Origin of the sequence: Paenibacillus sp. GCM10027626, from assembly GCF_042676285.1 — a bacterium.
Taxonomy (GTDB): Bacteria; Bacillota; Bacilli; order Paenibacillales; family Paenibacillaceae; genus Paenibacillus_Z.
Map to the genome: position 1 here is coordinate 1 of NZ_JBHTHC010000003.1, position 230,686 is coordinate 230,686.

Sequence of the window (230,686 nt, forward strand, 5' to 3'; positions counted from 1 at the left end):
AACGAAGCAGGTGATCCAGCTCTGTAGCGTTACGTACTGGGACTTCCTGTAGGTATAGAAGGGCTTGATTGCTAGCTTGTGAGAAGTGGGAACGCATCGTTTTATACATGTCTTGTTTCACCAATGTGGGCCGATACAAAGGAAGTTTGATCGTAATCGTATTCATACTCATCTCCAATCCCCCCATATCTATCATTATACCAGAACACCAGTTCGATTTCAAATGGGAAAGAAACTGCTTTAAAATCATGTCGGACAATTGAGATGGCAAAATTGCCACCCTTGTCCGAAGGCGATTCATCACCTACCTAAGCTTCCGCTTTGAGGAAGGAGTCTTCTCGTCTGTATTTGATAAATAATAAGTCCCGGCCAAAGAGGCTTTCACTTTAAATGAAGTTGTGGCTCTAAAATGATTGCCCGTTAGTCCAGAAGCACCCAAGTAACCTTTGTCATCGCTTGGATCTGCTGTTTTTCGGAGATCGGCGTTTAAGTGCCCGCTTCCTTCTCCCTGAACGTCATATTGAATGATGTCGCCTTCCTGGAGTGTAAAAGGTCCCCCTACTGCCACAAACTCATTAACTTGTAACGCATCCAATTCAACGGGAATTACTTGTTTTACACTGATCGGACCGATTATCGTATTCATGGCTTGCCGGTCCTCCTCAACTCGATTCTCATCCGCAGGAGTCGCAGTCGAATGAGCGGCGAACACAGCGCCCGTTCCAATGATTGCGATGCAAACAACGCAGAGCAGAATAAATCCCGCTTTCTTTTTCTTTGTGTCCATAATGGAAAAAATACGTGTTTTCATCCCGTGCTTCCCTCCGTAAAAATGAGTCGTAATTGCTGTTCGAGGCGTCGCTTGTTTTCGCACCATACCAATAATGGCTTCTCCGTATTGCTTTCTTTGCTGAAAATCAGCACCGCGCAACACCAGTGCATCACAGGAAATTTCACATTGTGCGGCAGTCGCCTTAGCCATTAAATAAATGACAGGATTAAACCAATGAAACGCCGTAGCCAACATGATGCATACCTTGTACCAAAGATCACGGCGGCTGAAATGAATGAATTCATGCTTCAAAATCAATGCCAGCTCATCATCAGAAATGTTTTCAGACGGTAAAACAATGAATGGTTTCCTTAAACCCATCAACATCGGACTCGTTACACTCGGGCATACTTTCAAGTCTATTGGCTGACGTATGTCTAACTCCTGTCTAACCCGTTCCGCTATTTCTAGCACCTTTGCTTCAGTTATAGGCTCACTCCATCGGCGTATCACCTTGGTTAAACGCCTATGCTGCAAACCATGTGTCACCACATAAATAGAAAACCCCGCCAGCCAAATAGCCGAAATCACCCACCAAAAGGGGCTGGATGCCGCTTCTCCTGCCATCTCTCCCGCAGCTGGCAACACCATCGCAGTTTTGCCTGCGATCTGCTGTTCAACTTGCACAGGGACTATAGCATAATCAGGGATTTTCACAGATATAAACGATAAATCCATAGCGGGACGAAATGGAACCATCCAGCCAATGATGAGCAGCAGACAGATCCTGTACAACCACTTCGCCTCGTAACGTTTGGACAGAATAGGCAGGAGCCCCATCCAGATTAATGAGATAACAGACATTGAAACCGAACATTTAAGCAGGAGCGTAATAAAAGATTGCATGTTAGTCCTTCATCTCTTTTAACCACTTTTCCAGTTCGTCGAGGTCATCTGCATTCAACTTGTCGCCCTGGTAAAGGGCAGCTACCAAACTGGTTATGGAATTACTATGGAATCGATCCATAAAATCGCCTGTTTCAAATTTCAGATACTCTTCCTTGTTGATCAACGGGAAATAGGTACGCTCCTTACCTTTTTTCTCCGTTCGGAGAAACCCCCGATCCACCAGACGCAACATCAAGGTGATGATGGTTTGTGCTTTCCATTCCTTTTCTTTACCTAACCGCTCCATAATCAGACTGGTCGTGATAGGTGGATCATTGTCCCAGATCACCTTCATGATTTCGAACTCGGCATCGGGAAGTTTTTTTAACATGCCCAATCCTACCTCCATTTTCTACATTTGTCTACTTTTATATTCTACATCCGTCTTATATATGAGTCAAGCACTATTGCTTAAACTGAAAAGGACGCCGATTCGCTCAGCGCCTTCTGTCGATTATGGGTCACTACCTCCCGCTTTCAGCATGCGAAAAGTGCTTCTTGTTCAGCGGCTACTATCTGCAGCTTTCGAATGCCGGCCTGCGCACAGACTAAAACGCTGCTTTTTGCCCATGCAGATCCATGCAGCTAACGCCGCGGCAGCAAAACTGTTGTTCTAATGTCCGCTTCACACTTGGACGCGCCAAATATGAGCAAAGCGATAATTTAGCACCTTACATATTTACGTTTGAAGCCAAGCTGCCCTTTATCTGCAGCCTTTTGAATATTTTCGGAAGCGAGCAGAAACTTGCTTTTTTTGCTGTCCTTGTTGACTTCTACCGGGCCTACTGCCTGCGCGGTCTCGACCGCCTTATCATGGAGCGGCACATAGGATACCGCCACGGTGTAAATAAAATTATTCATCGCGTATTTCGTACGCTCGGGAGAATCGTGAATCGTATTTTGCACCATTTCAAGCATATCGGCAATTTTACTTTCAGAAAATTCATGGTCCGGGCGGTTGCCCAACAGCCAGCAATAACAACTCCAGCCTGCTGACATTCTCAGCTCTTCGCCGCTCGCAATCCATTTGTCGGCCACTTGTTGTGCAATCTCGGTTTCGGCCAAGGTTACGGCAACCACATAGTCAGACAACATATAAAAATAAGCCCCATCTATCCAGCGGTCAAAATCCGCTTCGGTCATTGCTTCCGGGTCCGCAATAATGCCGGCAAAGTACATGGCGTCGTAGTTCCCTGTGGCGTAAAGCTGCTCAGCCAAGGGTTGATTTTTTTTAATTATTTTGGCCATGGGCTTCATTGCGCCTGTAGCTACGCCAAAAAGCGGTTCATGCGCGCCATTGGATTGGTACATTTTCTTGGATCGTTCCTTGCCGAGCGCTTCAAGCTCCTGCATTACCGTTTCTAAATTCATAGTTATACCCATTCCTTTCGCTTCGCTCAAGGCACAAAACGGAATGAAATCCGTTCGCTTTGAGCGCATTTTTTTGTATTCTTGAGTTACAGGGATACCAGCACACTACAAATCACGTGGAGGTGAGTGGGCCACTCTGTTGCAGGGTGACCGCATAGTTATATGTGTAGATTGCCTTTCCAAGCACAAATAAGTGTCGCTTCGAGCACGCAGACTTATCTTTGGTAAACAACTCGTTTATAGCTGGGCAATCAGTCCCTGCTGGCTATCTCTGTCTATCACTGGAAAGGAGTCTCGGTATGGCTTTAAAAATTGTCTATCCCATTTGCTGTGGAATCGACGTGCATAAAACCTTCGTCGTGGCCTGTATCGCTTCCACCAACAGCAAAGGCGTCACGACTTACAAACGCCATCGCTTTTCAACCTACACCCAAGGACTGAAAGAGCTGTCACAGTGGCTTTGTGAGCATGACTGCAAGGATGTTTGTATGGAATCGACCGGGAAATACTGGATTCCCGTGTTTAACATTTTGGAGCATTCCTGCAACATCACGCTCGCTCATCCGAAATACGTCAAGGCCATTCGCGGCAAGAAGACCGACAAGAAAGACGCTCAATGGATTGCCGACTTGTTCAAGCACGATCTGGTCGCCGGAAGCTTTATGCCTCCCTTGCCAATCCGGCAACTGCGCGACTTGATGCGCTACCGTTTCAAACTGACGAACTTTTCGTCGAGTGAGAAGAATCGGCTTCAAAACAGCTTGACGGTTTCAAACATTCAACTTGGAAATGTGGTTTCGGATACCTTCGGCAAAAGCTCCATGAACATCATTGACAAGCTATTAGACGATCCACAGGATACCTCATTTGACATTGCACCTTTAGTTCATAGCTCGATGAAAAGTAAGCTTCCTGAACTGGTACTCGCCATTAACGGTTTGATTACTCCGGAACAGGCCGGAAAAATCAAGGTGATCAAGCAGCATTACGAAGATCTTGCAACTCGTAAAGCGGAATTGGAAACCATTATTCTTTCTCTTGCCGAGTCCTACTCCAAAGAGATCCAACTGATCCTGACTGTTCCGTCCATGAAAAACCTGTTCTCTGCCATTGCCGTGGTATCAGAGATTGGTGTGAATATGGACGTGTTCCCAACAGCCAAGCATTTGTGCTCCTGGGCAGGACTTACACCTTCCAATGATGAAAGTGCCGGCAAGAAGAAGTCAGTAAGAATTTCGAGAGCTGGCTGCTATATCAAGCCTCTTTTGGTACAGTGTGCTACCGCTGTGGTCAAAAGCGAGAAGCATCCCGAAATTCGAAACCGCTACTTACAGCTCAAAAAGCGTCGAGGTCACAAACGTGCGATTATTGCCATTGCACGAATGCTGTTAACGGCCATCTACCATATCCTGAAGAACAAAGAACCATATAACCCTGATTTGTATAGAAAATCCGATGTTCGTCCAGTAAACCGTGAAATTACGGTAGAACAAGCGATTAGACTGGCACAAGCTCAGGGTTATCATATTATGGCGGCTGCAACTTAACGAGTGACTAAATGCCCATATTTTACCACAAAGTCATTCATTCGATGGCTTGTTTGCTGTGCTCATTTACTTTGGTGGTAACTTCTACTGTCGATTTCAGACTTCATCACTTCCTTCTTAACAGCGATCGGAAGAACCCTCCGTACCGGCAGCCCCGCACCAGGTTGCCTGTCATGCACTAATTTGGATCATCATCCGTTATCAATTTTGAATCGCTTCTGCAGCGTATCCTCTCCCCCAAAATGCTCGGGCAATGTCATAGCCGATTTCTGCTTTTGCATTTTCAAAATCCAAGGAGTTGTAACCGCAAGAACCTATAATTTCATTTGATCCCATTTCAATTATGGAGAAACGAATAGCTTTGTTATCTTGAGAAAGTTCATCAAGGAGTTTAATCATATCTTTTGCTTGATTCTCATCCGTAAAACAATCAACATTCATAAACTTGGTAACATCGGGATCAGACCAAATTTTAAACAAACTGGACGAATCCGCTTCCTTCATTTTTCTCAAATGTAATCGTGCTGTGTGCAACTCTGTAATCAATATTTTTACCTCCATCAAATTTTAATAGTTGGCTTGAAAATATTGATATCTGCGCATAGTTCAGTCCCTTCATTATAAAAAGATAGTTTCATTATACGAAACGCCAAAGGTTTTATCCATTTTCAATATCCAATACGTATGGTGAAGGTTGAGTTCTAATCTCAAAGAGAGGAGGCTGTGCAGCGCACGGTCTCCTCTCTTTGTTAATCGATATCTTCAATCTTCCACTTATTATCTTCGTTGAAAAACGTAAAGGTAGTCCAATTAGTAGATTTGACGAATAATCGATTAATAGTGGTTGGCGAAATCGTTGCCCGCCCAGTCGCCGACCGGCGCATAGTGCTGACTGTCATCCGCATTGGGCTCTGCCAAATCCGCAGCATACCAATTGCCCCCGCATCTCTTCGAACCGATATGTGACCCGAACGGATCGTTCAGCGTAAAGATGTTCGCCGAATCTCCGCCCCAGTAAGTATCGCTGGTGCTCCCCACCTGCCCGAAGCCGGTGCCCCGGGAAACGAAATAGCCAAGACCGACCGCCCCTCCGCCCGAGGGCCCGGCGCGAAAATCGTTGTTCCGGATCACATTCCCTACTGTATGATCGGCGGTTCCGTTCGTCTCGGCCAGCACGAACGCAATCACCTGATTGGCGCCGCTCGGAAGGTCCGAATAGGCCGCCGCTCCGCCGGCCGCGAAAAAGCGGTTCGTGATCGCGTCGGAATAATAAGCCGAGCCGACCTGATTCGTGCTGCGGTTGTTCTCGGCAACATTATCGATAACGGTCGAATAAGCGGTATCGGCAATGGCGATGGCAAACCCGCTGCCATAGGACGCGCTGTGATATTCGGAAGAGGCGTCGGGAAAGCTCCGGTTGCCGGGGTTATACGAATAATTTCCGTCGATGACGAAATGCTGTGCCTGGAAAATATCGATTCCATTGCCGTTATTATCAAAGATGGTATTGTCCTGAATAAGAGCCCCATTGGCATTGGCAATCGAATAGATCCCCGCTCCGGGTATCGGCACGGCCGGCGAGCCCAGGAATCCGTTCATGCAGTCGAAGCCGTTGTGATGAATGGAATTGCCCACAACTTCTCCATAACCCGCTAGCGTAACCCCGTCGCATTTGTTGTATAAAATTTCGGAATTCTGGATGACGCTGGCGTCGCCCGTGTTTGCAATTCCCGCAACGAAAATCACTCCGTAAGTGCTGTTCGATACCTTGTTGTTGTCGAACACGTTGCCACGCGCGGAGGCCTCCATGACATAAATACCCGTTACGGTTTTGAAGGCGCGTTCGGAAAGCGGATTCGCCGTCTGCGGCTGATCTCCGCCCAGTATATGATTGTTGTTAAGATGATTGCCGCTTCCCCATACCTGGACGACGGATTTGCACGGATATGTCCCAGTAATATATTGATGATTGTAATTCAAGGTCAGGAAGCTTACGACAGCTTTGTCACCCGCCAGCTTGATCAGATACTCGGCGGGATTGACCAGCTTCAGAACTGGAAAGCTTGCGTGATTCGAGGTCAGCAGATCCTCATCTCCCAGGACCAATCCTTGCGACAGGGGAAACTCCCCGTCTTCGAGCCTTGCCACGCCGTACTGATCCAGACTGTACTGAATGCGTTCGTAATTGTCCACGGCAGCCGTCGGACCCGTGGCCGGGGAGATGCTTTGCGCTTGCAGGTACGTCAGCATGTTAGCGGGAGAGAAGGCGTAAGCCGGCTTGGCCGGAATCAGACTGTTTAAAGAAGGTAATAGAATGAGCAGGCTAAGAAGCACATAAATATTCTTTTTGATATCCATTGTAAGTTCCTCCTTGTCATCGAATCCTCTAGCTCGTTGTCAGCTCACTGAACTTTACGGATAAGATACCGCCCCAGTCAAAAGCCGTTTCAGCGATAACCAGCTTCACATATACCGTTTTGGATTCCTGTGCATAGGGGGTCAAGTCCAGCTTGCGGCCCCCTCCTTCCGTCAGCTCCGCAACGAGTTGGGTCGCATGATCCGGGCTGTCCCCTGCATAGATGGATACCTTGGAACCGAACACCCCCGCCCTGACCGCAATATCACCTTCTAGACTGAGGAAGGCATCGTTCACGCTGTCCAACTTGTAGATGACGGAAGCTTGCTCGCGGATTTTCCAGGTACCGTCACCGCCTCCCAGTCCCTTATAGAAGCCGCGAATGGCCGGCGCGAATACTCCGGCGGACACTTCCACCTTCCCGTACATGGCCTTATCGGCAAGAACGACCGTCTCATCCGTGGAAACCTTAAACGTCTCATTGGCTTCCAGGGTGTGGCATATCGTTTCATTGGCGCATGCCGTTACCTGATCGTAGCGGCTCTCATAGACGGCGCGAGTCTGGGCAACGGTAATTTCCAGCTTTCCGCTCGAAGGAGAGCGCCCCCTGGGACACCGTTACCGTAAGCTCTACAGTCCCCTGCCTCAGTCCTGTGACGATTCCCGCCGAGGATACCGCTGCTACCGACTCATCGCTGCTGGCATAGCTAATCGTGTATTGCTGCGGATCCATCGTGACCTGTTGATCGTTGTAAGCGCTGGAGTCGATGGTGAGCATCTCATTCACTCCGATCATTTGCTTCGGCAAGGAGACGTTCAATCCCCCAAGCACATTGGAAGCGATGTTCACTGCCAACATGTTGGATTTGACGATTTTTCCTCCTGCCGAGACATAAGCCTGCACGGTTGTCGCACCGGGCTTCAGCAGCTTCAATACACCGCCGGACACCTCGGCCAATTCCTTGTCGCCCACTGCATAAGCGACCTTGGCTTCCTTCAGGTACACCGGGTCGCCGTTGTCATACAAGGCGCTGATCTCGATTGGAATATTCTGTCCGGTGAACAACGCGCCGTCCTGCAGAGTGATTGCTGCGGAGTCAAGCTCACGGGCCGCCGCTTTCTTCTTGATCTTAACATCATTTAAGCTGGCCCAAGTATCGTTCTGTGTCGTCCGGATTTCACATTTGACGTACAGTGTCGTAAGGTTAGCGATCTCGTCATGAAGCGGGATGGACCGTATAAGTGTAAAGTTGTTCTCATCGCCGCCCGGTTCGATCCTGCCAACCTCTGTCCATTGCTCCTGATCCACGCTGACATACCATTTCACGCTTTGCGCGTCCGGATTGCCCATTATCGCCCTGCCGCTGTATTCAATGGCCAGATCGGTAAACGGCGTTCCGCTGGCCAGTTTCCACACCAAGACACCCGGTTGTGTGATGTTATCCGGTCTGGCTACCTTGACGGAATAATTGGCGTCTAGCGGCACGATGCGAATATTGTCGGCGGTGAAGGCTCTGCTTTTCCAGTCGCCGTCCTCCGTCTCAAAGGATTCCGAGATGAGGGTATCATAGACCTCGGTGATTTTCAGCACCCGGACCGGGCTGCCCTCATATGTATAGGGACTGTACGTGACCGTTACCTTGTCCCCGAGCTCGAAGCCCAAATCGTCGGTATCGGCGGTAAGAATATTGCCGCCCGTTGCTTTCGGCGTTTCGAATACGGCGTCCGCCCCGATTTCGAATCGATGCTGCCCGTCGATTTCAATGGCGGCATTGCGGAGCTCGCCCCGTATGGAAATCGGCTGGATGTCCGTAATCGTCCCATAAATTTGACCGTAATAGGCATAAATTCGGACGGCTTCATTGTTATCGTTCATCGTAATCCGGAGCAGTTCACCGTCGTTAAGCATCTCAAGCGGTACCTCCTCCATTTCCGCATCACCTGCGCCGTCGGCGCCGCGGGCAATGATTGCGTCATCAGCCAGCTTTACCTGCACGAAGTTCACATATTCGCCGATTGCCGGGTCCTGTGACTGCAGGTAGAGATAACCCTTCGGCGCGGGTTTGTTGTTGTCCTTGTTCTTGCTTACATATGCGGCTTCGAACGAATTCGGATAAAGCTTGACGCTGGCGACGTCGCCCGTCAGATCGAACCCGGCTTTGCCGCCGGCTGCCTTCACCGATAGCGGATCGCCCGCCGTCGTCCGGCTGAGCGTATAGACTCCGTCGCTCCCGCGCACGGCTTTGTAATACTCGCCGCTGGCTAGCCCCGACAAGGTGACGGCCGCCTCCAGGTTTTCTTTTGCTGACAATTGAAGTCGCACCCTATCGCCAGCTTCATAAAGCACGACATCCACGATTTTACCGCTGTCCGCAAGTTCAAGCTCGATTGGGTATTTGCCCAGCTTGCCGCCGCCCTTGACGGTATACTTGGCAGGCAGCGTCTGCGAGAGCTCTTTGGTAAGCTGGTCGTAAGCCGTTCGATATTGTGCCGCCTGGTATAGCCTCCGGATGGACGCATAGGCAGCGTCTTCGCCGGATTTGCTCTGGTAAATGTCAAGCAGCCGCTCGACATCCGCCCGGTAGCTGACCCAGAGATTCCTTTCTCTCATCTGATCGATGGTGTAGGCGGAACCGTCCGATTGTCCGCTAGCTTTGTCCCACGGCACGTAGGCTTTGAAGCCCCAGACCGACGTCCAGCTATATAAGCTCTCAGGCAGCCCGGGAGAGAAGAGCTTCAACTGCACATAGGCAACGTCAGCGTTTCGGTTGATAAAATCGCTGACATCAACATCCTCCAAGCTGAAGTTTTTCAGTGTCGTGGCAAGCGTCAGGCTGCCCTCGTCCGCGCCGGCCCATACCTCGACCCGGTTGTCCGCGTTAAGCTCGCTGAGCGCGCGGCCCTCTACCCGGACTTTTAGCCCGGAAGCCAATGCCGCACCGCCGTTATCGATCTTGAAGGTTAAATGGCCTCCCGAGGCCGTTCCGTTATCCGCAGTCGCCACATATTTCTCCGTCAACACGTCCCGGCGGACACCGCTGGCATCGACAAGGATTTCGTTCCGTGCCAGCGAATCCCCGGCTTTGAAATTATAAGCCATAAGCGATTGATCATAAGCGGGAACAGCAACGACTGCGTTGTGCTGTCCGTCAACCGCATCAATCAGCTGGCGATCGCCCGCCTGATAATTGTACAAGGTAACGTGATCGGCTCCGTACATGTAAGCCTGCTTCAGTGTATTCATATTGTAAATGCTGCTCCGCTCCGCGTTCACGTCCGCATATTTGCCCCGCGCGACAATGTAATCAAGGTAGCGGCGGTCCAGATCTCCGGCCCATTCCGCTCCATAGCGGATATCGTTCACCATATGCGTTTCCCAGCCCGCTCTTTTTTCATCCCAATTCGGATAATTCGGCGTCGGGAACATATGCGTATAAGCATTCTCCACAAGCTGGCTGTCCGGGTAAACAATCTCCCCTTCGTTAACGACAATGGCATTATAGCCGTATCCCTTGGCAATCGCCCGGGAAACCGTAGAGATGTAGGTCGTCAGATTGTTGAACATCCACAGCTTCTCTTCACTGGACAAGCCGTCTTCCGGGTTCAGGACGACTCCGTCCCGGGCAGCGGCGGCAATCGTCTCCGGGCTGAAGTCTCCACCTGCTTCCGGCGATGCGTTAAAGGCGTAATAAGGCCAATACAAAGGCTCGTTCTCGGTGAAAATAACGACGGCGGGAATGTGGTCTCCACCGGCTGTCATCTCCGCCGTCCGCTCGGAAATATATTGCGCAATGCCCTTGACCTTGTTCGCGCGCACTTGGTTGTAGTGCTCGTTGTTCATGGACAACCAGGGCGTGTTGGACCATAGATTCGGCGTGGACAGCTTCCAGTTGCCTCTGCCATCCGCATTGAGCGGATCGTATACAATCTGATTATATGGGATGTCGGTCCACTGGCCGCCTTTTCCATCCGGCCCGCTTGGCGTACCTCCCCACCAGGAGTTGATGCTGAGATGTATGGGAAGATCCGCATCCCTGGAGAGGTTCATCAAGTAATCCAAGCGCCTGTGGAGCTCCTCCTCATTCCAGTGCATATACAGGATGTCGAAGCCGAGTCCCGGCTTGTACATCTGCATGCCGGCGTATTCATTCTTGATCTGCCGGACAAGCTGCAAATCCGCAGCATAGTCATCCCACTTCAGTGCGGGCTGAAACAGGCCAACCGTCATCTTCCTGCCGACATCCTCGCTGGCGAGCAGTTGGCTGAAATCGCGGTACGCCCACAGCCTGCTGAAATTCACGCGCGTCTCGCTATAATTGCGCAGCGTAACGCTGATTTTGCCGTGGCTGCCCGCAATTGACGCGGCTACTTCGACGAAGTAATGATTCGGACCTTCGGAGGCTTCCTCATACGTTCTGAAATACACTTCTTGTCCATTAACAAGGATGGAGTAGGCCAATATTTCGTCTGCCCGGGTGTGGATTTCCTCCAGCTCCAGCGTCAGTGCTTGACCAGGAACGGGATTATCCAGCTCGAAAGAAATTTCCGCTTGCTTGCCTTCCATATATCTGACCGGATACGTATTTGTCAGCTCGCCAACCTTTGTGTCAATCGCATCGCTCCCTGAGCTTCCTAGCACAGTCAGATTAACCGCCTGTTCATCCGCGGGTTGTCCGAACACAATCGCGGATACGCGCTCCTGGCCTGACGGATTACCAGGGCCCGTTCCCGGATCCGTTCCGGGGTTCGTTCCGGTTCCATTCCCCGCACCGGGAGCAGATCCTCCCTCGCCGAACACCACGCCATTAGCTACGAAGATCTTATCCGGCGCTTTCCCGAAAGTCACTCCGTTCGCATATATCCACGCTTCTGCAATGGTCCCTTCGCCCGTTACCGCAGCCTTAGCATCAGCTCTGAAGCTGGTTATTTTGACCCCTGTGCCCAGATTGATTCTCGCAGAGGCCCCTCCTTTAAGAATGACAAGCTTGCCGATAATCCCTCCCAGCAGTTGAACCGACAAGCCGCTGCCCTCTACTGTGATGTATTCGAAATTGCCCTCCAGCTTCGCTCCCGAGAACAGACGGGTTATCCCGATCACCGAGCCGCCCTCCGCTACAATTCGGATTTTTTGATCCCGCTTGTTTACGACGAGCGCCGCAAGGATGGAATGGATCAGCCGGATATCTCCGCCGCCGTTGACATAGACATTCCCCTTTACTGTGACGCCGTCAAGCGTCACATCGCCATTGCCGATGCCCGGAGCGAGGTACAAATCCCCGGTCACCGTCATATCCCGCAGTGTCACACCCGCAGCGTTCACAACGAGATTGCCGTTAGCGTCTTCGGAATAGGAGCCGGACGATTGCAGCAGCCTTCCCATCAACCTGTCCGCCATCGTCAACGCTTCCGCACGGGTCAGCGGCCTATTGGGCGCGAAGTCGCCAGAAGGCATGCCGGAAATTGCTTTCCGCTCCGTCAAAGCGCTGATGGCTTCCGCCGCCCAGCCCGCAATCGAGCCGGCATCCTTGAATTGCCGGTAAGCTTCTTTATCCGATGCCTCCGCCTCATAAGCTTTGGCCAGCACGACCGCGGCCTCTTGTCTGCTGATCGGACTCATGGGCCGATAGTAACCTTTGCCGTCGCCCTGAAGGATGCCGGCCCCCACCGCTTTCAGCAGATCGTCCCGATACCAGGCCCCGGAGGGCACATCGGCCATCAACACTTCCGGCGCTTCCGCATACTTGAAGACACGGTTCAGCAGAGCGATGAATTCCGCCCGGATAATCGGCTGATTTGGCTTGAACGAGCCGTCGGCATAGCCTTTGACCAGCCCGTAATCCAGCCATGTCTGTATTGTTTCGGATGCCCAGTGGGACTGCTCGGCCTTCTTGGCTCCTGTCGGGCTCCCTGCTGCGCCAGCTTCCCTTCCATAGGCCGCACTTATCGTAGTCCATAACATCGCAACCACTACAAAGAAGGGAAATATACCTCTGACCCTCGTCGACATGTTGCACACTCCTTTGTTTTTTGAATCTCATTCGAAATTTGATAACGCTTACAAAACCTGTTTAAAACGGGAGCAACAAGCCGCCCGGCCTTGAACCGGCCCGGCCCGATTAACGCAGATGGATTCGGCATTTCTGCGTTCACAGGCCGGTACCGGCGCCCGATTGCGATTTTATTTCAAGCGGATCGTTTTGATTTCCTTCGGCCCCAAGATCACGGTCAGGCGATGTTCGCCGCCCTTTACCTGCAGCTCCAGCTCTCTTCCAACTGCACCGTTCAAACCTGTCTCATGCGCGGTCTGGATGGGAAGACGAAGGATTACTTGGCCCTCCGTTACCTCTTCCGCGAGGTTCACAACCCGGAATTCGATGCTGCCTTCACCGTCAACCGCGGGCCTAAGGCTTGTCGCATGAAAGGCGGGCGTATCCAACTCCAGCCAGCTGCATGCACCAGGAAGCGGACGATCCGGGACAGGCTCTGCAGTCAGTACCCGGCTGCGCACGGATATCTCCCGCTCATCCGCAATCCGCCAAGGCGATTGTAAGGCAGCTCTGTCTCCGATCGTTAAGCCGTACTCAAACGTCATCACTCTCAGGCATTGGCCTCCCTCGGCCAGCAGCCCCGGACCCGGCCGGTTTGAAGTCGTCATCCCGCGGTCCCCTCCGCCCAAATGAGATACGCTGCGGAACAAGGTGATGGCAAGCGTTCCTTCCCCTTCCCGGTGGCGGGATGGAATCCATTCATATTCATGAAGTCCGGTCGCGTGGAAGATGACCCGGTTGTCCGCATGGTCGGCATACAGGAAATGCCGGAAAGGAAACGTCGTCGGCTCATTCTCCACCCATACCTCTTCAGACGGCTGGCGGATGTCTTCTTCCCGCGCGGAAAGGTCGAAATGGCCTCCGGCCTGCACCGGCCGATTCCCTTTCTTTAATGGAAACAGCAGGCGCAGACGGTGATCCCTGGCTGTGTTATTGACGGTTGTGCGGAAGCTGGCGGTTCTGTCCGATTCGGCCAGCGTCAATTCCACCGTGACGTCCAGCGTCACGAAATCCTCGCTCCGCCTCTTCGCCTGTTCCGCCGCGGATCTCGGAAGCAGCAGCTCGTAATGCAGCTTCATGGACTGCCAGCCGCAGTTGTCAACTTTCACACTGACGTTCTTCAATGTGCTTCCTATGTATCGTTCATCCAGCAGCGGCTGGGAATACGAATACTCGTCGCCGACATCGCCCCCGTCCTCAAACCGGTGAAGCCCGCTGTAGCATTCCCCAGTCGCCAGATCGGTCCATGTCAACGCGCCGTCCGCTTCCGCCGTTATCCTCACATATTCGTTCTCGATGGCTGCAGACGGTGGCTGAATCGGCAGCCCGGTTAGCAGAGGAAATGTGTTCAGTTTTGCCGAAACCAGCTTATATCCCATAGCCGGCATATTTTTCATGCGGACAATGATTTTGTGCCGGTTTGTCTCTCCCCTGCTGAGCGGATATCTGGCCGAATAGGTCTCGATCGGGCATACCCTGGAAACCGAGACAATCTCCGCGTCATACTGCACCCCGGCTTGATCCTTAATATGGACGGAACGATAGAAGGTATTCTCGTCCATATCCAGCTCGATTTCCGCCAGCGCATCCCTGCGCCAAGGCAGGGAGTTGAACAAAAACACGGGTACGCAGCCCTGCTCGATCCACGAGCGGTCGATCCCGCCGGCGAGCTGCTCCAGTGCCTCGACGATCAGCTGCTCCCCGATCTGTCCGGCTTTGAGAAAGCGGGTTTCCATCTCGCTGTGAACCTCGTCGATACTGCAGCCACAAATGCTGTCGTGAGGATGATTCTGCAAAATGTACTTCCAGGCTTGCCGCACAAATGCAGGGTGATGCTCGCCATGCAGGCAAAGCGACAGAGCTTCCAGCGGCTCGGCCCACTTCTCCATCACATTTTGGGCCCGGGCGTTCTGCTGCTTCAAATAAACTCTGGAAGACAGCACGCCTGGAAGTATAGAATTGATGACGCCTCCTGGCGTGTGGCTTGTGCGGCGGAACTCTCCGCTAAGCCTGGGCAGCTCCATCATCGCCCCCATGCTTTCCGCCAAAAAATCAGGAATGGAAGAAATCTTCATGGGTGCCATTCCGCTGGATTTGTTCCAATGCGCCACGAGAGCAGATATATGCGGCTGTGGTTCCATATGATCAAACCCGTTCATCAGCAGCACATGGCCGGACAAAGAATGCGGACCGATATCGGCGATGAGCCCGTTAAGCTTTTCCATGGCCTCCTCAGGATTGTCCGGCAGACTCATGGCACTTGTATAACCATACTTATAAGGCAAATGGATGGTTCTTAGCCGGTCTCCGCTAGGCGCTTCCCACTCGAATTCCGTCGGCACCTGCTCGGGCGTACCGTTGAGCCCCCTCCATACAACCGCATACTCCAGCCCGAATTGCTTGAGAATCTGCGGCATCTGGGCGATATGCCCGAACGTATCCGGCAAGTAACCGACCTGCATGACAGGACCGAACGTCTCCCCGATTCGCTTGCCTTCCTCCAGGTTGCGGATCATCGATTCTCCGCTGACCAGGTATTCGTCCATCAAGACGTACCAAGGACCGATCGTCAATTGTCCGTTACGGACGAATCTCTCAATATCCGGCCTGCGCTCCGGTCGGATTTCCAGGTAATCCTCCAAAATAATGGACTGTCCGTCCAGGTGAAAACGGTATTCCCCGTCTTCCTCCATCGTCTTCAGCAGCCGGTCAACCAAGCCGACCAGGCGGAAACGGAAAGTCTCGAAAGGCAAGTACCATTCCCGGTCCCAGTGTGTATGGGGAACCAAATGAATTTGTTTGTAACGACTCATGATGATTTAAAACCTCCTCATACGTTATGCTTTTACCGCTCCGGATGTCATGCCCTGCACGAAATATCTCATCGTAAAAGCGAAAAGCAGCATTAATGGAATTGAAGCGATGGTCATGCCCGAGAATACCGAACCATAGATGATTTGCTGCGGATCCATGAACCGGTACAGCCCGACGGTTACCGTCATTTTCTCCTGATCCGAGAGCACCAGGAGCGGCCAGATGAAATCGTTCCAGGTCGATAAAATATTCACTAGCCCCATCGACAGGAAAATCGGAATAGCCAGCGGCAGCACCAGGCGAAAAAACGTAACCAGCTCGTTCCCGCCGTCCATCCGGATGCTTTCAATCAATTCCTTGGGGATTTCCTCAAAAAAAGTGCGGAATACAAAAATTACAACCAGCTGGCCACCCGCGATATAGGGCAAAATGGCCGCCCATGGGCTATTGACCAGGTCCAGCTTCGTAATGAGCACGAACTGCGGCACAAGCGTCAAAATCCCCGGAATCATAAGGAAAGCGAGCAGCATGCCGAACAAGAAGCGCTTTAGAGGGAATTCAAACCTCGCAAACACATAGGCGCTTAAGCTGGATACCACCAGAACGCCGATTACGGTTGTGCCGGAAATGACGACCGAGTTCTGAATATAAACCCAGATCTTTGAGAAGGCATCCGTAAAAAACTCCGCATGCGGCTCCAAAGGTATTCCGAAGTAGTTCACGGTAAGCTGAAAGTTTGTTTTGAATGCCGTTATGACCATGAAATACAAGGGGAACAAGGTAAAAAAAAGCAGCACGGACAGAATGAACACGACGATCATCCGGGATAATCCCCTACGAGCCATAGCCGTTACCCCCTCTCACGCATAAACTTCATATTCAGGAAAGTCAAAGCCATCGTAAGCACGAACAGAATCACGCCAACCGCCGCTCCGGTGCCAAGCTTCCCGTAAGTAAAGGCATTGTTAAACATATATAGTCCCGGCACCGTCGTATCGTAGCCCGGTCCGCCCTTGGTCATAATGAGTTGGTCGTTGAACTGCTGCGTTCCTCCGATCAGAACGAGGATCGTCGTCAACCGGATTTGCGGCAGAATCAGCTTCATATCCACCGACCAGAAGATCCTCCAGGAGGAGGCTCCGTCGATGCGGGCCGCTTCTCTTAATGATTCGTCGATATTCTGAAACCCTGCCAGATAGATGAGAAATCCAAGTCCGCTAACCCAGGGAAAACCCTTCATCATAATTGCGGCCATAGCCGTCAGCTGGTTCTCGCCCAGCCAGATCATCTGCCAGTGCTCAAGTCCGAGGGCGCCCAGCACATAATTCAGCATTCCATTGCCCGGTTCATAGAAGAATAGCCAGAACAGCGTAGTGACCATTCCCGGCAGCACCATCGGAATGGTAAACGTCACTTTGAAAAAACCGGCCAGTCCCGTATTGCCCAAATAATTAATGAAGTACGCTCCAAGAATAGATGCGCCCTGCAGCACGATGACATGCCAGCTCAGAAAGGCCAACAGAATCAGAAAGCTTTGTCTGAAAACCGGGTCTTGCAGCACTTGAACATAATTGTCCAGCCCGCTGAATCGCGGGTGCAGGTAGTTGGTTGTACTCCAGTCCAGGAACGAAATCCGAAACGCTTCAATTGCGGGATACATTAAAAAAAGTCCGACAAATGCAAAGCTCGGGAGCAGGCATGCATAAATGTAGATGTACCGAATATTTTTTCCCATGATAGCTCCTCTCCAGCACCTTTAAACAAAGAATCCGGCGGAACGGTGCGCCCCAGCCGGTGCAGCCGGATGACCGCTTTATTTCAGATACTGCTCTGCGTTCCATTCAGGATGATTTTTAATCGCTTCGGTCGCATACTTCTTCAAATCCTTGCCGAATTCATTCAGAAACTCGTCTGCCGTCATCTTGCCAACGAGATACTTCTGCTGATTCTTGAACCATTTGTCCTTCTGCTCCGCTGAAAATTCATTCGCATTGAAAACCAACTGCTGATCGTTTCCGAACGAGTCCATAATCGGCTTTAAGATTTCCGGCACTTCCACGCCCTGTACAACCGGAATGAGATTTAATTGCTCCGCCAGCACTTTGGCGCCCCCCTCAGGAGCTGTCATGTACTGCAGGAACTGAACGGCCTGGCCGTCCGCTTTCTTCTTAACCGCGGCGCGAGTGATCGCGTAACTCGGAGCTGAACCGATTTTATATTTGTAACGCACATCTTGTCCGAATTTCGGAGAATAGCCTTTGTCCAGGTAAGGCATAGGCGCGATGCCATAGTCAACCTTGAAACCGCCTTGCTGATGCTGGTTCGGGTACCAGCTGCCGTTGATCGTCATCGCCGACTTGCCGTCGTTGAAAATGCCTTCGAATTCCCAGCTGGCACTGTTGAAGCCTTCATTGAGATAAGGCGCCAGTTCCTTCATGAAGCGCAAGTATTCCTTAAGCTCAGGGCTGTCTTTGGTAACCTTGTCCTGCATCACGGCAATTGCCCATTCGTTCATCTCAATCTTGCCTGACTGGTTCAAATCGAGCTCCGGCAATTTCGGTCTCCACAGGTAGTTGAAGAGATCCGTCGCGATCCAGCCCAGATTCCAATCCACAGAGTTCTGAATGCTGAACGGAATGAATCCGGCTTCCTTCGCTTTCTTCAAGACTTCGAAAAACTCGGAAACGGTAGCCGGCGGCTCCGAAACGCCAATCTGGCTGAAGATTTCCTTGTTATAATAAAGATTAGTGGTAACAACCTGGTTCGGAATACCGTACAGATGAGGATTTTCGGCATCCGTCCGGTCGATTGCGGATTCGATCAGACCCGGCAGAAACGAATCCTTCCAGGGTTTGTTCGTATAAGGGCTTATTTCCTCAATATAGGGAAGCATGTCGACAATCCAGCCATTCTTGAAGTAATCCGCGAACTTCCCCGTTCCGCTGATAATCTCCGGCTCGGAGTTGGCAACGAATTGAGCCTGAAGCCAATTTTCCAGCTCCTGTGCCGGAATATATTTCAGTTCAGAGGTATTGCCCGTCTCCTGATTAAAGCTGTCTGTGATCGTCTGATAAGCCGGCCAAGCGTATTCGCCCTGATTGTGCAAAATGGTGAACGCGACCGGATCCTGTGAAAGGCTCGTTGCCTCCCCGCTCTTGCCTGGAGTGCCGGAGTTTGCAGCGGCAGGCGCTGCTTTCTCTTTATCCCCACCCGAGTTATTGCCGCAGGCCGACAGCGTAACAGCAACCAGAATCAAAACCAGCGTCCATATCGATGTTTTTCTCATGTTTGATAAAGCCTCCAAATTTGAATGTGGTATTACCTCCGGATTTCCTTATAACCCCCCTTATTGTCCGCTCATGACCTCCCATACTTAATGAATCATGTGAACGTTCACATTTCGTTTTGATCATAATCAATATTGGAAACGTTGTCAACAAACAATTTTAATCTTTTGCTTAGTGGTCTTTGCCAATATTAAAGGAATTATTAAAGAAAAAGACTGACTATTCTTTAATTTCCACTCTCTTTTCATTACCTTGTTACCGTTCACATTATTTGCTTCCTGGCGTGCAATTGTCCGTTTCCCCCTGTTCTGACGCGTTTTTTCAATGTGAACGGTAACAATAAAATGGATATTTTAAAAAATTGCTTGTTTTTCTTATTATTCAAGGGTAATCTTAAATTAATGTTTTCAAAATGATTATATAAATGTTCACGATCTCATAATTGATAGGAGTTTAGCATAGATGGCTAATACCATTAACGATGTGGCCAAGCTTGCGGGTGTTTCGCGGCAGACCGTATCCCGGGCAATCAATGATCCCGATCTCTTGAACAAGAATACGCTGGAGAAGGTGCAGCGGGCGATTCAGATTCTCGACTACCATCCAAATATAACGGCCCGGTTCCTGGCTAACAAGAGGGTGAAATCTATCGGGTTGTTCATGCCTTTCTCGGCAGATCAAGTGAAGCAAAACCTGTTTTTTTCCTCGTTGTCCTCCTCGATCTGTCAATATTGCTCTCATCACGACTTTGTCATGCAGCTGTTCACTTCGCTTCCCCGAGCGGATTCCAGCCGCCTCTTCGTCAAGCTGTATAAGGAGCGGCAGGTTGGAGGCTTGGTCTTGACCTGTCCATCGGTCACAAACGATGAGCTTATTTTTCTCCTCTCGGAGAAAATTCCATTCATTATCGTAGGCCGCCCGGGGATCGCTTCCAAGCAGATCAATTACGTGGATGTGGATAACGTACAGGCGGGAGTTCTGGCGATTGAGCATTTGACGCAGTTCGGACACGTCCGGATTGGTTTTTTGAACGGACCGGCCAATATGACGCTTTCTGCTGATCTCCATCAAGGAGTGACCGCCGCTGTCGGCAATCATCCTTCCAAGCTGAATATTATGGAAGCGGAGACGGATCTCACTCTGGACTCCGGTTATATGGAAGCTTTGAGGCTTCTGCAGTCGGAGGAGCGGCCTACCGCGATTTTCACGGCGGACGACCTGCTGGCGGTAGGGGTAAAGAAGGCGGCAGATGAACTGGGCTTGAGTATTCCGGAGGATTTGTCGATAATTAGCGGCGTCCAGACGGGGTGGGGCAATATTTTCCCCTGCAAGCTCACGCATATCGATACTCAATTCGATAAACTGGGAGATATCGCGGCCGATCATCTGGTGCGGCTGATCCTCGACGGCGAAACCGAGAACCTGTCCAAGGTGCTTGAGGTTCGCCTCGTAGAAGGACAAACATGCTCTTTCGTCCGATCATCCGTACAAGCGGATGAATAAGTATTTGTATCCTTGGCAGCAGAGACCGCTTCGCGATATGGAGAGGAGGCCGTGCAGTACACGATCTCCTCTCTTTGTTAATCGATATCTTCAATCTTCCACTTATTATCTTCCTTGGAAAACGTAAAAATAGTCGTGGTGTCCTCCCCCATCTCTACGGTAGATACATAAGCAACAGGGAAGCATACTCTTCATATGATATCCAGTGCAGTGTTCGCAGAACTAGCTGCTCCAAATAAACATTTACTGGTGGATTAATCACCATAAAGATGACGAAACGTTTATCCTTACAAATTCCTATACTCCTGCGGCGTCATATTCATTTGTTTTTTGAAAAAACGGATGAACGACAAGGCCGAGTCGTAGCCCGCCTTTTCGGCGATTTGTGATCAAAAAAATCGAACTTCTCGGCCATTACATCAAAAACGGGACAAAAGCGGAGTTTGATCAGCTATACGAGGAAATCATGGGCGATGCGACCTGACAACCCGTCTCCGGCTTCTTAAAGCTGGAGGTGCATCACACTACGAAAGCCAAAACTTTCATAGAGCTTTTTAGCAACAATGTTTTCGGCTATTAAAACCTACCATCTGCTTATCAGCAAAAATGCCAAAGGGAAGTGGGCCTTCTCCGTTGGTACCAAGAACATAACATGAAGGAACACTTGAGAGATTGGATGCAACAAAACGGGAGTTACATTTGAAACTTTAACCTGAATACCTCGCGTCGATTTTTTAAAGTGATATTACGAAGTGAAATCATGAAAATCTCTCCCTCCATCTGAACAATCAAATATTGTAAAAAACCGTTTTGCCTTCAAGAAAAGGATCACAAAGATGTTCAATCAGACCTGGTATATGTTCACGTATCCACTCATGCTTTTCTTTTCTACTTACCAGAAATGCGTAGTATCCGCATATCGCCAAAAACATGAAGTCCTCTAACTGCGCAATGTCTATTCTTCCAGGAATAATATTAGTGTAGCCGGAAAGCAGATCATCCCGTAATTCTTTTTTAGTAAATAGGGCACCCATGGCGACGTCCATTGCGTAATATCCAAACCCCGATAAACCGAAGTCAATGAATGAAATCCCTCTTGATACGCGGATTAAGTTGCTATTGTGAATATCGGCATGGATGAATCCCCATGTCTCGAATGTTTTGCTCAACCCTTTCATACGATCAGTTACCAACGAAAATGCATTTTCAAGAATTTGAAATTCCCTGATGGTGATAATACCCATTTCTTCGCCTGATCGCAATTGAGTTAACATGGTATTTATCCACTCTACCCCATATTCGGGTCTTATAAAACTTGAACTATGTTTAAAACTCCGCGAAAACTGATGTAAATATGCAATGTGCTTCCCTAAGGTACTGACCATTCCCTCGCTGGTGAAATCTTTCTTGGACATGGTTTCCCCGAAAACCCATTTTAAGACGGAACAATACACTTCTTCACATTCAATGACAACACTTGTTACTAGTTCGCCGTTTAGATTCGCAAAAGGGATTTGAACAGGTAATTCGGAATGAGACGACCAAGCTAATAAAAATTCTAATTCCGATTGAATCGCCTCACGCATGTTCTGTACACCCTGCATGTTTTTTGTGATTGGTTTATGCATTCGCATCAAGTACGTATCTCCTGACCTCTTTTCCGTTACCTTATATGTAATGTTTTCATTATGACGAATAAATTCCACGAAAGGGTCGATAAAAGAATATTTAAGTATAACTTCCTTAAAACACTTCGTATAATCCATGGAATGTCACTCCTTAGCATACTCAATTTGACCATCCCCGATAATAAGCTCTATGGTTTAATCTCCCTTACCGTATTAGCGTCGAGGTCGCTTAGATAACATACAATTTATTCAAAAAAAGTAATAGACTTATGTTGAAATTTTTTATAGAATATTATGTATCTATGGCTTTTTTGGGGATTTATCTTCGCATCTTCTATTGGCATTATTGGTAAACCGACACATAATTTGTGCCGGTATTATTTCTTTAGTTAACAACGAGGCTGCCGATCCATACCGACAGCCTCGTTCTGGTTGCTTATTGAGCTATAGTTCCCCGTAGCGTAATAAATTGTTCAAAACATTCCTCACTTCAAACAAGTCCTTGCATATGTAGTCCGGGATTATGCCTTCAGGCTTTTTTTTATTAAGCCTATTCAACCAAATCGCTCTGATCCCCACATTCTGTGCCCCACTCACATCACTTATTATAGAATCACCAATATGAATAACTTCGTTTGGATTTAAATTAAATCTTCGTATCGCTTCCTGAAATAGCTCTGGATTAGGTTTGTAGGACTTAACGTCCTCACTGGTTATCACATTATTAACCTGGATATCATGATATTTTATTGCTTCATTAATATCACTGGTATCTATATTGGAGAGGATAAGTGTCTTTAGTCCATGCAACGATTGAATAAATGGTTTTGTGTCCTCGAAAATTTTAGGTCTTTGCCAATGGTCGAATTGGATCTGTATAATGTCTTCCGCTATACAACTTGAATTGTAGTTCTGTATGGTCTCTGAGAGCGAGGAAATGCCCAGGCTTCGCTGTGTTTGAAAAGTATCACCATAACTCTTGCGGAATGCTGCCGAGAATACCTTCCACCAAAAGTCCCCAACCTCTTTGATCTCACAGATTGTTTCTGATGACGATCTTATATTTTCACAAATAATAGGGATAATTTCGTCATCCTCATGAACAAGTGTGCCATAGAAATCCAAGAATACTGCTTTAATAGCCATAACTCTTCCTCCTAGAAATCAAATGAATTGAGCTTTCTTGCTGAACTCAACACAAACACGCTTTATCACTCTAATATATTATCACATTAAAGCATGAGTGTAAACTTATACCATTCTGGCCCCCCGCGTAAAACTGTCCGTTAGTTCAACAGGCTGCCATTCGTTACGGTAGCCTGTTGTCGTTGTACTATCGTAGCTCGTTTGTTGAATCATTATCAGCAAGTGATTACATCACAAATCCCTCAATTGCAACAGCAACACCATCGTTATCATTTGAATCGGTTACGTGGGCTGCACAATTTTTTAGTTCAATTATCGCGTTCTCCATTGCGATCGGAAATCCGCACATTTGGAATAATCCTAAATCGTTAAAGTCATCCCCGAATACCATTACATTTTCTGAATTCACCCCGATATCATTAAGCACCCATTGCACGGCTTCTTCCTTTGAGGCTGATTTTTGCATGATTTGAACCAATACCCCTCCATCGGTTGCGATTACGTTCACATAGTCGCCGAATTGCTCTATAATATCCTTCCATGTGCTGCAACCTAGAACCAATATTTTGGTCGGGGAGAGTGAGCTAATAAAATCTTTATCAACAACTTGTGGTTTCGGATCATTCGGACGGATACCAAATTGGGCACACTGAGAGTCAGGAACTGGTCTACACGTATACCATGAGTCATTAAACTCGTATGAAATTATCGATTGAGGTACACGTAACTCGATAAATTTGTTAATTTGCTGGCTGATCTCCATAGGAATACTAATGTGCCGCTTAGTTTTCTTGGACTCGCATGTTACTAAAGCACCATTGTAGTAAACCATATAGTCTACAAAAGGAAAATTCTTCACAAATTGATTTGCTGACCTAGGTGGGCGCGCCGTAGCAACAATAATATGAATACCTGAATCATAACATTTTTTCGCAGCCTGATAATTCCTAAGAGAAATGGTTTTGTCGCTGCTGAGTAAGGTTCCGTCCAAGTCCAAAACAATTGCCTGTATTTTAGACATCTATATCCCCCCCACAAGAATAAACTGATTACTATTCTTCCAATAATAACCTAAGACTAGAAGAGATGGTAGACTCACTATTGAATTAATCTGCCCGTTTAGCCGTTTCTGTATTTTCTCTATTAATGGCTTCTTTGCATGTTTAAGTTCTGGTTTAAAATCCTTATTTTTTATAAGTTGCTGCAATTCTTTTAAAGTTAGATTTGTCATGGGCTCTCCTTTTGGTGTTACTGAATTATCAATCTACATCGAACTTCCTTTTGCACTAAACTGTTCGTTAGGTGAAGAAAAGGCCGCTGATCCATACCGGGGGCCCCATACTTGTTGTTTAGTGATCTATAGTATCCGTTTGGCTTAAGAATATCCCGAATGTTTAGAGTAACCATCAGAATATAATTTTAAATATATCGGTAACATTCATTACTATCGTCATCAATAAAACGTTCAACCATCTCAAAATCAAGGCTTTTAAAAAGTATGGATATTTTCCCGTTTCATACTATGCAATCAATATGCTTCAACATGTCAGAAACCTGACGGCCGAGCAGTTGGAGCATATTCTGGGACGCGGTCTGTACAACGCCGCAGGCATGCAGCTTGGGCAGCCCCAACGATAGACCAATGGAACAAAAAGAACTCTCCCCAGAATGTGGGAGAACTGAAGCACAAGCCGAAACATAAGAAGTGGAATGATTTCTTCATGCTTAAATCCGCACTTCCTTGCTGTTACAACATTTTTGTATGCTGTTTATGCTCGCCGCGGCAGCGTTATGCAGCTTTTTGCTGAATTTCGTCCCCAATTTGTCCCCTCCAATGCCATCATCTTAAAAAACTGAGTGCCCACCCACCATGAAATCATCTCATCCAAGTGAGGTCTGATGACGTGTTCAAACATTTGTTTCACATACGGTAATTCATCACGCCAAATCCTTTAGCAACATTTTGCAGGCACCAAAAATTATTGCAACAACCCAAATATAATTGCTCTGTAGGCTCTTTAAAATGATAATCGATATCTGTGGGGGCAGGAATGATTGGCAGGCAGTTGTCCTTATCTAATAGAGGAACTGTCAATTTATACTAACACTTATTGCTTCCCAGTCAAACGAATCGTCATCATTATCATTGATTTTAATAGAGAATCCCGCGTCTAATATTATTTTTAATGCGAGATTATAAGTATTCATCGCATCTGCAATTTTCAAATCGAATCACCTCATCCGCACGGTTTATACAACTATCATCCTTTAATCCATATCTTAGCATGAAGTGTTGAAGAAAAATGGCCCGTTGGCTTAACGATACGTACTTTTACCTTTGATACGGTTCTCCACTCTGTCTGTAATTGCAAGTTTTACTGCCATCCTCGGAATCATTGCTTTCAACGACTTGTTATACATTGCTCATTGTTTAATTGCCTACACCATCTCTAAATCACCTAGGCATGCTACTGAACTGTTTCGTTTCTTCCCAGATACAGCATCAGAGGTATTGTCTGCAAAGTCTAAATGATAGGAATCCATTACATATGATTTCTAAACAAGCTTTTTTGCTTTGCAAGGGGTAGGTATGACACTTCAATACGGTTAATGATAGTTGAATAAAGCGAACTTAAAAAAGGGTCATCCGTGAAGGATGGCCCTTTAACTTGCTGTTACAGACAGCGCGGAGAACTGTATCACAAATAGTGGTAAATCGGAAGGTTGAGGTCGTAATAAATAGGAACTCACTATTTTCTTTATAAATACAACAAAAGACCGATAAATAATTGAGTCTTTTGTTCAAATATCAAGCATTAGTTGGTTTGATCACTTTAAAGCAATAGATGCTAAATAACACAGCACCTACAATCACTAATGCTCCCCCAAGTCCACTTAGAGGTCCTCCAATTGCTTCCTGCCCCTCTATGATGAAATACATTCCCAATACTAGCAAAGGAAATCCTATCATGTGTAGCCAGAAATGTACTTTTGTTAGTCGTGAATATTGAGAAGAATTGAAAATCGTGTAAATGATACCGAATAGAGCAGAAGTGACCCAACCTACTAAATTCACATGAACATGGAGTGAGGTAAATTGAAAAAGATCAGCAACACCCATTATATATCCGATGGTTAATCCTAGGATTAAATAAATACTTGAAACTTTAATAAATCCCATTCTTCTTAGTCCACCTTGTATTTAATATTGTATTTAATAATTTATTTCCGGTTTATCTTTAAATCCATACCTTTGAGAGAAACAGCAGTCAAAGAGGCTGCAGCAAATGATACTCATATCCAGTCTTCCATAGAGGCGCTTCCATTTGACATTTTCAATATCAATATGGATAAAGAGTTTCAATTTGGATTAGAGGTATTAATCGAGGGATTAAAAAGTAAAGTGCATCGAAAATAAAGTGTCCGCTTTACCAATAGAATCGCGGAGAACCGTACCATAAGTGACGGCGAAAATTGAGGTGTGGGAACCACAGGGAGTATTGTAGGTAGTGAAATACAGAGCTAATCTATAGGTGGGTGACAACAGCAAATCCACCAGTCATATAGGCGGCTTAGTCCCGATTGGTAAATAAACTGGCTATCAGGATACGTTGAGTTTTCGCTGATGTTGGTTTCAAAGGATGCGTCATATTACTGTAAAATGTCTTCCCAAGATAACATTTTTTCGCCCTCCGTATGATTGGAATAATGTTTTTTCCTTGTAGATTTCTCAATCATACGAGACGGGAACAAAATAACCAAAATTCGATTTTCGTGAAGAGTTGGTGGAATAAGGCCAAGGTAACTGGCTTGGGATGCAGTATTACGTAGTTTTGAAGGTTAGTCGTGAATCATTAAAGATTTAAAATAAGCAATCTGGATTGACAATCAGGCATTACACTCTGCGAGAAAGTGAGGAACTGACCATGACGAAGCGTTCGGAAGCTGAGTATTGGAACGAGGTGTTTGCCGATCTGAAGCTTGGCAAGCCGCAAGCGGATTGTTGGCTGGAAAAATACGAGCCGAGGCTGGCATCGACCCAAGATGGACCGGTCATTGATCTTGGCTGTGGATATGGCTGCGACTCTTTGTTTTTAACGGAACGAGGTTATCGGGTCATCGCCTGCGACTTCTCTTCTGAGGCGTTGGCGAATATACGCAAATATGTGCCTGACGCTGAAACAAACCTGTTCGATATGACGGGTGGATTGCCGTTTCCGGATGGCAGCGCGAGGGCAGTTGTCGCGGATTTGTCACTGCATTATTTTCGCTGGGGCGATACTGTTTCTATCGTTAGCGAAATCGCGAGAGTTATCAGCACCGGCGGATTGTTGCTGGCCCGCTTGAATTCCACGCGCGATATTCATTACGGTGCCAGGCAGGGCATCCAATTGGAACCCCGTTATTATGAGCATGAGGGGCGGCGGAAACGTTTTTTTGACGAAGCAGATTTGCGGCGGTTGTTTGACGGATGGGAGATCAACGTGTTGACAGAAACGGACATGCACCGCTACGGGAAGCCGAAAATTTGCTGGGAGCTGGCGGCTTACGTCCGCTGATGGTAGCCACGGGAGAGGAGCTGTGTGTTCCGGGATACGGAGGATTAGTCAACTTGCCGATGTGAACCCGGCCGTCTGGACGGCTAGTCGAATGCAGCTGGAAAAGGAGACTCAGTCCCTTTTTTGTTTCGCTAACAGGTACGATAGTTCAATATTAAAAGACCGGAGAGCCACTCAATGGGCGGCTCTCTCTAACGGAGGGGTGGCTCAAAAATGTCGGAGTCGTGGCTCTCACTCACCGGAACGATGGCTCAATATGCGCCGGAGTATTCAGTTCGTCCACATCGGCAAGAACCACCTTCACTCCCCTTGTCGCATATGCAGCCGCGGTTACTTCTCCAATTCCCTTTGCTGCACCCGTTACAACGATCACTTTACCTGTAAAATCCAGACCATACCCCTGCCTTTCATAACCTCTTCGATTTTAAGACAAAACCACCTATATTTTAGCGATTGTCAATCTAACATGCTCGATTTTTCCTATAGCTTAATATTGTAATACACGTTCGAGAACGCCCATCCTGCCATATGAACGAGCAATACAATCCCCAGGACAGGAGCTGCAGATAATTTCACACCGCATACCATCATGATGAATAGGATATAGATTACTACCAGCGTAATTTTCCATGCAGCTGCTTGAGATTTACTTGAAATGATATGAAATCTTTCATCAAGTCCCCTCTGACGCGCTGCTTGCTTGCGACCCCACCATAACCCGAGCAATCCCCCAAAAACGCAGAGCAGTATTATCAGTAAGACTCCAACCTGATCCAAACTCATGATTATTCACTCCCCTTGTCAAAAATAAATACATCTTCAATGTAACGATCAAACACTTTCGCAATTTTATATGCCAATTCTAAGGATGGATTATATCGACCATTCTCAATGGATATGATCGTCTGTCTCGAAACACCAACTCGTTCGGACAACTGTTCCTGTGTTAGCCCTAAAGCTGCTCTTAAATCTTTAATGCGATGTTCCATCCAACCCCACCTCTATGTAAAACTAACTTTACGTAAAGGAAACTTTACTTTTTATTTGATGTCAAGCACACTTTACATCACGCAAATACTCCAATATAGATAAAGAGGCAAGCTCCTTTCACTAGCCTCTGTGAAAGCCCTTGAAATGTTGCGATAAACTGCCCGATTGTGAAAGAGGCTGCCGAATATGCTGGCAGCCTTGCGTTGTAATATCGTCACCATTACCTCAAGTGATCTTGGTAGTTTGGGGGAAAATCATTCTTATTTGGACCTTTAAGATGTTCAAATTTCTTAAGCTCAACTCCAGCTGGCGAGATCCGATATATAAAAATATCTTCACCGACAGAAATATGAGGGCAACTGTTGGATGCCCTCAAAGCTTTTCCCCTTCCTTTTTAATGCACTAATCAGAATTTATTTTGTTGTGCAGGAAAGGGAACTGAATACATTAACGTAAACTGCCCGTTAGCTTAATAAAACGAATAATCGCCGCGGCGCATAACAGCCAACCTTTTACCCGATTCAAGGCTATGACCAAGCCTTCATAACATGTACAGAAGGCCACCGAAGTAATCGGCGGCCTGATTGTCAGTAATTCAACTATCGTTACCCGTTAGTTGAACGATTTGTACTCAGATCTCATTTGAAAATATGAACTACCCTTCTTGATTGTAGGTCAATATCATACCGAACAAAGCTGGGTTTATCATAAATCAATCTTTCAATATTCGAATCAAGCATTGGCCACCTACGACTAGGTTTGCCCTTTATGTTATTAACTTCTTTAATTGAATTCCCTAATTTAACCCCATCGACGTCCAATGAAAAAGGCTCATCGAATCCAATTGAATACAACCTCTGACTATCTATTTTGAAAAAAAGCCAGACGCCTATTTCACTAAGATGGCAGTAATCATATGTCACATTGTCATTCTCATATCTCGTTAAGACAAGTTCGACATTTAGTGTAGACTCTACATCGGAGAAGGTCTCTCCATGCTTAAGTTTTAGAAAAAGCCCTTGGTCCATAGTGCCCTCTTTTCTTAAAAATGCGCTGTTTTCATTGCTACTGAATTATACCATTTCATTCCGCATAACTGCCCGTTAGCTTAATAACAGAATAAGGACCAGCTGCCGCGGCGAACTACTCCTGTTTCGTTCAACTATCGTATCCCGTTAGCGTAAAGTGCTATAAATTTTACTAGCGAATTCAGCCAGTTTTTTTATGTTTTCAAGGTCCATATTATCCAATTCATACTCTTTAGCTGTTTTCTCAAAATAACCCCAATCATTGTTTGCACCAATCAGTTCGATCTCTTTAATCAATTCCAAAAATACATCAATACCCTCGATTTCAATATATAATTTTGCTAAGTACGTAAAACCTTCCTCATTTTGTTGTTTGTTCGTAGTTTTTAAGCAAAAAATAAAGTGTTCAAAATAATTTTCCGGATATTTTTCCACCAATTAATGCACTCTCTAACCCAATAATTTTGTTTGTTGAACAATCGTTCCCCGCTAACTCAAACCTAGTTGTTTATAGCAAAAATACAGATCGTGATCGTCCAAACTATAAGTGCGAAAATTAATCCACTCCAGAAAACTTCCGCAGTATAAGGTGCCCCTTTTACAATCTTTTTTATCGCTCTTAACAGAGCAACCACAAATAAAAAACCTAAAACGGGCATAAAGTAAATTCCAATAAATAAGAATATCACCATAATAGCACCTTGTTTCCTTTATAGAATGTTGTAAACCGATAAATCCATATTAACACATATTGGAAGTACCCTGCCCATTAGCGTAACAGGCCGCCGCGGCAGCCTGTTGTTTATTCTTGAGCTATCGTTTCCCGTTAGTTGAACAGGCTGCCGAAAATGCCGGCGTCGCAGTCGACGCCTACAACTCTGCTAGAACCTGCCGTACGATGAAGACCCCAATCACGATTTTAATCGAGATCGTTGTGCTACGTACCTGTTATTTTATCAATTGTTTTGGCTTGAAGAGTAAGAACATTGATAATAACACTAAAGCAAGCCCAAGAATTAAATACCATCCCTTTCCCTCATAAGAAACCATAAGGATAAGCTCCCACATGTTTGACGGACCAGAGTTGGGACCATCACTGTATGGATAATCGAAGATAAAAGGCAGTATTCCAACAATGACGCCGATGGTCCCTAAAATCAATAACAGAACTGAAATTACTTTCATGAAATTCCCACCTAACTTTTTAGGTGTAACTAATAGTAATGAGCCTTACTTAAAGACGCAAAAATTACCATTTTGTTTCTGCATAACTGCCCGTTTAGTTTAATGAAAAAGGAGCAATTGCCGCGGCGATCTGCTCCCTGGATCGTTCAACTATCGTTTCCCGTTAGGTCAATGCCAATCCCATTCCGAGTGATGGTGATTATTAGGCCCCGTTAGAGCCTCGCGAACGTAATGTAATCGACTTGGATGGGCTCTGCTGATTCGATCCGAAGTGCCCGGTTGATCTGTCCCCGGTGATATTGCCCATGTAAGAGGACCTGCGACAGGATGTCCCGGACGGACGTTCGGAACGGAACCCCGCTCTGGTTCGCATAGTCGACCATCTCGTCCAACTCGGATTCCTCGAGCCCTTCAATATAGACGCGATATTGCTCGGCGTTCTCTTCGAACAACGTCCAGATCGCCGTCAGGTCTTCCGCTTCCTCCCACAACGAATATTGCGCGCTGCCCTTGCCCTGCAATCGGGACAGCCAGACTCGTTCCGCGACCGCGACGTGCCGAACCAGCTTCAGAAGGTCCTTGTTCTTCGTCTCACTCTCCTCGAGCGCGTCCAAGATGCGTCCGTCCGCCCAGTACAGGTGGTCCATCATGCGCTTGATCGTCTTCATTTCGGTTTCCCCACCCTAGCGAGCTGTCCAGACTGATATTAAATTGCGTGATACGATACTCCCTAAAATACGGGAATTTTACGTGCAAAAAATTTCTCTTGTGAAACGGATCCATTCCCTCACCGCAAATGAAAGATAGCCCTCTTTCCTCCAGATCATGGCGATCCGCCACGGAATAGTAGGGACAGTTTGCGGAATCACGCACACCAACTCAGGGGACAACGCATTGCAAATGCGCTGCGGCAACAAGGAAATGCCCAGCCTTTCAGCGACCATGCCGCTGACGAAATCCCACTGGGAGCTCTCATACATAATGTTCGGACGAAAGCCGCAGCGTATGCACTCCGACATCACCCGCTCATGTAAGGCAAAGTCCTTACGGAACAAAATAAACGGCTCCTGAGCGCACTCAGTAAGCGCCACTGCCTCCCTCCCGGCTAGTGGGTGCCCGGGATGCACGATTAATTGCAACCTCTCGTCCACAAATGCATAGCAATCGAACAATTCTTCGTTTGTCGGCAACAGTACGGCAGCTACGTCGAGATTGCCGCAATCCACCTCAGACTCCAGCTTCTTGGATCCTTCTTCCACGATGTGAACCGACAGTCCCGGGTATCGTTCATGAAATTGTCTTATCACGGACGGGAAGAAGCTCGATCCGATCATGGGAGGTAGTCCGATTCGAACGTGGCCTTTCTTGTAATTCATAATTCCGCTCAATTCTAACGACAAGTTCTGGAATGACAATGCGATGCCTTGAGCTTGCTCATAAATAACGCGGCCGGCATCTGTAAGCTCAATTTTCTTCCCTTTTCGGAAGAAAAGCTCGACACCAAGCTTTTCTTCCAAATTCTTGATCGTCTTGCTTATCGTCGGCTGAGTAATGTGCAGAGTCGCAGCAGCCTTCGTGAAGCTGCCGCAGCGGACAATTTCGATAACGCACTGCAATTGATGAATGTCCATATCGGTGCTCCTTACATAGCTAAATGGAATGAATTGCATTCAATATATTCATTTTACCTATGAATGAGAATATTGTATATTTTTCTCATAAATATTCTTATGGAAGGTGATTCCAATGCAAGGGTTTAACGAATTTCGACTGCCACCCGTTATTCTGTATGGTCGCGACTCTTTAACGAAGCTTGGTGAACAAGCATCGTCGTTCGGCAGCAAGACACTCCTTGTCAGTGATCGATTTATGGAGAAGATCGGGAACGTCGCCAAATGTCAGGAGCAATTGGAACAGTGCGGCGTATCCGTCGCTTGCTACCTCGACGTCAACACAGAGCCAATTGATGCTTATGTCACAGAGGCGACTCAACTCCTGCTGGAGCATGATTGCGATTCCATAGTTGCGATCGGTGGCGGCAGCTGCATTGATGCAGCCAAAGCCGTGTCTGTCGTTGCAAGTAATGGCGGCTACATCGGAGATTATTCGGGTGGCCAAAAGCCCATTACTATAGCGCCGATTCCACTGATCGCGATTCCTACGACTGCGGGTACCGGATCAGAGATGACCAGCGTGACGGTCATCACGAACCCGGAAACGAATATCAAATTGATGATTAAGCATCCTGCCTTCATACCAGCCGTCGCGATTGTGGACCCGCTCATGACGCTGTCCACGCCTCCCCCGTTAACAGCAGCCACAGGGGTCGACGCGCTCTGTCACGCGATCGAAGCCTATATATCCAATAAGGCACAGCCATTAACGGATAAGCTCGCTCTAAGTGCAATAGAACGGATCGCTGGTAATATCCTCACAGCCTTTACGAATGGTAGCGATGACGACGCTAGGGAGCAAATGGCGCTGGCGTCGATGGAGGCTGGAGCGGCATTCACCAATGCGTCGGTCACCCTTGTTCACGCCATGTCGCGTCCAATCGGGGCCATGTTCCACGTCCCGCATGGGATATCCAACGCGATGCTGCTTCCGGCTGTGCTTGAATTCACCTGTAAAAGCGCAATCACCCGCATGGCGACGATCGGCCGCCTCCTTCGTCCGGATCTATCAACGTCTACGGACGAGCTGTTGGCAACCACGTGTATTAAAGAAATCAAGCAATTATGCAAGCAACTGGAAATTCCAACTATGAAAACGTATGGTATCGGGCAAGCCGAGCTCGATCAAGTCGTTGACAAGATGGCGACTGATGCGATCACAAGCGGCAGCCCAGGCAATAACCCGAAGGTTCCGACGCATGAAGAAATCATCGCGCTTTACTACCGCTGTTATGAATATGATTACAGTTAATAGAAGGGAGCTTTAAATCATGTCAGTTAAGAATGAAGTGTCAGTATTACGTAATTTTATTGGGGGGCAATGGGTCGCCTCCGCCTCAGCACGCACGGAGATGGTTCCGAATCCGGCTACCGGCGAACCGCTGGCCTACGTCCCAATCTCCAGCCGGGCCGAGTTGAACGACGCGGTTACCTCAGCTAGCCGGGCATTCGCGAGCTGGAGCAAAACACCTGTGCCAAGAAGGGCTAGAATCATGTTCCGCTACCAACAGTTGCTAGTAGAGCACCAAGAGGATTTGGCCCACATCATCACCTTGGAGAACGGCAAAAATTACGATGAAGCTTACGGTGAAGCGCAACGTGGCATCGAATGTGTCGAGTTCGCAGCGGGCGCGCCAACCTTGATGATGGGGACACAGCTGCCGGATATCGCGACGGGCATCGAATCGGGCATGTACCGCTATCCGATCGGCGTGGTCGGAGGCATTACGCCGTTCAACTTTCCAATGATGGTTCCTTGCTGGATGTTTCCGTTAGCCATCGCGTGCGGCAATACGTTTGTGCTCAAACCGTCTGAGCGCACCCCACTGCTAGCGAACCGACTGGCTGAATTGCTCACCGAGGCTGGTCTGCCGAACGGAGTCCTCAACATCGTGCACGGCGCGCACGACGTTGTCAACGGCATCCTGGAACATGAAGACGTGAAAGCCGTATCATTCGTCGGTTCACAGCCGGTAGCTGATTATGTATACAAAACTGCGGCGGCAAACGGAAAACGCGTGCAGGCACTGGCCGGCGCCAAAAATCATACGATCGTCATGCCGGACGCCAATCTCGACCTAGCGGTCCAGAACATTATCGGCGCCGCATTCGGGTCTGCCGGGGAACGCTGCATGGCATGTTCCGTCGTCGTCGCCGTCGGAGATGTTGCCGATCGACTGACGGAACGGCTCGTAGAGGCAGCCAACCAAATCACGATTGGAAACGGTCTTGTGGAAGGCAATTTCCTTGGGCCTGTCATCCGGGATTCCCACAAGGAACGCACGTTTGGTTATATCGACCTCGGTGAACAGGAAGGCGCGAAGCTCCTTCGGGACGGACGAACAGATGCGGCTGCTTGTGGGCCAGGTTACTTCGTCGGGCCTACGATTTTCGATCATGTAAAGCCAGGGATGCGTATTTGGCAAGAGGAAATCTTTGCACCTATTCTTTCCGTTGTGCGCGCTCGTGACTTGAGCGAAGCAATCGGGATCGCCAACCGATCCGAATTCGCTAACGGGGCGTGCCTGTTTACCGATAGCGCAAGTTCCATCCGTCAATACCGTGAGGAAATCGATGCCGGCATGCTTGGGGTCAACATGGGGGTTCCTGCTCCAATGGCTTTCTTCCCCTTCTCGGGATACAAGAAATCGTTCTACGGCGACTTGCACGCAAATGGGCGTGATGGAGTCGAGTTCTATACCCGTAAAAAAATGCTCACCGCTCGTTACTGATCAACTAGAGAAGACTGCCGAACAGCTCCAGTTCGGGACTTTCACCACGCAGTAGGGACTGAATCAATTTGATCCAGTCCCTTTTGCAATATGATTTAGGTACGCTGTATGCCATAAACGGGCTTACTTTTTTAATTACTCACCTATTATCAAACGTTCACCCAACTACCGTTTTGTGCTGACTTCTCCACAGACTCCAATACAATTTGATTATTCACACCATCTTCAAAGTTCGGTGATGGACTGTAACCTTTGGAGATTCCGTCCATAAGTTCTTTCGCCAAGTTAATAAAAGTGTGCTCGTATCCGATGATATGTCCTGAAGGCCAATATCCTGCAGCGTAGGGGTGGCAGCTTTCCGTACAGTTTATTGTTCGAAAACCTTGCATTCCTAATGGATCATCTGTTAAATAAAGTTGAAGCTGATTCATGTTTTCGAAGTCCCACCGGATAGACCCTTTATCACCGTTGATTTCAAAACGGTTTGCGTTGCGATTACCACCGGCTACCCGTGTGGCCTCAAAGGTCCCGATGGCTCCATTTCGGAAACGGGCTAAGAAAACGGAGGCATCATCCACATCTACTTCTTTCATCATTCCATCATTGGAACAGCGCATTTTGGTGAAAGTCTCCATCATTCCCACAACAGACTGGAATTCTCCGACAAGAAAACGGGCGAGATCGATAATATGAGCAGCAAGATCACCATGTGTTCCGGATCCTGATAATTGTTTATTTAATCTCCACACATAAGGAGAATACGGATCGACCAACCAATCCTGCAAGTATACTGCCCGTATATGATTAATTTTGCCGATTCGTCCTTGATCAATAAGTTGTTTAGCCCACTGCACGGCAGGTGCAAAGCGATAGTTATGGCAGATCATGTGAACGACTCCCGCTTTTTTCACTGCTTGGAGCATACTTTTAGCTTCTTTCACACTCATCGCCAACGGTTTTTCACATATGAGATGCTTTCCCGCCTCTGCTGCCGCAATGGCAATCTCTGCATGGGAGATGTTTGGAGTGCATATATCAATGATATCAATATCGTCTCTTTCCAAAAGTTGGCGCCAATCAGTCTCATAAGATTGCCAACCCATTTTTTCAGCTGCCTTTTTTAAGCCATCCTCATCCCTTCCGGCAATCGCTCGAAGTTCTGGTACAACACCCGTTTCGAAAAAAAACGGCAAATCCCGATAAGCATGGCTGTGTGCTTTTCCCATGAATTTGTAACCAATTAAGCCGATTCCCACTTTTGTTTTGTTCCCCATTGCTATCCTCCCACGGGTTATCTAATACGTGTTCGATTCCTCAATTCCGTCCTTCGGATCGGTCAAGGGGAAATATTCCAGTCCTATATAACCGTTGAAGCCCACTTTTCTAATGGCGTTAAAAATAGCTTTATAATTAATTTCACCGTTGCCCAATTCATGTCTGCCCGGATGACCCGCCGCATGAAAATGCCCGATCTTGTCAATGTTTCGAATAATCGTATTAATGAGGTTCCCTTCGGTAATTTGCTGATGATATATATCAAATAGGACTTTAACATGGTTACTTCCGACTTCATCGATAATTTCAAATGCCTCATCGGAACGGTACAAAAAGTACCCTTTATGATCCACATTAATATTCAAGGGTTCCACCAGTAAAGTCATACCCGATTGTTCAAGAAAAGGTACGCATGCCTTTAATCCATCTATAAGATTTTCACGTTGCTGATTCCTGGGTAAATCCGTCAACTCATCGCCTACTTGTGTTATCAACCGTTTGCAATCCAGTCTTTTGGCTGCCACAATAGACTCCTGTAAACCGGATAGGTACTCTTCCTTTTTGCTGGAATCCACCAAACTGATGAATTTGGTACAAAAAGTAACGACTTCTAAATGAAGATCTTGTTTCAACTGTACTAACCGATCGATATCCTTGTTCCACCAAGCCCAAAATTCAAAAGAATCAATTCCAAGACTTTTAACCGTCTGCAAACTTTTATCCAAATCATATCCTCTCAATACTGCGTCAATGCAAACAGATATTTTCATTGGGCCCTCCCCATACTCTCATCGGAATATTTGTGTAAAAATCAATTTTATAAATAACTCTAGTTACTTTAATACGTTAAGGCAACCTGAATGACTTCTTTTGGATTCTCATCAACGATTTGAAAAGCATGAGAGATATTATCATAGGAAACTTTATGAGTTAAAAGGTTCTCCAACCGCAATCGGCTTAGTAACTCTAAACAGCTCTCCAGTCGTCGGTCTCTGTTCCACATATGAGATATTGCAGGGTCCACTGCTCCTGTTTGTGAGCTTCGTATATTCACCCGGTTATGGTGAAATTCCTCGGATAAATCCAAGTTTGTGCTTGCTCCTTGGTACCAACCCAACGCTGTGACAGTCGTACCTGGAGCGGCAATACGAATAGCTTCATTTAAGGCTTTCTGATTTCCGGTTACTTCAATAACCAGATCTGCCCCTTTGTTTTTCGTTAATTTGCGTACCTCATAAGCTATGTCTTTGCAGGTCATGGGATTAAAGACATAATCCGCTCCATTTTCTAAAGCAGTTTGCAACCGAAGATCAAACAGATCGATACCTATGACTTGGAAAGCCCCTGACATTTTGGCCATTTGTACGATTGTCTGCCCTAATACACCTAATCCGGATACAACTACCGTATCTCCTAATTTAATCGGTGAATCGAGAATGCCGTTATATGCTGTCATAAGATTAGTTAAGAAGATACCACACTCGGGGTTGACGGAATCAGGTAGCTTTATAACATCACTTGCCGGTTTAACTACAATGGACTGGTGCGGCCCAGCCGAATAAACAATGTCTCCAGGTTTGATATCGTTCACTTCTTTACCTGCTTCTACTACTGTTCCTACATTGGAGTATCCCATATACCAAACTCCAGGGTCACAGCTGCGAACCGGGTATTTCCATGTATCATTTTGAGCTGATTGAATAAATAGACGGGTCTGGCGGTCATATTTTTTATGAAAAAACGGTGCCACTCCCCGATAAACATTCATTTCTGTGCCGTGACTTATCCCGGATATGATACTTTTGATTTTCACTTCATTAGATTGAATAGATGGATCTTCTACTTCCTCTACGACCAACGTTTTCGGAGACAAATATTTTGCAATTTTCATTAGTAGGTACCTCCAGGTTTATATTTTATAATTAAACCCCGAATAATATGGAACTACTACTCGGGGCAGCAATCCTTACGTTTATTGGGTTAAAATTTTGTTGATTTCCACCACGGCATTTTCGATTTCGTCTTTAACAGATTTCCCCGCCATTATAGCGGTTCCCATCTTTGGAAGAGGACCATTTGGAAATGCGTCAATTTGATTCCATTGCGCAACCGGTTTATCACCTGGAACTACCCTTTCAGTCTGTTCAACGAAAACGCTCAACCATGGGTCGTTCTTAAAGTATGGGTCGTTCATAACTTCCTTGTTGGAATTTAGTAAAGATAACTGTTTTGATGCTTCAAGCTGGATCTCATTGGACATGAAGAATTTAACCCACTCTTTTGCCGCTTCAACATCTTTTGTTGTTTTCATTATAGATATCGGGGCAGCGAAACTTATGCTTGATGGGCCTTCTCCCGTTTTACTCGGCATTACCGCAGCCTTATATTTATCTTTCATTTGTGGTGCAAGTTTTTCTTGGGTAGCTCTAAAATCTGCAGCTGCTCCGATCATCATGGAAGCTTTGCCTGACAAGAATTCATTGTTTGGGTCAAAGCTTGGGTCAATAATCCCTTTTGGCGCAATATTATGCTTATACACAATGTCTTGCATAAACTGTAACGATTCCTCGCCTTCGGGAGTATTAAATGCAGGTTTTGTCAAATCATCACTTAAAACCTTTCCGCCGGCTTGCGTTAAAATTGCGAACCAAGTCTGGTCAAAACGTGCTCCTGAATTTCTGAATATCAAGCCTGAACGAGTAATGTTCCCGTTAGCATCTGTTTTTGTCAATTTCTTTCCATATTCAATTAATTCATTCCAATTTTTCGGTGGTTCGGTTAATCCTGCTTCTTTGAAATGCTCCGTATTGTAAAGCAAAACTCGAGTATCCATACGCCAAGGGATGCCGTAAAAATCATTGCCGACTTTCGCTTCGGATAAAGTGGAAGTAATATATTTGTCTACACCAATTTCTTCGACCAAATCATTAATTTGCATCGGCCCCAACTTATCGCGGCCGATTTTCTGGAAAGACTGAAGAAAGAATAGGTCCGCAACATCCGGCGCATCACCACCGGTACTGGCTAAAGTATATTTGGTCAGCGCTTGAGACCAGTCTAGAGTTTCATATTTAACAGTAATACCCGTTTTTTCTTTAAATTTTGCAGTAATATCCTTCATAAAATCATTCGAAATACTTGGGCTGCTTCCATACCGCTGAAGCCAAACCGTAATTTCTCTGTTTTTGTTGTCTTTTTTCTCAACGGTTTGGGTCTCCTTGTTTTGGCCGGAATTTTTCGCAGTGCCCTCCCCGGTATTGGTTACGTTGGTTCCGCTACAAGCAACAAGGGATACCTGCATCATCAGTGCCAGCATAAACAAGCTGATTGCTTTCAAGTTCACCTTCATTTTAGAACCATCTCCATTAATTCGATTTAAATACAGATTATTAAATTATTTAGAATATTGTCTGCAACCACCACCTTTAAGCAATATGAATGAACTTCATTTCATGCGCAACATGCTGATTGTATCGGATCGAGATCGATTATCCTTTTATTGCGCCATCAGACATTCCACTGACCAAATATTTTTGTAAAAAACCGAAAATAAGTAAAATAGGTAAAGTGGTAATCACAGAAGCGGCCATAAAAAGGGAAACCGATGGAGTAACGCCGAATTGTCCGATGAAGTCATGAATTCCCACTGATAACGGTTTGTATTTGGTATCCGACAGAACAATGCTTGCCCACATATATTCATTCCAAGCCAATATAAAGGAAAAGATAGCGGTTGCAACAATACCGGGAATTGAAATCGGCAATGCGATCACGAAAAGTATCTTCATTCTCGAGCAGCCGTCAATCATGGCACTTTCTTCGATTTCAACGGGTAAAGTGGACGTGAAATAATTTTTTAACATCAGTGTACAAAACGGAATTGCCCAAATACTATAGGCTAGCGTAATGCCTATGGTCGAATTATTCAATTTCAAGCTTTGCATGATGAAATAAAACGGAATGATACTCATAACCCACGGAATTAATTGTGATGATAAGATTAACACAATGCTTGCATTTCTGATTTTGAAACGAAACCTGCTCAAGCTGTAACCCGCAAAGCAAGCAAGCAGAACGCATATGATAGTGGTTGATAGAGAATAAATAATTGAATTTTTCAAATATTCGAAAAGTGGCATGATCTGAAATACTTCAGTATAGTTCTTAAATTCAAAGCGGCTTGGCCACCAAGCAGGCGGAGTTTGTAAAATCTGTTCAGCCGGTTTCACGGAAGTCACAAACATCCAATAAAAAGGAAAAAGAGCAAATAGGGCAATACTGTTCAAAATAACATAATGTACGACATATTCCCTTTTTGAAGTTTTATTCAAAACAACTCCTCCTCCCCATTATTATTGTTTGAACTCATTCTGTACTCTCTTTTTGATATAAAAAACTGAAGGGATAAGCACTACCAAGAACATCAGCACACTAATGGTTGATGCTGTGCTGTATTTAAAATTGATAAACGCTTCTTGAAACACTTTCACCGCCAATACGTTCGTCATATCCAGCGGGCCTCCTTGAGTCAATAAATAACTGGAATTAAAATTGTTAAATTGCCAAACGAATTCTAATAATAGTGTGATTTCTAAGACCGGTAAAATAAGTGGAAGCGTTATCTTGTAGAATTGCCCAATTTTACCCAAACCTTCTACAGTAGCAGCTTCATAGTAATCCTTCGATATGCTCTGCATAGCCGCTAAGAACATAACCATCATAAAAGGAAACATATGCCAAACATTGACGACAATCAGACATAGCATAGGAATGTTGAACGGCCCAAATCCCCATTCTGTGTTCCCTAAGAAGGAGAATGGCGTATCCCTGAGTCCTAGACCCATAAGTAAACCGTTTAGCGGACTAAAATTTTCGCTATATAAAACCTTCCACACAGCCCCCATTACAACAGGAGGGGTGATCCATGGAATCAAAAGTAAAGTCCGGTATAAACCTCTTCCCCTGTAGGGTTTGTTTAATAACTGCGCCGAATAAAGAGCCAAAATAGTTGCTAAGAATAGAGAAGCCACACTAAAAAAAATGGTATTGTATATGATTTTCAATAAGCCAGTGTCTTTTATAATATTGATAAAATTTTCCAATCCGATGAATGGCTGTTCCGGCAACAGTAGTTCCACACGATAGAAAGACATCAATATCGTTCTGATACTCGGATACAAGATCACAACCGTGATACATAATAAAACCGGAAGAACTAAAATATAGCTTATGTTACGATCAACGAAGGATGAAAACGTTCTACTCTGATGCTTACGCTTTAGTGATTGCGGCTGTTTATTATCAAATTCATGTTCCATCTGACTCCACCTCTTGGTTTATATTATGTTTAACAGATTCCCTCTCCACGTAGGAAGCATGCAAAATCAACGTTTTTACACTTGTATTTTTACTTTTCATTCTTTCTAATATTAAATTGATTGCAGCTTCACCCATTTCTTTCAGGGGCAAACCGACAGAAGAAATCGGGGGAGATAAAATATCCGCATAACTGTTATCGTAACCGATGATCGAAATGTCATCAGGAACTCGGATTCGATGTTTATATAATGCTTGAAGAACACCAATGGCCAGAACATCACTCGCTACAAAAATGCCAGAAGGCAGGGAATCACTCAAGATCATCTCTTCCATTAAATGAAAACCATACTGGGGACTATAACTCTTACAAAATTTAATAAATTTATTATCCGCGGTAATCTTCTCTTCCATAAGGGCTCTCTGAAAGCCATTGTACCTCTCACTCTCTACGACATTCACAGAAGTATCCACACCGATATAGCCAATATTCTTATGATTCAATTGAAGCAGGTGTTTCGTCGCGACATAGGATGCTTCAACGTAGTCGATTAGGACCTTATCAACACCCATCACATCTAAAGGCCTTTCCACCATCACGGTTGGTATACCCATATCAACAACTCTTTGTATATTCTCCTTGCTACTTGCATTGGTAAAAATAACTCCATCCACTTTCCTTGCAACCATTTCTTCAATTTGCTTTAATTCTCGTTTTGGATCATTGTAAGTGAATAATCGCAGTATTTGATAGTCACATTCATCCGCATATTCGTCTATAGCTTGGCACAATCCGGCCCAAAATGGATTTGGATAAGCTCTCGGCAATATGTGTCCAATCATTCCTGTCTTTTGGCTTTTTAGACCCTGCGCTACTTTATTGGGCACATAATTCAATTCGGACAGAGTTTTTTCGATTAATTCTCTTTTTTCCTTTGACACATAACCGCTGTTATGGATTACCCTAGACACCATTGCAGGGGAAACATTAATGGACTTCGCAATATCTGTAATCGTTGTTGCCAATTTCTATTCACTCCTGTCTGTTATTTGGAACTTTTTTCATCAAGTAAATGTGGCGACGTTTTCACAATAAAATCAAACCACTTTTTCTACAAAAAATTACTTTTTTATCAGATTTTTTTGCTATATACAAAATCGTAGCGCTTTCATTTCGGAAAAAAAATAAATTGAATACTGTGGGATGGTAAATTAGATGAGGAAGAATCTCTCATTGTAATTCACAATTCGAGAATGTGGTGACGTTTTCACATTTTTTAAAAAAACTATCTCTCTTTTTATACACAGATTATAATAATTATTTTATGATCTTGTCAATACTTTTTATAATGAACATGGCAAGAAACACATCGGCAATCGGATCATATTCTTGACACTGAAAAATCAAGAATAGTCCCCTTGCTCTCCCCCCATCAAATTTTTCACCATCACTTATGGTACGGTTCAGCTTAATTGGGTCATTCGGCGAAAAGTTTGCCGCGGCGCTTACTTGCCAACCTTTTATATCCGATCCAAGGGCTCTGCTCAAGCCTTCATAACATGCACAGATGGCCGTCGAAGTAATCGGCGGCCTGGTTGTTGATGATTCAACTATCGTGTGAGCAGGACCCCACCAGAGTGCTACCAGCTTAGGATCCGTCCATCCTTTCCAGACCCACGCGATAGGGATGTCTAAAATTCGAGTGATCACGAGTTCTTGCGTGTTCGATTTTTGGTTCATCGGGATTCCTCCGAATCGTTTGGGGTTTTGGCAGCTTTCGCAATTTCTGATTTCATTACGGCCTCGAATGTATCCAAGCGTTGGCTCCATCGACGTCTCATGTTCCTGGACCAATCCTCGAATTCGACCATTGTAGCCGTGTTGATCCGATAAATGCGTTGCTGCGCCCTTTTTTCCACAAGGATCAATTTCGCCTCAAGTAAAATCTTCAAATGTTGGGAGATCGCTTGCGGGCTGACTTCGAATTGATCGTGGATCTGAGATGCGGGGAACTCTTCATTGTCGGCAAGCATCTCCAGAATGCGGCGGCGCGTTGGATCTGCCAATGCGGAAAAAATATCGTTAGGCATACAGCTTGTTCCATTCCCCTCCTTCCTGATTACCGGTCTTGATTGTGAGCTTCGTTTTGATTTCGTGGTGTGACTTAAGTTTATATGTTGACTCAATATTAAACCATTTACTTTATAAAGTAAATGGTTTAATACTTATTTCTTAGTTACGTTTTACACCTCTTTCCTTGAACGTTCCGCACTGATAAGACAACTCCCCAAATGTTGAATATAACTGCCCGTTAGCTTAATAAAACGAACAGGCGCCGCGGCACGTAACGACCAAAATTCTTGCCTTCTACCGAAAAACTGTGGTGAACACCCTTTTAAATGCTCATTCGAGTTCACCCCAAAAATCGTTGCCGTCACTTGTGATACGGCTCTCCTCGCTATCTATAACGGCAAGTTTTGAGGCCATCCTAAACACAGCAGGACTTTGAATTCCGTTTGGACCGGAACGGCTACATTGTGGTTCTCGAAACCCTTCCCTCTTCCTCAATACGCTTGTCCTCAACCCTGCTTTACAGCCAGAGGAAATCAGTGATACACTGAATAAAATTGGAAAAGCAGGAGTGAATGCTAATAAGCTGGGATGTTCTCATCATGAAAGAGAAATATGATTTCGACGCACCAGAGGAGAATCAACCAGATATTGCGCCTCTCGGCAAACGGGATGGAATCATCGAAAAATTGACGCAATGTATTCCTAATTTGGATTATCGGGATGAATCGTGGGGAATCTTGAATGATGAAGGTTACTCGATCGAGTTTAACACAGGAGATGAGGAGATTGTAGATTCCATTATGCTGCATATCAGGGGCGGAGGAACTGTGATGGATACCATCCAATTGGTTTGTGAGACGCTGGACGCATATGCGCTCGATACATCTGACTGTGCCTATATTGATTTTAAGCAATCTGATCAAGCTCAGGAATCATGGGAGCGATTCCAGAAGTACCGGGACAAAGTTTTAAACAAAGCGAAATAGGTGCCATGTACTTTTTAATTGAGTGTCCAGGCAGACGAAGTAAGGGTTTATGATCAATATTGCTCTGTGAAAGTTGAGTTAGAAAAAAGGCCAACCAGATCATTCTGGCTGACCTAATAATACGTAAGAGAGGGGCTCTTTCGTATAAATCTGTAAATAATACTATAGACGAATAACGGGGACGGTCTTAACTTGACTATATTCCCGAATTTTCTATTATTTGCAACTTTTCTTTGTCCCCACCCCCAACAATCAGTAGCGGGCTCTTTACAATGCCGGAACCGTTCAAACCTCTGAATTTCAGGTCTTATCCTTTTACGCTCCCCAGTACGATCCCTTTCATGAAATACTTCTGCAGGAACGGATAAGTCAACATGATCGGGAGAGCCTCGAGGAAAATCTGCGAGGCCTTCAGCATCCGGTTGTTGATCTGGGAGAGCAGTTCTGCTTCCTTGACGTTCATAATTTTCAGATCGAAGCTGATGACCAGCGTCTGCAAGTAGCTTTGCAGCGGATAATGCTCGGTCTTGTTCATGAGGATCAAGCCGTCAAACCAGGAATTCCACAAGCTTGGAGTCGATGTCATTATTGAGACGAGCGCCAACGAGATGGCGATGAATCATGCGTTGCGCGGGCTTGCTTATGGCGGCACGATCGCTTATGTCGGCTGGGCACGTCCGTTCCGCGGCGGGATGGATTGGGGACGCGAGGCTCATTTCAATAATGCCAAAATCGTGTTTTCCCGGTCATGCAGCGAGCCGAATCCGGACTATCCGCGCTGGAACTATAACCGCATCGTCGAGACTTGCTGGGACATGTTGAAGAAAGGACAGCTCAATTGCGAAGATATTATTTGCCCTGTAGTTCCATTCGCCGAGTCGGATCAGGCGTACGAAATCTATGTGGACAAGGAGCCGTACCTAAGCATCAAGCTGGGAGTTCAGTTTTAACCCGTATTTTTGAAATAATTAAGATAGAGAGAGGGCGTCTTCGAAAGACGCCCTCTCTTGCCGTATTATCCGGACATGATATATACCGCAAGGTGGCGGACCGCTTTATTGCCCTTGCTCAGACAACCGGATAAACCTCGCCCTCGACGATGCCACGCTCATTGAAAGCATCCACTCGGACATATACCGGATGATCCCTGATCAGCGCCCCGATCTTCGCATGGCTGCTGCCCAATATCATATAGCTGTGATACAGCTTGTCCGGCACATAACCCCATAATACATTATGACCCACCGCCTGATCCGGATTCCAGGCAACATGCAGATCAAGTTCGCCCAGTCGCTCGATACGAACTCCTGTCGTCAGGTCGGGCAACGCCCCATCGCCTGCCCCGAACACGCGAAGGCCTGATACGCAGGGGATCTGCCCATACGGCAACTCCCGGACCGTGCATCTGATGTAGCGAGCGCGGAACCCCGCTTCCCGCACGATCAAATCATGCGGCAGGTTCGTCATCGCCTCAAGCTTGTCCTCGATCACAAAATAGCTCTGGCCATCCAGCGAGCCTTCCAGTATCCAGCGGGTATGATGCTGCCGCATATCGATATATCTGGATAACAGCCCGCACTGCTGCAATGTCACTCCCTCTGGCAAATCAACCGACAGTTGGTCATCGGCAAAGTTGATTTGGATGGCATGTACGTCATATTCCTGTTGCAGATCCACTTCCACCCATTGATCCGGCGTCGGATCAGCCGCCCTCCACCAGGTGCAAACATTCTCGTCTGTCGCTTTCGCAGGCTCATAACCCTCGATATAAGAAGACGCTTTCGCAGTCTTGCCATATGAGAGCAGCATCCACTCGGGATCGGCCCATGGGTCCACCCGTTCCTGTGCGATCTTCATCGGCCAGTCACCAAAGCGCTGATTGCAGAATAACTCCCCATCGTTGTCAAAACCCGCAGGCCATAAGCCGACTCGTCGCTCAAATTGCTGATTCACGGAGATCCGCATCGTAGACGCATGCCACAAGTTGCCGAAGCGATCGCTCATCGTTGATCCTTGTCCGGCTCCCGGCATAAATCCTCCGGGCTTGTAGGAGTAGGGATTGTTTTGCGCAAGTTTGAACGGACCCAGCGGATGCTCCGATACATATACGCCATCGGAATAAACATTATACTCGGTGCCCGGCGAAGCGTATTGCAGATAGTAGACGCCATCATGCTTGTTCATCCAGGCACCCTCGATGAACGGATCATTGCCTAACACCACCCGCAGCGTATTCATGATCTCCTCTGTCACCTTCGGCAGCTTGCTGGCAGTCAGTTGCACCTGCTGTTCAATCTGCTCCTTCGTCTTGCTCGGAAAATGGTCCTCACCATTTCGTTCATAGCCATGCCGCTCCGGGTTGCCGCTGATCATCGCTTGCGGCTCGCCGAGGGGCTGCATAGTCGCCGGATCCAGCTGCACGCCGTAGATCGGCTTGTAATTGGAGCATCCCCAGTAAAAATACACCTTGCCGTCATCATCCATGAACAGATGCGGGTCCCAGAAAGGAAAGGTGCCTGCCATCTCCTCAAACTCGCCTTCTATCGGATCGGTCGTCCGATAGAAGGTGCCCATGCGCGACAGATGAGAGGCGGACAAGTACAGATCATCTCCCATCACCCTTGCATCGGGAGCATAGTCGTAGATCGACACGCCCCTGAGTGCATGGAATGTCCAGTCCACCAGGTCATCGCTGACCAGAAAACCGCCCGTCATGGATAGAAACATGTAATAACGATCCTTGAACAAAACCAGCGTAGGGTCTGCGGCCTCCCTGTTCACCACCAGCTTGCCATGTTCATCAATGAATTGATATCTGTAATCGATATTGAGCGGATTGCACATATAGAGCATCTTGCGCATCCCCCTATTCAGATGATCTCAGGTCAACCGTTCCCGTTAGCAAGCTCTCACGGGCACTGCTGTTGCCAATATAGACTTCGTGCGTCATGGTCTCCAGCTCCCACCGGTCGGTTTGCGGATTGTACCATTGCAGGCTAGCTATCGGGCAGCTCAGTTGAATCCGCTGCCGCTCACCCGGCTTGAGGGTGATCCGCTTGAAGCCCTTCAATGACTTGTGCGGCCTGTCAACCTGTGACTGACTGAATCCAATATAGAGCTGAACGACCTCGTCGCCTTCCCGCTCACCGGTATTATGCACCGTGCAGCTTGCCACTACATCCGTGCCTTGGAGCTCAAAACGTGGATCTTCCAACTGGAATGTCGTATAGGATAAGCCGAATCCATACGGCAGAGACGGGCTTATTCCTTCCTTCTCCAGCTTCGTATAGCCATGATAGTACCCATACTCGATAGCGCCGGCATCCCAATCCACAGCAGGCAAATGTCGCTCATCCACAGGCGTGACATAGGGCAGCTTGCCTCCGGGATTAACATCCCCGAACAAGGTTTTGGCGATGGCAGTACCGCCTTCCATTCCAGGGTAATAGGCCATCAAGATGGCCGGAACATAATCCTTCCACTCTTCTATCATCATCGTATTGCCACCGATCAATACAACAGCCGTATGTGGATTCAACGAACCGAGCGCACGCAATAATGCCGCTTCATCCGCGCGAAGGCCCAGCGATTTTCGGTCTCCCCCCGTAGCGTTGCGTTCCATCGGGGTACGGCTTTGCAGCTTCGCCGCCACTTCGGGATATTTGCGGACAAGCGCCGCCATCTTTGCTTTGAATTCCTCGCTCCCAACATCGGTGATATATTCCCCTTCATCATTATGGTTGTAGCCGACTATGCAGATCACCACATCCGATTCTTGGGCCAGCGCACTGGCCTTTAGCAGATCCGTGCCATCGTCATAGCATACCTCAGCTTCAGGAAGCAATCGCTGTATGCCTTCCAGCGGGGTGACGACATACGGCGGGAGCACCCTGCTCGACCCGTGGTCGCCGATATTCCCCTGCTTGCCCAACTTGCCGATGACGGCAACCTTGCGAGCCGATTTGGAAAAAGGCAATACGGTATGGTCATTCTTCATCAACGTCATGGACTTCTCAGCCGCCTCAAGCGCCAATGCAATATGCGAGGCAGAAGCAACCGCTTTCGGCCCATCCCCCTGTTCCGGCTGCGTCGTAAATGCCAGCAAGGTGCGTACAATACGAATTGCCGCCTGATCAATCTTCTCCTCGGCCACCTGGCCGCCGCGGACGGCATCCACCAGTCGTTGTCCATAGTACTTCGTATCGCACATCTCGATATCCATGCCGCCGTGCACCGCCTCCACAGTGTCGCGGATGCCCCAGACAAAATCGCTGATGACGAAACCGTCGAAGCCCCACTCCTGCCTGAGCACCTGATTCAACAAATAATCGTTGTGTCCGCAGTACGCGCCATCATACAGGTTATAGGCGCTCATCACCGCAGCGGCACCGGCATCGATACACGCTTTGAAGTGAGGCAAATACACCTCGCGTTCCGTTCTTTTGTCTGCCGTGACATTAACCTTAAAGCGGGCATTCTCCATGCTGTTGAACGCGTAGTGCTTCACGCAGGCAATCACCTGCTCTGACTGCACACCCGCAACAAGAGCCGCACCCATCGCTCCCAAATGAAAAGAGTCCTCTCCATAGGTTTCCTGACTGCGGCCCCACCCCGGATGGCGAGGCAGGTTGACACACACTCCGCCAAACAAGTTGCCGCCTTGCGCCCGGATCTCTCTGGCAATCGCGATGCCGATTCTGTGCTCCAGCTCGGGATCGAATGCCGCGCCGCGTGCCATCGACACCGGGAAGCAGGTGCTGCTGCCCGACACCACTCCGCGAGGGCCGTCCACAAATTTCATCGCTGGCACTTGCAGTCTCTCGATACCGCCTGCCGGATAAGGCACATGATTGTAATGAGCGATGATAAAATCCAGAAGCATCTGTTCGGCTGAGACTTGCCCGCTCATCAGATGCACTTTTTCCTCCAGTGTCATTTCCGCAACCAGCGTTTCGGCCTTCTGTGTATATCGAAGTCGGCTTTCCTTATCCATGGCCATCTCACACATCCTCCCATTCCATCATCCAGATTCGTTATTGATAGCAATATACCTCAACCCGCATGGCAGCCGGTTTACGGCCGATTTTCAGGTTGTATGCGCTTTGGTCGCCATTCAGCACCCTGCCCCGTATCCATTGATTCTCGGAGAAGCTCCCTTCCTCAGCCCGGATCATCCCCAGCTTCCCGGGCGCGCCCCGCTTCAACAGAAATTCGAATTCGAAGCTGACGCCTGCCACAATAAATTCATCCTCCGTAACTTCAATAATCAGCCCGGCGTTCTTCCATAAGCCAAACCACAGCAGCACCAAGCGAAAGCCCTCTCGCCGCGCCTGCTCCACTAGCCCGTCCAGCAGCCGGAAATCAAATTCATCCCGACTCGGCTCAATCAACTCCCAATAGACGGGTAAAATAACGGTATTCAAATGCAGCTCCCGCAAATACGGCCAAACTTTGCTGCTCATATAACCGAGATCGGAAGCGCTGGAATTATGCAATTCACCTGCTAACGCAATATAGGGTTTATCATCCACATACAGATTAAAAATACCATTTTCCTTCACTAACATCGGAATGGCCATACGGATTCCTCCCTGTTATCATGCCGTAGAAGTCTGTCCGATAAATCACTTTTGGTGTTAACCATGTATTTTTCGATAATCCTGTGGCGTCATGGCTGTCGATTTGCGAAATAACGTAGAGAAATACGAAAAGTTCGGATATCCGACCGAGATCGCCACCTGACTGATCGACATATCGGATTTGATCAATAGTTCCTTCGCCCGCTCCATCCGCTCCTGCAAGATATAATCCGATATGGAGACCCCAGTTGACTTCTTGAAGATGCGAACGACGTAATCCGGATTAAGCCCGACATAATCGGCAATGTATTGTCTGGACAACTCCTCGTCTAGATGCAATTCAATGTATCGTTTGATCTTCTCGATAATCGATTCACTCGACTCCAATGCCTTCATGCTCGCAACGGCCTTCTCAATCACTTCTTCCGCCCACTCCTGCAACCATGCAACCGAACGGGTGGCGCTCAAGCCGCGCTCGGGTGACAGGTGTTCATGCAGGATTTCATCCGCCTTCAATCCGGTTTCCTGCAAAGTATGCATTACCATTTGCATGAAAAGCTGATAAAACTGCCGAAGCGTTCCGGTATTCAGATCATTCATTTGCTTCCATCGGTACAGCAAAGTCCCGATCTCGCCCAGCAGGCGAGCTGCCTCCCGGCTGCGCAACAGCTCTGCCCACAGCTTCATATCGGGCACATGGGCATATCGCCCCGCTTGTCCGTATTCATCCATCAGCAGCACGCGATTGGCCGCATTGGCCTGTTGGCAAAGCGTACTTCCCAATTTATCGTACATCGATGCCAGCTCGCCCAGTAGAGCAGGTCTGCCAATCATACAGGCTAGCTGACAATAGAAATAGGACTGGCAAGCCTGGAGCAGCTCGCGGCAACGATGACGAAGTTTCGGAAGCAGCCCCGCCTCATCCTGATCGCTATTGATTCCGCAGGGAATCAGCAGGATCAGCTCCGCCTCCCCCATTCGAACCGTGTACGCCCCGGCAAAGTGATCGGTCACCAACTCGTCCGCGGCTTTTCGCAAGGCATATAACATAATATTCTCATCCTGGGCGTCGAGCTCCCTGTTCCAATCATGATGTTGAATCAATACGGGCAGTAAACGACTGGCTGGCGAGTAGGTAAGCCCATAATTCTCTGCCTGCTTCAGAATGGAATCGGGCCGAGCGGGTTCTTCCTGATGCAATACAGCAAGCCAGAATCGCTCCACTAACTTGGCTTCATCATCCCGTTCCTTGCGGATCTTGGACAGCACATTCAACACGGTTCTCTCCAGCTCCTCCGTCGGAACCGGCTTCAGTAGGTAATCATAGCCGCCTAGCTGAATCGCTTGCTTCGCATAGATGAATTCGGCGTGACAAGTCAGAAATATGCATTCGGTTTTCGGGTAATGTGCTCGCACCCAGGCAAATAGCTCCAATCCGCTGCCTTGCGGCATTTCAATATCAGAAATCATGACATCGAAGATGCGATTGGCGAAAGCTTCCTTCGCCTGCCGCATATTGAGGGCCGTCTCCACAACCCCTACACCCAGCCTGCGCCAATCCACGCTTGCCTCGATGCCATTCACGATAATGGCCTCATCGTCTACAATCAGGATCCGAAACATAATGATGCCTCCTCTGTGACTGTTGCCAATAAGCTATCCTTTCACCGCTCCGATCGTCAAGCCCTTGACAAAAAACTTTTGAAAGAACGGATACAGCAGAATTAACGGGACAATTCCGATCACAGCCATGGCCATGCGCATCGATTCAAGCGGAATTCGGCTTGTCGCATCGGACATTTGACCGCTTAACTGACTGCTGGACTGAAGAAATTGTACATCCAGCAAGATTCGGTTGAGCAAATTTTGCAGGCTATACAGCTTGCTGTTACTGACAAAGATAAGGCCGTTAAACCAGTCGTTCCAATAATTGATCGTATAGAATAACCCGACTGTGGCAAGTACTGGAAGCGACAACGGCAACACGATCCTGGCAAAGATCGTGCCTTCCTTCGCCCCGTCCATATAGGCCGATTCTATAAGCGCCACCGGTATAGTCGTCGCAAAGAATGTACGCATCATAATGATGTAGAAGCCATTCACGAGCAAATTGGGAATAATAAGCGCCCATAGCGTGTTCTTCAATTCGAAAAAATCGGTATACAACAAATACGTTGGAACCAAACCGCCATTGAACAGCATGGTAAAAAACACGAAGAAAGCAATCGTATTGCGGAAAGGCATGTCCCTGCGCGATAGCGGATACGCAATCAGGGCAGTGAAAGCAAGCCCCACCACTGTACCCATTATGGTTATGAAGATCGTTATCCCGTAAGCGCGTACAATATTCGCGGCATTATCCAGCAAGTACGTATACGCCGACAGATCAAACTGCTTGGGAATAAAAGCATAACCGTCACGCAAGATCGTATCATTGTCGGTCAAAGAAGCGGAGACTAGCAACCAGAACGGCAGTATACAAAAAAGAGTGAATACAGTCATGATGATATGGAGAACCACCTGATACAATTTATTGGTCTGCATGTTTCACCCTCCCTTTAGAATAAAGCATTGTCTTTATTTACCTTGCGAACGATGCTATTGGACAGTATGACCAGTATGAATCCGACAAGCGCCTGATACAAACCGGCAGCGGAAGACATGCCGTAATCGCCCAAATTTATTAACGCGCGGTACACATACGTATCAATCGTATTGGTCACTGGCATCAGTGGGCCCGAATTGAGCGGCACTTGATAGAACAAGCCGAAATCGGAGTAAAAGATGCGACCGATCATAAGCAGCGTCAGAATAGTAATAACCGGCACAATCATCGGTAACGTAATATGCCGGATTTGCTGCCATCGATTTGCGCCGTCCAGCGTTGCCGCCTCATAATATTCCTGATCAATCCCGATTATGGCCGCTAGGTATATCACGCATGCATAGCCGGCGCCTTTCCACATATTGACGATCGTTAGGATATACGGCCACGGACCAGTCTCCATATACCAGGAAACCTCGCCCATACCGAGCAACGGAAGCAGCGTCTTGTTCATAAAGCCGCTCTTGACATCCAGCAAGGCCAAGACCAGATAGCCGACGATGATTATCGAAATCAGATGGGGAAGCAGAATCAGACTCTGATACGTGCGGGATATAAAGCGGTTTTTGATATCATTCAAAAAAATCGCCAAGGCGATGGCTAACGAAGTGTTGAGCACAATAAAGGTCAAGTTATACAGCAAGGTGTTTCGCGTAATGATAAAAGCATCCTTGGTTTTGAATAAGTATTCAAAGTTTTTCAGTCCAATCCAATCGCTTCCCAGAATTCCCTTCGTAAAATTAATATCCTTGAACGCGATTATCACACCGAACATAGGCAAATAATTATTAATCAGCAAATAAAGCACAGCGGGCAGCGTCATCAGAAAGAGCGCCCTGTATTTGACTATTTTCCGAAACACGGCGAACCGTTTTTTCCTTAACATTGTATTCAACAGTAATTCTTGTGCTGATGTCGGTTCCACAATTGGATTCCCCCTCCGGTGTTTGAATATGAGTTCATTATATCGAAAACCGGCTCCTCTTACTTTCACCAACACGACATTGCGCTTTCGATTTTCAGACATGGGAAGCTCTGACAAGGGGGTTATCTATGGAGTATCTTTTCTTGGCAAAATGACTTCGACGCGCGCACCGTTGTCATTTTCAAATTTTACCTGCGCCTTGCCTTTGTATAATAACTCCAGCCGCCGCTGAACATTCCAGATGCCGATGCGTTCTCCTTGGTCCGGCGCCATAAGAACGCCCGCTTGCAGCGACTCGAGAATGTCTTCCGGGAATCCCGGACCTGTATCCTGAATCACGATGGATATATCACCTCTGGTTAACGTACTGGCCTCAATCCGGATATGCGTCCGTCGATCCGTATCAATCGCATACTTAATGGCATTTTCCACGAACGTCTGAATCATAAGCGGCGGCACGCCTGCCGTCTGCAATGTCTCAGGAATGACGGCCTCATACGTCAGATTTCCGGGAAAACGAAAGCATTGAATGCGCACATAATTGCCCACATGTCCAATTTCATCCTGCAAAGCCACCGTATCCGCGCCGTTTTGAAACACAAATCGAAAATAATGAATCAATGCAAGAGACAGCTCCTGTATCAGGGTAAATTTCTTATCCGCCGCCAAATAGTAAACAATGTTTAAGGAATTCAGGAAAAAGTGCGGATTGATCTGCAATTGCAGCTGCCTGAACTCAACCTGTTGTTTGGCCAACTGCTCCTCATATACATCAATTTTCAATTGTTGAATCTGGCTGACCATGCCGTTGAACGACTCATTCATCGACTCAAATTCACTGGAGGTGGGATACCGGGGAATTCGGTGTTCAAGAATCCCTTCTCTGGCTATTCGCATAGCAAACAAAATACGCTGAATTGGCAGTAGCACCACTCGCCGCAAGGCATAGAAGGCAGCAGCTACGATCAGCGCGTAGATGCCGACTAGCACATAGGTGATACGAAGCAGGTAGGGCAGTTGCTCAAGAATGACATCATCCGGAATCAAGGCAATCAAGCGAAGCGTGCTCAGGGTCGACGATTTGCCGACGAGCAGATACTGCTCCTGTTCCCCGGTCAGCTTGTATTCATCTTCATTAAACGCCAGATCGATCTTCCGACCTTCAAAAAAAGCGGTCTCCTGCAGCGGCTTATGCAAAGCATTCGTAAAAACTGCTTTCCCGCCCTGGCCGAGATTCAACAAATTCAATGGACCTAGTAATTGGTTCACATCGATCGCAAGACCGATATACAAGCGGCCCGACTTGATCACACGCATCACAAAGGAGCGCTCGCCAATGTTGGCGTCGATCCACTTCAGCTCTTTGCCCATTTTCACAAGGTCAGTGCGCACGTAGGCTTCCACCGCATTTTGCAATTCGCGCAAATTGTCATTTCCGGTAATCCGAACATTTGGGGCGAAGAGAAGCTCGTCATTGACAGTCGAATAAATAAACATGAATTCATGGGAGGTAAAGTACTGCGAATCCTCCCGCAGCTTTTGGAACACCCACAGTTTTTGCAAAGCATAGGTATCGGTCAATTCGGCAGAAGATATCTCCAACGGCAGAAAGCCATCCTGTTCATTAATCAATCGTAAAATATAACTGTCTGCCGCTTGCAAGATATTATCAACAATGTTCATATACAAAGTCACGGTGCTGACACTGGCGCTCGCCACCTGATTCCGGACAACCTGAATCGAATATTTATTGTTGTACGTCAAATAGATCAGGATGGGAAGCACAATGAGCAGTAAGCCCACAATCAGCTTGAAGCGAATCGAATGAACAATCGTTTTATTCCGTCGCATGTCTCCGCCCCCTTCTTACCTTACTATATCTTACTATTATGGCAAGTACGAGCGGGGACATGCAAGTAGCAAGAGCCTCCGTCTGCCGACCGGCAAATAGAGGCTCTCGCTACTTGTTAATGCTTGCTTTTCCACTCGTCGATTTGTTTCTGTTTTTCAGCGATAATAACATCCAGACCGGCATCCTTCAGCTTTGCATTGAATTCCGGCAGCTTGTCGGGACCGATCGTGCCTGTTTCAAAAGCAACACGATATTGATCCAGCACATTGGTAACCGCGGCGATCTCGGTCTTCACACCATCCGCTATATAGTTGAATCCCATGAGCGGAGACTTGAAGGCCGTTCGATTGAATTCACTCAGCTTGCTCCACAGCTCCGGATCATCTCCTTGCCAAATATATGAAAGCAACTGGTTGCCGAACATCCACCCCATACCCGGGCTGTAACCGATCGAGGTCGCATCCACACCGGGAGCGAAGTCAATGATATTGTCTGTTCCCTCGACCTTGGCATAATGGGTTCCTTCTATACCCCAATCAAGCAGATTCACCACTTCAGGATCCGTAAACATCATATCCAGAAACATCATGGCTCTCTCCGGATTTTCTGACTGATGAGCAATCGCCCACATAATGTTGGTCACATAACCGGTTGTGGCAACGGCAGGCGCCAGTCGTGTTGCAACCATCTCATATCCTGCCGATCGCGAATCCTGCACCTCAAATCCTGGCTTCATATGTGCTAAATAACCATAGGCCGTTCCTGCCTTCACTTCGTTAAACGAGCTGGCTTGTGAAGTCGTTGCTGCATCCTTGGCGATATAGCCAGCTTGATACCAACGATGAAGTCGAGTCACCATATCCTTGTATTCCTGCGTCTCAAATCCATTCACAACTTTAAGATTGTCATCATTCAGCATCACCACACCGAGGTTATCCCCAATCGTGTCCCATACCATTTCAAAGTATAACCCGATCGTGGTCCCCACGGTTCTCGCCAATGTCATTTCCGGTTCTTTCTCTTTCAATATCTGGAGCACATTTTCCAGATCATCGAACGTTTTGATCTTCGATACATCGATTCCGTGCTTGTCTGCAAGATCCTTGCGCATGATGAAGCCGTAGTCCGAAGCCAGATCGCGAATACTCGGAACGCCATAGATTTCACCCGCTGATTTCGTTGCCTCCAAATACTCGGGACTCTGATCATTCAGCACCTCTACAATCCCTTGTCCGTGTTTCTCCAGCAGTTCATTCATCGGGTATAGCTGCCCTTTGGCCACTTGCGCATTGTAGAGGCCAAGACCGGTAAACAGCAAATCAACTTTGTCGCCGCCTGACAGCAGCAAGGGCATCTTTTGCTTATATGCACCCAGATTGTCGGATCTTAACTTGACCGTCGCATTTATTTTTTTCTTGGTAATTTCATTTAATGCATTTTCCACCATTTGCATATCTTTCTGTTCGGTATACAATGGAAATTCCACAACTAGTTCATACGGTTCCAACTCCTGGACAGGTGGCTTGCTCTCAGATCCGCCTTGCGCGACGTTATTTCCTGCGTTTGCCTGCTTGCCCCCCGCGTTGTTACTCGAACCCGCATCAGAACCTGAATTGCCCGATGTGCAAGCCGTTACTACCAGGGCCAGTGACAATACCCATACGATAAGCCAATTTTGCCGTTTCATCGGTACCCCCCTGTACTTGTTCCGAAAGTCGGCGACACCATGCATCGGCATCGCTCTGATTAAATCTTATAGGAAATCGAAAGTAAAGTCTTTTGAAAACCCGATGTTTTGTTTTTGAATTTTAGACCTCTTGGCGTTGGAACAGACGATTACCCCCGGGACGCTACCCGTTTCGCATAGCTTCCGTGCTTATAAGCCTCCATCGGATCCTTGGCTAGCCCCTGCTCTTCTCTCAGCGATTCCAGTAGCGGCGCCACATCGAACTCGAATGCGCTTCGCACCGCCGCCTCTGCGCCAAGCACATCCTGCCGACGCTGCGCGTCCCTTACTTCATCGAGATTAATAAGCAGCGCCTTCGCATATTGCGTTTGCACATTCAAAACGGAGCGGATTGCCGCTTCCATTTTCGGCTCGATGCTGTGCGATTGATCGAGCATGTAGGCGATATTGTCGACCGTCTCCCGAATAGCCGGATCAGCATCTCGCGACGCGTCGATAATTTGATAGAAAATTAGAAACAACTCGTAAGGATTAATCGCGCCGACGATCAGATCGTCGTCGGCATATTTTCTGTTGTTGAGGTGGAAGCCTCCGAGTCGGCATTCATCGATCAAATACGCGACAATGTGCTCCACGTTCGTCCCTTGCGCATGATGACCGGTGTCCACTAGCACTTCGGCCTGTAGCCCAAGCTTGTTTGCGAGATTAAAAGCCATGCCCCAGTCAGCCAAATCTGTATGATAGAAGCCAGGTTCGAAAAATTTGTATTCGATCAGCATCCGCATCTCCGGCGTCAGCGCCTTGTACGTTTCCGTCAACGCTTCGAGCATCCACGCTTTGCGGGCGCGAATGTCCCCTTGTCCGGGATAATTGGTGCCGTCGGCAAACCAAAGGCTGATGTCCCGCGAGCCTGTAAGCTTGGCGATCTCCACGCATTCCAGAAGATGATCGGTCGCTTTTCTGCGAATTGCGGCATCCGCGTTCGTCACGCTGCCGAGCATATATTCATCTTCCTGGAAGAGGTTCGGATTAATCGCTCCGATCCCGATGCCCAGACTTTCCGCATGCAGACGCAGCCTCTCGTAGCTATCCGTCTTGTCCCAAGGAATATTAAGAGCTGCGGATGGGCACAGTCCGGTTAACCTGTGAACCTCCGCGGCGTCTTCCAGCTTCTCGTACGGCGTATTCGCCGACTGCTTGTTCCGAAATACCTTGAACCGGGTTCCGGAATCCCCAAAGCCCCACGACGGGAGCTCGATCTTCAGCATTTTAAGCCTCGTCCTTACGACATTCAGATCTATCCCTCTCGCCTGCTGCCTTTCTTCGAACAAAGCATACGCTTTATCGCTCATTATAAGCATTCTCCCCCCCGTAGAGCAACCGTACCGGTCCCAACAAACCGCTTGGCTCTTGCTGGGCAACCAGCGAAAACATATCTCGATGTTCCTTGATCAGCGTATTCGTGACTTCAACCGCCAAAATGTTTGCGCCTTGCTCCAGCAGCCCCGAGATATCGAATCGATAAGGGGGGCTAATTCTTACGCCGGCAGAACGACCGTTTACCAGCACTTCCGCGGTCTCGTAGGCTTCTCCCAAGTCCAACCACATATTCTTCGGCAACGCATTATTCCATTCCACCGTTGTCTCATAGCGGAACGTACCCGTGTATCTCGGCAGGTATTCCTGACGGCTCAGATCCACCAGCCGTTCCAGCTTGCCGTACGTTTCGAAGCGCGGGTACTGCTCGGAGGATACGATTGATAGCGACCAGGCGGCGGATACTTCCAGCTGCTCACGCTCGATTACTGCCTCGTCCTGCACAGTCAGATCCTTGAATAGTTCTCCGGCTACCACAACAACCGTCTCGAAAGGCGCCAGGCGCAACGGGACCCGTGCATCCTCCCCATCAACAACTTCAATAACGCGGGTTACTCGGTTATTGTAAGCATCGTACAGACATATATGGCCGGATGCGGGCAGTTCAACATTTGTTTCGATTGGAAGCTGCGGATGTTCATTAAAGAAGAAATAGACGTCAGCGTCCTCATGCCGTATATGATAATGACGCAAATATGGATATTCGCCGTCCGTCTTCAACTCATAAAATCCACGCGAGGCTAGATGTTCGGCAACCTCAGCAAGTGGAACGATGGAGACGTTCCGGCATACCGTCAGTCGTTTCAAAAACTCGGAGCCATCTTCTCCCTCACTGGCACGCACAGGTAGCGCATCGATGAAGATTACCGGCAAACCGAGCTCCGCTAGTTCTCCAATTCTCGCCAGGCATTTTGCCGGAAGCGCTTCGCTGTACGGGATAATGAAACAATCGAACGTCTCGTCACGTGACTTCAGCTTCTTCCCTTCAAGCGTTACGGAATCCAGGATCGCATCGACTGGCAGCACATCGCAATCGATCTGTCTTTTTAACAGCTCCTTGACCGGTTTATGGAAATACATCGCCTTACCGGACCATTCAGCCTCCGCGTGGTACAATACGGCCGCCGAAGCGATATGCGTTCCGCCTGAAAGCAGGTGGCTCAAACGATTCGTATAATGATTCAAATAGCGGTAATATCGAAATTGCGGATTTTTCCCTCTGGCGTAGAGATGCGGCGGACAATCCGGGTCGGGAAACGCCTTGGCGGAGAAGGAATGCGGTATGAAATGATTGACGCCGCGTACAAGCATATGATCGGTGAGCCATTTCATCAACTTCAGACCCTCTGCCCAACCGTATGCGCCGAACACCTCCGCCATCGTACGACCTTTCTTTTTGGGATCGAGATGTGCAAGAGAAGAACCCATTTTTCCCAGACCATAGTTGTAAAACTCGCTGTCTGCTTCACCGAAGAACCACTTAAACGGAATCTCATCGAAGCCGGGGGCGAGCTGCCAAAGGACCACGTCAACGCCGGACATATCCTGTCCCCAGAGCGCGCGAAAAAAATGTCCACTTCCCGCGCCAAGCCTGGTATGTGCGTTGTTATCTTCGATCACATGTCCAATGTATTCAACGCCGTGTTCGCGGCACCAATCTCCGATCTGCGAGGTAAAGTTCTCCCCATAGAGACTGCTGACAATATTCATGTAGTGGTAACGGATTGGAGGCGGATTCACTCCCTGATCATGCCATAATAGCGGGAGCTGCTTGAGATAGTCTTCTCCGATTACCTCTTTCAGTCGTTCAGGAACGTCTTTACTCCAAGGCATCGCCACGTCTTTCTTCCCAGGAGCGGATTCGTAGTTGTATTGATTGCTGTCATTATAGAACGCGGGTTCGTCGGAGAAAAACCCGGCGAACGTCTTACCGAAATCGTCCCGGTACCGCTCATAGAATGCTTCGTGGACCGTGTCGATCAGCACACGGGTTGATTCGGCTGCGAGCGGATTCAGATAATCCTCATGATTTTTGCTGCCTCCTTTATCGGATATGGTCATAATGAAAATTCGCCAGTACCCCTCCGGCACGCTCCAGTGTAATATTCCGTCTTTTACGATTGCTGATAAATCTATCGATTCACCTGTCAATTCACCGGATATCGGATCCCGCTTGCTTGCGACGACGGCAATCAGAGCTCCCCCTCCGCTCTCGGCAAAGAAGGGCACATACGGTCGATCGATAATAAACGATGCGTGCGGAGCTGGACCCAGCGCATCGATATGCCTCTCGGACAGGAATGAACGACGCAACTCTTTCGGTGCGTCCTTCAGTCTGCCTGCCGCCCTGCCCGTAGGAAAATGGTCGTCGTCCAGCACCCATACCTGCATCCCGCGCTTGCGTGCTTCCTCCATAATGACGTCCATGTCCCGCCACCACTTTGGCCCCAGAAAATCCGGATGAGGTCTTGCCTCGGCGATTACGGCCCGTATTCCGGACTCATGGATCCGCTGTATTTCCTCACGAAGTATCCCTTCCTCCTCCCCGCGTTGCCAAAAGAGGGGCAGGATATAGTTGCCTTCCTGTCCTTTAAGAACCTCTTGTAATCGTCTCATATCGCAGTTTCAGCCCCCTATTAGGGAAGGTTCCCCTGAATGAACCCTCCAAGTAAATATAAGTTCATCATATCGAAAACCGGTTCCTCTTACTTTCACCAACACGACATTGCGCTTTCGATTTTCAGACATGGGAAGCCCGAGGCAGGTATATCCATAGACGACGCCATCCCTTGAAAAGGAAATGATCATTAATTGTCGAATATGATAATCTATGAAAACAAAACAAATCTTACTCATTCTCGGCATATACCTGCTGATTATAACTAGTATCCGTCTTATATGGGTCACATGGAAATTTCCACCGCCCCATCCCAATGCCACTCAAGGTACCATTGATCTCACCACCTGGGACTACTCGTCGAACCAGGCGATTCCTTTGAATGGGGAGTGGGAGTTTTACACGCATGCATTCTATATGAAGGATTACGGAAAGCTTCCAACGCCGCCAAATCCTGATTATATTCACGTGCCAAGCAACTGGGGACAGACGTTAAATCCGGCAGGGCATTCGCCGATCGGCTACGGCTCATACCGACTTCTCATTCACATTCACGCAAACGAGAAGCAGCTGCTCGGCATTCGGGTGCCGCCCATTCCCACCGCTTCCGAGCTGTATATCAATGGACAATTGCTGGCCTATTCCGGAACTCCGGGGAAGGACATCGATTCTTTCACAGCGCGCAAAGTGCCTTATTATGCCAATTTCTATCCCGAGGGAGAAACCATAGAAGTTGTCATCCAAGTTGCCAATTATTACGACTATTTCAAGGGAGGCCTCACTTCTCCCGTCCTGATCGGCACTCAACATGCGATTGAAAAGAAAATATGGTTCTCTCGCAGCATGCAGCTGCTCGTTTGCGCCGTCCTATTGATACACGCCTTCTATGCTTGCCTGCTCCTGTTCATTGGCGGTCGGATTCCTGGACTATTAAGCTTCTTTCTGCTGATCGTCAGCACCATTATCTCGATTCTTATCGATGATGAGCGACTGCTGCAAATCTGGCTGCCGATAAACTATGATTGGATAAGCCGGCTGTTCCATCTATCCTATCTTGGCATCATCTATTTTTTGTTCAAAAATGCAATGCTGCTTACGGTGGAACGCACATCATCCAGCCGTTACCGCTGGTTCAATTATATCTGCTTGCTTTATGCCGGCATTGTCTTGTTTCTGCCTTTGCAACCGCTGTTGAAATTGGGTTATTTCAACATTCCTTTATACCTGTTCACGATTGTGGCCGTTCCAACCTTGACGTTTCGCTCAGCCAAACAAGGCAACCGGGATGCGATGTTCCTGCTGATCGGAGGAATAACGATTGCCATCAACGCGATATGGGGCATCGTTAACACATTTTACTTTCCCGAAATCAGCTATTATCCGTTTGACCTTATATTCGCCGTGCTGGCTATAGCCTCATATTGGTTCAAACGCCATATCAACTCCACGACAGCGTTGAGGCTCCTCACCGAGAAGCTGCGGAAGGCCGACAAGCGTAAGGACGATTTTCTTGCCCATACGTCCCACGAGCTTCGCAACCCGCTTCACGGCATGCTTAACATTGCCCAAGCGGTGCTCGACGATGAAGCCGCCCGGAAAGAGAGCAGACATCAGGAAAGCTTGCGTTTGCTTATTTCCGTCGGCCGAAGTATGTCGTTTCTGCTTAACGATCTGCTCGACATCAGCCGGCTCAAGGAGAATTCCATTCACATTCACCCTGCTCCCATCCGCATACAGGCGGTGGCGTCCGGCGTCATCGACATGCTGGGCTTCATGTCGGAAGGCAAGCCAATCCGAATCATTAACGAAATCCCGGAATCGTTCCCTCGGGTGCAGGCGGACGAGAATCGGCTGACACAAATTTTATTCAACCTTCTGCATAACGCGGTCAAATTTACGATGCGCGGCCGTATCGAACTCCACGCCACTGTACTGAATGGATATGCGCGCATAACCGTCTGTGATACGGGTGTCGGGATTGACAAAGCGACGATACAAAGAATCTTTCTCCCCTACGAGCAAGCCGATTCGAGCGTAACTTCGTTAGGCGGCGGCATCGGGCTTGGACTGAGCGTCTGCAAGCAGCTCGTCGAGCTCCAGGGAGGTACCATTTCTGTCGAATCCGTTCCCAATCACGGATCGATCTTCATCTTTACGCTGCCGCTTGCGATGACGGCAGACACAACGAGGAGGGATGATCCTCCGCCAGATGTCGCACCATTGCCCGCGCACGCAGTGGACACAATTGCCGCAGCCTCCGAGGCGACAGAAATTACCGAATTGCCGGCAGTCAGCGAGCCGCCGTCTCCGGCCATCGACAAAATTCGTATACTGGTTGTGGACGACGATCCGGTCAACTTGCGGGTGTTGACTCATGCACTGGCTTCCGAGCCATATATTATCGGCACAGCAATAAGCGGAAACGAAGCTATTTCGCTATTGGATACGGTCAAGTGGGACATTATGATCATCGACGTCATGATGCCCGGAATGTCCGGCTACGAGCTGACCCAGCGAGTCCGACAGCGCTATTCGCTAGCTGAGCTCCCCGTGCTGCTGCTTACAGCCCGCAGTCAGCCGGAAGATATTCATTCCGGCTTTCTCGCAGGGGCCAACGACTACATTATTAAGCCCACGAACACGCTGGAGCTAAAATCGAGAATTCGAGCACTTACCGATCTGACGCTGGCTGTCCGCGATCGAATGTACATGGAGGCAGCGTGGCTGCAAGCGCAAATCAAGCCTCATTTTTTCTTCAACACACTCAACGCCATCATCGCGCTCAGCGGGATCGATACGCTCCGTATGCGCAAGCTTGCAGATGCATTCAGCTTATATTTGCACGCCAGCTTCGACTTCAAGAACTCGGACAAGCTCGTGACCTTGAGTAGCGAGTTGGAGCTAGTCCAAGCCTATTTGTCGATTGAGAAGGAACGGTTTGATGAACGCCTCGAGGTGCAGTGGGACGTAAAGGCTTCCTTGGAGATGCTTGTACCACCTCTATCCATTCAGCCACTGGTTGAGAACGCGGCAAGGCACGGGATTTTGAAACGAGCTCGCGGAGGCACCATCCTAATCCGGATTGCCGAATATGAGGATAGAGCGGAGGTTTACATCGAGGATGATGGCGTGGGAATGGACGAAACGACCATCCGGCACATTCTGATTCGCAGTTCCGCGAAGCTGCAGCAGGGGATCGGGCTGATCAATACCGACCAGCGGCTGAAGCAGCTTTACGGACAAGGGCTGCGTATTGAGAGCAGACTTAACGAAGGAACAATCGTTTCGTTCCAGATATTGAAGTAGCTCTTGGACAACCTCGGGTTTGTTCAGCAAACTCCTTGGGGCAGCCACGTTCTTCCTGGATTCCCGAAGATACGTAACGAGGAATCACACAAAAATCGCCTCATAAGTAATGTCTGATATTGATACAAGTCAGATTCGAAACTTGAGGCTTGAGATATCCTTAAAAACCGCATAAATACTGGAATGGATTCTCGTTATGTGAACCCGGGAATCCAGGGTTCTTGCCTGCAGGTACTGCATAGTTAAGAATGTATCTGACCACAGCCACCGTATCATTTATAGAACGAAATCTAAAGGCATCCGCTTGGGTGTCTTTTGTTTTGCCCCTTAACCGATATCCAGTCAGAGCTATTCGTACAAGAAAAAACAACCATCGAGGACTTTGAAAGTCGGCAATGGTTGTCGGGTAATTGATGTTACTTGTCGATCAGATTAGTCGTTTTGAGCAATCTTGCGATCAATGCCGTTACTTCGGCACGTGTCATATTGGATTTCGGGCTCAGCAACTCCGTTCCGCTGCCCTTCACGATTCCCGCTTCAACCAGCAGAGCGACATCCTCTCTCGCCCAGCCGGATACGCTCGCTGCGTCTTTGTAACCCGCCAGCAGGGAAGTGATCTGCTCCTCGCTTAGCTCGGTCTTCGGGTCGATGAGGCTGTACGCCCGGGCGATCATCGCCATTCCTTGTTCTCTTGTAATTTGCTGGTCGCCATAGAAGTTGCCGTTGTCATAGCCGCGAACGATACCGAATTCATTCGCGATCGTGACTGCATCCTGGTACCAAGCAGATTCCGGAACGTCCGGGAAAATACTGTTTGGCACGTTCTGGCACATCAAGCCGAGACCAGCTACGACAATCTCCGAGAACTCCGAGCGCGTGACGTTACGATCCGGCGAGAACGTATTGTTTCCGGTTCCTTCCAGATCGAGCCTTGCGGCGATGTTGTTCACGTCTGCTCTGCCCCAATGATTCTTCACGTCGGCGAAGTCCTGCGGATTCCAGATGACAGAGTAGGAACCGTGGCTACGCAAATCGTTGATCAGAGCATAGTAGCGACTGTTGATCTTCGTAACGACCGTTGGTACATGGAACACAGTACCGTCAGGGTTCACGATAACGCCTGTTGTAATACGGTTCGGATCGATGCCTTCAGGCAGAGCGATGTATTTCGGAGCATATCCGCTTAATTGTCCCGATCTAACCGTCTGACCGTCATGTGTAAAGGTCATGTCAAGATCGACCGGATCAACCAATAACTCGTACCCTTCTGCCTTTGCCTTGCTCCGCGCACTGTCAATCAGTGCTTTCGAAGACCTTCGGATATCAATATGGGCTGCAATATCCTCAAGTGCTGCATTTCCCAATTGCTTGGACACACCGCTTAAGTCCATCTTTCCGCCAGGAACAGGGTAGATCGCCAGCAGGTTTCCGATTTCCAGACTCGCACCCTTATCAGCCAATTGCTTGACCGTTGCTGCCGTTAAACCATCCACTTGTACATTGCCTTCATTCGGAGAGTGGATGACCAGGCTCTGTCCATTGCCTTGCGCCAAAATCTCTTTCAACTTATCAACATCGACTTGAACCGACGTGAGCTTTTGGTCTCCCGATGTCGTTAAGCTTCCTGTCGCAAATGGAACATCCGTACCGTTAACAGACGTATTAATACCGGTCTTATCTGGGGTTGTTGGAGTCGGAGTGATACCCCCGCTGTTGTTGCCATTACCACCACTGGATGCTCTTGTCACCGTTAATGTATATTCTTTCACATTGCCAGCTTGATCTGTGATTTTAACAATGATAGTGTTCGTGCCGACATTCAGCAGAAGTTCATCACTTGTTGCGCCGCTGGCCACATCCTGCCACGCACCCTTATTTACAGAAATTTCAATTCTCGCGTTCGGGTCAAGCGTCATTGGATTAATAGCTACGCTGTAGACGCTATTCGTTACGGAAGCCCCATAGATCAGTGAATTCCGATCAAAATTTGGCGTTAGCCCGATCGGATTCCCCTTCAAATCCAGCAGTTTCAAATCATTAAGCCCAGATCGGTCTACTGTATCAACAGAGATGTTCTTTGTTGCAGTAGAATTCTTGCCGTCTATCGTAGATGTCACTTCAATCGTGTAGTCACCATCTGCTAAATCAGCCGATGGGATGAAACTCCATGTACCATCTGGGTTTACAGTGACGGTTGGTGTGTCTATTACATGACCATCTTTGTCTTTGAGTGCTACTGTTACTGTCGCACCTGGAGTAGCTGTGCCTTTGAACTCAGGCTTTGCTATGGATACTGTGCTACCACTTGGCTCGGTGATGACTAGAGCTGGATTTGTGGTGTCTACAGTAATGGTTTTATCTTGTTTAGATGTCTTACCATCTTTCGTAGCTGTCACTTCAATTGTGTAGTCGCCATCTACCAAGTCAGTGGTTGGAGTGAAGCTCCACGTACCATCTGGGCTTACAGTGACGGTTGGTGTATCTATTACATGACCGTCTTTGTCCTTGATTTCTACTGTTATCGTGGTACCAGGAGTAGCTGTGCCTTTGATTTCTGGCTTTGCTACGAATACTTTACCACCACTTGGCTCAGTGATGACTAAAGCTGGATTTGTAGCATCAACCGTGATGTTCTTTGTTACTATTGGAGATGTCTTGCCATCTTTCGTAGCTGTCACTTCAATTGTGTAGTCGCCATCTACCAAGTCAGTGGTTGGAGTGAAGCTCCAGTTTCCGCTTCCATCTACCGTTGCTTGTCCTGATCCAACCACTTGGCCTGCTCCATCCTTGATTGCTACAGTTACCGTTGCACCCGGGGTAGTCGCACCTTCGAATTCAGGTTTTGCTACGAATACTGTGCTGCCACTAGGCTCAGTGATAGTTAAAGCTGGATTTGTGGTATCTACCGTAATGATTTTGTTTTCTTTAGCTGTCTTACCATCTTTCGTAGACGTCACTTCAATTGTATAAGAGCCATCTACTAAATCAGCCGAAGGGATGAAACTCCACGTACCATCTTGATTTACAGTGACAGTTGGCGTAGCAATTACAGCACCACTTCCATCCTTGATTTCTACGGATACCGTGGCACCTGGAGTGGTCGTGCCCTTGATTTCAGGCTTTTTCACGAATACTGTATCACCACTTGGCTCGGTGATGACTAAAGCTGGTGGTGCAATGAGATAATCAAAGCTGTGAACAGGAGCACCATTTTTTCCTTTTAAGTTTCCAACTGATTTCTCATAAGACACTTTAACAGCATCAACTTGTGTAATCTCCTCACTCGTCTTCAGCTTCAATGTCTTGCCATCTACTCCTATTTCAAAGCTATCAATCGTAACCTCTATACCGTTGATTTCAAGCTTGAAGCCAGTTTGATCAGCTAGATCAATTTCTTGATCAAAGGTAAGAATAATCTCGTCCCCAGCAGCTGTTATTTCTTCAACCTTTGCGCTTTGTATTTCTGGAGCCAATACACCAAATGTGAAAAATTGTCCATTGTTTAGTGTTGTTTTAGCCGCGTAATGCGGTACACCGTTAAGATCAATAATTTCTAATTCCTTCTGAGTTGCACTAGTAAAATCCGTACCGCTGCTGCTAACTAGCAGTTTTTTCCCTGCAGGAATAGCGGATGTCGGAATCGCAATTTGAACCTCACCAACGCCATTCGTGTTCTGTACCTTCCAAACGCGCTGTGAATGATACTCGTTCGTGCTGCCAATCTGTTGGTCGAACGTCAAGGCTTGTCCATTGTCGCCCCAGATTAAGTATTGTTGGTCGGACAGTGTCCCCGTATTAAGCGCATTTGAATACACGAGGGTACTTACACCAATTGCAATTTGCGTTCCAGCATTAACACTGCGGCTTTGCTTTTGCACCAATGCTTCTGCATCATCTCGACCTATACCCGCAATGTTGTGTTTGTAGGTACTGTCTGCAGTCCACACGGGATAATCATTTGTGGAAATATAATTGCTCTCACCATTGTTAAGCGTAATCCCATACTTCACTGCCAAGTATGTTTCAATTTTAGCGGCATCATCGCTTGTTACGCTATCATACAAGATAATCTCAGCAACTTCAGCGCGCAGACCATACCAGTTGCTGCTACTACTGCCTGCAGTAGCACCAATTACAGGAGTGAATGTAAAGGGATCAAAAGTAGCCGTACCAGTAGTTGCTGCTTTCCCGTTAACTCTTGCACTATGGTTCGTTGCATCCATGATCTCATAATTGGCCAATTGGAATCTCTCTCTGTCAGGCTCTTTAAAACCACGCCATTTAGAGTTCGCGCCAGTCCCAACTGCAAAACTCGCATTTCCACCCAAAATCTGACTTCCGTAATTTATTACTTCAGTTGATCCGACAAGTGATCCTGCATTGCCAGCAGCTGGCCATTTATAGACAGCATATCCAGACTGAAATGTAATCTGTTTATTTCCAATCAGCTTCACCGAACTTGCATAGTGATTAGAGGCCATCGTATTATCGAATTTAATGCTTGGGTTAAAATTCACCCCACTTGAATTATACTTTGGTGTCTTCGCTACTTCCGCCGACGGAACATCAAGAGTAAACTGCACAGGGTCAGTAGATTGATCTGCCCACCCCGTCAATAGCCCGTTATTTTCATTTACATCAGAATCTGCTTTAAGCCATAGTACAGGTTGAGATCCACTCAAACCACCTGGAGTAGGACCGCTAGCCGCTGATACCTTAGGTACGAATGTAGTTGAGAAGCTCCAGAATACCAGCACAAAGATGAGCATCACCATAAGCTGCTTTCTCCATTTGAAATAATCCCCTTGTAACAACACGTCTCTTCATCCTCTCTATTATAGAAAACTAGTGTTCTAGCGACATCTTCTGGCAAATCTCTACATAATTCCTCCGCTAAATATTAACGTTTGAAACTAAACAACTTCTGAAAACACCATCCGATTGATCACAATGGACAAAATCACCCTACAGGTGACTTGGTCTTCTTGCCAACGGTGTGCTAGTCCGTTGGACTTTTCTCACGCTTGTCTTTTTTGCTTTTGCCTTTCATACGCAGTGCTTATTTCATCTTCTTTCAACATAATGATGCATCCATAGAACAGTACTGTTATACCGCGCTTATTTATCCCCCCCTTCACTCTTGCTATTTAGGGCTTGCTGAACAATGCAATAGACAAGAGAAATCGTGAAATAATCAAAGAAAAATGCAGAAAATTAGGTTCGGAAATTTGGTCAAGCGCAAGGCATTTACGGAATGACATAATACGTCAATTTTCCACAATAAACGCTTATAACTTTAGCACACGCTCCTAGACAACACCTAGACAATACCTAGACAATACCTAGACAACTCCCGAAACGACAAAAAGGCCGCTCGTGGAAGAGGAATCGAATTCCCCCAGCGGAGCAGCCTTTAAACATGAAATAATGAGCATTCGCTTCAGATATAGCCTACTTTGATAAAAGCGTCGAATTTCCCTTTAATTCTCCGATGAGCTTGTGTTGGCCCAATCTCCATTGTTCATACCAACGGACGATGTCCTCGCTAATGGGAAGCTCCAGCTCACGTTCCATTCTCGTTTTGAGGAGATAGTATTGTTCCTCTATGCCCATATGATTATCTACCGCATGATAGAGCTTCATCAGCGAAAAATAGCATTCTTCCTCATCCGGACATATCCGTTGAATGTCAAGGTTAATCTGAATGGCTTTATCTAGGACACATTGCCCCTCGTAATATTCGCTCAATCTCTTCATCTGGTATAGCCATAGCAACTGCAAGCGTTCCCGTTCGTGCTCCACCCACAAGTAATCGTAATACCCGAGATAGTGGCCCGTGTACATCCTTAGCACGCGTTCATAGGCGTCGGCGGTACTCACATCGAGAGAACCCAATTGCTTTAATTCGCTTTCCCATAGCTCCGTGTCAACCTGCGCTCCCCCGATATCCAGTTGATATCCTGCTTGCAGTTCGCCGATGCGTATGGATATCGATTCCATCTTGTAGGATTTCAGAGTTTGACGGATATGATAGATAGCCGTATAGAGGTCTTGAGCCGCTCTCGCCTCCTCTATATTCGGCCATAGCAGCTCGAGGAGTACGTCTCGGCCGACGACCCGCTCTCGATGGTAAAGCAAAAAAGCGAACAATTCCTGCGATTTGCTCGTCCTCCACTTCACAGTCTGTGCTTCCATGCCCGGAGGGTGGAAAAGGATCTGTTCGAAGCACCCTATCAGTGGCGCATTCCGAACCGGAACTTTCCTCAAACCTTTCAAGTTCAGCTTCTCCTGAATCCGCATGACGGTGTTGCGAAGACGACTGTCGTTCACCGGCTTTACTAAATAATCCAAGGCATAAAGCTCGAAAGCACGAACGGCATACTGGTCGTAACCGGTCACGAACACGATATAGATGCCGGGAACGACAGCCTGGATCTGCCTACCAAGCTCCAGCCCGTCAATCTCGGGCATTCCAATATCCAAGAACACCACATCGGGGCGATGCTCTAATACGCCAGCAATCACTTTTGTCGGATTTGAATACGCGGCGACGATCTGTATTTCGCTGACCTCGCGTTCAAGGGCTCCTTGAAGTTCAATAGACGCTAGCGGTTCGTCGTCGACTAATAAAACTCTCATCTAACATCCCTTCTTTCGATTTACTGCTATTTCACTAGCTCTAACCAATACTCAATATCCAGGTAATACTGAGCTGCAAACTCATGAATGATATCCTGAGGCGGAAAAATTCTTCTGCCATTAAGAAAGGTCTTTCCTTTTCTGAATCAACTTAAGAATTGTTTCGTCAATCGTTCTGAACTCATCATTGTATTCGTCCGGAATTTTTTGCAATTCGCTCCAAGCCATTTGTAATCACTCCGTTTCATCGATTCACGCTTGCCTTTCTACAATAGAAGCGCGATCAGGCACCCGTTAGAGAGAGAAGGAAAATCCCATTGAATGCAAGAAATATCCGTGGGACAGGGCCTTTCCTCTCTTTTTTATTGGACATGAAAATCGACAACACGATCAGTACACCGGACAAGACGGGGAATAACCACATAAGAGCCCTCCTTCCGTAAAATGACTTACTTACATTCATGTGCTGCCGGCAGAATAATCGTTCGACTTTTCCGATTGCCCGTTCATTCTTCGTTGCCGCTAAAGAGATCCATTTGGACAGGCTGAGGCAGCTCACGGACCGGACGAACCGGTGCATTCAAAAAGACCGGATTTTTCGTCACGGTTAGGAATCGGCCGAACAGGCCTTGCTTTTTGCCTGAAAAGATATAGGCGTCGATAAAGCCAACGGTTTGCAATTCATCGCATGCCTGCTTGATCCGCTCCACGATTTTATACACCGGCATCATCGGTTCTTGGTCCTCGTCAAGAAAGTGAAATTTCCCCTGATTCCCTTATGTGAGAATACAGCATAAGTCGCTCGCGGCAAGATTTTATCGATCATTCCTTCGGGCGTCCGCCCGGCTCCGCTAACCTCGACGCAAGCGGTGTAAGAGACCTCTCACTCCGTTAGAGCATAATAAACCGATTCGTGATTTTGCCTTCTATCTATCTCCGCCACGCGTTTTCTGAAGAAGTTCCACAGTTTCCCAATTTGGTTGGAATGAAGATAAAGTTCGCCCATGGATATAATTACGGGATCAAGGGTTACGCCTTCCTGCAAATGCCGTAGCCTGACTTCATCCAATGCCTTCTTTTCCATTGCCCGGAACGGTGTGTCTTTCATGTCCTTCTGCTTGCGGAATTGTCCTGGAGCGCATAGGTTAATCTCCGCCCCCTTATGTACTCCGAAATGGTGCTTCGTGTGACAGATTGGAATATTTGATGGAAGTGATATGAGGAGTATCCTACCTCTGTCGCAACTTCATCTGCTATAATCTCATCGGACAGTCGGGCCTCTATGTAGGCAATTGCTTTGGTTACCGATTGCATGTCATCAACCCCTGCATACCACGGTCCAGTATACTAGGATTAAAGTTCTCGTCAGCAATATCACAACACGTAACCGAAAAATCGTCTGCTACAACCACGTGCTTAAGGTGCTTGGCTAGGTGCCTGAGCGCTGGATGTGGCGAAATGTCGTCGATAATGATAATACCAACACCTAGCCCCGAGTTATGATCGGGAGGCTTGGCAAGCCTCAATCTCAACCACGATGGTTCGGCGTACAAGATTCATCCCCTCGTCATGAAATTATATATATATTATTTTATCATGTTAGAATCTATTTGACGCTATTGTATTATCATACCCTTAACGAAACAAGGCTACCGATCGATCCCGCGGCAGCATTGTGGTGTAGTTTATTGAGCTATCGTGTCCCGTTAGTTGAACAATATGATATAAACTGCTCAATCGCACAGCCAACCAGTTTGTAAGAGTGAAAGCTTCATTCATTAGAATAAATCATTTCTTTTGTGCAATTCACATTAATCCTTTGTACTCACTTAATTAAGCTCATGTAATTGGTGGTTATTGGAACTTGTTTAACCCCCCATTTTTCGTAGAACATCACTTTATTATCTGCGCAAAATAAATCAACGCGTTCGATACCCTTTATTAATGTACTATTAACGACAGCTTCGATTAGCAACCTTCCAAATCCTTCGCCTTGGAATTGTTTCAAAACGATAACGTCATATATCGTTGCTCGGAAAACGTAGTCAGTCACAACTCTCGTAAATCCTATTAGTTGATCTGATTCAGAATCACATAAACCAAATATATACGAGTTATCAATCATCTCTCGAACTTCATCACTCGTTCTTGTCTTTGTCCATGACGCTTCATTTTCTGGTTGTTGCACCAGTCCTCAATTTTCGTTGCCGTAGAAAGGTGAATGTTATGGATGTCCTGATCGAACGCGCTTGTGGTTTGGATGTTCACAAGAAGTCCATCACTGCTTGTGTTTTGACGCCCGAAGGAAAGGAGATTAAGACGTTTCGTACACATACGGTTTTCCTGCTCGACTTGATCGACTGGATCAAGCAGCATCGCTGTACACACGTGGCCATGGAGAGTACCGGCGTTTTCTGGAAACCCATCGTCAACTTACTTGAAGCCGAGGAGATTCCTCGTGCCCCATATCGTTTGCACCAAAAATAGCGAACCATAGCTTTGAGCCTCTCCATGCTGTGATATTTGGTATATATAAAGCCGCTACGATTAAAATAGCTAAAGATATCAAAGTTCCTGTAAACAGAAGTATTCCACCAATTATTGTCCTTTTCATAGAAAACCTCCACATTCCACGGGCTCTTTAAGGTTCAAGTTTATTATGCTCTTCTTCGTTGGTTCAAATTGCAGATTATATTTGCTTCATTGAACTATCCTGCCCTTTGATCAAACGAACAGGCGCCGCGGCGCATAATCATTAACCTTTTTTTTTGCTCATTTAAACAACAGCTCAATCCTAGAGCCTTGATCAAGCCTTCATAAATTATGCACAGAAAACCATCGATGTATTGCTGCCGATGGTCAATTTCACTATTGTTTCCGTTGGTTAGACATATTCCCTTCCCGAGATAGGAAGGATGATTTGGTAAGCATGACTTCTGCCTCGGCAAAGACATTACGAAACATTTCGTCTGCAACACTAATTCGTTCAGCTATATCTTGTACGGTTCTCACACCATATAAGTTTTCCAGGATTAACAACACTTCGTCAGGAAAATCCCGCGTCGCATGAACTAAAAAGCAGTCAGCCTGGTAAGGTGTATAGATGATTCGCAGTACATCTACAAGCGGGTTCAAAACATATTTTTGATAGTAAATCAACGACTCTAAAAAAAGACCGCGTTTCGTATATTTGACCGCTCGACTTCTTTGATTGTAAATACCTTTTGCTTCCATCAATTGAGTATGTAGTTGCGAGCGAAGAGACTCAGGATCAATGTTTTGATACTTCACAATACCTGCCTTATCCACTAAAATAACCGAAACGGCAGTGTTATCCTTAATAAATGAAACAGGAAAACTTTCACTCTGGATCGTCACATCGATCAGTAGAATCTCTGGTGTCTCTAGGGGGCACAACACAATAAGTGTCGTGCCCCCTTAGATTTTGGAGGAAAGCATAGCGTTATTGGAATTATACACCAAATCTTCAGGAAAATTAGAGTTAATTTTCATAGTAGTTTAACGAAGTGAGCTTGTTTGCTGAAATTTAAAACTTAATACTATATCTTTTTCCCTAGGTTTCCATCCTTTTCTGCTTCCAACTCCAAAACCGATTCACCACTAATTATCGTACCGTTATTTTTACCTTCACATATCTCTTTCATTGTGCCTGGTTTGTCAAAATTGAAAACATGCATTGGTAAATTGTAGTCTCGAGCTAAGATGAAAGCTGACTGATCCATCACCATTAAGTTATGTTTCAAGACATCGTTGTAGTGAAGGGATCTGAACTTCCTTGCTTCTTTGTCGTACTTAGGGTCTGCGTTGAGAACACCATCAACACCTTGTTTTGCAACTAACAGAGCTTCACAATTTACCTCAATCGCCCTTTGAACGGAAGGATAGTCTGTGGTAACGTATGGTTGCCCGTTTCCTCCCGCAAAAATTACAATGTAGCCCTTTTCCAGATGGTGAACTGCTCTTAGTCTGATGTATGGTTCAGCAACTGATGTAATAGGTATTGCTGTCATTACACGAACTTCTTTGTTTGTTTTGGCTTTTAGAACTCCACGAAGCATCAAGCTATTAATAACAGTTGCGAGTGTCCCAATGTTGTCAGCTTCTGCCCTTTCTATTCCCCAACCTTCCGCCATATTGCCACGAAAAATATTCCCACCACCTATAACTAATGATACCTCAACACCTAGGTTCACAACTGAAATAATTTCATTAGCGATATGATTTAGCCTTCCAGGCTCAAAACCAAATTCCGTGTTTCCAGCGACTGCTCCACCACTTAGTTTAATAAGAACTCTTTTGTACCTTGTCAACTTTTACACCTCCGCTCAAATAAAAAACACTAGAGCAATGAATGCTTTAGTGTTTTAATGGAACGAAAATATGAAATTGTAACAGTCCATTGATTGTAACCCTTCTGTTTCAACCTCATATTCCCACCCCTTCCAGTTATTTTTTATTAACTTATTCTATACTCTATGGAAGTAAAATGCAACTACCGTGTTTAATAAATCAAATAAACTCCACGGCACATAACAGCCAACGTTCTTGAAATAAATCAAGCTGCAATTTTCCCCAATCGAGATACTTTTACATTTCGAAAGTAGGAATAAACTAACCATCCAATGAATGAGCCACTTACATTAAATAAGATATCATTTACATTTAGTGCTCCTGTCCTGGTTATAAATTGCACCAATTCAATAAACATACTTACTATTAATGTATAAAGAACTAATTTGGTCGAAGTTGAAACCTTAAATAATATCGGCAGAAAAAAACCTAATGGAATAAATAACAAGCTTACACCTAACGCTGTTGTAAAAAAGGTGATATCAAAAGTATTTCTATTTGCCACCCAAAATATAGATTCGTAGATTTCATGATCGAAGTTTTTAAAGGGAATCAGGTTAGTTGAATAATCTCCCCATTGAAATGTTAATGTAACCCCTCTGCCGAAGTCTTCTTCATACATTTTATCAAACTTACCAATGAACAAGACCATTACCAAAAACCATATGTAAACACAAAAAGATAACCATAGTGATACTCGGAAGATTTTTTTTAGGGGATTTAATTCCATCCCCAATTTTTGTTGAAGTACCTTATAGTCTCCAAAGTCAAACACTGCACACTTTTCTGCAATATCGTCTGTAAGCCCCTTCTCTGCATATTCCTTAAAAAAATCTTCGGATTTAGAGAGTAAATCTCATGTCGGCTGCGCGCAACTCGGTCAATTGGTCCCGAACTCGCAATCGAGCCAGCGGAATATTCGGGTCCTCGCGGGTCATCATGACAATTCGCGGGGGCGACCGAATACGCTATCTTAGCCTATAATGTGGACGGTCAATGTAAAGAAAATGAACAAAAGCTAAAAAATCATTTTCAAAGTACCGAAAGTACTATAGAGATTATATTTGAATATACGAGGAGGGGTAAGACTGGGAGACGAGGCTTCGCTCTTGGCTCAATAACTTAGAATCTTGCAGAAGGAGCGATACTGAATGAAAAGATACACCCTATTGTTAGGCTTGCTCATGGTTGCGCTAATTATGGGCGGCTGTAGTTCCCAAGAGACAGCAGGGAATTATCAGGCCGTCGCGTTTAAGGGAGTCGAGCTGGAGATTCCGGACGAATGGACTTTTTTATCGCAAATGAGCGACGAAATCCAGTACAAACTGAACTTCGAAGGGAAGAAAGTCGGTTTTTTCTACATCTACTCTTTTCCTTATCCAAGGGAAGTCTATAAAAGCATGTTTATCGACTGGAAAAAGGAGACCTACAAAGGCATCTATGCGCTCAGTGATAAAACGAAGCTTCAAAAGAATATGACGCTGATGACTTTCAAAGCCAATGCCGATGACGCGCAAAGCAGCACAATGACTTCTAATGTGATACAGATCATCCTTGTAGAGAGCGCCGATCAAGTTCTAGAAGTGTCCTTTGATATGCCGGCTGACTATTACGAGAATAATTCCGATGTCCTCAAGCATATTCAGAAGAGCTTAAAATGGACAAAGTAGAAGGCAATGCCCAGGGTTCTCTCCAAATATTCCACCCTGGGTGACCTCTGATGGGGCTCGTCCATTTCAACGAATACCGGACTTACCGGGTACACTTCTCTCTAGACCAGGCTATCTCCGCGGATAGTCCCCTTCCTCAACTTATCGCCGACAAAATCTCCGTTGACGATATGGAGCATCGAAACTCCCCCTTCAAAAAGTAAGAGAGCGCTAGTATCCCGACAAGGCCAAATAAACCCAGTGCAATGAAAAATATAGGGTTCAAGGTCTTTTTTACGGAACTGAACTGAATTGAACCAACCTCTCCACTCCCTTGCATAAAGAGCCTGGTCCGGATTATTCCGTACTAGGCTCTTAAACGATTCTTTATGCCTTGATTCCGTCGTAAACGGCTTTGCAGAGATCAACGGTAAACTGGCCCGACATGCCTTCCAGCGCGGTATTGGTAAATGCCACAACGCTGAGCTTCCGCTCAGGATCAACGAACCACGAATGGCCGTAGGTCCCGCCCATCCGCCAGGTGCCCGGCGATTCCGGCGTGCCTGCGGCGACAGGATCCTTAAGCAGCGTAAATCCAAGACCGAAGCCTCTGCCCGGCCAATAAGCCATCGGCAGATCGCCGATCTGGTTTGTCGTCATTTCGCGAACCAGCCGCTCAGGCAGCAGCGGCGTTCCTCCCTTGCGCAATGTTTCCAGGAGCCGTAAAAAGTCACAGGCGCTTCCGACCATGCCGGCTCCGCCGGAAGGAAAAGCCGATTCGTCAAGCGCCCGGCTAGGGGCAAGCCGGAAGCCCGCCGTGCCTTCCACGAATGCCAGGCTGTCGGGATCATACATAGGCCGCGGCACAGGAACATCATTGGCATAAGCAGTGGTCAGCCGCTCCGGGTCAACGGCGGAAAACCCGGTATCATTCATGCCAAGCGGTTTCAGCACCAAGGAATGAACGGCTTCTTGAAGAGGCATTTCAGTAACCTTGGCAATAACGGCGCCCAGCACATCTGTCGCGATCGAATATTTCCACTGAGTGCCTGGCGCGTAAAGGAGCGGAACGGAGGCAATACGACGCAGGTTCTCTTCCAATGTGATGCCGGCCTGGTCCATCCCATCCGACACCCCTGCACGGTGATAGGGACCATTCTCTTCCTGAAAGAAACGGTAAGTCAGCCCCGCCGTGTGCGTCATTAAATGCCGAATCGTGAGCTCCGCGATTTCACCATTTTGCAAACGCGGCTGAAAGTATGGAAGCCATCGATCAATGCGGTCGTCTAATTGGAGCCGACCTTGCGATACGAGTACCAAGGCAGCCGTTGAAACGATCGGTTTCGAAACAGAGGCAAGCCTGAACAAGGCATTTTCTTGCATCGGAATGTTCCTCTCACGGTCGGCAAAACCGGCAGCACCGTTATAAACCAGCACTCCGTCTACCGCCACCTTAACAACAGCGCCAACCAGCCGATTATCGGCAAGAGTACGCTCGATAACTTCATCCATGTTTGTATCCAATTTCTTACTCAACTTTCATCATCCTTTCTCAATAGTTAAAGCCTTGATCACTTTACTATTGTGAGTTTATTATAAATATTAAGTACAGTGATTTACATAAAGCATTCAAGTTATATCTACCCTAAAACAAAGGAAAACGAGTTAGTTGGCGAGAAAATCCTTAAAATTAAAGGAGTCGATTTCGACGGACCATATTGATAGGAAAAAGGAATCATTGAGGAGGGACTAAGTTTCTTACAGTTACCACAGTAATCTGAAAAGATGGATTGACCGCTCTAACGGCATTTCAACCAAGTATTTACAACATTATCTGGCTTGGTTCCGTTACTTAGACAGCAAGAAATATGAAAACACAACGTCGAATAAAAAGAATATGTTGGTTGCTTCTTGCTAAAGATATCGAAATTAAGTAATAATTAAATTTGTGAAGTGGTTAAACTCCTCTACCGAAGACACCAACGATTCCTTAGCGAATAATCAAATCACAGAAGAAATGGGCTGATGTTAAATGGATAAAGAAATTAAAATCTTGGCTATTTCGGGAAGTCTTCGTCAAAACTCTTCAAATAAAGCACTAATGAATGCCATCATCGGATTAGCCAAGGAGAACGTTAAATTTACCATCTATGGCGGGTTGGGCGACCTGCCGCATTTTAATCAAGACATCGATGCTGTCGAAGAACCTGTTCCGGTCAGAGAATTAAGGACACATATTAAGGATGCAGATGGTGTGCTTATATGTACACCGGAATATGGGAATGGAGTGCCTGGTGTGTTAAAAAACGCCTTGGATTGGCTCGTATCTTCAGGCGAGTTCATGAATAAACCTACAGCAGTAATCAGTGCCTCACCATCTCCAATGGGCGGTGATAAAGCTAATGCTTCACTTCTGCTTACACTTAAAATGATTAATGCTGATATTGTAGAAAGAGGAACATTGATAATACCGCACATCACTTTGAAACTAAATAAAGAAGGTATTATTACAGATCCAGAACTAAAGCAGGAATTATTATCTGTGCTCCAGACACTTGAGCATGCTTGTCATCAAGGCGAGACGATATAAACCATGAAATGAGAATTATCCAACTACGAAAAACGATAGGTTAGATCAACAGAACAGACTTTGTGCTTCTTTTTCTGCAAGCGCCTAATAACCATCTGATAGAGCCGTAAAAATGATACCAATAACAACACCAATTGTATTGAGTATGATATCGTCTACTAAAACATACAGGATTGTAATCAGATTGAAAATGACCGGATAGCAATTGCCATCCGGTCATTACTTAATTAACTATGCTAAAAGATTAAGTTCACATACGTCTACGACAACCTCCACCCTGCGCTTTACCACTATTTGTGCTACGGTTCACCGCGTATACTCTTAAACTATCCTGCCCGTTCGTACACGAGGTTGCCGATTTTGTGGGTCTGTTGTCAAAAGCCAATTTCGTTGAAAAGGTATTTTGTCAACAGGCCCTTTATGCCGGCAGCCTCATCTTGTTCATATTGAGCTATTGTCCGTTAGTTGATATTGTCCCGCACGACAGAACCCTAGCCTCTGCAGCTCAGATAATCGAGTTAATGCCTCCGCTCAGAGGTAGCTCGATTGTAAAACAACATGAGCAGTGCCAGCAAACCGTTTCATGGAGAATACCTACAAGGAATGCTTGGCTAGCAGAACGGCGAAGCGATCCATCAACTCGATTGCACCCTCGGTCATTCCAGATTGTAGTACACCGTCACGAATTTCTACCGACGGATAGAGAGACGTTTCTGTTAGTTTCGTTTTTCCGCCTGGCAATTCCTCGAAAGTCACTGTGACCAGCCCGACAGACGGAACACCTTCGAATTCGTACGTATGAACAAGTCGTTCCGGCGCCGTGATTTCGTGAAAAACACCGTTATGCGCGTACTCATTTCCGGCCGGATCGCGCTGGACATAACGCCAAACTCCGCCCTTTTTCGCATCCAAGCTGTCCACGATCGTCGTCATGACGCTCGGACCCCACCATTCGGGAAGATACTTGGCATCCGTCCACATCCGGAAAACGAGTTCCCGGGGAGCTTCAAACGTCCGGCTGATGATAACCTCCTGTTTATTCGGTTCAGCAACAATCGATGTTTTGGACATGTACAATTCTCCTCTTTTCGTCATTTAGGTTCGTTCTGCTCTTCCTGTACTTTGCTAAGAAGAGCGTCCAATCGGCTGAATTGCTCTTCTTTGGCCTCCAGGAACGATTGCGACCACTTGTCCAGTTCGGCAAACCGCTCCTTACGAATCTTGAAAATCCGCCTATTCGCTACGGCCTCCACATCGACGAGCCCAGCTTCCGTCAACACCCGGAGATGCTTGGACGACTGGGGTAACCGAAGTCCGAGACGTTCAGCGATTTCCCCGAGCGTCAGGGCTCCCATGTCCCGTAACAACTCCACGATGTTCACCCGGTTAGGCTCGGCAAGCGCGCTTAACGTCGCAGCATTCATCGACCGTTCCTCCTCCTTTCTAACCTGGTAGCCAAATCGTATTCGACTTACTGAGTTCAATATACCACGCACAAACTTTCCTGTAAAGGAAATTTCCTTTTAAGGAAACTATACCGCATCCCCTAGAGCAACACCTTTTCAAGTTCGCCACCCATTTTCGGGCAGCCATACTTGGTGCCTTCGAATGCTCACTTTCTCGCCATCATCTGGAATTTGAGGTTTTGAAAATAACTCCACGTCTCCATACCCCACAAGACGAAAAAAATGTGGATGTGGTAAGTGAGGTTTGTATGCTTGATTATGATTTAAAAAACATTTCCATGCCCCAAACGGCTCAAATGTATGAACCGTTGCTTACCAACCTGTTTATCTTTCCAATCATCGTATGGTAATGGGATTGAGAAATAAAAATCCTCTGTAGCAAGCGCGAGGAAATCAGTCGTGTCCCCAACTTCAAATGCGGATCGAAAAGTCTGAAAGGCCGCCGCGGCACCTGTTGTTTATTCTTGAGCTCGTTCCGTTAGCGGAGCAAAGGGGATCGAGTCCAGTTCACATTGAAGGTTTGCGGTACAATTTGTTGTAGAAAATACAACATTCGAACCCTCATTCTACCGTTTTAGTCGCAAATGTTGTACGTTGTGCAACAATCATCGCTCTTTAAGCGCCCTGGAGGAGAGATTTGTTGCATTTCATACAACAATTTGGAGCAAACCTCCTTCCTCCAATCGACTTGTTGCACAAACTGCAACATTTCAGCGCCTTTTCTACTCATCCAAGTATCGGCTTCGCCCGGTGAGACACCTCTTCTTGGATTTGTGAGCAAAGTACGTAGGCTTTCTCTATTTGCAGCTAATCCATTAACCCCACGACATCCGTGGCCATGTCCGCAATCCCATACTCCTCCGCCGGATGGCCGCTGCGTCCCGAACCCCGATTGTCCAGCATAATGAAGCGGCACTTGTCCGCCAGCGCGCTCCTCGTTGCCGGATGCCATCAATCCAGATTGCTGTCCTTACCTTGAATGCCGATCAAAGGAAATCCTTTCCCTTCGGTTTCATAATAAATCGGTATGCCGCGGGTTCGGCCCTAATTCATGGTTCTCAAACGCAAAAAAAGGTTCATCCAGCCGCTCAAGCTGTTGAATGAACCTTGTTCTCTCGATATTGATTTTTAATATCCCATATCCTTTAATATCTTGGATAACGTGCGCAAACGCTCGCCGATCATTTCACCATCGTCGCTCAGCGCCTGGTTGAACAGCTTGATGTCTTCATTAATTCTCTCATTGTCTGTACATATGGCTACGGTCATGGCATCCCCTTGCAAACCAACCCGGTCGATAACGGGCTTTTGCGGGTCATATAAATCCTCGTAACGATAGGCTTCGCGAAAATGTTCCAGAGACCGGCAAATTAGAATGGACAAATCAAGGACACGATGGAGAGGCAGTTCCTCCGATTGTCTTGACCATTTTTCACCCGTGTATCTCCATACCTTGGCCGAAATATCGACCTTGCCTCTATCGTTCCACTGGGCTAATCCCAGGGAAAGACCTTTCGCGTCCGTGTTCCCGGCCGTTCGTCCATCAACCTTCTCATAATTTTCCGAGACGACAACAGGTTTATGTTTTAACGTTGTAGGTATTTTCATCTTTATTCCCTCATTCCGTTTGCCTATTAACTAATTTACTGAACGATGGTTTCATCTTAGCTTGAATTTTACCGCGAGTCAAATCCGTTTTGATTAGGCCCAGTAAATCACAAAACCCGCCAATGGAACATTGACGGGCTTCATTTATTTGTCGTTCATTTAATCTTTTAGAGGCTTATTATATCCTCTGTCTCCGTAGGGCTGTAACTTATGAAGCCATGGCTTCAATATTTGTTTTTGTTCCCAGCGCATATCCGTGATCTTATCGGTTTCCTTCTGCTGCAAGACCTCATAAGTGAACGCATCCGCTCCGAATTCTTTCCAATCCTTTTGCAACTCGGCATTGGCGAATCTGCCTTGATTGAGCTGCATCTGCAGGGTGAACCATTTGTTTTTCAAGTTGGGATAGCTGTCGATAAAGATTTTCCCATTGACTTCATTTTTGATTTGGGCAACGCCCATATACGTTTTGATCTGCTTGAATTCCGCAAGCAGCCTTCTCTTTTTGTTCATATCCATATCTTTCTCTCCTCATCCTGGCTAATGAAGATTTATGGAGACTACAAATACCTGGCGATAATCCGAACTAATTTTGCAGGAAACTCACGTAAATTTGTAATATCCAAAAATTTTTCATTACCGTAGATTTCACTAATCACATCTTTATCTTGGCCGATTGCAGCCGCAAGGAAGGTAATGCCTTTCCGTTCATATTCCTCGATTGTCTGCTGCATATCTGCGACGGCATACCTTCCAGTATAATTGTCCATTGCTTTAGGCTGTCCATCACTGATGCTAATCAACAGCTTGGTCTGCTCTGGTGAAACAGCTAACCGTTCCCCCATAATTCTAAGGGCCATTCCATCACGATTATTGCTCCGAGCCTGAATCCGCATCAGCCTGAATCGATCGGCAGCATCCGGTTTATCGAAGTCAGCATAGGCAAAGATCGACATTTGTTCCATTTTAGAAACATCCGCAGTATCGCCATAGATGATTACAGGTATATTGCATATTTGACAAAATTCATATACCGCAATGACGGCTCGTTTGGCTGCTTCCAATCTCCCAAAAGCTGCCATCGATGCAGATTCGTCTACCCTTAGTCCAACCACAAGTGAAGGGGATTCGGATGGGGGCCGTTTTTTGGCAAAATACCTATAATCCCTGTAAGCCACGCTGTCTGCCTGAAACTTACTGCCATAGTAACGATTTCGCTCAAATTCGGAAGACGTCTCATGTTCCAGTAGCGGAAGGGTCTTTCGGGCAATTTCCTGGACGACCGGCATAAGCTCCTTGCTTAGACGGACATATTCCGCTTGGAGTTCCTGATCGTAATCTGGACGGTGAACGATGAGCTTTACTCTTTCGTGAACGGAATCGGACACGATCTCTCTTGCGGCCTGATTAAGCTTTTTACGAAAATCGCGCTCTTGTTGTTTTGCCTCTTCAGGCATGGGTTCGGGGTTGGCCTGATGATATTGCGGAGAGCCATTTTCTCCGGTATCCGTACTTCTCATGTCGGTTGAGTCATCGGATACACGGGAAGAGCTTTCTTCACTATCGGCAGACTTTTTTAGTGCGACCGCCTTTTCATCTTCAATGTTCTCATCATTGGCAGCATTGTCGCCTATATCCCCCCATGTCTTGATTTCTATGGCATCATCGCGAGATTCTTTTTTTTTACCTCACTCGTCACGGTTTCTAAACTGGTAATCAGACCGTGCTTTTCGAGTGCTTCCTCCAAAATTCTGATTTCCTCTGAATCCGTGGTTATTTTGTAGATGACCTTATGATACAGAGATTCTTTGGCCGAGGCTCCTCCTGCAACTGCATCTGTCCAGTAGAAAAAGGAACGCATGCCCGCCACACCCTTGATCGCATTGGCTCGGGCTGTTGCATCCAAAATCATTATCGTATCTGCCAACACGCTCAGTACCTTTTCATCCTGATAACCGACTTTACCTTTTGCCCGTTCAACCATGACTTCTTTGGTGGGCAGATCCATCTTCTCCGAGTGTTGGACTCTGTCCCGCAGCGCTTCATTGAGCGGCCTCGCCCCTGCATAACTGCGATTGGTTGTAATGACCGCGATGAAATCCGGATGTCTGCGAATGATTTCAGTAGGAAGATTAATGCTGCCATCCAGTTCGAGCGCAGAGTTTAACGCCATGAGTACCGCGGCATCCCGAATCACGTTAGGTTCTTGAATTTCGAGAAGATACCCTTTTTGATAGGCCCTGACGATCTCCGATGGGTAAAAGCGGTACTCCACGGCTTCACCGTTAGTCTGCTCCGCAGCAAGCTTCAGCAATTGCTTCATCTTTAAGGCCGCTTGCTCCTGCGTAAGCCCCATTGCTTCCATTAAAATTTCTGTCGTGCTTTGAAAACCATCGCTTTCATATAGAGCTTTGAGAACGCTTTGCTCTACAGGGTCCAGTTTCTCTAATTGTTCAGAAGTAATGACCGGCAAAATAGCGCCAATAATATCCGATTTATCCATATCCGCAAAGCAGGTCACTTTCGTATAGGGCAACCCGAAATTAGCTGATAATGCTTTCGCTAATTGGGTTTTGCCGGAACCGGCATCCCCTTCTAACAGAATGTTGGCAATTTTCATTTCCCCGCGGTTCCAGTTCCGCTTTACTTCTTGACTAATGCGCCGTTCTTCCTCGCTGGTCTTATGAGATGCCGGCTTTTTCCAGACCAGCATTTCTTCTGCATCTGTTAATTGTCTCTCAGGTGACAAATAATATTCTATTTGTTCTTGCATTATTTTTTCTCCTCCTTGCCCGTCATGCTGTCGGACCTACCTCAGCTTTACTTCTCTTTTTAACCACAATAGGGAGCAGCAAAAGCGCACCGATCACCACAAACACACCACTCGCCGTAAATACCCCTAGTAAGGAAAACGTATCTTTCAGATAGCCGGAGATGAACATGCCGACCACCATCATTCCCATAAAAATAGGCGTAATCGCTCCTGATACCCGGCCAATAAACGCCCCTTCGGTGTTTCGCACAAGAAGCGTCTGAATTCCGCCTTGAATACAAGGGTAGAACAATCCACTGATCACAAGCAGAACGATCGTCAGCCAGATTTGTTTTGACGCACCCATGCCAACCGTACAGATAGCATTGACAAGTAAACCGACCAACAGCAATAACTGTGGCTTTACCTTCTTGGCGACCGCGATAATGGCGGCTCCCCCTACCAGCATGGCTGCCCCATTGGCCATCACGAGCCATTGCAGAAATTGTTTATCCCGTCCCAAATTCTCGATGACAAGGAAAATTTGAAGCGGCTGAGTCAATCCAGATGCCAAACCGACTGCCGAGAACGTCATACTCAGCGTTCTTAAGGACTTATTGGACCCGATATAGCGCAGTCCATCTGTCAACTCCTTGATGAAGCCGCCGGCTTCTCTTGTCTTCGGTTCCTCCTCATCACGAGGAAGGGTCGATAAGATGAAGGAAGAACCAAGGAACATCACTGCTGTCAAAATCAAAGAGACGTTAATACCAAACTTAAGAAAAATAAACGTACCGATGGCCGGCCCCAACACCATAAAGATAGCGACCAGCGTTTGAGACATTGCCATGACGCCCTGCAATTGTTCAGCGGGCACATGCCGCTTGTACAGTTTCATCGCCGAAGGCTGAGAAAATTGCGACAAGCTGGCAGAGACAAAGGATCCAATCAGAAGTGCAACCCAGCCGCCATTCATGACCGCCAGCAGCACGGCCACGACGGACAAGCCGGACAACAAATCGCTCCATACCATGGTTCTCTTCGGTCGCCAACGGTCGGCAAAGGTCCCGCCAATCAGGCCTAATAAAAAGATCGGTGCAAATTCCGCAACCGAAATCAGTGATACATCAACCGGATTATTATGCGTCAATTCGGAAACATACAGAAGGACGGCATAATTCCGGATCCATATTCCCAGCTGAAGCAGCACCCGGGAGAGGATAATCGTTCGAACATATCGATTCGCAAACATTTTAATACCCCATATCGTTTAAAATTTTGGATAACGCGCGCAGGCGTTCGCCGAACATTTCATCATTATCGCTCAAAGCCTGGCTGAACAGCTTAATATCTTCATTAATTTTTTCATTGTCCATAGAAACGGCTACAGTCATGGCATCGCCTTGAAGGGCAATGCGATCGATAACCGGCTGCTGCGGATCATATAGGTGCTCATATCGATAAGCTTCTTGAAAATGAGCCAGTGTCCGACAGATCAAAATGGACAAATCCAGAGCGCGATGGAGAGGGAGCTCTTCCGATTGCCTTGACCACTTTTCCCCGGTGTATCTCCATACCTTAGCCGAAATATCAACCTTCCCTCGATCATTCCACTGGGCCAATCCCAGGGAAAGGCCTTTCGCGTCCGTGTTTCTGGCCAATCGGCCATCAACCTTCTCATAATTCTCCGATACAACAACAGGCTTATGTTTTAACGTTGTAGGAATTTTCATTTAATCCCTTCTCTCCATTTACTAATTTAGTAATTTACTAAATCACTGCTCAATCTTATCTCGGATTTTCTCGTTTGTCAAGCCGTTTTAAAATTTGAGGATTAACCCTATCCATTTTTTGATCAAGAAATGCTTTTCACAAAAAGAAGTTAATGCCAAATAGAAAGCCGCTTTCCCGTCTGAGAAAACGAGGATAACAAAAAAACAAGTCGATTATGGTGGTATCTACCATAATCGACCTGTTCGATATAAAGAAAAATCGTTATTTAGAGTGTTGCTATTCAGGAAGCGCCTGTCAATTGCGACGAGCCGTTCGCTCTATGCCATCAACGGTTACTTTGTACAGTTGGTGCGGCAGGTCGTGTCCCATGCCGTCAACCAACATTAGCTCGGCGCCCGGGATGGCAGAAGCTGTGTCCTCGCCACACGCCGGGACGAACAGGGGATCGTCCATCCCATGAATGACAAGTGCTGGTACTTTTATGGTCGCTAGCCGCGGACGACGGTCACCGGAGACAGCGATCGCAGCAATTTGTCGTCCGACACTGCCTGGATCGTAGGCTCGCTGGGCTTCCTCCAGAATGAGTGCCCGATAAGCGTCTTCTTCAAACGGATAGCCAGTGCCGGCGATGCGTTTGGCAAAAGAGAGGCTGTGCGCCAAAAATCCTGCTTCATCCTCAAAGGGGTTCGGCGCCGGTTTAGTCATCATCGCCATGACATCCGGGGAAGCTTGCGGAAGGGTGGGATTACCGGAACTGGACATAATGGAAGTGAGTGATAAAACCCGTTCAGGGTACTCACTGGCTGCAATCTGGGCGATCATTCCGCCCATCGACCTGCCAACGAAATGTGCCCGGTCAATTGAAAGGGCGTCGAGCAGTCCGATAGCGTCGTTGGACATGTCATCGAGAGTGTAAGGGATGTCCGGTCGCTGTCCTGACATGAGAGCAGTCGCCAGTGCGTCAAAATCCAGCGCCCGATAATGGCTAAAGTGTGTCGAGCAACCTGCGTCTCGATTGTCAAAGCGGATTACGCGAAAGCCCCGCGCTGCTAATATCCGACAAAACGGAACCGTCCATCGGATCATCTGGGTTCCAAGCCCGGCGATTAGGATAATAACCTCGTCATTTTCGTTACCGAAACTGTCATAGGCCAAATCAACGCCGTTGACTTTCAGAATGTTCATGATCTTGTTCTCCTCCAATTAATTCGGTATCGGAAGTTCTGTCATAGGCAGAAGGCGTGAATCTTCGATCGCTGCAGTCCGATGCCCGATACCGGCCAGGTAGTCTTGATGACTTGAAAAAGCAAGAAACGACTGCGGGCTGCTCTGGCGGATCAGCATAACAAGATCCCATCTTTCGTCTTCGGGTCCGATAAGAAACTCTCCGCCATCGCCAAGAAACATGATTTCACCTCCGCTTTCACGGAGAAATGGGAGGGTGTGCTCAATATAGCGGTTGAAAGCTTCCGCACCGCTGATGGGGTCCTCCGGTGTTAGTTCAGGATTGGCTGTGTAATCGGCAACATCACGAAAACGCAGCAGGTTCAACATGACGATGCTGCCCTCAATGCCTCGTTGCATGAACCTCATGCCAGCGCGTTGCGATGGTTCGATGTAACGAATAGATTCAAACTCTGTCATAGCGGCTCCTTTCGTAGTTCCTTTTTTTAATTCTTTACGCCTCTACATGCTTTCATTCATAAGTTCCCTTCAGGGAATGCATTAGCGGCTAATCTTTTGACATGGTTTCTGATATCAGGTGCCCAGTCATCGATGAAGTGGTAAAAACGATCCAAATCACCAGCATACAGTGCCCGCAGAGCTTCTTCGTATTGATGGAAGTTCCCGGCCATAGCTGTCATAAAGTTATATGTTGCTTCTTGTGACTCTCGGATATTGCCCTGTTTTTCTCCAGCACGGCGAGCCTCATCAATGAGTTTTCGTAATGTTACCGACGCCCCTCCAGGTTGACTCTTGAGCCATTCCCAATGTCGTGGCAATAACGTAACCTCACCGGATACAACCCCCAGCTTGGGTCGACCGACCCGCCGTGTAGGCTGGTGATTCACTTCCGTACCGGGTAAGTCACCAAACTGTTCTCCTAATCGTTTGAGCACATCATCTGTCTTCCCACGAAAATCAACATCTACTGGCTTCCCTGTGGAATCGTCAAATATAAGCAACTGTGTGAGGTCTCTGTCATCCAGAGCTTCCTTCACTGTAGTAACAACGTGCTGTAACGAACCGCTGGCGACGACTCCCACACCCAAAAATGCCGTGCAGTAAAAGCGCGTTAGGACATTACTCATGCTGACCTCCTCCTCTGAATGCATCACCAATTATATCCGGGTAAAAATAAAAAGTCAATATTACCCGGGTAAAATGCATTTTGTCGTTCGTTATGGAGGGAATAAATGCAAAAGACGCGGCCTAAGAGGAACCGCGCTGTTGAGGGCTAGCGTTTGCTTTATGTTGTACATGCTGTGTTTTGTCGCAAAACTGCCCGTTAGAGCCTCGCGAACGTGATGTAATCGACTTGGACGGGCTCTGCCGATTCGATCCGAAGTGCCCGGTTGATCTGTCCCCGGTGATATTGCCCATGTAAGAGGACCTGCGACAGGATGTCACGGACGGATGTTCGGAACGGAACCCCGCTCTGGTTCGCATAGTCAACCATCTCGTCCAACTCGAATTCCTCGAGCCCCTCGATATAGACGCGATATTGCTCGGCGTTCTCTTCGAACATCGTCCGGATTGCCGTCAGGTCTTCCGCTTCCTCCCACAACGAATATTGCGCGCTGCCCTTGCCCTGCAATCGGGACAGCCAGACTCGTTCCGCGACAGCGACGTGCCGAACCAGCTTCAGAAGGTCCATGTTCTTCGTCTCACTCTCCTCGAGCGCGTCCAAGATGCGTCCGTCCGCCCAGTACAGGTGGTCCATCATGCGCTTGATCGTCTTCATTTCGGTTTCCCCCTCTTCGTCTCATCGATTACTTGAACCTACTGTTATCCGTTAGTTTAATCATTTGGTCAGAGGTGTTTTTTCGACATGTCATCCAATTTTGTGCGGTCTTTATCAAACTTCATAAATGGGACACACCCCTTTATAGAATGTTGTAACCGACGAATCCATACTAACACATATTGGAATTATTCTGCCCGTTAGTTTAACGCGGTCCGACGGAAAAAACTTATGGCGCTCTAGCAATCCTTTAGTGGAATGGAAAATTCAACATAAAAAGGATGAAGTTCTTCATTCAAACAAAGCTCGGTATACTGCCCTTTAGCTTAATAAAACAAGGAACAGCTGCCGCGGTAAACTGTTCCTTGTTATGTTCAACTAATGTGTCCCGTTAGTTGAACGATTTGTACTCAGATCTCATTTGAAAATATGAACTACCCTTCTTGATTGTAGGTCAATATCATACTTCTCCTTCTGCAATCAGATGCCCGCCTGCATTGTCCGAACACCGATGGCAATTCATCAATAATATTTATCGCCGCGGTCGCCATAACAAACTTAACGCATAGTTGAAAAAAACAATAGACTTATGTTTAAATTTTTTATAGAATATTATGTATCTATGGTATTTTCTCGGAGTGCTCAAACATTATTGAGTCATACAAATTACTAATAACCGGCACATATTTGTGCCGGTTATTTATTAAACTATCCTGCCAGATAGCTCAACAAGCTGCCGGAAGGCCGGCAGCTTATGTCATGGCCTAACGTTCCCGTTAGCTTAATCCGTAGGGGGGCGCCTACGATTTCTTATATTCTCCTCTTTCACCTCAAAGAGGCTCGTCGGAAATGGGATAAAGTTCTTTCAATTTGGCAAGGTGAATGTACATGTTACCTTTTCCAGATTAAGCAAGTGCAAACCCCCGATTCCGTAATTCAGTCAATTTTTCTTTAGGCATAACCTAACTTTGTCTGTTGAATGGCTGCTGATTAGTCGGTTTATTCAATCTTTTGGTGCGAGCACCTTCTGAATAAATCGATGCCGAAGCTGAAGCGGCATCTCCGGAAAGGGGAAAGCCTCATCCTTTGGAGCAGGTAGAACTTTAGTAAATAACATGAAAATGAAAGGTAAATTATGGACATAATTTCTAATGCTGCAAAAATTGTGTTGGAAAAGGCAGGCTGGTATGAAGGGAGAGCAATATCGACTGAAAAAAATATTTCGTTATTAAAAAATTCTGGATATCCTATTTTTGATACACTAAAGGAATTTTTGGAGGAGTTCGGCGATTTGGATTTAAATTTTGATAATGTCTTTGGTGTCAATATTTTTATCAGCTTTGATATTGAATGGTCCCTGTTGAATGCCTGGTTTTACGAAAAGGACCTGATAGTTGAAGATTATCCCAAAGCCATTGGATGCGATAAACTGGCGCTAATTGGAAGGGAAAATACGCAAACCTGTCTGGCTATTACCGAAAACGGCATAATATATACCCTGTATGATGGCTATATTCTGGAAGCTGGAAAGGGAAGAGAAGCAGTTAACAATCTTATCACCAAAAGCTATAAGGATTTAAAACAGATCCCAATACCGGATTGGTGGGGTGAATAATTCCATTTTTTTCATCATTCTGGAGCACTTCGAACATCGACTTCACTTTATTTTCCATAAACCCTTCGAATTTCATTATTAAAAATAATAACTATAGCCCCTTTTGAAAAAGGACACCGCGGCAACGCAACCTATTGCTTGTAGTTGAACTATCGTACCCGTAAGTGTAATCACTGATATCCTGTTCCTTGCAGTTCTAATCTTTTACGTTTAGTTCATAAAAAAGTTGACTTTAAGGAGCCTCCCGGGTCAGTCCCAAATGATCGATTCCTGACTCATTTAACAAAAACTATTTGCGTTTCTTGCGAAGTTGGTGCAGCGCTTGCTTGGCATTGTAGGAAACGAGATCGTCTTCGTGATTGAGTAGTTGTTCGATCCGTTCCTCCGTTTCAGGGACTCCAAACTGCGCCAGACTATAGAGCATGTTGATGAGCTGAAAAGGGCTCTCTTCCTTACGGCTTGCGTTAAGTGCGATGTCCACAAGCTTTTCATCACGGCCGATCCGCCATAACGCAAGCGCAATGTCAACCTTCATTTCCCCTTCGGCTCCGGGAAGAATCTCGTACAAAACGTCTTTCGCCTTGTGCGATCGCAAATAACCGAGCGCCATGACTGGCCAGTTGTCACGCAGGCTTACGATGCGGAGAAGCTCTTCTTCCGCTACCTGACGTTCTTCCGCCGTCATGCGGTCGAACAATTCGAGCGGCGGCCCGTCTTTTCGCTTCTCCCAAGTCGGGGCATCCAAAAAATAAATGACAAACTTCTGATATGCTTTCATCGCTAACCTCCTGCTATTGGGTTTTTCCTCCCCAAATTTGCGTGATAAAGATCAATTACAACTAACATTATGCTCGTTAGCTTAACGTAAAAAAGGTTAATCATTTACATTATTCATATTATAGTTTCGCATTATCCAAATATTTCCTAACAAAGCGGACATATTCTTTTGATTTTCAGCAAGCCAAAGCATTTCCTTTGCGAAGCGAGCGGGAGGTACACTGTGTTGATCCATTTACAGTGTATATTAAATTTTAATGTGAAAATCATAAATCTCTTTCGATTGAACGCAAAGGAATATAACCGCAGTTCCGAATGTTGCTGGCTTAGCAAGTGATAATTTAAAGCTTTGTACAGATAAACAAACTTCTCTTACTTTTTCAAGCCATCTCATATCTTCAGTAAATCAGAACAACTTGATTACCTTCTGCTGATTGAATCACAATATCATGCAGAAGAAATTGGAGGATAGCATTTATCGAAAACACGTTGGTGTGTCGGAATTGATAACTTAAAGATTATCGATGGTAAACTCATCTCAACCATTATTGGTTGCATCACTTTCAGAAGTTTTCTGCTTAAAGTCTAATATTGTGTAATCATTTCCGTACATCAGACCTTCCTCAACTACTTCGTCATCATGCAAAATAAAGTATGCGTGTCGTTGTTGCCCTTCTCTAAGCGGGTAAGCTATATATTTATCACCGTCGCCCATGATTTTGATTGTGGGTGGTAAACCTAATTGCTCCGTAATATCGCCGTAAGTCTTTCCATAAGTAGTACCACGAACAAACCTTGTGGCATATAGCCCAGTAAGATTATCATTTGTTTCGGCTATTGGGTTGTTAAAATAATACATAGCGGTGTATCCCTCATTTTTTTCCATAGAAATGTCCGATTTACGAGTAAGCACACTGTATTCTGTATATTTCAATACGGTGGAACCATCTGGCTGCGGCCATATTTCATCCGGATCGCCGTAACGGTCAGAAACATTCTCAAAAGAATAACCCAAAAATATTCTGGAAGGATATCCGAAATAGTCTTCGGACCATAGGACATTTGTCGCCAGAGTGTTAAACAAATCCGAAAAACCCAAATCCCAAGGCTTGTTAATCCCAAAACGCGCGGCTAAATCATCAATGGTATAGGAATCAGTGTTGAAAAGTCTCGTCTGATCAACATAATGCAAAAAGTTTACTTTTTCCAAGCCTTCTACGGAGGCGAACAAAAGTAAGGCGTCGTACTCCCAGATCATCCCGTAAAAAGGGTCTGCAGCGTTCCTGCTGCCGCCATCAAACTCGTATGCGTAGTTGATTTCTTTCGTTTGACCATCTTCTAAAGAAAATGATTTATATTCAGAATCGTCCTGTAGCGGTAATGATTTTATAATGTGGTTTATATGTTCATTGTCCTGTGAAAAGGTTGTTCTATTATCAAGAATATCTGTGAGAAGCGTTTTTGTGTATCCTAACTTTGTCAAAAGCTTATTTTCACTAATATCCACTTTAGAGGTGATTAAACCCCCTAAAATGCCAACGGTCAGCATAACTGCAAGCAGAGCAGTCGCGCCGTTTCTCTTTTTCTTTGTATTAAAGATATTTGCAAATCTGTTTTTCAACGTTTTTTGCCCCCCATAGAAATTGGTTGACAATACCGTTTGAAGTGATTTTTGCGCGGTTATCGAAGCCAGGATGGTTTCGCTGTACGACCTGCGTTCATCATTGGATAAACCGTTTATTACTTTATCATCACACGATAATTCCAAATCGGCGCTTGCTTCACGAAACAGAAGATACATAAACGGATTGAACCAATGTACCGCACTCACAATAATTAAGAACAGCTTATACCAAAGGTCGCGTCGTTTATAATGGGTCAGTTCATGACGTAAAATGAAGTTTAAATCTGTGTCGGAATAACTCTCATTCGGCAAAAATAAAAGCGGCTTTAAGAAGCCAGTCATCAAAGGACTTGAAATACTTTTGCTAATAAGTACAGGAATCTCTTTTTTCACTCCCATATCTGCCGCTATTCCGCGAAGTGTATTCATAATTCGTGCATCTGTAGGCTCTTTGCTCCAACGCAGAGCCTTTTTCTTAAATAATAAATAGCCAATAAATTGATAAGTTAGGAATAGCACAGCGCCAATTGCCCATATCAATATAAGTATATTTATCAGCGTAATCGGGTTTGTTTGAGTTAAAGGCACAGGGATGTTTGTCATTACCTGCTCTGTTTGGGCGGGGGGCATTGTGGTGTTTTGTTGCATAGATACTGTATTTACAAACGCGGGCATTGGCGTGTTCGGGATATTTACGGTCATAGGCGGAGCCGGAAACGAAAAATTGAACGGGATAATAAGTCGTAATGCTAATATGAGCCATATCCAATATTTCCATTTCGCGGCATACGTCTTATTGAACAGCCCCGACGACAATTTAAGCAAAAGAATGACTAAGCCTGTAGTGACAGATATCCCAACTAATGTAATAAATAGATTTTCAATCATTGTCTTTCCTCCCTCCCAGTTCATCAATCATTTTCCGTAATTCAGATAAATCCGTATCATTTATGGCATTACTGTCATAAAGATTTGTTACCAAATTTTTTAAAGAGTTCCCATATAATTTTTCTAAAAACGAACTGCTCTCTTTTGCCTTGTAGTCCTTTTCAGAAATGAGCGCGGAATAATAATTTGTCCGTGTACTTCTGTCACAGTAAACAAAGCCTTTCTCTGCCAGTCTTGCAAGAATCGTCATTAGCGTTGATAACTTCCAATTACGACGGTTATGTAAATTTTCCAATATATAGTTTGATGTAACAGACTCCTTAACGTCCCATATAACAAGCATGATTTCCAGTTCAGCGTCACCTAAACGTTTTATTTTTTCGTCCACAGTTATGACCTCCAATATCGGGTTATTCGTTGTTTGATTATTATACGATTGAATAATGATATTATCAAGTATAAGCTTATAAGATTGTAAAAATATTCACTTTAGCCGCCGACCGATTTTAAAGTATTGGACTCGCTATCTTGATCTCATACGGATTATCATTCCAGAAAGCGCTAGGTTCTAAAAATAAACAGGGCAGCTTTGGACTGACAAATAAAGTCCTAGGCTGCCGCTTTGCTGACTCAACTAACGTTACCCGTTTGCGTAATAAAGTTATCACAACAAACTTTCGCATTTCTTAATCATAACCACCTTCTGCCATAGGTAACGCTATATATGCGTCTTTGCCTTCAATGATCTGCTGGATATCTGTTCTTAATTCCACTAATTGATTTGCATCATTGGTCACACTACAATTCTGGTCTGTCCACGAGAAGGTTTTCGTTTCCCCATCGACAGTAATTTTCCAGCTTTCCGTATTACTTGGAGTCTTGAAACAGCCGCCTTGCTGTGAAAATTCTTTTGTTCCCATGATATTTATTTCTCTCATCTTTTCATAAATACTTTGCATCTCATCTTTGGTAAATGCGAAGTTTGCCGTTGCCGTACCTTTCATAATCAAATCTTTTGTAACCGTATTGTCATAGGTGTTTATTTCATTTTTGTTTACCTCACCATACCCGAAGCTGACCGAGAAATTAAAATCCTCAGGCATTTCCTTAGGCATTTTATTCTCCTGACTAATCTTGGATTCTGTATCCGATCTGTGTTCTAAATCCAAATTCTGACCACAACCAGAAATGAACAACAATGAAATAATTATCGCTAAAAGTGTCCTTATCATCCTAATCCCCCCGTTACATTGATAACGTGTACTGGAAGAGATTTGTTACATTAGTCTGACAGTTAGCTTAATAAAACGAACAAGCGCCGCGGCGCATAATTGCCAACCTTCTTAGCTCAGTTTCGTCACTGCCCTGAAACAATGCTATTTATTCTCCAAGAGCAAATAGAGCTCACATCTCCCGTTACTCCAATGAGTCTGTGAAAAATAATTTATGAAATATAAAACCCTTCAACATCTAAATCGAACGAATGGTATTTCAACTTCCTATTTTGAATCCAATTTTCCAAGGGTATTATCCACGGGCGATATTTTATGAAATTACGCAAATCTCTTATATTCACAAACTGCACCTCTATTACATCTTGGTCAGGATCGCTAATTTCGTTTTGCTCTGACTGCAAGCTCCCTGCATAATAAACTTGGAGATATTGTCCATATTTCTCTGAGGTATACTCCGTAACGAAAGCAACATCTTCAACAGCTACCTTAATCCCTGTTTCTTCATATGCTTCTCGTTCTGCAGCCTTTAAGAAGGTTTCACCCATTTCAGTTGAACCTTTCGGCAAACTCCACCCTGATTTATCTTTTACCAAAAGCACCGCATCGTCTTTTATAAATTACGATTCCAGCCGCAAGATTATGAGCCAATGTTTTTCCAACCCCTTTTATGGTGATGAAAGTACATTTCAGTTAAATTATGGAATAAAATTAAGAAGGATTAGGTGGCTATTGTTACTGCCTTCTTTGAATTACTGACTATGGATTAAATTATTCTGTTTATCAAAGACTTCTACTACGTAGTCAGATGATTCCTCTTTAAAATATCCATACCATAAATATGTGTTAGGAACGTCCTTAACATCCGTTAAACTTTCTTTCAAGTTCTTCAATGTCTCTTGGTGAATATCATTTATAATAATCTTTTCAAGATTATCAAAGGAGGTAAGACCAAAATAGAATTTATTTGAGTCATTCGATGCACCAGTACTCGCCATTGATAATTTCTGTTCTATATCAATTTCTAAACCAGTCCCAGTGGATGATCCATCAAATTTCCATCCGAAAATACCCTTATCTAAACTTACTCCAACTATTTGGTTTTCTTTATTCAAGAAAAAATAAAAGGCTTTTCTTCCATATTCACTCCCTCCAATAATTTGATTTATCTGCATGAAATTTGAGGAACCTTCTTCGTTATAGAGTACATCATTTATAGATTTAAATGACCTATTGTAATCTGAAACAAAATAAATTAAACCGTAGATTAATAGAATTATAAATAGAATTTTTCTTTTCTTCATTTGACTCTCCTTAAAGTATTCACAGTAATTTCACCAAACGATTAATTTGCGAACTTCGCAATTAATTCCATACTTGGAGTTATTCGCGAAGCGTTAAAACTATCCTGCCAATAGAAGGGATGAAAAAACTGTATCCTTAAGACCGTGACAACAACTTTATTCCACTAAACCCAAAGAAGCCGCGATTTACGCGGCACTTAATGAGATAAAGTTCTTGTCAACCGAGACATGGCTGTGACAAGTCAGGTTAAGAGATCCTGAGCTCCTCTCGTTTATAAAATTAAAACGTATTATACACATTTTCACATTCTTCCGCGGTCGGTTCATAAAAACAGTGCTTCTTCCATCGTCCTGCGAGCGGCTGATTATACCAAGTTGGCGGACATGGTCCGGGAGCTTCGAACGTTCCTGGACGGAAATACCATAGGGAGAATTTGCCTGGCCAATTCCGCTCCCCATTCACAGACCGTCGCGCCAGACGGCGTTCTCTGTCTCTTGCGTTTTGATAGTACAAACCATGTTGCAACGCTTCGAACGCATGCGGCTGGTTGATCATTTGGGGGATTGTCCGGAGTCCTTTAAAATCGGAGCAATTCGCTCTTATTCGGTTAATGCCAACATTTCCAACAAGGAGCATGCCCATTTCGCCTTCGGTCTCAGCTTCGGCTCGAAGCAACCTTGCCAACATATTAATATCCTGTTGCCTAGCTTTTACGACTGCCATTGGCTCACCTCTTTAGGTTTCTAGACTCATTATATTGTAGGTGAAGCGGATGTGTTACTCTGACAAAATCGAGAGCGATAATAAATAGCCGTTCACTGGTCTTGAGCACTTACCTTGGAACCATTGTTCTGTCTGTCCCTATCCAATACTTTTCTTAGCTTGTTCGAGTAAATACGATACATAATCGGCTTTTTCGTCCGAATAAGACAGCAGTGTAGTATATCCTTTCTTGATGGCGTCGAGTTTTCTTTCACAATATTGCTTGGCTACATGTGGGTTTTCTCTTAAGTAATCTCTAATGAGAAGATTATTTACCCATTGCTCGCCATTTCAAATGACGACAGCAAGATTATAGGCATGTTCTTGGCGTTTTCGAAAATATAATCTTCCCTTTACACCAGTTTCTCCGAACCCTTCATAACCAAGTTGTGTTAGATTATTAGTTACGGAATTGCTGTAGTTTTTAGTATCCCAAAATGAACAAGAGCAGGCCGCCGCGGCACCTGCTCTTGTTCATTTCACAATCGTTTTCCTTTAAGTGATAGCTAATTTACTGACAACACTATCGGGACCAGAAAAAATGGACCCGCCGTTGCGAACGGTATCGCGAATAAGTCTTATCATCGATTCTCGATCGGCCTTCACCGCAGAAATCCAATTCTGTGGCGCATCGGTCTCAGGGTCGTACTGGGCGCCCCAACCGGCTAACTCAAGCAATACTGGTATTAAATCCAGTCCTTTGTCCGAAAGAAAATAAACCTCTTTGCGCTTATCTGTAGCATGGGGCTTTTTAACGAGAATGCCTTTCAACTCTAAATGAGCAAGGCGGCTGGCCAGTATATTTGATGAAATTCTCTCTTCAGACTCTATGAACTCCCTGTAAGTGTTCTTTCCAAAATATACGATGTCTCGGATAATCAGCAACGACCAGTTATCGCCAAAAGCCTCTAAAGAAAAATTAATCGGGCAGTGTGATTTAGTATCTGAACGTTTCATAAGAACCAATTTATCATACTTGCATAACAAAAGCAATTTTACTTGCATTATAAAAGTGATAATCGTATACTGGGATCATTGTAGCCTGTTTAAAATTTCTAATTCACGCAGGGAGGAATGGATTACATGAGCACATTTTCAATGCCTCAGATCGTTTCGGAAGAAGAGTGGCAGATTGCTCGTCAAAAACTGCTCGTCAAAGAAAAGGAACTCACCCGCGCGTTGGACGCACTTGCCTCGGAGCGCAGAAGGCTGCCGATGGTGCGAATTGAAAAAGATTACGTGTTCGAGGGACCGAACGGCACAACGAGCCTGCTTGATCTTTTCGACGGACGTCGCCAGCTCATCGTCTATCATTTCATGATGGCTCCAGGCTCCGACCATCCCTGCCGCGGCTGCTCATCCTTTGTTGACAACATTGGTCACCTAGCCCATCTGCACGCCCGTGATACTTCCTTCATTCTCGTTTCGCCAGCACCCTTTACACAGATCGAACTTTTTCGAAAGCGCATGGGCTGGACAATCCCTTGGTTTTCTTCAAACGGCGATAATTTCAATATCGACTGCGGTGCAGGCAAAGGATTTGGTTTGAGTATCTTCCTCCATAATGACCATAGCGTGTTTCGAACCTATTATACGACGGCACGCGGTGTAGACAGGATCAGAGCCGACTTCAATTTCCTCGATCTGACGCCCTACGGCCGGCAGGAGGATTGGGAGGATTCACCTGAAGGGTGGCCGCAAACACCTCCATACACGTGGTGGCGATTACACGACGAGTACGAAGTATGACCCAGGATGGATTCTAGGTGAATCGGTCAAGCGTTTGCCAAGCACGATAGAAGCAGCCCAGCTTTACCCGGATATAAAGAGCAGGTCGCCATGGCACCTGCTCCTGTCATTCTTAGTTTCACTATATATCACTATCCTGCCCGTTAGGTTAACGCGGTCCGACGGAAAAAACTTATGGCGCTCTAGCAATCCTTTGACGGAATGGAAAATTCAACATAAAAAGGATGAAGTTCTTCATTCAAACAAAACTCAATTCTTTGCTTAAAATTTCCCCAATTTACCATCTCTAATGCTGTTTCGATTGGAAAAAATCCTACTTCTAAAGACTCAGGAGTAGTTGTTAATTCTCCTCCAACTGGTCTGCCTAAAAATAAAGTGTTACAAATACAACCACTTACATTTTGAAAAATACCACAGAACTTTGTAACTTCAATATCTATACCGCTCTCTTCCTTTGTTTCCCTTATCGCTGCATCTTTCAATGATTCACCTTCTTCAACCTGCCCTCCTGGCATTTCCCATCCTCGTCTAGGACCTTTTATCAATAATATTTCGTTACGCTCATTAACTACAATTGTTGCCGCAGAAACTATATGCTTTGGAGCCACTTCATCGTCCTCCCCTTTTTAAATTAATAAAACTATATTACCACTAATTTCCTATCGCGGTATACTGCCCTTTAGCTTAATAAAACACGGAACAGCTGCCGCGGCAAACTGTTCCGTGTTATGTTCAACTAACGTGTTCCGTTAGCGTAACAACGGCAGGATTAGAACAAATCAATCCAGCTTCGTAATATACTTATTGTCTTAAGAACTCAAGAACCTGGATAGAATCATCTCCACCAGCTTCGGCATGATTTATAAGTGGGATACCGTGAGGTCCAAGTGAATGTTTCAGATCAGGATTATCAGTAAGTACAGCTCTGACAATGTCGATTTTCCCTAACATAGCAGCTGCAAATAGATCAATGCGAGCCCCTTTACTTAAAAGAAAACTCGCAATATCTTTTCTGCCCATATGAGCGGCAGCCCCTAAAGCAGTCTCCCAATCACCATTTCCCCAATCCCACGATGCATTTACAAGACCTGGTTCTTGATCGAGTAGTTGCTTAATTCGTTCTAAGTCACCATGGGCATTACCTACGAACTCTTGAACAAGTTCGGGTTTGATAGATTGTTTGTTTTCCATTAATAATCTCCTCTGATTTAAATTATATTAAGAGTTGGGCTGACTCTGGATGCCCTTTTAATATGGCTACTGTATATGCTGTTTCCCCATTATCGTTTAAAGCGGTTTTGTCAGCATCATTTTCTAATAGAAGCTTAATGATCGATTCTCTACCAAAGTATCCAGCAACATGAAGTGGAGTAAACCCTAAACGCCATTTCCCTTCACATTTAGCATTAATATCTGCTCCATTAGCAATAAGAGTCCTTACAACATGCTCGTGATTCCCAGCGATCGCCGCGTGTATCGCCATGTTATTTAAGTTATTATCTTTGCTCCTTGCGTTTACTTCTGCTCCATGATCCAGCAAAAAATTTACGGTTTCCTCGTTACCAAAATAGGACGCTAACCCTAGGGGAGTAAAGCCATCATTACTATAGCTATGTAAAAAATCAGGTGATTTTTTAAATAACCTCTTCAGTTGGGGTATGTTTCCGATTGCTGATGCTTCAAAAACATTTAGTTCAGCACCATTACTAATAAGCAACTCTTTAATCTCATTTGTTCGATAATAGGCGGACATGAGAACTGCTGTTTCTCCCTTGTCATTTCTTGCATTTACAAGCATCGAATCTTTATTTATTAGCTCAGCAACTTTTTCAAGATCGTTTATTTTTACAGCTTCAATCATTTCATTTTTGAGTTGATGAACATTATCTGCAAGACGCTGAGCCTTCATAAGCAGATCCTCTGATGATTTAATACCAGCATTAATGAAATAGGAAACTGCACGAGAGCGATTTGTTTCTAATCCCGATTCAATTAACAAATCAACAGCACGTAAAGATAATTCATCTAAGCGGATAGATATAACTACACTCTGCTTTTTATTTTTCATAAAGATCTCCGTTTGTATTATTTATTACAAAATTACAATATCACATTTCCATTTCTTGTTCAACTAACCTGCCCGTTAGCTTAACAACAGGCCACCGGGGGAGCCTATTGTATATTGTTGTACTATCGTTTCCCGTTAGCTTAACCCCAAACAGAAAACAGCCATCTCCTCCTCAGCGGACGGAAATGGCTGTTTTGACGGTACCGGGCGGACGTGTTTGCCGTCAGCGCGCCTTCGCGAGTTTCGTGCCGCGAACCGATGCCGCAGCGTATACGACAAGCGCTGTCCAGATGAGCGCGAAGCCGATGAGAAGAGCCGGCGAGACCGATTCCTTGAACACGAATACGCTCAGTAACAGCATGATCGTCGGCCCGATGTATTGTACGAAGCCGAGCGTGGACAGCGCCATCCGGGCGGCCGCTCGCGCAAAGAAAAGCAGCGGTAGCGCTGTTACCACGCCGGAAAAAAGCAGTTCGACGAACGTGGATACAGGTAGCGTCCATGCCGTCGTCTTTCCCACGGTGGCCAAATAGGCCCAGTAGCTGAGCGCAACGGGCAGGACTACAGCCGTCTCCGACAGCAAGCCTACAGAAGCGTCTTGTCCGATCTTCTTCTTCGCGAGGCCGTACAAGCCAAACGTCGTGGCCAGTGAGATTGAGATCCATGGGAACCGTCCGTAGTCAATGGCGATGATGAGCACCGCGGCGCCAGCGATGGCAATCGCGAGCCATTGGCCACGGTTTGGCTTCTCACGAAGGAAGACAACCGCAAGCAGCACGTTCACCAACGGGTTCAAATAATAACCGAGACTTGTCTCGACGACATGGTCGTTGTTGACCGCCCAGATGAAGATGAGCCAATTAGCAGCGATCAGCAGTCCGCTAGCGGTGAGCGACAGCAGGAGCGAGCGGCTAGCCGCAATCCGCTTCATGTCACCCCAGCGACGCTGGACGGCGACGAGAATACCCATGAAGACGAACGACCAGACAACCCGATGTGACAGAATCTCGCCTGCCGGTACATCGTTAAACAACTTCCAATAAAGCGGGAGAACCCCCCACATGATATACGCGATAATAGCATTGACCAACCCGTTGTTCATAATCAATTTCCCTCTTCTCACTCCGATGTCTTAACGGATTATACGCCTCGATCATCGTTTAAGTAAAGGGATTAATATTTTGGCCCAAAATAATATGTTACGGTATTGTATCACTTATTATAGGAAGGATGGTGTCTCGTGAATTTTGCTTCTGTACACATCATTATCGTCTCGTCGAGTTCTATGAGATAATCTTAGGTATTTCGGCGGAACGCCCCTCGCCTGTCTTTACTGAACTTGTTATGCCATCGTGCACACTGGCGATCGGCCACTCCCAGACGGTGCAGCTATTCGGCGATGTTTCCGCAGTGGCGGCCGACTGGAATCATTGATCATGGACCAGGGCCTAAAGAAAAGAGAGCCTTATAGGGGTCAGCAAGGGGATTGTCTCCGGAGAGGATAAGACTTTTGTTTACCTGGAGCCAAGGATTCGTGCTCAGGTGAAAATGAGGAACTGGACCAAGGCAAGGCTCCTTCGCGATCCAGTCTTCACACTGTTATAGTTTAGCTCGCATATTTAAAAGTGCAGTTTTCGCGCACATAGAACTCGTCACCTATTTTCACAACGAAATCTGTTATTTGGACGATCTCCCCACTGCCGATCATCTCTCGGCCCATAAACACGGCCACAGATCCAACATTGCTGAATGGAAATGGATTGGGGAAGTCAGGGGCTTCATAAATCTGCTCATCGTATTTCACCTCTTCCCGAAATATTACCATATTTTGAATGACTCGTTAAAACAAAAAAAGACCGTCCAATCAGGACGGCCGAGAAGAAGAAGTCATGGGAAAAGGTGTTTATTCTGAGTAATTACGATTAAATTTATACTTTATGCTATGTTAAATTCTAACGTTGATATTTAATCAGAAGAAAACCGCCTTGGTGAAAAGGCGGTTTATTGAGATATCGTATCCCGTTAGCTTAATCTATGGGTGCCCAGTTTAACAGAAAACTGATGCAAAGCCCCCGGTAGTCCTCTAAACATTAAAATTCCTTGGTTAACTAATATCCAAATTCTATAGGAAATAAATGAATACCCTACGAGTTGCCGCGATAAATCAAACACCCTAGCGACGACACTCCCGGCCTTGATAAACCCATTCTCATCTTGTTCTTGCTCTAGTTCAATGACTGACCTTATTATCACCTCGTCTAGGGCACTTTCATCACTGCCTCTAACAGTGCCTTCTTCCCACAAACGAAGCACATGATTTTCTTCCGCGAGCATTACCCATTCTGATTCATACCTTCTTCTTTAGCTAGGATCAAGTGGAACGCCTTCAGAATATTTTCTTACGATTGCCTGAAAATGCTCTCTATCGATTAAACCGCTAGCATAGGGAATAACTCCTTCTTTGTTTTGAAGCCCAGTAGCATTAAAGAGCTCCGTCACATTGACAACATTAACCGGCTTTTTTCGTTCTCTCAACAAATACAACACGAAGCGTAAGCCTGTTTGATCATGTGCATTATCCGCGCACCAAATGACGATGGTTTTATTTTCGGGAATGTTTTTCACTGCTTTTACCATATTGGCAAGCTGATGCTCTTGGTTGGAATGTTGACCATATCTGAAATCCCCATCGTATTCCATCAACCAAAAGAGCCTATTCTGCTGTCCAGTTGTTGTATCTAAGTGAGATATTGGTCCGACTGAAAACCATTCATTGAATGCTAAGACTTGACATGCTTCCGTTTGTCGATTTTACTGAGCGTTACTTTTAACGAACCTGCATCAGAGAGACTGAAAACAAGATGGACATATTGTTGGAGTTCATACGTTTGTAATTGATGGTTGCGAACTACATTTATATGACCTTGAAGTATGTTAACGAGTCCTTCTGCTAACTTTTTTTCTTCAATGCTACCGTCCTTACAATAGCGATCTACTGTATTCAATAAATTGTAAAAGAACAGCCGCAGGTCCTTTTCACCTAATTGATTTAGGCTTTCGTAGAACTTCTCCATGGATATCCTCCTCACACGACAATATCCACCAATACCACATATTAGAACTATCCTGCCCGTTAGCTCAATCGACGAGGGGGACGTGAAAAGAATCCGCCGCGGCGGATTCTTCTGCTGTTTTATTGAAATATCGTCCCCGTTGGCTTAGCGCGAAAAGACTATAAAATCATCAGATATACCCCAGCCTCACCGAGGAAATCGTTTCTTGTCAGTCCTTTTTCTCCAAGCATTATCCGATAATTCGTTATTGTGCCGTCATGTGAAATCATAAATACTTTGTTATAACTGTTTCCAAGCCATTCTAATAACTGTATTGCATATCCCTCGAAAACATCCTGGTTAATCCTATTAATTCCTTCTTTCCAGCAATCCAAAGTGAACTACCCCCACCTACGCTAACACTTAGAGGTGGAGGCTTCTAAGGTAATCGCATCTAACGGTACGAAATTGACTTAGCTATCGAGCCTGAACCATGCTCTAGAGATGAATTACGTCAACAACCGTAATCCTTCATTTTTGATATTGATCGCAGCGTTCCAATCCCGATCTAAAACGAAACCGCATTCACAACGAAAGGTACGCTCGGATAACGATAAGGATTCCTTTACTTGACCGCAACAGGAACAAGTTTTGGACGATGGAAACCACTTATCGATTTTGATCAACTGCTTTCCCTGTTCGGATAACTTGTAGTGAAGGAATGTGGTGAACATGCCCCACCCATTATCGGCAACGCTTTTGCCGAAGTTGAGCGCCTGTGACATGCCCTTCATATTCAGGTCTTCGATCACCACTCCGTCATAGGTTTGGGCGAGATGGCAGGACTTTTTGTGCAGAAAGTCTTTGCGTTGGTTTGCGATTTTCTCGTGAATCTTGGCAACGGCTATCCGTTGTTTATTCCAACGTGAGGAACCTTTCTTGCGTCTGGATAGAATGCGTTGTGCTTTGGCTAGTCGCTCTAATATCCGCTGATAGAATTGAGGGTAATTGGCTTTCTCACCCTCGCTATCGACATACAATTCAGCCATGGCAAAGTCTATTCCAACTACTGATTCGATTTGTTTGGGCGTGGTCTCAACCTTATATTCAATCAGAATGGACACATAGTATTTTCCCGTCGCTGTCATCGAGATGGTACATGATTTCATGATGTGTTCAGCAGGAATTTTTCTGTGCTGTTTGATCTTCACCTGTTTCAGTTTGGGTAATTGGATATAACCGTCCATAAGCTTGATGTTTCCATTGACCACATTGGTTGTATACGATTTTCTCGCCTTCTTGCTTTTGAAGACCGGGAAGTCGGCCGTCCCACTAAAGAAGTTTTTGTAAGCCTCCTACAAGTTGAGCTGCGCGTTTGCCAAGGCTAACGAATCGACTTCTTTCAGCCAACCGAACTCCTCTTTGTACTTGGCAGGAGTAGGGACTTTCTGTTTCTTCAAGGCATCTTTGTCGTCCTTGAATTGTTCGTATGTTTCCTTGCGGTCAGCTAGCATTTTATTATACACAAAGCGAACGCAACCGAACGTTTTACAGATCAGGGAGGCTTGTTCTTCCGTTGGATACAAGCGGAACTTATAAGCTTTGTTGGCCATCCCCTTTCACCTCACTTCATCCCCTGGTCTTCGATTTACTTCTTTATCACTTCAACAGGCGAACCGCCTGCTGTGAGGAGACAAAAGCTTCTTGACCAAAAGTATTCCTTCCACAAGTTTTTTCTCACCTGGGGGAATTCTTTCTTGAAGAGCCTGGAACTTGCGCTCTTGTATGCATTAATGAACTTCGTCATTGCAGTGTTAGGGTGGGCCTTGAACAAAACATGGACATGGTTCTGATCATGATTCCACTCGACGAGGGTGATATTGTAGCCCTCCGCCAGTCGCACAAACATATCTTTTGCATAATCAGATATTTCATCGTTGAATACATTTCTTCTGTATTTCACAACGAGTACCAGATGGTAATACAGCAAGAACACTGAATGATTGTTACTGTCTAATTTCACTGTTATATCAGTCCCTATACTTGATAGGACTGATTATCACAAACCAACGATAAAAAGCAATGCTTTCGGGCTGCGCCAAACCGAAATTCATCTCCACCTTATCATCAGGCTACGCCATTCACATGCTTGAAGGTGGAGTCTTCTTTCGGAAGATCGTTAAATTATGTTATTTCAATCCCCTTATCGCTCAATGGATTTAAAATTTCTTCATCACACATGCTGATATAGCAAACGCGTTTGAGGTTTTTCAAATGCTCAAATCCGCTTACCGATTGAACATCAAATTGGCCGTCTTCACCATCCCAGCCTGGCTGGATTAAGTGATAAATTTCATTTCCGCCATCAAAACACAGTTCAATAACTTTATCCAAATCTTGAAGCTCCAATTTCAAATTGCTGAAAAATTTCAACATTTCTTCGATTGGATCTGAAGCGCTATACCATTCAAACTTGTCATATTTCTCTTTTAGAATTTCTAACTCCGACTCAAAAGATGGAGATTGATTTAATAATGAATCAATCACAACCAACTTAAAGTTGAAGTCCTCAAATAAGCCTGTTGCGTCTTTATAAATATCCATTGAAAATCCTCCTCTGTTCAAAATATAAATATTCTCATCGGTATTGGCTAAGGGGCGCCATGACCGGCCAGCTGTCACGCAGGCTTACGATGCGGAAAAGCTCTTCTTCCGCTGCCTGACGTTCTTCCGCCGTCATGCGATCGAACAATTCGAGCGGCGGCCCGTCTTTTTGCTTCTCCCAGGTCGGGGCATCACAAAAAATAAGTGACAAAGCATCTAATCAATTTAATTTTACCGAATGTATGTTCGATTGTAAAGAGCGATTTTCGGACTATCCTCCCGTTACTTCAACGACAGAAGGCAGCCGATCCTTGGCCGGCATGGTGTTCAAAAAAGAAAAGTCATCGATTACGCAGCCTGAAACGAACCATTCATTAACTGCCGAAACGTCCAAATTGTCCGTGCTTGTGACCTTTAGTTATATCCATGCGAACGGTCGCGCCGTTTTTTGAAATGTCGATCATTTGCTTGCCTCGTATCTTCCTTTCCTTTCTCCGCTTCGACATAAGCCTCCAATAGCGGCCATATATCAAAATCGGTATAAAGGTATAGACTGCCAGCCAGTTCGTCTATTTTCTCACTGCCAAGGTCACTTTGATAGATTTGGTATATTTGAGCCAGGGTTTCAGCTTCTTTATCCGCTGAAATATGGCGTAACGCGTCGATCATTTTGTCAGCATAGCGCCCGGTGCCGTTTTCCATCAGACCGCCAATCCCATTCATCGCCAACTCGGTGTCCATGTCGATGATCCAAATAATATCCTGTATGAATTGTGGATAGGCGGACAGCGCGTCACGGTCAACCGGTTCATCGTAAATCCGGGACATAGACTGTATCACATCGTCCGCGCTCATGACGCTAATATTGCTCAAAACTTCGTCAATAAAGTTCATGTGGGGCCCCTTTTGCTATGCCACGCTCTCAATCCAACTGGCGAAACGCTTTTTCGATTGACTCCCTAACATCATTATTTTTCAACTGGGGATAAATCACTTGAAGCGCAGAACGGAAGGATTCCATCTGTACATCCGATAACCCTTGTGGATGATATGCAATACCATGCCACATTTGGCATAATCATATCCTCCTTTCGCCTATATTTGGCCGTCTATATCCTCCGCATTTTCATACCGCTGCACATATTGCTTTGTCCCTTCTCCTTGCAATAGCTTATCATCTCATAGCTTAATATTGTAGTACACGCTCGAGAACGCCCATCCTGCCATATGAACGAGCAATACAATCCCCAGGACAGGAGCTGCAGACAATTTCACACCGCATACCATCATGATGAATAGGATATAGATTACTACCAGCGTAATTTTCCATGCGGCTGCTTGAGATTTACTTGAAATGATATGAAATCTTTCATCAAGTCCCCTTTGACGCGCTGCTTGCTTGCGACCCCACCATAACCCGAGCAATCCTCCAAAAACGGCGAGCAGTATCATCAGTAAGACTCCAACCTGATCCAAACTCATGATTATTCACTCCCCTTGTCAAAAATAAATACATCTTCAATGTAACGATCAAACACTTTGGCAATTTTATATGCCAATTCTAAGGATGGATTATAACGACCATTCTCAATGGATATGATCGTCTGTCTCGAAACACCGACTCGTTCGGACAACTGTTCCTGTGTTAGCCCTATAGCTGCTCTTAAATCTTTAATGCGATGTTCCATCCAACCCCACCTCTATGTAAAACCAGCTTTACGTAAAGGATACTTTACTTTTAATTCAATGTCAAGCATACTTTACATTATTCACGTCGAATCGCAGCAGATCCGGCGGGAAGTTGCGGTCCGGGTTACTCCTGATGTACAGTGAAAATAAAGTAATAGACTGACATGGCGGCGCTGAACTAACGGGCAGTTTAGTTAAATAACTTCTCTTTGTTATACTATGTATATAAATAGGGAGGAGAAAAGAAATGGAAATAATATTAGCAACTAAAAATGAACTCCAATGGGTAAATGAACAGTATCAAAAAATAGGCTTTATGCCGAGTAATTTAGAAAATGAAACAATTGCAATAGTTACATATAAGGATAAATATGCAGGCGTAGGAAGAATTGTTTATCTTAATGAAGAGGAAGTAGAAATTGGCGGTATATATATATTGGATGAGTTCAGAGGACTATCGCTTGCAAATGGGTTAGTTGATTACTTAGTAAGAGAAGCTAGGAAAAGTAATTTAAAAGAAGTTTACTGTCTACCTTTTGAAGAGTTAAAGCATTTTTATGGAAAATTTGGTTTTGAAGAAGTTGACTATGAGGACAAACAAATTAACATTGATATATTAAAGAAGCTTCGATGGTGTTTAGACAACTATGAAAAAAAGGTTTTATTACTTAAATTATAACACTTCTTCTTCTTCAACTACTATGAAAATAGCTTACCATAGTCGCTCAGAGACGAAGTGTAGTTTCCTTAAATGGAAATTTCCTTTATAGGAAAGTTCGTCGTGTGGTATATTGAACTCAGTAAGTCGAATACGATTTGGTTACCGGGTTAGAAAGGAGGAGGAACGGTCGATGAATGCTGCGACGTTAAGCGCGCTTGCCGAGCCAAACCGGGTGAACATCGTGGAGTTGTTACGGGACATGGGAGCCCTCACGCTCGGGGAAATCGCTGAACGTCTCGGACTTCGGTTACCCCAGTCGTCCAAGCATCTCCGGGTGTTGACGGAAGCCGGGCTCGTCGATGTGGAGGCCGTAGCGAATAGGCGGATTTTCAAGATTCGTAAGGAGCGGTTTGCCGAACTGGACAAGTGGTCGCAATCGTTCCTGGAGGCCAAAGAAGAGCAATTCAGCCGATTGGACGCTCTTCTTAGCAAAGTACAGGAAGAGCAGAACGAACCTAAATGACGAAAAGATGAGAATTGTACATGCCCAAAACTTCGATTGTTGCGGAACCGAACAAACAAGAGGTTATCATCAGCCGGAAGTTTGAAGCTCCCCGGGAACTCGTATTCAGGATGTGGACGGATGCCAAATATCTTCCCGAATGGTGGGGTCCGAGCGTAATGACGACGATCGTGGACAGCTTGGATGCGAAAAAGGGCGGAGTTTGGCGTTATGTCCAGCACGATCCGGCCGGAAACGAGTACGCGCATAACGGTGTTTTTCACGAGGTCACGGCGCCGGAAAGACTTATCCATACGTACGAATTCGAAGGTGTTCCGTCTGTCGGGCTGGTCACGGTAACTTTCGAGGAATTGCCAGGCGGAAAAACGGAGCTCACAGGGACGTCTCTCTACCCGTCGGTAGAAATTCGTGACGGTGTACTACAATCGGGAATGACTGAGGGTGCAATCGAGCTGATGGATCGCTTCGCTGTTCTGCTGGCCAAGCATTCCTCGTAGGTATTTACCATGAAATGGTTCATTCGCATCTTGCAAGGACTTTTAGCCTCCGTCTTTCTTATGTCCGGGTTAATGAAGGTGTTCATAAGCAGCGAGGAGATCCGAACCCTCTATACGGAAACGCTCGGGTACGAAGTCGGATTCATGCGCATTGTAGGCGTGGTGGAGTCGCTTGCTGCCATTGGTTTGATTGCGGTTACCGTTGGCCTAAACTTGTGGTCTTCTCCTCCAGCATTCTTGTGATTAACATGGCCGGAGCCGTCGTTTCTACGTTGGTCTCGGGGCAGGGAGCCGCGTCTGCGGTATTGCCCTTCGTATTGCTAGTGCTTGCACTCCTCATGTTGTTTTACATTCGAGCTGCAACCGAGCGGAAGCCTTGACTCGATTATCTGAGCTGAAGTGGCTAGGGTTCTGTCGTGCAGCCATATTGGAGTTTACAATATCAACTAACGAATATGATAACACAAGACACAAGGCTGCCGGGATAATCGGCAGCCTGTTCAGCTATTGGGCAGATTAATTTAGTTACAAGTAAAGGGGATTAGTGGAATATAGAGAAGTACTAAAGAAGACAATCAGAAAATATAAGCTATGAAATTTGGTTCGTATTCGGGGAGGGTTTTCATTGAAGTACTTTTATGGAATAATGGCGGTTTTGGGAGTTGTGATACCGTATTCGCAATTTCTCCCTTGGATCATACAGAATGGTCTTGATTTGTCTCAATTAATAGGGGAAATAACACAAACGCGTATTGGATCATTTGCATGGATGGATGTTTTAGTATCAGCAATTGTACTTTTCGGGTTCATTTTCTTTGAAGGCAAAAGAAGTGGTATGAGGTTTTTATGGTTGCCGATTGTCTGTACGCTTGTAGTGGGTGTATCGTTAGGCCTTCCTTTATTTTTATTACTTCGTGAATTAAACAAAGAGAGGAAATTACATGGCTGAGCACATCAATTTGTTAAGCTAAAGGGAAACGTTAGTTCAATGAAACAGGACAGTCTAGGACTTTATTTTCTCGTCCTTGGCTGTCGCTGTTTCAATTTCTAGGGTCAGTCTAATACTTATTTTATGGAGTCTGATGGTATGGCAATTCGAAAAGCCGCGTGGAATAAAAACATCCAGTCTAATACTTTATTTTCCCCTGACACTTCCCCATGATTTTGCCCAATTATCGTTCTCCACTATTATTAGTTTTCCTGTTGTAGAGCCTATCTATAAAACGAACAAGCGCCGCGGCACGTAACAGCCAGCGTTCTTGCCTATTTCGAAAACTGCGGTTAACGCCCATTTAAGATACTCCGGCGAGTTTCGCCCCAAAAACCTTTGCCATCGCTTATGATACGGTTCTCCGTGCTGTCTTTAACGGCAAGTTTTAAGGCCATCCTTTGTGGGATGGCCCTTTCTTCGAACTCTCGTTATTTCAATTAATGTTTTCAGTTAGCAAAATCAAGTGATCTTTTTCCTAATAAATAAAATGGCTTATCATTCCCAAAATGGTGTGCCTGTAAATAAAAACTCTTCCCCATTTGCATACCTGCCAAATTCACGAGCTGCACACTTCTTCACATGCGTCGGCAGCCAATTGTTCGATTCAGGCACACCGAGAGCGTTCCTCATCCCGATTAGCACTAGTGCAATAAATGATGCTTCTATTTGTGTCACATGATCATTCGGTAACGGAAAGTGCTCTCCATACCAATCAAGGTACTGCTGTCTAGCATTGGGGTGAATAAAAGAGAATGTGATGGCCAAGTCAGTGAGAAAAAAACCGAATCCACTCGCGCCAAAGTCAATGGGATTTGCAACACCATCTATAAATACAATATTGGGAGGAACGATATCACCGTGCAATACGCCCCAAGTCAACTTATTTTTAGGAAGAGTGTCGAGCAGGTCCATTGCTTTTTCCCCAGCGGCTTCAAGTATCTGAACATCATCTGCATCTAATAGCCCTTCCCGCACCCCCTGCCTGATCAAATCCAGAGCATTCTGTATGCGTTCACGATTAACCGTTGGACGGATAAAGGATGAAGGAGGCTGCCACTTACTGGCATGATCGTGCAAAGCTGCTGTCATTTCAGCAGTGGATTTTAATTCTTGTTCATTGGTAAAGTACGGCTTTTGCTCGCCTGCCACCCAACTGATCATCGTGCAATTCATATCGCCCACCTGCGTAACATACGACCCTTGCTGATTGCGTTTAGGTACAGGGAGGGTGAGGCTAGTATCACGATTAAGCGCATCCAGCCATACCAACTCGGAATCCAGCACATCTAGGCTCGTCCACATCTTTTCAAGCGTATTGCTTTTAGATTCGTGAACACGCAGGCTGTATAATCCCCGACAGTTATCTTCAATTTTGAAAACCGCAGCACCGCTTTGAGCTATTGGCGATACGGATACAACGTTTAGATCGTACTGTGCAAGCGCATGCTGCGCAATGATTTCATTATCCATTCTGTTCACACTTTCCATAGGAAATCGCCCCCTAACACTAAGGTAATGATATGGTATAATTATAGGTAATGGTGGAAAATAGAGCCTTGCAAATCTTGCACAGAAATATCATGGTTGCCAGTATCTAAACGCAGGTTGGGCAAGTGATAGTTCCTTGCTGAAGTTCTGTCAACGCCTCATCAATCCTATTCGCATTGTAGACTGGCCTATGTAACTCTAATGGTTTTAATGTTTGTGAAAACTCATGTAATTCGGCTAAATTTTCTCCTAATTTATAGATAATCTGATCAATGTTTTCTTAATCCATTCCGTGTATGCTGTAATCCTGAAAGCCGCCTGATATTGGCTTGTGGATACGTAACAAGTAACTTCTGTTGTCGGGCTTATTTGTTATTTTAAAGTAATGTTTTCATTATGCCTAATGAATTCAATAATTGGCTCAATCAAAGAATAGTGTAATTATACTCTCTCTGCTTCACTAATCATAATATTCTTCTCCTTCTTTCATATGCTAAAACAATCACTAACATTGTATCAGTTGTTGATAGAGATTCGTTGGGAAATAATATATATATTTGAACTATCCTGACCATTCGTTCAATAAAATGAGCAGGCTGCCGCGGCTCCTGCTCATTTTTCAACTATTGTTCTTTCCGAATAAAAACGAGAGACAGCAATGACTATTCATTCAAATACGTCATTACCCTGTTCTGGATCAACTTGCTTACTTCCTCCGCCGACTTCTGTCCGCTCATGTAGGTTCGTAATTCTTCCATGGCAAACGATTTAATTTTTATATCTCCCGCTGTATTTACCCCCGCTTCCTCCAGGAACCTTTTCAGTAGATTGATACGCTCATCCAACAATTTCTCGTCTGATCCATCGGGGAGCTCGATTTTACCATCCTGGATTTGTTGTTTCACTGTATTGAGCTCCTTTTCAGTCACTGCTTTATTAAGAGGGAATCCACTCATTTCAGGGGATGACTGCATTTCCTCCGACAATAAAAATTTCATGAACTCCCAAGCTTCTTGCTGAACCTTCGACTTGCTGTTAATCCCGAATGTTGAATATGAATCGAACGAACCTCCTCGAAATGTGCCGCTTTCGGTCGGTTTCCGCAACAGCTGCGTATTAGGCTTAAGAAGTTTGGGTAAAGATTCTTTCGGACTATTAAGATTAAGGTCGGTGAATAGCCCTTTATCAAGATCTGCAAGCTCTCCGTTACTAAGAATTCCCTCATCGTACATGGATTTGACTTGTTTCATTTTATCTATGAACATCTTAGAATCAAACTTCGCTTTGTGCTCTACCGGTTGAACCAGCTCTGAGTAGTTTTCTTCAAAAAAATCGTTCAGCAATTGCGTCGGAAATGCACTGATCATCCCGAAATAATCTGAATCGGCTTTCTCATTCACCTTCAATGTAAAGTTCTTGAAATCATCCCATGTCCAGGACGTATCATTAATGGATACGTTCGCTTTCTCTAGCAGATCGGATTTTCCTTGCATGGCGGAGGTTGAGAAAGAGACCGGCATCGCATAAAGTCCATCACCGGTTTGTGAAGCTTCCATTATATTTTTATAGTACTGATTTTTATCGAACGCCGAATCTTTTGACATTAGCCCATATAAATCGACCAACATGTTTTTCTGAACGAACTTATCGACAGGTAGGTATCCCATCGCGATGATGTCTGAAGCATTCCCTGCAAGAGCCTCAGTGGTAACCGTTTGAACGTATTTGTTCAAATCAATGACCCCACCCCCTGACGGCAAGCTAAGGTTTTCTTTGAAATCAATGTTAATATTCGGATGTGTCTCCTCGAACTTAAGTGCTGCCGTTTCCAGGAATCGATCCTTTGTCGTTACGGAAATCGTAACTGTTTTCTTCTCACCCGAGACATCCTTACTCGACTCAGAACTGCCGCTTGCACATGCTGACAACAATAAACATGTACCTAACAAAATAATTACTAATCTCTTCATATCGATCATCCCTTTCAATTCAATCGTATACGATTACCATCCTGTAATGGATCGCTCGATTCTACAATGATGTCTTCATCAGGTGATAGTCCGTCAAGAATAATTATTTCATCCTCATTCTCCTTTCCTGTCTGCACATATACCTTTTGCGCTGTATACGTATTGCCGAGCGGACTTCGGTTTGCGTGAACGATAAATAGATAGCTCCCCTGTCCGTCCTTTTTAAGCAATTCTTTGCGAATGACAAGACCTTGCTCCTTCGCTTGTTTCATAACATTCACGCTTGCCTGCTCGCCTCCCTGCAGCTCCCCTCCTGATACATCTACCTTGATGGACGCTTGCGTCAAGGTTCCGTTACCAACTGTTTCACCTCCCGGGCTACTTTTTTTATCGCCACTGTTTCCCGGCGGACCTGATTGGATGTCGGCAATCGAGCCTTCCAAGCGCTGAGTTTTGTTTCCCTTAATTTCAATGTCAACTTTATCCCCTATTAGCAATAGAGCGGCTGCAGCTGCATTCGTCTCGAACGTGATTTGAAATCCTTCCTTACTATTGACAAGGCTCAGAAGCAGCTGTCCTGGTGAAGCCCTCTCGCCCTTCTCAACCTTAATATCTTCCACTTTTCCGTCAAATGGAGCAGTGATTGTCCGGTTGCGAGCGATATCCCTTTTCATGCTTTCAATTTTACGCTGTGCCATCTCCCGATCCACTTGATCGATTTCCAAGTCTCGTTTAGCTTTATGTATCTCCTCCTCGTTCCCACTCCACTGTGCCGAAACAAATCGCTCTTTCAACAAATCACGGTTCAAGTTCTGTTTCTTCAATTGATCTTCCGCATCGAGCAGCAGTTGCTCCGCCTCCGTACTGTCGAATGTAATAAGCACCTGTCCTTTTTTTACAGTGTCATTGTCGTGGACATGCAGGGCGGCGACCCTCCCACCGCTGTCGCTGCTCAATTCCTTCATCCTCCGTGGAACAATTACCCCGTTGCCTTCAATGCTATTAGATAATGCTTTCTTAACTGCTCTATCTGTCGTTACTTTCGGCAGCGCCACCGTTTGGAGCGTATTGCTGAGCAGCGTCAGCAGCAACAGCACACTCATAAAAACCCCAAAAATGACTGCAATTACCCGATTTCGCTTGGCAGCATTTTTTTCGTTATGAACCTGCATCTCGTTCCCCCTTACCCTTTAATTCCCGACAACTGAATGCCTTCAATGAAGTAACGCTCTGCGTATAAAAACAGCAGCAGCATCGGCATCATGTACACAACTGAAGCAGCGAAGGCTACACCACGTGCATCTGCACTAATCTTCGACAAGTATACCGATAACGGCTGCTTGAGCCCATCTTGCAAAAAAATTAGCGGTTGTTCGACCATATTCCAATTATCAACAAACAAAAGAATAACGAGTGCTGCAAACGCTGGCTTTACCATCGGCATGATAATAGATAAAAAAATCCGAGCCTGACTGGCTCCATCAATTTTAGCCGCTTCGATATACGAATAAGGAATATTGAGCATGAATTGGCGGAGCAAAAATACGCCAAACGCTGCAAAAATCCCCGGCAAAATGATAGCCGCATTGCTGTTCATGAGTCCGAGTTTATCAATCACGATATAGTTTGGTACCAATGTCACTTGGAACGGCATCAGCATCGTAAGCAAATAAACAAGAAACAGCTTGTCCCGACCTCTAAACTGCAGCTTGGCGAACGCATAAGCCGCTAACGAGGCAACAATCGCTTGACCTGCTATTATCGGTACGACAAGAAGGACGGAATTCCAGAACATGTGTAGAAATGTAGGTGTATGGATTAATACTTTTCCATATTGCTCTAGTGATACCCAATCTGGAATCAGCTTAACGTTGGCGAACTGATCGGCAATATTGGCAGTCTTTCCAAGCGAGTCATAGTTCAACCTGATTTCCTGTTCCGTCATTAATGAATTGGTTACAGTCAACACGATTGGTGTAAGCAGTATAAGCGCAAAGGCGACTAGAAAAAACGTCTTCAGTTGCTTGATAAGCATTGGTGCAATTTTCATAAATTCCTCCTTTCGCTACCCATCCATGAAATTTCGAAATCTGCGTTCCATGGCAAAAAGTACAGTTACGAGGAACAATATACTGCCAGCCGTTACAACGGCAGCGGCGGTCAGCTTCTGCATGTCCAATGATAAGAACATATTGTTCATGTAGTGCTGCAGCATATAGAGACTGTCATGCGGATAATTCCCGGCAATCAGGTAAGTCTCCCGGAACACCTTAAAGGAATTCACAATGGACATCAGAACAACAAAGATAGTCGTTGGTAGCAGGTAAACTAACGTAATATTCGTGAACTTGCGGATGGGCCCCGCGCCTTCCACGTCAGCCGTTTCGTAATAATCGTTTGGTATATTTTGCAAACCGGCTAAAAATAAGATGATATTATACCCAATGTTCTTCCAAATGTAGACTACGATGATCACACCACGGGCCCACTCCGACTTCATCCAGTCAATGCGATCAATCCCGAAGCTATTCAAGATGGCGTTGAGAGTTCCATTCCAATCAAACAGCACTTGCCACACGAGAATAATGGAGGCTACTGGAACGACAAGAGGCATGACATATGCCGTACGCAGCCAATTGCGAATGTACACGTTATGATTCAACAGTATCGCGATAACGAGAGAAATGATAAGAATTAGCGGTACGCTTATACCGGTGAACAAAAGCGTATTGTTGACCGCTTTGTTAAATGATGCACTAGCGAACAATTGTTGATAGTTCGCAAAACCAGCAAAGGAACCGTCTGTATTAGCGTCCTGGAACGAGTACATGACGCCCATTCCAAAAGGAATCAAGTAAAAGATCGAAAAACCAATCAAGCTTGGTGCCAAGAAATATAAGGCGGTCGCCGTATCCTTGCTAAGCCACTGTCGAAGTCTCATGCGAACCCCCCCTTCTTTTTTTCACAGATGATGTTTCTTTCTCCGGGTGGTGTTATTGTTATTAGCATAAGGGATCAACATGGAGTTCATATGGAGTATATGTGGGGGTTATGTGGAGTTCATTTCAACATAAAAAAAAGAGAAGCCCTAAAGTCAGGAATCTTCTCTTTGAAACTTCATTTGAAACAAAACGCCTTTTTTCGTATTTGTAATGGAATATTCAATATGGTGTAAATCCAAGATCTGCTTCACGATATATAAACCAAGTCCGCTTCCGCCGGTATTGCGGTTTCTGGATTTCTCAATTCGATGGAATGGTTCAAAGATTTCGCTTAGCTGATTATCAGGAATCGATGCGCCTGTATTCAGTACTTGAAAAACAACATGATCCCTAACACTCTCCAAACGTATGGCCACTCGCTCCCCGGATGTTGAATATTGAATAGCATTCTGAATGACGTTCGTTATTGCTTTTTCAATAAGATTGCGGTCTGCTCGAACCCATAAGGAATCCACGATATTCGTTTCAACCACCATAGACTTGGCATTGCTCGCATATTCAAGACGACGCATACTATTCTGTACGAGGTTCGATATATTTACTAACTCCAATTGAGGTTCGAATCCAGCGGATTCCAGCTTGAAAATGTTCAGCAGCTCATGAACGAGCTTCTCCATATCTTTCATAATGACATACGAACGCTGCAAATACTTGTCTCGATCCTTGTAAGCACCAATGTTATGAATCATCCCCTCAATTTGTCCCGAAACAGCAGTAATCGGTGTTTTCAACTCGTGGGACACAGTGGCGATGAATGCACTGCGTTTGCCTTCTAATTCTCGCACCTTGTCAATTTCGATGGACAATTGTTGATTCGCTTGCCGAAGATCTGTCATCGATTCCTGCAAATTGCACGACAGCCGGTTCAAGCTGCGGGACAGCTCGCCAATCTCATCATCGGAATCAATCGTACTGGTGCGGGTAAAGTCAAGATTGGCCATCCGTTCGGCCACTCGATTCACGTTAAGCAATGGTCGGGAAATCAATCGGGAATATATCGCAGCTCCCATTATCGAGATCAACAGTATGAGCACCAATACATAAGGCGCGAACTGAAGCATCGCTTGGGAAGCCTCATTTATGGGCTGAAGCGTAGCAAGCATGAGCAGCGTATATGTCCCCTCTTGTAGGGAAATTTGTCTTTCTGAGCTATAAACTTCCGCGGTCTGCTTTATTTTATCGATATTTATTGCGAATTTTAGATCCTCATCCCCAGTTACAATAGAAGAGAAAGGGACTACATCAAATTTTAGATCCTCATCCCCAGTTACAATAGAAGATAGAGGGACTACATCAATGATTGAAGGGAGATAAACGATACGTTTGCTTTCATTCACCACGGCTAATGAAACATTCTGCTGCAGCGTAAAATTGTCCAGATCCTTTTTTGCCTCAAGTAAGCTCATCTGCTCCGTTTCCGAAATCAATTGATCCAGAGCCTTATTGAGCGTGTTCACTTTATACTGATGATAGAAAGTAGGAAGAAAGTAGTAGAAAATGACGAAAATGAGAAACGTGCTTGCAATCAACAACGCATTTGTAATAATAAATATCTTATAGGTAATTCCTTTGCGTCTTATTCTACTCATCAAATTTATATCCTATTCCTTTTACTGTTTTAATGTATGGAACCCCTATTTTTTTGCGCAAGTTTTTGATATGCGTATCGACGATCCGATCGTCCCCTAAGTATTCGAGTCCCCAAGCCTGATCCAGTAAAGCTTCCCGTGTAACAACACGGCCGTTGTTTTCCAAAAGAAAGCGAAGAATTTCAAATTCTTTGGTAGTCAAATCAATCTTCTCGTTGCAGACTAAAACAGTATACCCATTTTTGTCTAACGCTATTTCTTTAAATCGAAGAACATCAGATTTGTTTACATTCACTCTCCTTAATGAAGCTTCCACTCGTTTAATAAGTATATTATATGAGAATGGCTTCGTAATGTAGTCATCTATCCCAAGATCAAAACCTTTAATTTCATCATTCTCATCAGCAAGAGCCGTCAACATTATTATTGGTACGGAAGGAGATAGGTTCCGTATCATTTTGCAAGCCTGATACCCGTTCAACTTAGGAAGCATGACATCCAAAATGACAAGATCATATTCAAAATCTTGAAATAAACGAATCCCCACCAGTCCATCGTCCGCTACATCCACTCGGTAATTATTAGCGCTCAAAAACTCCTTGATCAGTTCCTGTATATCGAAATCATCTTCAATAACTAGTATTTTCTTCATGTTTGAGCTACACCTCGACATTCATTTCCATTCGTGCTCACTATTATATATCTATCTTTAGTCCTTCTTCAACTTATTGCAAAAGAGGATTTCCCTATGATAAACTTACCTGTTTTGGGCAAAAAAAAGGAGACACAAAAAGAAACACGTATCCCGTGTGTTATTTTGGTCTCTTATATCAAGCCCTATTTTTATTTGCTAAGGTTTAGCAGCTCCTTTTAAATAGAGTCATTGAAGCCATCGCCGCTCGTTTCATGGGCATGTCCTGCGGGCCTACCTGCCTTGCGCCTTTTCGTCCCTTAATGTCATACAAGTGCTTGAGGCATGAGCGATGAGTTTACCGTTCTCGTCAGTAATATTGCATTGGATGAACCCGATGGTTTGTCCTCGCTTATACAGCGTAGCTTGGGCCTTAATTTTGGCGTTCCACACAGGTCTAAAAAAGTTTACTTTCATCTCGATCGTGGTGAAGGTTTCGTCTTTTTGCAAGGTAGAGCCGTAGGCAATGCCCATGGCCATGTCGGCAAGAATGCCGATGATGCCGCCGTTGCATGTGCCTTGCGGATTCGCATGTTGTTCCGAAGCCTGCATTTCATACGTGGCCTCGCCCTCTTCTACGCTAATTAGCTTCAGTCCCATAAGGCGCTCAACGGGAGACTGCTCCAATTCTCCGTTCAGCACTTTCCGATAATGCTCAAGAATGGTCATTTTGCATATTCACCTGCTTCTTTCCTCTGTCTCTGAATCAAATTATTCATCACCAGCGCGATGATCACGATGAGGATCCCTGCCAACTGCAACCTTCCGACTTCAACGCCCTGGAGGGCACTGATCGCGACTGTCGTAACAGGGACGATATTCATAAAAAGCATGCCGTTCTCCGGCTTCAAAATTTTATTGCCGACGTTCCACGTGAACACGGCAAGTACACCTGCGATCAAGATCATATACAGCAGTTCCGACCCTGCGCTTCCGATCCTCTCCGCGCTTGGCATCGTCAAGGCTCCGAAAACCGTTGCCGACAGCACGATTAAAATATTCATCAAGGATCCGAAGCACGTTGTCAAAGCGGTGTAACGAAGCGGCGACCAGCCAGCAAATTGACTGCCACCCATCGTATAGACGACCCAGCATAGAGCACCGAGCATAATCAGCAGACTGGCGCCAATATGCTCTTTGGTTTGAACGATCAGGGAGGGATCTCCATTTGTTATGACTAGCAGTGCGCCTGAAAGCGCAATGAAAATTGAAATAAAAGTAGACAGCTTGGGTTTACTTTTATTCATAGCCCAATTTACGCACGTCGTCATTAGTGGCATTAACGCCATGATAACGGAGGCAATGATTGCGCCTGACGGTCCGCTGAGCTGTTGTCCGACAAAGGTAAGAAAACCGAAGCCCGAAAACCCTGCAGCGCCAAAAAACAATAATTTCCAGGATTTCCCCTCCAATCGGAGAACGTTCTTCCCTTCGAAAACGATCAGCATTCCCAGAAGAATGAGGCCCGCACATATGTAGCGAATCGTAGTGAAATAGAACGGATCGAGAACCTTCAAAGCAACTTGCATGACGGGAAACATGCCTCCCCACGCCAGCACAGGAATCAAACAATAGGTGATACCCGTTAGTAAAGTGTTTCTGTTCATACTCAAAACCTTCTTTCTTGTGCTGCGCGGATTTTCCGGCGGACTTGATCAGAACCTCCTTTTTTTCCATCATAAACGAATGTGAATAGAACAGATCGAGTGGACTAGAACAGAAGGCGGAAGTTTCCTGTATAATAGAGACACATGGGCAAGTGCGTATTTACGGGTTAATGATACTGGGGGCAAAACATATGAAAAAAACAGTTCTTTCAAGCGGATGTGCAGGCAAACTGTTTGAACAAATCTATGACTATATTCTGGATCGGATCCGTCGAGGAGAATGGAAGCCGCGGGAGAAGCTTCCCTCCATCCGCTCGCTGGCGATGGAATTCAATGTGCATCGACTGACAGTCTTTAAAGCTTATCAGCTACTGAAGGAGAATCGGATCGTCGAAGCGAAGGACAAATCCGGCTATTATGTGAGACCGGACAGCAGTCTTCCTGTAGATTCGCTGAATAATCCGATCATTTCCGCTTACGTACATGAAAGCCATCTTTCTGAAATCCATCAGGTGCAAGCCGAATATGTACTGTCGAGATCGCTGCTCGACCCGAACCTGCTCCCCAATCTTTATTTTTCGGAATATGTGAAGCAAGTGTTCGATTTGTATCCCAAAATGCTCGGCACCTACTTTACCGCGCAAGGAGACCAGGAGCTGCGGGATGCGTTGTGCCATTACTTTACCGATTGCCATAGGTTTCACTTGTCTGCAGACGAATTGTTGATCACTTGCGGATCGCAGGAGGCCATGGATTTGGTTGCCAGAGCGCTGATCAAGCCGAGAGATGCCGTTATGTTGGAGCGTCCTACCTACAGCACGGCGATTGATATTTTCAGAAGACAAGGCGCAGCTATCGTTCCGGTCGAGATCCACCCGTACGGCTACGATCTGGAGCAAGTAGAGAAGCTGATGCAAGCCTACAAGCCGCGGCTGTTTTATCTGAATCCCACCTTTCAAAGTCCAACAGGCTATATCGTACCCGCCGAACAAAGGAAAAGGCTCGTTGAGCTTGCCGAGCGGTATCAATGTCTGCTATTAGAGGATGATCCTTACCGCGACATTTATTTTGGCGAAGAGCCGCCAATGCCTCTTTTTGCTTACGATACGGCAGGATGGGTCATTTATCTTCGCAGCTTCAGCAAATATATCGCTCCCGGCCTCGGCATCGCCATCGCTGCGTGCCGCCCTTCTATCATGAACTACCTGATAAAAGCCAAATTGTTGTCGGACAGTGGGACGCCTTTGGTGAATCAGAAAATTTTTCTGCATTATTTTTTCTCTGAGCGGCTGCAGCAGCATATGGAGAAGCTTCGCATTGCGCTTGCGGTCCGCAAGGATATCGTAGAACAGGAATTGTCCGCTACCGACTGGCAGTGGAACTCCCCTGCAGGCGGATTCAACTTATGGGTGAAGCTTCCGGAAACGGTGGAGATTGAACGTTTACTCAGTACATGCATCAAGCAATCAATCACCTTTGTGCCCGGAGCGATTTGCGATCCGCTCAAGGAGTACAAATCATGGATACGCCTCAGCTATTCCTATCTGAATGAGCAGCTATTGAGAGAAGGCATCCAGAGGCTTGTGGAATTGGCAGACGGGGACAGCGGTTCATCTAAGAAACAATAATAAGACGAAAAAAAGCGCCGCGGCGCATAACAGCCAACCTTTTACCCGATTCAAGGCTACGACCAACATGCACAGAAGGCTACCGAAGTAATCGGCGGCCTGATTGTCAGTTATTCAACTATCGTTTCCCGTTGACTTAATCATTACCGAATTCGGGACCTTTCCGATTAGACTCGGGCCGATGACGTGTTCAGTGCACGGCGCCGCGGACGAGAGCCCTTAGAGCCTCCTCGTCATTATGTTCGCCTTTGGGAAAAACGATGGCCCGCACTCAGGGTTCTTTGAGAATCTAAATATTAAAAAATAGTTGGTACCAAGCCCCCATCCATTCGAATTGGGGATCCTTTAAATGCAGATGCATAAGGGCTACATATAAATGCAGCCAGTCTGCCTATTTCGCTCGGTTTGATAAATCGTTGGATTTCAGACTGAGGCAAGTTCGTTTCCATAAAGTTCCTCTCTTTTTCTGAAAACGTCATATCTTCGTTAGAATAGATCCCCTCAATAATTTGCAGCACATTTTCAGAAAGCGTGGGGCCTGGCATGATTGTATTGACTGTAACTTCGGTTCCTTTTGTTAATTTGGATAAGCTTTTGGATAAGGATAATAGCATGGATTTGGTTATGCAGTACTGTGGCATTAGTCCCGAGGGCATAACTGCTTCTTCACTCGAGATAAAGATAATCCGGCCATAGTCATTCTTCAGCATTTTGGGTAGATAAAATTTGCACAATCCATTTGCAGCAAGCACATTGGTACGGAAATAGGTTTCCCATACTTCGTCGCTAACATCGTCATATTGCATAATCTCATACTTGCCCATATTGTTAACCAGAATATCGACATCAGGAAATTTTACAAACAACGCTTCTCTTTGTTGAATATCCACAAGATCAGCAGCCGCATTCTGAGGGGAGGTAGCCGGGAAATCGGATTTGATTTGGTTTACAGTTCGTTCGACTTCTTCGTAGTTCCGGCCATTGATAAGTACGTTGACACCTTCTCTAGCAAGTTCAATTGCAATCGCCTTGCCTATGCCTTTCGTAGATCCTGTAACTAACGCTGTTTTATTCTTTAACCCCATATCCATCGGACATTTCCCCTCTTATCAAAATATTCCCATTCCTTTGTGCTCCGGGTAGTGATTATATTACCTTGTCTGTTCGGTTCAGTAACTAGTACACTGCGCCAAAATTCTTGTATAACACGCCAAACAAAAAAACAAGTAACATACTAGCTCACTATGGAATGGGCTGGGTGGGTAAGGGGATCTATTAATTAATCGTAGGGATGCTTAACCGCCCTTCTGAAAGCGAGGTTGTATCTAAATATTGATTACGCCAATTGGTAGGAGTCTCGCCTTCCCAAATGCGAAAAGCGCGGTAAAACGAGTTCTGATCTTCATACCCAATCAAGAAAGCCACTTCCTTAATATCAAGCGAGGAGTCCGCCAAGTACGCTCGTGCCTGCTCATGTCTGGCTTGTGTCAACAAGTTCTTGAAGCTGGTGTTCTCGTCAGTAAGCCTACGCTGCAAGGTACGATCGCTCATCCCCAACTCTTTCGCGACAGAATGAATGTCGGGGCGTCCACTTGTGAGGCTGCGTTTCATGATCCATTTCACCATCTCTTTAATGGAGCGATTCCGCTGATGTCCATCCAACGATTGGTCTAGAGCAGGGGTCAAGATCTCCAGCAGCTCTTCGTTGTATGAGGCAAAAGAGCGGTCCAGATCTCTTCGATGCAGTGTCAACCGGTTATTTGGGGCTTCAAGCTGGATTGGGCAGCCGAAGTATGCTTCAAGGACCTGCACATCACCTATAGGGTGCATAAATTCGACCGATTGTGCCGTCACACGTTGACCTGTGCCCCGGCGCCCCAGTTCCATAAGAAAAGCCAGCGTAATGCCAGCCAGTATTGGCGGACCGGGCTGCTCGGCGTGCAGCCATTCCATTTCAATGGTACATTGTTCTCCCTCTTCGTTGATGCTTAAGCTTTCGGGGGGACACAGAATTTTGTATCGAGCCATTCTGTGTAGAGCATCGCGATAATCACGAGCATGGTAAGTTGCTAAGACAGGTGGTGGGTACTTCGCTGTTTCGAATATACTCACAAGCTGGATGATGCCTTTGGCAGTATCACCAATAAGATCGGCATAAGCCTGCCAAATCGCGAAATATTGCGCGGTAGTGACTACCGGTTCATTGACAATGGTAAGCGGAAGTCTTGCTCTACGTGCTACGTCGTGGGCCGCAATCCCTAATTGACGTAAGCCTGCCCAAAATCCTAGGGGCATCTTAATAAGGTCAGTGGCATGAGATTTCATAACATTTGTTCCTCCTTAAGCGTTGAACCTTTCGGCAAACTCCACCCTGATTTATCTTTTACCAAAAGCACCACGTCATCTTTTATAATCACGATTCCAGCCGCAAGATTATGGGCCAATATTCTTCCAACCCCATATATGGTGATAAAAGTGTATATCAGTTGAATTATTACATAAAATTAGGGAGGATTAGGTGACGATTCTAAGAATATTTCAACTAAACTGACCGTTCGTATTAATAAAATGAGCAGGCTGCCACGGCTCCTGCTCATTTTAAACTATCGTTTTCCGTTAGTTCAACCCCGAGTTTCACTTTCACTTAGATAGCTAGTTAATCCAAAAATCGGCTTAAACGCGTTCCGTGACTTTTTCATTTTTTTCAAGCCTTCTTTGGAGTCCCAAATTAACACTGTCTTTCCTAACCAAATTCTTAAATAGATGGAGTGAAATATAACTGGCTTAATAATTCCCTTTTGCTCAATTTCTGACCCATCAGCAAGTTCTGTTTCCGTTCGAACTATCCAGGTATTACCTAAGCCTACCTCAATATATTTCAAGCAAAGTCTACCTCCCATTAGGAGCCCTATAAATGATCATTCATATGGACTGAGAAATAAGTATCAGCTCTCAGCAGGGGAGCGTTTCTTGCGAAGCTGGCGCAGCGCTTGCTTGGCATTGTAGGCAACGAGTTCGTCTTTGTGGTCGAGCAGTTGTACGATCCGTTCTTCTGTTTCGGGGACTCCAAACTGCGCCAGACTATAGAGCATGTTGATGAGCGAAAAAGGGCTCGCCTCTGTACGGCTTGCGTTAACTGCGATGTCCACAAGATTTTCATCACGGCCGATCAGCCATAACGCAAGTGCAATGTCAACCTTCATCCCCCCTTCGGCTCCAGGAAGTAGCTCGTACAAAACGTCTCTCGCCTTATGCGATCGCAAATAGCCAAGCGCCATGACCGGCCAGTTGTCACGCAGGCTTACGATGCGGAGAAGCTCTTCTTCCGCTGCCCGACGTTCTTCCGCTGTCATGCGGTCGAACAATTCGAGCGGCGGCCCGTCTTTTCGCTTCTCCCAGGTCGGGGCATCCAAAAAATAAGTGACAAACTTCTGATATACTTTCATCTCTATCCTCCGTGCTGCGGATTTCTCGTCCTCAAATTAGCGTGATAAACCTCGTACGAAAAATGAAGAAAGGTCTCCAGTGAGGCTCAACTAATAAATGCTATGTACATTTAATATAATCAACAAATGTTTCCAAAGGCTTTATGTTTGATGGGCTAATTTCCTTTGGCAAATTATCAATATCAAACCATTTAAGTTCTAAAGTTTCGTCGGTTTCTGATAATAACTTCCCTGAAAAATCATTACACACATAAACGATTCCGATTAAGTATACTTCATCGCCGTTGGGGTATGTATACATCCTATCATCGCCTGAAAAAATCCCTAAGAGCTCGAGTTTATTGGCAACTAAGCCTGTTTCCTCAAATAGCTCACGTTTTGCGGCTTCTTCGACTTCTTCACCCATTTCAACAACACCACCATGCAATGCCCAACACAAATTATCTTTTCGCTTCTGCAAAAGCACTTTCCCATCTTTATAAACGAAGACACCCGCACCCACAGCAATTAACCTGTCATGACCAATTTTTTTTCGTATGTTTTGTATGTATCCCATCGCTATTCCACCTTTCGACATTTAGTCAGCAACCTTGAATCCGAGCATAGCCGTTAGCTTAATTAACTATTATTTAATCTTATCTAAATGAATGCCTAAGTAGCTAAAAAGTGTTGGATTCTCATCAATATCAAACCAAAAATAATCATAAATCCAACCATTATCTTCATCGTTACTTTGGACTATATGGGTGAATTGGTCTGGGCATGTAGCATTCATTTGATAGTAATAACGCTTAACGTTGCTCTTAAGCTTCTCTGAGTAGTAGGAGTATTCGCCAAGTAAAATAATATTTGATACATTGCTGATACCTGTCTCTTCCTTAACTTCTCTCTGAATAGCTCTAAGCAAATCCTCATTTTCCTCAACTGTTCCCCCAGGTACTTGAAGTCCTAGATGTTCAAACCCTTTTTCCTTAAACACTAACAACTGTTGTTTTTTATTATTCAATCGGGTTATATAGGCTGTAACCTTATATACAGTTTTAATCTCCATGTTCACAACCTCCACCTATTCACAACTAAACCAATAATATCATTAACTCAACTTTCGCACTTCATTAAACTCGTTCAGCCCAGAGCAGATTAAAAAAAGTAACTGGATAATTACTGCAATAAGAAAAATACCGCTCATTGTGGACCATTTCACAATCTGCTTCTCACTTGGTTAAAAGCACACACGGCCAATCGACAGCCTCTTATAGGACGACTAAAGGGATTTCTTGCATTTAGTTTCTCTGTCTTTCAGGAATCAAGAGGCACTACATGCATTTTCTCCCTTTAGTTTGCAGCAAAATCACGAATCCCGTTCAAATCGGCTAAACTAAATGCAGGTTTTGCATTTAGATCGTGAATCGTCTGCTTATCCCTAGCAACTAACTACATAAAATGCAGTTGCTACCCCATACTACTGCACGGCATCATCAGGGGGGATAGTGATTTGGCTGCCCTCCATTTCATCCTCCCTATGCTGACGATTAGGGCTAATGAACTTGAGACACGCTATTGAGCGAAAAATCGACTTGCTCCGCGTGTAACGAACCGGAGACACGCTATTGCTGGAAAAAAGGCGGGGAAGGGGCCAATTTTCGGTGAATAACGATCAGTAGATTCGTTACAGCTCACAAGGTCCCATTTTGAGCTGGATAAGGATTGTCAGGTTCGTTAGCGGCCCTTGCTGCCCCCTTAGCTTAATAAAACGAACAGGCGCCGCGGCTTGTAACAGCCAACGTTCTTGCCTATTACGAAAAACTGCGGTTAACGCCCTTTTAAAAAAACTCCTGCGACTTTCCCCAAAAAAACGTTGTCGTCACTTATGGTACGGTTCAGTTTAGCGGGTCTATCGGCGAAAAATCCGCCGCGGCACATAATTGCCAACCTTCTTAGCTCAGTTTCGTTACTCCCCTGGATGCCAATCAGAGGACAAGACTGCGCGGTGTGAATTCTTTGAGTCCCTTGCGCAGAATATAGCGATGATCGCACCATTGTAACGGGGGTGTCCATTCGTAGGCATACAGGTAACCTCCTCGACCGGATTGCCTCTATGTTCTCATGTGAACGCGCAATTGAAGACGGATTGGATGCCATCTTAATTATCTAGTAGACGTCCATTATCATTCCATTGACCGTACATTTTGTTTTCTCTCGTGTTTGCTATGAATTTGTCTAATCTGCTCTCGAATAATTCCGGTTGATTTTTTATGCTTTGTATCGTATCGATCCGAACTCTTTTATAAAGATTCGGAAATGCCTTGAAATTCTCATATACTTGCTTTTCCTCTTTCAGCCTTTGCTGTATAACCGAATCGATTCGAAAAGAATCGTAATTCATATCAGGAAGTACCTTTCTTCCTTCGTCTGTCATCAACCCCAACTTTTCGAGGCGGCGGACACGTTCTTTATTCAATTCTGTCCATGAGCTTTTTTTGCTTCGAGGGGACAGTCTCTGAGCAAGCTCCGTTTCAGATATTTTCTTCTTGACTCCATCGATCCATCCAAAGCACAAAGCTTCCTCGACCGCGTCCAAATATAAGAGCGTATCCGATTTGGGCGTCATACTAACCAAGACCCAACAAAATTTTTCAGTCTTACTATTTCCCTGTAGCCAAAACCTCAACTCTTCTCTCGATTTTACCGGAATTAAATTATCCATTTCCATATTTGAAAAAGAATTTCCTTTCTACATCGGTGCATAAAAAAATGGCCTTCAGTTGCAAGACCATTTTTCAGAATGAGCTACTGTTTGTTGGATATTACGTTATCAAGAAACTGATCTGCGTCGCTATTAAATTTCCAGTTTATCCCAAATTTATCAACTAGCATTCCAAAGCACGAAGACCAAGGAGTATTGGATAACGGCATGATGACATGGCCGCCAAGGGACAAATGATTAAAGTATTCTTCCAGTTTTTGCTTATCATCCATGACCAGACTAATCAGAATATTATTCCCTTTCACCAGCTCGCCTGTTACCGCCTTCATTGAAGGTAAAATGTCCGACATCATGATTTTCCCGCCTGCAAATTCTATGGAAGACTCCATGATCATATTTAACTCATTTTCTGGCATTGGGTAGTTTGGATCTTGCGGGATATCCCCAAATTTCACTTTTTTTACTTCAATTGCGCTTAAAGCCTCCGTATAAAATTCAATCACTTGTTCTGCAATTCCATCAAAGTTTAAATATGCAATAGCTGCCATAAAGCATAACCTCCTTCTTGTTATAAATGTAGTATAATTTATAAGAGGTGACAGCTGTATGTCACCGTTTTATACTGAAGTAGAAAAAAGAGGGGAACCGATGGAAAAGGTTGAGAGATTAATCTCTATCATTATGATCTTACTGAAAAAGGATGTCGTTTCCGCCAAAGAATTCGCACAATTATTTAACGTTTCCAAAAGAACGATTCTTCGCGATATGGAAACCCTGAGTTTATCCAACATCCCGATCTATTCTATCATTGGAATTAATGGCGGCTACGGCATTATGGATGAATACAAGGTTGATAAACGTCTTTTAAGCAGCACCGACTTGGAGAATATATTGACTGCGCTCAGTGGATTCGAACAAATTCTAATTAGTGAAGAAGTTGAAATGACGATCAAAAAAATAGAAGCCATGGTTAGCCCATTGTCTTCGAAAGGTTCAATTCAACTGTCTTTTTATGGTTGGGAGGGTCGGTCTGAGACTCGTCAAATCTTGAAGACATGTCAGGAAGCCATATTAAAGAGAAGATTAGTTTCATTTGATTATATAGATAAGAATGGCACTGCGACGAAAAGAACTGTCGAGCCCTACCAGCTTCATTTTAGCGAAACGAGTTGGTATTTGAAGGGATTCTGTTTACATCGTCAGAGATATAGAACATTTAAATTATCCAGGATCGATCATCTTATTATGGATGAAAACACATTTAACCCTAGAGATGATTTATTGGAACAAGAACATGAAGCAAGTTATCAACCGCAACTAGTCGCTATTAAGGCGTTGATTTCGCCTAGCATAACAGATCAATTCATTGAAAGGTACGGTAGAAAGAGTATTGAAAACTACAGTTCTGAATATTTCTTAGCCACCATCTATGTTCCTCAAAACAGTATTGGCTTTCAATTTTTAGCGAGCTTCGGGACAAATCTGGAAATAGTAGAGCCGAAAACCTATGTTGAAGAATTTCGAGCTTATTTGAATAAAATGGTGGAGAAGTATACTTCAAAAGGCTCCCATTAGCTTCGGCTTAAGTTGGGGCCAAGTTTGTACAGCAAGGTACGCATGCCGCTAAAACCGCATAGGGAATTCTCGTTGCATGCTCACCTTTCACTACTTCCTCTTTGGCCTTTTTTGCTTCAAATAAAATTTCGACCAGCTCTTCCGAAGTCAAAAAAGATTAGCGGTCATCAGGTGTTTTCAAATCATATGCTTGATGTCGGCCAATAATGTAGCGGGCCCCCTTATGAAAGTGTCACATTTTACTCCCTGGAAACGTCTTGTTCGTAAAAAAGTGAGGTGGCCAACATGGGACAGTATGATGCCGTGATCATTGGCGGCGGTCTTACCGGTTTAACCGCATCGATTTATTTGGCAAGGGCTGGATTATCCTTAATGATACTGGAAAAAGCAAATCAACTTGGCGGTCGTGCGCTTACCGTCAAAAAAAGCGGTGTAACGCTTAATTTGGGCGTGCACGCGTTATATCGGGACGGGGCAGGGGAGGAGATTTTGCGCGAAATAGGTGTGGAGCTGAAAGGCGCCTACCCGCCCGCCTCGGCGGGAGCTATGTGGAATAACCGGGTTTATACGTTGCCATCAAAACCATTGGAACTAATCACATCCAGGCTGTTTTCATTCTCGGAAAAGATGGAGCTTGCCTGTCTAATGCTCAAGCTGGGCAAGATTGATCCGAAGCAGATCGGGCAGATCAGTTTGAAGGAGTGGGCGGAAAGGGAAATTCGGAATCCGATGCTGAGGCACGTTGTTTATTCAGTGAGCCGGGCAAACTCTTTCGTTCCTCACCCTGAACTTCATCTTGCGGGTCCTGCCGTGCGGCAGCTTCAGCAAACGTTTGGCGGAAAAGCTTTCTATATCGACGGGGGATGGGGAGCGCTAGTCGACGATTTAAGAGAGCGGGCCGTCCGCGCAGGCGTCGCGATTATTCGGCAGAAAAAAGCCGTCGAAGTTGAACATGACGGGACGGTTCGACGTATCCGGTGTACAGACGGCGATACGATCGAAACTTCTCATGTCGTGATCACTGCTGGTCCGAATGAGGCGTACGATTTGGTCAAAAACGCGGACAGCACATCAATTGCCAAATGGAAAGTCGCCGCAAAACCGATCCGCGCTGCGTGTCTCGATCTCGTTTTGCACCGTCTGCCTGATAAAGGTTCCAACTTTATTGCCGGATTTTGGCTGGATCAACCTATCTTCTATAACTTCCCGTCTACTGTTGCGAAGCTTAGCGATGTCGGCTCTGTCGTTATCCACCTGATCAAACATCTTGGAATGAATGAAAGCCAACCTGAAGCGGACCTGTTGCAGTTGGAAAAAGCAATGGATCTCGTTCAACCCGGATGGCGAAAAGAGGAGATAGCCAGGCAGTTTTTGCCGAATTTAACGGTTGCCCATGATTTCAACACGGTAGATAAAAGCGGTGTTTATCACGGTCCGGCGATTCCGGAAATACACGGACTGTATGTGGCAGGAGATTGGACGGGGCATGGAGAACTATTGGCTGATGCGTCGTTTGCCAGTGCCAAACGAGCGGCTCAAGCGATCATTGCCGACAATCGTTCTAGAGGGGGAGAACTGCGCGTTGGAGAGGGGAAAGTTATATAGCGATTTAAAACCATTGCTCTTGTCGTTAGCGTATCATACTCTGGGAAGCATCACAGATGCGGAAGATATTGTCCACGATGTGTTCCTGTCGTGGGAGGAGAAACCGCCGCAGCAAGTACGCAATGTCAAATCCTATTTGTGCAAGTCGATTCATAATCGTTGCATAGATTTCATTCGATCATCGAGCAGAAACCGAGAAGCGTATGTCGGTCCATGGTTGCCGGAGCCTGTTGATACCGGAAAACTTCAGAAGAACGATCCTCTCGCGGAAATGGTATGGAAAGAATCCCTTTCTACTGCAGGGATATTATTGTTGCAGCAACTCTCCGCGACAGAACGGATTGTATTCCTGCTGCATGAAGTGTTTCATTATCGTTTTGATGAAATTGCCGAGATCGTCGACAAAAGCACGGCAAATTGCCGGCAAATTTTTCATCGGGCGAAGAAAGGTATCGGTCAATTGCCTGATCGGAGCCCGGAAGTCATGGAGAGAAAAACTGCATTAGCTGAACGATTTGCCGAGGCGTTGATGACCGGGAATATCGGGCTGCTCATTGAACTTTTAACTTCGGATACCGTACTTTACACGGATGGAGGCGGCAAGGTAAAAGCGGCACTCCGTCCAATAATGGGTTCGGACAGAATTATTCGTTACTTCGTCGGTATTGCGCATGAGATTCCAGCAGAAACTCGATATGAAACTTGCGAAATCAATGGCATGCCGGGAATACGGTTAGTCGTCGGAGAGATGATTTTCGCAGTGATTACGTTTCAATATTTGCAGGATCAGCTAACTAACATTTATACCGTGATGAATCCGGAGAAACTGTCCCATTTTAATCGTATGAAGTAGGGGTACAGCCGACATACGTGTAGATTTCTGCTTTGCCCCTTTTGGGTCAAAGAGCCTCCGTTTCGGAGGCTCGACTTTTATCCATATTAATTATAGCCAGCTGCCTCGTACCACGCAAACCTGGACAGCACTTCAGCAAGCGGTTATGTAAACACTCGAATGTACTTCTTTTTTACGAATTGGTTGCCGCGGCACCCTGTTATAGTCGCTTCATGCCGCATAACCGATCACCTCGGTCCCCCGCCCATTGCCGCCCATCTTTCATAATCATGAACCGCCATCCCAGCATAACTCTTATATCTGGAAAGCTGTTGATGAGCGACTTGCAGCTCTTGCTCCATGAAAGCCGGGCTCTTGGCATAAAACGAAGTGCGGTCGCTTTCTGTATTTTTAGCGGTTTCCACGGCAACGATCAATTGCTTTTTAAGCGTGGATGCTTCTCGCAGCATCGCATAGGCATTTTCAACGATCCCGTTCTTCCCTAATGCGTGGTTGCGATAATCCATGATTACCAGGCAGTCGAACTTCTCCAGCAACCATGCGCTAATGCTGTATTCGGTACCGGGTACCTTAACCTTACTCAGCCAATAAGGGACATCCAACGTGACCTTCAAGCCACTTCCTTTGGTTTCTTTTTCAATAAATCTCAAATTATGTATCCAATTGTCAAGAATCATCTTATTTTTTGTTTTCCATTCAGCTAAAAGATAAGGTTCAATATCAAAATGCAGGCCATCAAAGCGTTCATTGAGTCCAACGGACGCATTGTATTGCAGGGTCCATGCAATAAATTTATCAATTTGCTCCTGGTTCGTCTTAAAGGCCCATTCGGGACGGCCAGCCAGAGCCTCGACGCTGATTTGTTTTTGTTTGGCGCTGCGAATAAAATCTTTATACACCTTCGGCGCAATATCCCTATTAATCTGCAGGTATATAGCCGTCACATTATGATCGCTTGCAAAGCTTAAAATTTTATCCTGCTCCTTTTCGATGATGCGGCCATCCCAAATCCACGTTCCTTTGGGAATTTTCGCTGAAGTTGTCACGACGGCCACACCGCGTTTCGCATCCCACTTCACTTGAGCTCCAAAGACCTCGCTGATAAATCGAAGCGGAATCATCGTACGGTTATTTTTGATCACCGCCGGCGTATCGAAAGTTACCGCCTTGCCATTCACTTGCGCATGGTTTTGACCTAGCGTTAAGATGACCGTTTTATCTTTAAACGAAAAAGTTATCTGGTTTAATTTTCGATTCCATTTTACCTTTGCACCCAGTTTTTCGGATACGAATCTTGCCGGTACCAGTATACGGTTGGATTTGCGATCGGCATATGGAGGTTCATCCGGGAAAACCACATTCTGCCCATCCACGACGACTTGGACCTCAGAAGCAGCAAGAATAGCGGCGGGTACGAAGCTAGCTGCGCTTAGGGCGATAATCAAAATACAGAATAGCCATTTGTTCATAACCTACCACCTCAGAGTGAAGTAAAAAGCCACCGTCATTGGCGGTCCCGATTTCTCCGTCAATTCAGGTGGCTGATGACAAACTAATTTCTTAGATTTTTCCAGTATTCATAAGAGTGAACGGCAACTCCATTATACGAAGGGTAGGCCGACATTAGCTTGGGTAATTTATTTAACTCCTGCTCCATATAGGCCTTTCCTTCTTCGTAGAAGGTGACGAAGTCCCCTTCGTTGCTCTTTTTTGTTTCCACGCCAATCAACACCTTTTTGCCTAATGCGTCCGCTGCGGTCATGACCGGAGGAACAAGGGTTGAGATACTATTCGATCCATCGGCATGATCCCGGTATGCCATGACAGTTACGCTGTCGTGCTTGGAGATGAGCCATTTGCTGATCGAAGTGTTCGAATCGTTAGGGACAGGCGTCTTGTCCAGCCAGAAAGGAATATCGCAAGTCACTTGAAGCGATGAGTTGCGCTTGATGTAGTCAACATAAGCCGTTACATTTCCCATCCACTGTTTGATCACGTCCTCCTGCTGATCGCTCTTCCACGCATCAAGGGTATACGGCTCGATATCGAGATGAATGCCGCTAATGGTTTCCGCATTCGTGACAGTCTGGTTATACTTGATCACCCAATCTGCCAACTCGATAATCTGACTCCTGTTTTCCGTTAAACCCCAGCTTGCTTTTCCGCCTAAAGCTTCAATTTCGATTCCTGCAGCACGCGCCCTTTTAATGAACGGCTGATAATAAGAGGCTTTCTTGGTTGGATCGATCTTGAGGTACAGCAGGTTCACGCCATGTTCCTTGGCAAACGATAAGATTTGATCAGGCTCGGTGACAATCAAGGAGGATTGCCAAAGCCATGTCCCTCTTCGCGGATCATCCTGGGAAGAGAATCCAGTCATAATAGCGGATAGAAACATGAGCATACAAACTGCCGAAAGATGTAAAAGCTTCATATTGTTGTTCTCCTCCAATCGGCCTTCCAGTATTCACCTCATCTTATCGCGCCCCTTCGTTCATTTCAATAGTTCGATTAAACCAGATTGAAAACCAATTCTTCCTTAATGACATCGGCAATAAGATCTACAAAGCAGGCAAGCACTTGTTCATCCGGGCCCTCTGCCATGACGCGCACAATCGGCTCCGTCCCTGAAGGGCGAACCAGCACCCTTCCGCTCCCACCCATCTTTTTCTCTACGGACTTGATGACTGCTTCGATTATTTCATTCCCTGCCAGCTTCGACTTGTCCTCTACTGGCACATTCACCAGAAGCTGCGGGTACTTGGTCATGCATTGGGCAAGCCCGCTTAGCGACTCGGATTCGGACTTCATCACATCCATCAGCTGGATCGCGCACAGCATGCCGTCTCCGGTCGTATTATAGTCCAGCATCACGATATGACCGGACTGTTCCCCGCCCAGGTTATATCCGCCTTGGACCATTTCTTCCAATACATAGCGATCTCCAACTTTAGTTTGTTTGGCCTCCACTCCGTTTTTCTCCAGCGCCTTATAGAAGCCCAGGTTGCTCATCACCGTAGAGACAACCGTATTGTGATTCAACCGCTGATTCTTCTTCATGAATTCGGCCAAGATAAAGAGAATGTGATCCCCATCAACGATCGTTCCCTGCTCATCGACGGCAATGAGCCGATCCGCATCCCCGTCAAAGGTAAGGCCCAAATGCGCCCGATGCTCCAATACAGCCCGTTGAACCGCTTCAGGGTGCGTAGAGCCGCAGTCCTTGTTAATATTCAACCCGTCCGGCTGATGGGCCAGTACAATCGTGTCGGCACCCAAATCGCGGAAAAGCTGGGGGGCAAGCATCGAAACCGCCCCGTTGGCACAATCCACGACCACTTTGAGCCCTTCGAACCGGTTGTTAACCGTGGTCTTTAAATAAGAAATATAGGCTTGTCCGCCTTCGGGATCATCCTGTACCCTGCCCACATCGCCGCCAATCGGGCGAGGAATCTGATCTTCATCCGTATCAAGGAGCGCTTCAATCTCCGCTTCCATTTCATCCGACAGCTTAAATCCGTCGCCTCCAAAAAATTTAATCCCGTTATCCTCCACAGGGTTATGCGAAGCGGAAATCATCACCCCTGCATCCGCTCCTCTTGCTTTCGTCAAATACGCCACGCCTGGCGTAGAGATGATGCCTACACGTATAACATCTGCACCGATCGATAATAAGCCTGCAACAAGAGCCGCTTCCAGCATTTCTCCTGAAATGCGGGTATCCCGTCCGATTACAATTTTAGGGCGCTTCCCTTGCTTATTCCGAGTTAGTACATATCCGCCTGACCGGCCTAAGCGAAATACCAATTCAGGACTTAACTCCCTGTTTGCTACACCTCGTACCCCATCTGTCCCAAAATATTTCCCCATCCGAATCGTCCCTTCCTTTCATAATTCCCTTACGATTCCGAGGCTTCTTTCCAGCTTTTGTAGTCATGGATGGAAAAGCCTTGATATCCGCTATACCACCGCATGACAAAATGGCTGAGCTGCATTTGCCGATTCAAGCTGGAAATGCCCTTTCCATAAAAAGTGGTATGCTCCCCTTCATCTGTAGGGGCCGTTTCCAGACCTATAATAACAGGCTTCCCTGCTCGAGTTCCTTCTTTAATCATCGGCAGCGCATTGGCAATAATGCCGTTCTCTCCGACGGCAAAATTCCGGTAATTCATGAGCACAACGCGGTCGAGCTGCTCGATCATCCAAGCACCCACGCTCCCGTAATCGCGGGCAGGAATCTTATGAATCCAGAAAGGAAGATCGGCCGATACCCGCAAGGATACGTCCTGCTTCACCTTTTGGACCAAAAACTCCATATTCCCCATCCATTGGCGCACGATATCGTCACGATCCTGTTCCCATTCCTTCAGCAGATAAGGTTCAATGTCCACGTGGACGCCGTCAAAGGCGGCTCGTTCAACCGCAGCACGCTGATAATCCTCAATCCATCCGATAAAAGACTCGATTTCCTGTTGATAATCAGTTAATCCCCAAGCCGGATCTCCTCCGAGCGCCTCGACTTCAATCCCTAATCCATGTGCTTCCTCGACGAAGGCCCGATACGGTTCAAAGTCTTTTTCGCGGTCGATGTGCAGGAAGATTACGTTCACTCCTTGCTCTTCAGCAAAAGCGAGCATTTTGCTTTTGTCTTCCATCAAAGTCGTTGTATCCCATACCCAGGTTGCTTTAACAGGCGGTTTTTCGGATCCCCATTTCACCATAAGAACCGTTGCGATCACCATGCAGCATAGCAAGGTGATCATGATGATTTTAACAAATGTCTGCTTTCTTGGAGGTACGAGCTTAAGCACCAACAAGAACTTTCGCGTCTCTTTGATTGATTCCGGTTCCCAGCTTGTGAATGTTATCCGACTTGATATCTGCAAAAGCATTGCGCGTATCAATGATCGGAACGCCCATCTCGGCTAACTCATGATAGCTGAAGCTGCGGTGATTGGTGATCAACACCATGCAATCGTATTGGGAAAATGCATCCGGATCGTATTTGACCGTATGCACGGTATGGCCATGCTCGTCTTTGAACGAAGTCGCATACGGATCGTAATATTCGACTTTCGCTCCGCTTTTTTTGAACAATTCATAGACTTCCAAGCCGGGAGATTCACGCAGATCGTCGATATCCGGTTTATAGGACATGCCTAATATCAATACTTTCGAGTTGCGGATGGATTTCGCATATTCATTTAAGACTTGAGCCGTTTTGTTCAACACATATTCCGGCATATTATCGTTAATGGATTGGGCCAAATCGATAAACTTGCTATAGAAACGGAATTCTTTTGCTTTCCAGGACAAATACATCGGATCCAGCGGAATGCAGTGACCGCCGATTCCCGGCCCCGGATAAAAGGACATGAATCCGAACGGTTTCGTAGAAGCAGCCCGAATGACTTCCCACACGTCAATTGCCATTCGATCGCACATCATGGCCAATTCGTTGACGAACGCGATATTGACACTGCGGAACGTATTTTCAAGCAGCTTGGACATCTCCGCTACTTTAGGAGAAGAGACCGGAACGACGGTTTTGACCACATTGGTATAAAGCATTACCCCGAGTTCCTTGCATTTCTCGGTCGTTCCGCCAATAACCTTGGGCGTATTATAAGTATTGTAGTTGGCATTACCCGGGTCCACGCGTTCCGGTGAGAAGCATAAGAAGAAATCCCGGCCTGCCGCCAGTCCCAGAGACTCAAGCTCAAATTCAATTAATTCTTCCGTCGTTCCAGGATATGTCGTGCTTTCAAGGACGATCAAGGTTCCTTTTTTGATATATTTCTTGATCTCATTCACAACGCTCACGATAAAGGAAGTGTCTGGATCTTGGTTTTCGCTGAGTGGAGTCGGTACGCAAATGCTGATCGTATCCAATTCCCGAATGGTTTCGTACTCAGTTGTTGGCACAAATTTCCCGCTGCCCACAGCATCGGCCACCACTGAGCTTGGCACATCTTGAATATAGGATTTTCCATCGAGAAGGGACTCTACTTTACGGTTATCCAAATCGATACCATATACGGTAAAACCGCCTTTTACCATTTCCATCGCTAACGGCAATCCTACATACCCCAGACCAACGACGCCTACCTTCGCCGTTTTATTCTGCAGATTTTCTTTTAAAATGTTGTAGTTCATGTAGTATCCGCTCCTCGAATTCAAAATTTAATTACTTTTTTGAGGTTGTTTAAAAAGTCGTCTTTTGTTAACTCTCACTTCTTGTCAGTCTCTTAATTTTCCATTCCAATTCAGCGATCGAAAGCGGCTTGGTTACGTAGTCGGCAGCCCCTGACTCATAAGCGCGACTCATGTTTCCTGTGAGCTGCTTGTCCGTCAAAACGATCACCTTGCCTTCATTCGCATCATTGTCTTGAATCTTGCGGATGAGTTGGTAACCATCGATGATAGGCAAATTCAATTCGGTTATGACGAGATCCGGCATTTCTCGAACGAATACATTGTAAGCTTCTTGTCCGTCCTTGGCCTCATATACGCGATACCCCTTTAACTCCAACCGGATCTTGATGAATTCGCGAACGATATCGTCGGTATCGGCAATAAGAACGGACGTCGCAGCATTGGCCGCCGAAAAAAAGTGAATGTCTCCTTCCTTCCCTTTGCTCAGGATCGACAGTTGAATGAATTTCTCGATCGTAGACTCGGTCGGGCTGCCGCTCTCCGGAAAGCTGGCTACAATCAATTGCCCTTGCAGCAGATGCTGATTTTGGAGAAAATCTTTGAAGACCAAAGACGCATAATGGGTACTGCCCAAGGTCCCACCGTCCAAAACAGTACATAAAACCTGATTCGGATCGTCATAGAAAAATTGGACCGATAGATCGTTTTTGCTCATAAGTAATTTCGCCTGCTCAAGCATTTTTTGATTCACATTCGCGCAAGGAGCCAAAATGACTCCGCACGAAGTGCTCTTCTTGGTCGCCAAATGAATGAATTGCAAGAGCTGCAGCGTGATTTCTTGAATGCTGTTGCGAATCACAACGGCCATATTCTCCACTCCTCTTATCTATTTACTTGATCTTATTTATTGAAATTGGTTCTAACCATCGTTCCCCACGTATTATTGTTGCGGAAGAAGTCGATGTGTCCCAAGAATCTCCACAGAACGCCAACTTGACGATAACCGAGAAACATGAGGAAAGAGTAGAGTATCATTTTATGAAGATCACTCAGCTTAGGATAACGGCTAAAAGCTTTTTCCTCGATAAACAAAGCACCTAGGCTAAGAATGAAACAAGAGAAAAAGTTCACCAGCATAAAGACAACGACTGTTTTCCAATCCGCCATATTGAGCAGCCAATAACCGAGCATGGCGATTAAACCGCTCAATCGGAAGTAAGGATTTAACGTTTCAAATATGACGTTATAAGGAAGCGTTAAAAGCCCGAACACTTTGTAACGGGGGCGGAAGATCATATGGATGCCTTCTTCGATCATGTTTTTCAAGTTCCCCCGGCCCCAACGCATCCGCTGGCTGCTTAAAATCCGGTACGTATCCGGCGCCTGCGTCCAACAAACGGCATCCGGGCAAAAAGCGACTTTATAAGGTATTTTGTTCTCCAGGCAATAACGATGCAGCTTGATGACGATATTCATGTCTTCCCCAGGGTATCCGCCACGGTAACCGCCTACGGCAATTACTTTATCCTTTTGAAAAACGCCGAAGGCGCCGGATACAATGATCAATCCGTTAATGGCGCTCCAGCCGATCCGGCCCCCTAAGAAAGCTTTGATATACTCTACGTTCTGGAGAGCAGGCCACAATTTTTTGGGGAATTTGATGTTTTTGACCATCCCGTCTTCTACCGTACAGCTGTTAACGATTCGCACATTTCCGCCGACCGCCACAGTATCTTCGGGGTTTTCCATATACACTCTGGCGATTCTTGTCAGAGCATCCTTTTCCAAAAGTGAATCCGCATCAATCGTAGAAATCAAAGCATAGTGAGAAAGGTTAATCCCTGCATTCAATGAGTCCGCTTTGCCGCCATTTTCTTTATCGATGAAATACAAGTTCGGATATTCAGGATTGTGATAATATCCCCTTACCCTTTCGGTGTTAATATGTTTGGCCACAAAAGGCTTGATTTCTTCTAGTTGAAACTCTTCGATCATAATTTTGACTGTATTGTCTTTGGAGCCGTCATTCACGACGATGACCTCATATTCCGGATAATTCAAGGCCAACAAATTTCGCACATTGTCTTTAATCGTTAACTCCTCGTTATACGCCGGGACTAATATTGACACTGGCGGTACGTGCTCAGAACCGGATAATTTCTGTACGCGATTATAATTTATCCCCCTTTGAAGAGGGGAAGTATGACGAATCGATAGACCGAAGATCAGGAAATAAATGAACGTAATAATGAGTGCATAATACATGGCAAAGTAGCCGTATCCCAATAAAAACTCGCGCAAGAAGTTCATTGCTTGTTGTAAGTAATAATCCAGCATCCTCATGCTTTGTTTCCTCCTAAACCGATAAGCTACACAACACGATAGATTCGTTTGCTCTTGTCGAGCGTTTTTTCGTAATGGTAGGTTAGCGAATTATATCGTGTTAGTTTGTCAAGGTCATGGAGCTGTATCGAAAGCGATTTGATTTCTTCCTCAATAAGCATTTGGAGGTATTTCCCATGCTCCGACCCTCTTACTTCTGCGGCGGCTCCGCACAATGTGGCTATTCCTTCTTCTCCCAGAAGCAATAACCCTTTCGCACTGGCATCGGATACTCGCTTGCTTTCATCCAATAATGCGTTTCTCATGACATCGATATACGTAACCAGTTTCAGATCGGCGATCGCTTGCACCGCGAGGACTCGCACTTCATCCATCGGATGCTGAAGCAGCTTTTGCACGACGTTTCTAGGTATAAAGTGAACAGATTTCAGATAGATTTCCACGGCTTTATATTGAATCGTTCCGTCCGGGGAATCGATGAGACGATAGACAGCCGATGCCACCGTCGGCTCGGTATAGTCTTTCAATCCGCACAAACCGATTTGTATGAACGCATTGCTTTCCCGTTGAATGAATTCGGCAAACAGCGCCCCATGGTCGATATCCGCTTCTTTAATCATATCTACAAGCAAATCATAAAATCCTTTGTTATGTCTCAGCAGAATCTGCACCATTTCTTTGACATCCTGTTCATCGCGAGCGCATTTCGCAATCGAACGGGCGATGACAAAGAGGGAAGAATTCAGTTTATGCGTCCTAAGAAGCTCGAGCAAAGGCGGAACGGCTTCCTGCACTCTCATGCAGCCTAAGTGATACGCCGCATCGATTTTCACCGAATAAGAGCTTTTTTTCAAACGGTCCAGATGGTATTGTACCAGTCCCAAGCGTTTGCACAGCTCTATACATTTTTCGCGAGGCGTGCCGGTAAAGTTTTCGATCATATCATTCAAGCGTTCTTGCATCACTTCTTGTTCTACTTTGTTCAATGAAAACGGCGGTGCGTGCAGCGGTTCTTTTCCTTCGAGATTGACCAGGACATAGGTAAGATAATCTTTGGCTTTGACCTCAAACCTGCGTTCAATTCTGGTTCTTCTCAACCTTTTGATTTTCATGGCATAAACCACGACGGCGAATACAACATTCAAAATAATGAGAACATACAAAAATTTGAGCGCTACTTCGATGTTGATATACACAAATAAAATCCTTCCTTCATTCATTTTTACTCGGATACCGGCTGCTTCACTTCACGCATCGCTTTTTGCATAATCGAATAACTTTGTTTTGGCCGTTCCACATATTTGACGTCGAGATCTTCCCACCTTTTCCAAGTGTAAAGCGGAAGTTTTGATACCGGATATGGGTTGCTGCCTTCAAGTCCGATGACTTCTTTCGAATCCTTGCGGACGATCCATGGAACAATGCGAACGCCCTCGACTTTCACGGATTCAAATTCTTTCATTCCCGTATCTTTGTAACTAATGGCGCTGAGGGAACTTGGGTCACTGAACCCTAGCAGCATCCACGGAATACGAATTTCCAATACATTACCTTTTGCCTGCCACATCGCCTTTGAATTATAGTTCGAATCTTGCGGATTGCTAGTTCCTCTCAGCAAGTCTCCTACTTCGATATCGCCGAAGGGATGATCGACACGGGAATCCGGATATTCGAGCAAATAATTGACGACCAATTTCCATGGCTTGAAGATTCCGCTATCGTCCTGCAATTCTTTTGGATCATAAGCTAATATGTTCGATAGCTTACCATAGTATCGGGTATGGAAGTCATAATTGGAGGCAATCATCATCTGCCCTTTATCCTTATTTCCCAGTTCAAGTATGGTTTCCAACCCTTCATCCAGCGTCTTTCCTTGAAGCTGCGGTGCATGGCGATTGCCGCCATCCAACGTATCGAAGCCGAAATAGATGAAATTTTTGGAATATTCGAAAGGTTCCGATAACTTTGCCAAGAGATATAGATATCCTTCATCATGCGTGGCCCATATTTCATCAAAGCCTTCGATCTGCATATCAAGCTTAGTCTTATCCCCGTCATCGAGCTTGTCCCAGTCAGAAGCATCCCCGTCAATGTGAATCACATCATCTTTACTTGGATACATGCCGAGTACGCCAAAATGGGATTCGTTCGTGATCGTGTTATACCAATAAGCCCGCCGGTCAGGAATGTCGTAGTGCATCGTGTTCCAGGTTTTCTTGAACCACTCGTCCTGCCATGTAAACAAGATCGCGCCGGAGTATCCCTCCTGGTGGATTTGCCGGAACATATCCGCATCCATTTCCCCTTGTGTCTTGTCGTCGTGCCCTCCCTGATTGCGCCCCAGCATGCCTGTATGGGCAATGCCTTGTGAGGCAGGAACGCCAAACTCGGTAATCATAACCGGCATATTGTTATGGTATTTCTTCAGCTTGTGAAGATAGGTTTTGTAGCTATCCACTTCACCTTTATCGTTTTTCATCGTTTGAAACGATTTATCGAAGGTAAAGAAATCGGGGTAATATGGGTAAACGTGATAGGAGGCAAAATAACCTGCATCCCAATCTACGGCTGCGATATGCGTCGGATCGACACTGACCATATCTTCAGCAACCAGTGGCTCACCTGGATGTTCAAGCGGGTCGGTGGTCACCCAATTCGAGAATGCAATCGGATGCTGCCATCCGTGTTTAGCTTCTGTTCTGGCTGTTATGTCGACCATCTCAGCCAACCATTTTTCAAAGGGATTCGCCCCAGGTTTGCTTTGGAAATGTTCTCCTTTATAATCTGCTGCACCCGGATTGTTCTTATTCGTTTTATTCACCATAACAGGATCCCATTCTGTGCCGACGATCCATCCCATGAGATAGGGCCCTGCATTAAAGACGTAATTACCACTGGCTTTTCCGGAATGCGCCTCGGCTTCAAGGTCGATATTTCCGTACACCGCTTCTACAGCCTCTTGAACCTCTTTTTCAAATTTCTGTTTTACTTTCGGATCAAAGGCGTTTTGACCTGCAATCAATTGTTCTTCCGGACTCCATACCCCTTGAATAAAAAAGAGCGGATTATCCTGATGCTTCGCATTATATCGAACCAAAGATTCGTAAAACTCCGGTTTGAGAATGGTGTACACGCGAATGACGTTGGCACCCATCTCTTGAATCATTTCAAACCATCTCATATAGTCATCTTTCGGAATCTCAAGTTCGCCGGGGAAATGACCGGGAACAGCAGCTCCCATATTGACCCCTTTGGCAAAATAAGGTTTCCATGATTGGTTTTGAAATTGTTCAATATGAGTCCCGTTCGTTTTAAATTTCACCTTAAATCCTTTACCGATTTCGGCGCTTTCTACCTTAGCAACAGGCGGCATCAACCAATAAGCGACTGCTCCGCCCACGATTACAACAACAAGTCCTAATTTGACAAAACCGCTTTTGAATAACTTTTTCATTGCACTCTTCCTCATGTCTGTAATCTAATTGTAAGTCTAGCAATGATATATACCATTCGAAATGAAGATTTATTTCAGGGGGTCAACCGAATCGTCGTCGGCCCACAAATTTTTCCAAGAAGGAGCGCACTACGGGGAAGAATGAAAAGAAAAACATTATCCAGCCGCATGCTGCGCTGCCAATAATGTAGCATACTGCGACAAGCCCATTCAACTAAACCCAACCCTTACCGACATTAATAATTTTTTAGAACTTTAATAATTATCATTTGCGCGACTATCTTATGCAGCCTCAATCTCTTACTAGTGCTGCCCCGGAAACCGGTTAGTTTTTCCTTAAAATATCCGTCATTTTTGCAACTTAGTGACAATGAGAAAAACGCCCGCGGATCGTGGTCTGGATGCCCGGCTAACGAACCTGAGACACGCTATTGGCCGAAAAATCGGCTTGCTCCGCGTGTAACGAACCTGAGACACGCTATTGATGGAAAAGAGGCGGGGAAGCCGCCGATTTTCGGTGAATAACGATCGGTAGATTCGTTACAGCCCACAATGTCCCATTTTGAGCCGAATAAGGCTTGTCAGGTTCGTTAGTGGCCCTTCAAATCTTATAAGATTGATGATGCTGCGCAGCTGCCTTTCGCATCCGACTCTCGTGAAGTATGAAAAAATGAAAAGGCACTTCCACCCCCTTACTGCAGGTGCGAAGCGCCGCTTATTTGTTGGAGTATGTGGCTGCCAACATCGGATTTACCCTGAATGATGTTAAGCTAAAAGAACAATTCAATTTCGGCCGAACCAGTAAAACCTTCGATTTGAACAGCTTCTTCTTCTCTGACATAGCTGCCGCCAGATAAGGATTTGGGATGCATGCCTTGCGGATGCGGAAGACGAATCCATACCGTATGCGGTCTGCGGTTTGTGCTGCATACAACCTTAGCCTTGATCACCCCTTTCTCTAATAAAGATTCCACCTGCAACGTAATCGGACCGAAGTAGGATGCCGCTTCCTGCAGTTCGATCGTTTTGCCGTCCTCAAGCCACGCTCTTGGAATGCCCGGCAGCAGCTTAAGCCGGTTGCCTTCTTCCATGTAGAGCATCCAGCGCGTCTGCATTAAGAACCAACCTTCTTCGTGCGTTTTATGAGGACTGGCGTGCCAGAAGTGCTCCCAGAACGAGTAAGTTTCGCGATCCGCAAGTCCAGAAAATCCGTTATAGTAGGCTTTCAGGAATGGTTTGACTTCACCGCGCTTCAGATGGACCCATGGATGAATGCTGTAATATGGTTGGCTGAACGCGACGTTACGGGAACACATCAGCTCGCCGTGAAAAGATAGCATAAATTCCGTTTCAATCTCGTCTGCCGCAATTACTTCTTGAAACACAAGGTAAAGCGGTCCAAGGAGCGAGTCGCGGGCAACAGCCGAACCGTGGGTCAGCCACTTGCCGCCCTCGGCATACAGCGATACCGGACCGCGATACTCCACCCATGGCGGCGCAGTGGGTACCCAACTGCCGTCGCCGAGAGGCACAACAGGTGAACGGGCGATTGAACCGTGAAACTCAGTTCGGATATTTCCCTTGAGTTCTTCGGCTTGTGATCGAATATTAGCAGACAGCGCCGGATCAGAATCAGCCAGAATCTCCGCTAACCTGCTTAATCCAATATAGGCGTAACCGTTCAGCATAAACGAGTGGAACGGATCTTCCGGATCGGCGGTTTTTCCTTCGAGCATGCCGTAACCTTTGCCTCTAAGCTCCTCCCGGAGATTTCTGCCGATCCAAGAAGCAATGTATTCGTACGCTTTGACAAGGCGAGGCTTGATTTGCGCGATCCATGCTTCATCCTTGGTGTATCGGTAATGCTCTCCGATGCACCAAAGAGCTGCACCCGTCTCGAGCATGTAACCGCCGAAATTTTGTATAAACCCATTCTCATGCTGCTTATCGAGAAAAAACATCAAAGATCTTCTCGCCACGTCGTTCCAACCGACAGAATCCATAAACTGAATGATGGGAGAGCTTTCGGATCCGATAGCTGTATAAGCGCCGATTGTCGGAACAATCGTTCCTTCTGGCTCCAGCCCGTAAGCGACTATATCCAGATGAAGCAGCCCCGCTCTCACCATCTCGTCCAGTCGCTTTTCCGGCAACCGGAAGCGGGAAGCGTTATCGAGCTTGCGATTCCAGAAAGCCCGGCATTCCTCCAGCCTCTTTTCGAAGCTTTGCTCCAACAGACGTTCCGCCCGATCGCGACTAATGGGGCGATGCGGCAGGAAAAACTCGAACACGGCTGACTCGCCCGGATGAATCAATATCGCGGATTCCTCTTGTGACAAAGGTTTGCCATTCATCTTGGATACGCTGCAGACACGGTCCTCGGAAAATGCGACAAACCCAGTACTGCCGTCAAAAGCATAATGGTTGTCGTTATTCAAGACAAAAGCGTTCGGCACAATATTTTTGAACCAGGCATAACGCGGCACGCTCCCCATGTTAACGGCTTCAGCCCGGAAATAAAGCACCGTCTCCTCTTCCCAGTTCATCTCTTGCGGCAGCAGTGCGTCACGCTCTTTCGTCTGTTCCGGCGTCAGCATATGTCCGAAGCCGTATCCGTCCGCAACCAAATAATGCGTTCCCCGAAGCGTGTGCTCATTCAATTCGCTGCGCTCATAGGACACGAATGAAGTGGTGTGGTACGTAATATCATCGTCGGTCAACGCGGCATGTAAAATTGGCAGAACCCCTTGTTCCAATCTTCGTTCAATCTGTTCGGTGCAGCCGATACCGCGCCCGAGGAGGAAGCGGTATTTAACAGGCTCGTCCTTGTTCTCGGGCAGCGGTGTTTCAGAACCGTGGAACCTTGGCTGAACCCAGTCCCAGTACAGCTCTTCCCCGCCGACTCCGCGAAATCCGACACCAAAAATCCGCATATCGCGCGACAGACCAAGCCAGGTTTGGCCGGGTAATTCCCTCGTATGTGCTGCGGCCTGTTCGTAACTTTCTTCAGGCTCCGAGTTTATTCGCTGATATTGGCTCTGCAAACCGCGGCTGCGGACCTCTTTTTCGATTTCCTCATAACTTCGTCCGTCTTCGGCTGGAACAGCGGCTGCGCCGTATGCGGGAATATAGATCGGATATTGAGTGTTCACATCCCGAAGAAAAAAGCTGAAGGCATGCATATCTGTGCGTACCGTAACGACGACAGGAAGGTGGCCGTAACCTTCTTGGGACTCGATCTCAAGCTCCAGCCTTCCCATACCGTTCTGGTTCCCCTCCGTTATCCGAAATTCGCCCGAAGAGAAACTCCCGGTTCCCTCAGTCACCAGGCCTTGCAAAACTGTCCCATTTACCGCTTCGACGAATACCTGGCAGGGTAACCGCTTCCATAACAAAGCAACGTTTGTTTTCATGATCTTCTCAACCTCTTTTCTGTTGATTTTTGGTCAACCACTCTTAGCCAGACTTTGGGCCACCCTTTCGACCCCGATCCCCTCATTCGACCCGATACCGGTTCAACACGTTTTCGTCGATTTCAATGCCAAGTCCCGGCCGATCGACGGGAACCGTCACGTATCCGTCCTTGAATTCCACCTCGCGGCTAACCAAGTCCCGCGCCAAAGGTGATTCCGACATCGTGTATTCGATCATGAAGCCGTTGGGGATCGCGGCCGCGAAGTGCGTGCTTGCTGCAACCAGAATTCCCGTCTTGAAGGCATGCGGAACGACTTTCTTATGACGGTCGTAGGCCAGATAAGCGATTCTCTTTCCCTCGGTCAATCCGCCCACGCGGGCCAGATCAGGCTGAATGATGTCCAGATGTCCTTCGTCGAGCAGCCGTTGGAACGCCATCCTGCCGCTTTCCTGCTCGCCGCCTGCGATGGAGATTCTCGCCCGGTCCGCGAGCTCGCGATATCCGTCGATATCGTTGGAATTCACCGGCTCTTCCAGCCAGTACACGCCGTATTTCTCGTAGATGTCGGCCATGCGTAACGCGCCTTTCAGATCCCAAGCGAGTCCCGCATCGATCATGACGTCGATCTCGTCGCCGACAGCTTCGCGAATCGCCTTGATTTGGGCCTCGTCGAACTTAGGATCGCGGCCGATCGGCCCCCATCCGAACTTCATCGCTTTATAGCCCTGCTTCGCGTATAGCTCCGCCATTCGGGCCGCTTCTTCGATCGTCTCCGGCATGAGCGCGCTCGCGTAGGCTTTCAGCTTGCGGTTGAAAATACCGCCCATCATCTCGCAGACGGGACGGTTCATGGCCTTGCCGAAAATATCCCACAGCGCTATGTCTACGCCACTGATCGCGTGCAACGCCGGACCCGTTCGGCCGAAATAGATCGTCCCCCGATACATCTTATCCCACAACCGTTCGATCTCGATCGGGTTTTCCTCGATCAGCAGGCTCCGGAGACCGGTCGCGATCGAGTGCGAGGCGCGGGCGTCCACGACGGCTTTGGCGACTAGCGGGGAGGAATCGACCTCGCCTAAGCCAACGATGCCTTCATCGGTATGAATGCGGATAACGAGCGTATCTTGTGTCCCGTCGCATTGCTTGGCGTCCAGATCGGGCAGTCTTAAATGTATCGCTTCCACTTCAGTAATTTTCATGATTCCCTCTCCGTTTCGGTTCATACTTGTAATATTGCGAGTAAATCTGCCATTCTCCTTGATTCGACATCTTGCCGCCTCCTTAAAACGTAACCGACAAACCACCGTCGACCGGGATAGTGACTCCCTGCACGTATGAGGCTGCCTCGGAAACCAGGAAAGCGATTACAGAAGCGACCTCGTCTACCTGTCCGGCCCTTGCCTGCGGGATTTTCCTCATCCCTACGTAATAGTCCTTGAACCACTCCGTTTCGAGCTCGTTCACGCCGCCGACTACAGACAAGCCCGTGTCGATGAAACCGGGAGCGACTCCGTTCACGCGAATGCCATGCGGAGCCAGCTCTAAAGCCGTGCATCGGGTCAATTGATCGAGTGCTCCCTTGGCTGCATTGTAATGGCTCGATCGGTTCAAGGCGCGATAACCGTTGATCGAGGAGACATTCACGACCGCCCCGCGAATGCCTCGGTCGATCATGGCTTGGGCGGCATATTTGGATCCCCAGTAGGAGCCGTTAATAATCGTGTCGAATACCGCGCGCCACCGGTCCGTCGTTTCGCTCAGAAAATCGCTCTCGTAAAACATCGCCGCGTTGTTGACCAGGACGTCTACCCGGCCGGTATGTTCGACAGCGGCTTCAATCATGCGTTTAACGTCCTCTTCGTTGGAGACGTCGGTTCTAACGAATAGCGGATGGCCGCCGATCTCCCGCAGTTCGTTCAAGGCTTGCTCCCCGTTGAAGACGTTGCGCCCAGCGATCAGCACGTTCGCTCCTTCGGCTGCGAACAGCTTGGCGGTCGCGAGGCCGATTCCTGTCGCTCCTCCCGTGATGACGACCGTCCGGTTATTGAATCGCTTCATTTTCATTCGCTCCTATTCGGATAGAATCAGGGAAGCAAAGTCCCGGTAATATTGCGCGGATAAGCCTTGGCCCGGATGAAGCCCTCCGCATAGCGCACCCCGCTTTGGATGCCGCGGAAACGGGATGTCACTTCGATCATCTCCATCGCGTTGGAGCCGTATTGCTCCTGCAGCCAGTCCCCGACTTGGCTGACATGCTCGGCCAGCATTTTTTTCTTCGTCTCGAACGTATCCGTAATATCCACGTATTCCTCCGGCTGAAACCCCAGACCCGCGACGCTGTCCATAAAATAGACGATCGGAATCTTGTCGAGCTTAGGACTGGCCGTTACGATATTGGGCACGGTGGTCATGATGGCCACGTCGTTGGTGATCCGGCCGGTGATCGTATGATCGGGATTGTAGAGATCGTCCGGCCAGTGTGTAATGACCACCTCAGCCTGGCTGACACGCATAGCTTCGATGAAAGCGAGCCTCGTCCCTTCCGTGTCGAACAGAAACTCGTCCGGATAGCCCATCCAGATCAAATCCGCTCCGATAAGCTTCGCGGCGGCAAGCGCCTCTTGGCGGCGGACTTCCGCGATTTCCGCTTTCGGCAACGTCGGCGAACCGACTTCTCCGTTCGTCGCGATGGCGATCGTCACGCGGTCTCCCCGAGCGGCGTATTTCGCCAGCGTTCCTCCAGCCCAAATTTCGGCATCGTCCGGATGTGCGCATATTGCCAGAACGTTCATGATGTTTCTTGCCTCCTCTTTTTTCCAATCCCATTTGAACCCATCATACATTCGATATTGAAAATTGTCAACAATCGATCTTTAAGAATCGTTTGTTGATTAACATGTCGAGTTGCACTATAATGACGATAAAACCATTAAGCTTCGAATGGACGGCAACGCCATCGAAAAAGGAGATCTCGCGATGGAGACCTTTCAATTCAAGAGTCAAGAAAACCTTTCCCTGCGCCAGCGGGTGATGAACGATATTCGGAACGCGATTATCAAGGGACATTTAAAACCGGGGGACAAACTGAAGGAACTGGACATTTCCAAGCAAATGTCGGTCAGCAGAGGACCTATACGCGAAGCATTGCGGGATTTGGAGGCGCTGGGACTCGTCGTCAGTTCTCCCTACCGGGAAACGACCGTCGCGGACGTTCGCAAGGAGGAAGTGGCCGAGCTGCTGATTCCGATCCGGTTGAAACTGGAGCTGTTCGCCTTGCGGCATAGCTTAGCCAAACGTGATGAATCATTCTATGACAAGCTGGAACAAATCGTGGCCAGGATGAGGGAGTTCGCGGATGGAGGGGATTTGTCCGCGTTGGTCGAGGAAGACATCCAGTTTCACGAGCAAGTGCTTTCCCTGGATGACTCCTCCTATACGCTTCAAATCTGGTCGGGCATCGTGAACCGTTTGCGTCTGCATTTTATCAAGAATACGAGCCGGTTCGACGATCTTGGGAAAGTCGCCGACGATCACGCCGCTTTGTTGTCCGCGCTACGCGGCGGAAAAGAAGAGGAGATCGAGATGCTATGGACGCAGCATATCCAAGACAAAGATTGCCTGCTCTGCTTCATGGACGAAGCGGAGAGAAAGGAAGACTAAGATGAAGGCGTCCCTGTTGGACCAACTTCCCTCGTCCGGCCATTCTCACGAGCTCCTCGCTAACGGCCGGGGCGGGGGCCTGCTGATTCGGGAGCAAGGCGCGCGGGCGCTGGCGTTATGGGCGTCCGATGAAGACGACTCCGCCTTCTGGTACGCCGGCAGCGTCCCTCAGCCGGACAATCCTTGGAACACGGGAGGCGATCGGACGTGGATTAGCCCGGAAGAGGCGTTTTTCGCGAACGATTCTGGCGAATACGAGGTTCCTTCGCAGCTCGATCCGGGCGATTGGAAGCTTTCTCGGCCTTCCCCTTCCCGCGTCGTCGCGAATATGGCCTGCCAGCTGATTCACCATCCGTCCCGCCGGCCGATCGATCTGGAGCTGGAGAAACGGTTCGAGCTCGCGCCGAATCCTTACGCCATGAATTCCTCTTCGGCCAATCCGGGAAACCCGGCCGTTTTCTATATCGGATACGAAGTTCATACGCGCCTGAAGCTGACTCCTGGCGATTCGAGTCCCGATCCTGCCGAAGTGTCCGCCTCCCTTGCCGGATACTGCAATCTTTGGAGCATCATGCAAGTGCCGCCCGGGGGAAAAATTCTCGTCCCGACGTACGGTTCCGTAACTCCCCTGAAGATGTTCGCCTCGACGGAAAGCGTGAAGACGGAGCCTCTGCCGCACGGATTTCGCATTCCGTGCGAAGGCTCCTATAGTTTCAAACTTTCGGTCGACGCCCTCTCATCCACGGGCAGATTCGGATACGCGCGCCGTCTGGACGATAACAGAAGCAGCCTCGTCATTCGCCAGTTCAGCGTACGCCCCTCCGCCGTCTATCCGGATTATCCTCCGGATAATCCCCGATACCGGGGGTCGTGCATGCAATTCTTTTTCGACGGGGGCAGCTTGGGGAATTTCGCCGAGCTCGAATACCATACACCTGCTCTCGCGCTCGAAGCGCCAGGGCTTTCGGAAGACGTCTCTCAAGTCTACTATTTCGTCGGGCCCGCGCAGGAGGTAGAAAAAATCGCGCAAGATTTACTAGGACTTCGTCCATACTGAATTAGAAACTGTACTCATTTATGCTGCAGCATTCCTGCAATCATGCCTCTGCTCTCTTTAAAAGTTCTATTCTACACTCTTTAATGATTCAATCATATTTATTTTGGTTACTTTTCTTCTAAGAAGTAAGTTAGACAGAATGGTAAGCAAGAATGCAAGAAGAACAGATACCAGCATAATAAAAATGTTTAAATTGTTCGGGATTTGTTGATGGGTGCTGGACAGCGCCTTGACAACAAGTGCATAAAAATAACCGCTGACCGGTAACGCTACAATGACCGCAAATGCGGTTAGGATGATGTTTTCAAAAAAGATAAGTCTGTTTATTTTATTTTTCTGATAGCCTAATACCTTAAGTGTTGCAAGCTCACGGTTTCTTTCATAAATGTTTATGGAAGATATCGTATAGATGGCGCCAAAGGAGAGTATGACGGCACAAATGATAAACATAATAAACATAAAACTGTTTTGCTTCAAAATATATTGCGCTGATTTCTTCAGGTCAGTCTTGTCTGCAATTGTATCTACATGTTGATCCTGTTCAAAGAAGTTACGAACGCTTGTAAGATCTGCAGCGTTACCCGCTTCAACCAAAAGCGAGGCTGGACTGTAGTCGATGCCAAAGCTCTGCAAATAGGCTGGTGTGATATAAAATGACGGGTTCGTATATTGGTTAGATATATTTAGAACCTTCATATCCACAGATTTATTTTTAAGCTCTGGTGTTGTGAACTTTATTTGGATGATATCCCCTTTTGAAATATGATAGTGGTCAGCGTAAGATTCGGGTACCAGCACACCGTTATTTTCCAAAGATATTCTATTGTCATTTTCGTCAAAGAAATGAATGAGGTTGTTTTCTTTTTCAGTCGCAACTAAAGTGGCATTTTCTTTTTCATCCCCTTTTATGAGTTCAACAGGAAAGGTGGATAACAAATAACTATTTTTAATGCCGGTGGGTAATTGCAGCGTATCGGAAGATGCTCCGATTTTATAATCTACTCGTAGATCATAGGTATAAACATCCTCAGTTTGGTTCGCTATTTTTAGCAAAGCCGATTGCGTACTCAAAGCAGTTATCAATAAAACCGTGCTTACAACAACGCCAATGGAGCTCGCTAAAGCTTTTTGTTTATTTAAAAATATATTTCTCAAAATGAGTTTGTAGCTGTAGGAAATGCGATTCCAAATACCCGGAACTCTTTCTATGAGCAGCTTTTTCATCTTCTTTGGCGGTTTAGGACGCATTGCCTGAGCCGCGCGTTCTTTTAATATGGTTCTGCCGCTTAAGTATACGGACAGGAGTCCAAAAGCGCTGGAAAAGATGATGGGCGGTATGATCGAAAACCAAGCAAGTGAAAATGTAATGCCAGGCAGAGAGTAGGACTTTGCACTCGATGCAGTGACTAGCGGAATAAATACAGCAGCGGCAATGGCACAGCCTATGATTGAGCCTGCTATACTTACCAGCACTGGGTATCCCATGTAATGAAGCATAATGTTTCTGTTCTTTACACCCAAAGCCTTCATAATGCCTACTTGAGTTCGCTCAGAATCGATCGTCCTCGACATGGTAAGAAACAGGATGATAGCCGAAATCAAAAAGAGGACTAGAGGTATAACCTTACTCATCATATTATTATTATAAATCGTTTGACTAATTTGCGAATAACCGTAAGACCGTTCTTTACTTACTTGGTCTAAATAAGGAAGTTGTTTGGATTGTTCTTCGATTGATTTGCCTAATTTATCAATATCATATCCTTCTTTAGCATCAATGATAAGTTCATTATAGTGAAAGCTGTCTGAGATCACAGGGATAGCCTCTTCGGCAATATAAGCGACCCCGTAGTTTTTATGGTCTTGAGTGGCGTTCTTTTTTACATATTCAACATTCTCACCCAAGCCGCTAACGGTGAACTTAACATCTCTTCCATTTGTATTTATACTTATTTGATCACCAACCTGATAATGATTTTCGTTGGCATAATGGGAATCTAATAAGATCTCATCCTTTTTTGACGGGATACTGCCCTCAATTATCGTAGGCGTATTGATTTCATTGTTCGCAGGGATCGAATGAATTTTTAATGAAGCTTTATAATCTGCAAAGGATTGCTCCGCATCAAAGGTATAGCGCCCTTCTATTTTGTTGATCCCTTCAATGGCACTTAAACCAGCCACATCATCCTTGGAAATTTGACCGTAAAATACATTTAAGTCGCTTAAATGATGTTCTTTAAAATAAGCCTCCGTATACGCACGATGCTTATTGCTATAGCTATTCAGTCCCGAATAGAAAAAAGCGCCAACTGCGATAATCAAAGCTAAAGCTATAAATTGTATGGGAGATTGTTTAATGTCCCTTAACAACTTCAACAATAATTTCATCATTACCACTCGATCCCTTCGACGCTTTGTTTTTCATCATTAATCGTAACGCTTTCGACCATTCCGCTCTTAACCTTAATAATTTTATCGGCCATAGGAGCGATTGCGGAATTATGGGTGACCAAAACGACGCACTTTCTCGTTTCCCTGTTCAAATCCTGAAGCAGCTTCAAGACGGACTTGCCTGTAACATAATCCAAAGCTCCAGTTGGTTCATCGCACAGCAGCAGCAAAGGATTTTTGGCGACAGCTCTAGCTATTGCCACTCTTTGCTGTTCTCCTCCAGAGAGCTGGGAAGGGAAGTTTTTCAAACGATTCGTTAATCCGACTTTATGTAAAATATCTTCAGCATCCAGATGGTCTTTACATACTTCAGTGGCAAATTCAACATTTTCCAGCGCGTTTAAATTCGGAATCAAGTTATAGAATTGAAATACAAAGCCAACTTTCTCTCCGCGATAGGCGGTTAATTTCTTTTCGCCCAATCTAGTTATTTCTTGATCACCAACCAACACTTGACCTGAGGTAGCTGTATCCATACCGCCAAGTATATTCAAAATCGTACTTTTACCTGCGCCGCTTGCGCCCAAAATAACGACGAATTCTCCCTCTGATATGGAAAAATCAACTCCATCCAGGGCCTTGATTTGCACTTCTCCTATTTTGTATTCTTTCGTTACTTTTCTGAATTCGATTAACTTTTTCACTTATGACATCCCCTTGTATCGTCTATTCTGTGCTACTCTCCATAATATACCAAATGAAAAAGGCTGCATCCTGCAGCCGATGTATTTTGGTATCGGTCTCCAGAAGGAGTTTGCTCTCCTGCCGCAGGCGCTCAAGGCTTGATTTCATCTAAGGGAAGCTACAGACGTTATTTCGCCAATTACCTTCCTTTTTTAAATCTAACGGATCTGAGCGATCTTAATTGGACGTTTTTTGGCGAAATCGTACTCCTGATCCTCAAATAGCGGCGCATAGTTCCGTTACAATTTCAAATCGGTCGAATATTCAAAAATAGCGGCCGTGAGATCCGTTAGATTAGGCCATACTAATATCGAAAAAGACGCTGCCCAATGGACAGCGTCTTTCATTATGCTCTAACGCACGGGTTACTTGCTTCACTTGCTCATATGCACCAACATTCTCAGCAAAACGGTTACGGCTTCAGCTCTTGTTGTTTTGGCATCAGGAGCGAATTTGTTTGTGCTCCTGCCTTCTATAATGCCAAGTTTCTTGATTGCCGCCACCGCGCTTCTCGCCCATAACGGAATGTCCTTGTCGTCTGCGAAGCCGGTTGCGGCATTCAGCTCATCGGTTTGCTGGAGCGCCCTCGCAATCATGGCTGCCATCTCTGATCGAGTGATTACCGCATCTGGACGGAAGCTTCCATCCTCATAACCCTTGATAATACCTGCTTGAACCGCTTGGGCTACCGCTTTCTGTGCCCATGTGCCAATCTTCGTTGTATCTGTAAAAGTCAGCGCGGCGCCTTCTCCTTGCGGCTTCAGCGTATTTACCAGCATCACCGCAAATTCTACCCGAGTCACGGCAGTATTCGGCCTAAACGTTCCGTCCGGGTAACCGCTCGCGATTCCGTTTGTTGCCGCTTGTTTGATACTGTTCTCAGCCCAGTGACCAGAGACGTCGCTAAAGGAAATGTTCGGTTTCGTATCTGTCGAAGGATCCTTTACTGCTGTGTCGACAGCAAATACCGTAAACTTCGCAAAATAATTTACTTCTGCGGTGATGCGATCGCCATTTACCTTGCCGCCAACTTCCACCCACGACTTCTTCGCCTCGTCATAATAGAATACAGCTGCCTTTTGGTTATTTTTCAAGCCTTTAGGATCGAAAGCAATGGTCAGCGTTACCAGTTTGTTGAAATTTTCCGGGAAGTTTTTCTTAACATCAAAGACCGGGCTGACTAAAATCTCTTTTTGGGTTAGAAGTTTTTGCGTGTCCAGCAATTTTTCTATAGATATAATCAGCTCTTTGTCTGTCGCGTCCGCTGGAACCACGATCACGATCTCATCCCCCAAGCTGACTCGGCCTGCTTTGCCTGCAGGAAGCGTTAATTTACCATCTGTGGACGTAACCGTATTGTCGCTTGGGAATGGTGGAATATAACCGATATTGCCCGGATTATTATTGCCGTTACCGTTATTGTCGTTTACAATTGACCATTTGGCATATAACACTGTATCCTTCGTGATTACAAACGTTTTACTGGCGGTGTAGTCCGCCCCTTGTCCATCCGCCTGCGTATTCCACCCTGCGAACGTATAACCCGACTTCGTCAGATTTCCTGTGTTGCCTAATACGGTTACTGTCTCTCCCGATTCATACGCACCGCTATCCGCAGGCACACTTCCTCCTGTGCTACCATTGCCGTTATACGTCACGGTATAGGTAGGATTTGCCGTCCACTTCGCATACAGCGTCACGTTTGCCGTGCCTATCTCAAAGGTCGCACCCGTCGCGTAGCTCGTTCCTTGCCCATCCGCCTGCGTATTCCAGCCTGCGAACGTGTGGCCCGACTTCGTCAGATTTCCTGTGTTGCCTAATACCGTTACCGTTGATCCCGATTCATATGCGCCACTATCCGCAGGCACGCTTCCTCCTGTGCTTCCATTGCCGTTATACGTTACGGTATAGGTCGGCTTCGCTGTCCACTTCGCATACAGCGTCACGTTTTCCGTTCCCATCGCAAAGGTCGCGCCAGCCGCGTAGTCCGTTCCTTGCCCATCCGCCTGCGTATTCCAGCCTGCGAACGTGTGGCCTGCCTTCACCAGATCCCCCGAGTTGCGCAATACGGTAACGGTCTGGCCCTTCTCATAGACATTGTTATCGCTCGGCACGCCGCCATCCGTGCTTCCATTGTCGTCATACGTCACGGTATAGGTTGGATTCGCTATCCACTTTGCATACAGTATGATGTTTGACGTCCCCATCACAAAGGTCGCACCAGCCGCGTAGCTCGTTCCTTGCCCATCCGCCTGCGTATTCCAGCCTGCGAATCTGTAGCCTGTCTTCCATAGATCCCCCGAGTTGCGCAGTACCGTCACAGTCTCTCCCTGCTCATAAGCGCGGCTGTCTGTAGGCACGTACCCTTCCGTGCTTCCGTTATCGTCATACGTGACCGTATAGGTCGGTTTCGCCTCCCACTTTGCATAAAGTGTGACGTTTGACGTTCCCATCGCAAAGGTCGCACCCGTCGCGTAATTCGTTCCTTGCCCATCCGCTTGCGTATTCCAGCCTGCGAATCTGTAGCCTGTCTTCCATAGATCCCCCGAGTTGCGCAGTACGGTAACGGTCTCTCCCTGCTCATAGGCATGGCTATCTATCGGCACGTACCCTTCCGTGCTTCCGTTATCGTCATACGTCACCGTATAGGTCGGTTTCTCCTCCCACTTCGCATACAGCGTCACGTTTTCCGTTCCCATCGCAAAGGTCGCGCCAGCCGCGTAGTCCGTTCCTTGTCCATCCGCCTGCGTATTCCAGCCTGCGAATCTGTAGCCTGTCTTCCATAGATCACCCGAGTTGCGCAGTACGGTAACGGTCTCTCCCTGCTCATAGGCCTGGTTGTCAATCGGCACGTACCCTTCCGTACTTCCGTTGTCGTCATACGTCACCGTATAGGTCGGACTCGCCGTCCACTTCGCATACAGCGTCACGTTTTCCGTTCCCATCGCAAAGGTCGCGCCAGCCGCGTAGTCCGTTCCTTGTCCATCCGCCTGCGTATTCCAGCCTGCAAACGTATGGCCTTTCTTCACCAAATCCCCAGAGTTGCGCAGTACAGTAACGTTCTGTCCCTGCTCGTAGGCATTGTTATCGCTCGGCACGCTGCCTCCCGTGCTTCCGTTGCCGTTATACGTCACCGTATAAGTCGGATCGGCTGTCCACTTCGCATACAGTATGACATCTGACATTCCGACCTTAAAAGTCGTGCCCGCCGCATAATGCGTTCCTTGTCCGTCCGACTGCGTATTCCAGCCAACGAATGTAAGGTTCGGATTCGTCAGATCGCCTTGGTCTGATACGGTAACTACCGATCCAGGCGGGTATGACTGAAAGTCGGGTACTGAACTGGAGGTGCTGCCATTATCGTCATATATTACCATAATCAATGGAACTAAGGACAAGTAAGGGTACCCGTTATTTTTCCTTTCACCGATTCTCCACGTACTATTAAAGTCCCATTCTGCATACGTGCTTCTTGTCATCATTTCAGCTGATGTTTTACCTTCCCCTTTGCCTTGATCCGAACTTCCGGTTGTTTCTTTATCGTAATAAGAAGAAAACAAACTTTCGTTAGCAAGCCCCGTTAACCCGCCGACATCATGTTGTCCCGTTACGGCACCTGTAGCATAGGTGTGTTCAATATAGCCTTGTTTGTGATACCCCACGAGTCCGCCGACATTCTCGCTGCCTGTCACTGCTCCTCTGGCATAGGACTTCAAAGTGAAACCTTCATTAATACCTGATAACCCGCCGACGTTTTTTTGACCGGTTACCGCACCGGTGGCGTAGGAATTATCGATATGGCCGCTGCCATTATTCCAGCCCGCCAGCCCGCCGGCTTCATTCCTGGCTTTTACATCACCTGAAGCATAGGAGAAAGAAATGGTACCTGAGTTATGCCCCAAGAGGCCGCCGACGTGATCGCTCCCCTCCACACTTCCTGTAGCATAGGAGCTTGTTATGATACCGGCGCTATTCACACTCATCAGGCCGCCGACATTATCTCCGACCCCGTAGCTTTTTACCGCTCCTGTAGCATAGCATTCCGAGATTCTGCCGCCATTATTGTAGCCTACCAGCCCGCCGGCGCCATATTGACTGCTGGTTACGGCACCTGTGGCGTAGGAACGCTCAATTGTCCCATTATTTTTACCCACTAGCCCGCCGAGATCTTTGGCGCCTGTTACTGCTCCTCCTGCATAGGAAGTCATGATGGAAGAAAAATTTTCTCCCACAAGTCCGCCGACATTCTCACCACTGCCTATTAATGTACTTGTGGCATTGGAATTGGTAATGGACCCGTTATTATAACCTGCCAGCCCGCCAATAGCGTATTTGCCTGCTACGGTTCCTGAAACATGGGAACCTATAATCAAACCCTTATTATTTCCCGCAAGGCCGCCAACGCCGTTATTGCCGCTTACATTCACATCTGCTAAATCAACATTTCTCAAGACAGCGTCTTCTCCGGCAAATCCGAACAACCCTTGAGTATCTTCATCAGGTCTATTTATTTTTAAACCGTGAATCGTCCTCCCATTTCCATCAAATCTTCCGTCAAATGGCTCACCTTCCGTTCCGATCGGCTCCCATCCCTTGCCGCCATTATATCCGGCACCTCCCTCTGCGAGATAGTCCGTTAAGTCGATATTTTCGGTCAGCTTAAAATAGGCGTCCAAATGATTCCTTACCTGGTTCAGTTGTTCGGCAGTTAGAATTTCGTAAGGAGCATCTGCCGAACCGTCCCCGCCTGCAAACGCCGGCTCGTCCGCATATACGCTTGGCACGGCTGTCATGAACACTGTACCAAGGAGTATTACCGTTGCCATTAAACAGCTTAAACCTTTCTTCATTCTTTTGAACATTTTTTACCTCCCAAAAGTGCGCAAGATTCTCGGAATACCAGGCGTCTCCGCTATCGTTGATAAACTAACGCCCTACGCAAATCGCCAATGTATGCCAATTAACGACAGAATACCACACCGTACTCCCAAAATACTCTCAAAGATAGGCGGACATAAGAAGAAACAGCTGACGCCTATCCTTGGCGCGAAGCAAGTTTCTTCCTCTGAAAATTTTACACAATTTACCGAGTAATATATATTTATCCTATAAAATTCAAAAAAACAGAGAGATACCGTTCCCTCTGCTCATCAAATATTTCACTTCTGTCGCTCATGTTGAAAATTTTGCCGCCAGATTCCGAAGCTCCTTCCCAGGCGCTGCGCCAAGCTCGGCTTCCAGCCTTCTGACATACTGTTCATATTGCGCGCGAAACGAACCCGACTCCCCGTCATCGGCATACAGGCGAAGAAGCTCGCCCATCATTTCCTCATCCAGCGGGGCATAGGACAAGTAGACGCGCATCGTCTCCTTTGCCGCCGGACGATCCCCGGTTCGACGATAATAGGCAGTCACCATACGGGCAAGACTTGCTAGCTGCGCAGAAATCTCAGCGGCCAGACCCGCGCTCCATACATAATCCTTGCCTCCAAACAAGGGGGCAGCATGCAGCCGCAGCAGCTTGTTCCCTTCCGCCGCGTTCTGTTCATCGATCTCCGCCGTACGGATCATGAAGTTCCGGAACCGCTCCAAATCCGAGAAACCGGGAGATAACCGCAAATAGTAGCCTTCATTGCTATTGGATAAATCGATAGCCACCCCGGCATCCTTCAGCGCTTTTTTCAGCCGGTAAACCGTGTTGTGCACATTATGGAGTGCTCGGTCCTCATCCAGATCCGGCCAGAGCAGGTCGGCTAGCTGCCATTTGCCTGCAAGCCGGTTCGGATACGCGAGCAAATAAGCGAACAGCTCTTCCGTCTTTCGGGTTGGCCAGCTCAGCAAGCTTCCGTCCGGCCCCCTGGTTTCGAATGTGCCGAAACAGCGAACGGTCATTTCCTCTTCCGCCGCAATAACAGGCTTGAACGCCAAACGCATGGTGTGAAGCTTCAATAATCTCGCCACAACCCGCTCCAACGCCTCCGGGGTGACCGGCTTCAGCAAATAATCGACCGCACTGACGCGAAACGCTTCTACCGCATAGTCCGGATAGGCCGTCGTAAAAACCACCTGAAGCTCTTCATTCTGCGCTTTCAGCTTGTCAGCGAGCTCAATGCCGCCCATTTTCGGCATCTCGATATCGAGGAAAGCGGCGTCAGGCTTCAGCTCCTCATAGCGCTGCAGCGCGGCGATCGGACTGGCGAACGCTCCGGCGACTTCCAGCATGGGATGCTTTCCGATAAGTCTCTCCATCAAATCCAAAATCGGTTTCTCGTCTTCCACGATCATGACGCGAAGCAAACCTACTCCCCCTCCGGCATCTTTTATGCAACACGACAATTACTATCCGGCCGCACTTGCCGCCGTCTCTCGTTTCGGCAAATAGACGGTGACCCTTGTTCCTTTCTCCAAGGCGGAATCAATGGATACGCTCGCACCTGGCATGGCGGCCAGCCGTTTTCGGACATTAGTCACTCCGATGCCGGCCCCATCTGGACGGTCGCCTGCCTTGAGCTGATAGAGCACATCATCCGCCATACCTACGCCGTCGTCGAGCACTTCAAAGCGGATGTACCCGTTCCCGTCCGTAATCGATAACGTCACGGTTCCGGGGCCGTCCTTTTCAAAAATGCCATGCCGAATCGCATTCTCGACGAATGGTTGGATGGTGAGAGATGGAATGATAACCGATTCCAATCCGGGATCCTGCAGCAGCTTGAATATTAGACGGTCGCCGAAACGCGCTTTTTCGATCTCCACATAAGCCTGAATGAGATCCAGCTCCACGCTGAGCGGTACATGCGATGTGTGAAGTTCCCGCTGAAACACCATTCGCAAATAGCGGCTCAGCATGGAGAGCAGATAAGCGGCTTTCTCTCCGTCCGTATAGCAGAATGAAATGATGCTGCTGATCGCATTGTACAGAAAATGCGGCTTGATCTGCGCTTGCAGAAACGCCATCTCATTGCGGATTGCCTGATCCATCGAGGTTTTCATCGACAATAACGTCCGAACCCGCGCAGCCAGTGTTTTCGCATCAAACGGCTTTGCGATGAAGTCGTTTCCTCCGGCCCGAAAACAAAGCTCAATATCGTGCAGGGAATCCCTCACTGTGGCGAAGAGGATGGGAAGTTCGAGTACTGAGCGCGTTTCCCGCACAGTCCTGCACAGGTCGATGCCGGAAATCTCGGGCATCATGACGTCGACGATCATCAGATCGATGCGTGGATAAGCCTCAAGCTTGCCAAGTGCCTCCTTTGCGGAAAAAGACGTGAGCACGTTATACTCCTCGCACAGCAAATTGAGCAAAATTCTCACGTTGGACGCCTCATCGTCGACAATGAGCACGGTATTCACCCGCAAAGGGTCCACGATATCCAGCGGCGTATGGGCCGCGGAGGCCATCTCGCCTCTAGGTTTCGCTGAAAACCAAGAAGGTACGGCTGCTGCTTCCGTACGGCCTCGAGCGACCGGAAGCGTAAAGGTCATCCGCGTGCCTTGCCCTGGCTCGGACCGCTCGACGAAAATGCGGCCTCCCATTCTCTCGATCAACTGCCGGCTGATATAAAGACCGAGCCCCATCCCCGTATAGCCATCGTTTGGCACGGCCTGATCCGCCTGTTCGAAGTAGCCGAATATCGCTTCATGGCTTTCCGGCGGGATGCCAACCCCAGTATCCTCAAGCGACACGATCACCAGGCCGTCCGCCGATGAGGCGCTGATTTCGATACGGCCTCTTTTCGTATGTTTAATGGCATTCTGAATCAAGTTATACAGCACCTGCCGCACCCGATTCTCATCCGCAGCGGCTACAGTGCCGGGCGGAATGCGATTCTCCCAGCGCACCTCCTTGCCGGCCAGTTCGAATTCCAGTACCTGAAACGCAGTCTCGGCGGCGACGCGAAGATCCACCGCTGTCTGCTCCAGCTGCAAATCGCCATGCTTCAAGCGGACAACATCGAGAAGGTCGCCCACGAGCGCCGACAGCTTGGTCGATGTATCCTGAATGAGCAACAGCTCTGTGCGCTGCCTTTCGGATAACGCGCCGGCTTTGCCGTCCAGCAAATAGGAGGCGATGTTCTGAATGCCATGCAGCGGCGTTTTCAACTCGTGCGACGTATTCGCCAGAAATTCGTCCTTCAGCTTGTCGCGGACAAGCAGCTGCTCCGTCAGCCTCTCGGTCTCCTCCGTTGCATGTGTCAGACGCAGCGCGAGCATTGTGTTTATGAACATAATGACTGCGAGAAAAGCCATCCTTCGCCCCATGTCGGTCTGCACCCAACCGAGAGAATAAAGCCAACCGACGAGCAGGATCATGGTGACGGAGACCAGCACGCCGATCACCAGAAAGATTTCCTTGCGCTCCATCTGTCCGTCCTTCTTCAGGTAAAGTCTGAAGGCTCGGTATAAGTAGAAAGCAACTACCAGCGTGACGTAATCCCAAGGCAGATTGCCGGCCTTGGAGTACACCTCGTAAGGCAGCAAAAGGACGGCCCCCAAATAGATGGCGATTGGAGAAAGGAGTATGGCAAGGTGCCTGCGCGTCAGCAGCTTGCCGTCCAGGTGATGAAGGAAGAGCCCCAACACGGCAATGTTCGAGAATCCGCCCAAGTTATAAATTTTGTGATAAACTTCACTTGAAACTCCAGGTACAAGCTGCAGTACGAGCTTGTCGCCATCCATCACGACCAGCACAAGGAAGGTAAGGAAGTAAAGTCCGCTGTAGAGATACGCCTTGTCTCTCAAGCGCATGACATAAATGCTCAGGTGGTACCCGCCAAACAGAAGCAGGATGAACAGTCCGAAAAATTCGAAAGCAAACAGGATCCGGTCCAGCCGGAGAATGTCGGTCTGCGATCCGAAATACAAATCCTCGAAGCCTCCGCCATTGGACAGTGTAAAATTGGCAACCTGCAGGACGACTTCCATTTCCGGCCCTTGTGCCCAGGTAAAAGTGCTGTAAGGCTTGTTTTCGGCAGTATAGTTATGGGTTTCGGCAGCGGGGGTGCCTCCATTGCCGAGTAACAGGCCGTTCACGTATAGCCGATGCGCCGAGTGGACGTTGGATATCCGGAAGCCGTAGTTGCCGCCGGTCTCTTTCAGCTTCGCGATCAACCGGTAGGTTCCGTATTTCGCCTGGCTTGCTTTGTCGGCAGGCCGGCTGCCGTACCATGCATTCGGTACATCGGCGTAATAGGAAGACGCGTTTGCTGCTCGCCCATTTCGGAAATCATTCGGCGTAAAGAGCTCATTCGGGTAAAATATCCACTCTCCATTGAGCGCGATAAAGCTTTTCTTGTCAAAATCCCACCGGCTCAGATCAAGCACGCCCTGACGCGCTTCCGGCGCCGCCCGGTTGGGAATGGTAAATTGGTAAATAGCCATCAGAAGAACGAACGAGATCAGTGGGATCACCCCGAGCCCCGCCGCCCGATATCCGAAGCGCATTCCTTGTCGTACACTCAAGCTTCGCATCACCGCCCTCCTGATTGTTCCTTCAGTTTGTCAAATTTGTTCCGAGCTGCTTATATGCTGAATAATATCATAGCATTCTCACAATATCCTCACAATCTGAAAAAAGCATGGCATATCGGCCGCATTGCAAACAAAGCTTACCGTAGAATTGAGAAGGATGTTCTTTTGCATCGTATCCTGAATTCGTTATTTCTCGTACTATATGAATTTACACAAAAAACCGCAAACAGCATGCCTTTATGAGCATGCCGCTTGCGGATCAGAATTGTATTCAGGTGTTCTGATTCAGCTCTTTACATACACCGACTGGAGCTGCTGGACCATATCGCTTCTTCGATGATGACCTTGCCTACCTGTGTCTTTGCCGTAATTTGCGACTGGCTGCGAAAAGGAGCCATCTCCTCCTCCATAGCGGTAATAATAGCAATCCTCATGAAGCAGCCTCTCTATTCTTCCAGATAAGAGACAGGCTTGTCTACTGGCACTTTGGTGCCGCCGAACTCCTGCTCTATATATTTCTGCGTATCCTCGTTATGATACAATTCCCCTAATTTCAAAATACCGGGATCGTTCTGTTTATCAGAGGTAGTCACAAGTATGTTGATATTATGCTTTGTATCCTGGGAAATTTCTTCATAGAACAAGGAATCCTTCAACACATTCAATCCGCCTTCCAAAGCGATCGTATTCCCTATCAGAACCAGATCTACGTCTTGAATGACTCTCGGGCCAGTCGTGTCATCAATCAGCTTGAAATTCAAACTTTTGGGATTGTCGACGATATCGTTAACCGTGCCCGTACCCAGATCGAAGCCGTCCTTCAGTTTGATGAGCCCAGCAGCCTGCAGCAGGCTTAATCCTCTGGCCGTATTGGCCGGATTGTCCGCCAAGGCGACGATTGCACCGTCCGGAACCTCGTTGATATCCTTGACTTTCTGAGAGTAAATTCCCATCGGCTCCAGATAAGTCGTCGCTACCGCAACAAGACTGGCATTGCTGTCTCTGTTGTAGCTGACCAGGTAAGCCCAGGATTGAAACGCGTTCACATCGACTTCTCCCTCTTTGGTAGCGTTATTCAGCTCTACGCCGCCATTGATCTCCTTGACTTCAATATTAAGCTTGGCATCTTTGGCTGCCTGAGACTCAGCGATATGCTTCCAAATCTGGGCATCGGAGCCCTGGGAGCCGATGACGATCTTCTCGCCATCGCCCGATGATTTGCTTCCACAGCCTGCAATCGCCAGTGTCAATACCAGACCGAGCGCTAATCCGCCCCATAATTTGCTTTTACTCTTCATATGATCTCTCCCCCTTTATATCTCAATGCATGGTCATGCCGCCGGTTACATTGATCGCTTGGCCTGTCATATACGAAGACAACGGACTGGCCAGGAAGAGCACGACGTTGGCAACATCCTGAACCTCGGCGGTCCTACCCAGTGGAACCTGGAAACAGTCCTCCGCATAAATCTCTTCAGCGGTCATGCCGCGGATTAAGCCGCCTTCAATGCGCTCCCGATGTTTCATCGGCGTCTCCACAATGCCCGGACATACGGCATTGACCAGAATGTTATGCCGCGCCAGTTCAATCGCCATGACTTTCGTTAAGCCAAGCACGGCATGCTTGGAGGCGCAGTATCCGCCCATGGCCCGGTAACCGTTCTTCCCGGCCTGGGAAGCGATCTGGATGATCCTGCCCGGTTTTTCAGCATCGACCATCGCCTTCGCGAATATTTTCGATGCCAGGTATAGCCCCGTAGAGTTAATGGAGAATACCTTCTCCCAGTCCTCCAGCTTGCTGTCAATCACATAATCCATGGTGGAAGTCCCGGCACAGTTCACGACGATATCCGGAACCCCCGCCTGTTCTAATACAACGTTCGACCATCGGGAGATATCCTCTGACTTGGACAGATCCAATCGGGACTCGAATAATTGTCCGTCTACTTCCTTATAGTCATCTTCATAAGCAAGGTCGGCGGAGATGACCCTGGCCCCGCTCTGCAGCAAAATTTGCACGATGCCTCGTCCAATCCCTGAATGACCGCCGGTGACAACCGCCGTTTGATGAGATAAATCCAACGTAATCATGGACTTTAAAGTACTCTTTCAAAAGGATCTCTGCTGATTCCGGCTTCCAATACAATCTTCGCGTATTCTTGCGCAGAGAACAGAGAATGATCCTTGTAATTGCCGCATTCCAGCGCGGACACAGCCGGAACCTCCGTTGTCTCCAGTACGCGCTTCAGCGTTCTTTCCAGAGCCGATGCAATCTCTTCCGGGTCATACTCATTCCAGAGAATCAGATAGTATCCGGTTCTGCATCCCATCGGAGAGATGTCGATGATACCTTGAATCTCGTCTCTCATATAGGTAGCAAGCAGATGCTCAAGCGTATGGAGCGCTGCTGTAGGAATCGCGTCTTTATTCGGCTGCAGGAAGCGCAAATCATATTTTTGTACGGTGCTGCCCTTCTCATCATGCTCGAGCCCTGCTGCTCTGACATAAGGCGCCTTTACGATGGTATGGTCTAATTGGAAACTTTCTACTTTTGCCATTGTTCTTCAGTCCTTTTTTATAGTGTTATATATTTCATTCAGTACTCCGCTTGAAGGCGGCATACTGTATAAACCCTAGTAAAACCCCATGTTAATGCGTCGTCTTCTTGGTGAAATAATCGCCGATGAATTGGCACACGAACACTAGAATCAAGATCAGGATTGTAGCTACAAACGTAATATCCGACTGGAACCGGTTATACCCCTTATTGATCGCCAGACTGCCCAAGCCACCCGAACCAATGGCTCCCGCCATCGTCGTCAGTCCGATCAGATTGATAATCGTCACCGAGGAAGCGCGGATAATCCCGGTTAAGCCTTCCTTTAAATACACGCGGAAAATAATCTCAATCGGTCCCGAACCCATGGATTGGGCCGCTTCAACGATTCCGGGGTCCACCTCTACCAGCGCATTTTGAATCTGTCGGGCATAGAAAGGCACGATTCCGATGACCAAAGGTACGATTGCGGCATTCATGCCGATCGATGTGCCCGTAATGAGACGAGTCAGCGGCACAACAACCGCGATAAGAATAATGAACGGAATGGATCTGAAGAGGTTAATGATTTTCTCCAAGACACTATAGACCAGCCTGTTCTCCAGAATCCCGCCCCGGTCCACTACAACGAGAATGACGCCGAGTAGCATCCCAAACAACACGGAAAATAACGAGGTAACGACTACCATATAAATCGTTTCGTAGGTACTTAGCAGGATATCCTCTCTTAAATTCCAGATGTTCGGGAAATATTTCATAAAAAACTCGCTCATACAGGATCACCTACTTTACTATTCTGAAGAAGTTGGGAATCGATCATCTCAACGGATACCTGTGCCGACTGCAAATATTTTAGCGCTTCTTCCAAATCGCTGGCGGAGCCTGACAGAACAACGATCAGATTGCCAATAGGCGTCTGTTGTAAAATTTCCACATTAGCAAATAGAATATTAGTCGTCACCCTGTAACGGGCGGTAAGCGCCGAAATGACCGGCTCGCTTGTACTGTCGCCAATGTATGAAATCTTGCATAGCATATCGTTATCTTTCAGATGCACGAGTGACGGATGCAATGCGAGCTTCTCCAGCGTCTGGTCAATGTGAGTCGCCGTATTGATGAAATCGCGGGTCAACGCATTTTGCGGACGGCTGAAGATGGAGACGATATCGCCCTGCTCAATAATCCGGCCGCCCTCCATTACGGCAACCTTGTTGCAGATTTCTTTTACCACCTGCATTTCATGCGTAATAATAACAATCGTCAAGCCCAAAGTTTGATTCAACTTCTTCAACAATTCCAGGATGGATAGTGTGGTTTTAGGGTCCAAGGCGCTTGTCGCTTCATCGCATAACAATATTTCCGGATCATTCGCCAGCGCTCTAGCGATGGCCACCCTCTGCTTCTGTCCCCCTGACAATTGAGATGGGTAAGCGTTCAGTTTGTCCGATAAACCTACCAGCTCAAGCAAATCCTTGACCTTCTGGTCCCTCTCTCGCTTGGAGAGCTTGGAGCTTTTTAAGGGATAGTCCACATTGTCATAGATCGTTCTGGAATTCATCAGGTTAAAATGCTGAAAAATCATCCCGATCTTCTTCCTCGCTAAGCGCAGCTCCTTGGGACGCAAAGCCAGCAAATCCTGACCGTTCACCTCTACGCTTCCCGACGCAGGCCGCTGCAGCAGGTTTATTACGCGGACCAAGGTGCTCTTCCCGGCCCCGCTGTAACCGACAATGCCATATACGTCCCCTGCATCGACCTGCAGGCTGACATCCTGAACGGCTGCCACCGACTGCGATCCAGTTTCAAAGGTAACTTGAATATTGGATAAAGTAATCATGATGCCCAACCCTTCCTAAACTTCTATGCACTACAGCATCTTCCGAAAAATTTATTTCTCTAATTTTACATCGGATTACTCGGAATTACTAGTAAAAGTTTTTAATCTTGCAAAATTTGAATCACTACTATGAACGCTTATACTGCTATGTCCGTTAGAGTTTCCCCCCTCCTTCAAAGGACTCCTATGCGCGAAAAGTGGTGCCGAGCGCGTTTGTCATCACAACTAGGCTTGACAGATATCGACTACAAGTGTAATCTTTGAATGTAGACTACATACGTAATCCAAATAAGTATGCGCATACTTATTTGGATTATAAATCAAATCGAATAGGAGGGAATTCGATGCGGGTACCGCACATTTCTGACGCGGAATGGGACGTCATGAGGATCGTATGGTTACAATCACCGCTAACTTCAGCGGAAATAATCGAACAATTAAGTAGCGGTAAGACTTGGAACCCAAAGACGGTAAGAACACTTATTAGCCGTCTAGTACAAAAAAAGGCGCTGGGATGTAATAAAGACAGCAAGGAATATAAATATTTCCCCTTAGTTGAAGAGAGTGAATGTGTCAAAGCGGAAAGCCTATCTTTTCTTAACCGAATTTTCGGGGGTTCACTTAAACCGATGATGGCACATTTCATCGAGAATGGGAAGCTTACGCCTGAAGATATTCTAGATCTGAAAGCCATGATCAAGGAAAAGGAACAGAAGTAAATGGATACAATCATCCACCTGTTTAAGATTACGCTAATCAACTCGTTGGAAGCTGCTCTCATGGTCGTGCTTCTGTTGCTGCTTACGATGATGTTCAGGAGAAAACTGACGCCTGTGTGGCAGTATGCTCTCTGGATACTGCTTATCGTAAAGTTGTTGTTGCCTATGCTCCCAGGAAACATGGAGAACGAACTCCGTTGGAATCTCTTCTCTATAGGAGAAAGCGTGATATCGGTTGAGTATTCAAACGTTTCTAATCAGCCCAAAGTAAGTAATTTAATATCAGTGCTGGAAACGGATAAAGAGGACTTCTCTATTTTAACGAATGAAGAAGTTGGGACAGGCTCCGATTTACTAGCTATAAAGATCGCATCGCTTGTATGGCTTTTGGGTATTGCAGCAGTAGTGCTCTACATCATGATTGGTTATATCAAAATATCAGTCGCTATGTGGAAAGAAGATAGAACAGCGGTCCCCAGTCAACTACATGATCTATTCGCCAGCATCTGTAGAGACAGTGGAGTTAGAGCGAATGTCAGCCTGAGGTTAACCAGCTTAGTATCGTCACCGACATTATTCGGATTGTTCTCACCTATCGTATTGATTCCAAAACATTTAGTAGGACAGCTGAATGTATCGGAGTGGGAATGTATATTGCGCCACGAATTATCGCATTACAAACGTGGAGATATATGGATCAATATAACCTTTGCGATGTTGACCTCATTGCATTGGTTTAACCCGGCAATTTGGTATGCTATGCATCGTATGCGGATTGATCAAGAAATGGCATGTGATACCAAGGTTCTGGCTGTCTCAGGTTTAAAAGAAACCTACGCAACCTGCATTATAAAAATGTTGGAGATCGGCTCATCACAAAGAACAGCTGCGGGTAGTGTCAGATTTTCCGGATACAAAAATCAATTAGCGAGGAGAATTGTTATGATTCGCTCATTTGAGCCTACTAAAAAACGAGTTTCTTTCATTGGAATAAGTCTATTGATCGCCGTTGCGTTGTTCGCATTGCCCTCGGCTTTCGCTAAAGAAGAAGACAAGATTATCAATCAATCGTTAATCTCAGAGACAACAGACTTAATGTCCGTTCATCCAAACGATGAACAGAGAGACACTGAAGCTCTATCGCCACAGCTATCTGAAGATGTCATGTTTATATCGCCAACTTCTGGTATGGTTACATCCTCATTTGGTTACCAAACTCATCCGAAAAGCTTAGATAAAACTTTGCATGACGGAATTGATATCGCCAATGAAGAAGGAACCGACGTTTTTGCTGCGGCTTCCGGTAATGTTATCAAAGCAGAGTATGATGGTAAAAATGGCTTCACCGTCGTTATAGAGCACAATGATAGCTGGCAAAGCGAATATCGACATTTAGCCGAATTTTCAATAAAAGAAGGAGAAAACGTGCAATCCGGTGAACGGATTGGGCTTATGGGCAGCACCGGTCAATCAACAGGTTCTCATCTTCATTTTTCAATTCTAAAGGACGGAGAGTATGTAGATCCAACATCTTTGATCGAATAAGCTTATTTTAGTAATACCGCTGCCATTATTACCGGCAAATACATACATGATCGGTGTTCTTTCATGCATGAGAGACATCCGTATCCAACGGATGCTCTCTTTTAGATTCGGATTTACATAGGATCACTGAATGAAGCCCCGATTCGAACGTTTTTGTTCGGCATGACAAACGTCGTCGTCGCGGATGTTCTATTTGCGAAAGACACGTCATACGACGTCCAATAGGCGAACTGCTTGCCTGCCGGCGGCGCATTGGCGGTTATCGTAACAATGTCCCCGGGCGCCGCCGAATAAGCGCTCGGTTTTCCAAACGTTACGTTTATTTTGTAGTTGCCTGCAGGCATATTGGTAAAGTTTGCGGTGATAACGACATCATGATCCGGCATTGTGAAGGTCGTGTCTGATTGTGACGCATCGGCAAACACGACGCTGTCATCATCTGCAGTCCACTTGACGAATTGTTTTCCCGAGACCGAGTCCGCTGAAATGCTGACTTGATCGCCGGCTTTCGCACTCACCTTGTCAGATATACCATTAAAAATGCTGATATTATGGCCGGAAAGATCGAAGTTACCGCTGATCGCTGTTCCTGCGCCCCAGCCGGCCCGATTATCGGTCACGATACAGCGGTACTGATAATCGATATCCTGACTTGTCAGCGAATCGAAAATATATGTGACTTTGCTGGCGCCTGCGATATTCGTCCAATTGATTCCATCCGAGGACTTCTGCCAACTGTAAGCTAATATACCGTTATTGCGGGATACGGCTTTCATATTGATCGCCACTCTCGTGCCGATAAGATCATAGATCGGCGGTTTGGGAGCTGCGCCGCCCGATACGGGAACACTGTAATCAATCTCGCTGTCCGTAAGCAGTTTCGGCTGCTGGTATATATTAGGCGACGGCATCGTTTCCGTAACCGTTCCTTCGCCGTCGAGGAACACGCCCGACAAATATACCGGTCCTGCCTGAGACAGATTTTCCCCGTAAATGCGGGTCATTCTGAACTGCATATGTCCCGTTACATTGAAACTCACATATACGCCATTTTCATAATTGCTAACATATTTTGCAGCCAGAACATTGCTCGTATTGGGGTCAATGGCTTCCACAAGTGTCTGGGACACAGCGTTATTCCAGTCAAGGAAATACAGACTGATTTTTTGTGTCGCACTTCCAGTGTTCACATCTACAATCTGATGCAGCTCCGAGGTTTGCGCCGAAGCGACTCTCGAAGCTTGACTCTCATCAGCAAAAAGCGCTCTCTTGCTCGTAGTGGAAGACGCAAATTGTTGACTCGTTGAGCCAATAAAACGAATTGTTTCTTGTGCAGTCGAACTGCCGCCGTCGACATAATATCCTTCTGTGCCGTACTTGCCAACCCAGTTGCCCTTTGTTACCGTATCAGTACCGATATTTGACCGTTGGCAGCTTTCTCAAGTGATATCGTCCCTCTCTCACAATCGGCAGCATGTTCATTTGATTTATATCATTTTCCATTTATGCGCTTCTACGTGTTCCTGCAAAATCCTGTTCCCACGAAAAACGAAAGAGCACCCTTGCGGTGCTCTCTCCCTGCTCGGCCGCCTTAATGCGCCCGTTATTATTCGGTTCCCATCTGCCGCGGCACACTAAAGACTTGATTTATAAGGATTTTCTCAAAAGTCAGCGTAAATCGAACAACATCCTCGCCCTTCTCCAACAAGTCAGATGCAGTTACCTCTTGACATCCTCTTTATCAGACTGATCTCTCGTTCCCGTTGGCGCAGGTTCGGGTTTGGATTTAGATTTAGATTTGGATTTGGATTTTGGATTTGGATCTGGGTCTGGATTCGGTTTGCTTGCTGCACGCAGATGATACACCTCCAACGGTACCGGGTCCGGCAGCGGAGGATTGCGCGGTTGATCCCTATTCTGCGACAGGCTCTCCCTCCGCAGAATGTACCGTTCCTGCTCATTGCCGGACGACCCAAGATCAGCACTCACGTAAACCCCCATCTCAGGGAAATCTGAACGGACACTAGTTAACTCGCTCGGCAGTTGCGGTGTGTTGATCTCGGCGATCGGCCTCAAACTGTCCGGGTGCAGGACCCAGGTACGCGTCAGACCGTGAACACTGAAATCCAAGCGGAGGTTATCGTCCGGGAGTACGGAGACACGACCTACCGTCACCTCGGTGATCAGGCTTCCACCTCCCCAGATCATCCATCGGCCTTCCCAGTTGCTGATTTGATTAATCGTCCAGCCCTCATTCGTAAGCCGCGCAATATAGATTTGTGTGTTCCCAAGGGGGTCGAACTTGTGATAACTGACCATCACTCTCCCCTGCGCATCAAACCCGATCTTCGTGTTGCCATTTAGGATCCCGCCGTTCATCGGAACCTTGTCGATAACCTCGCTGCTCGAATAAGTGATCGGCAACGTGAGCGGAGTTCCATCGCTCTTTTCCCAGTGCACAAGGTCCAGGCTTCTCGCGTAAGACAGGTGTTGGTTGGTCGCCGCATTAGGACTGTCCCTCCAAACCCATACCATATGATAATAACCGTCCGGGCCGAGCATTGGACCATCGACATAGGCACTGCGCAGGCCTTCTCCGTCGTGCAGCGGCTGCTCTAGGAGCCTTTGCCACTGCTGTGTCTCCTCGTTGTAAATATTGTAAAGGTCAACACCGTTGCCACTTGAGCCATTTCGATGCCGGAAAATTAGACCGCCATCGGAGGTGCGTAAAAAGAAAGGGTACGTTACTTTCGTTTCGGACGCTGGGTCAACCATGTTCGGGATCCGGGTAAGCGTGGTCACGTCTCCGGCGGTCGTCGTACGGAAATAAACGAGCGGAACGTCGTGCATGTTACCGGACACATGTAGCTGACCCGCGCGGTCAACCGCCATGGTAACATAGTTATGACTATCCCATTGGACAAACGTATCCAGCGGTTGAAGTACCCATGTATCGTCCCCAAGCTTTCGGTGGGCGACTACCATCTGGCGGTTGGCATTATAATAAGCGACATACTGATCATCGCTGTTGGTGAGCAGTGCTTGCCCTACGTAATGTCCGGCCCATGTAGTATCAATTACGCTTTTTTCGATAATTACCTCGTTATTATCCAAATTCTCGTATGCATCTGCCGCTCCCTCAGCAGGGGTCCATACCAGATTGCCCGATACTGGCGCTACGGGAGGCATGACCGATCTAGTGATACGGACCTTGCTGACCTGCAAACTTCCTTGATACGAGTAGAAACCCGCGTACCCGCCCAAGAGAAGCTTATCAAGGGGAATGACTTCGGAACGGTCAAGCAATTTGTCAGCGCCTTCAGAAATTGAAAAGTCCACTACTCCATAGGAAGACGATGAAACCCGGATCGTGTAATCCTTGTTCACTTCGAGTGGGACGGTTCCGCCAACAATCAGACTTTCGCTCTTAATAGTGGAACCCGTCACCTGCAGCAACTGCCAGGCCGCCGGACGCTGATCGGGGTACGTCACCATCCGCAGGGTGTAGTAGTCATGGGTACCGTCGCCGTTATCGGTAATGTTGAACGCTACACCGTTCCAGCGCCCATAATCCGTATTGCGTAAAGTGGCCTCCACTACGAACGTCTTCCCCAGTTCGAAACCGGTCTGAGCGATTACCCGATCCGCCGGTCCGCCATTCGTTCGAAGGGCCTTTCCCCCGATTGACCAGTCACCTCGCAAAGGGGCCCAACCATTACCCACATCATTGCTGTCCGGCCGGTTAAAATTATCGGTCCAGCTCAACTCGTCCGGGTTCGGGTTGCCGGGCTCATTCGTATCGTTTGATATCGTGATACGGACATTGCTAACCTGCAACTTTCCTCCCAACGAGTAGATACCCGCATAACCGCCCGCAAGAAGCTTGCCAAGGGGCAAGACCACGGAACGATCAAGCAGTGGGTTCACATCTTCAAAAATCGCAACGTTCAACTCTCCATCGGAGGACGATGAGACTCGAACAGTGTAGTCCTTGCCCACCTCCACGGGGACGGCCCCGCTAGCAATCAGGCCCGCACCGGTAATCACGGAGCTAGTCACCTGCAGCAACTGCCAGGTCGCCGGACGCTGATCGGGGTACGTCACCATCCGCAGGGTGTAGTAGTCCTGGGTACCGTCGCCGTTGTCGGTAATGTTGAACGCTACACCGTTCCAGCGCCCATAATCCGTGTTACGTAAAGTGGCTTCCACTGCGAACGTCTTCCCCAGCTCGAAACCGGTCTGAGCGATTACCCGCTCCGCTGGTCCGCCATTTGTTTGCAAGGTGTTCCCCCCAATCGACCAGTCCCCCCGCAACGGGGCCCAGCCATTACCCACATCATTGCTGTCCGGCCGGTTAAAATCATCGGTCCAGCTCAACTCATCCTTCGGAGCTGCAGCGGCGGTTTGTACCATTCCTGTCGGGATAACGGAGACCATAAAGAGCGCAATGATGAGCAAAAAGTGCAGATGCTTTAATTTAGAAATTTTTATTTGGGATTTGACCATTTCCTTCTCCCTTTCATAATATGATCTTCATTCCGCCATCCGCCAGCGCAATCATTTCAGCTGCTGCCAGCAATACAACGCCTGTGCCGTGATCATCATTCATGTACGTGGGGATATCGAAATAATAGGAAGCTTCCTTCGCAAAACCCGAACCGAGACAGACTCCGTATACATTTCCTTCTGCATCTACACAATAGCGCAGCAGCGCCAGCCAACCTCTGGTGACCACCTCCAAAAACTCGTCCCCCAGCCATCCCATACGAATGCCTCTGGCCAGAGACAGCACAAACATGGCCGTACACGAGGTTTCCTCATAGGAAACGCTTTCGTCAAGCACTTGATGCCACATTCCCGATTCGTTCTGATAAGAGGCGACACCGGCTGCAAACTCTTTGAACGAGCGCAGCAGCATATCGCGTCCCGGATAATCATCGGGGAGATGAAGCAGAATTTCAGTCAAGGCGAACAAAACCCATCCGTTCCCTCTGCCCCATGGCACACCGCTGTTCACCCCTTCCGCCGGATAATAAATATGGGCGTATAAGCGCTTGTCCGCGAGCCATAGGCGGCTATGAAAACCATTTGCCTGACGGATGACCTCCTCAAAATAACGGGTATCTCCCGTTAATTGACCCATACGCACTAGAAACGGGCAGCTCATAAAAAAATCGTCAGCCCACATCGTCTCGATCCGATAAAACGTCCCGTCATCCATCCTCGGCACCGCGTTCATGACAGCTTCGCTTATCCGCTCTATGACCGGCAGCATGAAGCTGCAGCCCGTACGCTTGTAGACTTCAATCATCATTACACCGATCGTGCCGCATGGATCAAGTTCTTCCAGGTGCTGAGCCCGTGGAATTAAGGAGGGGACTCCGTAGCGCTCGGCATCCCAAAGCGCATATTCATGATACCGGGCCATCACTGCCATGCTATCGGTCGCGTAACGAATTACCTCCGTTAACCCTAACGTTTTAGCTGCTTCCAACAGCCCGTACAGTCCGACCTGAATGGCATAAAACCACTGGCCAAAAAAGAAACCTTCCATATAAGGTCTGACATAAGTATTCGGAGAAGAAAGCCGCCAATACGTTTTAGCCTCGCCTTCACCTGTGGCATACAGGTGTTCAAAGCCGTCAGCCGCCGATTCTACGGCAAAGCTGCAATCCAGCAGCGCTTCCGGCTCCACCCCGGGACTGGAAAATGGCCCTGTATACAGCCATCGCGAGCTATCTCCACGACTCGATTCGAGATCGGGTATGCCGTCCGCGCGCTGCCCGTTTGCCATATCGGTTATGTCCGCCTTAAATCCCCATCTGCCGGCCTCCTTGCGGCGAACGCATTTAATGAGCACCTGTCCGCTTGAATTCGACGATTGAACCGCTATTTGAGTACGACCGGCAGAAGCCGACCGATACACCTCCTTGCCGTCCATCCATACTTTAATCAAGCCTTCATGTTCGACTTGCAGCATGAGCGTGGCGCTGTCCGGCTTTGTGTAGAAGGTCATCCCGTAAGCGCACACGGCGTCCGGGCCGTACATCGCTGCAAAGTCCGCGAACTGCGGCTCCGGCTCTGCTGCCGCATCCGGCTGCCATGAAACGAACTGGCCCGACAGCGCTTCCGCTTCCAGCGATGCACAGCGATTCTGCCCCCCGATCCCCGGAGCGATAGGACCAATGTACGCAAAGCCTTCCTCCCCCCGGAGAGCCTGCTGCGGGTACGTTGGACGTGTGGAAAATAAATAGTCTTTGGCCCACATGTTCGGATACCTCGGAAATCCAATAAGCAGGTCAAAGCCCCAACGATGGCTGTCCCTGACACACTGCAGCAGCAGATCATTCCACCCCTGCTTCATCTTGACGGGTATCGTCTCTGTGCCGGCGTACATCTCCCCGTTAAACCACAATTTCGCGCAGCCTCGTACGGTCATGATGACGTCTTGATCCCGGCCGGCATGAAACCGTGCCGCAGCATAAGCGACAGAGCCTTCCTCGGCTTCAGGCCAACAAGCGGCAAAATCAACTTGATATGGGCCGAATGGCGTATGCTGCTTGATCGGCTGCTCCATATAAGGCCGTAAACGGATTTCTTCTCTTGGACGGGTCTCAAGTAAACGCTCTGTTACGCGAGCAATCACCTCGGCGGGGTCTGCAACCCCCTCTTTGAAGATCGACTTCCCCTGCTCCATTTTTTCATTCATAGCCTTGTCTCCTCCTGCCGGCAGCCTTATCCCTTCAAAGCGCCGATCATCATGCCTTTCACGAAATACTTTTGCAAAAACGGATAGAGCGCCAAAATGGGAACCGTTGCGATGATGATTACCGCATATTTGAGCGTCTCCGCAACTAAACCTTTGTCGAACGAATCGGATCCGATCAGCATGGCATCGGTATTGTTCTGCACGAGAATTTCCCGCAGGACAAGCTGCAGGGGATACAAATCCCGGTCATGGATGAAGAGCATCGCGTTAAACCAGGCATTCCAATGGCCAACTCCATAATAAAGCACCATAACAGCAACAACAGGCAGGGACAGCGGCAGCACAATTTTGAATAGGACTGTCAAATGTGATGCCCCATCCATAGTAGCCGATTCTATTACCTCCTCCGGAATGTTCATGAAGGACGTGCGCATCAAAATCAGATTAAACGTACTGACCGCAGTCGGAACAATGAGCGCCCACAACGTGTTGTCCAGATGAAGACCCTTAACCGTCAAATAATAAGGAATGAGACCGCCGCCAAAAAACATGGTAAACACAATGATCATCATGATGGCATTGCGCCACAGCACCTCTCTGCGCGACAAAAAATAGGCGCCGAGCGAGGTCATAAGCAAATTAAGCGTAACCCCGGCGACAACAATGATGATCGTATTCAAATACCCGCCTGTAATCATCCGATTTTCCAGCACCAAGCCGTAGGCATCCAAAGAGAAGCCGGCTGGCATCAGCAGCAGCCCCTCATGCGCCATAAGATCGGCCGGATTGCTTAACGATGCGAACAATACATACAGGATCGGATAGGCGGTCACTAATGAAAGCAACGAGAGCACCACGATGTTCGCGCCCGCAAAACCTTTTCTGCCAATGCTTGTTTTCACCTTGCCCGCCTCCTACCACAAACCCGATTGATTGATTTTTTTACTGAGCCGGTTCGCTCCGATTAACAGCAGGAAATTGATCGTCGAATTAAACAAACCTACGGCGGAACTAAAACTCCAGCCAAATTCCTGCAAGCCTTTTCGGAAAACAAAGGTTGAGATCACGTCCGCAGACTCATAGATAGCCGGATTGTAAAGCAGGATAATTTTCTCGTAGCCTACGCTTAAAATGCCGCCTATTTTTAAAATGAGCAGAATCATAATGGTCGAAGCAACACCGGGCAATGTAACATGGAGCGTCTGCTTCCATCGTCCTGCGCCATCAATTGTCGCCGCCTCATACTGCTGCGGATCGATGGACCCCATCGCCGCCAAATAAATAATCGATCCCCAGCCTATTTCCTGCCAAATCTCTGACGATACATAAATGGGGACGAAGTAACCCGGCTTATTCAGCATCGTTTCTGTATCAACGCCGAACAGACCGATAATCGTATTTATAAGTCCCGTATCGCGAGTAAAATCAATGATCAGGCCGCATACCACAACCAGCGAAATAAAATGCGGCATATAAGTAACGGTCTGGACAAAACGGGAGAAGAAGCGGCTCTTCACTTCATTAATCAGCAGAGCCAACAGGATCGGGGCCGGAAACCCGAAAATCAGGGAAGTCAGGCTAATGACCAGCGTATTTTTAAGAATGCGCCAAAAATAGTAGCTGTCAAAAAAGTCCTGAAAGTGTTTAAACCCAACCCATGGACTGCCCCATATGCCCTTCGTCGGCACATAATCTTTGAAAGCAATAATGGCGCCATAGATCGGCACATAATGAAAAATAATATAGTAGAGCAGTACTGGCGAGACAATGAGATACAACGAATAATTTTTCAGCCAGTCCTTGCGGATTTTACTACGCAGCGTCTCGCGGACCTGCACTCTCATGCGTTCACCTGCTTTCTAATCATAAGCCAGGCAGGATAACGGAAGTTCCATCCTCCCCGGCCTCCAGCTTACTTGATTTTATAGAATTTACAAAAGTTTCATCTCGATAAATTCTATAAAATTTCAGGGGAAGAAACTTGCCTCGCGCCAAGGACGGCGTGAGCCGTTTCTTCTCACTATCTCTTGTTGTAGCGTTCCAGCGCGGCTTGCTGCATGCTGATCGCTTTTTCGATCCCCAACTTTTTCATTTGCTCCACATACTTGTCAAAATTTTCGATCGGTTCCGAGCCCATGATGAATTTAAGCAGCATTTCATCCCCATAGGTTGTGATTTCATTCATGATTTTGGCCATCTCGTCCCCCTCCTCGGCGGTAACAAAGATCGGGGGCAAGAAGTGCTGGGCCGCATTCGTGCTGGCCCATGTCTTGACCGCCTCTGCCTGTACCGGAATCATCGTCTGCATAACATCCGGATTTTGGACAAACGGTCCCATATCATGCGACAGCGTGTATCGGGCCATGGCCTGGCTAATGGGCAGTTTATCCGGATTGTTCAGAATCAGATCGGTGAACACAGGTTTTCCGTTAACCATCGTGTAGCTAGTGTCTTCGATACCGAAGTTGGCGAGCCGCAGGCCTTCTTCACTGTACAAAAAGTTCAAAAATTGGGCGGCAGCTTCTTTATGCTTGCTGCTGGCCGATATGGCAGCCCCGTAGCCGACATAAGGCAAGGTATAGTGCCCAAACTGCGGCTGATCGCCTTTGTTCAATACCGGATATGGCGCGCCGATCAATTGGAATTTCGCATCCTTTTCCTTCATCGCCGTCGTCCACCTCGCCACACCGCTTCCTGCGCTGGCCACAGTTGCGCCCGATTTGCCGTTCATGACGTTAGCATCCACCATTTTTGCATCCAGCGTGGCGAAGTTATTGTCCAGCAGTTTTTCGGTGAACCACTGATTCATGGTTGTCAGAAACTCTTTGTAGGCCGGTTCAATCGGGCCGTATTTAATTTGTCCGCCATCCAAATAGAAGCCTTTGGCTATACCATAAGCGCCGATAAATGTTCCCCACGCCAGAGTGGACTGGAAATTATAATATGGACTAAGCGGAGCGACTGACCCTTTCTTGTCTTTGAATGCCGTAAGCACCGTATGCCATTCGTCTATCGTCGTCGGCACTTGAAGTCCCAGTTCATCGAGCCAGTCTTTGCGTAAAATCGGCCCTGCGGAGACAAGCAAGCTTTGATCGCCGCGAATAAACGGGAACGAATAGTAGCTGCCTTCGTCTGTCTTGACCATTTTGTCGATGTCGGGATGGTCCTGCAGATACTTGGTCAAGTTCGGCGCATTTTTTTGTTGCAAATCATTTAACTTGGTGATTATGCCGTCGGAGATCGCTTTTTCCGGTCCTCCTGGATACTGGGTCCAACTATATTGAATGATGTCCGGCAAGTCGCCGGATGCAATCATCAGATTGAACTGTTCTGCTTCTTCGCCGGCCGCAGGATGAATGAATTCCACTTCCACGCCCGTACGTTTTTTTAGTTCCTGAGCGAATTCCGTTTCCGCAATATTTTTGACAGTCGCCGAAGTATTGGGAGGCAGATGGAGCCAATATTTCAGTTTGACCCCGCCGCTGATCGGATAAGTTACTTCCCCATCCTGAGCGGCAGCTTGAGGAGTTGGCGCCCCGGCTTCATTACCGGTTTCTTTTTTTTCATCCATTTGATTCTCTTTCGTGCACCCTGCAATAGTTCCGACTAGCAGGGCCGCGGCAGCGGTTAGCATGATCCTTTTTGAACTTGTTCTCATGGTAAGCCTCCTGTGTCATTTGGCTGTAGTTTTTTGAAGTCGACGTCGACAGTTCTAAGTTTAGTTTCGATTGGCCTGGGACGGTAGAGACGAAAACCTGAAACCGGAGGACAATAAGTCAGTTTTGGCGGAAAAAATGGGGCTTGCACCAGGGGACAATAACTAAAATCAAGGGACTTTACTGCAAAAAGGCCAACCGGAAGTTGCTCCCGGCCGACCTCTGGTAGTTCCTCCTTACTCAATCAACTCTGAATATTTTCCCGGAGTCACTCCTTCATATTTGGCAAAAACCCGGCGAAACGTACGAACGTTGGCATACCCGACCATCAGAGCGACGGCCTCCATGTTCATTTTCTGATCCTTCATAATTTGTTTCGCCTGCTCGATGCGGTATTTTCCGATATCGTCCAGCAGTGACGCTCCCGTGCCGTCTTTGTATAACTTCGATACATAGGCCGGATGCAGACCGACTTGCTCGGCAATGGATGCAATACTCAAATTTAAGTCATTGTACTGGGCCTCCACGATCTCTTTTATCGTTTGCAGCAGGTCATTCGCCCGTTTCCCCACCAGCTTTTGTTCTACAGAATCGCAGATGCTGCGCAAGATGCTTTTCAATTGATCCTTCATCTCGCTAACCGTCTGGCAGCCCAGCAGCCGGTCAATCGGATTAAGCTCCTCCAGGTATGTGTTATCGTACATGCCGCTTATTCCATTTATCGTTTTGATCATGGTGCCAACTAGATCAACGAACAGGCACTTGGCCAGTTTGAGCGGAAGTTTGCGCTGCTCCAGATTGTCCTTGAATACTTCGTCGATAATCGCTTCGGCAGAGTCATAATCGCCTGCCTTGATGCAGTTCATCAACGCCTGCTCTTTCTCCAAAGGATAATAATACTCGCCCTTCGTACGGGGCATCTCCATATCACTAAATTCCATGACGCCACTCACGCCGTAAATGCTCTGGTACTCCATGACCTCAAGCGCTTCGTAATACGCCTTCGAGATTTCCGCTGCCGATGGATGCCGGCGGCTTATCGCAACCGTTACCGTGACCCGGTAATTACTCTCCATAAATTGCAACACGTTGTCCGCCACTTCAGACAGTTCCCGTCTCCACTCAAGCTCTGTCTCCTGTCGAAAATTGACCAAACAAACGATAAAATCATCCATCTCCAGCACATAACCTTGATGAACCCGTCTGGCCATCTCTTCAGTCACATTCATGACCGCAAAGCGCACTAACGATGGGGAGATGTCATTATAATCCTCGACGTTAATAATTAGCACCGCAAACTGATCGGAAATGAAGGCGGTTTCATGCAGATCCATCAGTTGTTGCAGCGGGATCGCGCTTTCCCGGCCCTTCAGCAGCTTTTCAAGAAAGTGATCGCGCATCACACTTTTCTGCCGCCACAGCTTGCTTCCCATTTCTTTATTTTCCAACAAGGTGGAATGAATCGCCCGTTGCATCAAATCATATTCATTAAATTTCTTGCTTCCGGCCCGATCACCCGATTTCTTTTCCTTGAACATATCGAGTATTCCGCGTACGGGGGAATAATTGCGGCGTACAAAAGTATAAGTAAGAATGCCGCCCACGAGCAGGCAAATGATCAAACTCAAAATTGTTGCTTTTTTCACACCCTCCAGCTTATCCCAAAAGATGTGACTAGGCATCATAATGACATACTTCCAGTCCGTTGCACCCAAGCTGATATAAGAAACGACCATTTCCTGACCGCTGTCCTGCAATTTGACTACGCCGCTGCTGGCCAGATCCTCATATGATACTGGCAGCGGGCCGTCCATGGACCGGCTCGAGGCAAGCACTTGATTATTGCTGTCGATAACAGCGGCCGCACCGTTGTACAAATACTCTTCGGCATTGTCCACCCAGAACTTCGCCCGATCCAGAAAAATGACGATATTTCCTTGACTCGCCCCGTTTTTCCCAATTGGAATCGAGCGAATAAAGGCCAGATTGTTGCCAAGCCTCACGTAATCGCCTTTATAACTGCCCCCCAAATACTCAATCCAAGCCTCATAGCCGACGCCGCTCGCCCCATAAAGACTATGAAAGACAGAATCGCTCGTATTGCTTAAATTGGGTGTAATAATTGTATCGATAGCTTTAATATAGACAAAGTAATCATTCCATCTGTTGGATGTATTGAATACCTTCAGACTTTCAAATGCTTTGTAGACTGTAAAGTATTGTTCCGGCTTCAGCGGCTCCCGGATGGCCAGCAGCTCTTGCACTCGCGGGTTAATAGCAATTTCTACGCTTAGACGATTCGCGTCCTCCAGCAGCGTACTCATATCCTTCTGCACCTTGGATAGAATCAAATTATTCGAGCGGTTAATTTCCTCCACGATCGTTTGATTCGTCCGCGAATAAATAAAAACGCCTGTTAATACAGGGACGAGCAAAATGACCATATAAGAGACTAACCATGAGAATATGACGCTGTTTCGTTTAAAAATCATTCCACGACCCCCTGTTTCTCTGCTGTATACTGCTACAAAGCTATTATAGGACCCTTCATCGTTCAGTACAATGCGGGCGCAAAAAAAAGTCTGCCAACAAATTCCCCAAACGAATTGTGATATAATTAGGGAAAAGAATGTGCAACATCCGAATTATATAGAAGTGAGTTGAAATACCGTGAGTGAAAATGCCTATAAGCAGCTGATTGCGATTCTGAAGCCTGATGGACGATTCGAATTGGATTGGCAATCCGTTTGGGACACCCTTGACCCCCGAGTTCAGACTGTACAGGATGATATTTATACCCGATTTACCAGAGGCGACCGGGATCTTTTCTTCTCATTCGCCTTCATTGATCAACCGGATGAGTTGACGGTATCACTGCGCTATCTGATTGAGATTGCCACCGTTTTCCTTCACAGGCTTGCGCTCAATCCCGATCTGGACCGGCTTCGGGAACGGGCGACGGCAGAACTTGACGAAGATGTAACGGACAAGTTGCTGGATCGCGCACCCTATATGTATGGTCAGACATTCCTGAACCGAGAATGGATCGCGCAGGCATGGGACAACCTTCATGAAGCCTATGTCTGCCGGCTGCAAACCTGGGAAGGCAGCATTAAGCAATTGCTGTTGGCCAGCAACGCGCATGTGCAGTTCGTCGGCCGAGTATATTTCCACCTCGTTGAGAACAAGGAGACAGAAGAATATCCCTTCTCGTTTATGGCGACCTATGCCGCTGAGGGGGAAGCATCGGGCAAATCACGGCATCTGCCATTGAAGAACGCACTGATGGAGTATGGAGACAACAACGACAAGTTGTTGCAGTTATTGTCCACTGTACACAAGGCCGCATCAAGCAGCAGCCTGATTGCTGAACTGCTCGATTCGGGCGACATTTTCCATCCGATTGGCCTATTGTCCGACGAAGCTTACACGTTCCTCATGGAAGTGTCATTATATGAGGAAGCCGGCATCCTCTGCCGCATACCGAAATGGTGGACGAGCAAATCCAGAGGCGTAAAAGTCAGCGTCAGCATCGGCGGCAAGGAGCCTGCCCAGCTGGGAGCGGATACATTGCTGAACTTCGACGCCCGTATATGGCTCGGCGACGACGCGATCGCGGAAGAGGAATTACGACAACTCCTTTCGGAAGCCGAAGGGCTCGCGTTCCTGAAGGGCAAGTGGGTGGAAGTGAACCACAAGCGCCTGCAGGAAGCGCTGGCCGCTTACGAGAATGCGCGACAGACGCTCGGAAATGAACAATTGACGATTGCCGACGCGATGCGGCTGCAGTTAAACGCCTCACAAGTCCTCGATATTGCCTCGGATTCATCTGTGGAGCTTGAAGTCACCCACGGCGAATGGTTCCATGCGGTGCAGAGCAAGCTTCTCAATCCGGACAAGCTGGAGCGGATCGCGTCACCCGGCAGCGACTTTCATGCCAGTCTGCGCTCCTATCAGGAACGAGGCCTCAGCTGGCTTCTCTATATGAAGACGTTGGGCATCGGCGCTTGCCTTGCCGACGATATGGGTTTGGGCAAGACGATCCAGATCATTGCCATGCTGAATGCGATCAGGTCCCAGCGGCGCGAACACGCTCTCCTCATTGTTCCGGCTTCGCTGATCGGCAACTGGATGAGCGAGATCGGGCGATTCGCGCCTTCCTTGAACTATTGCGTATGGCACCCGTCGGCGAACAGAGACCTTAGCGAAGCCGAGGACGGCGCAATGCTGGATGCAGAAGGTTACGATCTGGTGGTCACCACCTATGGCATGCTGCTGAAATACAATTGGCTAAGTCAAGTGCAGTGGGATACGCTTATTCTGGATGAAGCACAAGCGATCAAGAACCCCGGCACCAAGCAGACCCAGGCTGTGAAGAGAGTCAAGGCGGCCGCCAGAATCGCCATGACTGGCACCCCCGTCGAGAACCGTTTATCCGATCTATGGTCGCTGTTTGATTTTCTGAACAAGGGCATGCTCGGCACAGCGAAGGAATTCACCGAATTATCGAAACGTATGCGGGAACAACCGAAGGGCTACCAGCGGTTGAAACAAGCTGTCAGCCCATTCATCCTCAGAAGACTGAAGACGGACAAGTCGATTATCTCGGATTTGCCGGACAAGATCGAGATGAAGACCTACTCCACCTTAACCAAGAAGCAAGCCATCTTGTACAGCAAGCTTGTGCAAGACCTTGAGCAGAAGCTGGAATTCGCCGAAGAAGGCATTCAGCGGCGCGGGCTTATTCTGTCTTCGCTTATGAAATTCAAGCAAATTTGCAATCACCCCGATCAATACCTGGGGCAGGAAGTATTCAATGCCGAGGACAGCGGGAAATTCGCACGATTGAAGGAAATATGCGAGACCATTCTGGAGAAGCGCGAGCGCGTGCTGGTCTTCACCCAATTCAAGGAAATGACGGAACCGCTGCGGACATTCCTCGAGCAAATCTTCCAGCACAAGGGCATGGTGCTTCATGGCGGGACGCCTGTTGCCCGGCGGCAGGAAATGGTTGCAGAATTCCAGGGGGAGCAGTATGTGCCGTTCTTAGTCCTGTCGATCAAGGCAGGAGGCGTCGGCCTGAATCTGACGAAGGCAAGCCACGTTATCCACTTCGACCGCTGGTGGAATCCGGCGGTGGAGAACCAGGCTACAGACAGAGCGTTCCGTATCGGTCAGCAGAACAACGTGCTCGTGCATAAATTCGTCACGCAAGGAACGATCGAGGAGAAGATCGATCAGATTATCGAAGACAAGATCAAGCTGACGAAGGATATCGTGCCGGACATGCAGGAGAGCTGGATTACAGAAATGGATAATGCGCAGTTGATAGAGCTGATGAAGCTATCCTCATGACGGTTGAAGAAGGAGTGGAAGAGTAAAAATGGCATTTTACAGCGACTTCCCGGAATATGTGCCGGTAGCAGAACGGCGGAAGAAAGCTGAGAAGGCAATAGAAAAACTGAAGAAGGGCACTCCCGATATTTCCCCAATCCGTATCCAAGGAAGAACGATCGCCAAGACGTGGTGGGGCAAATCCTGGTGCAGCAATCTGGAACGCTATGCCGACTATGCCAACCGGATTGACCGTGGACGCAGCTATGTCCGCCATGGCGCCGTATTAGACCTGCGCTTAGCCGGAGGTAAGATATCTGCGCTTGTGCAAGGCAGCGCATCCAAGCCTTACAGGGTGGAGGTAACCATCGCCCCGCTATTCGAAGAGATCTGGCAGGAGATGGTGAAGTCTTGCGCTGGGAAGATTGGCTCCTTGCAGGAATTGGCTGCGGGCAAGCTGCCCAAAGCGCTGGCGGAGTTGTTCACGCTGAAGGGCAAGGGATTGTTCCCCTCTCCCAAGGAAATCCGATTCTCCTGCAGCTGCCCGGACGGCGCTTGGATGTGCAAGCATGTAGCTGCCGTTCTATACGGCATCGGGGCGCGCTTGGACGAGGATTCAACCCTGTTTTTCACCATGCGCAACGTCAAGATGAGCGACCTGATTACGAGCTCCATTGCCGAGAAGTCCAGGGACATGATGGAGAAAGCCGGCAGTTCCGTCACCGGTCGCAGGTCCCGCAGAGTCATTGCCGATGCAGACCTATCCGGCAAATTCGGCGTGGACATCGATACAGGCGGGAAGTAATGCGCATGCGCGTTACTTCCCGCCTGTGTCAACACAACGTCTGTTGATAAATTAGGTTTCTCTGGATCACAAGGACATCTGAGGTTCGAATCTGTTGCGCGGGTAGATGTTACCGGTCAAATGGTACATTGGGTTGCTTCAAAAAGGGCACTTAGGTTCCGTTGGCTGCGTTCTGTCGGGATTCCGGAAACCATTCGATGCTCTTTGCTAAGCGGGACGGTTTACCTGAATCCGCTTACAGGCTGGGGAATCGGAGACTATCCCAAGCATCATCTGTTTGGCAGAGGAAGCCGCCCTAGCCTCGCCCGCCGGTCCATACGCAAGAAGGCTGTAGCCCTAATGCGGTCGCCCTGCGTTGACGTTCACTTTCTTTTCAAAACGACCAGGTTGCCCTTCATTCCTTCTTCGCTATAACCTTTGCCGACCGTCATCTGGATCGGCAGCACCGGGCCACGTTCAAAATACCGGCTGAAGTGCTGGTCCACTGATTGTTCGGTCACGGAGACAAAATGTCCTTCTTCTGCCTTGTCGCGACAGCCTCTGAGAAGCATCACCCCGCCCGGTTTGAGCACCCGCGCGACTTCCTCCACAAATCGCCCCCGATTTTCTTCGGTGATACTGTGAAAGCATCCGCGATCATTGACCATATCCACGCACCGGTTTGTAAGTGGCAATTTCAAGGCATCGCCCTGACGCCAATCCACCTGAACCTCCGCCTTGTTTGCCCGTTCCCTTGCGATGTTCAAGGCAGCTGCGCTCATATCGACGCCGATTACGCGATATCCACGCTGGGCAAGAAAAATGGCTTCGCTGCCTGCGCCGCAGCCTACATCCAAAACGGCAACGTTAGGGGGAAGGTCCATGGAAGCCACGAACGCGACCAATTCTTGAGACGGGTACGGGAGATCCCAGTAGTCTCGAAAGTTTCCGCTGGTATACACTTCATCCCAATCTCTCATCCTGTCAACCTCCATTCTTTCTTTTATTATAATTATCGCTTGTCATGGGCGTCAAGGGATAGCGTCCTGCTGAACAGAGCAATCGCATTAGAGACAGGACTTTTTCATGGAGTAATGCTAAAAATAGACATTATTTTATAAAGCCAATTAATATGTACTTTACAATAGTGTGCGCCATACAGTATGATGAAGTCAGGTGATGAATATGGATCAACTAACAAAATCAGATGAATTGATTCAAGGGCTTGTTCAGGAATTACGGCGCGGGACGTTGATCATCAGTGTGCTGAGTCAGCTAGCCAAGCCACAATACGGGTATTCACTCGTTGCTGTGTTGGCAGACCGGGGAGTGGATATCGACGTTGGGACACTGTATCCGCTGCTTCGCAGGTTGGAGAAACAAGGTTTGCTCGCCAGCCAGTGGGATACGGAAGAAGCGCGCCCGCGCAAATACTATCTGCTTAGCGAGTTAGGCAAAAATGTATATGACCGGTTATGTTCCGAGTGGAAGAGTATGACGAGTATAATGGAGGGATTAATCGATGGCAGCGACGAAGAGTAAGGAAGAACTGATCGACCGATATGTATATGCGGTTACCAGTATATTGCCCGCAGGGCAGCGTGCGGATATTGAGCAGGACGTTCGCGGATTGATCCAGGATATGTTGGATGAGCGAGCGCAAGGCCGAGAAGCAAACGCGGCAATTGTAGAAGAGGTGCTGAAGGAGCTTGGTAATCCCAGGAAGCTTGCAGCACAATATCGAGAGAAGAAACGGTACTTGATCGGCCCAGAGTTGTTCGATTTGTACTGGGTTGTTATGAAAGTAGTCGGGTTCTGGTCAATGGTCGGCATCACGATCGCTTTTGGGATTAAAATTTTTCTTGATCCATCTAATACGCTTAAACTGTTCATCGAATATATCGGCGTGTCTTTGTTTACAGTTGTCATGCAAGTTTTCGGATGGGTCACGATTATTTTCGCAATTATTGAGTACACCGGCGTGAAAGCAACCGATATCGGACGTAAGAAGAAAGGCGCCTGGCACCCTTCAGAATTGCCCCCTATTCCAGGCACCGGGGCGCGAATCCGATTATCTGGCACGGTTGTGTCGATGATGTTCACTATTTTCTTTTTCGTGCTGTTCGTCTATTCGAACCTGTTTGGTGTCCATCTTCATGTCGGGTCTTCTGCTTACACCTATATCCCATTCTGGGACCAGGATATCATCAAGCAACTGCTGCCTTTCTTCTTCGGCTGGCTCGCTCTATATATTTTGCGGGAAGTTGCCAAACTGATATTCGGACAATGGACGAAAAGACTTGTGCTCTATACGCTTGCGTTGGATATAATCATATTCATTATGTATGTTTTCTTGTTCGCCGACCAGTCCATCTGGAACCCGAGCTTCATGAACGAGTTGCTGGCAGCGGGTGCTGTTACGAAGAACGAAATTGCAAGCACTGACAGCTATACGACCGTTAGTCGGATTTGGGAGATCGTTCAGGATAGAGCGTTGCTCGTTATCGCTATCGTGATGATCGTCGAGAATGTGGCCAATTTCTACCGGGCGACCAGGAGGCGCACATCGACGAAGGAACATATGGCTAGCTGATTCCTTACTTGCATACCCCAACAGCAAAGGCTGATGCCGAACCCACCCAGTGGATTGTCATCAGCCCCTTGGGTTATAACAACTGGTTCAAGCATCCGTTATATATCAAATTTGATGTGCTAACTTTTCCCATGTATACGAGTATAGTAGGACACTTTCCCCTTTGGTGTATACCTTTGCATTTTGGATTTCCGCCGTTTTATATATATTATGTGTGTTGCCGCGTCTGCTCCGCTCTCATTCAAACAATCGCTTATGCTTATGAAAAAATTGAGAATAAAATTGTACGTTGTCCAGTTCAAACCATTCTGCTGTTTTTAAAGGTTTTGCATCAAGATTATAGATTCTCGCATTTAGCGTACCTAAAACAAAGGGAGAATGAGTCGCAATAATAAATTGACTGTCAAAAAATCGTGCGAGCTCATTAATTTGCTCTGCAAGCCGGATTTGATTGGCAGGAGAAAGCGACGTTTCTGGTTCATCCAATAAATACAATTGGCCGGGAAGCAAATATTCTTCAAAAAACTGCATGGAGGTTTCCCCGTTCGAATATTTTTCCTGAGAGAATTGAATGTTTTCCAGCTTCTTTTTAAAGGCATACGAATTTCCATATTCCGCCGCTTGATCCTTGCTCATCCCTTTGCTGATCTGCTCGTACAGGATCCCCTCACGCAACACGGCGGTTTGCTGTATCTTCTTAATTTCATACAAGATATCCTCTGACTTCATGTATTTGCTCCCCTCAGGAAGCTGTCTGATTTCACGTTCCCGCTCATCATGTCCAAGCTGAAAGCTGGAGCCCGCCAGGTGGCAGGCTTAACATTACGAATCACTAAAAATGTCGAATAATGTTGAATAATATTTCGGATTGTGATAATTTTTTATAGTTATAATGAAAAACGATTTCTTATTTAGAAGGAAAAGAAAGGGGTCATAATGGAAGTACTTCAAGACATTCTCGCTGCTCTCAGTGTGGTTCTCAACGGATTGCCGCAAGGTCTTTTGGCGCTCGCGTTCGGCTTTGCTTCGGTCCCGACCGCACTGGCCTTCATTGTCGGTGCAGTCGGAAATGTCGCTACGAACAACGTTGCGGTCGTTTCCTATCAAGCAGAAACAATTACACTTGCCGGCACGATGGGCAAATCGATGCGGGAACGCCTGTCCATGGTTTTCTTCGGCGCTTGCATCCTGCTTATTATCGGCCTGTTCGGCTTGCTGGAGCGCATTATCGACTGGATCGGTCCGGTTATTACGAGCGGAATGATGGCCGGAGTGGGCATCATGCTGTCCAAGGTAGCTTGGGATATGGTCAAGAACAATCGTATTATTGGTGCAACCTCGATTTTTAGCGCATTATTGACGTATATGCTGACGAAGGATCTCGTTTATACGATTACCGTATCTGTTATCCTCTCTAGCATTGTGTATAATATTATGCAAAAAAAGTCCGATTCCGATAAGCAAGAGAACAAATCAGCGCCCGAAGAAAAGCTGAAGTTTCAAAAACTGATATTCAACTCTTCAGTTTTACGCGGCGCCCTTGCGCTAGCGTGCCTGAACATCGGTGCCAATATTGCGTTTGGCAGAATCAATGAGGATATTGCCGGCCAATCCGTCAACGTGGATATCTTATCGATCATTAGCAGCTTGGCGGACATGGTTTCTGCCTTGTTCGGCGGCGCGCCTGTGGAAGTTGTAATTTCCGCAACAGCCAGCGCTCCGCATGCCGTATGGTCCGGAGTGATTATGATGGTGCTGATGGCGATCATCCTCTTCACCAAAACATTGCCGAAGATCGGTAAATACGTTCCTAGTTCATCTATCGCTGGATTTCTTATGGTTTTGGGCGTAATGGTCACATTGCCCGGCAATGCAGCAGCAGCTCTGACAGGAGAAGGCGCAGGCTCAGGAATCGTTGGCGGCGTGACGATGGTTATGACGGCAATCACCGACCCGTTCATCGGTATGCTGTCAGGTATTGTTGTGGAAACTTTAATGAATTGGACAGGCATGTAGAGGAGGAGAACGAATATGAAGACGTATACTTTGCAAATCGGTGAGCTGACCAGAGAGCTTCCTATCATACCTATATCAGATTCTCTTAGTATTGCAAGTTTCGTCATTCTTGGCGATACAGAACTCGTCATGCAAGCAGCAAAAGATGTAGCAGATAAGCTGCCTGATGTAGACATTCTCGTAACGGCAGAGGCGAAAGGCATTCCATTCGTATACGAATTGTCCAAGCAGTTAGGCATGAAACGCTATGTCGTTGCAAGAAAAAGTGTCAAGGCTTATATGGGGGAGACGATCTCCCATAAAGTCAACTCCATTACAACTCAGAAGCAGCAGGAGCTTATATTGGAAAAATCCGATGCAGAGCTGCTTCGCGGCAAGCGTGTTGCCGTTGTCGATGATGTCATCAGCACAGGCCAATCTCTGCTCGCTTTGGAACAGCTTGTGGCGAAAGCCGGCGGAGAAGTCGTTGCAAGAGCAGCAATCCTCGCAGAAGGCAATGCTGCGGAGCGGGACGATATTATCTTCCTTGAGGCTCTGCCTTTATTTCATCACCCGGCAAGCACCTGAACGGAATCCGACTCTGACGCCGCCCGGGAAAATTATTTTTCTCCCTAATCCGCCCGCCGCGCGAAACAGAGTGCTATGTCAAAAATAGAATTGTATGCTTTTTGGACTGGACATCCTTAAAGCGGAAACATATCATCGGCCTTCATCGAATAGAAATGCAAAAAATGGGGACTGCGAATCGCTCGCGTCTCCATTTTCGTCTCCATCTCCCCAGTATATCTACTCGAACCCCTTTTGACATCCTCCCCCGCCTACGCTTTGCTTAAATGCCCTAAGCTGTGGAACATATTGCTTCAGCCTGAATACGGAGATGCGCAGCATTCCGCCCGCGCCTGCGCTTGCAATCAGCCGAACGAGTTCCATCACAATCAAAGCTGCTGTCTTGTTGCGAGCGGCGATCAGTTGGGCATGAGCTGGAAATATCAGTTCATAGACTCTGTCGAAATCGTCTCGCATCCGTTGAATAATGCAAGATTTTGAAAACAATTGTTCAAAGCTATTCGCAATTGCTTTGTTGGCTTTATGTCATTCTCGTACCAGATGTTTTTAACAACGAGTGTCCCGGCTTTTCGTTCCGCGATTATCTCGGCGCGCCCGATGAAGCTCTCTCCATACAATAGAGGCAGCACATAATAGCCGAATTTCCGTTTGATTGCAGGCGTGTAAATCTCCCAAGTATAATCGAAGCCAAACAATTCGTTGATCAGCTTTCTGTCCCATATCAAATTGTCCAGCGGAGCAATCAGCTCGCAGCGCAATTTCGGCGCCGGATTTTGCAGGACGGCTTCAATAAGCGGCAAATCCTCCGTGCGGCAGTATAGCATATTCTTCATTTGTTCTACGGTAACAGCAACAATGCGAGCTTCGTGCAACAGTTGGCGGAAAACCTCGTTGCGCTGCTCCGCTTTCAATCCCCATATATTCAGCCAGGCATCGGATGCACGATTCCATAAAAGGCCAACAGCGCCGATTCGACGCAGTACCCGCCACTTGTGATGCTCAAGCTCGTCCTCCAGTGGCTCCGGCGCATTCAACAGGTTTGGCTGTATGTACTTCCCCGCAATATCGTAATATTTACGCGTTCCTTTTTTGTGATGGATAATCAACTCGCCTGTCGAGTACATCTGCTCCAGCACCGACCGCGATGCATTGTTTCCGCTGCTCCAGTGGATGGCAGATTGCCAAGTGAAATCTCCATCCAATTTCAGTTCATCCGAACTTAGCGCACCGTGATTTTGGATATGAGTCCGTACTTGCGCTGTCAAAGCCTCCATTTCGGGATAGCGCTTGGCATGTTGTCGGGCGGCTTGCCTGTATCGCTCAAAATACGGCCAGTCCTCGACAGGGATAATAGCCAGATTCTTATCGGGATAATCGATCAGGAATCTATCTTGATACAGCAACTCGTCGAGCATATTCTTGGTAAATCCTTTGATTCGCGACTGCAGCACCAGTTCGGCGTTTTTTCCGCAAACATCGATGGGATCATATTGAATACAGCCAACCTGCCGCACAAAATCCATTACTCCCTGCTTTCCGGTAAATTGATATTCGCCTAACAGCCCGTGCTTCAATAACAGAAATTGCCGTGCCTGGCGGTTCGTCAATTGGATCATGTATGCGTCAGCTCCTTAACGAAACAAACGGGAGCCGCTTGCACATGATGATGGATGCCCCGCTCGCACGCGCAAATTGCACGATATTCTTCGCCATGACATGATTCCAATATTGCATCATGCGCCGCTCTTTATGTGCGAGTCGTTTGAGCGCTTTCATGTTTTTCGCTTGCTGGATTTCCCTTCGCAAACGGGCATACCGCCTCCGGATATGGCCAATACGTTTCCCGTTAAAGGTCAGGTAGTTCCCCGTATCGGCATCGGCGGCAACCGCAATGAGGCGTAATCCACGATCAACGCCAATCGCTTTGTTCGTTTTCCGCGTTTCCCGAAGTTTGAAGGAAAAGGTGAAAGCAAAATACCACTTTCCCTTACGCTCAAAAAGCTGCGCATTCCCTTTTTTCGGTTTCGAGATTCCTTCGTACGAAGGTTTATAGTGTTTGCTGTTTGGATCCATTTCCCCGGTCAGAAGATAGTTCACCCAAAACAAAGCATAATCGTTGACGCTCACAGGCACATATTTATCGATGGTTAGATGGCCTTCGATGGTGGGGATGCCAATTTTCAGGTGTCCTTGATCGAAACGGAGCCGCCAGTTCTGATTGTCAAACAGGATCGAGATATTCGCTCGAAAGGAAGGAAAACCCTTGGTGTTGGCATGCTTCCGCCAATCCTGATACCGGCTGACAGCCAGTTTTCTTGCTTCTTGAAGAAGCGTTGATGGTAGTGGTATGGAACGAAGTAGGCGATCCAGCTCTGTTGCCTTACGTACTGGGACTTCCTGCAGGTATTGAAGGGCTTGATTGCTAGCTTGTGAAAAGTGGGATCTCATGGTTCTATACATGTCTTGTTTCACCAATGTGGGCCGATACAAAGGAAGTTTGATCGTAATCGTATTCTGACTCATTTCCAATCCCCCCATATCTATCATTATACCAGAACACCAGTTCGGTTTCAAATCGGGAAGTACTGCTTTAAAATCATGTCGGACAATTGAGATGGCAAAGTTGCCACCCTTGTCCGAAGACGATTCATCTCCTACCTAAGCTTCCGCTTTGAGGAAGGAGTCTTCTCGTCTGTATTGAATAAAAAAGCGGCTGTCCCTCAGGTCAATTTAAGATAAGACCTTGGGGACAGCCCCATGCATTATGGAACCTTACGGAGTTGCATAAATGGCCGCCTCTTTGAAAAAATGCTGCTCAGCCTCTTTCACTTATCAAACGAATCAAATGACTGCGGATTTTTGCAGCAGCCTCTGCACGATGACCGCAACTTCCGCTCTGGAAATAAAGGCTTTCGGCGCGAGCACGCTGCCGCTTCTTCCGGACACGACTCCGGCCAGCAAACAATCGGCAATGCCTTTTACGGCCCATGTCGAGGAGGTGTCGCCGTCGGCGAACGGGTGCAGCAACTCGTTCGCTTCCCGGTTTGGAAGCTTCGATTTCAGACCCGTTAGCGTCATCGCTTTGGCGATCATCGTCATCGCTTGCTCCCGGGTGATTCTGTCTTGCGGGCGGAACGTTCCGTCTTCAAAACCGTTCACCAAGTTATAGGCATACGCGGTTCGAATTACTCCGCCGTACCAATCCGATGCGTTCACGTCCGTGAACGGATGAGAACCGGTCTCCACCTTCAATCCTAATCCGCGAAGAAGGATCGCCGCAAACTCTGCGCGCGTTATCGATCGATTTGGTTGGAATAGGTCATTGCCGACTCCGTCCACGACCAATCGCGAGCCGAGGTCGTTAATGGAGCTGCCGGCCCAATGATTAGCCGTATCCGCGAATGCGTAAGGGTGCCAGATAACCGAATACGTACCGTTCGTCAGGCTGTTGATCTTCGCATAGTATCGACCGTCGACCACAATGACCTTGGTCGGAATATGACGCACCGTTCCGTCAGGATCAATGGCAACGCCCGTTGTGATCTTGGTCAGATCGACACCGTCCGGAATGGCAATCGTTCTTTCCACATAGCTATTGAACTTGGACACTTCAATCGAGTTGCCCTCATAGACAGCTTTTACCGTAAAATCGACGGGCGGCGCCACGACAACATAATGATTTTGAGCCGCGGCGTTCTCGACAAGCTTAACCGTGCCGGCCGAAGACTTTGAGACCTCGATCGTTACCTTAACCTCTTGAAGGTCAACACCTTTTCCTAATTGCTCGGATAACGCTTGAATATTGATTTGCTGCACCGGCAAGGTGTAACCGGCGTACAGGGTTACGACATCTATGACCGTCTGCTTGAGTTCCATGCTTCTGACCGTTTGGCCGTCCAACTCTACGATGACGACATCGGAATTAACCTTTGCCGGAATCGTCAAGACGGTCTGTGGGCCTTCCGTTGCGACCATGTCTTGGATTCTCTCGCGATCGATGACGAGAGTCGTCACGGTCCGGTTGTCGACCTTCGTCGTAGTCACTTTGCCGATCTTAGCCGTCTTGCCATTCACAAGCCCTTCCATATCAGCCGATTTTTCCGGCTGAACGGGCGTCCAGATGGAACCTATCGGTGAATCCGCTCTTGGCGTCACCGCATTGGTGACTGCGGAATCCGCGCTTGGCCCCGTGCTGTTGATCGCTCTAACCGTAAAGGTATAAGCCTGCCCATTCGTCAGTCCGCTGACCGTAATGGGGCTTGTCGTACTGGTTACTACAAAGCTGCCCGGCGACGAGATCACCTCGTATCCCGTAATCGGATTGCCGCCATCGTACGCGGGCGCTTTGAAAGATATCGTTGCCTGACCATCGCCGGCGACCGCGGACACATCGGTCGGCACGCCTGGAAAATCCGCCAAGCGATGAATCTTAATGCGATAAGTGAGCTCGTCGCCGTTTTGCGCAATTACATGTACCGTAATCTCGTTGTCGCCCAAGTCAAGCGCGTACTCCAAAGATGGATCACCCGATTGGGCGCGATCGCCATTGATATCGAACGATGCGTAGGCGCTCTGCGTCACGGCCGTCAAACGAACGCCCGTTACGCCATAAGGCACTTGGACTTCATAATCGGTCAGACCGGGATCGAAGGCCGGCGTCAACGCAATCGCCGCGCCATCGCCGTCCTCGAGAGACAGGCTGCCGAGCTTCGAGCCGGACTCATCGTCCAGCACATACAATTTGCCTTCTCCCGGAGCAAAGCTGCCCGATAGGGTTCCAGCCATACTATTGTAATTTGTGCTGGTTTCTGCTCCCGTGATTTTCGAAACTTCTTTCACTGAGCCAGGCTTGGTCGGAATCGAGAATGAAATCATTCGAGAATTTACAATATCCCGATTCACAACCATGATATATTTACGGCCGCTTTCATTAGTAAACGAGCTGATTATCATGGGCTGGCTGGAATCAGCCGGCTGCCAGAAGAAATTTGCAGGAACCGCCTGGGTTCCCTGCGGTCGATTCCCCGTATGATATACGGCCTCCGACTTCAATCCTTGCAGGGTCGGTCCAAGTTTTAGTACGCCTGCATTAAGATTTTTGGCATAATCGTATAATGGGCTTTTTGTGCCGTCAGGAAGCAGGATTGCATCCGCAAGTCCGGCCTCCGCTAAAGTTCTATAAGTAAAATAATTAATACCTTTAGCGCCGTAGGCAAGATTGGTATAAACCTGGTACCTTAATTCCGCTTCATTAGGCTTTCTAAGGCTTCCCGGCTCAGCGACCGATTGTATAAACGACCAGAAATCTATCTTGGCTGCAAGCGCTTGCCTACGGATGATCTCCAGATTATTATAGTAACCATTCTCATTTATTCCGCTGCCCAGCCTGAAAGGATAATAATCGAACATCAGAACGTCGGGACGTTTATTGGCCCAACGGTAAACATAATCCTCATAGCTTCTGTACGCAATGTCTTGATTAATCGTAAACCAGAAGTCACTGTTCATTGATGTGCCGTTTTTATATCCAGTCCCATCCTTCTCCCAGTCTGATCCATTTTCACCGTGAACAACCCAACCAACTGCGTTCCCCCCTCCTCCATTATGGGTAAGCTCCCAATAGTAGGTTGTATTAGGGCTGACAGCCGCATTAATTGAAAATTTCGGGTAGCTGAAGCCGCCTACGTTTGGATTGTCCTTGGTATCCTCGCCTAAAAGGGTTGTTTTAGCCGGAGAATCCCATAATTTTAGCGTTATCGTTTCACCAGCATCCCATTGATCGCCTATAAATAATTGTATAGTTGAAATAGATGTCGTTACCGCATTTGTCTTAAATGTTTGACCCAAGGATTGGCTTGGTGTTACATAATCCCCTGAGTGCGATTCGCGAAAGAGATCTTCTTCAGAAGCGTAGTTGGGAAGCAGATTAACTAATGTCATATGATCCGGATCGGCCTGTCTGAAACGTTCAATCGTAGCCTGAATCCCTGTCATTCCTTTTGCCGAAGGTTCATCTACAATGAAGTACCCCAAAAGCGCAGGGTTTGTCTTATATCGATCCGCAATTTCATCAATAAGTACTGTTGTGGGACGAGGGGCACCTTCATAAATTTTATGATTGTAATTTACCTTGAACCACATATCATGGTTACTTTGGGCAATGCCTCCCTCATAAGCCGTTCCTCCCTCGTATACATCCGATGCACTCCGTTTCACTCCAAAAGGTGTTAGGGTATTGCTAGTTAGCTCCATATAATAGGTTGTATTTGGAGAAAACCATTTGTAAATATTAAAAACGGAATAATCCTCACCATACGGTCCTGAAACGGTTGAGCTCCCCATTAAAGTTTTCTTAGCCGGAGAGTCGTATATGCTCAATGTAGCTGTGCTTCCTTCAGTCCAATCCGATCTATCGATAAATAATTCGATTGTATTGATTGCTGTGAAAGGATCCGACGTAGTGGTAAACGTTTGTCCCAATGAACTGCTATTGCTTAGAAGCCACTCTTCGTCCGCAATGGTTTGCTCGACAGTGAATGGATACATGATGAGTCTTGTATCGAGTACCATACATTCCAGCCCAACCGCTTCGCATTGTTCTAATGAGGCATCATTCAATTCCACGCTACTTTCATTATTAAGCACCCAAGTTGCATTCATATCTTTTATCTCTTGATAATTAGCGGTTGTGGGCTTATCTGGAGGAAGATATATTCCTATCGGGAACGGGTTAGCACCCGAGGCAGTCGCCTGAGGTGAGGGCAGCCCCATCCCTATAAAGCAAGCTAAAGTAACCAACAACACAAACTTTAAAATAGTTTTTGGCATTCAAATACCTCCCAATTAATTTGTAAACGCATTTGTAAACGCTTTCATTATTGATCTCAACAATAATTTACATTGGACTCACCTCTTTTCGTAGTTTAATACTGATAAATGAACAGATGGTTACCTGCATTTCACTTGCCGCCATGCTGTCTCCTATTTTAACTTCACAAGAATGTTCATTAGAAACTGGGCTGCTTCAGCCCGGGTCGAATGTTTGCCAGGGAATAATTGACCGGCACCCCAAAGGCTACAATTCATGTATCCTTTGGGGCCAGCCCTTTAAACTTGATGTTTGACAATGGTCCGCTAATATTATTTTATACAATCATTCCTTACCAAGTTCCGTCATTATCCCTTCACGCTGCCCAGCACAATGCCTTTTACAAAGTAACGCTGAAGGAAGGGATAGACTACAACAATAGGCAACGCTCCCAAAAAAATTTGTGCCGCTTTAGCGGTACGGTCGGACACATCCCTTAACATTTCAAAATCTTTGCCCGACATCGAGGTTAAGTCGATATGAACAAGTATGGTTTGGAGGTATGTCGATAACGGAAAATGTTCGGGTACTTTCATCAAAATCAGACCGTCAAACCATGAATTCCAGTGACCGACAATGGTAAATAAGGTAACGGTGGCAATTGCGGGAGTCGATAACGGCACATAAATACGCCATAAGGTCGTCCAATGTCCGGCTCCATCCAAGGCGGCCGACTCTTCAAGCTCTTTGGGCACCCCCCGGAAGAAGTTGAGCAGCAGAATGACATTAAACACCGGCACAGCGCCAGGCAGTACAAGCGCCCACAAGGTATCCATGATGCCGGTCCACTTGATGGTCATATACCATGGGATTAAACCGCCGTTGAACAGTATCGTAAAAACAAATATCCAGGCATACTGCGTTCTGAACTTGAGCACCGACGATTCTTTGGATAAAGGATAAGCAACCAATAAAGTAAGCAGCAGGTTGATCACTGTTCCCAAGCCTACGCGTTGCAAGGTTACTACGATAGAATTTAGAAATTCCGGTTTTCGAAGAATGAATTCATAGGCACTCGTCGTAAAACCCACAGGCCACAGTTTCACCAGTCCAGCGGCGGCTGAGCTGTTGTTGCTGAATGACAAAGCCAATACGTGCACAAGCGGCAATATACAGACCAGTGCAAGAATGGACAGAAACACGATATTGATTTGACTAAACACACGGTAACTGATGCTTGATTTCAAACCGAGCCGCCTCCTTGCTAGAAAATTCGATAATTTGCAAAACGATACGCCAACAAATAGGATAACGATATCATGACAAGCGAAACGACGGACTTGAACAGGCCGATAGCTGTCGCAAGACTGTATTGCGCTTGCTCGAGTCCTGTCCGATACACAAGGGTATCGATGATATCGCCCGTTTCATAAACAGATGGACTGTACAAATTATAGATTTGATCAAAGCCGGCATTGAGAATATTGCCCAAACTTAACGTAGCCAAAAGCACAATAATAGGTAGCATGCCCGGTAATGTGACATATATGGTTTGCTTCCAACGATTGGCGCCGTCAATTAACGCCGCCTCATACAGTGCCGGATTAATCGAGGTTAAAGCAGCTAAATACACGATTGTGCTGAATCCAAATTCTTTCCAGACATCGCTTATGACAATCGTGAAGGGAAACCATCGGTTATCCCCGAGAAAATAAATCGGGTTGATGCCGAGCCACCCCAGAACCTGATTGACAATGCCATGTGACGGGGACAATATGTCAATCAGAATTCCGCTTAAGATGATCCATGATAGAAAGTGAGGCAAATAGATCAGCGTTTGAACGCCGCGTTTCAGCCAGTTTTTGCGCAATTCATTAAGCAGCAACGCAACTACGATCGGGACAATTTGACCAATCACGATTTTGGCAAATGCTATGTAAAAGGTATTGCCCAGCGCACGTATAAAGTTCGGCATCTTCCACACGTTCTCGAAATGCGCTAATCCGACCCACGGGTTATCCCAGAAAGGCCGACCTGGCAAAAATTTCACAAAAGCAAGCGATAATCCAAAAAAGGGCACATAACTGTAAATCAATATCAATACTAGACCGGGAAGAAGCATGAAATGCAACGGCAGTTGTTGATATTTTCTTTTGGCTTGCATGGGTTCTCTCCCCTTAGAACAGAAGAGGGGAAAGAGACCATTGATTTCTTTCCCTCTTCTATCATCCTGTTTTTGATTATCTCGATGCGGCCCATTCGTTTACTTCCTTCGTAATTTCATCGCCGCCGAGTTTCTTCCAGTCGGAAACAAATTTATCAAATTCATCAATGCTTGCCGCACCCATAATGATCTTCGTAAACGTTTCTTTTACAAGCGTATCAAGCGTGCTATTCTTTTCGCCCATTGTTGGAGTAGGCGGCCCGTAGTACTCACTGCGCAGGAACAGATTTTTTTCCATCATCTCTTCGATAACCTTGTAGCTGCCATCTGGACCAAATACTTTATAATAGCCCCAGCTCTGTTCATCGCCCTCAAGATATTTGGCTATAACCGTCAATTGTCCTTCTTTTGCGTTTTTCAGGCCTTCGATGTCCTTCGCCTCAATCATACCCTTGCCTTTTCGATATACATCCAGGTTCTCTGTAATCGGAGCGCCTGCAAGAATAACATATTTGAAGGTTTCAATGCCTTCATATTTAGGGTCTTTTTCCTGCGGCGGCTTCACATGGTTAATGTCATAGAAGAAATTCATCATTTTCAGCGCTGCCTCAGGATGCTTGGCATTTTTTCTTACGACATAGTATTGGCCGCTAGGCACATCAAACGGAATTTGGCCAAGCGCCGGTTGATCGTCTACAGATGGAAGTATGTAGGGCTCCCATTGCATAGTCGGATCAAGATTTCTGCCGTCTTGCACCGGCCAGATCGGCGTCCACATAGCGCCGTAGTACATACCAAGCTTACCGTTGGTAACGGCCTCGGCAACTTTGTCGCCATCTCTCGTTCCGAATTCTTTGTCAATGGCTTTGAGCGAATACAGCTTTTGAAGCGCGGCAAGCGCCGTTTTCATTTCCGGTTGAATATTGCTGTTTACGATCTGACCGGAGTCGTCTTTTAACCAGGTATTGTAATAAGCATGATATCCGTTGAGAAAGCCTTCAAAACCGGGAAATCCGCCATTCAGATCTTTGGACAAAGCCAATCCGTACGTATCTGGCTTGCCGTTTTCGTCAGGGTCCTGAGAAGCAAACGCTTCAGCGATCATCTCAACATCCGCCATGGTTTTGGGCTCCGGAAGGTTTAACTTCGTTAGCCAATCTTTACGAACCCACAGCAGCGGAACTTCATCAATATCCGCTCCAAGACGGGGAAGACCCAAAAGCTTGCCGTCGAACGTTGCTGAATTTAGCGCCAGACCGCCGTCGTCAGCAAACATTTTTTTGGTGAAGTCGGACCCATAGCTCTCGAAAATATCTGTCAGATCCGCCAGTTGCCCCGCTTCAGCCAATTGTTTCATTTGACCGCTGTTCACCACCATAATATCGGCCAAGTCGTTGCTCGCTATCGCCACGTTCAATTTCTGATAATATTGATCAATCGGACCTTGCAAGGTCCATGAGTAATTGACTTTAACGCCAAGTTCTTCTTCGTATTTCCGCGTCCACAGATTGTCTGTGGCAGACTCACCTTCAACGAATTTAATGTTTTCGTCATAAGGCCGAATTACGGATACTTCAATCGGCGGATCGTATTTGCCGAGCGGATCGGCAGGCTGTGCCGATTGGCTTGGCGTCGAACTTTCAGATGGCTGCTGTGAAGCGCCGTTACCGGATGGAGCATTGTTCGTTGCGTTGTTGGAACTACAGCCGGCCAACATGGACACAACCAAAAGTGCAGCCGCAAGCCCCATAGAAAGCGATTTCGTTTTTTTCATGTTCTTTCCCCCGTGAATGATTTAGAAGAGAGCTCTTCTTGATATTTAGTATAGAAGCGAACGTTAAAAAGCGAAATTGGAGGATTTCGACTATTCTTGCTCTTCCGTTACCTTTTTCGTGAAATTGATCATATCGATGAGCAATCCCGCATTTACATGCGGGATTGCTCGCGATACTCCTGAGGGCTTAAGCCAACTGTCTTTTTGAAAAAACGCGAGAAATAGGCAGCCGACTCGAAGCCGACCTTGGATGCGATATCCTGCACCTTGTCATCCGAATTTTTAAGCCTTTCGGTAGCGGCTGACAGTCGTGCTGCCATGATGGTATCCGTCAAGCTTTCGCCGGCTGTCTGCTTATACAAACGCGACAAATATGAAGGGTTCAATGCCACCACTTCACCAAGCCGCACCTGAGACAAATCCCCCGACAAGTTCGCTTCAATATATTGTTTAATGCGATGGACCATGCTTTTGCCATATTGCTTATTATTAGACTCTTTTCTCGAAAAAACTTCATCTCCAAGCTCTAGAGTCAAATTAATGGTCTGCTCCCAATTCATGTATACATCAGCCTTCAGCAGCGGTTCCATCACCGGCAATGCCATCATCGTTTTGAGCAGCCCTTCATCCGCCAAAACCGTCATCATCATCGAAATCAGCCGGTAAGCCGCCATCAGCTTCAATTCCTCATTCCCACTGGGCAGACTGGCTCTAGAAAGCTCAATAAGCTTTTTTCGAAATTCCTCCTTTTGTCCGCTCTCTATAAGTACACCTAATTCATCGATCATATTTCTTACTTTTTTATCATTGGTGTCATCGATCGCGTTGTCGGTAAAACCGTGCACGCCGTCGGCCTCTGTCAGTAGCAACTCATAGCCTAGACTAAACCCTTTGCGCAACAATCCTCTTAACGTATCGTGCCGAGCAGCAAGCTGCGGCCATTCAAAGCATGAACTCGTCATGGCAAAAGAAATGGTCAGGCGAAGCAATTTCTTGCAGGACTGCTGAATTCGCTCGAAGGTGCCCTGAATAAATTGCGATACATTTATTCGTTCCAGTTCCTCTTCCCTTTCATCAAATTGAATCACCCAGGCCATATAATTTTTTTCGTAAACAAACGACTTTTCAATTGATGAACCGCGCAAGTATTCTTGCGCGATGTTCTGTACCGCAAACATCAGCAATCGCTTGTCCGTCTCCATGTAATCTGACCACTCGTCTACGCGAGCGATTGCAAGCCAGATAGAGCGATTATGGGCAAACGATAAATTTAATTCCTCGAATTGCTCCTTTAATCGTCTCCCCGTCTTCTCACCTTGCAGCAATTCCATCAAAAACTCATTTTGCAAGCTCGGCAATGCTGCCAAAAAACGGGACTGTGCCTGATCGAATTGCTCTGTTCTGACGAACTCGTCATTAATTTCATTCAACGCACGGTTAATCGCTTTCAGAACAGACTCGTCTCCATCCGTCTTAAGAATGTAATCCAGAGCCTGTTGCTGAATCGCTTCTCTTGCATATTCAAAATCGCTGTGTCCAGTTAGAAAAATGACCTTGCATCTGGGCCAGTGCCGCTTGATATAACGCTGCAGTTCCAAACCGTCCATGGCCGGCATGCAAATATCTGTCAGCACGATGTCTATTGTTGTGCGATGCAGCCATTCCAGAGCCTCGCGTGCGGAAGCAGCCTTGAACACTTCCAAATTGTCAAAATTGGCCTCTTTCACCATCGCAATCAATCCATTTAAAATAAAGAATTCATCATCGACAATTAGTATACGCCGCATCGTTATTTCCCTCCATTCAAATTCCAGTCAGCCGGCAAATGCAAAGATACCTTTAGTCCTCCCATTGCTCCAGCAGTTACATTGACCCCCCAGGGCTCTCCAAACTTAAGCCTGATTCGCTTGTGTACATTGATCAGTCCCGTATGATCGGAAGATCCTAATGAAGTCTGATCAAGCTGGCGAAGAATAATGTTGATGGTTTCAGCACTTAATACTTCTCCGTTGTTTTCCACTGAAAAGATAATAGACTGGTTATCTTTGTCATCAACAAGCGACAAGATGATTTTTCCGTTTTCAATCACGTTATTTAAACCATGTTGATAGGCATTTTCGACAAGAGGCTGGAAGATAAGCTTCGGTATGCGTATGTCTTCCAAATAAGCGGTCTGGCAAACGAGCGTGGCCGCAATTCGATTCTGGAATCTCATTTGTTGAATTTCCAGATAGGAAAGAGTGTGCTTCCACTCCTGACCTATTGTCGCTTCATTTGATGCATTTCTGGTTATATAAATGAAATAATCCCCCAAATGTTGCGTGGCTCGTTCCAAATTATCCAAATCATGCATACGCGCCATGCGATGCACCATATAATACGTGTTGTACAAGAAGTGCGGATTGATTTGCGACTGCAATTGCTTCAGCTCCGATTGTTGCGCCATAATTTGTGATTGATAGATATCCTGCACCGACTGCCTGAGCCTGCTGACCATCAGATTAAACTGCCCATACAAATACTGAAATTCATCCTGATTTCGATGCGATATACTTACATTCAATTCCCCCTTTTCTACCGTGCGAAACGCTTGAACCATCCGGCGAATAGGAGAATGGATCGATCGAAAGATCCAATACGAAAATCCGACAACGGCAATAAGCGCTATGGCAAACAGACTGCTAAACAAGCTGCGGTAACTATGCATAGGTCCCATTACGTTTTCTTCTGGTATAAATAAAGTAAGCGTCATGTTTAATAATTCAGAACGTTCATAGACAATATAATAATTATGGCCGTCCAATGTCATGTCGCCTCTGCCCGATAGACGGCCTCCCGGCTGCTCCATCACATAGCTAATAATCATTTCATTTAATCCATTGGACATGTTCCCCGCCCCCAGCCTCCAATCTTCATTGTCACTGAATAACATAGAGCCGCCTCCGGAATCTCCAAGAGTTCGGTGCAAATATTTTTTCAGGCTGAATTGATCAATTTCCGATTGAAGTATATATAATGGAGGAGAAACCATATAATAGTTGGGATCTGGGTAGATCGTGCTCAATATGACCTTGTCATGCCAATATACAAGAGGTGATTGTTGTCCAATTTTCAGTCTCTGAAGTTCTTTAACTTCCGAATCCGTCATAGGCGCGATATCCGTTCCCGCAAGGAGGGTTTTACTTATCTGGGGAATGTACAACTCTGCTTGCCTGACATACAAACTTGAAGTTTCCAAAATCCAAAGCTTATTCTGCACCCTTTTTTGCATTTGCATGACTTCGTAATAGGGCAGTATCGTCGACATACTGCTTAATTTCGCAATATCAATATCTAACGCATATTGCGTGTGTAACCGGATTAATCGATCCATCTCCGCTTCCAGGGAACCAATATTAAACTGAACCCGATTCTCCATCGAACTCCAAATTTCCTTACGCACACTTTCCGCTCCAAATCGAAATAATTGAAGGGTAACAATCAATGAAGGAATAATCGTAATCAAGAACAAAACAATTAGCTTGGGAAATATTTTCAGGTTTTTTAGCGCAGAAAATACTTTCACAAGGGAACCCTCCTTTTGTGTCTGTTTGTATTTAGGCATCATTATTAATTCGTCCGATGTTCTCCTAACCCTGCGGAGACGTGCATATGAATTCTTGTATTCTCGCGACTATTATTGACTTCTGGTTACCAAATGTTAATAAACGATCTTCTATCAACGGTACTTCCCAGACTAATTTTTGGGAAGAGCCCGCAAAGTTTGGTTTAGACCGTAAATGACCCACTGCCCGCATTTGAGCGTACACAAGCCATTCAAGCTTCGTTAGCGCGATGCTTGGCTGCTTCGATACATAACTAGAATATTCAGTAAATCTTAAAGTCTGCTACCGGCTTATAAGTCGGTATCCATTCGTTCTCTTCACCACTTCACAGATTTTTCGCAGCCGTTTTGCCGGATATGCCGATGCATATGAAGCACATCTCGGTTGGTAAGCAGAGACAACGTCCATTCGTCATTGTCGCGCAGCTCGCCACCGAACATAAACTGAGAGCGGATTATTGTCCACAGCGTCATCATCGTAAGCTGCTCATCCCGCGTGAACCTTGTTCACCTGTCCGAGCCACCACCGTCCACGGAACGAATTCCGATATGACCAAGCGGCAACATATCTCAATCCGGCCAGCGTACTTGCTGCGGCCGCCCTTCCCACTTGTCACAACGATCGAACATATCCAAATAAAAGTGGCCATCGACTTATACGAGAGCGACTCCTCACTCGGCGTACAGCTCAAACAAAGAATCATACGATTCCGAATAACACCAGCTCTTTCTCCACATTTGATTGTAAAATATTGCGGTCCATGCTCCAAAGTATTAGTCGAAGTACATACGACTGAACGTCGGCTGTCTCTCATTGGAAAGAAAGCTGCCCGGCGTCCTTCCCGTCCCCTGGCGAAAAATTTTGATGAAAAATAACTTCCGCTTGAATATCCGACCCAAACTCGCTACTGTTTCTGGCTAAGAAAAACCGCCAAACACCAGGAATCCCTTGTGTTCAGCGGCCATTTTACTTATGGAGCCTAGGCTTGGACAGACTCGGATAAACTCGTTTATTCAACACGGGATGTCTGAATCAACTGCCCTATACCTCCACTGAGTTACCCCAAAATTGATTTTTTAATTACATCATATTTACGTACTTCACAGAATTCTCTCTAAATTAGAAATCTCTGCATTTCGCTTTTTACATGAGTAGTCCGGAGTAAGTTGTGCATCGTTCGGGTAGGTGAGAGCCGCGAATGGCAGCTCTCACCTACCCAAGTGTCCACCAAATATAATTGCAGCGGCTCCAACTCATTCGTTACAGTTAGCAACTTCGCCATGTAACTTTACCATTCCCATCTTAACACGACAAATAACAATTAGAAATATCTTTATGTTCCTCAGCTCGTCTTCGATACTCCACCAACTCATCCTCAGTAGTCTCACTAGTTCGGACAATTACGACTGCTGCTAAAGAATTGTTCATAGCGGTTCCTACTCGTTCAGGACGTGTATGAATATTAACGTCCCGGAGATCCTTGAAGAACTTTATCATGGGCTTATCAGATACTAATTCCTCGTATACAGTATGTACTACGCCAAGTAATTTAGCTGACTCAAAAGTGTATTGGATAACACTTCTGGCAGCGCTCGCAAATGCACTCATTGCATACTGTAGCTCTGTGATCTTTCTTTCATTACTCCATTTAACCATCTCACTGAATTGATACCTAGCTTCGTTTAGCTTAATCTCTTGATTCGTCATTTGCTGTACCTCCTCCAATTATTTTATCTAATTTCTTTACACTTACCCCATAGTACTAAAACTAGACTAAGGCTAGCATAAACTATCGCGTTCCGCAAAATAGCCAACAATTAAAGCTGATCTTGTCATCAAAAAAAACGGCATCTCTGCCGTTTTGAAGGTTACGTATGGTGGAAATAGGGGGATCGAACCCCTGACCTCATCGCTGCCAGCGATGCGCTCTCCCGCATTGGTCGGTTTCACTGCCCCAAATTTCAATGGAATTTATACTTGACATATTGAATGGCCATCCGAAGAATATGCTTCTATGACAACTCAAGATCCAAAACTTGACGAAGCCACTCAGCCACCTGATGCGGAGCTTCCAAAGGGTATTGATGACCATAGGGGATGAAGGTTGTATCGATGTGCTTGAATCGTTCCGGAATATGATGTGCTGCATCCCGGTCACCCCAATGGATTCGTACTTTTTGGGCGTTCCATAATTCAGGTTTTAGCTGGAAAGACTGGACTTGCGTTAACGCTGACATGACCATTGCGTTGGTAGAACGAATGCGGGCCGACTGCAGATCATGAATGACGTAGTTCGAGTAGTGATCCAGTCGTTCGCTGTCCGCGATAAAGTCATTGGCTTTCAGCAGTGTTTTTCTGAACGCGGAGCGAGATATAAGTTTCATAATCGACCTGGTAACACCTGCATATTTATATTTGGCATGAATGGGATGCAGTACGGGCTGCAATAGCAAGAGTTGCCTGATCTGCTGCTCAATTCTTTCCATGACCTTAGCAGCGATAAGTCCGCCGAACGAATGACCAATCAAAATAACAGGGCGATTCAGCTCGTGAATCATTTCGATCACAGCCTCTACATAGCCGTCCATCAGAGAAGGATGATGATGACGCGGTGAATGACCGAATCCAGGAAGGTCCACCAGCCAAGTATTGACATCATTCAATTGTTTCGCTATTGGAACGAAACAATCGGCCCCGCTGAATGTTCCGTGCAGAAAAATAACCGGTGTACCGTGATTCTCTTTTTCCAACGAAATCAGTTTGGATCTTCTGCGTTGCACGAACCCTTCGCGGTGCTCGGATGAGGGGTGGCTTAACCGGAAATCAAGATCAGCGATTACGTAGGGAAGCGTGGTCGGAACAACGGATGTCCGTACCCCGTTCTTGCGCTCAAGTTCAAACTTCGAGGTAACCGGGAATTCCGATTTCACGAGAAAATTCATCGATTCTTTGGGAATTCCCAATCGCTTGCCGATGCCAAGTCTTAATAAAGACTTCAACAAAGCAAGCGGAATTGTGCCGAAAGGCGGCGCCGCTCGCATCTCTATCGCAATTTGCCTGATCAATGAACGGATCGACGGACTATCCTGCTTGGGATCCAATAAAAAATACGTATTACTCGCAAGCTCCTTTGTTTGTACTAAGTTAACAATGAATGATGCGACATGATCAACATGTACCATCGGCAGCCAGTAGTCCTTGCCTCCTGGAACGAGTGGCATAAGATTCCTTCTCACAGAATCTACCAGTATACTAAGACCGCCAATCTGCTCCGTAATTCCCGAGTAAGAATGGCCGATGACGGTACTGGGATTAACCGTGGACAGCGGAATGCCTAACGGTTTTAGTGCTTTTCGTATATAGGAGTCCGCTTGAAATTTCATCTTCTCATACGGGGGAGCTTTCTCAAGAACGGCATCCAGATTGTGAATAGCATTTTGCTCGTTATATGGACTCATATAGCCAACAACATGAATGAATTGCTTCAATCCTTTCTTCATATGGATTTTTTCGGAAAGTTCGGCCAATTCGATGGCAGGATTAAGAAAAGCTTGCTCTGCCTCAGTCTGGCTTAACTCAATATTCATGGGACCGCCCGCATGAACGATGATATCGGAATTTTGTATTCGTTTGTAATCGTTCGCGGATAGCCCTAATTTCGGTTTCGACAAATCTCCTATTACTGCAGTAACGTGTTGCGCCTCAAGCAAATGTAACCGCCCGAGGGTATGTTGAAAGCGATCAAGACTTCGCACGAGTACAATAATGTCGTGATGTTTGGATATTAACTCGGCAAGAATATGGCTACCGATATAACCCGTCCCGCCAGTCAGGAATATTTTCAATTGAATCATCTGCCTTTCGATTCATTTAATAGTACTGAATAGTGCTAGTCGGTGCAAAAAAAATGACTTAAGTAACTAATTACTTAAGCATCGAAGCAAAAGCTTGAATAAGATTCTGAGCTAGCATTGGATTGTTGGTGGCCTTGGTTAGGAATAGAGCTCCTTCGATGGAGGTGACAATCAATGCCGCTGTCTCATGGACGGGCAGATTCCGGCTCAATTCTTTCTTTTCCATGCCTTCTTCCAGCAGCTTCTCAACAACTTGTAGTTGTTTATCGAAGAATGCTTTTATTTTAGCTCTCGCTTCCGAAGAGGAATGGGAAGTCTGCGTATAAAGTGTCAGGAACGGACATCCACCAACATAATCGATTTGTTCATTATCCTCCGTGAGGATTCGAAATAATCGCTCCATTTTTGCAGGAATGGACATGTCTTGCGTCAAGGTACGGGATATTCGTTCTTCATACCGCGAGATTAATTGGTCGACAATTGCTAACAAAAGCTCCTCCTTACTTTTATAGTGGTAATAAATGTTGGTTTTTGAAACTTTGCTGAGGGCAACAATTTCGTCCATGCTTGTCACTTGAAACCCTTTTGTTAGAAATAAGGTCGATGCGGTCTGCAGGACGATATCTTTGTTTGAAATGCTTGATCTTTTGTTTGTCATATTACTACTATATAGTACTATAATATGTATGTCAAACCCTGGATGTGATTGGAAATGATGCTCGAACATTATGGGGTTCGCTCTTTCGCCAACAACATTGCCAAATCAAAAAACACGCCGGATTGGCGTGTTTGAAGTTTATGTATGGTGGAGCCAAGGGGGATGTTTCAATCTCTGATTGAACTTGCTGACGAAGCCTATTCGACGAGGACAACCTTAGCGGTAGATTGAAACGCCGTGCTCGTCGCTGACGATCCTGCGCGCGGACTGAACCCCGAGGTTCGCCCCTTATGGGGCTCCAAATGCGAAAAGCCGGCCCTATTGGATCGGCTTTTCTTGCATTATGGAGCCTAGGGGGATCGAACCCCTGACCTCATCGCTGTCAGCGATGCGCTCTCCCAACTGAGCTAATTCCCGCGATAATCTGATCCATATCAGCGAACCTGCCACATCTCATTTTCGAACCATCAATATGACCGACTCCACATGCCCCGTATGCGGAAACATATCCACCGGCTGCACCTCAACCGTCCGATACCCGCCATCCTCGAGCACACGCAGATCGCGCGCCAGCGTCGACGGGTTGCACGACACATAGACGACTCGCCGCGGTTTCATCGCGAGGATTGTTTCCAGCAGCGCAGGGTCGCAGCCTTTGCGCGGCGGATCGACGACGATGATGTCGGGGACGATGCCTTCCTTGCGCCAGCGCGGGATAACGATTTCGGCTGCGCCTGCTTCGAAATCCGCATTCTCGATGCCGTTCAGCGCCGCATTGCGCCGCGCGTCCTCAATGGCCTCCGCCACGATCTCTACGCCGTATACATGCCCGGCCTGCCGCGCCAGAAACAGCGATATCGTACCGATGCCGCAATACGCATCAATAACATTTTCACTTCCCGTCAACCCCGCATATTCAACCGCTTTGCGGTACAAGGCGACAGTTTGCACCGGATTCACCTGATAAAACGACCTTGCCGAAATGGCAAAGCGAATCCCGTCCAGTTCATCATAGATGACATCACTGCCCCATAGCAGACGTGTCTCATCGCCAAAGATTACATTGGTTTTTCGTGTATTCACGTTTTGCACAATGCTCTTTACATTCGGTATACCCTCACGAATACGCTCAATCCAGCGCTCTGCGTTAGGGATACGCTGACCGTTCGTAATAAGCACTACCATGATCTCGCCAGTGACAAAACCGACACGCGTCATGACATGCCGCAGCAGTCCGCGGCCTGTTTCTTCATCATACGCCGTAATGCCCAGCTCTCGCCCGATCGCCTTCACATGCGCAATCACATCATCATTATGCTGATGTTGAATCAGACAACTGTCCATATCGATAATCCGATGGCTGCCGCGTGCATAAAAGCCCCCTATCAGCCGCTGGCTCTCTGGTCCGTCCGCTGCTCCCGTAACCAGCGTCCCCGGCCCCATCCCCATCGGCACCTGCGCCTTATTCCGGTAGCGCCACGGTTCATCCATCCCGATGGTAGGATGTACGATAACTTCGACAGCATTACCCGCATTGTCAGCACCATCTGCATCAGCAGCCACAGCCCCCGCTCCAGCCTCCTGGCCCGCGACGTGCAACTTGCCGATCCGCACCAGATTGTCGACAACATGCTGCCGCTTCCAGCGCAGCTGCGCCGCATAACCCATATGCTGCAGCTGGCAGCCGCCGCACTGCTTATAGATCCCGCAAGGCGCCTCCACGCGGTCTGGGCTAGCTTCCAGCAGCTCCAGCAGCTTGGCATAGCCATACTGCTTCTTGACCTTCAACACCTTGACGCGCGCCCGCTCTCCGGGCAGCGCCCCCTGCACGAAAAGGGTATAGCCCTCTACTCGGCCTACCCCTTCTCCATCATGTGTCATCCCAATAATATCCAGATCGGCGATATCGTTTTTGCTAACCGGTATAGTCATCGTTTCGTTCTCACTTTCTGATTGCTCTTCACTAGCGTTGCTCCTCACCGGCATTGCTATTCACTAGCGGTAGGTCGACTCGCCCGCTTCATCCACAAAAATGCGCAAATGCGACGGCAGCAATGTGAATGTGCATGGCAAGGTGCCGCCATATTCGCCGTCAAGATTGAGCTGTACATAATCCGGTGTCGTCACCTGCAGCTGATTCGTCTGAAAATGGATGATATGCGGATCATTCAAATGTTCGCCGCGCAGCGCCATTGACGCAATCCGAATGAACTCTGCCAGGTTGCATTTGCGCAATACGATCACATCGAACAGGCCGTCGTTCAAACTCGCACTCGGCGCCAGCTTCTCAAATCCGCCTACAGAATTGCTGTTGCAAATAAGAAACAGCATAATTTCCTCATGAATCTCGCCGATTTCTGCAGCCTCCAGACGCAGCATCGTCGGACGCAGACGTGTCATTTTCTCCAGGCCTTTCATATAATAGGCCAACTGTCCGATCATCGTCTTCAGCTTGCTCGGCACTTCATAGGTCAGCTCGGTGAGCGAGCCGCCGCCTGCTATATTGATAAAATAACGGTGGCCCGCCCGTCCAAGGTCTATCGTCTGGGCATATTGCTGTGTGATCAGGTCGCAAGCATATTCCCAATGCTTCGGAATACCGAGCGCTCTGGCAAAATCATTCGTCGTGCCGAGCGGCAATATTCCGAGCGGCGGACGCTCTTCCTTCCCGGCCAGCCCATTAATGACCTCATACAGAGTTCCGTCCCCTCCGGCAACAATAATCATATCGTAGCCGCGATCGACCGCCTCCGCTGCCGCGATCGTGGCATCGCCCTCGCCTTCCGTTGCATGGCAGCTAGCCTCGACACCATTGCGGTCAAGCTTTTGCAAAATATCCGGCAGCCGTTTTTTAATTTCCTCCCTGCCGGAGGTTGGATTATAAATCAATCTGGCTCGTTTCATCGTCATATACACACCTCCAACGCTCCTGCCAATCGGCCGCTTGCTAGTGCCGCATCTCGTCTTTACTGCAGCCCATCTGTTATTTGCCGTTCCAGCCAGTGCACAATTCCTTCATGGGGCAGCAGGCCACAGCCGTTATACCGGTAATCAAATCCAGCCAGACGCTGCGGGATGACTGTACGCGTAAAATAACCGCTGCTCAAGAAGAGCGGCACTACAATAACCGCATTTTCCGGATGCTGCCGCTGCATGGCCAGCAGCTTGCCTGCCGCCTGATCGGGCAGCAGCAATGCCGTGTCCGCCGCGGCGAATCCGCCCAGCGCCCGCAGCCTTCCGGCAAGCAGCGACATTTCCGCCTGCCAGCGGTCATAAAATGCAGGCTCGCTTGAGCCATGGGCGACAAGCAGCAGGGCTTCATGCGCCGGGTTGTCGGTCAGCTCTCGTATTTGCTCGAGCAATAAAGCGGCAATGGCCTCATCATCGCCGATTGGCCGCCCGAACCGTACGCGCATGCCGCTGCTTAACCGGAACTGTGCCAGCTCTCCGCTGCGCGCAGGCGATACCGGCGGGAAGCCGAAGGCTTGCGCAATATCATCGACATGCGTGCTGCCTGATGACACAAAGAACGGAAGGACGTACACATCCGTTACGCCTTCCGCTTCCAGCTCATCAATTCCATCTTGAATCAGCCGTCCAGCCACAATTTCCAGAAAAGCGGAAACGACAGGCACATCATCCCGGCTGCGCCCCCTAATCCGCCCGGCAGCAGACTTTACAGCTTCATCAACGAGCTTGACCCACCCGGCATCTCGCGATCCATGGCTTATAATTAAGATACCCTTCTTCATCGTCCTTATCGTCCCAAACGCTCCAATGCCATCTTGTAGCCGTCATTTCCGTAGTTCAGGCAGCGCTTTACGCGCGAAATGGTCGCCGTGCTGGCACCCGTCTCGGCTTCAATCTGATTGTACGTGCTGCCCTTGCCCAGCATCCGTGCAACCTCCAACCGCTGAGAAAGCGACTGAATCTCATTCACTGTACATAAATCGTCAAAGAAAATATAGCATTCCTCAACTGTCTTCAGCGTCAATACCGCCTCAAACAGCTGGTCGATCGTCTTATCGTTTAGCTTCTTAAGCTGCATTGATCAGGTCACCCCTAATTTAAGAACTATTAGTCTGATTGTAGCGATTTTCCGCATACTTTTCAAGCATTACCGCTTCACCGAATAGAAGAAATGTTCAAAAGCCCGACACTGCCATTCGCGGAAAAATTTCCTCGTCTACCGGGCGTCCGTCCAATCCAGTTAGTCACTTACCCCATAGACTAATTACAAATTAAGAAAAAGGTTGTGATCCCGCTTGGACTATCGCTACAACCAAAATCGGCATGCAGGCGGCTCTCAGCGGTCAATAGGAGGTCGTCAACAAGTACCGGGAATCTCCGGACCGTCTCCCAGGAACGGTCCTATGGGACGCAATATGGTCGGCGGAGAAGCTGTCCCCCCCTCCATACCTCCAATGTACGGCTATCCAATGGCCGGCGGAGAACTTCCTGCACCGCAGCCTCAGACCTTTACCCCGGTCGATTCGCAAGCGGATGCCGATGCCTCCCCCTCCAAAGGCTTCTCCCTTGCTAGCCTCGGCAGCAATATTAAAGACCTGCAGGGTGTCATTGACCGTTTAGGCGGATTGGACGGCATTCTTTCAACGGTACAAAAGGTGCAAAAAGTAGTGTCCACTTTTCAGCAAATGGCACCATTAATTAAAGCGTTAATTCCCTTCGGCTCCAAGAAAAAAAAATCTGCCGATGATGAGCTCGATCTTTACAGGCCAAAGAAGAAGAGACGGCGCAAAACAAGCAAGCGACGCAAAAGAAGACCACGGCGCTAATGCCTGGTCTTCTTCCATTATTACATAAACAGCAGCATGATCCGGTAGATGAGTGCAGCAAGAAGCGCTGAAATCGGGATTGTGATCACCCATGACACGACTATTTTGCCAGCCATACCCCATTTGACAGCAGAGAATCGTTTCGCACTCCCCACCCCAAGAATGGAGGATGTAATGACATGCGTCGTACTTACCGGCAGATGCGTCAAGGTAGCAGTCAAAATAACGGATGCAGCCGAAATATCTGCAGCGAAGCCGTTAACTGGCTCGATTTTGAAAATTTTGGTGCCCATCGTTTTAATAATTTTCCAGCCGCCGATCGATGTTCCCAGCGCCATAGCTGTCGCCGCGGACACCTTGACCCAGAACGGAACGTCCAGATTATCCTGCAAATTTGCAGCAACCAGGGCGAATGTAATGATCCCCATCGCCTTCTGGGCATCGTTCGTACCGTGTGTAAAGGACTGAAATGCCGCGGTAACGATTTGGCCTCTGCGGAAATTTTTATTAAGCTGATGCGGACTTGCATTGGCAAAAATTTTCTTAAACAGCCACATCACGATAAAACCGAGTGAAAAAGCAATCAGCGGCGAGAAAATAAGCGCCAATACGATATCCTTGAAACCGGCCATATTAATGCCGCCAAATCCTTGTCCGCTTACAACCGCACCGGCCAGCGCGCCAATAAGCGCATGAGAGGACGAGGAAGGAATGCCAAACCACCAGGTGACCAAATTCCAGACTATGGCGGCAATCAAAGTTGCAATGACAATTTCTACCCCATGCTCCAGCTCGGCCGGATTGGCGACTTGTCCGCCGATGGTCTTCGCGACGCCGGTAAAGAGCATTGCCCCGATAAAGTTCATCGATGAGGCGATAATAATAGCCATTCGCGGCGACAGCGCGCGTGTCGAGACCGATGTGGCGATTGCATTGGCTGTATCATGAAATCCGTTAATAAAATCGAAAGCGAGCGCCAGAAATATTACGATGCCAACTAATATATATATGTCCATGACCGTAGTCCACCTGCTCCTTAGCTGTTACGCATAATGATTGTTTCAAGTGTATTGGCCACGTCCTCGCAGTAGTCGGTCGTCTGCTCCAGCCGTTCGTAAATCTCTTTTCGTTTAATCAATTCAATTGGGTCCGACACATTGGCGAACAAGCTCGTTATACATACGCGCAGCAGATCATCCGCCTGATTCTCCAGCTCGTTAATCGCAATTGCCGGTTCGCGGATGGCCAGCAGCTTCTTCTGCGTCAGCAGATAGATTGCCGACTTTAATTGCTGCGCACAGCGTTTCAAAATATCCGCAAACAAAGTAATAAACTCGTCCGGCTCCTCAATATGATACATCTCAAAACGCGACGCGCATGCTTCAATGCCATCAAGAACATCATCAAGAGAGCCGGTAAGCGCCATAATATCTTCACGCTCGATCGGGGTAATGAACGTTTTGTTCAATTCCGTCAAGATCGTATGTACATAACGATCGCATTGACTTTCATATTCCTTCATCGTCTTGGCAAACGTCTTGACATCTTTCAAGTTGGAAGAAACGTTGTGTGCAAAATACTCGGTTGCTTCTAGCAATGTGTCCGCCATCGCTTCAAATGTTGTAAAAAAGATATCTTTTTTCTTGAACATTCGTTATCCCCTTCGCCCATGAGCAAAATTAAGTGTCGGCTGTGAACCACAATAAACCGACAATATCTTATCACAGTTTACTACTCAATTGTTAACGCATTGTAAAGGTTTTATGACAATTTCACCTTTTTATCGCCAAAAAAAGACTTATTGTAATGTAATATGCTCAGCAAATGACGGTTTTAACGGCACGACATGATAATAGGTTTTGCCAGGTATGAACGGCAGCTCCTTGCCATCGCGCACAATACGGATGACGCCATCGGCGCTTCTTTCCCAATTGCAATTGATCGCCTGCCCCAGCTGTATAAGCATCGCCGGCCCGCCGGATGTAAGATCCACCTTCAAGCGGCCGACATCGTCCAATGTTTCATGCTTAGTGCCGAGAACAACAATATTGGTTGTCGCCAGCTGCTGCTCCGTGGTCAAATCGGTATGCGGCTTATCATTGATAAACCGGGCGTACAGCTTCGTCTCGGCATTGTATTCATACGATACTTTATAATTTTTCAACTGGAATTTGATTGCGACATTGGCAGCGGGCGAGCTCTCCCCTATCCCTGGGATAGCCCCCTCTTCGGCAAAAATAAATTTTGGCACCGGAACGCTCGCTTCATATTTCTTCTTGGCAGCTCCCTCCCTTAGCTTCTCTTGTGTCGTATACAAATTATGCGGCGCTTTGCGCGATTTATCGCGCCAAAAATAGGGTCCCGCATTGATAATTTCATCCAAATCGGCTTTTTTCTCCCGCTGCAAAATGGCATAGGCATCCTGGCTCGCTCCGGCATGTGTGAGAATAGCGTTATACGTCTCGCCAAGCTCAATCAAGTATGGACGAATGCTGCGCACAGGCCCGATCGGATCATTAAACGGATCACTTTGAAAAATCGCTACCAGCCGTGTGATGCCGCCTTCCGCCAGCAGCTCCCATACCATATCCGCATGAGGCAGCCCGGATTGCGGTCTTGCCTTGTCCATATTATTAACCATTACGGCAATTGGCCGCTGATCGGCCTCTTTCTCCTGCCTCAGGCCAGTCAACGGCGCTATGAAGCCTGTCTCCTCCGGCTCTTCAGGCAACACAGTCTCATCTACATCGTCCGTCTCGCTGACCGGCGGCGGTGAAAGCTCATTTCCTCCCGCCTCTTTGCTGCCGCAGCCGGCAAGCAGCGCGGCCGCTATTAGCAGGACGCCAAAACTAATCGTTATCCGCCTTAGTTTCCAGCTGGTTACTATCACTTGTTCAAGCCCACCTTTACATAAAATAAATGAAATTGACAAGATTTCGCCCTTTCTTTATTAAACCATAATTGATCAAGGGTTGTCTTTGTTAACTTCATTATAAGCCTCCGCAGGTCCGCATGAAACACAAAAACGCCGGCATCTGCATGTACAGTACAGAAACCGGCATTTCAGCAATCGCTGTATAATGTTACCGCGATTAAAGCAAACATAAGAATGCAACACTGAAGAGTATAGGAGGGATATCCCATGCCGCGATGGATTTCATGGATTGTGCAGCACTGGTTTGCGCTGTCTATTATAGTGCTCGCTATAATCGCTGTCACCTACGTATGGAACAACCGGAAATCGCTGTTCTATAAGGAATAATGTCATTCCTCGCCCGATTGCTGTCCGCCCGGCGCTTCAGCGCCGTTTTCAATTTGCCTCTTCGGCATCAATGGAATGACGATCGTAACCGTTGTCCCTTTGTCCAGCCCGCTGTCAAGCTGCAATGTCCCGCCGTGCAGTTCAACGATTTCTTTACAAATCGCTAGTCCTAGGCCGCTCCCCGCCCGCTGGCTGCCGCCCTTATAAAACTTCTCCGTCACATGCGCAAGGTCCTCCGGCGGGATTCCGCAGCCGCTATCCGCAATGCTGATCACACCTTTTCCTTCGTCCCGCTTCGTAGCGATCTTAACCGATCCGCCGCGCGGGGTAAACTTGAAAGCATTATCAATCACATTAATCAGCACCTGCTTGATGCGATTGGCATCCGCCATGACAAGCATCGATCCTTCACATATTAGCTCCGCAGATAAGACAATGCCTTCACGCTGCGCCCTCGCCTCAAATTGCCGTACCGTTTCCCTGACAGGCGCAAGAAAATCGAGAGGCTCCGGATGAAGAACGATGCTTTTGGCATACAGCTTGGAGAAATCAAGCAAATCCTCAACCAGGCCGGACAGCCGGTCCGTCTCCCGGTCAATAACGGACAGCCCCATTCGCACCTCTTCGACGTCCGTCGGGTCTCCGGAGGCAAGTGTCTCGCTCCAGCCCTTGATGGAGGTTAGCGGTGTCCGCAATTCATGTGATATTGAGGAAATAAAATCATTTTTCAGCTTTTCCCGCCTGGTAATTTCCGCTGCCATCGTATTTAACGTATCTGCGAGACGCCCAATTTCATCCCGTTCATGCAGCGCAGCCCGCCGCGACCAATCCCCTTCCGCCATCTGCTCGGCCACCCGTGTCAAATTACGGATCGGACGGGCAATACGGTTAGCCAGCCAGACGCTCATTGCGAAAAAGAGAAGCACGACAATAGCTGCAGCGAGCAAGGTGAACCAGATTAAATTCTGCAATGTGTCTGCTACATTTTCCAGCGATGCCGTGTACCGGAACAAGGCGACAATGCGCTGCTCCGATTTTACAGGCAATGTGACAGCAGCTATGCGCTCACTTGTAACCGGATCAATGCCATGCCAGACGCCCTTTTCACCTTTTATAGCTTGCAACACATCAGGCGTGGAAAGTACTCTCCCTTCACCTGACAACCCGTCTCCATCGACAATAAGGACGCCTTTGTTGTCCAGCAGCTCCAGCTGTGCGGTGCCTTCGGTCATATTTTGCAGCATATAGTTCGCTTTGGCCCGCATCGGCTGATACGATAAATTGCGATTATGCAGCGCAGCTTCCGTCTCTGCCCGCTGTACGACAGAGCCCACCGCACTGCCATAATAATAATTCCATACCAGTGTAATGAAGAGCGCGCCAAGCAGCCCGACTACAAGCACAATCAGGCTGCCATAGCTCCACACCATTCGCGTACGGAGGCTGCTCATCGCCGGTCGCTCCGTTTCCAGCGGTACCCGTAGCCCCACAACGTCTCAATAAATTGCGGATCCGAAGGCTCGTCCTCGAGCTTTTGGCGGATACGGCGAATATTCACGTCAACGATTTTCAAATCCCCAATAAAATGTCTTCCCCATACAGCGTCCAATATATCGTCGCGGCTAAGGCCTTCGCCGGCCCGCTCGATTAATAGCTTGACAAGCGTCCATTCCGTCGGCGTCAATATGATCTCATCCTGCCCTTTCCAAAGGCGGCGCTCTGTCGCTGACAACCGGAAAGGCCCTTCAGTTAGATCGCCATCTGGTGCCGGAGCCGCCTCCGAGCCGCCCTTCTGTTCGGTCTGCGGGACTTTAGTGCTTTCATCTGCGGAATCAGGCTTGGCCTCGCCATTCTCAGCAGCAGACGATGCTTCCTCCGGCCACGACAGGCCGCCAGGCATCATCCGGCGATGCAAAGAGCGCATACGGGCAATCAGCTCGCCTGGGCTGAACGGTTTTTGCACATAGTCATCGGCTCCGAGCTCAAGTCCGCGAATTTTATCTTCTTCCTGCGATTTGGCAGTCAGCATAATAATGCCCATGCGCGGAAACCGCTGGCGCAATTGGCCGCACACCTCAAAGCCGCTAATCGTAGGGAGCATCACATCGAGCAGTGCCACATCGAAAGGCGGATTGGCCGCCGCGGCCAATGCTAACGCTGTTTCGCCATCCTCCGCTTCAGTAACGTCCATTCCGTTACGCTTCAAATTTATACGGACAAATCCGCGTATGGCTTCTTCATCCTCTAATAATAAAATCCGCATAACGTCCTCTCCCTGCCTCTGCCGCTTCAAACTTAACCGCTTATTCCTTACAGCTCAATCTAGTACTCTGCCAAAATTGCAAACATCTGCTTGATCTCATCAATGTCTGGCGACATCTGAGCATGCAGCAGCTGTTCCTCGTCCGTCCAGTCTTCGCGTGCTTCCTTCCATTCTACAGCATAAACCAGGCCTGCTGCCTGCGTTATTTCAGCATATTTTGCTCCCTTAGCTTGCCAGGCCTGTTCGGCTGTATTCCATTCTTTAACCGGTATACTGTGAATCGCCAGTAATGGCAACATTATTGTGACTTTTTCCGATGCACTTAATACACTAAATAAAACTTGACCGTTTTCTGCTGATTCAGGCCTGCTCAAAGTGATCTTTCCGCGCCACCGGTCCGGAAATTTTAACGCATATCGCTTGTTGTAATCTGAATATTGCTCGCTAATAATGTCGAAATTATCGCCGCCGTCCCACTGCTTCCGCTGTTCAATCCAAAGTGTTTCGCTATAAGGGATATCCTCAGCTTGTCCAGGCGCCTCTCTCATCATAATAATATCCAGAATACCATCATTGTTGCTGTCTCCGCTAATCGTTGAATAAAAATTGCCGCTCTCCGCTTCCCCCGCCGCACTCCGCGGAAAAATTTTGATAAGCTTGCCATTTTCCCATGCCAGCATTGTCGTCATGGAGGAATGCGCGCCAACGCCCGCGTCGGCGACGATGCCATAGCGTCCTACGGCAACTTGTCCAATCGCCATATTGTAATATCCGTTCACGCCGCTTTCGAGCGGGACCGAAATGACATTGCGCAAATTGCCTTGCTCCATGCGGTATACATACAGCGTGGTTTTCATCTGCTCGCGGTCATTGCGGATAAGTACAACCTCAGTTCGTCCATCGCCCGTTACGTCACCGACCCGTGCCAGGGAATATTCGATTTCTGCAATTGGCTTGGGCGGCTCGTGATAGACTTCATCCGGATCAACCCGGTAAATATTCAAAGCATGCTCCGGATCGCCGAATTCATTCCAGCCGACAAGCAGCTCAAGTTTGCCGTCGCCGTCCAGATCAGCAGCTTCGAAAAAATCAATTCCGTAATTGGAGGACTCGCCAAAAATAAACCATAGCTTCCAGCCATCGCCTTTATTTTTTAATACCATTAATTGTTTGACTTCCGCATCGTTCATAAAGGTGACGAGCGCTTCCTGCCGCCCGTCACCGTCTATATCCACTTTGCGTACAGCACTTATACTTTGATCATGATCCGGGACAGTAAGCTTTGCCCGCGGCGGCAGCGCGTCTCTGACCGCTGCCGCGAGCTCTGCGTTCTCGGGTGTTGCACGGGCGCTAATCAACAAATCCGCAGGCGTTGCTGTATACTGGCATCCTGTCATTGCGAGTAAACCGATGATGCATGCGCTAAGCAGCATCACTCGCCTTCCCCATCTTTGCCGCTTCATCGTCCGCTTTGCGTCCCCTTCCTCTAACTCGCATTACTGCTCAAGACTAGTATGTACAAGTCCTGGATTATTTTTTTACAGTCGTTTTGTTCTTGGCTTCCTTCTCATGCGCCTTCGCCGCATTCAACTCGTCTACCGTTACAAACGTATAACCGCTGTCCCGCAACTCCTTGATCGCTTTAGGCACCAAGCTTACGGTGTTTTTAATATTTTTGCCGCCGAAGGAGTGCATTAGAATAATACCGCCAGACTTCGTATTGGTTTTAATATTTTTCAACATTTTGTCGACGCTCTCGCCGGCCCAATCCCGGGTATCTACCGTCCAGCCGATATGCTCGCGGCCGTTATTGCTCATTACAGCTTTCACCGTCTTTGACAGCGCACCGTATGGAGCTCTAACCAGATGCGGCACGAAGCCTACCGCTTTCTCAATCAAGTCATCCGCTTGTTTAATCTCTTTGGTTACGCCTTTTTCATTCAACTTTGACAAATCTGCATGATCGTAGGAATGATTGCCAATTGCATGACCTTCATCAAGAATACGCTGAACCATTTTCGGGTATTTTTTCACCTGCGTACCTACAAGGAAGAAAGTAGCTTTTACATCATTTTCTTTCAAAATATCGAGAATAGCAGGCGTATAGTTCTCATCCGGACCATCGTCAAACGTAAGCGCCACGAGCTTTTGATCCGGCGCCATTACAAAATCGCTTTTTGGAGCGGTTGGCTTCGCAAGCGCAGTAGTGCTGCCGGACGTCCCTTTTCCCGTCTGGGTAATGTTGCCCGGATCATCGACATTTGTCGGATCTTCCTTCTGCGGTTCGGCTGTCCCAGGCTGCTCTGCAGAGCCATTATCATTTGTCGAGCCCGTTTCCTTGCTGCCTTCATCGGTTGCGCCCGATTCGCCACCCTTCGAGCCTTCTTCCTCATTTCCGCTCTGAAGCGACGGCTCTCCGTTCTCCGCATCACCGTTGCCGGACCCGTTATTGCTACCCGGTTCTTCAGTCCCGTTCTGATTTGTCGAGGTTTGACCGGAATCGTTGTTCTTATCCCCGTCCTTAGGCCCGCTCAATCCGGCCGTTCCTTGCCCGGAACCGCTCAAGTTTCCATCAGAAGAACCGCCAAACCAGCCTTTCGAGGTGCATCCGGCCACCAAGGCAACTACGACAACAACTGCCACCAACAGCAACAGGCGGCGACGACGTTTTTTTCTTTCCTTCGACATCTTTCTTTGCTTCGACATCTTTTTCTCTCCTCTTATCCATGCTTATATTTCACATGTTAAAGGAATAGGCTGTTCAAGTTGTTACAAAGCAGTAACATCCGCCCATTTTTTCTTCAGCGCCGCCTGAAAAATGATGTATTTTCCAAACGTTCCCTCTAACATATTATGATGTGCTTACCTTATATATTCATTGCGTAAAATGTCGATTCCCCGATTATTCAAACCCTTGAACCTGATCATCCTTGGGCAGCAATACAGCCAATATGCCAAGCAGCGGCAAAAAGGCGCACACTTTCATAATAAACGAGATGCTCGTCTCGTCGGCAATCCATCCCAGCAAAGCGGAGCCGAGCCCGCCAATGCCGAATGCGAGCCCAAAGAACAGCCCTGACACCAATCCGACCTTGCCAGGCATCAATTCTTGCGCATATACGACAATAATCGAAAATGCCGACGACAAAATAAATCCGGCAAGCACCGCAAGCACGCCCGTCCAAAATAAATTGGCAAACGGAAGCAAAATTGAGAATGGCGCCGTTCCTAAAATGGAAAACCAAATAATGTTGCGCCGCCCGTAACGATCGGCCATCGGCCCGCCGAAAAACGTGCCTGCCGCCGCAGCCGCCAAGAATGCAAACAAGAACCATTGCGCGCTGCTGACCGATACGCCGTAATCGCCGATCAAATAAAACGTATAATAGCTGGTGATGCTCGCCATATAGACATTTTTGGATACGACGAGAAAGACAAGAATGACGACGGCCCACATCACTTGCTTGCGCGTCAAGCCTTTGGCGCCGGCCGGCTTATCGGCTGCCCGCGGCTTGACTGCCCTGCGCGGTAGCAGCTGCTGGGCGCTATACCATCTGGCTACATAAATTTGAATGGCAATTGCGGCAAGCGCGGCAAAAGCAAACCAGATAACACCAATTTGTCCGGTATGTACAAACAGCACAGCTGTCATGATCGGGCCCAGCGAACTGCCGAAATTTCCTCCGACCTGAAAGATCGACTGCGCCAGCCCACGCCTCGAGCCTGCGGCCAGGTAGGCGACTCGCGAAGATTCGGGGTGAAAAATGGCCGAGCCGATCCCCATCGAGATGACCGCCAGCAAAATAACGCCATAATACGGCGCCAGCGCCAGCGCTATAATGCCCGCTAAAGTAAAACAGACGCCGACCGGCAGCAAAACCGGCAGCGGCCTTATGTCGGCATAGCGTCCGATCAGCGGCTGCAGCACGGATGCCGTCAAGTTCATAGCTAACGCAATGATGCCTACCTGGGTGTAGGTCAGGCTGAGCTCCGACTTCAGAATCGGGAAAAGCGCAGATACTGTCGATTGCATCGTATCATTCAACATATGCACGATGCTGATGGCAAACAGAATAGGGAATACTGTCGCCTTCGCCGCGGCAGCTGCCGGCGACGATGAATAACTTTCCGCCTTCGTACTCATAACTTTGATTGTCCACTTCCTGACTTGATCGCTAGTGCAACCGATCGCTTGATTTTATAGTAAAACTATAGCACAATTTGCCGCTTCGTGGCGCTAAAAAAAGGAAGAGCCGTCTCTTCTGCAGTGCAAAACTACAGTGAGACGGCTCTCCTTCTATATATTCGCCAGCCTAACGCTAACGCAGCGCTTTCGCCGCGATATCGCTCCGCACATGCATGCCTTCAAAATGTATAACCGAAACAGCCTCATAAGCGCGTGCGCGCGCTTCGGCAATATCCCGGCCGCGGCCGACGATGCCGAGCACCCGTCCGCCATTCGTTACAAATTGCCCGTCCTGCTTGGCCGTACCGGCATGGAATACGAGCGCCCCTTGCGCAGCCGCCGCCTCCAGCCCGCTGATCGCCCGTCCTTTCGGATAGGATGCTGGATAACCCTCGGAAGCCGCAATGACACAGACAGCCGCCTCATCGCTCCATTGAATATCGATTTTATCCAGCTGTCCGTTCATCGCAGCCAGAATGATATCGAGCAGATCGGTTTGCAGGCGCGTCAGCACGACCTGAGTTTCCGGATCGCCCATGCGCGCATTGAACTCGATCGTTTTGACCCCGTTCTCCGTGATCATCAATCCGGCAAACAGCACGCCGCGGAACGGTCTTCCTTCGCTGACCATCGCTTTCGCAGTCGGCACTACGATATTGTTGATTGCTTCCTCGACGATCGCCGGATCGATATGCGGCAGCGGAGAATATGTCCCCATACCGCCTGTATTCGGCCCCATGTCCCCGTCGAAGACCGGCTTATGATCCTGCGCCGGCGCCATCGGGCGGACCGTCTCGCCATCGACAAATGCGAGAATGGACATCTCCTGTCCTGTCAAATATTCTTCAATAACGACTTGCCCGCCGGATTGGCCGAATACTTTGTTAACCATCATATCCTGCAGCGCCTGCTCCGCTTCCGCGATCGTATGGGCAACCGTAACGCCCTTGCCGGCGGCCAGTCCGTCCGCCTTCACGACGATCGGCGCCTGCTGCTCGCGCAAGTACGCCAGCGCCTGCTCATAGTTGGTAAACGTCTCATATTTGGCAGTAGGGATATTATATTTTTTGAGCAAATTTTTCATGAAAATTTTGCTGCCTTCAATTTCCGCCGCATTTTTGCGCGGACCGAATGCCGGAATATT

At 47.1% G+C, this 230,686-nt stretch carries 192 protein-coding genes, 1 tRNA gene and 10 pseudogenes (1 of these 203 cut by a window edge); 35 read left to right on the forward strand and 168 right to left on the reverse strand.

Annotation, left to right across the window (positions count from 1 at the left end):
• Nucleotides 1–304: 304 nt before the first annotated feature.
• The 3 genes from ACFQ0N_RS07115 to ACFQ0N_RS07125 all read right to left on the reverse strand — a co-directional run bounded on the left by ACFQ0N_RS07115 (nucleotide 305) and on the right by ACFQ0N_RS07125 (nucleotide 3,091).
• Nucleotides 305–1,678, reverse strand: coding sequence for a M56 family metallopeptidase (locus ACFQ0N_RS07115; protein WP_379324326.1), 1,374 nt, complete (start codon nucleotides 1,676–1,678; stop codon nucleotides 305–307).
• A 1-nt stretch (nucleotide 1,679) separates the two neighbouring features.
• Entirely contained in the window at nucleotides 1,680–2,051 is a 372-nt protein-coding gene (locus tag ACFQ0N_RS07120) for a BlaI/MecI/CopY family transcriptional regulator (RefSeq protein ID WP_379324328.1), read from the reverse strand.
• 332 nt (nucleotides 2,052–2,383) lie between these two features.
• Entirely contained in the window at nucleotides 2,384–3,091 is a 708-nt protein-coding gene (locus tag ACFQ0N_RS07125) for a DNA alkylation repair protein (protein WP_379324330.1), read from the reverse strand.
• Nucleotides 3,092–3,390: 299 nt separating this feature from the next.
• Between ACFQ0N_RS07125 and ACFQ0N_RS07130 the strand changes: the two genes are divergently transcribed.
• Nucleotides 3,391–4,638 carry an IS110 family RNA-guided transposase gene (locus ACFQ0N_RS07130; RefSeq protein ID WP_379324332.1) on the forward strand — a complete coding sequence of 416 codons (1,248 nt, stop codon included), beginning with the start codon at nucleotides 3,391–3,393 and terminating at the stop codon, nucleotides 4,636–4,638.
• 210 nt (nucleotides 4,639–4,848) lie between these two features.
• Here the strand turns inward: ACFQ0N_RS07130 and ACFQ0N_RS07135 are convergent.
• The 8 genes and pseudogenes from ACFQ0N_RS07135 to ACFQ0N_RS07170 form a co-directional block, all read right to left on the reverse strand.
• Nucleotides 4,849–5,184 (reverse strand): annotated as a pseudogene (locus tag ACFQ0N_RS07135) (GNAT family N-acetyltransferase); the annotation flags it as partial.
• A gap of 288 nt (nucleotides 5,185–5,472) precedes the next feature.
• On the reverse strand, nucleotides 5,473–6,996 hold the full coding sequence (locus ACFQ0N_RS07140) for a right-handed parallel beta-helix repeat-containing protein (protein WP_379324334.1): 1,524 nt from the start codon (nucleotides 6,994–6,996) through the stop codon (nucleotides 5,473–5,475).
• Nucleotides 6,997–7,024: 28 nt separating this feature from the next.
• A complete protein-coding gene (locus ACFQ0N_RS07145; RefSeq protein ID WP_379324336.1) occupies nucleotides 7,025–7,405 on the reverse strand; it encodes a hypothetical protein in 381 nt (126 codons plus the stop codon).
• 133 nt (nucleotides 7,406–7,538) lie between these two features.
• A complete protein-coding gene (locus tag ACFQ0N_RS07150) occupies nucleotides 7,539–13,001 on the reverse strand; it encodes an S-layer homology domain-containing protein (protein WP_379324338.1) in 5,463 nt (1,820 codons plus the stop codon).
• 171 nt (nucleotides 13,002–13,172) lie between these two features.
• Nucleotides 13,173–15,854: an alpha-mannosidase gene (locus ACFQ0N_RS07155; RefSeq protein WP_379324340.1), complete on the reverse strand. Its 2,682-nt coding sequence runs from the start codon at nucleotides 15,852–15,854 to the stop codon at nucleotides 13,173–13,175.
• 24 nt (nucleotides 15,855–15,878) lie between these two features.
• Entirely contained in the window at nucleotides 15,879–16,700 is an 822-nt protein-coding gene (locus ACFQ0N_RS07160) for a carbohydrate ABC transporter permease (RefSeq protein ID WP_379324342.1), read from the reverse strand.
• Between the two features lie 5 nt (nucleotides 16,701–16,705).
• Nucleotides 16,706–17,590: a carbohydrate ABC transporter permease gene (locus ACFQ0N_RS07165; protein ID WP_379324344.1), complete on the reverse strand. Its 885-nt coding sequence runs from the start codon at nucleotides 17,588–17,590 to the stop codon at nucleotides 16,706–16,708.
• Between the two features lie 78 nt (nucleotides 17,591–17,668).
• Nucleotides 17,669–19,141 (reverse strand): ABC transporter substrate-binding protein, encoded by a 1,473-nt coding sequence (locus ACFQ0N_RS07170; RefSeq protein WP_379324346.1) that lies wholly within the window; start codon nucleotides 19,139–19,141, stop codon nucleotides 17,669–17,671.
• 463 nt (nucleotides 19,142–19,604) lie between these two features.
• Here ACFQ0N_RS07170 and ACFQ0N_RS07175 point away from each other — a divergent pair, with 463 nt between their 5' ends.
• Nucleotides 19,605–20,645 (forward strand): LacI family DNA-binding transcriptional regulator, encoded by a 1,041-nt coding sequence (locus tag ACFQ0N_RS07175; RefSeq protein WP_379324348.1) that lies wholly within the window; start codon nucleotides 19,605–19,607, stop codon nucleotides 20,643–20,645.
• A 287-nt stretch (nucleotides 20,646–20,932) separates the two neighbouring features.
• Here the strand turns inward: ACFQ0N_RS07175 and ACFQ0N_RS07180 are convergent, their stop codons facing one another.
• From ACFQ0N_RS07180 to ACFQ0N_RS07205, 6 genes and pseudogenes are all read right to left on the reverse strand, one after another.
• Entirely contained in the window at nucleotides 20,933–21,028 is a 96-nt protein-coding gene (locus ACFQ0N_RS07180; protein ID WP_379325367.1) for an AraC family transcriptional regulator, read from the reverse strand.
• Nucleotides 21,029–21,433: 405 nt separating this feature from the next.
• Entirely contained in the window at nucleotides 21,434–22,411 is a 978-nt protein-coding gene (locus ACFQ0N_RS07185; protein WP_379324350.1) for a phosphotransferase enzyme family protein, read from the reverse strand.
• 306 nt (nucleotides 22,412–22,717) lie between these two features.
• Nucleotides 22,718–23,419 carry an HAD family hydrolase gene (locus ACFQ0N_RS07190; RefSeq protein WP_379324352.1) on the reverse strand — a complete coding sequence of 234 codons (702 nt, stop codon included), beginning with the start codon at nucleotides 23,417–23,419 and terminating at the stop codon, nucleotides 22,718–22,720.
• 226 nt (nucleotides 23,420–23,645) lie between these two features.
• Complete coding sequence (locus ACFQ0N_RS07195; protein WP_379324354.1) at nucleotides 23,646–24,440, reverse strand: Cof-type HAD-IIB family hydrolase; 795 nt, start codon at nucleotides 24,438–24,440, stop codon at nucleotides 23,646–23,648.
• 832 nt (nucleotides 24,441–25,272) lie between these two features.
• Nucleotides 25,273–25,517: pseudogene (locus tag ACFQ0N_RS07200) on the reverse strand (aminoglycoside 6-adenylyltransferase); the annotation flags it as partial.
• Between the two features lie 711 nt (nucleotides 25,518–26,228).
• Entirely contained in the window at nucleotides 26,229–26,600 is a 372-nt protein-coding gene (locus ACFQ0N_RS07205) for a cytochrome-c oxidase (protein WP_379324356.1), read from the reverse strand.
• Between the two features lie 745 nt (nucleotides 26,601–27,345).
• Here ACFQ0N_RS07205 and ACFQ0N_RS07210 point away from each other — a divergent pair.
• Nucleotides 27,346–27,978 (forward strand): class I SAM-dependent methyltransferase, encoded by a 633-nt coding sequence (locus ACFQ0N_RS07210; protein WP_379324358.1) that lies wholly within the window; start codon nucleotides 27,346–27,348, stop codon nucleotides 27,976–27,978.
• Between the two features lie 235 nt (nucleotides 27,979–28,213).
• On the opposite strand, the gene ACFQ0N_RS07215 is transcribed toward ACFQ0N_RS07210, so the two are convergent.
• The 7 genes from ACFQ0N_RS07215 to ACFQ0N_RS07245 all read right to left on the reverse strand — a co-directional run bounded on the left by ACFQ0N_RS07215 (nucleotide 28,214) and on the right by ACFQ0N_RS07245 (nucleotide 32,812).
• Complete coding sequence (locus tag ACFQ0N_RS07215) at nucleotides 28,214–28,351, reverse strand: SDR family NAD(P)-dependent oxidoreductase (protein ID WP_379324360.1); 138 nt, start codon at nucleotides 28,349–28,351, stop codon at nucleotides 28,214–28,216.
• A gap of 107 nt (nucleotides 28,352–28,458) precedes the next feature.
• Nucleotides 28,459–28,761 (reverse strand): hypothetical protein, encoded by a 303-nt coding sequence (locus ACFQ0N_RS07220; protein ID WP_379324362.1) that lies wholly within the window; start codon nucleotides 28,759–28,761, stop codon nucleotides 28,459–28,461.
• A gap of 2 nt (nucleotides 28,762–28,763) precedes the next feature.
• Complete coding sequence (locus ACFQ0N_RS07225; protein ID WP_379324364.1) at nucleotides 28,764–28,967, reverse strand: helix-turn-helix transcriptional regulator; 204 nt, start codon at nucleotides 28,965–28,967, stop codon at nucleotides 28,764–28,766.
• A gap of 1,176 nt (nucleotides 28,968–30,143) precedes the next feature.
• Nucleotides 30,144–30,431, reverse strand: coding sequence for a hypothetical protein (locus ACFQ0N_RS07230; RefSeq protein WP_379324366.1), 288 nt, complete (start codon nucleotides 30,429–30,431; stop codon nucleotides 30,144–30,146).
• A 513-nt stretch (nucleotides 30,432–30,944) separates the two neighbouring features.
• Nucleotides 30,945–31,181 (reverse strand): hypothetical protein, encoded by a 237-nt coding sequence (locus tag ACFQ0N_RS07235; RefSeq protein ID WP_379324369.1) that lies wholly within the window; start codon nucleotides 31,179–31,181, stop codon nucleotides 30,945–30,947.
• 212 nt (nucleotides 31,182–31,393) lie between these two features.
• On the reverse strand, nucleotides 31,394–31,849 hold the full coding sequence (locus ACFQ0N_RS07240) for a DinB family protein (RefSeq protein WP_379324371.1): 456 nt from the start codon (nucleotides 31,847–31,849) through the stop codon (nucleotides 31,394–31,396).
• A gap of 78 nt (nucleotides 31,850–31,927) precedes the next feature.
• Nucleotides 31,928–32,812 carry a LysR family transcriptional regulator gene (locus tag ACFQ0N_RS07245; RefSeq protein WP_379324373.1) on the reverse strand — a complete coding sequence of 295 codons (885 nt, stop codon included), beginning with the start codon at nucleotides 32,810–32,812 and terminating at the stop codon, nucleotides 31,928–31,930.
• A 115-nt stretch (nucleotides 32,813–32,927) separates the two neighbouring features.
• Here ACFQ0N_RS07245 and ACFQ0N_RS07250 point away from each other — a divergent pair, with 115 nt between their 5' ends.
• Together ACFQ0N_RS07250 and ACFQ0N_RS07255 are read left to right on the forward strand one after the other, a co-directional pair.
• Entirely contained in the window at nucleotides 32,928–34,106 is a 1,179-nt protein-coding gene (locus ACFQ0N_RS07250) for an iron-containing alcohol dehydrogenase (RefSeq protein ID WP_379324375.1), read from the forward strand.
• Nucleotides 34,107–34,125: 19 nt separating this feature from the next.
• Nucleotides 34,126–35,586: a CoA-acylating methylmalonate-semialdehyde dehydrogenase gene (locus ACFQ0N_RS07255; protein ID WP_379324379.1), complete on the forward strand. Its 1,461-nt coding sequence runs from the start codon at nucleotides 34,126–34,128 to the stop codon at nucleotides 35,584–35,586.
• Between the two features lie 149 nt (nucleotides 35,587–35,735).
• On the opposite strand, the gene ACFQ0N_RS07260 is transcribed toward ACFQ0N_RS07255, so the two are convergent.
• The 9 genes from ACFQ0N_RS07260 to ACFQ0N_RS07300 form a co-directional block, all read right to left on the reverse strand.
• Complete coding sequence (locus ACFQ0N_RS07260; RefSeq protein WP_379324381.1) at nucleotides 35,736–36,860, reverse strand: Gfo/Idh/MocA family protein; 1,125 nt, start codon at nucleotides 36,858–36,860, stop codon at nucleotides 35,736–35,738.
• 21 nt (nucleotides 36,861–36,881) lie between these two features.
• Nucleotides 36,882–37,631 (reverse strand): hydroxypyruvate isomerase family protein, encoded by a 750-nt coding sequence (locus tag ACFQ0N_RS07265; RefSeq protein ID WP_379324383.1) that lies wholly within the window; start codon nucleotides 37,629–37,631, stop codon nucleotides 36,882–36,884.
• 68 nt (nucleotides 37,632–37,699) lie between these two features.
• Entirely contained in the window at nucleotides 37,700–38,752 is a 1,053-nt protein-coding gene (locus ACFQ0N_RS07270) for a zinc-binding dehydrogenase (protein WP_379324385.1), read from the reverse strand.
• A gap of 81 nt (nucleotides 38,753–38,833) precedes the next feature.
• A complete protein-coding gene (locus tag ACFQ0N_RS07275; protein WP_379324387.1) occupies nucleotides 38,834–40,210 on the reverse strand; it encodes an ABC transporter substrate-binding protein in 1,377 nt (458 codons plus the stop codon).
• Nucleotides 40,211–40,349: 139 nt separating this feature from the next.
• Nucleotides 40,350–41,192, reverse strand: coding sequence for a carbohydrate ABC transporter permease (locus ACFQ0N_RS07280; protein ID WP_379324389.1), 843 nt, complete (start codon nucleotides 41,190–41,192; stop codon nucleotides 40,350–40,352).
• 21 nt (nucleotides 41,193–41,213) lie between these two features.
• Entirely contained in the window at nucleotides 41,214–42,179 is a 966-nt protein-coding gene (locus ACFQ0N_RS07285) for a carbohydrate ABC transporter permease (protein WP_379324391.1), read from the reverse strand.
• Nucleotides 42,169–43,203: a LacI family DNA-binding transcriptional regulator gene (locus ACFQ0N_RS07290; RefSeq protein WP_379324393.1), complete on the reverse strand. Its 1,035-nt coding sequence runs from the start codon at nucleotides 43,201–43,203 to the stop codon at nucleotides 42,169–42,171. The genes ACFQ0N_RS07285 and ACFQ0N_RS07290 overlap by 11 nt, the downstream gene beginning before the upstream one ends.
• Before the next feature lie 292 nt (nucleotides 43,204–43,495).
• The gene (locus tag ACFQ0N_RS07295; RefSeq protein WP_379324395.1) at nucleotides 43,496–43,918 is read right to left on the reverse strand and encodes an SRPBCC family protein; all 423 of its coding nucleotides are present in this window, start codon (nucleotides 43,916–43,918) and stop codon (nucleotides 43,496–43,498) included.
• A complete protein-coding gene (locus ACFQ0N_RS07300) occupies nucleotides 43,915–44,268 on the reverse strand; it encodes an ArsR/SmtB family transcription factor (protein ID WP_379324397.1) in 354 nt (117 codons plus the stop codon). Before ACFQ0N_RS07300 ends, ACFQ0N_RS07295 begins: the two co-directional genes overlap by 4 nt.
• A gap of 582 nt (nucleotides 44,269–44,850) precedes the next feature.
• Here ACFQ0N_RS07300 and ACFQ0N_RS07305 point away from each other — a divergent pair.
• The gene (locus ACFQ0N_RS07305) at nucleotides 44,851–45,237 is read left to right on the forward strand and encodes a hypothetical protein (RefSeq protein ID WP_379324399.1); all 387 of its coding nucleotides are present in this window, start codon (nucleotides 44,851–44,853) and stop codon (nucleotides 45,235–45,237) included.
• 307 nt (nucleotides 45,238–45,544) lie between these two features.
• On the opposite strand, the gene ACFQ0N_RS07310 is transcribed toward ACFQ0N_RS07305, so the two are convergent.
• Nucleotides 45,545–45,772 (reverse strand): ABC transporter permease family protein, encoded by a 228-nt coding sequence (locus ACFQ0N_RS07310; protein ID WP_379324401.1) that lies wholly within the window; start codon nucleotides 45,770–45,772, stop codon nucleotides 45,545–45,547.
• 31 nt (nucleotides 45,773–45,803) lie between these two features.
• Here ACFQ0N_RS07310 and ACFQ0N_RS07315 point away from each other — a divergent pair.
• Nucleotides 45,804–46,187 (forward strand): annotated as a pseudogene (locus ACFQ0N_RS07315) (MDR/zinc-dependent alcohol dehydrogenase-like family protein); the annotation flags it as partial.
• A 118-nt stretch (nucleotides 46,188–46,305) separates the two neighbouring features.
• Here the strand turns inward: ACFQ0N_RS07315 and ACFQ0N_RS07320 are convergent.
• The 10 genes from ACFQ0N_RS07320 to ACFQ0N_RS07365 all read right to left on the reverse strand — a co-directional run bounded on the left by ACFQ0N_RS07320 (nucleotide 46,306) and on the right by ACFQ0N_RS07365 (nucleotide 61,878).
• Nucleotides 46,306–48,090, reverse strand: a complete 1,785-nt coding sequence (locus ACFQ0N_RS07320; RefSeq protein WP_379324403.1) for a family 43 glycosylhydrolase — start codon at nucleotides 48,088–48,090, stop codon at nucleotides 46,306–46,308.
• Nucleotides 48,091–48,103: 13 nt separating this feature from the next.
• Nucleotides 48,104–50,236, reverse strand: a complete 2,133-nt coding sequence (locus ACFQ0N_RS07325; protein WP_379324405.1) for a beta-glucosidase family protein — start codon at nucleotides 50,234–50,236, stop codon at nucleotides 48,104–48,106.
• A gap of 34 nt (nucleotides 50,237–50,270) precedes the next feature.
• Entirely contained in the window at nucleotides 50,271–50,816 is a 546-nt protein-coding gene (locus tag ACFQ0N_RS07330; RefSeq protein ID WP_379324407.1) for a DUF5597 domain-containing protein, read from the reverse strand.
• A 57-nt stretch (nucleotides 50,817–50,873) separates the two neighbouring features.
• A complete protein-coding gene (locus tag ACFQ0N_RS07335; RefSeq protein ID WP_379324409.1) occupies nucleotides 50,874–52,439 on the reverse strand; it encodes a response regulator in 1,566 nt (521 codons plus the stop codon).
• 33 nt (nucleotides 52,440–52,472) lie between these two features.
• A complete protein-coding gene (locus ACFQ0N_RS07340) occupies nucleotides 52,473–53,360 on the reverse strand; it encodes a carbohydrate ABC transporter permease (protein WP_379324411.1) in 888 nt (295 codons plus the stop codon).
• 14 nt (nucleotides 53,361–53,374) lie between these two features.
• Nucleotides 53,375–54,307, reverse strand: a complete 933-nt coding sequence (locus ACFQ0N_RS07345; RefSeq protein ID WP_379325369.1) for an ABC transporter permease — start codon at nucleotides 54,305–54,307, stop codon at nucleotides 53,375–53,377.
• Nucleotides 54,308–54,472: 165 nt separating this feature from the next.
• Nucleotides 54,473–56,197: a sensor histidine kinase gene (locus ACFQ0N_RS07350; protein WP_379324413.1), complete on the reverse strand. Its 1,725-nt coding sequence runs from the start codon at nucleotides 56,195–56,197 to the stop codon at nucleotides 54,473–54,475.
• 116 nt (nucleotides 56,198–56,313) lie between these two features.
• Nucleotides 56,314–57,885 carry an ABC transporter substrate-binding protein gene (locus tag ACFQ0N_RS07355; RefSeq protein WP_379324415.1) on the reverse strand — a complete coding sequence of 524 codons (1,572 nt, stop codon included), beginning with the start codon at nucleotides 57,883–57,885 and terminating at the stop codon, nucleotides 56,314–56,316.
• A gap of 149 nt (nucleotides 57,886–58,034) precedes the next feature.
• Nucleotides 58,035–59,237 (reverse strand): L-rhamnose isomerase, encoded by a 1,203-nt coding sequence (gene rhaI / locus ACFQ0N_RS07360; protein WP_379324417.1) that lies wholly within the window; start codon nucleotides 59,235–59,237, stop codon nucleotides 58,035–58,037.
• Nucleotides 59,227–61,878: a glycosylhydrolase-like jelly roll fold domain-containing protein gene (locus ACFQ0N_RS07365; protein WP_379324419.1), complete on the reverse strand. Its 2,652-nt coding sequence runs from the start codon at nucleotides 61,876–61,878 to the stop codon at nucleotides 59,227–59,229. Before ACFQ0N_RS07365 ends, rhaI begins: the two co-directional genes overlap by 11 nt.
• Nucleotides 61,879–62,092: 214 nt before the next feature.
• Between ACFQ0N_RS07365 and ACFQ0N_RS07370 the strand changes: the two genes are divergently transcribed.
• Nucleotides 62,093–65,185 (forward strand): hybrid sensor histidine kinase/response regulator, encoded by a 3,093-nt coding sequence (locus tag ACFQ0N_RS07370; RefSeq protein WP_379324421.1) that lies wholly within the window; start codon nucleotides 62,093–62,095, stop codon nucleotides 65,183–65,185.
• A gap of 416 nt (nucleotides 65,186–65,601) precedes the next feature.
• Here the strand turns inward: ACFQ0N_RS07370 and ACFQ0N_RS07375 are convergent, their stop codons facing one another.
• The 6 genes and pseudogenes from ACFQ0N_RS07375 to ACFQ0N_RS07405 form a co-directional block, all read right to left on the reverse strand.
• On the reverse strand, nucleotides 65,602–70,002 hold the full coding sequence (locus tag ACFQ0N_RS07375; protein ID WP_483874983.1) for a DUF8202 domain-containing protein: 4,401 nt from the start codon (nucleotides 70,000–70,002) through the stop codon (nucleotides 65,602–65,604).
• 634 nt (nucleotides 70,003–70,636) lie between these two features.
• Entirely contained in the window at nucleotides 70,637–71,824 is a 1,188-nt protein-coding gene (locus ACFQ0N_RS07385; protein ID WP_379324423.1) for a response regulator, read from the reverse strand.
• A gap of 506 nt (nucleotides 71,825–72,330) precedes the next feature.
• Nucleotides 72,331–72,555, reverse strand: a complete 225-nt coding sequence (locus tag ACFQ0N_RS07390) for a hypothetical protein (RefSeq protein WP_213647557.1) — start codon at nucleotides 72,553–72,555, stop codon at nucleotides 72,331–72,333.
• A pseudogene (locus ACFQ0N_RS07395) lies at nucleotides 72,552–72,692 on the reverse strand (hypothetical protein); the annotation flags it as partial. The gene ACFQ0N_RS07390 and the pseudogene ACFQ0N_RS07395, both read right to left, overlap by 4 nt.
• A gap of 15 nt (nucleotides 72,693–72,707) precedes the next feature.
• Complete coding sequence (locus tag ACFQ0N_RS07400) at nucleotides 72,708–72,932, reverse strand: hypothetical protein (RefSeq protein ID WP_379324426.1); 225 nt, start codon at nucleotides 72,930–72,932, stop codon at nucleotides 72,708–72,710.
• 717 nt (nucleotides 72,933–73,649) lie between these two features.
• Nucleotides 73,650–74,012: a GNAT family N-acetyltransferase gene (locus ACFQ0N_RS07405; protein ID WP_379324428.1), complete on the reverse strand. Its 363-nt coding sequence runs from the start codon at nucleotides 74,010–74,012 to the stop codon at nucleotides 73,650–73,652.
• A gap of 38 nt (nucleotides 74,013–74,050) precedes the next feature.
• Between ACFQ0N_RS07405 and ACFQ0N_RS07410 the strand changes: the two are divergent.
• Nucleotides 74,051–74,278, forward strand: a pseudogene (locus tag ACFQ0N_RS07410) (IS110 family transposase); the annotation flags it as partial.
• A gap of 414 nt (nucleotides 74,279–74,692) precedes the next feature.
• Here ACFQ0N_RS07410 and ACFQ0N_RS07415 read toward each other — a convergent pair.
• From ACFQ0N_RS07415 to ACFQ0N_RS07425, 3 genes are all read right to left on the reverse strand, one after another.
• A complete protein-coding gene (locus tag ACFQ0N_RS07415; RefSeq protein WP_379324430.1) occupies nucleotides 74,693–75,244 on the reverse strand; it encodes a hypothetical protein in 552 nt (183 codons plus the stop codon).
• 140 nt (nucleotides 75,245–75,384) lie between these two features.
• Entirely contained in the window at nucleotides 75,385–76,155 is a 771-nt protein-coding gene (gene pyrH, locus ACFQ0N_RS07420; RefSeq protein WP_379324432.1) for a UMP kinase, read from the reverse strand.
• A 245-nt stretch (nucleotides 76,156–76,400) separates the two neighbouring features.
• On the reverse strand, nucleotides 76,401–76,970 hold the full coding sequence (locus ACFQ0N_RS07425; RefSeq protein ID WP_379324434.1) for a VanZ family protein: 570 nt from the start codon (nucleotides 76,968–76,970) through the stop codon (nucleotides 76,401–76,403).
• A 376-nt stretch (nucleotides 76,971–77,346) separates the two neighbouring features.
• Between ACFQ0N_RS07425 and ACFQ0N_RS07430 the strand changes: the two genes are divergently transcribed.
• On the forward strand, nucleotides 77,347–77,865 hold the full coding sequence (locus ACFQ0N_RS07430; protein WP_379324436.1) for a hypothetical protein: 519 nt from the start codon (nucleotides 77,347–77,349) through the stop codon (nucleotides 77,863–77,865).
• Nucleotides 77,866–78,231: 366 nt separating this feature from the next.
• Here the strand turns inward: ACFQ0N_RS07430 and ACFQ0N_RS07435 are convergent, their stop codons facing one another.
• Nucleotides 78,232–79,356 carry a serine hydrolase domain-containing protein gene (locus tag ACFQ0N_RS07435; RefSeq protein WP_379325375.1) on the reverse strand — a complete coding sequence of 375 codons (1,125 nt, stop codon included), beginning with the start codon at nucleotides 79,354–79,356 and terminating at the stop codon, nucleotides 78,232–78,234.
• A gap of 250 nt (nucleotides 79,357–79,606) precedes the next feature.
• Here ACFQ0N_RS07435 and ACFQ0N_RS07440 point away from each other — a divergent pair.
• A pseudogene (locus ACFQ0N_RS07440) lies at nucleotides 79,607–79,760 on the forward strand (IS1595 family transposase); the annotation flags it as partial.
• A gap of 116 nt (nucleotides 79,761–79,876) precedes the next feature.
• Nucleotides 79,877–80,434, forward strand: coding sequence for an NADPH-dependent FMN reductase (locus ACFQ0N_RS07445; RefSeq protein ID WP_379324438.1), 558 nt, complete (start codon nucleotides 79,877–79,879; stop codon nucleotides 80,432–80,434).
• Between the two features lie 594 nt (nucleotides 80,435–81,028).
• On the opposite strand, the gene ACFQ0N_RS07450 is transcribed toward ACFQ0N_RS07445, so the two are convergent.
• From ACFQ0N_RS07450 to ACFQ0N_RS07510, 13 genes are all read right to left on the reverse strand, one after another.
• Nucleotides 81,029–81,505, reverse strand: coding sequence for an SRPBCC family protein (locus ACFQ0N_RS07450; protein WP_379324440.1), 477 nt, complete (start codon nucleotides 81,503–81,505; stop codon nucleotides 81,029–81,031).
• A gap of 20 nt (nucleotides 81,506–81,525) precedes the next feature.
• Nucleotides 81,526–81,858 carry an ArsR/SmtB family transcription factor gene (locus ACFQ0N_RS07455; protein WP_379324442.1) on the reverse strand — a complete coding sequence of 111 codons (333 nt, stop codon included), beginning with the start codon at nucleotides 81,856–81,858 and terminating at the stop codon, nucleotides 81,526–81,528.
• 849 nt (nucleotides 81,859–82,707) lie between these two features.
• Nucleotides 82,708–82,803 carry an alpha/beta fold hydrolase gene (locus tag ACFQ0N_RS07460; RefSeq protein ID WP_379324444.1) on the reverse strand — a complete coding sequence of 32 codons (96 nt, stop codon included), beginning with the start codon at nucleotides 82,801–82,803 and terminating at the stop codon, nucleotides 82,708–82,710.
• A gap of 225 nt (nucleotides 82,804–83,028) precedes the next feature.
• Complete coding sequence (locus ACFQ0N_RS07465; RefSeq protein WP_379324446.1) at nucleotides 83,029–83,508, reverse strand: DUF6530 family protein; 480 nt, start codon at nucleotides 83,506–83,508, stop codon at nucleotides 83,029–83,031.
• A gap of 159 nt (nucleotides 83,509–83,667) precedes the next feature.
• Nucleotides 83,668–84,027 (reverse strand): GIY-YIG nuclease family protein, encoded by a 360-nt coding sequence (locus ACFQ0N_RS07470; RefSeq protein ID WP_379324448.1) that lies wholly within the window; start codon nucleotides 84,025–84,027, stop codon nucleotides 83,668–83,670.
• Nucleotides 84,028–84,068: 41 nt separating this feature from the next.
• Nucleotides 84,069–85,028 carry a vWA domain-containing protein gene (locus ACFQ0N_RS07475; RefSeq protein WP_379324450.1) on the reverse strand — a complete coding sequence of 320 codons (960 nt, stop codon included), beginning with the start codon at nucleotides 85,026–85,028 and terminating at the stop codon, nucleotides 84,069–84,071.
• Between the two features lie 134 nt (nucleotides 85,029–85,162).
• Nucleotides 85,163–86,281, reverse strand: a complete 1,119-nt coding sequence (locus ACFQ0N_RS07480; RefSeq protein ID WP_379324452.1) for an AAA family ATPase — start codon at nucleotides 86,279–86,281, stop codon at nucleotides 85,163–85,165.
• A gap of 22 nt (nucleotides 86,282–86,303) precedes the next feature.
• Entirely contained in the window at nucleotides 86,304–87,512 is a 1,209-nt protein-coding gene (locus ACFQ0N_RS07485) for an MFS transporter (RefSeq protein ID WP_379324454.1), read from the reverse strand.
• Between the two features lies 1 nt (nucleotide 87,513).
• Nucleotides 87,514–87,993 carry a DUF6530 family protein gene (locus ACFQ0N_RS07490; protein WP_379324456.1) on the reverse strand — a complete coding sequence of 160 codons (480 nt, stop codon included), beginning with the start codon at nucleotides 87,991–87,993 and terminating at the stop codon, nucleotides 87,514–87,516.
• A 295-nt stretch (nucleotides 87,994–88,288) separates the two neighbouring features.
• Nucleotides 88,289–89,179 carry an alpha/beta fold hydrolase gene (locus ACFQ0N_RS07495; protein ID WP_379324458.1) on the reverse strand — a complete coding sequence of 297 codons (891 nt, stop codon included), beginning with the start codon at nucleotides 89,177–89,179 and terminating at the stop codon, nucleotides 88,289–88,291.
• A gap of 18 nt (nucleotides 89,180–89,197) precedes the next feature.
• The gene (locus ACFQ0N_RS07500; RefSeq protein ID WP_379324460.1) at nucleotides 89,198–89,638 is read right to left on the reverse strand and encodes a DUF1330 domain-containing protein; all 441 of its coding nucleotides are present in this window, start codon (nucleotides 89,636–89,638) and stop codon (nucleotides 89,198–89,200) included.
• 56 nt (nucleotides 89,639–89,694) lie between these two features.
• Nucleotides 89,695–90,306 carry a DUF2239 family protein gene (locus ACFQ0N_RS07505; RefSeq protein WP_379324462.1) on the reverse strand — a complete coding sequence of 204 codons (612 nt, stop codon included), beginning with the start codon at nucleotides 90,304–90,306 and terminating at the stop codon, nucleotides 89,695–89,697.
• Nucleotides 90,307–90,503: 197 nt separating this feature from the next.
• Complete coding sequence (locus ACFQ0N_RS07510) at nucleotides 90,504–90,959, reverse strand: DinB family protein (RefSeq protein ID WP_379324464.1); 456 nt, start codon at nucleotides 90,957–90,959, stop codon at nucleotides 90,504–90,506.
• 1,135 nt (nucleotides 90,960–92,094) lie between these two features.
• Here ACFQ0N_RS07510 and ACFQ0N_RS07515 point away from each other — a divergent pair.
• A complete protein-coding gene (locus tag ACFQ0N_RS07515; RefSeq protein ID WP_379324466.1) occupies nucleotides 92,095–92,574 on the forward strand; it encodes an SUKH-3 domain-containing protein in 480 nt (159 codons plus the stop codon).
• A 289-nt stretch (nucleotides 92,575–92,863) separates the two neighbouring features.
• On the opposite strand, the gene ACFQ0N_RS07520 is transcribed toward ACFQ0N_RS07515, so the two are convergent.
• The 9 genes and pseudogenes from ACFQ0N_RS07520 to ACFQ0N_RS07560 all read right to left on the reverse strand — a co-directional run bounded on the left by ACFQ0N_RS07520 (nucleotide 92,864) and on the right by ACFQ0N_RS07560 (nucleotide 100,167).
• Nucleotides 92,864–93,352: a HEAT repeat domain-containing protein gene (locus tag ACFQ0N_RS07520; protein WP_379324468.1), complete on the reverse strand. Its 489-nt coding sequence runs from the start codon at nucleotides 93,350–93,352 to the stop codon at nucleotides 92,864–92,866.
• Nucleotides 93,353–93,889: 537 nt separating this feature from the next.
• Complete coding sequence (locus tag ACFQ0N_RS07525) at nucleotides 93,890–95,863, reverse strand: M56 family metallopeptidase (RefSeq protein ID WP_379324470.1); 1,974 nt, start codon at nucleotides 95,861–95,863, stop codon at nucleotides 93,890–93,892.
• Nucleotides 95,856–96,251 carry a BlaI/MecI/CopY family transcriptional regulator gene (locus ACFQ0N_RS07530; protein WP_379324472.1) on the reverse strand — a complete coding sequence of 132 codons (396 nt, stop codon included), beginning with the start codon at nucleotides 96,249–96,251 and terminating at the stop codon, nucleotides 95,856–95,858. Before ACFQ0N_RS07530 ends, ACFQ0N_RS07525 begins: the two co-directional genes overlap by 8 nt.
• 298 nt (nucleotides 96,252–96,549) lie before the next feature.
• Nucleotides 96,550–97,095: a hypothetical protein gene (locus ACFQ0N_RS07535; RefSeq protein ID WP_379324474.1), complete on the reverse strand. Its 546-nt coding sequence runs from the start codon at nucleotides 97,093–97,095 to the stop codon at nucleotides 96,550–96,552.
• Between the two features lie 212 nt (nucleotides 97,096–97,307).
• Nucleotides 97,308–97,697, reverse strand: a complete 390-nt coding sequence (locus ACFQ0N_RS07540) for an NUDIX domain-containing protein (RefSeq protein WP_379324476.1) — start codon at nucleotides 97,695–97,697, stop codon at nucleotides 97,308–97,310.
• Between the two features lie 150 nt (nucleotides 97,698–97,847).
• Nucleotides 97,848–98,399 (reverse strand): hypothetical protein, encoded by a 552-nt coding sequence (locus tag ACFQ0N_RS07545; RefSeq protein WP_379324478.1) that lies wholly within the window; start codon nucleotides 98,397–98,399, stop codon nucleotides 97,848–97,850.
• A 280-nt stretch (nucleotides 98,400–98,679) separates the two neighbouring features.
• Complete coding sequence (locus ACFQ0N_RS07550; protein WP_379324480.1) at nucleotides 98,680–99,123, reverse strand: cell wall hydrolase; 444 nt, start codon at nucleotides 99,121–99,123, stop codon at nucleotides 98,680–98,682.
• Between the two features lie 138 nt (nucleotides 99,124–99,261).
• Nucleotides 99,262–99,435: pseudogene (locus tag ACFQ0N_RS07555) on the reverse strand (GrpB family protein); the annotation flags it as partial.
• 222 nt (nucleotides 99,436–99,657) lie between these two features.
• Entirely contained in the window at nucleotides 99,658–100,167 is a 510-nt protein-coding gene (locus ACFQ0N_RS07560) for a winged helix-turn-helix transcriptional regulator (RefSeq protein WP_379324482.1), read from the reverse strand.
• 78 nt (nucleotides 100,168–100,245) lie between these two features.
• On the opposite strand from ACFQ0N_RS07560, the gene ACFQ0N_RS07565 reads away from it, so the two are divergent.
• Nucleotides 100,246–100,911: a DUF899 domain-containing protein gene (locus tag ACFQ0N_RS07565; protein ID WP_379324484.1), complete on the forward strand. Its 666-nt coding sequence runs from the start codon at nucleotides 100,246–100,248 to the stop codon at nucleotides 100,909–100,911.
• A gap of 182 nt (nucleotides 100,912–101,093) precedes the next feature.
• Here the strand turns inward: ACFQ0N_RS07565 and ACFQ0N_RS07570 are convergent, their stop codons facing one another.
• The 4 genes from ACFQ0N_RS07570 to rarD form a co-directional block, all read right to left on the reverse strand.
• The gene (locus ACFQ0N_RS07570; RefSeq protein WP_379324486.1) at nucleotides 101,094–101,519 is read right to left on the reverse strand and encodes an NUDIX hydrolase; all 426 of its coding nucleotides are present in this window, start codon (nucleotides 101,517–101,519) and stop codon (nucleotides 101,094–101,096) included.
• 193 nt (nucleotides 101,520–101,712) lie between these two features.
• Nucleotides 101,713–102,102 carry an ankyrin repeat domain-containing protein gene (locus ACFQ0N_RS07575; RefSeq protein ID WP_379324488.1) on the reverse strand — a complete coding sequence of 130 codons (390 nt, stop codon included), beginning with the start codon at nucleotides 102,100–102,102 and terminating at the stop codon, nucleotides 101,713–101,715.
• A gap of 22 nt (nucleotides 102,103–102,124) precedes the next feature.
• On the reverse strand, nucleotides 102,125–102,979 hold the full coding sequence (locus tag ACFQ0N_RS07580) for an ankyrin repeat domain-containing protein (RefSeq protein ID WP_379324490.1): 855 nt from the start codon (nucleotides 102,977–102,979) through the stop codon (nucleotides 102,125–102,127).
• Nucleotides 102,980–103,202: 223 nt separating this feature from the next.
• Nucleotides 103,203–104,081 carry an EamA family transporter RarD gene (gene rarD, locus ACFQ0N_RS07585; RefSeq protein WP_379324492.1) on the reverse strand — a complete coding sequence of 293 codons (879 nt, stop codon included), beginning with the start codon at nucleotides 104,079–104,081 and terminating at the stop codon, nucleotides 103,203–103,205.
• A 128-nt stretch (nucleotides 104,082–104,209) separates the two neighbouring features.
• Here rarD and ACFQ0N_RS07590 point away from each other — a divergent pair.
• Nucleotides 104,210–104,410: pseudogene (locus ACFQ0N_RS07590) on the forward strand (hypothetical protein); the annotation flags it as partial.
• A gap of 175 nt (nucleotides 104,411–104,585) precedes the next feature.
• On the opposite strand, the gene ACFQ0N_RS07595 reads toward ACFQ0N_RS07590, so the two are convergent.
• The 11 genes and pseudogenes from ACFQ0N_RS07595 to ACFQ0N_RS07645 form a co-directional block, all read right to left on the reverse strand.
• A complete protein-coding gene (locus ACFQ0N_RS07595) occupies nucleotides 104,586–104,804 on the reverse strand; it encodes a hypothetical protein (RefSeq protein WP_379324494.1) in 219 nt (72 codons plus the stop codon).
• A 197-nt stretch (nucleotides 104,805–105,001) separates the two neighbouring features.
• Entirely contained in the window at nucleotides 105,002–105,313 is a 312-nt protein-coding gene (locus tag ACFQ0N_RS07600; RefSeq protein WP_379324496.1) for a DUF3658 domain-containing protein, read from the reverse strand.
• Between the two features lie 27 nt (nucleotides 105,314–105,340).
• Nucleotides 105,341–105,730, reverse strand: a complete 390-nt coding sequence (locus tag ACFQ0N_RS07605; RefSeq protein ID WP_379325377.1) for a DUF1835 domain-containing protein — start codon at nucleotides 105,728–105,730, stop codon at nucleotides 105,341–105,343.
• 29 nt (nucleotides 105,731–105,759) lie between these two features.
• Nucleotides 105,760–106,053: a hypothetical protein gene (locus tag ACFQ0N_RS07610; protein ID WP_379324498.1), complete on the reverse strand. Its 294-nt coding sequence runs from the start codon at nucleotides 106,051–106,053 to the stop codon at nucleotides 105,760–105,762.
• A 488-nt stretch (nucleotides 106,054–106,541) separates the two neighbouring features.
• Nucleotides 106,542–107,645 (reverse strand): annotated as a pseudogene (locus tag ACFQ0N_RS07615) (RNA-guided endonuclease TnpB family protein).
• A gap of 35 nt (nucleotides 107,646–107,680) precedes the next feature.
• Entirely contained in the window at nucleotides 107,681–108,055 is a 375-nt protein-coding gene (tnpA, locus tag ACFQ0N_RS07620) for an IS200/IS605 family transposase (RefSeq protein ID WP_379324500.1), read from the reverse strand.
• Nucleotides 108,056–108,216: 161 nt separating this feature from the next.
• Complete coding sequence (locus ACFQ0N_RS07625; protein ID WP_379324502.1) at nucleotides 108,217–108,636, reverse strand: DUF6892 domain-containing protein; 420 nt, start codon at nucleotides 108,634–108,636, stop codon at nucleotides 108,217–108,219.
• Between the two features lie 34 nt (nucleotides 108,637–108,670).
• Nucleotides 108,671–108,847, reverse strand: coding sequence for a hypothetical protein (locus ACFQ0N_RS07630; RefSeq protein WP_379324504.1), 177 nt, complete (start codon nucleotides 108,845–108,847; stop codon nucleotides 108,671–108,673).
• 203 nt (nucleotides 108,848–109,050) lie between these two features.
• Nucleotides 109,051–109,530 carry a DMP19 family protein gene (locus ACFQ0N_RS07635; protein ID WP_379324506.1) on the reverse strand — a complete coding sequence of 160 codons (480 nt, stop codon included), beginning with the start codon at nucleotides 109,528–109,530 and terminating at the stop codon, nucleotides 109,051–109,053.
• Nucleotides 109,531–109,815: 285 nt separating this feature from the next.
• The gene (locus ACFQ0N_RS07640; protein ID WP_379324508.1) at nucleotides 109,816–110,118 is read right to left on the reverse strand and encodes a hypothetical protein; all 303 of its coding nucleotides are present in this window, start codon (nucleotides 110,116–110,118) and stop codon (nucleotides 109,816–109,818) included.
• 2 nt (nucleotides 110,119–110,120) lie between these two features.
• The gene (locus ACFQ0N_RS07645; RefSeq protein ID WP_152392882.1) at nucleotides 110,121–110,324 is read right to left on the reverse strand and encodes a helix-turn-helix transcriptional regulator; all 204 of its coding nucleotides are present in this window, start codon (nucleotides 110,322–110,324) and stop codon (nucleotides 110,121–110,123) included.
• A 248-nt stretch (nucleotides 110,325–110,572) separates the two neighbouring features.
• On the opposite strand from ACFQ0N_RS07645, the gene ACFQ0N_RS07650 reads away from it, so the two are divergent.
• The 5 genes from ACFQ0N_RS07650 (at nucleotide 110,573) to ACFQ0N_RS07670 (ending at nucleotide 112,955) form a co-directional block, all read left to right on the forward strand.
• Nucleotides 110,573–111,004 (forward strand): GNAT family N-acetyltransferase, encoded by a 432-nt coding sequence (locus tag ACFQ0N_RS07650; RefSeq protein ID WP_379324511.1) that lies wholly within the window; start codon nucleotides 110,573–110,575, stop codon nucleotides 111,002–111,004.
• 172 nt (nucleotides 111,005–111,176) lie between these two features.
• Nucleotides 111,177–111,509 (forward strand): ArsR/SmtB family transcription factor, encoded by a 333-nt coding sequence (locus tag ACFQ0N_RS07655; RefSeq protein WP_379324442.1) that lies wholly within the window; start codon nucleotides 111,177–111,179, stop codon nucleotides 111,507–111,509.
• Between the two features lie 20 nt (nucleotides 111,510–111,529).
• Nucleotides 111,530–112,006: an SRPBCC family protein gene (locus tag ACFQ0N_RS07660; RefSeq protein ID WP_379324513.1), complete on the forward strand. Its 477-nt coding sequence runs from the start codon at nucleotides 111,530–111,532 to the stop codon at nucleotides 112,004–112,006.
• A gap of 9 nt (nucleotides 112,007–112,015) precedes the next feature.
• The gene (locus tag ACFQ0N_RS07665; RefSeq protein WP_379324515.1) at nucleotides 112,016–112,249 is read left to right on the forward strand and encodes a DoxX family protein; all 234 of its coding nucleotides are present in this window, start codon (nucleotides 112,016–112,018) and stop codon (nucleotides 112,247–112,249) included.
• Nucleotides 112,250–112,631: 382 nt separating this feature from the next.
• On the forward strand, nucleotides 112,632–112,955 hold the full coding sequence (locus ACFQ0N_RS07670) for a DUF2834 domain-containing protein (RefSeq protein WP_379324517.1): 324 nt from the start codon (nucleotides 112,632–112,634) through the stop codon (nucleotides 112,953–112,955).
• A gap of 537 nt (nucleotides 112,956–113,492) precedes the next feature.
• On the opposite strand, the gene ACFQ0N_RS07675 is transcribed toward ACFQ0N_RS07670, so the two are convergent.
• From ACFQ0N_RS07675 to ACFQ0N_RS07715, 9 genes are all read right to left on the reverse strand, one after another.
• A complete protein-coding gene (locus ACFQ0N_RS07675) occupies nucleotides 113,493–114,485 on the reverse strand; it encodes a phosphotransferase enzyme family protein (protein ID WP_379324519.1) in 993 nt (330 codons plus the stop codon).
• Between the two features lie 662 nt (nucleotides 114,486–115,147).
• On the reverse strand, nucleotides 115,148–116,455 hold the full coding sequence (locus tag ACFQ0N_RS07680; protein ID WP_379324521.1) for an ABC transporter substrate-binding protein: 1,308 nt from the start codon (nucleotides 116,453–116,455) through the stop codon (nucleotides 115,148–115,150).
• Nucleotides 116,456–116,469: 14 nt separating this feature from the next.
• The gene (locus ACFQ0N_RS07685) at nucleotides 116,470–117,627 is read right to left on the reverse strand and encodes an efflux RND transporter periplasmic adaptor subunit (RefSeq protein WP_379324523.1); all 1,158 of its coding nucleotides are present in this window, start codon (nucleotides 117,625–117,627) and stop codon (nucleotides 116,470–116,472) included.
• Between the two features lie 11 nt (nucleotides 117,628–117,638).
• Nucleotides 117,639–118,505 carry a carbohydrate ABC transporter permease gene (locus ACFQ0N_RS07690; protein WP_379324525.1) on the reverse strand — a complete coding sequence of 289 codons (867 nt, stop codon included), beginning with the start codon at nucleotides 118,503–118,505 and terminating at the stop codon, nucleotides 117,639–117,641.
• Nucleotides 118,506–118,520: 15 nt separating this feature from the next.
• A complete protein-coding gene (locus ACFQ0N_RS07695; protein ID WP_379324527.1) occupies nucleotides 118,521–119,396 on the reverse strand; it encodes a carbohydrate ABC transporter permease in 876 nt (291 codons plus the stop codon).
• A 153-nt stretch (nucleotides 119,397–119,549) separates the two neighbouring features.
• Nucleotides 119,550–121,046, reverse strand: coding sequence for a sensor histidine kinase (locus ACFQ0N_RS07700; protein WP_379324529.1), 1,497 nt, complete (start codon nucleotides 121,044–121,046; stop codon nucleotides 119,550–119,552).
• The gene (locus tag ACFQ0N_RS07705; RefSeq protein WP_379324531.1) at nucleotides 121,039–121,698 is read right to left on the reverse strand and encodes a response regulator transcription factor; all 660 of its coding nucleotides are present in this window, start codon (nucleotides 121,696–121,698) and stop codon (nucleotides 121,039–121,041) included. The genes ACFQ0N_RS07700 and ACFQ0N_RS07705 overlap by 8 nt, the downstream gene beginning before the upstream one ends.
• Before the next feature lie 273 nt (nucleotides 121,699–121,971).
• Nucleotides 121,972–122,406: a PaaI family thioesterase gene (locus tag ACFQ0N_RS07710; protein WP_379324533.1), complete on the reverse strand. Its 435-nt coding sequence runs from the start codon at nucleotides 122,404–122,406 to the stop codon at nucleotides 121,972–121,974.
• Nucleotides 122,403–123,344 carry a DMT family transporter gene (locus tag ACFQ0N_RS07715; RefSeq protein WP_379324535.1) on the reverse strand — a complete coding sequence of 314 codons (942 nt, stop codon included), beginning with the start codon at nucleotides 123,342–123,344 and terminating at the stop codon, nucleotides 122,403–122,405. Before ACFQ0N_RS07715 ends, ACFQ0N_RS07710 begins: the two co-directional genes overlap by 4 nt.
• Before the next feature lie 191 nt (nucleotides 123,345–123,535).
• On the opposite strand from ACFQ0N_RS07715, the gene ACFQ0N_RS07720 reads away from it, so the two are divergent.
• On the forward strand, nucleotides 123,536–124,972 hold the full coding sequence (locus ACFQ0N_RS07720) for an aminotransferase-like domain-containing protein (RefSeq protein WP_379324537.1): 1,437 nt from the start codon (nucleotides 123,536–123,538) through the stop codon (nucleotides 124,970–124,972).
• A 296-nt stretch (nucleotides 124,973–125,268) separates the two neighbouring features.
• Here the strand turns inward: ACFQ0N_RS07720 and ACFQ0N_RS07725 are convergent, their stop codons facing one another.
• The 8 genes from ACFQ0N_RS07725 to ACFQ0N_RS07760 all read right to left on the reverse strand — a co-directional run bounded on the left by ACFQ0N_RS07725 (nucleotide 125,269) and on the right by ACFQ0N_RS07760 (nucleotide 131,673).
• Nucleotides 125,269–126,063 carry an SDR family NAD(P)-dependent oxidoreductase gene (locus ACFQ0N_RS07725; RefSeq protein WP_379324540.1) on the reverse strand — a complete coding sequence of 265 codons (795 nt, stop codon included), beginning with the start codon at nucleotides 126,061–126,063 and terminating at the stop codon, nucleotides 125,269–125,271.
• A 184-nt stretch (nucleotides 126,064–126,247) separates the two neighbouring features.
• Entirely contained in the window at nucleotides 126,248–127,297 is a 1,050-nt protein-coding gene (locus ACFQ0N_RS07730) for a helix-turn-helix transcriptional regulator (RefSeq protein ID WP_379324542.1), read from the reverse strand.
• A gap of 296 nt (nucleotides 127,298–127,593) precedes the next feature.
• On the reverse strand, nucleotides 127,594–127,854 hold the full coding sequence (locus tag ACFQ0N_RS07735; RefSeq protein ID WP_379324545.1) for a DUF3977 family protein: 261 nt from the start codon (nucleotides 127,852–127,854) through the stop codon (nucleotides 127,594–127,596).
• A gap of 63 nt (nucleotides 127,855–127,917) precedes the next feature.
• Nucleotides 127,918–128,418, reverse strand: coding sequence for a HEAT repeat domain-containing protein (locus ACFQ0N_RS07740; protein WP_379324547.1), 501 nt, complete (start codon nucleotides 128,416–128,418; stop codon nucleotides 127,918–127,920).
• 100 nt (nucleotides 128,419–128,518) lie between these two features.
• Complete coding sequence (locus tag ACFQ0N_RS07745) at nucleotides 128,519–128,974, reverse strand: NUDIX hydrolase (protein ID WP_379324549.1); 456 nt, start codon at nucleotides 128,972–128,974, stop codon at nucleotides 128,519–128,521.
• 69 nt (nucleotides 128,975–129,043) lie between these two features.
• On the reverse strand, nucleotides 129,044–129,469 hold the full coding sequence (locus ACFQ0N_RS07750; protein WP_379324551.1) for an NUDIX domain-containing protein: 426 nt from the start codon (nucleotides 129,467–129,469) through the stop codon (nucleotides 129,044–129,046).
• Nucleotides 129,470–130,561: 1,092 nt separating this feature from the next.
• Nucleotides 130,562–131,131: a YdeI/OmpD-associated family protein gene (locus ACFQ0N_RS07755; protein WP_379324553.1), complete on the reverse strand. Its 570-nt coding sequence runs from the start codon at nucleotides 131,129–131,131 to the stop codon at nucleotides 130,562–130,564.
• A 77-nt stretch (nucleotides 131,132–131,208) separates the two neighbouring features.
• Nucleotides 131,209–131,673 carry a VOC family protein gene (locus ACFQ0N_RS07760; protein WP_379324555.1) on the reverse strand — a complete coding sequence of 155 codons (465 nt, stop codon included), beginning with the start codon at nucleotides 131,671–131,673 and terminating at the stop codon, nucleotides 131,209–131,211.
• A gap of 100 nt (nucleotides 131,674–131,773) precedes the next feature.
• Between ACFQ0N_RS07760 and ACFQ0N_RS07765 the strand changes: the two genes are divergently transcribed.
• From ACFQ0N_RS07765 to ACFQ0N_RS07775, 3 genes are all read left to right on the forward strand, one after another.
• Nucleotides 131,774–132,700: a helix-turn-helix transcriptional regulator gene (locus tag ACFQ0N_RS07765; RefSeq protein WP_379324557.1), complete on the forward strand. Its 927-nt coding sequence runs from the start codon at nucleotides 131,774–131,776 to the stop codon at nucleotides 132,698–132,700.
• A gap of 285 nt (nucleotides 132,701–132,985) precedes the next feature.
• Nucleotides 132,986–134,305 (forward strand): phytoene desaturase family protein, encoded by a 1,320-nt coding sequence (locus ACFQ0N_RS07770; RefSeq protein WP_379324559.1) that lies wholly within the window; start codon nucleotides 132,986–132,988, stop codon nucleotides 134,303–134,305.
• Entirely contained in the window at nucleotides 134,283–135,158 is an 876-nt protein-coding gene (locus tag ACFQ0N_RS07775) for an RNA polymerase sigma-70 factor (RefSeq protein WP_379324561.1), read from the forward strand. The genes ACFQ0N_RS07770 and ACFQ0N_RS07775 overlap by 23 nt, the downstream gene beginning before the upstream one ends.
• Nucleotides 135,159–135,385: 227 nt before the next feature.
• Here the strand turns inward: ACFQ0N_RS07775 and ACFQ0N_RS07780 are convergent, their stop codons facing one another.
• The 13 genes from ACFQ0N_RS07780 to ACFQ0N_RS07840 form a co-directional block, all read right to left on the reverse strand.
• Nucleotides 135,386–136,627, reverse strand: coding sequence for a copper amine oxidase N-terminal domain-containing protein (locus ACFQ0N_RS07780; protein ID WP_379324563.1), 1,242 nt, complete (start codon nucleotides 136,625–136,627; stop codon nucleotides 135,386–135,388).
• An 83-nt stretch (nucleotides 136,628–136,710) separates the two neighbouring features.
• A complete protein-coding gene (locus ACFQ0N_RS07785; RefSeq protein WP_379324565.1) occupies nucleotides 136,711–137,592 on the reverse strand; it encodes a hypothetical protein in 882 nt (293 codons plus the stop codon).
• 77 nt (nucleotides 137,593–137,669) lie between these two features.
• The gene (gene glmM, locus ACFQ0N_RS07790) at nucleotides 137,670–139,028 is read right to left on the reverse strand and encodes a phosphoglucosamine mutase (protein WP_379324567.1); all 1,359 of its coding nucleotides are present in this window, start codon (nucleotides 139,026–139,028) and stop codon (nucleotides 137,670–137,672) included.
• A gap of 29 nt (nucleotides 139,029–139,057) precedes the next feature.
• The gene (locus tag ACFQ0N_RS07795; RefSeq protein WP_379324569.1) at nucleotides 139,058–139,975 is read right to left on the reverse strand and encodes an SGNH/GDSL hydrolase family protein; all 918 of its coding nucleotides are present in this window, start codon (nucleotides 139,973–139,975) and stop codon (nucleotides 139,058–139,060) included.
• Nucleotides 139,962–141,314, reverse strand: a complete 1,353-nt coding sequence (locus ACFQ0N_RS07800; protein ID WP_379324572.1) for a nucleotide sugar dehydrogenase — start codon at nucleotides 141,312–141,314, stop codon at nucleotides 139,962–139,964. Before ACFQ0N_RS07800 ends, ACFQ0N_RS07795 begins: the two co-directional genes overlap by 14 nt.
• Before the next feature lie 67 nt (nucleotides 141,315–141,381).
• Nucleotides 141,382–142,182, reverse strand: a complete 801-nt coding sequence (locus ACFQ0N_RS07805; protein WP_379324574.1) for a response regulator transcription factor — start codon at nucleotides 142,180–142,182, stop codon at nucleotides 141,382–141,384.
• Between the two features lie 32 nt (nucleotides 142,183–142,214).
• The gene (locus tag ACFQ0N_RS07810) at nucleotides 142,215–143,615 is read right to left on the reverse strand and encodes a glycosyltransferase family 2 protein (RefSeq protein WP_379325379.1); all 1,401 of its coding nucleotides are present in this window, start codon (nucleotides 143,613–143,615) and stop codon (nucleotides 142,215–142,217) included.
• A gap of 68 nt (nucleotides 143,616–143,683) precedes the next feature.
• Complete coding sequence (locus ACFQ0N_RS07815) at nucleotides 143,684–144,853, reverse strand: HEAT repeat domain-containing protein (protein ID WP_379324576.1); 1,170 nt, start codon at nucleotides 144,851–144,853, stop codon at nucleotides 143,684–143,686.
• Between the two features lie 26 nt (nucleotides 144,854–144,879).
• Nucleotides 144,880–147,111 carry a hypothetical protein gene (locus ACFQ0N_RS07820; protein ID WP_379324578.1) on the reverse strand — a complete coding sequence of 744 codons (2,232 nt, stop codon included), beginning with the start codon at nucleotides 147,109–147,111 and terminating at the stop codon, nucleotides 144,880–144,882.
• 770 nt (nucleotides 147,112–147,881) lie between these two features.
• Nucleotides 147,882–150,524, reverse strand: coding sequence for a glucosidase family protein (locus ACFQ0N_RS07825; RefSeq protein ID WP_379324580.1), 2,643 nt, complete (start codon nucleotides 150,522–150,524; stop codon nucleotides 147,882–147,884).
• Between the two features lie 82 nt (nucleotides 150,525–150,606).
• On the reverse strand, nucleotides 150,607–151,833 hold the full coding sequence (locus ACFQ0N_RS07830; RefSeq protein WP_379324582.1) for a mandelate racemase/muconate lactonizing enzyme family protein: 1,227 nt from the start codon (nucleotides 151,831–151,833) through the stop codon (nucleotides 150,607–150,609).
• Nucleotides 151,811–152,587: an SDR family NAD(P)-dependent oxidoreductase gene (locus ACFQ0N_RS07835; protein ID WP_379324584.1), complete on the reverse strand. Its 777-nt coding sequence runs from the start codon at nucleotides 152,585–152,587 to the stop codon at nucleotides 151,811–151,813. The genes ACFQ0N_RS07830 and ACFQ0N_RS07835 overlap by 23 nt, the downstream gene beginning before the upstream one ends.
• 26 nt (nucleotides 152,588–152,613) lie before the next feature.
• Entirely contained in the window at nucleotides 152,614–153,321 is a 708-nt protein-coding gene (locus ACFQ0N_RS07840; protein WP_379324587.1) for a PIG-L deacetylase family protein, read from the reverse strand.
• 184 nt (nucleotides 153,322–153,505) lie between these two features.
• Here ACFQ0N_RS07840 and ACFQ0N_RS07845 point away from each other — a divergent pair, with 184 nt between their 5' ends.
• Entirely contained in the window at nucleotides 153,506–154,189 is a 684-nt protein-coding gene (locus ACFQ0N_RS07845) for a GntR family transcriptional regulator (protein WP_379324589.1), read from the forward strand.
• Nucleotide 154,190: 1 nt separating this feature from the next.
• Complete coding sequence (locus ACFQ0N_RS07850) at nucleotides 154,191–155,246, forward strand: DUF6786 family protein (RefSeq protein WP_379324591.1); 1,056 nt, start codon at nucleotides 154,191–154,193, stop codon at nucleotides 155,244–155,246.
• Between the two features lie 66 nt (nucleotides 155,247–155,312).
• Here ACFQ0N_RS07850 and ACFQ0N_RS07855 read toward each other — a convergent pair whose 3' ends face one another.
• The 11 genes from ACFQ0N_RS07855 to ACFQ0N_RS07905 form a co-directional block, all read right to left on the reverse strand.
• Nucleotides 155,313–157,637 (reverse strand): ABC transporter permease, encoded by a 2,325-nt coding sequence (locus ACFQ0N_RS07855; RefSeq protein WP_379325381.1) that lies wholly within the window; start codon nucleotides 157,635–157,637, stop codon nucleotides 155,313–155,315.
• A gap of 2 nt (nucleotides 157,638–157,639) precedes the next feature.
• Nucleotides 157,640–158,344 carry an ABC transporter ATP-binding protein gene (locus ACFQ0N_RS07860; protein ID WP_379324593.1) on the reverse strand — a complete coding sequence of 235 codons (705 nt, stop codon included), beginning with the start codon at nucleotides 158,342–158,344 and terminating at the stop codon, nucleotides 157,640–157,642.
• A gap of 414 nt (nucleotides 158,345–158,758) precedes the next feature.
• Nucleotides 158,759–163,246 carry an InlB B-repeat-containing protein gene (locus ACFQ0N_RS07865; protein ID WP_379324595.1) on the reverse strand — a complete coding sequence of 1,496 codons (4,488 nt, stop codon included), beginning with the start codon at nucleotides 163,244–163,246 and terminating at the stop codon, nucleotides 158,759–158,761.
• Between the two features lie 310 nt (nucleotides 163,247–163,556).
• Entirely contained in the window at nucleotides 163,557–164,681 is a 1,125-nt protein-coding gene (locus ACFQ0N_RS07870) for a response regulator (RefSeq protein WP_379324597.1), read from the reverse strand.
• Between the two features lie 42 nt (nucleotides 164,682–164,723).
• Nucleotides 164,724–167,855, reverse strand: a complete 3,132-nt coding sequence (locus ACFQ0N_RS07875) for a hybrid sensor histidine kinase/response regulator (protein ID WP_379324599.1) — start codon at nucleotides 167,853–167,855, stop codon at nucleotides 164,724–164,726.
• A gap of 293 nt (nucleotides 167,856–168,148) precedes the next feature.
• Nucleotides 168,149–168,289 carry a hypothetical protein gene (locus ACFQ0N_RS07880; RefSeq protein ID WP_379324601.1) on the reverse strand — a complete coding sequence of 47 codons (141 nt, stop codon included), beginning with the start codon at nucleotides 168,287–168,289 and terminating at the stop codon, nucleotides 168,149–168,151.
• Between the two features lie 12 nt (nucleotides 168,290–168,301).
• The gene (locus ACFQ0N_RS07885) at nucleotides 168,302–169,153 is read right to left on the reverse strand and encodes a MetQ/NlpA family ABC transporter substrate-binding protein (RefSeq protein ID WP_379324603.1); all 852 of its coding nucleotides are present in this window, start codon (nucleotides 169,151–169,153) and stop codon (nucleotides 168,302–168,304) included.
• 22 nt (nucleotides 169,154–169,175) lie between these two features.
• A complete protein-coding gene (locus ACFQ0N_RS07890) occupies nucleotides 169,176–169,946 on the reverse strand; it encodes an SDR family NAD(P)-dependent oxidoreductase (protein ID WP_379324605.1) in 771 nt (256 codons plus the stop codon).
• Nucleotides 169,947–169,951: 5 nt separating this feature from the next.
• Nucleotides 169,952–170,413: an S-ribosylhomocysteine lyase gene (locus tag ACFQ0N_RS07895; RefSeq protein ID WP_379324607.1), complete on the reverse strand. Its 462-nt coding sequence runs from the start codon at nucleotides 170,411–170,413 to the stop codon at nucleotides 169,952–169,954.
• 91 nt (nucleotides 170,414–170,504) lie between these two features.
• Nucleotides 170,505–171,185, reverse strand: a complete 681-nt coding sequence (locus tag ACFQ0N_RS07900) for a methionine ABC transporter permease (protein WP_379324609.1) — start codon at nucleotides 171,183–171,185, stop codon at nucleotides 170,505–170,507.
• On the reverse strand, nucleotides 171,182–172,249 hold the full coding sequence (locus ACFQ0N_RS07905) for a methionine ABC transporter ATP-binding protein (protein WP_379324611.1): 1,068 nt from the start codon (nucleotides 172,247–172,249) through the stop codon (nucleotides 171,182–171,184). The genes ACFQ0N_RS07900 and ACFQ0N_RS07905 overlap by 4 nt, the downstream gene beginning before the upstream one ends.
• Before the next feature lie 344 nt (nucleotides 172,250–172,593).
• Between ACFQ0N_RS07905 and ACFQ0N_RS07910 the strand changes: the two genes are divergently transcribed.
• Both ACFQ0N_RS07910 and ACFQ0N_RS07915 read left to right on the forward strand, forming a co-directional pair.
• Entirely contained in the window at nucleotides 172,594–172,968 is a 375-nt protein-coding gene (locus tag ACFQ0N_RS07910; RefSeq protein WP_379324613.1) for a BlaI/MecI/CopY family transcriptional regulator, read from the forward strand.
• Nucleotides 172,969–174,513 (forward strand): M56 family metallopeptidase, encoded by a 1,545-nt coding sequence (locus tag ACFQ0N_RS07915; RefSeq protein ID WP_379324615.1) that lies wholly within the window; start codon nucleotides 172,969–172,971, stop codon nucleotides 174,511–174,513.
• 113 nt (nucleotides 174,514–174,626) lie between these two features.
• On the opposite strand, the gene ACFQ0N_RS07920 is transcribed toward ACFQ0N_RS07915, so the two are convergent.
• The 7 genes from ACFQ0N_RS07920 to ACFQ0N_RS07950 all read right to left on the reverse strand — a co-directional run bounded on the left by ACFQ0N_RS07920 (nucleotide 174,627) and on the right by ACFQ0N_RS07950 (nucleotide 187,370).
• Nucleotides 174,627–175,643 carry an InlB B-repeat-containing protein gene (locus ACFQ0N_RS07920; protein ID WP_379324617.1) on the reverse strand — a complete coding sequence of 339 codons (1,017 nt, stop codon included), beginning with the start codon at nucleotides 175,641–175,643 and terminating at the stop codon, nucleotides 174,627–174,629.
• A 589-nt stretch (nucleotides 175,644–176,232) separates the two neighbouring features.
• Entirely contained in the window at nucleotides 176,233–179,019 is a 2,787-nt protein-coding gene (locus tag ACFQ0N_RS07925) for a BNR repeat-containing protein (RefSeq protein ID WP_379324619.1), read from the reverse strand.
• Nucleotides 179,020–179,032: 13 nt separating this feature from the next.
• Complete coding sequence (locus ACFQ0N_RS07930) at nucleotides 179,033–181,222, reverse strand: glycoside hydrolase family 88/105 protein (RefSeq protein WP_379324621.1); 2,190 nt, start codon at nucleotides 181,220–181,222, stop codon at nucleotides 179,033–179,035.
• A 26-nt stretch (nucleotides 181,223–181,248) separates the two neighbouring features.
• Nucleotides 181,249–182,124, reverse strand: a complete 876-nt coding sequence (locus ACFQ0N_RS07935; protein ID WP_379324623.1) for a carbohydrate ABC transporter permease — start codon at nucleotides 182,122–182,124, stop codon at nucleotides 181,249–181,251.
• Between the two features lie 12 nt (nucleotides 182,125–182,136).
• Nucleotides 182,137–183,066 carry an ABC transporter permease gene (locus ACFQ0N_RS07940; RefSeq protein WP_379324625.1) on the reverse strand — a complete coding sequence of 310 codons (930 nt, stop codon included), beginning with the start codon at nucleotides 183,064–183,066 and terminating at the stop codon, nucleotides 182,137–182,139.
• A 176-nt stretch (nucleotides 183,067–183,242) separates the two neighbouring features.
• Entirely contained in the window at nucleotides 183,243–184,880 is a 1,638-nt protein-coding gene (locus ACFQ0N_RS07945) for an extracellular solute-binding protein (RefSeq protein WP_379324627.1), read from the reverse strand.
• A gap of 234 nt (nucleotides 184,881–185,114) precedes the next feature.
• Entirely contained in the window at nucleotides 185,115–187,370 is a 2,256-nt protein-coding gene (locus ACFQ0N_RS07950) for a helix-turn-helix domain-containing protein (protein ID WP_379324629.1), read from the reverse strand.
• 178 nt (nucleotides 187,371–187,548) lie between these two features.
• On the opposite strand from ACFQ0N_RS07950, the gene ACFQ0N_RS07955 reads away from it, so the two are divergent.
• Nucleotides 187,549–190,233: a DEAD/DEAH box helicase gene (locus ACFQ0N_RS07955; RefSeq protein ID WP_379324631.1), complete on the forward strand. Its 2,685-nt coding sequence runs from the start codon at nucleotides 187,549–187,551 to the stop codon at nucleotides 190,231–190,233.
• A gap of 28 nt (nucleotides 190,234–190,261) precedes the next feature.
• Nucleotides 190,262–191,017, forward strand: a complete 756-nt coding sequence (locus ACFQ0N_RS07960) for an SWIM zinc finger family protein (RefSeq protein WP_379324633.1) — start codon at nucleotides 190,262–190,264, stop codon at nucleotides 191,015–191,017.
• Between the two features lie 362 nt (nucleotides 191,018–191,379).
• On the opposite strand, the gene ACFQ0N_RS07965 is transcribed toward ACFQ0N_RS07960, so the two are convergent.
• Nucleotides 191,380–191,976: a class I SAM-dependent methyltransferase gene (locus ACFQ0N_RS07965; protein ID WP_379324635.1), complete on the reverse strand. Its 597-nt coding sequence runs from the start codon at nucleotides 191,974–191,976 to the stop codon at nucleotides 191,380–191,382.
• A gap of 205 nt (nucleotides 191,977–192,181) precedes the next feature.
• Between ACFQ0N_RS07965 and ACFQ0N_RS07970 the strand changes: the two genes are divergently transcribed.
• Together ACFQ0N_RS07970 and ACFQ0N_RS07975 are read left to right on the forward strand one after the other, a co-directional pair.
• Nucleotides 192,182–192,538 (forward strand): PadR family transcriptional regulator, encoded by a 357-nt coding sequence (locus ACFQ0N_RS07970; protein ID WP_379324637.1) that lies wholly within the window; start codon nucleotides 192,182–192,184, stop codon nucleotides 192,536–192,538.
• Complete coding sequence (locus ACFQ0N_RS07975; RefSeq protein ID WP_379324639.1) at nucleotides 192,519–193,589, forward strand: HAAS signaling domain-containing protein; 1,071 nt, start codon at nucleotides 192,519–192,521, stop codon at nucleotides 193,587–193,589. Before ACFQ0N_RS07970 ends, ACFQ0N_RS07975 begins: the two co-directional genes overlap by 20 nt.
• A gap of 237 nt (nucleotides 193,590–193,826) precedes the next feature.
• Here ACFQ0N_RS07975 and ACFQ0N_RS07980 read toward each other — a convergent pair whose 3' ends face one another.
• Nucleotides 193,827–194,318: an AAA family ATPase gene (locus ACFQ0N_RS07980; RefSeq protein WP_379324641.1), complete on the reverse strand. Its 492-nt coding sequence runs from the start codon at nucleotides 194,316–194,318 to the stop codon at nucleotides 193,827–193,829.
• Between the two features lie 207 nt (nucleotides 194,319–194,525).
• Here ACFQ0N_RS07980 and ACFQ0N_RS07985 point away from each other — a divergent pair, with 207 nt between their 5' ends.
• Entirely contained in the window at nucleotides 194,526–195,605 is a 1,080-nt protein-coding gene (locus ACFQ0N_RS07985; RefSeq protein ID WP_379324643.1) for an NCS2 family permease, read from the forward strand.
• A gap of 15 nt (nucleotides 195,606–195,620) precedes the next feature.
• Nucleotides 195,621–196,172, forward strand: a complete 552-nt coding sequence (locus tag ACFQ0N_RS07990) for a phosphoribosyltransferase family protein (protein ID WP_379324646.1) — start codon at nucleotides 195,621–195,623, stop codon at nucleotides 196,170–196,172.
• Between the two features lie 219 nt (nucleotides 196,173–196,391).
• Here the strand turns inward: ACFQ0N_RS07990 and ACFQ0N_RS07995 are convergent, their stop codons facing one another.
• The 18 genes and pseudogenes from ACFQ0N_RS07995 to ACFQ0N_RS08080 all read right to left on the reverse strand — a co-directional run bounded on the left by ACFQ0N_RS07995 (nucleotide 196,392) and on the right by ACFQ0N_RS08080 (nucleotide 219,083).
• Complete coding sequence (locus tag ACFQ0N_RS07995; protein ID WP_379324648.1) at nucleotides 196,392–196,538, reverse strand: hypothetical protein; 147 nt, start codon at nucleotides 196,536–196,538, stop codon at nucleotides 196,392–196,394.
• A gap of 56 nt (nucleotides 196,539–196,594) precedes the next feature.
• Nucleotides 196,595–197,788, reverse strand: a complete 1,194-nt coding sequence (locus ACFQ0N_RS08000; protein ID WP_379324650.1) for a winged helix-turn-helix domain-containing protein — start codon at nucleotides 197,786–197,788, stop codon at nucleotides 196,595–196,597.
• A gap of 7 nt (nucleotides 197,789–197,795) precedes the next feature.
• Complete coding sequence (locus tag ACFQ0N_RS08005) at nucleotides 197,796–198,695, reverse strand: hypothetical protein (RefSeq protein WP_379324652.1); 900 nt, start codon at nucleotides 198,693–198,695, stop codon at nucleotides 197,796–197,798.
• A 318-nt stretch (nucleotides 198,696–199,013) separates the two neighbouring features.
• A complete protein-coding gene (locus ACFQ0N_RS08010) occupies nucleotides 199,014–202,832 on the reverse strand; it encodes an S-layer homology domain-containing protein (protein ID WP_379324654.1) in 3,819 nt (1,272 codons plus the stop codon).
• A gap of 516 nt (nucleotides 202,833–203,348) precedes the next feature.
• Entirely contained in the window at nucleotides 203,349–204,227 is an 879-nt protein-coding gene (locus tag ACFQ0N_RS08015; RefSeq protein ID WP_379324656.1) for a carbohydrate ABC transporter permease, read from the reverse strand.
• Nucleotides 204,228–204,244: 17 nt separating this feature from the next.
• The gene (locus ACFQ0N_RS08020; protein ID WP_379324658.1) at nucleotides 204,245–205,144 is read right to left on the reverse strand and encodes an ABC transporter permease; all 900 of its coding nucleotides are present in this window, start codon (nucleotides 205,142–205,144) and stop codon (nucleotides 204,245–204,247) included.
• A gap of 76 nt (nucleotides 205,145–205,220) precedes the next feature.
• Nucleotides 205,221–206,918 (reverse strand): extracellular solute-binding protein, encoded by a 1,698-nt coding sequence (locus ACFQ0N_RS08025; protein WP_379324660.1) that lies wholly within the window; start codon nucleotides 206,916–206,918, stop codon nucleotides 205,221–205,223.
• A gap of 152 nt (nucleotides 206,919–207,070) precedes the next feature.
• A complete protein-coding gene (locus tag ACFQ0N_RS08030; RefSeq protein WP_379324662.1) occupies nucleotides 207,071–208,705 on the reverse strand; it encodes a response regulator transcription factor in 1,635 nt (544 codons plus the stop codon).
• Nucleotides 208,706–208,707: 2 nt separating this feature from the next.
• Nucleotides 208,708–210,483, reverse strand: a complete 1,776-nt coding sequence (locus ACFQ0N_RS08035; protein ID WP_379324664.1) for a sensor histidine kinase — start codon at nucleotides 210,481–210,483, stop codon at nucleotides 208,708–208,710.
• A gap of 396 nt (nucleotides 210,484–210,879) precedes the next feature.
• Nucleotides 210,880–211,158 (reverse strand): annotated as a pseudogene (locus ACFQ0N_RS08040) (alpha-galactosidase); the annotation flags it as partial.
• Nucleotides 211,159–211,825: 667 nt separating this feature from the next.
• Nucleotides 211,826–212,230, reverse strand: coding sequence for a hypothetical protein (locus ACFQ0N_RS08045; protein ID WP_379324666.1), 405 nt, complete (start codon nucleotides 212,228–212,230; stop codon nucleotides 211,826–211,828).
• A 305-nt stretch (nucleotides 212,231–212,535) separates the two neighbouring features.
• Entirely contained in the window at nucleotides 212,536–214,377 is a 1,842-nt protein-coding gene (locus tag ACFQ0N_RS08050) for an alpha/beta fold hydrolase (RefSeq protein ID WP_379324668.1), read from the reverse strand.
• A 70-nt stretch (nucleotides 214,378–214,447) separates the two neighbouring features.
• Complete coding sequence (locus ACFQ0N_RS08055; RefSeq protein WP_138880731.1) at nucleotides 214,448–215,035, reverse strand: TetR/AcrR family transcriptional regulator; 588 nt, start codon at nucleotides 215,033–215,035, stop codon at nucleotides 214,448–214,450.
• A gap of 344 nt (nucleotides 215,036–215,379) precedes the next feature.
• Nucleotides 215,380–215,450: transfer RNA gene (locus ACFQ0N_RS08060), tRNA-Val, on the reverse strand.
• A 38-nt stretch (nucleotides 215,451–215,488) separates the two neighbouring features.
• On the reverse strand, nucleotides 215,489–216,967 hold the full coding sequence (rlmD, locus tag ACFQ0N_RS08065) for a 23S rRNA (uracil(1939)-C(5))-methyltransferase RlmD (protein ID WP_379324670.1): 1,479 nt from the start codon (nucleotides 216,965–216,967) through the stop codon (nucleotides 215,489–215,491).
• A gap of 63 nt (nucleotides 216,968–217,030) precedes the next feature.
• Entirely contained in the window at nucleotides 217,031–217,945 is a 915-nt protein-coding gene (locus ACFQ0N_RS08070; RefSeq protein WP_379324672.1) for a diacylglycerol kinase, read from the reverse strand.
• A 56-nt stretch (nucleotides 217,946–218,001) separates the two neighbouring features.
• Entirely contained in the window at nucleotides 218,002–218,787 is a 786-nt protein-coding gene (locus ACFQ0N_RS08075) for a sirohydrochlorin chelatase (protein ID WP_379324674.1), read from the reverse strand.
• A gap of 5 nt (nucleotides 218,788–218,792) precedes the next feature.
• On the reverse strand, nucleotides 218,793–219,083 hold the full coding sequence (locus ACFQ0N_RS08080) for a YerC/YecD family TrpR-related protein (protein ID WP_138880059.1): 291 nt from the start codon (nucleotides 219,081–219,083) through the stop codon (nucleotides 218,793–218,795).
• A 325-nt stretch (nucleotides 219,084–219,408) separates the two neighbouring features.
• On the opposite strand from ACFQ0N_RS08080, the gene ACFQ0N_RS08085 reads away from it, so the two are divergent.
• Complete coding sequence (locus ACFQ0N_RS08085; protein WP_379324676.1) at nucleotides 219,409–219,831, forward strand: hypothetical protein; 423 nt, start codon at nucleotides 219,409–219,411, stop codon at nucleotides 219,829–219,831.
• 20 nt (nucleotides 219,832–219,851) lie between these two features.
• Here ACFQ0N_RS08085 and ACFQ0N_RS08090 read toward each other — a convergent pair whose 3' ends face one another.
• From ACFQ0N_RS08090 to purD, 9 genes are all read right to left on the reverse strand, one after another.
• Nucleotides 219,852–220,847, reverse strand: coding sequence for an inorganic phosphate transporter (locus ACFQ0N_RS08090; RefSeq protein WP_379324678.1), 996 nt, complete (start codon nucleotides 220,845–220,847; stop codon nucleotides 219,852–219,854).
• 20 nt (nucleotides 220,848–220,867) lie between these two features.
• Nucleotides 220,868–221,482 carry a DUF47 domain-containing protein gene (locus tag ACFQ0N_RS08095; RefSeq protein WP_379324680.1) on the reverse strand — a complete coding sequence of 205 codons (615 nt, stop codon included), beginning with the start codon at nucleotides 221,480–221,482 and terminating at the stop codon, nucleotides 220,868–220,870.
• A 147-nt stretch (nucleotides 221,483–221,629) separates the two neighbouring features.
• Complete coding sequence (locus ACFQ0N_RS08100) at nucleotides 221,630–222,721, reverse strand: DUF3048 domain-containing protein (RefSeq protein WP_379324682.1); 1,092 nt, start codon at nucleotides 222,719–222,721, stop codon at nucleotides 221,630–221,632.
• A gap of 374 nt (nucleotides 222,722–223,095) precedes the next feature.
• Entirely contained in the window at nucleotides 223,096–224,544 is a 1,449-nt protein-coding gene (locus ACFQ0N_RS08105) for a sensor histidine kinase (RefSeq protein ID WP_379324684.1), read from the reverse strand.
• Nucleotides 224,541–225,356: a response regulator transcription factor gene (locus tag ACFQ0N_RS08110; protein ID WP_379324686.1), complete on the reverse strand. Its 816-nt coding sequence runs from the start codon at nucleotides 225,354–225,356 to the stop codon at nucleotides 224,541–224,543. Before ACFQ0N_RS08110 ends, ACFQ0N_RS08105 begins: the two co-directional genes overlap by 4 nt.
• Nucleotides 225,357–225,415: 59 nt before the next feature.
• The gene (locus ACFQ0N_RS08115; RefSeq protein ID WP_379324688.1) at nucleotides 225,416–226,819 is read right to left on the reverse strand and encodes an FG-GAP repeat domain-containing protein; all 1,404 of its coding nucleotides are present in this window, start codon (nucleotides 226,817–226,819) and stop codon (nucleotides 225,416–225,418) included.
• Between the two features lie 67 nt (nucleotides 226,820–226,886).
• Nucleotides 226,887–228,062 carry a polysaccharide deacetylase family protein gene (locus tag ACFQ0N_RS08120; RefSeq protein WP_379324690.1) on the reverse strand — a complete coding sequence of 392 codons (1,176 nt, stop codon included), beginning with the start codon at nucleotides 228,060–228,062 and terminating at the stop codon, nucleotides 226,887–226,889.
• Between the two features lie 196 nt (nucleotides 228,063–228,258).
• Nucleotides 228,259–229,500: an MFS transporter gene (locus tag ACFQ0N_RS08125; RefSeq protein WP_379324692.1), complete on the reverse strand. Its 1,242-nt coding sequence runs from the start codon at nucleotides 229,498–229,500 to the stop codon at nucleotides 228,259–228,261.
• A 175-nt stretch (nucleotides 229,501–229,675) separates the two neighbouring features.
• A protein-coding gene (gene purD, locus ACFQ0N_RS08130; RefSeq protein ID WP_379324694.1) for a phosphoribosylamine--glycine ligase crosses the window boundary here: on the reverse strand, nucleotides 229,676–230,686 show its 3' portion. 255 nt of this gene lie beyond the right edge of the window; 1,011 of the gene's 1,266 nt are visible here — the last part of the coding sequence; its start codon lies beyond the right edge, outside the window — the gene reads right to left on this strand; the stop codon is at nucleotides 229,676–229,678.

Coding starts and splice junctions, on each gene's coding strand:
- ACFQ0N_RS08090 (WP_379324678.1), bottom strand. CDS start 220,847: ATGGACATATATATATTAGTTGGCATCGTAATATTTCTGGCGCTCGCT.
- ACFQ0N_RS07910 (WP_379324613.1), top strand. CDS start 172,594: ATGCGGGTACCGCACATTTCTGACGCGGAATGGGACGTCATGAGGATC.
- ACFQ0N_RS08080 (WP_138880059.1), bottom strand. CDS start 219,083: ATGCAGCTTAAGAAGCTAAACGATAAGACGATCGACCAGCTGTTTGAG.
- ACFQ0N_RS07690 (WP_379324525.1), bottom strand. CDS start 118,505: ATGAAAATTGCACCAATGCTTATCAAGCAACTGAAGACGTTTTTTCTA.
- ACFQ0N_RS07295 (WP_379324395.1), bottom strand. CDS start 43,918: ATGAACCAAAAATCGAACACGCAAGAACTCGTGATCACTCGAATTTTA.
- ACFQ0N_RS07550 (WP_379324480.1), bottom strand. CDS start 99,123: ATGGCAGTCGTAAAAGCTAGGCAACAGGATATTAATATGTTGGCAAGG.
- ACFQ0N_RS07370 (WP_379324421.1), top strand. CDS start 62,093: ATGAAAACAAAACAAATCTTACTCATTCTCGGCATATACCTGCTGATT.
- ACFQ0N_RS08030 (WP_379324662.1), bottom strand. CDS start 208,705: ATGCGGCGTATACTAATTGTCGATGATGAATTCTTTATTTTAAATGGA.
- ACFQ0N_RS07300 (WP_379324397.1), bottom strand. CDS start 44,268: ATGCCTAACGATATTTTTTCCGCATTGGCAGATCCAACGCGCCGCCGC.
- ACFQ0N_RS07845 (WP_379324589.1), top strand. CDS start 153,506: ATGGAGACCTTTCAATTCAAGAGTCAAGAAAACCTTTCCCTGCGCCAG.
- ACFQ0N_RS07770 (WP_379324559.1), top strand. CDS start 132,986: ATGGGACAGTATGATGCCGTGATCATTGGCGGCGGTCTTACCGGTTTA.
- ACFQ0N_RS07900 (WP_379324609.1), bottom strand. CDS start 171,185: ATGAGCGAGTTTTTTATGAAATATTTCCCGAACATCTGGAATTTAAGA.
- ACFQ0N_RS07130 (WP_379324332.1), top strand. CDS start 3,391: ATGGCTTTAAAAATTGTCTATCCCATTTGCTGTGGAATCGACGTGCAT.
- ACFQ0N_RS07890 (WP_379324605.1), bottom strand. CDS start 169,946: ATGATTACGTTGGATTTATCTCATCAAACGGCGGTTGTCACCGGCGGT.
- ACFQ0N_RS07685 (WP_379324523.1), bottom strand. CDS start 117,627: ATGCAGGTTCATAACGAAAAAAATGCTGCCAAGCGAAATCGGGTAATT.
- ACFQ0N_RS07500 (WP_379324460.1), bottom strand. CDS start 89,638: ATGACAGAGTTTGAATCTATTCGTTACATCGAACCATCGCAACGCGCT.
- ACFQ0N_RS07235 (WP_379324369.1), bottom strand. CDS start 31,181: ATGAAAGTAATTTCAGTTCTGTTATTGATTTTAGGGACCATCGGCGTC.
- ACFQ0N_RS07320 (WP_379324403.1), bottom strand. CDS start 48,090: ATGCTCTATATGTGCAATCCGCTCAATATCGATTACAGATATCAATTC.
- ACFQ0N_RS07350 (WP_379324413.1), bottom strand. CDS start 56,197: ATGCGACGGAATAAAACGATTGTTCATTCGATTCGCTTCAAGCTGATT.
- ACFQ0N_RS07365 (WP_379324419.1), bottom strand. CDS start 61,878: ATGAGACGATTACAAGAGGTTCTTAAAGGACAGGAAGGCAACTATATC.
- ACFQ0N_RS07160 (WP_379324342.1), bottom strand. CDS start 16,700: ATGGCTCGTAGGGGATTATCCCGGATGATCGTCGTGTTCATTCTGTCC.
- ACFQ0N_RS07950 (WP_379324629.1), bottom strand. CDS start 187,370: ATGATTTTTAAACGAAACAGCGTCATATTCTCATGGTTAGTCTCTTAT.
- ACFQ0N_RS08055 (WP_138880731.1), bottom strand. CDS start 215,035: ATGACAAACAAAAGATCAAGCATTTCAAACAAAGATATCGTCCTGCAG.
- ACFQ0N_RS07340 (WP_379324411.1), bottom strand. CDS start 53,360: ATGCAGACCAATAAATTGTATCAGGTGGTTCTCCATATCATCATGACT.
- ACFQ0N_RS07220 (WP_379324362.1), bottom strand. CDS start 28,761: ATGAGTTTGGATCAGGTTGGAGTCTTACTGATAATACTGCTCTGCGTT.
- ACFQ0N_RS07475 (WP_379324450.1), bottom strand. CDS start 85,028: ATGAGAAGTACGGATACCGGAGAAAATGGCTCTCCGCAATATCATCAG.
- ACFQ0N_RS07915 (WP_379324615.1), top strand. CDS start 172,969: ATGGATACAATCATCCACCTGTTTAAGATTACGCTAATCAACTCGTTG.
- ACFQ0N_RS07205 (WP_379324356.1), bottom strand. CDS start 26,600: ATGGGATTTATTAAAGTTTCAAGTATTTATTTAATCCTAGGATTAACC.
- ACFQ0N_RS07545 (WP_379324478.1), bottom strand. CDS start 98,399: ATGAAGAAAAGAAAAATTCTATTTATAATTCTATTAATCTACGGTTTA.
- ACFQ0N_RS07940 (WP_379324625.1), bottom strand. CDS start 183,066: ATGAGAGTGCAGGTCCGCGAGACGCTGCGTAGTAAAATCCGCAAGGAC.
- ACFQ0N_RS07930 (WP_379324621.1), bottom strand. CDS start 181,222: ATGAATGAAAAAATGGAGCAGGGGAAGTCGATCTTCAAAGAGGGGGTT.
- ACFQ0N_RS07985 (WP_379324643.1), top strand. CDS start 194,526: ATGGAAGTACTTCAAGACATTCTCGCTGCTCTCAGTGTGGTTCTCAAC.
- ACFQ0N_RS07560 (WP_379324482.1), bottom strand. CDS start 100,167: ATGCAAGTAAAATTGCTTTTGTTATGCAAGTATGATAAATTGGTTCTT.
- ACFQ0N_RS08025 (WP_379324660.1), bottom strand. CDS start 206,918: ATGAAAAAAACGAAATCGCTTTCTATGGGGCTTGCGGCTGCACTTTTG.
- ACFQ0N_RS07960 (WP_379324633.1), top strand. CDS start 190,262: ATGGCATTTTACAGCGACTTCCCGGAATATGTGCCGGTAGCAGAACGG.
- ACFQ0N_RS07450 (WP_379324440.1), bottom strand. CDS start 81,505: ATGTCCAAAACATCGATTGTTGCTGAACCGAATAAACAGGAGGTTATC.
- ACFQ0N_RS07740 (WP_379324547.1), bottom strand. CDS start 128,418: ATGAAAGTATATCAGAAGTTTGTCACTTATTTTTTGGATGCCCCGACC.
- ACFQ0N_RS07575 (WP_379324488.1), bottom strand. CDS start 102,102: ATGGAAAACAAACAATCTATCAAACCCGAACTTGTTCAAGAGTTCGTA.
- ACFQ0N_RS07185 (WP_379324350.1), bottom strand. CDS start 22,411: ATGGATTATACGAAGTGTTTTAAGGAAGTTATACTTAAATATTCTTTT.
- ACFQ0N_RS07800 (WP_379324572.1), bottom strand. CDS start 141,314: ATGAACTACAACATTTTAAAAGAAAATCTGCAGAATAAAACGGCGAAG.
- ACFQ0N_RS07720 (WP_379324537.1), top strand. CDS start 123,536: ATGAAAAAAACAGTTCTTTCAAGCGGATGTGCAGGCAAACTGTTTGAA.
- ACFQ0N_RS07875 (WP_379324599.1), bottom strand. CDS start 167,855: ATGCGAAGCTTGAGTGTACGACAAGGAATGCGCTTCGGATATCGGGCG.
- ACFQ0N_RS07260 (WP_379324381.1), bottom strand. CDS start 36,860: ATGGGGAACAAAACAAAAGTGGGAATCGGCTTAATTGGTTACAAATTC.
- ACFQ0N_RS07210 (WP_379324358.1), top strand. CDS start 27,346: ATGACGAAGCGTTCGGAAGCTGAGTATTGGAACGAGGTGTTTGCCGAT.
- ACFQ0N_RS07945 (WP_379324627.1), bottom strand. CDS start 184,880: ATGAGAACAAGTTCAAAAAGGATCATGCTAACCGCTGCCGCGGCCCTG.
- ACFQ0N_RS07925 (WP_379324619.1), bottom strand. CDS start 179,019: ATGGTCAAATCCCAAATAAAAATTTCTAAATTAAAGCATCTGCACTTT.
- ACFQ0N_RS07460 (WP_379324444.1), bottom strand. CDS start 82,803: ATGCTGGACAATCGGGGTTCGGGACGCAGCGGCCATCCGGCGGAGGAG.
- ACFQ0N_RS08045 (WP_379324666.1), bottom strand. CDS start 212,230: ATGACGAATCAAGAGATTAAGCTAAACGAAGCTAGGTATCAATTCAGT.
- ACFQ0N_RS07195 (WP_379324354.1), bottom strand. CDS start 24,440: ATGTCTAAAATACAGGCAATTGTTTTGGACTTGGACGGAACCTTACTC.
- ACFQ0N_RS07580 (WP_379324490.1), bottom strand. CDS start 102,979: ATGAAAAATAAAAAGCAGAGTGTAGTTATATCTATCCGCTTAGATGAA.
- ACFQ0N_RS08115 (WP_379324688.1), bottom strand. CDS start 226,819: ATGAAGCGGCAAAGATGGGGAAGGCGAGTGATGCTGCTTAGCGCATGC.
- ACFQ0N_RS07515 (WP_379324466.1), top strand. CDS start 92,095: ATGGACATAATTTCTAATGCTGCAAAAATTGTGTTGGAAAAGGCAGGC.
- ACFQ0N_RS07225 (WP_379324364.1), bottom strand. CDS start 28,967: ATGGAACATCGCATTAAAGATTTAAGAGCAGCTTTAGGGCTAACACAG.
- ACFQ0N_RS07465 (WP_379324446.1), bottom strand. CDS start 83,508: ATGAAAATACCTACAACGTTAAAACATAAACCTGTTGTCGTCTCGGAA.
- ACFQ0N_RS07965 (WP_379324635.1), bottom strand. CDS start 191,976: ATGAGAGATTGGGATGAAGTGTATACCAGCGGAAACTTTCGAGACTAC.
- ACFQ0N_RS07715 (WP_379324535.1), bottom strand. CDS start 123,344: ATGAACAGAAACACTTTACTAACGGGTATCACCTATTGTTTGATTCCT.
- ACFQ0N_RS08075 (WP_379324674.1), bottom strand. CDS start 218,787: ATGAAGAAGGGTATCTTAATTATAAGCCATGGATCGCGAGATGCCGGG.
- rarD (WP_379324492.1), bottom strand. CDS start 104,081: ATGAACAACGGGTTGGTCAATGCTATTATCGCGTATATCATGTGGGGG.
- ACFQ0N_RS07610 (WP_379324498.1), bottom strand. CDS start 106,053: ATGGAGAAGTTCTACGAAAGCCTAAATCAATTAGGTGAAAAGGACCTG.
- ACFQ0N_RS07495 (WP_379324458.1), bottom strand. CDS start 89,179: ATGAACATTCTGAAAGTCAACGGCGTTGATTTGGCCTATGACAGTTTC.
- ACFQ0N_RS07665 (WP_379324515.1), top strand. CDS start 112,016: ATGAAATGGTTCATTCGCATCTTGCAAGGACTTTTAGCCTCCGTCTTT.
- ACFQ0N_RS08000 (WP_379324650.1), bottom strand. CDS start 197,788: ATGATCCAATTGACGAACCGCCAGGCACGGCAATTTCTGTTATTGAAG.
- ACFQ0N_RS07240 (WP_379324371.1), bottom strand. CDS start 31,849: ATGAAGACGATCAAGCGCATGATGGACCACCTGTACTGGGCGGACGGA.
- ACFQ0N_RS07780 (WP_379324563.1), bottom strand. CDS start 136,627: ATGAACAAATGGCTATTCTGTATTTTGATTATCGCCCTAAGCGCAGCT.
- ACFQ0N_RS07170 (WP_379324346.1), bottom strand. CDS start 19,141: ATGAGAAAAACATCGATATGGACGCTGGTTTTGATTCTGGTTGCTGTT.
- ACFQ0N_RS07855 (WP_379325381.1), bottom strand. CDS start 157,637: ATGAAATTATTGTTGAAGTTGTTAAGGGACATTAAACAATCTCCCATA.
- rhaI (WP_379324417.1), bottom strand. CDS start 59,237: ATGAGCGATAAAGCGTATGCTTTGTTCGAAGAAAGGCAGCAGGCGAGA.
- ACFQ0N_RS07520 (WP_379324468.1), bottom strand. CDS start 93,352: ATGAAAGCATATCAGAAGTTTGTCATTTATTTTTTGGATGCCCCGACT.
- ACFQ0N_RS07140 (WP_379324334.1), bottom strand. CDS start 6,996: ATGGATATCAAAAAGAATATTTATGTGCTTCTTAGCCTGCTCATTCTA.
- ACFQ0N_RS07765 (WP_379324557.1), top strand. CDS start 131,774: ATGGAAAAGGTTGAGAGATTAATCTCTATCATTATGATCTTACTGAAA.
- ACFQ0N_RS07285 (WP_379324391.1), bottom strand. CDS start 42,179: ATGGAACATGAATTTGATAATAAACAGCCGCAATCACTAAAGCGTAAG.
- ACFQ0N_RS07330 (WP_379324407.1), bottom strand. CDS start 50,816: ATGGCCATTCCGATGTTAGTGAAGGAAAATGGTATTTTTAATCTGTAT.
- ACFQ0N_RS07190 (WP_379324352.1), bottom strand. CDS start 23,419: ATGGCTATTAAAGCAGTATTCTTGGATTTCTATGGCACACTTGTTCAT.
- ACFQ0N_RS08005 (WP_379324652.1), bottom strand. CDS start 198,695: ATGAGTCAGAATACGATTACGATCAAACTTCCTTTGTATCGGCCCACA.
- ACFQ0N_RS07645 (WP_152392882.1), bottom strand. CDS start 110,324: ATGGAACATCGCATTAAAGATTTAAGAGCAGCTATAGGGCTAACACAG.
- ACFQ0N_RS07345 (WP_379325369.1), bottom strand. CDS start 54,307: ATGTTAAGGAAAAAACGGTTCGCCGTGTTTCGGAAAATAGTCAAATAC.
- ACFQ0N_RS07165 (WP_379324344.1), bottom strand. CDS start 17,590: ATGGGAAAAAATATTCGGTACATCTACATTTATGCATGCCTGCTCCCG.
- ACFQ0N_RS07565 (WP_379324484.1), top strand. CDS start 100,246: ATGAGCACATTTTCAATGCCTCAGATCGTTTCGGAAGAAGAGTGGCAG.
- ACFQ0N_RS07895 (WP_379324607.1), bottom strand. CDS start 170,413: ATGGCAAAAGTAGAAAGTTTCCAATTAGACCATACCATCGTAAAGGCG.
- ACFQ0N_RS07635 (WP_379324506.1), bottom strand. CDS start 109,530: ATGAACTTTATTGACGAAGTTTTGAGCAATATTAGCGTCATGAGCGCG.
- ACFQ0N_RS07400 (WP_379324426.1), bottom strand. CDS start 72,932: ATGAAAGACACACCGTTCCGGGCAATGGAAAAGAAGGCATTGGATGAA.
- ACFQ0N_RS07125 (WP_379324330.1), bottom strand. CDS start 3,091: ATGAATTTAGAAACGGTAATGCAGGAGCTTGAAGCGCTCGGCAAGGAA.
- ACFQ0N_RS07245 (WP_379324373.1), bottom strand. CDS start 32,812: ATGGACATTCATCAATTGCAGTGCGTTATCGAAATTGTCCGCTGCGGC.
- ACFQ0N_RS07905 (WP_379324611.1), bottom strand. CDS start 172,249: ATGATTACTTTATCCAATATTCAAGTTACCTTTGAAACTGGATCGCAG.
- glmM (WP_379324567.1), bottom strand. CDS start 139,028: ATGGGGAAATATTTTGGGACAGATGGGGTACGAGGTGTAGCAAACAGG.
- ACFQ0N_RS07510 (WP_379324464.1), bottom strand. CDS start 90,959: ATGAAGACGATCAAGCGCATGATGGACCACCTGTACTGGGCGGACGGA.
- ACFQ0N_RS07970 (WP_379324637.1), top strand. CDS start 192,182: ATGGATCAACTAACAAAATCAGATGAATTGATTCAAGGGCTTGTTCAG.
- ACFQ0N_RS07755 (WP_379324553.1), bottom strand. CDS start 131,131: ATGGAAATGGATAATTTAATTCCGGTAAAATCGAGAGAAGAGTTGAGG.
- ACFQ0N_RS07485 (WP_379324454.1), bottom strand. CDS start 87,512: ATGTTTGCGAATCGATATGTTCGAACGATTATCCTCTCCCGGGTGCTG.
- ACFQ0N_RS07305 (WP_379324399.1), top strand. CDS start 44,851: ATGAAAGAGAAATATGATTTCGACGCACCAGAGGAGAATCAACCAGAT.
- ACFQ0N_RS07990 (WP_379324646.1), top strand. CDS start 195,621: ATGAAGACGTATACTTTGCAAATCGGTGAGCTGACCAGAGAGCTTCCT.
- ACFQ0N_RS07535 (WP_379324474.1), bottom strand. CDS start 97,095: ATGATAAGGACACTTTTAGCGATAATTATTTCATTGTTGTTCATTTCT.
- ACFQ0N_RS07705 (WP_379324531.1), bottom strand. CDS start 121,698: ATGAAGAAAATACTAGTTATTGAAGATGATTTCGATATACAGGAACTG.
- ACFQ0N_RS07175 (WP_379324348.1), top strand. CDS start 19,605: ATGGCTAATACCATTAACGATGTGGCCAAGCTTGCGGGTGTTTCGCGG.
- ACFQ0N_RS07270 (WP_379324385.1), bottom strand. CDS start 38,752: ATGAAAATTGCAAAATATTTGTCTCCGAAAACGTTGGTCGTAGAGGAA.
- ACFQ0N_RS08020 (WP_379324658.1), bottom strand. CDS start 205,144: ATGCAAGCCAAAAGAAAATATCAACAACTGCCGTTGCATTTCATGCTT.
- ACFQ0N_RS08010 (WP_379324654.1), bottom strand. CDS start 202,832: ATGAATGCAACTTGGGTGCTTAATAATGAAAGTAGCGTGGAATTGAAT.
- ACFQ0N_RS07155 (WP_379324340.1), bottom strand. CDS start 15,854: ATGAGTCGTTACAAACAAATTCATTTGGTTCCCCATACACACTGGGAC.
- ACFQ0N_RS07680 (WP_379324521.1), bottom strand. CDS start 116,455: ATGAAGAGATTAGTAATTATTTTGTTAGGTACATGTTTATTGTTGTCA.
- ACFQ0N_RS07980 (WP_379324641.1), bottom strand. CDS start 194,318: ATGAAGTCAGAGGATATCTTGTATGAAATTAAGAAGATACAGCAAACC.
- ACFQ0N_RS07255 (WP_379324379.1), top strand. CDS start 34,126: ATGTCAGTTAAGAATGAAGTGTCAGTATTACGTAATTTTATTGGGGGG.
- ACFQ0N_RS07805 (WP_379324574.1), bottom strand. CDS start 142,182: ATGGCCGTTGTGATTCGCAACAGCATTCAAGAAATCACGCTGCAGCTC.
- ACFQ0N_RS08120 (WP_379324690.1), bottom strand. CDS start 228,062: ATGTCGAAGCAAAGAAAGATGTCGAAGGAAAGAAAAAAACGTCGTCGC.
- ACFQ0N_RS07880 (WP_379324601.1), bottom strand. CDS start 168,289: ATGAGGATTGCTATTATTACCGCTATGGAGGAGGAGATGGCTCCTTTT.
- ACFQ0N_RS07850 (WP_379324591.1), top strand. CDS start 154,191: ATGAAGGCGTCCCTGTTGGACCAACTTCCCTCGTCCGGCCATTCTCAC.
- ACFQ0N_RS07430 (WP_379324436.1), top strand. CDS start 77,347: ATGAAAAGATACACCCTATTGTTAGGCTTGCTCATGGTTGCGCTAATT.
- ACFQ0N_RS07325 (WP_379324405.1), bottom strand. CDS start 50,236: ATGGCCATGGATAAGGAAAGCCGACTTCGATATACACAGAAGGCCGAA.
- ACFQ0N_RS07865 (WP_379324595.1), bottom strand. CDS start 163,246: ATGTTCAAAAGAATGAAGAAAGGTTTAAGCTGTTTAATGGCAACGGTA.
- ACFQ0N_RS07675 (WP_379324519.1), bottom strand. CDS start 114,485: ATGGAAAGTGTGAACAGAATGGATAATGAAATCATTGCGCAGCATGCG.
- ACFQ0N_RS07835 (WP_379324584.1), bottom strand. CDS start 152,587: ATGAAGCGATTCAATAACCGGACGGTCGTCATCACGGGAGGAGCGACA.
- ACFQ0N_RS07695 (WP_379324527.1), bottom strand. CDS start 119,396: ATGAGACTTCGACAGTGGCTTAGCAAGGATACGGCGACCGCCTTATAT.
- ACFQ0N_RS07505 (WP_379324462.1), bottom strand. CDS start 90,306: ATGAGTAATGTCCTAACGCGCTTTTACTGCACGGCATTTTTGGGTGTG.
- ACFQ0N_RS07640 (WP_379324508.1), bottom strand. CDS start 110,118: ATGAGTTTGGATCAGGTTGGAGTCTTACTGATGATACTGCTCGCCGTT.
- ACFQ0N_RS08085 (WP_379324676.1), top strand. CDS start 219,409: ATGGGACGCAATATGGTCGGCGGAGAAGCTGTCCCCCCCTCCATACCT.
- ACFQ0N_RS07445 (WP_379324438.1), top strand. CDS start 79,877: ATGGATAAAGAAATTAAAATCTTGGCTATTTCGGGAAGTCTTCGTCAA.
- ACFQ0N_RS07825 (WP_379324580.1), bottom strand. CDS start 150,524: ATGAAAACAAACGTTGCTTTGTTATGGAAGCGGTTACCCTGCCAGGTA.
- ACFQ0N_RS07355 (WP_379324415.1), bottom strand. CDS start 57,885: ATGAAACGGCAAAATTGGCTTATCGTATGGGTATTGTCACTGGCCCTG.
- ACFQ0N_RS07120 (WP_379324328.1), bottom strand. CDS start 2,051: ATGTTAAAAAAACTTCCCGATGCCGAGTTCGAAATCATGAAGGTGATC.
- ACFQ0N_RS07275 (WP_379324387.1), bottom strand. CDS start 40,210: ATGAAGGTGAACTTGAAAGCAATCAGCTTGTTTATGCTGGCACTGATG.
- rlmD (WP_379324670.1), bottom strand. CDS start 216,967: ATGACTATACCGGTTAGCAAAAACGATATCGCCGATCTGGATATTATT.
- ACFQ0N_RS07595 (WP_379324494.1), bottom strand. CDS start 104,804: ATGGTAATATTTCGGGAAGAGGTGAAATACGATGAGCAGATTTATGAA.
- ACFQ0N_RS07150 (WP_379324338.1), bottom strand. CDS start 13,001: ATGTCGACGAGGGTCAGAGGTATATTTCCCTTCTTTGTAGTGGTTGCG.
- ACFQ0N_RS07885 (WP_379324603.1), bottom strand. CDS start 169,153: ATGAAGAGTAAAAGCAAATTATGGGGCGGATTAGCGCTCGGTCTGGTA.
- ACFQ0N_RS07435 (WP_379325375.1), bottom strand. CDS start 79,356: ATGGATGAAGTTATCGAGCGTACTCTTGCCGATAATCGGCTGGTTGGC.
- ACFQ0N_RS07470 (WP_379324448.1), bottom strand. CDS start 84,027: ATGGATATGAACAAAAAGAGAAGGCTGCTTGCGGAATTCAAGCAGATC.
- ACFQ0N_RS07385 (WP_379324423.1), bottom strand. CDS start 71,824: ATGAGAGTTTTATTAGTCGACGACGAACCGCTAGCGTCTATTGAACTT.
- ACFQ0N_RS07525 (WP_379324470.1), bottom strand. CDS start 95,863: ATGATTGAAAATCTATTTATTACATTAGTTGGGATATCTGTCACTACA.
- ACFQ0N_RS08105 (WP_379324684.1), bottom strand. CDS start 224,544: ATGAGCAGCCTCCGTACGCGAATGGTGTGGAGCTATGGCAGCCTGATT.
- ACFQ0N_RS07650 (WP_379324511.1), top strand. CDS start 110,573: ATGGAAATAATATTAGCAACTAAAAATGAACTCCAATGGGTAAATGAA.
- ACFQ0N_RS07250 (WP_379324375.1), top strand. CDS start 32,928: ATGCAAGGGTTTAACGAATTTCGACTGCCACCCGTTATTCTGTATGGT.
- ACFQ0N_RS08110 (WP_379324686.1), bottom strand. CDS start 225,356: ATGCGGATTTTATTATTAGAGGATGAAGAAGCCATACGCGGATTTGTC.
- ACFQ0N_RS07490 (WP_379324456.1), bottom strand. CDS start 87,993: ATGAAAATTCCTACAACGTTAAAACATAAGCCTGTTGTTGTATCGGAG.
- ACFQ0N_RS07750 (WP_379324551.1), bottom strand. CDS start 129,469: ATGGAGATTAAAACTGTATATAAGGTTACAGCCTATATAACCCGATTG.
- ACFQ0N_RS07390 (WP_213647557.1), bottom strand. CDS start 72,555: ATGATGCCGGTGTATAAAATCGTGGAGCGGATCAAGCAGGCATGCGAT.
- ACFQ0N_RS07745 (WP_379324549.1), bottom strand. CDS start 128,974: ATGGGATACATACAAAACATACGAAAAAAAATTGGTCATGACAGGTTA.
- ACFQ0N_RS08125 (WP_379324692.1), bottom strand. CDS start 229,500: ATGAGTACGAAGGCGGAAAGTTATTCATCGTCGCCGGCAGCTGCCGCG.
- ACFQ0N_RS07600 (WP_379324496.1), bottom strand. CDS start 105,313: ATGCTCGCGGAAGAAAATCATGTGCTTCGTTTGTGGGAAGAAGGCACT.
- ACFQ0N_RS07265 (WP_379324383.1), bottom strand. CDS start 37,631: ATGAAAATATCTGTTTGCATTGACGCAGTATTGAGAGGATATGATTTG.
- ACFQ0N_RS07725 (WP_379324540.1), bottom strand. CDS start 126,063: ATGGATATGGGGTTAAAGAATAAAACAGCGTTAGTTACAGGATCTACG.
- ACFQ0N_RS07480 (WP_379324452.1), bottom strand. CDS start 86,281: ATGCAAGAACAAATAGAATATTATTTGTCACCTGAGAGACAATTAACA.
- ACFQ0N_RS07975 (WP_379324639.1), top strand. CDS start 192,519: ATGGCAGCGACGAAGAGTAAGGAAGAACTGATCGACCGATATGTATAT.
- ACFQ0N_RS07840 (WP_379324587.1), bottom strand. CDS start 153,321: ATGAACGTTCTGGCAATATGCGCACATCCGGACGATGCCGAAATTTGG.
- ACFQ0N_RS07785 (WP_379324565.1), bottom strand. CDS start 137,592: ATGAAGCTTTTACATCTTTCGGCAGTTTGTATGCTCATGTTTCTATCC.
- ACFQ0N_RS08095 (WP_379324680.1), bottom strand. CDS start 221,482: ATGTTCAAGAAAAAAGATATCTTTTTTACAACATTTGAAGCGATGGCG.
- ACFQ0N_RS08050 (WP_379324668.1), bottom strand. CDS start 214,377: ATGATTCAATTGAAAATATTCCTGACTGGCGGGACGGGTTATATCGGT.
- ACFQ0N_RS07115 (WP_379324326.1), bottom strand. CDS start 1,678: ATGCAATCTTTTATTACGCTCCTGCTTAAATGTTCGGTTTCAATGTCT.
- ACFQ0N_RS07660 (WP_379324513.1), top strand. CDS start 111,530: ATGCCCAAAACTTCGATTGTTGCGGAACCGAACAAACAAGAGGTTATC.
- ACFQ0N_RS07310 (WP_379324401.1), bottom strand. CDS start 45,772: ATGAACAAGACCGAGCATTATCCGCTGCAAAGCTACTTGCAGACGCTG.
- ACFQ0N_RS07455 (WP_379324442.1), bottom strand. CDS start 81,858: ATGAATGCTGCGACGTTAAGCGCGCTTGCCGAGCCTAACCGGGTGAAC.
- ACFQ0N_RS07335 (WP_379324409.1), bottom strand. CDS start 52,439: ATGTTTCGGATCCTGATTGTAGACGATGAGGCCATTATCGTGAATGGC.
- ACFQ0N_RS07710 (WP_379324533.1), bottom strand. CDS start 122,406: ATGACCATTCTTGAGCATTATCGGAAAGTGCTGAACGGAGAATTGGAG.
- ACFQ0N_RS07655 (WP_379324442.1), top strand. CDS start 111,177: ATGAATGCTGCGACGTTAAGCGCGCTTGCCGAGCCAAACCGGGTGAAC.
- ACFQ0N_RS07625 (WP_379324502.1), bottom strand. CDS start 108,636: ATGGATATTTATAAAGACGCAACAGGCTTATTTGAGGACTTCAACTTT.
- ACFQ0N_RS07730 (WP_379324542.1), bottom strand. CDS start 127,297: ATGAAATCTCATGCCACTGACCTTATTAAGATGCCCCTAGGATTTTGG.
- ACFQ0N_RS07820 (WP_379324578.1), bottom strand. CDS start 147,111: ATGAAAAAGTTATTCAAAAGCGGTTTTGTCAAATTAGGACTTGTTGTT.
- ACFQ0N_RS07760 (WP_379324555.1), bottom strand. CDS start 131,673: ATGGCAGCTATTGCATATTTAAACTTTGATGGAATTGCAGAACAAGTG.
- ACFQ0N_RS08070 (WP_379324672.1), bottom strand. CDS start 217,945: ATGACGATGAAACGAGCCAGATTGATTTATAATCCAACCTCCGGCAGG.
- ACFQ0N_RS07700 (WP_379324529.1), bottom strand. CDS start 121,046: ATGAGTAGAATAAGACGCAAAGGAATTACCTATAAGATATTTATTATT.